Below are 227,178 nucleotides of genomic sequence, written 5' to 3' on the forward strand. Positions count from 1 at the left end.
GATCTGAACTTCCATAACCCGGAAGTCAGGAAAGCTCAACTGGACAATATGCGCTTCTGGCTGGAGCTCGGCGTCGACGGCTTCCGCCTGGACACGGTCAACTTCTACTTCCACGACCCCGCGCTTACCGACAACCCGCCGGTGCCGGCGGGCAGCCCCAAGACCCTGGGCGCGCCGGACGCCAACCCCTATACCTGGCAGCGTCACGTCCACGACATCAGCCGTCCGGAGAACCTCGACTTTCTCAAGGACCTGCGTGCCTTGATGGACGAATTTCCCGGCACCACCACGGTGGGCGAGATCGGCGATGACCATCCTCTCGAGCGCATGGCCGAGTACACCGCCGGCGGCGACAAGCTGCACATGGCCTATACCTTCGACCTGCTCAACGCGCCCCACTCGCCGGCCTATCTCCGCGAAGTCATCGAGCGCTTCCAGCGCCTGGCCGGCGACGCCTGGCCCTGCTGGGCGACCTCCAACCATGACGTGGTGCGCAGCGCCACCCGCTGGGGCCAGGGCGAGGACCCAATGGCCTATCCCAAGGTGGCGCTGGCCATGCTCTTCTCGCTGCGCGGCAGCGTCTGCCTCTACCAGGGCGAGGAGCTCGGCCTGCCCGAGGCCGAAGTACCCTTCGAGCGCATCCAGGACCCCTACGGCAAGGTGCTGTGGCCGGAGTTCAAGGGCCGCGACGGCTGCCGCACGCCGATGCCCTGGCGCCAGGCCCCGCAGGGCGGTTTCTCGCGCGTCGAGCCCTGGCTGCCGGTGGAGGAGCGCCACCTGCCACTGGCCGTCGAGGCGCAGGAGAATGATCCCGACTCGCCCCTCGCCGCGACCCGCACACTGCTGGCCTTCCGCGCCGCGCATCCGGCGCTGGTCGATGGCGAGCTATCGCTGGTGGACGTCGGCGAGGAGCTGCTCGGCTTTATCCGCGAGGCTGAAGGCGAACGGCTGCTGTGCGTCTTCAACCTCGGTAGCAAGACGCTGAGCACGACGCTGCCGCAGTCCGGCACCCTGCTCAAGGGCCACGGCTTTGTGGCGGCCCTCGACGATGACAACCTGACGCTTCCGGCCTACCAGGCCGCCTATCTAAAGCTCGACCGCTAACACGACATCACAACAAGGGCCGGCCCCGAGGCCGGCAAGGAGTCGCAAGATGGCCAGCGTGACCCTGGAAAAACTCAACAAGACCTTCGGGCACGACCACATCATCAAGGACGTCGACCTCCAGGTCGGCAACGGCGAGTTCGTGGTCTTCGTCGGCCCTTCGGGCTGCGGCAAGTCGACCCTGCTGCGCCTGATCGCCGGGCTGGAGTCGATCAGCGACGGCGAGCTGAAGATCGGCGCCGACGTCGTCAACGACCTGCCGCCCCGCGAGCGCGGGGTGGGCATGGTGTTCCAGTCCTACGCCCTCTACCCGCACATGACGGTCTACGAGAACATGGCCTTCGGCCTCAAGCTGGCCAAGATGGCCAAGGAGACCGTCGATGACCGGGTGATGGCCACCGCGCGTATCCTGCAGCTCGAGGAGCTCCTGCACCGCAAGCCCAAGGAGCTCTCCGGCGGCCAGCGCCAGCGCGTCGCCATGGGGCGTGCCATGGCCCGGGAGCCGCGCATCCTGCTGTTCGACGAGCCGCTCTCCAACCTCGACGCCTCGCTGCGCGTGCAGATGCGCAACGAGATCGCCCGCCTGCACCACCGCCTGGGCTCCACCATGATCTACGTCACCCACGACCAGGTGGAGGCGATGACCCTGGCGGACAAGATCGTGGTGCTGCGCGACGGCCGCATCGAGCAGGTCGGCAGCCCCCAGATGCTCTACCAGCAGCCGGCGACGAAGTTCGTGGCAGGCTTCATCGGCTCGCCGACCATGAACTTCATGCCGGCCGAACTGCTGGGCGGCAGCGAAGAGGGCTGCCGGGTCAGGGCTCCAGGACTCGGCGAGCTGGCCCTGCCCCAGGATGCCAGTGGCGAGAAAAAGGCCGCCAGCCTTTCCCTGGGCGTGCGGCCAGAGCACCTGCGCCTGGCCGAGGCCGACGGCGAGAACGCCTTCGAGATCGTCAACGTCGAGTTTCTGGGCAACGAGGTCTACGTCTATCTCGAGCCCAAGGCCGGCGACAGCCTGCTGATCCACCGCAGCGAGGCGCCCAGCCGCTGGAAACTTGGCCAACGCGTGGCCCTGGTGCCCGATCTGGAACACGTCCACCTCTTCAACGGCCAGGACGAGTCGCTCTCCCTCAAGACCACACAGGCCGTGGCCTGACAGGCAAATGGGGGCTGGCGGCCTGGCGGAGCATCGCCTGACAGCGTCGCGACCCGGCGTTAGCGAACGACCGCCCGGGGCTCGCCTCGGGTGGCTACCCTGCCCCTGGCGGACCATGCTAGGCTGCTAACTAAATCGTTCCAGTCCATCCTGACCGCAATGGAGTCAGCCGCCAAGTGCCTCTCCCCCGTCGCATGACCCTCAAGGACCTGGCCCGCGAGCTCGGTGTCTCCACCGCCACCATCTCCAACGCCTTCAACCGGCCCGACCAGCTCTCGCCGAAGCTGCGCGAGCATATCCTCAGCGAGGCCCGGCGCCTGGGCTACAGCGGCCCCGACGCCCGGGCACGCAGCCTGCGCACGGGCCGCTCGCGGATCATCGCCGTGGTCCTCGCCGAGACCCTCACCTACAGCCTCAACGATGCCGTGGCCAGCGAACTGCTCTCGGGCATCGCCGAGGTGCTCGACACCCGGGGCCACACCCTGCTGCTACTCTCGGGGCGCCAGAATGCCGCCAGCGTGCCCGGTGCCTCGAGCATTGCCGACGGCTTCATCATCTATGGCCTGATGCCGAGCCTGACGCTGTTCTCCGACCTCCCTCCCGAGCGCCCCCTGGTGGCGGTGGACTTCGATATCGAGGACCACGCCACGGTGCATGTCGACAACGAGCCGGCGTGCTACGCCATCGCTCGCCATGCCCTGAGAACGCCGACGCGACGCCCCGCGGTGATCAACCTGCGGCTGACCGAACAGCCCTGCAACGGCCGCATCGACGGCGACCAGGCGCTGCTCTCGTCCAAGCGCACCATCACCCGGGCGCGCCTCGCCGGCTTCCAGCGGGCCTTCGTCGAGGCCGGCATCGACCCGGCCGAGGTGCCGATGTGGAACATCGAGGAGAATACCTTCGAGGTCTGCACCCCGGTGATCGAGGAGATCCTCGACCTGCCGGAGGCCGAGCGGCCCGACCTGCTGCTGTGCATGTCCGACCGCATCGCCCTGACCGTGGTGACGCTTGCCGAGCAGCGCGGCCTGCGCATCCCCGAAGACCTGCGGCTGACAGGCTTCGACGGCATCGCCGAGGGGCAGTACCGTGCTCCCCGGCTGACCACCGTCCGCCAGGACAGCACCGAGAAGGGCCGCATCGCCGCGCGCATGATCCTCGGAATGGAACCCGCCGAATCCCGGGTCATGGCCACCGAGATGATGATCGGCGACACCTGCCCCTGATGCCCGCCGGGTCACCCGGCCTCGGTTCGACTCGTCCCCCGGGCGCGAGCCTCTCGTCACCGCTATAGTGAAGGTCAAGCTAGTGCCCGTGATCGGCGTCTTCCGGCGCCTGTACCGCGCACGAGGACCCACTCATGGCCACGATGGTTGCGGTGATCCAGAAGCCCCCGGTACTGCTCCAGCGAGACGCGACCATCGAGCTGATGTTGGCGTCGATCGAGGAGGCCGCCGTTGCCGGGGCAACCCTGCTGGTCTTTCCCGAAGCCCATATCCCCGGCTATCCGACCTGGATCTGGCGACTCGCCCCGGGCGGCGACATGGCGCTGACCAGCGAGTTGCATGCCAGGCTGCGCGAGAATGCCGTCGACCTCGGCGGCGACACTCTCGAGCCCATCCAGGAGGCAGCCGCCCGGCACGGGGTAACCCTGGTAACGGGCCTCAACGAGATCGACAGCCGCTACAGCGGCACCACCCTGTTCAACAGCGTGGTGGTGATCGGCCCGGATGGGCGGCTGCTGAATCGCCACCGCAAGCTGATGCCGACCAACCCCGAACGCATGGTCTGGGGCATGGGCGATGCCAGCGGGCTCAGGGTGGTCGATACCCCCGCCGGACGACTCGGCAGCCTGATCTGCTGGGAAAGTTACATGCCCCTGGCGCGCTATGCCCTCTATGCCCAGGACCTGGAGGTCTTCGTCAACCCGACCTGGGACTCCAGCGATATCGGCCTCGCCTCGCTGCGCCATATCGCCAGGGAAGGCGGCTGCTGGGTGATCGGCACGGCCACCGCCCTGCAGGGAAGCGACATCCCTGACACCTTCCCCGAGCGCGACCGGCTCTACACGTCGGAGGAGTGGATCAACGTCGGCAACGCGGTGGTCATTGCCCCTTCGGGCGAGGTGGTGGCGGGCCCCCTCCATCGCGAGAAGGGAATCCTCTATGCCGAGATCGAGGTCGAGACCGCACGCCGGGCACGCCGCTCGCTGGACGTCTGCGGCCACTATGCCCGGCCGGACATCTTCTCGCTGTCGGTGAATCGAGCCCCCCAGCCCCCGGTGGTATTCACGGAGACCTGACGAGCATGCTGGAAGCCTGAGAGCGCGGCGCGAGACGCAGTTCCTGCTGTTGCCACATGACGGCTCCTCGAGACGGATGAGGGGGATACCGCCATGCTAGCCTGTCCCAACGCCAAGACAAGGACGCCGCACTCCGCGGAGGGATGCGGCGTCTGCGGTTAACTCGGCTCAGTTGCGCGGATCGTCCGCCGGATCGAGGTACTCGATGCCCCAGGGGCCGGTGCCGTGCAGCTGGAACAGCGTCTCACCCTCGGAGTAGCCGAACATGGGGTCGCCCGGCGACATGATGGCGAAATCACCTGGCTCAAGGGCCTGCGTCGCGTCGGGGTCGAAGTTCTCGCCATGGGCGAAGTGCAGGGTGCCGTCGAGCACCGTCACCCGCTCATAGGCCGGATGAACATGGGGACGGATCTCATAGCCGTCCTCAAGCCGCAGGCGAATGGTGAAGGGCGCCTCCTTGCTCAGATCACCCTCGATGACGGCGATCTCGGCGCCCTCCCCCATGGAGCCCACCGGCCCCCACTCGAGTTCGTCCGCGCTGCCGATCAGGTGGCCGTCGCCCTGGTAGGGAGCCGCCTGGGCCGCCACGGCCAGGGCCAGGCCGAGGGCCGTGGCGGACAGGGTCTGTGTCAGGGTCTTGGGGTTCATGATGCTACCTCCTGTTGTGGTTGTGTCGTGTTGTGGTTGTGTTGTGTTGTAGTTGTGTCGTGTTTTGCCTGTGTCGTGCTCGGGCCGGCGCCTCAGCGCCGGATGGCCAGCAGGGAAATGCTCCTGACGCCGTAGGTCTCGCTGGCGCCCCGCGCCGAGTCGGTCAGGAAGCGGTACTCGGGATGCTCGCGCAGGGTCTGTACCGCGAACCCCGCCGCCTCGATGGCCGCCCGGTAGTCGTCCACCTGACTGGCCCCTCCGATGCAGGCGGCCCACAGGGTGGCATTGCCGGAGACCTTCTTCGGCAGCGGCGTCTCGGTGACGATATCGGCCAGCGCCAGGCGCCCGCCGGGGCGCAGGACCCGGGCCGCCTCGGCGAAGACCCGCGGCTTGTCCGCCGACAGGTTGATGACGCCGTTGCTGATCACCACGTCGACGCTGCCGTCAGCGAAGGGCGGCGACTCGATATGGCCGGCATGGAACTCGACGTTGCGAATCCCCGCCTCCTCGGCCAGGCGCTGGGCCTTGTATCGCTGGGCATCGGTCATGTCGAGCCCCAGCACCTGCCCCTCCGGGCCCGTCGCCAGGGCGGCCAGGAAGCTGTCCATCCCGGCGCCGCTGCCCAGGTCCAGCACCCGCTCGCCGGGGCGAATAGACGCCAGGTCCAGGAAGTGGCCGACGCCGGCGAAGGAGTCGATGGCCGCGGTGGGTATCCGGTCCAGCCCTGCCGGGTCATAGCCGAGGCGCTCGGCCAGCTCACGCCCCATCTCGAAGTGGAAGTCCGCGTCCGGCGTCTCGGCCACCTCCTGATACATCGCCTTGACCCGCGCCTCGAGCTCGCTGCGATCCACCGCGGGTGTCGTGGACGACTCGATGATGGTCATGATGGCTCTCCTCTTGTCATTGTCGCCTTCGGTTCGCGGCACTCGGGTACCGCGTGTTCCCGAGGACGCAGCCGGTGGCCGCATTGTTCCCGGCCCTGGGTTTCCGACCCCGGCCGGGAACCCTGGCGGCCGTTGCCGCGTCCCTGCAGGACCCTACGGCTTGCCGGATGGCCGCGGGGGTTCCATGCTCGAAGAGGTGAGCCATGATCCTTGCCCCGCCAATCAACCGCGCCCTGCTGCCCTGGCCCGCCATCCTGCAACGGGGCGCACCGGGGGTGGCCATGACCGAACGCCAGCCCAGCGACCGCCGACGGTGGTTCGAGGAGCGCCTGGAGCCGCTGATGGACCGGCTCTACGGCACCGCCCTGCGCCTGACCCGCGACCCGGATGACGCCGAGGACATCGTCGCCGAGGCGGTCGGCAAGGCCTGGGCACGCCTCGATGAACTGCGCGACCCGCAGCGCTTCGAGGGCTGGCTGTTCCACATCCTGACCAACGCCTTCATCAGCGACTGGCGCCGCCGGCAAAGCCGCCCCCAGCGCCCCATGGATCCCGAGGCACCGTCACCGGACGAGCTCGACATCGGCAGCTTCACCCTCTTCCAGCAGCTGCATCAGCCCTTCCTGCTGTGGTGGGGCAGTCTCGAGGAGCAGTTCTTCCAGAACCTGCTCGAGGAGGACCTGCAGCGGGCCATCGATGCCCTCCCCGATGCCTTCCGGATGGCGATTGTGCTCGTCGAGGTGCAGGGCTATACGTATGAGGAGGTATCCCGCCTGCTGGGGATTCCGCTGGGCACCGTACGCTCACGCCTGAGCCGGGCACGGGGCCTGCTGCAGAAGATGCTGTGGCAACAGGCCAGGGAGGCCGGCGTCATCTCCGGCCACCGGGCAGCTGCCCACCAGGGAAAGGGGGATGAACAGCCATGAGCGGACAGCCATTGACCTGCGAGGAGGTCATCGAACGACTCTTCGACTACCTCGACCGGGAGCTCGATGATCAGCAGGCGGCCGATATCGAGCGACACCTGCACCGGTGCCGCGACTGCTTCACGCGAGCCGAATTCGAGAAACGACTTCGGGCCAGGGTGGAGGCCACCGGCACGGCTGCGGCTCCGACGCGACTGCGCCGACGCATCCGGGCGCTGATCGACCGCTTCGACGACGGGCACGACGCCACCTGCTGACCCGAAAGGAGCGCTTCCATGGTGGCAATACTCGGTTATTCCCCCCGGCAGATCACCGATGCCGTCCAGGGCATGTACACGGCTGTCGCCGAGACACCCGACTCGCCCTTCCATTTCCCGGTGGGCGCCGCCGCCTGCCGGCAGCTGGGCTATCCCCCGGCGTTGACCTCTCCCCTGCCGGCATCGCTGCTGGGCTCCTTCGCCGGCGTCGGTTATCCCTTCCGCGCCGGGGCCATCCGCCCCGGCGACCGGGTGCTCGACATCGGCGCCGGCGCCGGGGTCGATGCGCTGATCGCCCGCCGGCTCGCGGGTCCGGGCGGCCGCGTCATCGCCCTCGACCTCACCGCCGCCATGACCCGCAAGCTCCGCGACGCCGCCGATGAACGCGGCATCGACCACCTCGACGTGGTCCAGGCCTCGGCGGAACGGCTGCCGCTTCGCGACGCCAGCGTCGACGCCATCACCAGCAACGGCGCCCTCAACCTGGTACCGGACAAGCGCCGCGCCGTGGCCGAGATGTTCCGCGTGCTCAAGCCGGGGGGCCACCTGCAACTCGCCGACGTGGTGATCCACCGGCCGGTGTCGGTGGACTGTCACGAGGACCCGCGCCTGTGGGTCGAGTGCGTGGTGGGAGCGACGGTGAAGGAGGAACTGCTGGCGCTGTTCGAGGCGGCCGGCTTCGAGGCGATCGAGGTGGTGGGCCGCCACGACTACTTCGCCCTGAGTCACAGCGCCCAGACCCGGGAGGTCGCGGCCGGCTTCGGCGCCCATGCCATCGAGATCGGCATGCGCCGGGGGGAACGGGTCCCCTCTCGCCTCAGACAGGCGTGGCTGAGGCTCGATCCGCGGCGCTGGCTGCGGATGCTCCAGCGTCGCGGCCTGCTGGGCGTTGCCGCCCTGGGGCTGGCACTGCTCTCCTGCTACGGCACCCTGGCGCTGGTCGGCCTGCTGGCGCTGCTCGGCATCGGCCTGGCCCTGGACGACGGGGCCTGGGCACTGGCGATTGCCGCCTTCGTGCTGCTGACCCTGGCGGCACTGGCCGCCGGCCTGCGACGCCACAAGGCGCCAGGCCCCCTCCTCCTGGCGGCGGTCGGCGGCGGGCTCATCCTCCATGCGCTGTTCATCGACTATCGCCCCCTGGTGGAGCTCGCCGGCTTCCTGCTGCTGGCCATCGCCACCCTCTGGGACCGACGGGTGCGACACCGCCAGGAAGCCAGGATGCTGGGGCTGGCGTGAGGCCTCGGGTCAGCGTGTGAAGCTCGCCACCTGAGTCGGCTGGCCGAGGTGGGCGTCCATCTCGCCGATTCCCGAGAAACGCACCCGATAGCCGTTGCGGCGCGCCACGCCCAGCGCCCAGTCGCGGAAACGCGCCCGGTCCCACTCGAACTTGTGGTCGGGGTCGCGGAACTCGCCCGGCGCCATGTCGAAAAGCGGGTTGTACTCATGGTTGGGGGTGGTCATCACCAGCAGTCGGGGGCGTAGCTTGGCGAAGACCGCACGCTCGACCCGGGAGAGCGCCTCGGGCGGGACATGTTCGATGGTCTCCACCATGGCCGCGGCGTCGAAGTCGACCAGCGCCGGGTGGGGCTCGGCATAGGAGCCGCAGACCAGCTCGAGGCGCCCCGCCCGGGCGGCCGGCAGGTCCTCCAGGCGCAGCTTGGCCTGGGCCAGCAGCTCGCCGGAGAGCTCCAGGCCCACCACCCGCTCGAACTGGGCGTCGCGCAGCAGGTACTGCAGCAGCCCGCCGGAGCCACACCCCAGGTCGAGCACGCGTCGTGCACCGCTGGCCCTGACCAGCGACACCACGCGCTGCAGGCGCTCCTGGTGAAGGTCGGGGGCTTCGAGGTCGATCATCTCCATACTGTCTCCACGGGGACCGGGCGGGAGATGATGACGCAAAGCGGCCGGGAGGTGTAGCGAGAAGCCAAAAAATGGCGCGACTCGCGTCGCGCCAGGGGCCTGCTCACTGCTGCCGAGGCGCCGTCCGGCGCCGCCGGTCAGAAGAAGCCCATCGGGTTGATGTCATAGCTGACCAGCAGGTTCTTGGTCTGCTGGTAGTGTTCGAGGGCCACCTTATGGGTCTCGCGGCCGACGCCGGACTTCTTGTAGCCACCGAAGGCGGCATGGGCCGGGTACTGGTGGTAGCAGTTGGTCCACACGCGGCCGGCCTGGATGCCGCGCCCCATGCGGAAGGCGACGTTCATGTCGCGGCTCCAGACGCCCGCGCCCAGGCCGAACTCGGTGTCGTTGGCGATGGCCAGCGCTTCCTCCTCGTCCTTGAAGGTGGTCACCGCCACCACCGGACCGAAGATCTCCTCCTGGAAGACGCGCATCTTGTTGTGGCCCTTGAGCAGCGTCGGCTGGATATAGAAGCCGTTGTTGATGGCCGGATCCAGGGACTCGCGCTCGCCGCCGGTGAGGAACTCGGCGCCCTCCTCGCGGGCGATCTCCATGTAGGACATGATCTTGTCGAACTGCTCCTGGGAGGCCTGGGCACCGACCTTGACGTCGGTATCCAGGGGGTTGCCGCGCGTGATCTGCCCCACCTTCTCCATGACCTTGGCCATGAAGGCGTCGTACATGCTCTCCTGGATCAGCGCCCGCGACGGGCAGGTGCAGACCTCGCCCTGGTTGAAGAAGGCCAGCACCAAGCCCTCGGCGGCCTTGTCGATGAATTCCGGCTCGGCGTTCATGATGTCGGCGAAGTAGATGTTCGGCGACTTGCCGCCCAGCTCCACGGTGGAGGGGATGATGTTCTCGGCGGCGCACTTGAGGATGTGCGCGCCCACCGGGGTGGAGCCGGTAAAGGCGATCTTGGCGATGCGCTTGCTGGTGGCCAGCGCCTGGCCGGCCTCGGCGCCGTAGCCGTTGACGATGTTGACCACCCCCGACGGCAGCAGGTCGCCGACCAGCTTCATCAGCTCGAGGATCGAGGCCGGGGTCTGCTCGGCGGGCTTGAGCACCACGCAGTTGCCCGCGGCCAGCGCCGGGGCGAGTTTCCAGGTGGCCATCAGCAGCGGGAAGTTCCAGGGAATGATCTGCCCCACCACGCCCAGCGGCTCGTGGAAGTGGTAGGCCACGGTGTTGGCGTCGATGTCCGCGGCGGTGCCCTCCTGGGCGCGGATGCAACCGGCGAAGTAGCGGAAGTGGTCGACGGCCAGCGGCAGGTCGGCATTCAGGGTCTCGCGCACCGCCTTGCCGTTGTCCCAGGTCTCGGCCACGGCGAGCATCTCGAGGTTCTGCTCCATGCGGTCGGCGATCTTGAGCAGCACATTGGAGCGCTCGGCGGCGGAGGTCTTCCCCCAGGCCGGCGCGGCCTTGTGGGCCGCATCCAGCGCCTTGTCGATGTCCTCGGCACTCGAACGGGGAATCTCGCAGAATACCTCGCCGTTGACGGGGCTGACGTTGTCGAAGTACTGGCCCTTCACCGGCGGCACGAACTCGCCGCCGATGTAGTTGCCATAGCGTGTCTCGAAGCTGACCAGCGAACCGGACTGGCCGGGGTTGGCGTAGATCATGGCGTGACTCCTCACTGTTGTCGTTGTGGCGATACACCACCCAGTGTTGGTCAGCGGCGCCTTCTGCGACATACTCCGGTGGCAGGAGATAGCCTCCTCCTTCGGTAGGAGGCCAGAGGAGTCACGAGGATTGCCCATGCACACCCTGATGGTCGCCGATGACCATCCGCTGTTCCGCGAGGCGATCGCGGCGGTGATCGAAGCCGGCCTGCCCGACAGCCGGCTGCTGGAGGCGGAGAGCCTGGACGAGGCCCTGCGCCATGCCGGGGCCTGCGCGGAGCTCGACCTGGCGCTGCTCGACCTCGGCCTGCCCGACGCCAGCGGGCTCGAGGGCCTGCGGGCGCTGCGTGCGGCACACCCCTGGCTGCCGGTAGCGATCCTCTCGGCCGACCAGGAACGGCGCACCATCCTCGACGCCCTCGACCTGGGCGCGGTGGGCTACATCCCCAAGTCGACGGCGCGCCGAAGCCTTCTCGCGGCGCTGGCCCAGCTGCTCGAGGGCCAGGTCTACCTGCCACCGGACATCATGCGACGTTCCGCCGTCCCCCACCTCTCCGCCGCCGGGGCCGGGGCCGGCGCGCCCATGCCCGGCCCTCGATTTGCCGCGCTGACCGACAAGCAGCTCGAGGTGCTGATCCGCCTGAGCCACGGCGCCTCCAACAAGGTGATCGCCCGGGAGCTCGACATCGCCGAGACCACGGTGAAGACCCATGTCTCGGCGATCCTGCGCAAGCTCGGCGTGCCGGGCCGGGTCCAGGCGATCCTCGCCGCCAATGATGCCGACCTCGAGGCCCTGCTGGCCGAGCGCCACGGCCCATCACGCTGAGTCACCGCCCAACAGGTCGACCAGGGCCATGCGCAGCCGCAGCGGCTTCAGGGGCTTGAGCAGGCAGCCATAGCCCAGCTGCCGGGTCAGGCCCTTGATCGCCGCATCGTGGTTGGCGGTGATCACCAGCACCGGGAGCTCCGGCTGGCGCTCGCGCAGCCGCGCCGCCACCGCCAGGCCATCGGGGTCCTCCTCGCCCAGGTGGAAGTCGACGAGCAGCACGTCCGCGCGCGCTCCGGCGGCCTTGCCCTCCAGGTCGGCCAGCGAGGTCGCGGTCAACACCCGGCAGCCCCAGCCCTCGAGCAGCGCGGCCATCCCCGAACAGATGCCGGGATCATTGTCGATGACCCAGATCCGCGCCCCCTCCAGGACGACACCCAGCCCCGGCGAGGCTACCGTGGCCTGGGAAGGCGGCGATGTCATCGGCAATCGGCCATGGGGGACCAGCACCGAGAACAGCGAGCCGCGACCCGGCACGCTGGCCAGCCGCAGGGGGTGGTCGAGCATCCCCGCAATGCGATCGACGATGGCCAGCCCCAGCCCCAGGCCGCGATCCTCGGCGTCGCGAGTGCCGCCAAGGCGCTGGAACTCCTGGAAGATCGCCTCGCGCTGCGCCTCGGGAATCCCCGGCCCGCTGTCCCCCACCAGGATCTCGAGCCCCTCGGGGCGGCGGCGGCAGCCCAGCAGGATCTTGCCGCGCCCGGTGTAGCGGATGGCGTTGGTCAGGAAGTTGCGCACCACCCGGGCCAGCAGTGCCAGGTCCGAGGCGACAACCGCGCCGCTGCCCACATAGTGCAGCTCCAGTCCCCGGGCCGCGGCCATCTGGCGGTACTCCTCGGCCAGCACGTCGAGCAGCCGGGCGACGGGGAAGGGGGCAATGTCCGGCTCGAGCACCCCGGCATCGAGCCGCGAGATGTCCACCAGAGTGCCGAGCAGCGCCTCCACATCCTTGAGCGAGCGGCCGATATGGCCCACCAGCCGGGTCGAGGGCTCGGGCAGGCAGTGCTCCTCTAGGGCGCTGGTGAACAGCCGGGCGGCATTCAGCGGCTGCAGCAGGTCGTGGCTCACCGCGGCCAGGAAACGGGTCTTGGAGAGGTTGGCCGCCTCCGCCTCCGCCTTGGCGGCATGCAGCTCGGCGAGGGTGTGCTGCAGGGTCTCGGTACGCTCGCGCACCTGCTCGGCGAGCAGCACCGCATGCTCGAAGGCCGCATAGGGGGCGCCGCCCGCCACGCCCGCCGACTCCACGCGCTCCATCAGCGCCGAGGCGATCCGCCGCAGCCGGGCGTTCTCCTCCAGCAGCTCCCGCTCACGCGGGCCGGCGTCGTCAGGCGTCTGGCGTGGCCGGCCGAGATCCAATGGCGACCCCGGTGAAGGTCTGGTTGATGTGCATGCCATGGTGCTGCTCCCCGTAGGTGTTGAAGCCGATCACCCGCGAACGGCCCAGCAGACGTGAGGCCGGGGCCACCAGTCCCAGGGCCTCCAGCTCGAGCCGGCGCAGGAAGCAGTCGCAGCCGATGATCAGCGCCGGCTCGCCGAGCCGCGCGGTGAGCCCGGCCAGAACCGCCTCGAGGTCCTCCAGCAGCGGGGCCGGCTGCATGGCGGTGAGCACGATGCCGTTCTCCACGGCGCAATAGAAGCTGAGGCTGCCGTCGTCGTTGACCCGCTGGATGGAGCGCACGAAATGCGACTCGCCCAGGCGCACCGCCAGCGGGTGGCGGGCGAACACCTCAGGCGCCAGGGACTCGACCGGCAGGCCCACCAGCCGGGCGTATTCCTCGGCGGCCGGCAGGGCGTTGAGCTCCAGCACCCGGCGACGCTCGCGGTCGGCGCGGGTGACCACCAGCTTCTCCTCCCGCGGGCGCAGGTGGTGGGTGGTGAAGACCTCGAACGGCAGCCGGGTGTTGATCATCACCACCACCGCCGCCTGGCCATGGAAGCGACCCTCGGCATGCACGTGGGTGTGGGCCAGGCGGTTGTCGTCGCCGGCCGAGCCGCCGAAGCTGGGGATGCGCCCCAGGGCGGCGTCCAGGGTCGCCAGCACCTGCTCCTCGCAGCTGGAGAGGCCATCGAGCAGGGTCAGGGCGAAGCTGTGCTCCCCCACCGGGGCCAGGGCGCGCTCGCGGCAGTCGTCGAGCAGGCCGTCGACCAGCCGCTGGGCTCGGATCAGGTCGAAGCCCGCCAGGTCCTCGACCAGCGCGCAGGAGACGGCGAAGTGGCGACGGTCGAGGCCGATGGCGACGATGCAGCCCCGTCCGTAGCCCTCCGGGGTGATCTCCCCGGCGGTGGTGCAACCCGCCACGGCCACGCCCTCGAAGGCCGCATTGAGGGCCGTGGAGAGCGCCGCCAGGGGATACTCGGCGCTGCAGAAGAACAGCACGAAGCCGAGCTCGGCATGGCGGAGGGCCCCGGCGAGTTCCTGTGCCGCACCCTCCGGGTCCCGCCGGCGGCTGACCGCGGTTCGCAGGGGCGCCTCTGGCTCCAGCCTGCCCTCAGGCAGGGGCATGGCGGGGGAAAGATCGAGCATCTCGGCCTGCCTCTGGGGTTTCCGGCAGTGTATGTCGGCGGAGCGAGCGGCGACAACGCCGGCCTGCGGCCGGGGCAGGCGCTCCCGGCACGGTCATGAGACTCTTGGTACTTTTTACTGATCCAGGGACGAAATTGATCGACGTCAGGGGTTGACCCGAACCCTGAGGGCTACCTTATCTGGACGGTGCCCGGAAGAGGCCCGGAAGACAATAAAGGAGCTAGCCATGCCTGCCATCACCCCCGGGACACAAGCCCGCCCATGCCCCGCAGACGAGCAACTGCTGCTGGCCCACGAACACGAGTCACGCGAGATGGAGCGCTATCGCGGCCTGGCACTGAGCTTCCTGCCCACTCATCCCCACGTCAGCCGCCTGATGGCCGCGCTGGGCATCGAGTGCGAACAGCGCATCGCCGCCCTGGAGGCGCTGGCCGAGCAGCTGAAACTGAGTCAGTTCCTGCTAACCCGACCTTCCCGCCACCCAGCGCTACCGGGGGCAAGCCAACTTCACCTGTTCATTACCGACGACACCATGGCCTGCCAGGCGCTGAGCCACGCCCTGGCCGTCGCCCACTACTCGCGGCGATTCAGCGAACTGATGGCCCGCTACTGCCAGCTGCCGGCGCTCGACGCCCTGCTCGCGCAGTTCATCGACCACAAGCGCACCGCTTGCCAGCTGCTCGAGGAGGCTCAGGCAGGGGCCTACGGCGCTTCAGCCCGGGCCTGACCCCCGGCATCCTGCGGATGCCGGCGCTCGGATAACCCCGCCGCTTTGCCGCTCCGTCCATCCGCCGCCTTCAACGACCCGTCGAAGCCTTGCGCGACCTGCGACGGGGCCTTCCGGCCTCGTCCTTGTCACGTGCAGGCGGAGTGGTGCCCGACGGATCGCCGCCCGACGCGAAGTGTCCGCGCACCAGCGCCAACAGGCCCTGGGAGGAGAAGGTCTTGGTGGAGACGATGGACAGGCTGGTGGCCGGGTCGAGGCGGCTGAGCACCTTCTGGATGTGGGCGCCGTCGACGTTGGAGACGAAATGGAAACTGAGCTCGGGATGGCGGTACTTGAGCAGCGCCCGGCAGGCCATGTTGGGGCCCAGGTCCGAGCCGCCGATGCCGATGTTGACCACATCCTTGATGCGCTGGCCATCGAAGCCCGTCCACTCGCCGCTGCGCACCGCCTCGGAGAAGGCGCGGATCTGCTCGCGGGACAGCTTGGCGAGTTACTGGTGAAGGAGTACATCCGCCAGGTGCTTGCCTTGACGGGGCCGCGTGGCTCGCGAATCAGCCAACACCGTCTGTGGCCGACCTCGGCGCCGGTGGCGATCAGGATCAGCTCCGGCGTGCCCTCACTGTTCTTGAGCACGTAACCGCCACGCTGGATGTCGGCCAGCTGCTGCTTGCTGCGCGCCTGGTGGGGCAGGTTCTGGCGCGACAGCACCAGGGCGGTGGGGCCGGCATGGCGCTTGAGGGCGGCGTTCCAGGCGGCGGCAGTCTCCACGGTGTCGCAGGGTCGCCAGGTGGAGAGATTGGGTGTGGAACGTAGGGTGGTAAGTTGCTCGATTGGCTGGTGGGTGGGGCCGTTCTCACCCAGGCCGATGGAGCCGTGTGTGAAGACATAAATGGCCTGCTGGCCCATCAACGCCGCCATGCGCACGACATTACGCATGTATTCCATGAAAATCAGGAAGGTGGCGCCATAGGGGATGAAGCCACCGTGGACGGAGATGCCGTTCATGATGGCGCCCATACCGAACTCGCGCACACCGTAGTGCAGGTAGCTGCCGTCGGGAGAGCCTTCAGCGGGGTTGTAGGAAGAGCCATCAGCTGAATGGCTTGAAGAGCCGGCTGAGATGACTCGGGCGCCGTCCCAGAAGGTCAGGTTGGAGGGCGCCAGGTCGGCACTGCCGCCGAGCAGCTCGGGCAGCTGCGGGCCCAGGGAGTTGAGGCAGTTGAGCGACGCCTTGCGGGTGGCGATGGTCTTGCCCTGCGCCTGGGCTTGCTCGATGAGGGCCTCGCTGGTGATCTCGCTGGGCAGCAGGCCCTTCAGGCGGCGCTGGAATTCCCGGGCCAGTTCCGGGAAGGCCTCGGCGTAGCGGTCAAAGCGGCTCTCCCATTCGTTCTCCAACTGGGCGCCGCTCCGTGGCACTCCTCCTTGCCTTGCTTGTTGGGCGCGCCGAAGCCGATGATGGTCTTGCAGATGATCAGGCTGGGCTGGTCATCCTGGTCGCGGGCCTGCTCGAGGGCGGCTTTGACCGCCGCAGGATCGTGGCCGTCGACGGCGGGCACCACCTGCCAGCCGAAGGCCTCGAAGCGCCCCGCGGTGTCGTCGGTAAACCAGCCCTTGACCTCGCCGTCGATGGAGATGCCATTGTCGTCGTAGAAGACGATCAGCTTGCCGAGCTTTTGAGTACCGGCCAGCGAGCAGACCTCGTGGGAAATGCCTTCCATCAGGTAGCCGTCGCCGACGAAGCACCAGGTGTGGTGGTCAACGATAGTGTAACCAGGGCGATTGAACTGAGCCGACAGGGTGCGCTCGGCCAGCGCCATGCCCACGGCGTTGGCCAGGCCCTGGCCCAGCGGCCGGTGGTGGTTTCCACGCCCGGCGTATAGCCCCGCTCGGGGTGGCCCGGGGTGCGCGAGTACAGCTGCCGGAAGTGCTGAAGGTCCTTAAGGCCCAAGTCATAGCCCGTGAGGTGGAGCAGCGAGTAGAGCAGCATCGAACCGTGGCCATTGGAGAGCACGAAGCGGTCGCGGTCGGCCCAGTGCGGGTCGGCCGGATTGTGCTTGAAGACGTCATTCCAAAGCACCTCGGCGATGTCGGCCATGCCCATGGGGGCGCCGGGGTGGCCGGACCCAGCCTTCTGGACGGCGTCCATGGATAGCGCGCGGATAGCGTTGGCCAGTTCAAAACGTGACGCCATGGGGGTTCCCAGTCGGTGGCTGGTTGGCGGTTCAGGCGGTGACGAGGTCAGAGGGTCGCCAATCGCTCGGCAATCTGCTCCTCGAGGCGTTCCTGATCCTCAGCGAAGCGGCGGATGCCCTCGGCCAGCTTGTCGTTGGCCATGGCGTCCTGGTTGTGGCCCCAACGGAAGGCGGGCTCATCCAGCGGCGCAGGCCGCTCACCGGCGGCGGGTATCTCCACCGACCGGGGAACGTCGCCCTGCTCTGCCGCCAGTTTCTCGAGCAGCTCCGGCGAGATGGTCAGCCGCGGACAGCCGGCCAGCGCCAGCACCTGACCCAGGGTGCGAAAGCTCGCGCCCATCACCACGGTGTCGTAACCTCCGCGTCCGACCCGCTCGCAGACGCCGCGGACGAACTGGACACCCGGATCCTCATCGGGTGCATAGTCACGGCCGGTGGTCTGCTTGTACCAGTCTGTTACTCGACCGACAAAGGGCGAGACCAGGAAGACTCCCGCATCGAAGCAGGCCTGGGCCTGGGCCTCGCTGAACAGCAGGGTCAGGTTGCACTGGATGCCCTCGCGCTCCAGTCGCTCGGCGGCGCGAATGCCCTCCTAGGTGGAGGCGAGCTTGATCAGCACGCGATCGCGACCGACGCCACGCCTATCATAGAGCTCGATCAGCTCATGGGCCTTGCGGATGCTGGCCTCCTTATCGAAGGAGAGTCTTGCCGCCACCTCGGTGGAGATCCGCCCCGGAATGATCTTGGCGATCTCGGCTCCCTTGGCAACGGCCAGGCGATCCACCGACTGCTCCAGACGCGCTTCGGGATCGGCGACCTCGGCCTTGACGGCGGCGAGTTCTTCGTCGATCAGCGTCTGGTAGCCTGGCAAGTCGAAGGCCTTGAGCAGCAGCGAGGGATTGGTAGTGGCGTCATGGGGCTGGTAGCGCTTGATGGCGTCCAGGTCGCCGGTGTCGGCGACCACCAGGGAGTGCTGACGAAGGGCGTCGAGTTGATGTGTCATGGAGTATCTTCCTCGAATGGGTGATCGGTCGGGTCAGGCGTAGTGATCGGCCGGGTTCTGACGATAACGGGCGTAGGGCTGCTAATCGGCTGATGCGCTTCCAGTGACTGGCGGCAGGCCTCGATCAGGCGGGCCTGGTCGGTGAGTTCCGCGGTGGGGTCCGGGGCGGGCCGGTCGCCCAGCACCCAGGCGGAAAAGGCCTCGACCTGGGCGGGATACTGATCGCCGTAAACGAACTCGCTGCGCCGGCGGCGCTGCTCATCGGTGATCACCAGCTCGCCCACGCCGCCCTGCTTGTCCGGACGGAAGGCCATGGGTACAAGCAGGGTACCGTGGGTGCCAACCACCTCGTAGCGGTTGACCATGGCCTGCTCAAAGCTCGAGCTGAACTCAGCCTGGCGACCGTCGGCGTAGCGCAGGATGCCGCTGGCGGTAACGTCCACCCCCAGCTCACTCGGGACCCGGCCAAGCACGCTGACCTGATCGGGCATGCCCAGAAGGCGCCGGATCACGTCGAGGGGATAGCAGCCCACGTCGTGGAGGCTGCCGCCGGCCGAGTCACGCTCGAGGCGGATATTGGTCGCGGTCGTGTCGAGCAGGAAGGAGAACTGGCCGCGGACCAGACGCACCTCGCCGATCTCGCCGCTCTCCAGGATCTCCCTGACCCGGGTGTGCTGAGGGTGATGGCGGTACATATAGCCCTCCATCAGGCAGACGCCGGCCTGGTCGCACGCGGCTTGCATGCTGCGTGCTTCTCGGGCGGTGAGGGCGGCGGGCTTCTCGCATAGCACATGCTTGCCGTGCCGTGCCGCCTTGATCACCCAGCGCGCATGCAGGCTGTTGGGTAGAGGCACATAGACGGCATCGATCTCGGGGTCTTCCAACAACGCGAGGAAGCTGTGGTAGGCGCGGGGAATGGCGAATTGGCCGGAGACGTCGCAGGCCTTGCCACTCTCGCTGGCAATGGCCAGCAAACGGGCGTTGGGGGCCGCCTGGATCGCCGGAATCATCGCCTTCCTGGCGATGCCCGCGGTACTCAGGATGCCCCAGCGTAGCTGTCGCATGGAGGGTCCCCTTATCCCTTCACGGCGCCGGCAGTCATGCCGGAGACGATGTAGCGGTTGGCCAGCAGGGCGAAGATGATCACCGGCAGCACGATCAGGCTGGCGTAGGCGGCGATCACCCCGTACTGGGCGCCGGCCTCGACACCGCCCATGAAGCGGGTGATGCCCACCGTCAACGGCTGGGCGTCGCTGCCCGCCAGGAAGAGCGCGAAGAGATACTCGTTCCAGGACATGATGAACACTAGGATCGCCAGGGCATTGAGACCGGGACGCACCACCGGCAAGGAGATACTCCAGAAGAGCTTCCAGGGACCACAGCCGTCGACGATGGCGGCCTCCTCCATCTCCTTGGGGACGTTCTCGAAGAAGCCCACCATCATCCACACCGCGAAGGGGATATGGATCGCCAGGTGGGCCAGCAGCAGCCCGGTGCGCGAACCGGAAAGGCCCAGGTCAACGAAGATCAGGAACAGGGGCAGCGCGAGCACCACATGGGGCAGGAAGCGCATCGCCAGCACGGCGAAGGACAGCGCCCCGCGCACCCGCGGACGCAGCTTGTTGAGGCCATAGGCCATGGGCACGCAGACCACCACCGAGATGATCACCGCCGCAACCGAGATGATCAGGCTGTTACGGAAGAAGAACCAGAAGTCGCCGGCACTGAAGGCGGTGGTGAAGTTCTCGAGGGTAAACTCGCTCATGGTCAGCAAGGCCAGCGGCGAGCGGAACATGGCGGTCTCATTGAAGGCCGCGGCCAACAGGACCACCGGTGGCATCAGCGAGATGATCAGCCAGAGTGTGAGACCGGCATACTGGCCGCCCAGCAGCAGGTTGGCTTTCTGTCGATCGTTCATGCGCTGGCCTCCTTGTTGACCTTGTAGACCTTGATATAGAGCCAGGCGACCACGGCCATGATCATGAACATGGTGAAGGCGATGGTGTTGGCCATGCCCATGTCCTGGTTGGCGATGCCGCGGTTGTAGGCCAGGATGCTCATCACCGTCGTCGAACGCCCGGGGCCGCCGCCGGTCATGGTGAAGACCATGTCGAACTCGCGGAAGGCGCTGGTCATGATGATGATCGACACGAACAGGATGTGGGCGCGAATCATCGGCAGCACCACATGCCAGAGCGTCTGGAAGGCGCCGGCGCCATCCACCCGGGCAGCCTCGTACATCTCGTCGGGGATCGTGGTCAGGGCCGCGTAGAGCACCAGGATGGCCATCGGGATCAGGTGCCAGGCATTGGTCAGTGCCGTGGCGAACAGCGCCGTGGCACTGTCGGTCAGCCAGTAGGGGCCCTCGATGCCGATCAGGCCCAGCAGCTGATTGATCACGCCGAAATCCGGCTCCCACATGAAGAGTCGCCAGGTGATACCGACGATCACCGGGGTCATCACGAAGGGCATCAGGAAAAGCGCCATCCAGCCGGCCTTGAAGCGGATACGCTTGCCGCTGAGCAGGAAGGCCACCAGCATGCCGACGATCAGGCAGCCGAGAGTATTAGCCAGAGTGAAGAGCAGTGTCACCTTCACCGAGTTAATGAACAGCGGATCGGTCCAGGCACGGGCGTAGTTCTCCAGGCCGACGAACCACTGGTTGTTGAAGTCGTAGAGGAAGACGTCATGGAGGCTGAAGCGCGCCGCGATGCCCAGGGGAAAGGCCACGATCAGTATCATGGCCACCAGGCCGGGCAGCACGAAGTACCAGCCTCGCGTATAGCGATTGAGACTATTATTTTGCATCGATTTTACCTCGAAGGGTCGCGGGATCACCGAGTGAAAATCCAGCCGGCACCCGTAGGCACCGACCGGCCATCATCCCGTTATCTTTCGAGATAACCGGCGCGCTGGAAGGTGCGCCGCATATTGTCGACCCAGCGATCCTGCGCCTGTTCCGGGGTCAGGTCGCCACTGAGCACGTCGGTGGCGAAGTCCACGGTACCCTGCCACATGGCGGTGCCGTACTCGGGAATCCCCTGGCGAACGAAGACGTGCTCCAGGGTCTGCTCATAGGCGGGCAGGAAGTCGGCATAATGCGGCTCGAGGTTGCGCAGCTCCTCGCTTTCGAAGTGCGCCTTGCGTGAGAACTGCTTGGTGCGTTTACCCCACTCGATCTCGTTGTCCTGCAGCATCCACTTGAGGAACTTGAAGGACTCCTCGGCGTTATCGGTATCGAGGACGAAGACACCGCCACCGCCCAGGAAGGGCACGCCCTGCTCATAACCCTTGAGGTTGCCCTCGAATTCGGGCAACGGCTGGTAGTGGACATTGCCCGCGGCCTCACCCTGGGGGTCTTCCACGGTGGAGAGCCCCTGGGGCCACATGGTGGCCATCGCCAGGCGGCCGTCGCGGAAATAGCTCAGACCCTCGAGGAAGTCCCAGTTGCGTGCCGCGGGTGGCGCCACATCGTTGGCCAGGTCGACGAAGAGATTGGCGGCATCGACCAGGATCGGATGGTCGAGATCCGGCTCGTAATCCTCGTTCCAGCCTTCCAGGCCGGTGGAGTAGAGCATCACGATAAAGCTGCGCGCCACCCCGCTACCGGCGCCCAGGGCGTCGGTCCAGCCGTAGAGGTCATGCTCCAGGGTCTCGCCGGCCACCGTTTCCCCCTCCTCGCGGGTGAAGAACTCGGCCACCTCGTAGAGCTCCTGCCATGTCTGAGGGACCTCGAGCTCGCGACCGTACTGCTCCTTGAACGCTGCCTTTTCATCGGGGTGCTCGAAGTAGTCCTCGCGGGCGATCAGCATCGGGGCGGCCGGCGTAGTGGGCAGGGCAATGATCTCGCCGGGACGCGAACTGCTTTCCATGTGGGATTCGCGGATACGTTCCGGGTAGGCGTCGACGTCGAAGTCGTACTTCTCGATGTAGGGCGTCAGGTCGACGACATGGTCCTTGAAACTGCCGAACCAGCCAGGGCTGTGATAGCCCATGTCCCAGCGGCCAGTGCCACCGATGGCCTCGATGGACATGCGGTCGCGTAACTGGTCCGGCGGCAGGATCTCACCCTCCACCTTGATACCGGTCTGGCGTTCGTACTCCGGGGCGAAGTAGTCGACCACGGCATCGGCTTCTTCACCGGGATGCAAGGCCCAGCGGATGGTGACGTCGTCCTGGGCCAGGGCAGCAAGACTGGTGGTGGCCATGGCCAGGCCCAGCCCCGTGGCACAGAGTCGGTGTGGTGTTGTCATCTTGCGATCTCCTGGTTAATTGTTGTAGTGCAGCAAATCCTGTCGCACCCCAAAGCGAAAGATACCCGCGCAAGGTATTCAGCTCACAGCGCTCAGGAAAGCGTCACAGGCGAAAATTGCGAATCGCCTGGGAACAACATAGCGGATTTGCAGAATCGTGTCAGCAAGCGTTATTAGTAGGCTATGGTGAGGTGAAGCCCGGACGGCAGGGGAGTGAAAATCACACTACGAAAGACGAGGGAATAGCCCTAAAAAATCACAAAAAAACAAAAACATATAAGAAATCTGCACAGCGTCTGACAGTCTTATTTCCACCTTGTCATGCGGGATTGAAAAGCAAGGACGCCGCCTTTTCTACGACCAATGTCTAACGAACAAGCGCCCAATTCTGCTCGCCATACGACAATTTCCATCAATATAGACCAAAGTAGGGTATAACAATCATGGCTAACATCACGCTCAACAACATCCAGAAACGCTTCGGTGATGAAGAAGTCATCCATGGCGTCGACTTCGAGATCAAGGACGGCGAATTCGTCATCCTGGTGGGCCCCTCGGGCTGCGGCAAGTCGACCCTGCTGCGCATGATCGCCGGCCTCGAATCGATCAGCGGCGGTGACGTGCTGATCGGTGACAAGGTGGTCAACGACATGCCGCCCAAGGCCCGCGATATCGCCATGGTCTTCCAGAGCTATGCGCTCTATCCGCACATGACGGTCGCCGAAAACATGGGTTTCTCGCTCAAGCTGTCGAAGGTCGACAAGGCCCAGATCCAGGAAAAGGTCAATGCCGCGGCGGATATCCTCAACCTCGGCGCCCTGCTCAAGCGCTACCCGCGTGAACTCTCCGGCGGCCAGCGCCAGCGGGTGGCCATGGGTCGCGCCATCGTACGTGATCCCCAGGTCTTCCTGTTCGACGAACCCCTCTCCAACCTCGATGCCAAGCTGCGGGTCTCCATGCGTACCGAGATCAAGGAACTCCACCAGCGCCTGAAGACCACCACCGTCTACGTCACCCACGACCAGATCGAGGCCATGACCATGGCCGACCGCATCGTCGTTCTGCATGAGGGATACGTCCAGCAGATGGGGACCCCACTGGAGCTCTATGACAGCCCCGCCAACCTCTTCGTGGCCAGCTTCATGGGCAGCCCGGGGATGAACCTGATCCACGGCTGGCCCAAGGAGGATGGCCGCTTCGAGGTTCGGGGCGGCGGGCACCTGCCCATGGGCGAGCTGGAGACCGGCAAGCGCCCCAGCGACACCATCTACGGCATCCGCCCCGAGGACATCACCCTGACCGACGAGGGCGTGCCGGTGGAGGTCATCTCGGTGGAACCCACCGGAGCCGAGATCCATGTCGTGGCGAGGCTCGGTGACCAGCACATCACCGTGGTCTTCCGCGAACGCCACGACGTGCACCCAGGCGAGACCATTCACCTGGCGCTGGACCTCGACAAGGTCCATCTCTTCGATGCCGACAGCGGCGAGCGGATCGCCTGGCATCCCACCACCCGGGCCGCCTGAGCATGACAGACGTCAGAACATTTCTCGGTCTGGATGTCGGCACCAGTGCGCTGAAGGGCGTACTGGTGGACCATGAGCAGCGACTGCTGGCCACGGCCAGCGCGGACTACCCCATCTCGCACCCCGGGCCGGGCCGGGCGGAACAATCGCCGACCCTGTGGTGGCAGGCCCTGGAAACCGTCATGGCCGAGCTGCGCCACCTTAGCCCCGAGGCGCTCGCCCAGGTTGCCGGCATCGGCCTCTCGGGACAGATGCACGGCCTGGTGCTTCAGGAGGCGAGCGGGGAATCCCCGCGACCGGCGATCCTCTGGAACGATGGTCGCGCCGACCGCGAGAGCCGCGAGCTCAACCGACAACTTCCCTGGCTCGGCGAACGTACCGGCATCGGCGCCATGCCTTCCTTCTGGCCCGCCAAGCTGCGCTGGCTGGCGCAACACGACCCCGCCGCGCTGAACGAGGCCAGCCACCTGCTGCTGCCCAAGGACCAGCTGCGCTGGCGCCTGAGTGGCGAGTGGATTACCGACAGATGCGACGCCTCGGGCACCCAACTGCTGGATCAGGCCGAGCGTGACTGGTGCGACGACCTGCTGGCCGAGCTCGGCATCGACCGCGAGCGGTTGCCGCGGCTTGTCGAGGGCAGCGAGGTGGGAGGCATTCTGGCGCCCTCACTGGCGGCGCGCTGGGGCCTGCCCGAGGGAGTAATCATCGCCGGCGGATCCGGCGACGTGGCCGCCGGCGCCGTGGGCATCGGCGCCATCGACGAGGGCGACGCCTTCCTGACCCTGGGCACCTCAAGCCAGGTGTTCGTCAGCACCGAGGGCTACCGGCCGCGCCCGGACCAGTGCCTGCATGCCTTTTCCCACGCCCTGCCCGGACGCTGGTTCCAGATGGCCGCCATGCTCACCGGCGCCTCGGCGCTGGACTGGGCGGCGAAATTGACCGGCCTGTCCATCGAGCAGGCCCTGGCCCTGGCCGAGCGGGAACCCGCCGGACCGGTCGGGGTGATCTTTCTGCCCTACCTGAATGGCGAACGCACCCCCCATGACGACCCCCAGGCCCGCGGGGTGCTCTTCGGCCTCACCCCGGCCAGTGGCCAGGGCGAGGTGATCAGGGCGGTGCTCGAAGGGATCGGCTACAGCCTGCGAGAGGCGCGTGAGGTCATCGAGGGCGCCGGTACGCCCATCGAGCGACTCGCGGTCATCGGTGGCGGCACGCGAAGCCGCTACTGGTTAAGGCTGCTGGCCAGCATCATTGACCGCCCCCTGGTGCGCTATCGCGACAGCGAGACCGGTCCCGCCTTCGGTGCCGCTCGTCTAGCCAGGCTGGCGGTCACCGGCGAGCCGATGGCAACGGTCTGCCAACGGCCACCCATCGATGAGATCTTCGAGCCCGACCCGACGTTGGTCGAGCGCTACGCTGGTGCCTACCCGCGTTACCGTGAGCTCTATCGGTCGCTCGCCCCGCTGTTCGCGCAGTCCGCAAGCGAAGTGCCGGCCAGCGAGTCAGATTCAACGCCTATCACGACGAAGTAAGACGTCGTCTATCGCGACCTGCCGCCTGGTTAGCATCGAAAGACGAGGACCGGAGGCGCCCTTCGTCATGGCTCGGCGTCATAGATCGGAGGATTTTCCCCAGAGGTTGATGCCGGCATCGAAGACGGACTGGGCGTCGATCTCGGCGAGTTCCTCGGCACTGAACGCCAGGTTATCCAGGGCGGCCACGTTGTCCTCCAGTTGCTCGACCCGGCTCGCGCCGAGCAGTACCGAGGTGACCCGTGAATCACGGAGCAACCAGGCCAGTGCCATCTGTGCCAGGCTCTGTCCTCGACGCCGGGCGATGGCATCGAGCGCCCTCGCCCGGGCCAGGTTGTCGTCACTCAGGTGTTCGGGACGCAGGGAACCGCCACCGGGCTGGTTGATGCGCGCCGACTCCGGCACTCCCTCCAGATACTTGTCGGTGAGCAGACCCTGGGCCAGCGGGGTAAAGGCGATGCAGCCCATGCCCTCGGCCTGCAGGGTCTCGAGGAGCTCCTCCTCCACCCAGCGGTTGAAGAGATTGTAGGAGGGCTGGTGGATCAGGCAGGGCAGGCCGCGCTCGCGCAGCAGGCCGACGATCTCCCGGGTCCGAGGCGCCGAGTAGGAAGAGACCCCCACGTAGAGCGCCTTGCCCTGCTCCACCGCGCTGACCAGGGCGCCGGCGGTTTCCTCGGGAGGGGTAGCGGGGTCCACGCAGTGGGAGTAGAAGATATCCACGTAGTCGAGGCCCATCCGCGAGAGGCTCTGGTCCAGGCTGGCCAGCAGCGACTTGCGTGAGCCTCCCTGGCCATGGGGGCCCGGCCACATGGGGTATCCCGCCTTGGTGGAGATGATCAGCTCATCGCGATAAGGCAGGAAGTCTTCCCGCATCAGGCGACCGAAATTGCGCTCGGCACTGCCCGGCGGCGGTCCATAGTTGTTGGCCAGATCGAAGTGGATGATGCCCAGGTCGAAGGCGCGGCGCAGCAGGTGGCGCTGGTTGTCGAGGGCATCGACATCGCCGAAGTTGTGCCATAGCCCCAGCGAGAGCGCGGGGAGCAGGAGGCCACTGCGCCCACAGCGGCGATAGTGCATGTCCTCGTAGCGCGAGGCATCGGCCTGATAAGGCATCACATCACTCCTTTCGGGTCTTCTTCTTGCCGCTGCGTGGCTTGGCGGCGCCCGTATCCTCGCCTTGCGAGCGGGGAGACGTAAAGTGCCCGCGCACCAGCGCCAGCAGGCCCTGGGTGGAGGCGTCGAAGTCCTGGCTGTGGGCGTCGATGCGTTCGCTGATCTCGCCGGCGATGCGCTTGCCCAGCTGCACGCCCCACTGGTCGAAGGAGTTGATGTTCCAGATCACCCCCTGGACGAACACCTTGTGCTCGTAGAGCGCGATCAGCGCGCCGAGGGTCTTCGGCGTCAGCTCGTCGAGCAGCAGCACGCTGGAGGGGCGGTTGCCCGGGCAGCTGTAGGGGTCGGGCCGGCTGCCGCTTCCCTCGCCCCCCTTGAGGCTGCCCTCCATGAAGGCGTTGGCCTGGGCCAGCATGTTGGTGAGCAGCGCGAAGTGGTGCTCCTCCATGCCCGGCTCGGGCTTGAGCGAGGCGATGAAGTCGATGGGTACGTAGCGGGTGCCCTGGTGCAGCAGCTGGAAGAAGGCGTGCTGGCCATTGGAGCCGGTCTGGCCCCAGACGATGGGCCCGGTCTTGTAGTCCACCGGGTGGCCGAAGATGTCCACCGACTTGCCGTTGGACTCCATGTCGAGCTGCTGCAGGAAGGCCGGCAGCTGATGCAGCGCCTGGTCGTAGGGCACGATGGCCTGGGTCTCGGCGCCCTGGAAGTTGATGTGCCAGATGCCGATCAGCGCCATCAGCACCGGCATGTTCTCGGCGAAGGGCGCGGCGAGGAAGTGCTGGTCCATCTCGTAGGCGCCCTCGAGCAGTTCCATGAAGCCCTCGAAGCCGATGGAGAGCGCGATGGGCAACCCGATGGAGGACCACATCGAGTAGCGCCCGCCGACCCAGGCCCAGAACTCGAAGACGTTCTCCTCGCGGATGCCGAATTCCATGGCCGCCGCCTTGTTGGTGGAGGCGGCGATGAAGTGCGCCCCCACGTCGGCGTCGGGGCCGGCGTTGTCGAGGAACCAGCGCCGCGCGGTATGGGCGTTGAGCAGCGTCTCCTGGGTGGAGAAGGTCTTGGTGGAAACGATGAACAGGGTGGTGGCCGGGTCGAGGCGGCTGAGCACCTTCTGGATGTGCGCGCCGTCGACGTTGGAGACGAAATGGAAACTGAGCTCGGGATGGCGGTACTTGAGCAGCGCCCGGCAGGCCATGTTGGGGCCCAGGTCCGAGCCGCCGATGCCGATGTTGACCACATCCTTGATGCGCTGGCCATCGAAGCCCGTCCACTCGCCGCTGCGCACCGCCTCGGAGAAGGCGCGGATCTGCTCGCGGGTGCGCTGGATCTCCGGCATCACGTCCTTTCCGTCGACCTTGAGCGGCCCATCGCCGAGGTTGCGCAGGGCCGTATGGAGGACGGGCCGGTCCTCGGTGACGTTGATGATGTCGCCGGAGAACATCTGGGCGCGGCGCTGGACGAGTGCGGAGTGCTCGGCGAGCTCGATCAGGGTCTCGAGCACCTCATCGGAGACCGGCTGCTTGGAGTAGTCGAGGAAGAGCCCGCCGACGCGCAGGCTCATCTTCTCGAAGCGCTTGGGATCGGCGGCGAAATAGTCGCGGATGCGGTCGTTGGCGGTGGTCTGCTGCAGGCCCTCGAGGGCCTGCCAGGTGATGCTGCGGGTGAGCTGGAACATGGGATGAAACCTCTGCCTGTTGTCGGGGGGGGAATGCGAGGGCGTTGCTCAGGCCCGGGCCTCGACGGCCACGGCCTGGCTGCCGCGCTTGATCGCCGCATACCCGAGGCCAGTCACCAGGGAACCGATGATGATGGCGGCGAGATAGAGCAGCACCGGGTTGATGGCGTTGGGGATCAGCAGCACGAAGATGCCGCCGTGGGGAGCCATCAGCTTGGCACCCACCAGCATGGAGAGCGCGCCGGTGATCGCCCCGCCGACCATGCACACCGGGATCACCCGCAGCGGGTCCTTGGCGGCGAAGGGAATGGCGCCCTCGCTGATGAAGCAGAAGCCCAGCACGAAGGAGGCCTTGCCCGCCTCGCGCTCCGGCTCGGAGAATTTGTGGCGTGCCACGAAGCTGGCAATGCCCATGCCGATGGCCGGCACCATGCCCGCGGCCATGATCGCCGCCATGGGGCCATAGGTCTCGGAGGCCAGCAGCCCTACGCCGAAGGTGTAGGCGGCCTTGTTGACCGGCCCACCGAGATCGAAGCACATCATGGCGCCGAGCAGGATGCCGAGCAGCACGGCGTTGGTGGAGCCCATGTTCTCGAGGAAGGTGGTCAGTGCGGAAAGGATGGCCGCTACCGGCTCGCCGACGACATAGATCATGGTCAGGCCGGTGATCAGGCTCGCCACCAGCGGGATGATCAGGATCGGCTTGAGGGACTCGACGCTCGACGGCAGCTTCACATGGCGAGTCACCGCCAGCGCCACGTAGCCGGCCAAGAAGCCCGCCAGGATGCCGCCGATGAAGCCGGCGCCGATCTCCGAGGCGAGCATGCCGCCGATCATCCCCGGGGCGATGCCCGGCCGGTCGGCGATGGAGTAGGCGATGTAGCCGGCCAGCACCGGTACCATCAGCGCGAAGGCGGTGCCGCCACCGATCTGCATCAGCGCCGCGGCCAGGGTGCCCTCCTGCTGAAAGGCCTCGATGCCGAACACGAAGGAGAGCGCGATCAGCAGGCCCCCGGCCACCACCATGGGCAGCATGAAGGAGACCCCGGTGAGCAGGTGCTGGTAGACGCCCTTCTCCCTGCTGCCCTTACTCTTGCCACCCTTGCCCCTGCCGTCCTTGTTGGCCTCACCGCCGGCTGGTGCGCCACCCGCCTGCTCCACCTCGGCCTCTTCGAGTGCCGCCTCGATGGTCGGCGTCGGCTTCTTCAGGGCGTTGCCGGTGGAGGTGCGATAGACACGCTTGCCGGCGAAGCGGACCGCATCGACCTCGATGTCACAGGCCAGGATCACCAGGTCGGCCGCGGCGATCTCCTCCTCGCTGAGCTGGTCCTGGGCGCCCACCGAGCCCTGGGTCTCCACGCGGATCTCGTGGCCCAACGCCTTGCCCGCCTCGGCCAGCGCCTCGGCGGCCATGAAGGTATGGGCCACGCCGGTCGGGCAGGCGGTCACCGCCACGATCTTGCGCTGGCCTCCGCTGTCCGGCCGGGCGAGCGGTGCCTCGCTTTCGGCGGGCGGCGTGTACTCGCTGGCCTCGCGGCTGGTCCGCTCGAGGAAGGCACGCGGGTCGGGCAGGGCCTGGTCGATGGCGGCGCGGAACAGGCGCTTGCCGGCAAACCGCGCCGGCGCCGGCACGTGATCGGCGGCGACCACCACCAGGTCCGCCTCGGCGATCTCCTCGGCAGTGACGGGTGTCGGCGGCTCGAGTTCGCCGTGCATCTCGACCCGGGTCTGCCAGCCGAGGCGGCTGGCGGCCTGCTCGAGGCGACGGGCGGCGAGGAAGGTGGTGGCCATGCCGCTGGGGCAGGCGGTGATGATGATGGCGTTCATGCTAGGGCTCCCCCTGCGTCGACGTCGTTGAGACGCCGCACGCGGGTCTGTTGTTGGAGTTGCGGGAAATCCGGGGCACGGGCATCGCCCACGCCCACATGACGGACGGATTCGGCGGACAGCGCCGTGGCCAGGCGCAGCACCTGCTCGGGGGGATGCCCCGAGAGCACGCCGTGCAGCATGGCGGCGACCAGGGTGTCGCCTGCGCCCACGGTGCTGGCAACGTCGAGTCGCGGCGGCAGGGCCTGCCAGGCGCCGCGCCGGCTGATCCAGAGCACGCCCTCGGGGCCGGCGGAGATCAATGCCTCCTCGACGCCGTGGGCGTAGAGCCTGAGCGCCGCCCTGAGCCGGGCGTCGGCGCTCGTCAGCGGCGTGCCGGCCCAGGCGGCCAACTCCTGCTCGTTGGGCTTGACCGCCGAGGGGCCTGCCTCGATGGCCGCCGCCAGGGCCTCGCCGCTGGTGTCGACCCACACCGGCAGGTCGGCCGCGCGCAGGCGAGCGACCAGGTCGGCGAGGCCTTCGGGGGCCACCCCCGGCGGCAGGCTGCCGGCGATCACCACCGCCTCGGGACGCCGCAGCGGATCGGCGGCGCGGTCGTCGAGCCAGTCGAGCAGTCGCTGCCAGGCCGCGTCATCGATGGCCGCCCCGGGCCCGTTGATGTCGGTGACCCGGCCGTCGGCCTCGGCGAGCTTGGCGTTGATGCGGGTCTCGCCCGGCACCCGGATGAAGGCGTCCTCCACCGCCAGGGCCTCGAAGGCGCGCAGGAAGGGGCCGTCGTTGTCGGCGCCGAGGAACCCCGAGACGCTGACCTCGTGGCCGAGCTCGACCAGCACCCGGGCCACGTTGACCCCCTTGCCGGCGGCGGCGAGGTGCGTCTCGCGGGTGCGGTTGACCTCACCCGGCACCAGGCGGGCGAGGCTCACCGAGAGGTCCAGGGCGGGGTTGAGGGTGAGCGTCATGATGCGGGCCATCAGCGCACCTCCAGGGCGTCGCGTACCGCCTCGCTGGTGGCCTGGGCCAGGGCCAGTTCGGCCTGGCGGCGCGCCTCCTCGAGGTCGAACTCGGCGAGCCGCGCCTTGACAAGCGGCACCTGGCGGGCGCTCACCGACAGCTCGTCGACGCCAAGCCCCACCAGCACCGGCACGGCAACGGCGTCACTGGCGAGCTCACCGCAGACCCCCACCCACTTGTCCTGGGCATGGGCGGCGGTGACGGTCATCTCGATCAGCTTGAGCACCGCCGGGTGCAGGCCATCGGCCTGGGCGGAGAGCTCCGGGTGGCCGCGGTCGATGGCCAGGGTGTACTGGGTCAGGTCGTTCGTGCCCACCGAGAAGAAGTCCACCTCGGCGGCCAGGGTCGGCGCCAGCAGGGCACAGGAGGGAACCTCGATCATCACCCCGAGCTGGACGTCGGTGGTCCGCTCGGCCTCGGGAATCTCCTCGAGCAGGCGGTCGAGGATTGCCTTGGCGGCGCGGAACTCGCTGACGTCCTTGACCATCGGCAGCATGATACGCAGCGGCCTGCCTTTTCCCGAGGGGGCTGCCACCGGGTCGCCGGCCGCAGGATCGCCTGCCGCCGCCATCAGCATGGCGCGCAGTTGGGTCTCGAGCACCTCGGGCCTGGTGAGCGCCAGGCGAATGCCGCGCAGGCCGAGGAAGGGGTTGTCCTCCTGCGGCACCGGCCAGTAGGGCAGCGGCTTGTCGCCGCCGACGTCCAGGGTTCGCGCCACCAGCGGGCGGCCGTCTAGGGCGTCCAGCGCTTCGCGGTACTCGCCGATTTGGGTCTCGAGGTCCGGCTGCTGGGCATGGGCCATGAACAGGAACTCGGTGCGCAGCAGGCCGACGCCCTCTGCGCCGCGTTCCACGGCGTCCAGGGCATGGGCGGTATTGCCCAGGTTGGCGGCCACCTCGACGCGGTGGCCGTCGCGGGTACGGGCCTCCTGGAAGCGTGCCTTCCAGGCCTCGGCCTCGCGCCGCTGGTGCTCGACCAGGCGTCGCTCTGCGGCCTCGCGGCGCTCCGTGGAGGGCGAGGGAATCACCCGGCCGCGCTCGCCGTCGAGGATCAGCTCGACGCCGTCCGCCAGGGTCAGCACTCGCCTGCCGCCCCCCACCACGGCGGGAATGCCCAATGCCCGGGCCAGGATCGCGCTGTGGGAGGTGGCCCCGCCGCGGGCGGTGAGCAGGCCGCGCACCCGGGAGGTATCGAGGCGCGCCACGTCGGAGGGCCCGACATCATCGGTGACCAGGATATAGGGGTGCGCCGGCGGCTCGGGGAGCTCGACCCGGCAAAGGATGCCCAGCACCCGCCGGCCGACGTCACGCAGGTCGGCGGCACGCTCGGCAAGCAGCCGGTCGGCGAGCATCTCCTGGGCGTGGGCGGCGGTCTCGATGGCTTCCCACCAGGCGGCCTCGGCGGAGCTGCCCTCCTGGAGCTGCTCACGGGCGGCCTCGCGCAGCTCGGGGTCACTCAACATCTCCTCGTGCATGGAGAGGATCTGGGCGACTTCGCCGCCGCGGGCCTGCTGTACCAGGGCCTCGAGTTGCTCGGCGCCTTCGTGGATCGCCTGGTCGAGGCGACGGGCCTCGACGGCGGGGTCCTCGGCGCGCCGGGGATAGTCGAAGTGCGGCGTGCGCAGCACGAAGACCGGCGCGATGGCCAGCCCCGGCGAGGCGGACACGGCCAGATGCGGCTCATCGGCGGGCAATGGTTCCGGCGCCGGTTCGTCGACGACCTTGGCCGTCTGCTCGCGACTCTCGTCGAAGGGCAGTACCTGCTCGCCAAGCCCCTCGGCCACGGCATTGCAGACCGCCTCCAGGGCGGCCTCGGCGCCCTCCCCCTCGGCGGAGAAGATGAGCTGCTGCCCGCGGCGCGCCCCGAGGTTGATCACCTTGGTCAGGCTGCTGGCCGAGACCGCATCGAAGCCGCCATCGGCCAGGCGAACGCGGATCGCCAGGCCCTGGGCGCGGGCCACCTGCACCAGCTGCTTGGCCGGGCGGGCGTGCAGGCCATGGGCATTGAGCACGCGAGCCTGGCGGGTGCGGTCCGCGGCGGTTTCGCCGGCGAACCGCGCCAGCAGCGTCTCGGCATCGAGGCCATGCAGCTCGTGTGCGCTGTCGGCGTCCAGCAGGGCGAGGATGCGCTCCAGCAGGCCGCGATGGGCGTCGCCCTGGGCGGCCAGGCAGAAGACCCCGGTGACCCGCTCGCCCGCCTCCTCGAGGAGCGTATCGGCGGTCGCCAGCGACAGCGCCGGCACCTCGACGCCACGCTCGCTGCTGACCAGCCAGAGCCCCTGGCCGAGCCCCAGGGGAGCACGTTCGGCGACGCTGGCCACGAAGTCGCTGCCCACGCAGCCGGCCTGGCGCAGTCGGGCCGCCCCGGCCAGCGCCAGTTCCTGGCGGTCACGGGCGGGAAAGCCCAGGCAGAGGGTGTCGGCATCCAGGCGCGCCTCGACCACCGCCTTCGACAGCAGACCGGCGATCTCGCCGCGGGAGTCGGCGGCGGCCAGGCGCTCGGCGACGCCCTCGCGGTCCAGTACATGGGTCAGCTGGCGCAGGATGTCCAGGTGCTCATCGCTCTGGGCGGCGATGGCCACCAGCACATGCACGCGGTTGCCGTCGTGCCACTCGATGCCGGCCGGGAACTGCAGCACGCGCACGCCGGTACGACGGACATGCTGGCGGCTATCGGGGGTGCCGTGGGGAATGGCGATGGCATTGCCCAGGAAGGTCGAGGACTGCGCCTCGCGGTCGAGCAGTCCGTCGCGGTAAGGGCGCTCGACCAGGCCCGCCTCGTGCAGGGACTCGGCGGCCTGATCCAGCGCCATGCGCCAATCATCGGCCCGGCAGTCGAGCAGGATATCGTCCTGGCGTAGGGTCAACATGGGTCTCTCCCGTTCGCGCGGTGACGGGCGGTGGTCGCCTCTCGCTCAGCCCTCTCGGAGAATCGCTGCACTCGCTGGCTGAATCGTGTCACCTGTGATGCCATTTATGCTGAATCGATTCATACTGGTTGGCAAGGCCGACACCGTACGACTTTGGCAGGGGGTGCAGGGCCCGACCCGTGGCGTAGAATTCCCGCAACCTTTACCGAGGACGCTCATGACACTCGCCGAAATCGCCCGCCTGGCCGGGGTCTCCCGTACCACGGCCAGCTATGTCATCAACGGCAAGGCCCGGGAGCGGCGCATCAGCCCGGAGACCATCGACCGGGTGATGGCCGTGGTGCAGCAGCACGGCTACCGGGTCGACGCCCAGGCCGCCGCGCTGCGACGAGGGGCAAGCCGCCTGCTGGGGCTGATCATCCCCGACCTGGAGAACGTCAGCTATGCGCGCCTGGCCAAGCGGCTCGAACGCGGTGCCCGGGAGGCGGGCTACCGGCTGCTGATCGTCGGCTCCGACGACGACCCGGAGAGCGAACGCGAGCTGGCCCATGCGCTGCGCGCCCAGCGCTGCGAGGTGCTGATCACCGCCAGCTGCCTGCCCATGGAGGACCCCTTCTATGCCGAGCTGATGGCGGCCGGCCTGCCGGTGGTAGCCGTGGACCGTGGCCTCGACCCGCATCACTTCGCCAGCGTGGTCAGCAACGACCGCGAGGCCGCCGAGCGACTGACCCGCTCGGTGCTCGATGATGGGGTGACGCGCATCGCCTGGCTGGATGCCGTCCCGGCCCTATCGATCAGCCGGGAGCGCCGTGCCGGCTTCCAGCAGGCACTGGCCGACCATCCACCGCTGGAAGTGATCACCTGCGGCGCCCGGCGCTACGACCGCGTCGAGGGGGCCCGGCTGATGCGCGAGCTGCTCGATGGCCATGGCATGCCTGACGCCCTGGTCACCGCCTCCTACACCCTGCTCGATGGCGTCTTCGACGTGCTGCTGGAGGATGGCGGCCTGCCGCCGGCGCTGCGCCTGGCCACCTTCGGCGACAGCCGCCTGCTGGACTTCCTGCCCCTGCCGGTCAACTCCGCGGTCCAGGACCATGACCGCATCGCCACCCTGACCCTGGCGTGTGCCCTCGCCGCCTCACGGGGCGAGTACCGACCGGGCCTGCAGGTGGTAGAGCGCCACCTGCGCTGGCGCCTTCCCGGTCGCGCCACCGTGCGGTCCTGAGGGGTCAATCGCCCGGCGTCCAGGCCTCCAGCGCCACCAGGGTCAGGGCCAGGCAACGATGCAGGGCACTCAGGGCGAGGGCCACCTCGTCCAGCAGCCCTTCCCTGCCCAGGCGCTCCAGCCGCGAGGCCAACCCGGCCACCCTCACCGCGCCGAGGCTCGAGGCCTCCCCCTTGAGCTGGTGGGCAAGGTACTCGACCCGGTGTGGCGCCCCCTCAGCCACGGCCTGCTCCAGGCCGGCCAGGTGCTCTGTCGCCTGCTGCCGGAAGAGGGCGATCAGGGCGGCCAACCCCTGCTCGCCCAGGCTCTCGCCCAGTGCCGAGAGGGTGGCGGCCTCCAGCGGCTGGTCGGCGCCCCCCTCCCCCGCCCTGGCGGCAGGACGCCCGACGGCGGGAGAGGGGCCCGCCTGGCGCAGGTGCCGCTGCAGGGTCGCCATCAGGGCATCCTGGAACAGCGGCTTGGTGAGGTAGCCGTTCATGCCGGCCGCCAGGCAGCGTGCCTGATCCCCCCCCGGCCCGCCGGCGGTCATGGCCACCACCGGCACCTCGGCCGACCAGCCGCCGCGGGCACGCAGCCGACGCGTGGCCTCGAGCCCATCCATGCCGGGCAACTGCACGTCCATGAAGATCAGGTCGAAGCGCTCCCGGCCCGCCAGGCGGAGCGCCGCGTTCGCCGAGTCGGCCACGCTGACCCGACAGCCGAGCCGCTCGAGCATGGCTCGGGCGACCTGCTGGTTGACCGGGTTATCCTCGACCACCAGCAGCCGGGCATCGGCCACACGCTGCTCGGGGGCGGTCACTGCCGCATCCGCCATTTCCTCACCGTCCTCGGCCGCGGTCAGCGGCAGCACGAACCAGAAGCGGCTACCGTGGCCCACCTCGCTCTGAAGCCCGATGCGTCCGCCCTGGGCCTCCACCAGCCGCTTGCTGATGGCCAGCCCCAGGCCAGTGCCGCCGAAGCGTCGGGCGGTGGAGGGATCGCCCTGCTGGAAGGGCTCGAACAGCTGGGCCTGGCGGCGAGGGGCGATCCCGCCCCCCGTGTCGATGACCTCGAAGAGTACCTGCCCCTCCCCTTCATCACGCACCCTCAGGCGGACCTCGCCCTGCTCGGTGAACTTGATGGCGTTGGAGAGCAGGTTGAGCAGCACCTGGCGCAACCGACCAACATCCCCCACCAGGTACGGCGGCAGCTCGGGATCCAGCTCGCACACCAGCTGGATGCCCCGGGCCTCGGCCCGCGGCGCGAACAGCGAGATGGCACCATCGACCAGCTCGCCGAGATCGAAGGGGCACGCCTCGAGCTCCAGGCGCTGGGCCTCGATCTTGGAGAAGTCCAGGATGTCGTTGATCAGCTCGAGCAGCAGCCCGGCACTGTCATGGATGGTGTCGGAGTAATGACGCGCCCGGTCGGGAAGCGGCTGGTCCTGCAGCAGGTCGCTCATGCCGATCACGCCGTTGAGCGGGGTTCGGATCTCGTGGCTGACCGTGGCCAGGAACTCCGACTTGGCCCGATTCGCCGACTCGGCCTCTCGGGCGGTGACCTCCAGCTCGCGGCTCAGCGCCTCCAAGTCCCGCCGGGCGGCGGCATTGTCGCGGGCCTCGCGAAACAGGAAGGCGACCACCAGCGAGACCGCCAGGCTCATGGCCAGGATCAGCAGCAGCAGCACGCCATAGAGGGTCTGCAATCGCTCCCGTTCCCGGGTGGTGGTCTCGGCCAGGTGGCCATTGATGGCGATGATCAGCCGCTCGGTCACCCCACCCAGGGCCTCGAGTCGCTGGGTCAGGCTGGCCCGGGCGTCATCGTCGAGGCGCTCGAGCCCATGGATCTGGTCATCCAGGGCCTGCAGGTGCCGCTCGATCTCCGGGATCAGCTGCTCGGCCACGCGGATGTTGCCGAGCAGCTGGGTGATGTCGCCATCCTGCAGCAGGGTCAGGCGGCTGTAGAGCAGCTCGAAGCGCAGGCGCAGGGCCTCAAGCGACTCGCGGGAAAGGTCCGGTCGGGCGAGGAAGCTGCGCAGCTGCACCGTGTCCCGGTCGAGCTTGTAGGCGTGCCAGGCCGCATCTCCTCCCACGCTCTCGGCCAGGCTGTCCTGGCGCCAGGCCACCAGGCCGACCACCACCAGGGCGGCGGCGAAGAACACCAGGGCGGCGATGGCGCCCAGCTTGAGACGCAGGGGATAGCGCAGCACTTCGGGCCTCCGCGGCCGGGAGGATCAGGGCACGATGATCCGCTCGACGTGCCATACCGAGCGGAAGCGGATGGCCTCGGTGAGCAGTTCGGGATGCTCGTCAAAGGGGTAGAGCACGAACAGCGGTCCGTACTCACGGATGGTCAGCGGTTCGCCGTCGCGGGTCATGGCCAGGATCACGTCGTGGCGCCGGAAGTCCGCCACCGGGACCTCGGCCTCGTAATGGTTGAGCGCCCGGATGCGCACTTGCTCGGCATCACCGGCACCGACCGTCTCGAGCAGGGTGCGGAGCAGCGGGCCCTCGTAACGCCCCCTGTCGCGATGCCAGGGCGTGTGGGTCTCGATGACCCGCCCCGGCAGGGCCTCGAGCATGGCGCGGTCGAAGTGCGCCTCCTCGCCCACGTTGGCGCGGGCGATGTCACCACTCAGCATCAGGAGCACCTTCCCCGAGGGCGCCGGGAGCGGCGAGGCCAGGGCGAGGGAGAACGGCACCAGGGCCGAGAGCAGCAGTACGAGCGGACGAAGGGCGATACCGGTCAGCATCGGCAGGCTTCCTGCGAACTGTAAAGATGCCCCAAGACTACGCGATTCGACCTCGGAGGTCAGGAGGAGATCCAGCAAAAACATCGGGGAGCACCAAGCGCTCCCCGATGTCTCTCGTGCCTGCCGAGCAGATCAGGTCAGCTCTTCAGCTCCTCCACCGGCTCGATGCGCACCAGGTCCTCGTAGGCGTGCCAGCTGGCGTGGCCTAGCACCGGCAGGATCAGCGCCAGGCCGATGTAGAAGGTCATCACCCCGACCAGCACGCTGCCGGTGAGGATCACCGCCCACAGCAGCATCGGGCGGAAGTTCTTCGCCACCGAACGGATGCTGGCCTCGATGCCCTCCATGAAGGTCAGGTCCTGGTCCATCAGGGTGGGAATGGCCACCACGCTGATGGTGAAGGCGCCGAACGCCAGGACGGCGCCGATCGCGGTGCCCACCGCCAGCATCATCAGGCCGTTGGTGGTGGTCAGCAGCGACGCGTAGAGCGTCTCGGGACTCGGTGCCTCCAGGCCGAAGAAGAGCGCGAACAGCAGGGTGGCCAGGCGGATCCAGGCGAGGAAGAAGATCATCATCATCACGCCCATCATCGCCAGCTGCCCCGCATGGCCCTTCCAGCCGCCGAAGGCATCGCCCAGGTTGGGGACGCGGCCTGCCTCCAGGGCTCGGCTGATGCCGTAGGAGCCCACCGCCACCAGGGGACCGAGGAACATGAAGCCGGCAATCAGCGGCAGCAGCCAGTGCCAGAGGCCCAGCGTGAAGGCGCCGGCGGTAACGGCGATACTCAGCCCTACCCAGAACATGCCGTAAGCCAGACTGACCGCTGTCGCCTGTCTGAAATCCTCGAACCCTGCCGCCAGCCAGGCTCGCGGCTTATCCATGCCCACCGACCGAATGCTGATCCTGACATTGGGCGCAGCACCCTTGCCATGCTCTCTTGGTGTTGCTGCATTCATGGTCACACCCCTGTTTGCCGCCTGTTGAGTCCCGGTGCTGCCGGGCCGGTTCAAGGCCGCATCCCGGCACGCGGCCGTAATGCGCCCTTTATCTCTTAACACCTGGTTAATGTAGACGACGGCAGCCATTCCCGCAGGATGTGTTGCCTGACGGCACTCAACGCAGAATGTCCTGGCGGCGCGGGCTTCACCCCAGGGTCTTGCCCAGGGTCATCATCAGCACGAAGCCGACCAGCACCCCCATGGTGGCGTGGGTCTGGTGCCCCTTGCGGTGGGATTCGGGAATGATCTCGTGGCTGATCACGAACAGCATGGCCCCGGCGGCGAAGGCCAGCCCCAGCGGCAGCAGGAAGGCGGCAACGGTGACCAACACGGCACCGAGGGTTCCGCCCACCGGCTCGACGAGCCCGGTGAGCAGGGCCACGCCAAGGCCGGTCCAGCGGCTGTAGCCCACGCTCATCAGGCCGATCGCCACGATCAGCCCTTCCGGCATGTTCTGCAGCCCGATGCCGATGGTGATGGCCAGGCCGCCGGTGATGTCGCCGGTGCTGTAGCCGACCCCTACCGCCAGCCCCTCGGGCAGGTTATGGATGGAGATGGCGAAGATGAACAGCCAGATGCGCTTGATGCGGGCCGCCTCGGCGCCGCTCTGCTTGCCCACGGCGAAGTGCTCGTGGGGCAGCAGCTTGTCCAGCAGCAGCACGGCCATGCCTCCGAGGCCGATGCCCAGGGAGACCAGCAGCGACGCACCCAGCACATCCGGCACATAGCGCTGGGCCTCGGTGATCGCCGGCTCCGCCAGGGAGAAGGCGGTGGCCGCCAGCATCACCCCGGCGCCGAAGCCCAGCAGGGAATCCTGGACGCGGTAGCTGACGCGCTCGAACAGCAGCACCGGTAGGGCCCCCACCAGGGTAAAGAGACCCGCCACCAGGCTCGCCAGGATGCCGAGCTGTACCCGGCCCAGGCCGTCGATCCAGTCCAGCCGACCGGCCTCCTGGAACCACCAGGCGAGCAGCAAGCCGAGCGTAGCCAGCAGCATCACCGGCATCAGCCAGGCGCGCCCAATGTACTTCCATTGCTCCGTGGTCATCTGTCTCGCTCCCTGCCTCGCCCGGTGGTCCAGTGTCGAGCACAGGCCCCCCATGCACGAACGCCTCCCTAGAAGGGAGGCGTTCGCAGGGTACTACATCAGAATACTGGATGAAGTTGGCGGTCCCGCTCAGCGCACGATCATCACCGACATCTTGGTGTGATGCACCACATGCTCGGCATTGGGCCCGAGCACGTAGTCGGCGAACTTGCGCTTGTTGTGGGACGCCATGACGATCAGGTCCACCTCGAGCTTCTTCGCCGCCTTGATGATGGCTTCCCACGGGGAGCCATCGACGATCACGCTCTGGGCCGTGATGTCCTCGGGCACGTGATCGCGAATGAACTCGTGCTGGGCCTGAGAGATCGCCTCATGGGCCTTCTTGGCGAAGTCCTTGGGGAAGTAGGAGCCGACCAGCGGCATGCGGTAGTCCGGCAGCACCGTCACCACATGCAGCGACGCGCCGAAGCTGCGGCACAGCGCCACCGCCGTCGGCAGCGCCTTGGTCCAGGAGGCCTCCTCGTTGAGGTCCACCGGCAACATGATCTTCTGGTACATGACGCTCTCTCCTTCAGGCTGACACCGCGGCGGCACTGCGATCACGCCGCCGGCGCTGCATCACTACGATCAGGCCGAACACCAGGAAGGCCGGAATCCACATCAGCTCCTTGGTCCAGCGGTCCACCGGCGCAAGCACCTCGATGATCTCCTGGTCGAAGTCGAAGCCCATATCCGCGGCCTGGCTGCCATAGGCCACCATGTCGACCACGGCCCGATCGTCCTCGATAACCAGCTCCATGCCCAGGTTCTCGAGCCGCTCCTGCCCGGTCTCGCCCTCCGGCACCGGCAGCGTCATGTAGGTGGTCATGGGATCGCCGAAGGCGTCCAGGCCGCTGATCTGCAGCCGCAGGGTGGAGTCTTCATCGACATCGCCCAGCGCCTCGACGAACTGCGCCGGCGGTACGGACTCGTAGGGATCATGGATCATGTCCATCCAGAAGCCCGGCCGGAACAGCGTGAACGCGATCAGCAGCAGCACGATGGACTCATACCAGCGATTGCGGGCAATCATGAAGCCCTGGGTGGCCGCGGCGAAGATCAGCATGGCGATGGTCGATACCACGAAGATCACGATGCCCTGCAGGAAGGTCACATCGATGAGCAGCAGATCGGTGTTGAAGATGAACAGGAACGGCAGTGCCGCGGTGCGCAGGCTGTAGTAGAAGGCCTGGAAACCCGTGCGGATCGGGTCACCGCCCGAGACCGCTGCCGCGGCGAAGGACGCCAGCCCCACCGGGGGCGTGACGTCGGCCATGATACCGAAGTAGAACACGAACAAGTGCACCGCGATCAGCGGCACCAGCAGGCCGTTCTCCGCACCCAGCTGCACAACGACCGGCGCCAGCAGCGCCGAGACCACGATGTAGTTGGCCGTGGTGGGCAGTCCCATGCCGAGGATCAGGCTAAGCACCGCGGTGAGCAACAGGATCAGCATCAGATTACCCATGGCGAGGGTTTCCACCACCTCGGCCAATACCAGGCCCACACCGGTCTGGGAGACGGCCCCGACGATGATGCCGGCGGTGGCGGTGGCGATGCCGATGCCGATCATGTTGCGGGCACCGGTGACCAGGCCGCTCCACAGGTCCATGACGCCTTCTCGCAGGTCCGCGCTCATCTCGCTGCGCCCCCGGAAAATCGAGGTAATGGGACGCTGAGTAAGCATGATGAAGATCATGAACACCGTGGCCCAGAAGGCCGACAGCCCGGGAGAGAGGCGCTCCACCATCAGACACCAGACCAGCACGATCACCGGCAGGATGTATTGCAGGCCGACCAGCACAGTGGGCTTGGTCTGGGGCAGTGTGTAGATGGGGGTGTCCGGGTCGTCGAGCTCCAGCTCGGGATACCCCGCGGCCAGCTTAAGCAGTGCGACATAAATCACCGTCAGGGCGACCGCGACCACCCAGGGAGTGGCATCGCCCAGCACCGGCTTGAGCCAGCCCAGGCCGTAGTATACGGCGAGGGCGGTGACCATCATCAGCAGCAGGCCGCCGAGGAAGCCGATCACCTTGCGCACCAAGGGCTTGGGCGGATTGCTGCTCTGCAGCCCCTGCATGTTCGCCTTCATGGCCTCCAGGTGAACGATATAGACCAAGGCGATATAGGAGATCAGCGCCGGCAGGAAGGCGTGCTTGATGACCTCCACGTAGGAGATGCCCACGTACTCGACCATCAGGAAGGCCGCGGCGCCCATCACCGGCGGCATGATCTGGCCGTTGACCGAAGACGCCACCTCAACGGCACCGGCCTTCTCGGCGGAGAAACCGACGCGTTTCATCATCGGCACGGTGAAGGTGCCGGTGGTCACGACGTTGGCAATCGACGAGCCGGAAATGAGCCCGGTCATGGCAGACGCCACCACGGCGGCCTTGGCGGGCCCCCCCTTGTAGTGGCCGAGCAGCGAGAAGGCGACCTTGATGAAGTAGTTGCCCGCCCCGGCCTTGTCGAGCAGGGCGCCGAACAGCACGAACAGGAACACGAAGCTGGTCGAGACCCCCAGCGCGATGCCGAAGACCCCCTGGGTCGTCAGCCACTGGTGATTGACCAGGCCAAAGAGGCTGACCCCGCCATGCGAGAGGATTCCGGGCATCCAGGGACCGGCCAAACTGTAAATTAGAAAAACCGATGCCACGATCATCAGCGGCGGGCCCAGTGCCCGTCGCGTCGCCTCGAGCAGCAGCAGGATGCCGGCCACGCCGATGATCACGTCCTGCAGGATCGGCGCGCCCGGGCGCTGGGCCAGCTGCTCATAGAACATGAACATGTAGGCGCCGCAGAAGGCCGCCGCCGCCGCCAGCACCCAGTCCTGGACGGGAATGCGATCACGGGGGGAGCGCTTGAGCGCCGGGTAGGCCATATAGGCCAGAAAGAGTGCGAAGGCCAGGTGGATGGAGCGGGACTCGGTGGCATTGAAGACGCCGAACCCGAGGATGAAGGGGATCGGGGACGAAATCCACAGCTGGAAGAGCGACCATGCTGCCGCAATGCTCACCAATAGTTTCCCGGGCATGCCGGCCGGTTTGCGTGCCCCCGTATCACTGGAGGCGACCATATCCTCGAGATCCACCCCGGTTCCCGAAGGTTTATTTTTGTCGTCAGTCATATGCCTGCCCTGTTCCGAGTCGATTGACGCATGATTGCCATCTCGCAATTCCTGCCAGCATTCGAAACCAGAATGCGCGGCCCCCTCGGATGACCGCGCATTCTTCACCGAGGTGAAATCACCTCAGACGAGCCGCCTCACTCGATCCAGCCCTGCTCGCGATAGTAGCGGGCCGCGCCATCGTGCAGCGGAGCGGACAGGCCCATCGTCACCATCTCTTCCTGATCGAGATTCTCGAAGGCCGGATGCAGCTGCTTGAAGCGATCGAAGTTGTCGAAGATCGCCTTGACGGTCTGGTAGACGATCTCCTCGTCGGCCTCGGCGGTGGTCACGAAGGTCGCCGCCACGCCAAAGGTCTCGACATCCTCGTCGTTGCCCTTGTAGAGGCCCCCGGGGATGACCGACTTGGAGTAGTAAGGGAACTCCTCGACGATACCGTCGATGGCCTCATCGTTCAGCGGGATCAGGCGGGCATCCACGGTGGTGGTGGCCTCCTGGATGGAGCCATTCGGGTGACCGACCACGTAGACCATGGCATCGACGTTGTTGTCGGCCAGGGCCGCGGCCTGCTCGGCGGCGTCCAGCTGGGAGGCCAGTGAGAAGGTATCCTTGGTCCAGCCCTTGGCTTCCATCACCACTTCCATGGTGTTGCGCTGTCCGGAGCCCGGGTTGCCAATGTTGACGCGCTTGCCCTCCAGGTCGTCGAGGGTCTCGATGCCAGAGTCGGCGCGTGCCAGCAGGGTCAGTGGCTCGCCGTGGACGCGGAAGACCGCCCGCAGGTCCTCGTAGGCGTCACCTTCGAAGTTGCCGGTGCCGTTATAGGCCTGGTACTGGACGTCGGACTGCACCACGCCCATGTCCAGCTGGCCGGACTTGATGCCATTGATGTTGGCCACCGAGCCGCCGGTGGAGGGCGCGTTGCACTTGATGTTGGCGTCTTCCAGACGGTTCACCAGGCGACAGACGGACTGGCCGACCACATAGTAGACGCCGGTCTGGCCGCCGGTACCGATGGTGATGAACTTCTCTTCCTCCTGGGCCATGGCCGGTGATGCGAACATCGCGGCCCCCAGGATCGCGCCGGTGAAGGCAGCAGCAGAGAATGCATGGCGTTTCATGAACACACCTCTTTGTTTTCAACAAACGTGTTGGGCAAACGGGTTCCACTATGGCAGCCCCGTGACGCGACCGCCGGCGGCATTGCCGCCCTCTCCTACTTTAGCGAAAAAAGCGGTCACATGATGAGGCCTTTTTCCTTATGTAGGGAGTCTAGACCCGGAAAGACGTTTAGTGAGCGTTAATTTTCGCCGCCTCTTCTCACGCAGGACACAACGCCAAGGCCTACGGATCGCCTCACGACGCCTTCATGATCAACGCCTGCTTCTCGTCCTTCATGGCCGCGAACTCGTCCTCATAGAAGAACTCGCTCTCCCCCAGCGCGGGCTCCAGATGGTTGAGCCAGGTGGCCTCTTCGTCGTACTTGGCGAAGAAGGGCCGCTGTACCCAGTCGCTGTCGCGGCCCTGGATGAAACGCAGCACGAAGACCTTCTCGCCGTGGATCTCGGCGACCCCCTGGATCTCCACCTTGCCCGGATCGGCGGACATCGACGGCCCACGGGCGGTACGCGCCAGGCCCGGCACCTGCTTCATGGCCTCGCGGTAGAGCTCCCAGGCCCGCACCAGCGGCACCTCAAAGTAGTGACGAGCGCCGGTGTCGCGCTCCACGAACATATAGTAGGGGATCATCCCCAGACGCACCTGGGTGGTCCACATGCGCGCCCACTGGTCGGCATCGTCGTTGATGTGCTTGAGCAGCGGCGCCTGGGTGCGGATCTCGGCCCCGGTGGCGCGGATGCGGCGGATCGCCTCGCGGCAGATGGGGGTATCCATCTCCTTCCAGTGGTTGAAGTGCGCCATGAAGGCCACATGCTTGCCCGCCGCCGTCAGCTCGCGGAACAGCGCGAGGATATCCTCGGCGTCCGGGTCGGTGACGAAGCGGTAGGGCCAGAAGGTCAGGCTCTTGGTGCCGATGCGGATGTCCTGGACGTGGTCCAGTTCGGGGGCCATCAGCCCTTCCAGGTACTGGCGCAGGTGCCTGGCCTTCATCACCATGGGGTCGCCGCCGGTCATCAGCAGGTCGGTGACCTCGGTGTGCTCGGCCAGGTAGCGATGCAGCGAATCCGCGTCGCTTGCGGCGAACTTCAGCTCCTTGTCACCGACGAACTGCGCCCAGCGGAAGCAGAAGGTGCAGTAGCTGTGGCACACCTGTCCCTGGCTCGGGAAGAACAGCACCGTCTCGCGGTACTTGTGCTGCATGCCGGGCAGCGGCTCGCCATCGAGCAGCGGCAGGTTGAGGTCCATCTGCCCCGCCGGGTGGGGGTTGAGCTCGGAGCGGATGCGTTCGATCACCGGCTTCATCTCGGCGACATCGGCGCCTCGACGAACGAGTGCAGCCACTTCCTCGAAGTGCTCGGGGCGCAGCATGCCCCGCTGGGGGAAGGTGAGCTGGAAGACCGGATCCTCGGGCACGTTATTCCAGTCGATCAGCTCGTCGATCACGTATTCGTTGACCCGGAACGGCAGCACCTGACTGACCACCCGCATGTCGAAACGCAGGTCGTCAGGCAGGTGCTGGAGGGCCTCGATCCTGTCCAGCTGGCGGTGAGTATAGACCCTGAACGGGCGGGCCTCGAAGGCCTCGGACCCAGCATCTCCGAGAGCGATGTTCACGCGCTGGTTCATGCCACCTCCTGATGTCGTTGTGCGGCGGCGGGGCGGCCATGGGGGCCCTGCACGGCGGACGAGAGCGTCCGCTGCGCCGGCAAGGAACCGGGGCACCGCGTGTGGTTCGGGGGGTGGCCATTGGTACAGGCTCACTGCCGTCGCTGCAAGCTTCTGCGCCGAATTGCAACGAATGTCACCCCTTTGACGGACAACTGCAACGAATGTGCAATGCCACAGGTGACACGAGGAATCCGGCTCAGCCCCGCTGCCGGGGATGGCGGATCAGCAGCGCGGCCAGGCGCTGCAGGCGCGGCGCGCCGAGCAGGATCAGCACGAAGGCGATGGGCCAGGCGATATAGAAGGCGCGCCACCAGCGGCCCGCGAACCCGTCGCCCAGGCCAGTATTGACCCAGGTGATGACAAAGGTCATCAGGGTCACCATGTAGATGGACATCAGCACGGCGAACACCAGGGGAGCAAGACGTGGGGGAAACAGCATCGGCGACTCCGGACAGGGGAAGGGACAGCGAGTAGACTGCGAATTCTACGCCAGCGCCCAGGTGGATGCCGCGCGGTACGCCCATGGGTCGCAACAGGAGTTAGCATGCAGATACTCGCCGGCCAGATCGCCATCCCCCGCACCCGCAGCCGCGAGGAACAGCTCGGCCACCTGCGCCACCTTGCCGAGCGGATGCGGGCGGCCTGCGCCCGGGGCACCCCGGACCTGATCGTGCTGCCGGAACTGGCCGCCCAGGAGTACGGGGACGACGCCTTCGCCTGCCTGGAGGGGCTGGACGACGACCTGGCCGGCCCGGTCGTCGCCACCTTCGCCGAGCTGGCTCGGGAGCTCGGCACCACCATCGCCTTCGGCATGGCGCGGCGCGCCGATGGCCGGCGCCATATCAGCCAGGTCCTGGTCGGCCCCGACGGCCGCCTGGCCGGCGTCTACGACAAGCTGCACTGCGCCCAGTTCGGGGCCTCGGGGGAGGCCGCCCACTTCTCGCCGGGCGAGCGGCTGCTGGTCACCGAGGTCGCCGGCTGGCGAGTCGGGGTGGTGATCTGCTACGACCTGCGCTTCCCCGAACTGGCCAGGCGGCTGGCCGACGCCGGCGCCGAGCTGGTCCTGCACCCGGTCGCCTTCACCCGGGATTTCAGCTTCGCCAGCTGGCACGCCTTCGTCACCACCCGCGCCATGGAGAACCAGCTCTACTGGCTGAGCCTCAACCGTGCCGGGGAGGAATGGGGGCAGTCGCTGTTCTGCCCGCCGCTGGTGGACGACGACCACCCGCCCCTCGCCTTCGGCAGCGACGAGCAGTGGCGCTGGCTGACCCTGGAGAAGCCGGCGCTCACGGCCGCGCGAGCGCGTCTGCCGCTGTCACGCGATCGTCGCGATGACCTTGAAGACCTGCGGTTCTGGCGGCCAGACTGAATCCAACAGCCGAGAGGAGGATGCGAGATGGGCACCATCGAATGCGTTCAGGGCGATATCGCCCGCCAGGCCGACATCGATACCGTGGTCAATGCCGCCAACGCCGAATTACGCATCGGCGGCGGGGTGGCCGGTGCCCTGCATCGTGCTGCGGGCCCCGGACTCGCCGAGGAGTGCCGCCCGCTGGCGCCGATCCGTCCCGGCCAGGCGGTGATCACCGGCGCCCACGGGCTGCCCAACCGCCACGTCATCCACTGCCTGGGCCCGGTCTACGGCATCGACGAACCTGCCGACGAGCTGCTCGCCGCCTGCTATCGGAATGCGCTGGAACTGGCCGAGCGTGAAGGCATCCGCTCCATTGCCTTCCCGGCGATATCCGCCGGTGCCTTCGGCTACCCGCCGGCCGAGGCCGCCCGCGTGGCGCTCGCCACGGTATTGAAGACCCTGCCCGGGTGTCCCGGCATCGAGAAGGTGCGCTTCGTGCTCTTCGATGCCGACAGCACCGCGCTCCACCAGCGCACCCTGGCTTCCCTGGAGAACGGCCAAGGGTAGAAGCCCTACCCCGGGTCAAAGACCCTATCCCAGGTTGTAGCCCAGCACCCTCGGCAGCCACAGGGCGATCTCGGGGAACACCGCCACCAGCACCAGCGCGCCCGCCATGGCCGCCACGAACAGCAGCGCCCAGCCTAGGGTCTGCTCCAGGCGAACCTTCGCGATTTCGGTGGTCACCATCAGGTTCACCGCGACCGGCGGCGTGAACTGGCCGATGGCGATGTTCATCGCCAGCAGGATGCCGAACCACACCGGGTTCCAGCCGAAGTGCTGCATCACCGGGATCAGGATCGGCATCATGATCAAGTAGATGGAGATGGCATCCAGCAGCATGCCGGCCACCAGCACCGCCAGCATGATCAGCACCAGCAGCAGTGGGCCACTGTCGGAGAGCCCGACGATCCACTCCGCCAGATGACGGAAGGTGCCAAGCATGGTGCCGGCCCAGGCGAAGATGCCGGCCAGGGCGATGATCAGCATCACCACCCCCGAGATCACCGCCGCCTCGCCGAGCAGCCCCCACAGATCCCGCCAGCTCATCTCCCGGGTCAGGAAGAGCCCCACCAGGGCGCCGTAGGCGACCGCCACCACGGCCGCCTCGGTGGGGGTGAAGAGTCCGCTGCGCAGCCCGCCGAGGATCAGCACCGGGGCAAACAGCGCGGGCAGCGCCTGCTTGAAGCTCTCCCCCACCCGGGGGCGTTCTGCCCCCTCCACGGGGGTGCCACCTTCCCAACCATAGCGACGCGAGACCAGCAGCGCCGGCCCCAGCAGTGCCAGCCCGGCAAGCATGCCCGGGAAGAGGCCCGCGGCGAACAGCGCCCGCAGGTCGACCCCCGGCACTACGATGGAGTAGAGGATCAGCGCCACCGAGGGCGGAATCAGGATCGCCGTGGAGGCCGAGGCGGCGATCAACGTCGCCGAGAAGGGCCGGGGATAGCCGGCCCGGGTCATGCTCGGCAGCATCACCATGGCCACCGCGGCGGCATCCGCCGGGCCCGAGCCGCTCATCCCGCCCATGATCATGCAGACCAGCACCGCCACCAGGGCGAGGCCGCCATGGCGCGGCCCGATCAGCGCCTGGGCGAAGCGTACCAGCCGCGCCGCCACCCCGGCCCGCTCGAAGATCAGGCCGGTGAGGATGAACAGCGGGATGGCGATCAGCGGGTACTTGGCGATGCTGTTGTAGGTGTTGGTGCCGAGTGTGGCCAGCATGGCCGGCGACAGCCCGGCCAGTATCCCCGCGGCGCCGGCCAGGCCCAGCGAGAAGGCCACCGGCACCCCGGCGACCAGCAGCCCGGCGAAGGCCAGCAGCATCCACAGATCAGGACTCATCCTCGAGCCTCCCGCGCAGGCGGTCGTAGGTCTGCTGCAGCTGGCGCAGCAGCATCAGTCCCGAGAGCAGCGGCAGCCAGCCGAGGTACCACCACTGCGGCAGCCCCAGTCCCGGGGAGAGCGAGCCCCACTGGAGCTCCTGCCAGGTTATCCTGGCCCCGTACCAGGTGATCAGCCCCAGCACGACGAGCCCGCAAGCGCCCTGGAAGAGGATCAGGGCCTGGCGCGCGGCCCCGGGCAGGGCACGCTCCAGCAGGCCGATGCGGATATGGCCGTTGCGGCGCAGCGCCACGGAGGCGCCGGCGAAGGTCAGCACCACCAGCAGGAACACCGAGAACTCCTCGGTGAAGGCGAAGGAGCCGCCGGTGAGGTAGCGCACCAGCACATTGGCCAGGCTGATCAGGCCGATGATCAGGATCGCCAGGGTCGCCAGCAGGCGCTCGAGTCTTGCGTCGGGACGTTTCATGGGTGTCGCGGCGTCATGGGGTGGAAAACGCCATCGGCCCCTTTTCGGGGCCGATGGCACGGGCGCCAGGGGAGCTTACTCGCCCTGCATGTCGGCGCGGGCCGCCTCGACGAGCTCGCTACCGATGCGCGGCTCCCACTCGTCGAGGACGTTCTCGGTGGCCTCGACGAAGGCCTGGTGCTGCGCCTCATCGAGTTCGGTGACCGTGACGCCGCGCTCCTGGATCGCCGCCAGGCGCTCGGGCTCCTCCTCGCGGGTCATCTCTATCTCCCAGGCGCCGGCTTCCTGGGCGGCTTCCCGCAGCAGGGTGCGCTCCTCCTCGGAGAGGGAGTCCCAGACCTGCTGGTTCACCGCGAAGACCAGCGGGTCGTTCATGTAGTTCCAGAGCGTCAGGTGCTCCTGGCCCACCTGGTCGATGCGCGCCACGTCGAAGACCGAGAGCGGGTTCTCCTGGCCGTCCACCGCCCCGGTGGTCAGCGCCGGCTTGGCGTCGGCCCAGCTCATCTGGGTGGGGTTGGCGCCCAGCGCCGTGAAGGTGTCCTGGAACAGCGGCGAGCCCACCACGCGGATCTTCAGGCCGTCGAGGTCGGCCGGCTCGTCGATGGGTCCCCGGGAGTTGGAGAGCTGGCGGAAGCCATTCTCGCCCCAGGCCAGCGGCACCACGCCGCGGGACTCGATGGCGTCGAACACCATCTCGCCGGCCGTGCCGCCGGTCACCGCATCCACGGCGTCCAGGTCGGCCATGAAGAACGGCAGCGAGAAGAGGTTGAGCTCCGGCACCTGGGGTGACCAGTTGATGGTCGAGCCCACGGCGGCATCGATCAGGCCCGAGCGCATGGCCGAGAACTCCCGGGTCTGGTCGCCGTTGACCAGCTGGGAGTTGGGGTAGACCCGCAGGGTCAGCTCGCCGTCGGAACGCTCGGCGACCAGCTCGGCCCACTTCTCGGCGGCCTGGCCCCAGGGGAAGGCGTCGGGGAGCACGGTGGAGACGGAGAGCTCGCGGGCCTGAGCGGAAGAGACGGACAGCGAGAGAGAGATGGCGGCAACTCCGGCCAGGGCGGCCAGCCGGGTCAGGTGACGAGACGAGTTCATGGCGTGTCCTTGCAGTATCGGGCTCGGGGCAGGTCCTTGCGGCAACCTGCCCGGCGTTGTTGTCTGGGGCATCATCGACGCCGCGAACCTCAAGATGCCCTGTCATCCCATGTTCATGCAAGGCAGGCCGCCGCCCTGCCCTGTCCCCGGGTTCAACGCACTTGCTATGCTGCGTCGTTTCCCCATCCCTCGAGGAGGCGCCGTGCCGCTCCGTGACCTGGCCCTGGGCCTCGCCGTCATTGTCATCTGGGCGCTGAACATCATCGTCATCAAGCTCGGCGTGGCGGAACTGCCGCCCCTGCTGCTGACCACGCTGCGCTTCGCCCTGGTGGCGGGACTGCTGGTGCCCTTCCACCCGGTGGCACGACACCAGTTGCCCTTCCTGCTGCTGCTCTCGCTGACCTTCGGCTCGCTGCATTTCGCCCTGCTGTTCATCGGCCTGGGCCAGGCCGAGGCCGGCACCGGCGCGCTGCTGGTGCAGATGGGCACGCCCTTCGCCACCCTGCTCGCCGTGGTGTTCCTCAAGGAGCGCCTCGGCCCCCGACGGCTGACCGGCCTCGTGCTCTCCTTCGCCGGGGTCGCGGTGCTCGCCGGCGGGCCCACCCTGCCCGCGCCCCTGCCGACGTTCCTGCTGCTGACCAGCGCCCTGGGCTGGGCCGTCTCGCAGCTGCTGATCAAGCGCGGGCCCGACGTCTCGCCCATGGCCCTGGCGGGCTGGGTGGCGCTGTTCGCCACGCCCCAGGTGGCGCTGGGCTCCTGGTGGTTCGAGCAGGGCCAGTGGCAGGCGCTGGCCGAGGCCGGCTGGGCCGGCTGGGGGGCGGTCTTCTACACCGCCGTGATGTCCTCCATCGTGGCCTACGGCCTCTGGTATGGCCTGTTGCGTCGCCACCCGGTCAACCGGGTGGTGCCGCTGACCCTGCTGATGCCGGTGCTGGCCGTGCTGCTGGGGGCAGCACTGATGGGCGACAGCCTGGGCCCCCACAAGCTCGCCGGGGGCGGCCTGGTCATCGCCGGCCTGGCGCTGATCGTGCTGCGCCTCGGCCCCCGCCGCCCCGCGGGCTGATTCACTCCGCCGGCACCTCGCCGCAGAGCCCGCCGTCGCCCGGCCAGCTGACGCAGTCGCCCGCCGCCACGCCCATCGCCTCGAAGGCACCGGCATTGACCTCCAGGGCCGCCCGATAGGGCACCGCGGGGCGCGTCACCGGGCACTCCCCCGGCCGGGACGACGCGCACGGCTCCATGCGGTGGATCTCGGCGATGCGACCCGCCTCGTCGATGAAGGCGATATCCAGCGGGATGCGCGTGCGATACATCCAGAAGCCGTTGCGCGAGGACTGGGGCCGGTCGTAGAGAAACAGCATGCCGGACCGCTGGGCCAGCTGGTCGCGCTCCATCAGGCCACGGCTGCGCTGGGGGATGGTGCGAGCCACCTCCACCTCGAGCCGCTGGGGGCCCCGCTCGGCATGGATCACCACGGGGACGGTCTCGACGGTCTGTGGCTCAACGCCGGGCCCCGAATCGGGACTGGCGGCGGGCAGGATCCGCGGCAGCAGGGAGGCGGCGGGGAGCAGCGCAAGGCCCAGCAGCAGCTGGCGTCGGGTGGCGATCATGGCGGTTTCCTCAGCTCTCGGGATGGGTGACGGGGGCATCGGGCATCAGGTGGATGCCGGCGGCCAGCAGCGAGACCCCCACCGCCTCGCCGCGGGCCAGGCCGTTGCGGCGCGCCGCATGGGTGGGGAGCTCGAAGCGCAGGGTATCGTCGCAGTGATCGAAGGCCAGCGCCACGGAGCTGATCCCGCCCAGTACCGCCATCTCCACCACTCGGCCCTGGACCGGATTCTCGCGCTCGCCTCGCGAGGGGCGGCCGCGACGATGCAGGACCACGTCCGAGGGCGGCAGGTACCAGCTGACCCGCTGCCCGGGAGCCAGGGCCGCCAGGCCTTCCGCCACCTCCAGGCGCCAGGGGCCCCAGTGCAGGCGACGCCCCTCGTCGCCCTCTTCCACCCGGCCGGTGAAGACGTTGTGGCGATCGAGCAGCCGCGCCACCTCGGGGCTCGCCGGTCGGCGGAAGAGCTGCTCGGCCGGCGCCTGCTGAAGGCTGCGGCCGGCGTGCAGCACGCATAGCCGGTCGGCCAGGGCGGCGGCCTCGTCCAGGTCGTGGGTGACCAGCACGATGGGGATCCGGATCTCCTCGCGCAGCAGGGCGAGCTCGCGTTGCAGGCGCCGGCGGGTGACCTGGTCCACCGCCGAGAAGGGCTCGTCGAGCAGCAGCACCCGCGGGCTCCTGGCCAGTGCCCGGGCCAGGGCGACCCGCTGGCGCTGGCCGCCGGAGAGCTCGGCGGGCAGCCGGCCGGCCAGGCCGTCGAGGCGCACCCGGGCCAGCCACCGCTCGGCGGCCGGAGCGCGCTCGGCGGCGGGCAGGTGATCGAGGGCCACCATGACGTTGGCGCGGGCATCGAGGTGCGGGAAGAGCGCATAGTCCTGGAATACCAGCCCCACGCGACGCTGCTGGGGACGCAGCGAGTGCCCCGCCTCGGCATCGAACCAGGTCTCGCCGGCACAGCGGATCACACCCCGCGCCGGCCGGTAGAGCCCGGCGATGGCCCGCAGCAGGGTGGTCTTGCCGCCCCCCGAGGGGCCCACCAGGGCCAGCAGCTCGCCGGCTTCGCAGTGGAAGTCGGCGTCCAGCGGGATCGGCCCGGCCTGCTGCAGCTTGACCGCCAGGCGGGTCTGGCTCGCGGGCAGGTCGGGCTCAGCCACGGCGCCACCTCCGGCGGCCTGCCAGGCCGTAGACCACGCCGATGGTCAGGAAGGAGACCAGCAGCAGCATGGCCGACATGACCGCCGCCCCGGTCTCGTCGAAGGCCTGGACACGGTCGTAGATGGCGATGGCCAGGGTACGGGTCTCGCCATCGATCGCCCCGCCGACCATCAGGATCACCCCGAACTCGCCGAGGGTATGGGCGAAGGTCAGCGCCAGGGCCGAGACCAGCCCCGGCCACACCAGCGGCAGCTCGATGCGCCACAGCGTGCGGCCGGGCGAGAGGCCGCTGCACCAGGCCGCCTCGCGCAGGTTGGGGGGAATCGACTCGAAGGCGCGCTGGATCGGCTGCACGGCGAAGGGCAGGTTGGCCACCAGCGAGGCGAGCAGGATGCCCTCGAAGGTGAAGTTGAGCCCGCTGCCGGTCAGCGACTGCCAGAAGCCGCCGAGGGGCGCCTGAACGCCGAAGGCCTGCATCAGGTAGAAGCCCAGCACCGTCGGCGGCATCACCAGCGGCAGCGCTACCAGCGCCTCGCACAGCGGCTTGCCGCGAAAGCGCGAGAGCGCCAGGGTGCGGCCCAGCCAGAGCCCCAGCGGCAGCAGCAGCAGGCAGGTCAGCCCCGCCAGGCGCAGCGAGACCGAGAGCGCCGTCCAGTCCATCAGCGAGGGGCGTCCTCGTCCGGCAGCCGGAAACCGTACGCGGCCAGGACCTCCCGGGCCGCCGGCTGCTGGAGCCAGGCATAGAAGGCGCGAGCGGTCTCGCCGGCGCCCTCGATCAGCGCCATCCGCTGCACCAGGGGCGCATGCCATGTCTCGGGGATCAGCACATGCTCGCTGCGCTCGGCCAGCGCCGGCGCGAGCGCCAGGGACCAGGCCACCAGGCCGCCGCGGGCCTCGTCCGCCAGGGCGAAGCGCGCGGCCTGGGAGACATTCTCGCCGAGGATGCGCAGCGGGGCCGAATCCTCCCAGAGCCCGGCCTGGTCGAGGGCCTGGCGCGCCGCCACGCCGTAGGGGGCATGCTCGGGATTGGCCAGGGCGATGCGCGGCCGACCCTCTCCCGCCCGATGGGCCTCGATGGCCTCGCGCACGCCGGCCAGCGGGTCGTCGTCACGGGGCAGGCCGTCACGGCCGGCCGGCTGCAGCCAGGCCAGCCGGCCCACGGCGTAGACCACCCCCTCGTCCTCGGTCAGGCCCGCCTCGTGCAGGGTGCGCACATAGGCTTCGTCCGCGGAGAGGTAGAGCTCGAAGGGGGCGCCCTGGCGGATCTGGCGCATGAAGTTGCCGGAGGAGCCGAAATTCAGCCGCAGCTCTCGCCCGGTCTCGTTCTGGAAGCGCTCGGCGGCCTCGGTCAGGGCGAACTGCAGGTCCGAGGCCGCGGCCACGGTGGGCGCCTCGGCCAGGGCCGCAGTGGGCGTCAGGGCGAGCCAGGCCACCAGCGCCCAGCGCAGGAGAGAGAACATGCGAATTTCCCGAATTGCGGTAGGGTCGCTGCATTGTCGACCAGGCGTGCCCCGGGGGACAAGGCGAGGCCGGGAAACCCGCCGCGGCTGTGATACGGGTCAGTCCGAGGCCGGGGCGACGCTCAGGCCTGCTCCCGGGAGCGCCCGAGGATCGCCATCAGGTCGATGCTGGCCTCGCGGGGGCTCAGGTCCAGCAGCGCCTCGAGGCTCTCCAGGTGGTGGCGGATGCCCTCCCGGGCCGCCTCGGCATCGCCCCGCTCGAGAGCCGCCAGCAGCGCCGTGTGATCGCCCTCCAGGAAGCAGGAGGCCAGGTTCGGCCGCTTGTAGAGCGCGATGACGATGGAGGTGCGCAGGATCAGGTCGGTGAGCATGGCGCCCAGCACGCGGTTGGGCGAGTGCTCGGCGAGCAGGTGGTGGATGGCCAGGGAGTGCTCGATGCGGGCCGGCTCGTCTCCCCGTCCGTGGGCCTCGATCTCGCCCCGGGCCTGTGCCGCGAGCCGGTCCCGCGAGGCCGCTTCGAGGCGGCCCGCCAGCAGCGCGGCCACCTCCCCCTCCACCAGGCGGCGGGCCGCGAAGGTCTCGCGGGTCTCCTCGATGCTCGGCGCGCGGACCCGCGCCACCTGGTTGGGGCGCTGGTCCACCACATGCTCGGAGGCCAGCCGGGTCAGGGCCTTGCGCACCACCGAGCGGCTCACCCCGAAGACCTCGCCGAGGGTCACCTCGGGCAGCCGGGTGCCGGGCGGCAGGCGCTGCATCAGCACCGCCCGTCGCACCTTATCGACAATATCCCGGTCGCTGATGCGACTCCCGGCCCTGACCTCGGCCAGCACCTCCTCCTGCCACTCGTGCATGCGCTGCCCCCTGCCTGTTCCTGCCGCCAGCGTCTTATCCCGCGAGCGGAATGACTCCATCAGACAGGGTCATTGTATACAGGATCCTTGCCTCAGGCACGGCGATGTGCCGGGGAGACGTCGAGGATCTTCAGGGTATTGGTGCCGCCGTGGGCGTTCATGTGATCGCCCCGGGTGAGGATGACGTGGTCGCCGGGTTCGGCGATGCCGTGCTCCACCAGCCGCTGCAGCGCGCGATCGTTGAGCTCCTGGGCGCTCATCTCGCTGGTGTCGAAGGGCAGCGAGACCACCCCGCGGTAGAGTGCCATGCGCCGCTGGGCGATGGGGTTGTGAGCCAGGCCGACGATCGGCAGCCCCGAGCTGATCCGTGAGGCGATCAGCGGCGTGAAGCCCGAGGCGGTCATGCAGGCGATGGCGGCCACCCCGGAAAGGTGGTTGGCGGCGTACATGGCGGAGAGCGCGATGGTCTCGTCGACCTGCGAGAACCCCTCGTGGATGCGGTGGCCGGACTCCTGGATGCGCCGCTCGCGCTCGGCGCCCAGGCAGACCCGGTCCATGGCCTCGACGGTCTCCACCGGGAAGTCGCCGGCGGCGGTCTCGGCGGAGAGCATCACCGCGTCGGTGCCGTCGAGCACCGCGTTGGCGACGTCGAACACCTCGGCGCGGGTCGGCAGCGGGGACTCGATCATCGACTCCATCATCTGGGTGGCGGTGATCACCGCGCGATTCAGCGTGCGGGCGTGCTTGATGATGCGCTTCTGGGTGCCGATCAGCTGGGCATCGCCGATCTCCACGCCGAGGTCGCCGCGCGCCACCATCACCGCCTCGGAGGCCTCGATGATGGCGTCCAGCGTGGCGTCGTCGGCCACCGCCTCGGCGCGCTCGAGCTTGGCCACCAGGCCGATCTCGGCACCCGCCTCGCCGAGCCGCTCGCGGGCCTCCTGCATGTCGGCGGCGCTGCGCGGGAAGGAGATCGCCAGGTAATCGACGCCGATCGCCACGGCGGTCTCCAGGTCGGCCTTGTCCTTGTCGGTGAGGGCCGGGGCCGAGAGGCCGCCGCCCTGCTTGTTGATGCCCTTGTTGTTGGAGAGGGTGCCGCCCACCACCACGCTGGTGTGGATCAGGTGGTCGGCGACCCGGTTGACGTCGAGCACCACCCGGCCGTCGTCGAGCAGCAGGCGGTCGCCGGGGGCAACGTCGTCGGCCAGGGTCTTGTAGTCGCAGCCGACGCGGCGGGCGTCGCCCTCATCGCTGCCCAGGCCCATGTCGAGGATGAAGGACTGGCCCTCCTCGAGCTCCACCGTGCCTTCCTTGAAGCGGGCGATACGAATCTTGGGGCCCTGGAGGTCGCCCAGGGCGGCGACGCTCCTGCCCAGGCGGTCGGCGATCGCGCGCACCCGCTCGAGGCGACGGCGATGGTCATCGGGGCTGCCATGGGAGAAGTTGAGGCGCACCACGTCGACGCCGGCTTCGAGCATCGCCTCCAGGACCCCCTCGCGGTCGCTGGCCGGCCCCAGGGTGGCGACGATCTTGGTGCGACGGATGGGGGTGTGGGGGGGTGCAGGGTGGGGATGGGTCATGGGGTCCTCGGCAGTAGCAGGATGGCACGGAAATCGTTGACGTTGGTGCGCGTCGGCCCGGTGACGATCAGGTCGTCCAGGGCCGCGAAGAAAGTATAGGCATCATTGCGTGACAGATAGTCGACGGGGTCAAGCCCCCCGGCCCGGGCACGCGCCCAGTCCTCGGGCGCGAACAGGGCCCCGGCATTGTCCTCGGAGCCGTCGATGCCGTCGGTGTCGATGGCCAGCGCATGGATGCCCTCGGCGCCGCGCAGGGTCTCGGCCAGCTGCCGAAGCCAGGCACTCGGCGACTCGAGCACGCCACGAGCGACCTGGGGGCTGAGTGTGTTCATGGGAGTCTCCTTCACGAAAAAAGCCCGGTGACGGGAGGGTACTTCAGGGGGGAACCCACCACCGGGCAAGGATCGCCAGCGGCGATCCGGCAGGCGACGACCCGACGCCTGCCGTCAGGGAGCAGTCACCTCCCTGTCGCCCGCCGGCTCGGACAGCAGCCGGCGGGCAGAGCTCACGACCAGTCCAGAGGGCGGTGCCCTCAGTCCTGGCCCACCTCGTGGTCCGCCAGCGCCTCCAGGGCCCGCAGGATACCGGCATGATCCCAGTCGGCGCCGCCGTGGGCGGCACAGGCCTGGAACAGCTGCTGGGCGTTAGCGGTGCCGGGCAGCGAGAGGTTGAGGCTGCGCGCGCCTTCCAGGGCCAGGTTGAGATCCTTCTGGTGCAGCTTGACCTTGAAGCCCGGATCGAAGGTACGCTTGATCATGCGCTCGCCGTGAACATCGAGGATCTTCGACTGGGCCAGGCCACCGAGCAGCGACTCACGCACCTTGGCCACGTCGGCGCCGGCCTTGGAGGCGAACAGCAGGCCCTCGGCGACCGCCTCGATGGTCAGGGCGACCACGATCTGGTTGGCCACTTTGCAGGTCTGGCCGGCCCCGTGTCCGCCGATGTGGGTGATGGTCTTGCCCATCACCTCGAGGATCGGCCGGGCGCGCTCGAAGCCCTCCTCGGTGGCGCCGACCATGATCGTCAACGCGGCATTGATGGCCCCGCCCTCGCCGCCGGAGACCGGGGCATCGACGAACTCGCCGCCGGCCTCGTGGATGCAGCGGGCGAAGTTCTGGGTCGCCAGGGGAGCAATGGAGCTCATGTCGATCACCAGGGTGCCGGGCTTGAGGCCCTCGATCACGCCGCCCTCGCCGAACAGCACGGTCTCGACGTCCGGGGTGTCCGGGACCATGGTGATGATCACCTCGGCCTCGGCGGCCACCGCGGCGGGGTTCTCCAACTCGCGCATGCCCTTGTCGGCGAGGGTGGCATCGAGGGGGCCGCGCTTGACCGTCACCAGTTCATGGCCGGCGTCCAGCAGGTGGCCCGCCATGGGGCGGCCCATGATGCCGAGGCCGATAAATCCGATCTTGCTCATGGTCTCTCTCCAGTTGTCATTGGGGTGTCGATACGGTGTTTACCGGGCCGCGTCCAGCCAGCACAGGCCTTCCTGAGTGCCCGCCCGGGGCTTGTACTCGCAGCCGATCCAGCCGTCATAGCCGAGACGATCGAGGTGAGCGAACAGGAAGGGATAGTTGATCTCACCGGTGCCCGGCTCATGGCGGCCCGGGTTGTCGGCCACCTGGATATGGGCGATGCGGTCGAGGTGCGTCTCGAGGGTCGGGGCCAGATCCCCTTCCATGATCTGCATGTGATAGATGTCGTACTGCAGCTTCAGGTTGTCGCTTCCCACCTCGTCGAAGATCGCCAGCGCCTGCGCGGTGCGGTTGAGGAAGAAGCCCGGGATGTCGCGGGTGTTGATCGGCTCGGCGATCAGCAGGATGCCCTCGGCCTCGAGCTTCTCGGCGGCGAAGCGCAGGTTCTCGACCAGCGTCTGGCGCGCCTGGTCATCGCTGACGCCCTCGGGCTTGATGCCGGCCAGGCAGTTGACCTGAGTATTGCCCAGCACGCGGGCATACTCGATCGCCTGGTCGACCCCGGTGCGGAACTCCTCGACGCGACTCGGATGGCAGGCGATGCCGCGCTCGCCTGCGCCCCAGTCGCCGGCCGGCAGGTTGAACAGCACCTGGGTCAGGCCATTGTCGTCGAGGCGCTGCTTGATCTCGGCGGCCTCGAAATCGTACGGGAAGAGGTACTCCACACCCTTGAAGCCGGCCTTGGCGGCGGCCTCGAAGCGGTCGAGGAAGTCGACCTCGGTGAACAGCATGCTGAGATTGGCGGCAAACTTGGCCATGTGCATCTCCCTGTCTCTTTTCGTGTGTTTCAGTTGTCGTCTCGGAGCGCTCGCCGCCGGACCCCACCGGCGGCGAGCCTCCTGCCCCTCAGCGAAGGGCGGCTCAGCGCAGGGCGGCGATGGAGCTAGGGGCGTCGGCAACGTTCTCGGCCAGCGCCTCGAACTCGTTGATACCGCCCAGGTCGGTGCCCATGGAGATGTTGGTCACCTTCTCGAGAATGACCTCGACCACTACCGGCACACGATGCTCGGCCATCAGCTCGCGGGCCTCGGCGAAGGCCGGCGCGATCTTGTCGGGCTCAGTAACGCGGATCGCCTTGCAGCCCAGCCCCTCGGCCACGGCGAGGTGGTCGACGCCGTACTCGCCCAGCTCGGCGGCATTGACGTTCTCGAAGGAGAGCTGCACGCAGTAGTCCATGTCGAAGCCACGCTGGGCCTGGCGGATCAGCCCCAGGTAGGCATTGTTCACCAGCACGTGGATGAAGGGCAGCTTGAACTGGGCACCGACCGCCAGCTCCTCGACCATGAACTGGAAATCATAGTCACCGGAGAGGGCGACGATCTCGGCCTCCGGATCGGCGCGCCGCACCCCCAGCGCCGCCGGGATGGTCCAGCCCAGGGGGCCGGCCTGGCCGCAGTTGATCCAGTGGCGCGGCTTATGGACGTGCAGGAACTGGGCGCCGGCGATCTGCGACAGGCCGATAGTGCTGACGTAGCGAGTGTTGGGGCCGAAGGCCTTATTCATCTCCTCGTAGACGCGCTGGGGCTTGACCGGCACGTCGTCGAAGTGGGTCTTACGCAGCAGGGTACGCTTGCGCTCCTGGCACTCCGCCGCCCAGGCCGTGCGGTCCTTGAGGCGGCCGGCGGCCTTCATCTCGCGGGCCACCTCGAGGAAGAGGTCGAGCGCTGCCCCGGCGTCGGAGACGATGCCGTAATCGGGCCCGAACACCCGGCCGATCTGGGTCGGCTCGATGTCCACGTGGACGAAGGTGCGCCCGCGGGTATAGGTCTCCACCGAGCCGGTATGCCGGTTGGCCCAGCGGTTGCCGATGCCCATCACGAAGTCCGCGGCGAGCAGGGTCGCATTGCCATAGCGGTGGGAGGTCTGAAGCCCCACCATGCCGGCCATCAGCTGGTGGTCGTCGGGGATCGCTCCCCAGCCCATCAGGGTGGGGATCACCGGCACCCCGGTGAGCTCGGCGAACTCGACCAGCCGGTCCGTGGCATCGGCGTTGATGATGCCGCCGCCGGCCACGAGCAGCGGCTTGTCGGCCTCGTTGAGCATGCCCAAGGCCTTCTCCACCTGGGCGCGGCTGGCGGCCGGCTTGTAGGTGGGGAGCGGCTCATAGGTGTCCGGATCGAACTCGATCTCGCTCATCTGCACGTCGATAGGCAGGTCGATCAGCACCGGGCCGGGACGCGAGGAGCGCATCAGCTGGAAGGCCTGCTGGAAGGCGCGCGGCACCTGGGCCGGCTCGAGCACCGTGACCGCCCACTTGGTGACCGGGCCGGCGATCGCCTGGATATCCACCGCCTGGAAGTCCTCCTTGTGCAGCCGGGCGCGGGGCGCCTGGCCGGTGATGCAGAGGATCGGGATGGAATCGCCCGAGGCAGAGTAGAGCCCGGTGATCATGTCGGTGCCGGCGGGGCCGGAGGTGCCGATGCACACCCCGATGTTGCCGGCCTTCGTGCGGGTGTAGCCCTCGGCCATGTGCGAGGCCCCCTCGACGTGGCGGGCCAGGACATGATCGATGCCACCGAGCTTGCGCATCGCGGCATAGAAGGGGTTGATGGCGGCACCGGGCACCCCGAAGGCGACCTCGATGCCCTCCTTGCGCAACACGTGAACGGCGGCTTCAGCGGCAGTCATGCGGGTCATGACGCTTCCTCCTGTGAGGAGTTGTTATTTTTGGAAAATATTTCTGTATACAGAGACTAGGCACGCTGACCCGGGTCGTCAATATTATGTGGAAAATATTTTCACATATTTTTATGGCAGAAAAATACCCAAGCCCACTTAAGGACTTGGGTATCATAAAAGCAGCACATCACCCCCCTCAGGGGGCAGTTCAGAGGGTCACGCGAACCGCCAGCGGATGCTCGTCGCAGTTGTTCCCCTCCCCACCGCGATCGACGACCAGGAACTCCCCTTCCCGCTCCAGCACCGACTGGATGGCGTGCCAGGTGCCGGCATGGTAGTTGACTCCCTGGCGGCCATCGGTGACGAAGGCGCGCACCTCGGCGGGATCGATACGATCCCCTGGCGGCGCCACCACGATCACGAAGCGCTCCTCGTGCAGCGGCATGAAGGCCTGGCTGCCCAGCGGGTGGCGCTCCAGGAAATCCAGTTCCAGCGGTATCTCCACGGGCTGGCTGACGAAGATGCTGATCAGTGTCCGCGCGCCCTCCCCCAGGGTCTCGACCCTCGCCAGGTCGTGGTAGCGCCGGGTGCGCCCGGCGTTGATGGGAAACCAGTCGGCGTTGCGCGTGTCGATGACATCGCCGAAGGGGGCGAAGACCGCCGGCGTCAGCGGCTCGGCTTTCAGTTCCAGCATGTTTATCTCCTGAGCAGGACTGCCTCGATAATCGGGGCTTACCCGGTGACAGGCCCCGGGGTGCCGGACCATTTCGGGGGCGCTGTGACCCCCTCCCTGGGCGCTACCGATGCCATCCCTGGCATAGGACCCCCTCCAGGCCTGTCCCTGGCGCCCCTCAGGTTAGTGACATATCAGCGGGTCGCGTATCAGCGGCTACCCAAGCGCAGCGCCGCGTGGCGGTTGACGTCCTTGTAGAGCAGGTAGCGGAAGGGCCCCGGGCCGCCGGCATAGCAGGCCTGGGGGCAGAAGGCGCGCAGCCACATGAAGTCGCCGGCCTCGACCTCCACCCAGTCCTGGTTGAGGTGGTAGACCGCCTTGCCCTCGAGCACATAGAGGCCGTGTTCCATGACGTGGGTCTCATCGAAGGGAATCACCGCGCCGGGCTGAAAGGTGACGATATTGACGTGCATGTCGTGGCGCACGTCGGCCGGGTCGACGAAGCGCGTGGTGGCCCAACGCCCTTCGGTGTCCGGCATCTCGTTGGGCGCGATGTCGTTCTCGTTGACCACGAAGGCCTCGGGCACCTCGATGCCCTCGACCCGTTCGTAGGCCTTGCGCACCCAGTGGAAGCGCACCGGGGCATCGGCCTCGTTCCTCACCTGCCAGTCGCTGCCCGGCGGAATGAACGCATAGCCGCCCGGGGTCATGTGATGCCGCTCATCGGCAAGCGTCAGGGTCAGCTCACCCTCCACCACGAAGAGCACGCCTTCGGCCGCGGGGTCGAGCTCGGGACGCTCGCTGCCGCCACCGGGGGAGACCTCCATGATGTACTGGGAGAAGGTCTCGGCGAAGCCGGAGAGCGGGCGCGCCAGCACCCAGAGCCGGGTGCCCTCCCAGAACGGCAGGTTGCTGGTGACGATATCGCCGAACACGCCCTTGGGGATGACCGCATAGGCCTCGGTGAACACCGCCCGGTCGGAGAGCAGCTGGGTCTGGGGAGGATGACCGCCGGCGGGAGCGTAGTAGGTGCGTTGTTTCATGGGGTGTCCTGAAGAAACGTTGGGTCGATAAAAAGCGCTTGCTGGCAGCCGATATCGCTCGAGGCTGTTCCGGCGACCGACCCCGGGGTGCCGGACCAGATCGGGGGCGCTGTGAACCCCTCCCTGGGCGCTACCGATGCCATCCCTGGCATAGGACCCCCTCCAGGCCTGTCCCCGGCGCCTCTCGCTACGCTCATGGACATTGCCATGGCACTCGCCGGCTATTCGCCATCAAATCAAGAGATTGTTCAGCCTCGAGTGTTACGGCTGTTCAAGGGGTCAGCTACCCGGCGCCGGATGGTGCTCCGCCCAATGGCGGGCGATGTCCACGCGGCGGGTCACCCAGACCCGGTCGTGGGCCTCGATATGGTCGAGGAAGCGCTGCAGGGCGCGGAAACGCCCCGGGCGGCCCAGCAGGCGGCAGTGCATGCCCACCGAGAGCATCTTCGGCGACTCCTCCCCCTCCGCGTAGAGCACGTCGAAGGCATCCCGCAGGTAAGTAAAGAAGTGATCCGCGGTGTTGAAGCCCTGGGGAGCGGCGAAGCGCATGTCGTTGCTGTCCAGGGTATAGGGCACGATCAGATGGTCGTGCTCCACGCCCTGGCTGTCGCGTTCGCGGGTCCAGAACGGCAGGTCGTCGCCGTAGTAGTCGCTGTCATACAGGAAGCCCCCCTCGTCGAGCACCAGCCGGCGGGTATTGGGGCTATCGCGCCCGGTGTACCAGCCCAGCGGCTTCTCCCCAAAGAGGCGCTGGAAGATCGCCATCGCCTTCTTAAGGTGCTCACGCTCGACCTCTTCCGGCACCTCCTGGTAGTGGATCCAGCGGTAGCCATGGCAGGCGACCTCGTGGCCCAGCTCCTTGAAGGCATGGGCCACCTCGGGGTGGCGCTCCAGGGCCATGGCCACGCCGAACACGGTGAGCGGCAGGCCACGGCGCTCGAACTCGCGCAGGATGCGCCACACCCCGGCCCGTGAGCCGTACTCGTAGATCGACTCCATGCTCAGGTGGCGATCGGGAAAGGCGGGGGCACCGATGATCTCGGAGAGGAACTGTTCGGAACCCTCGTCGCCGTGCAGCACGCAGTTCTCGCCGCCCTCCTCGTAGTTGAGCACGAACTGCACGGCAATCCTCGCCCCGCCCGGCCAGTTGGCATGGGGCGGGGTGCGGCCATAGCCGATCAGGTCTCGGGGATAGTCGGAGGATGGAACGTGCGTCATGGCGAAGCTTCCTGGTTGTTCTGGTACCTTCCACCCGCGAAGCAGCCGGGGGTGGCAAAAATTGTGTATACAATACAAAGATAGAGTGTACCCATGTCATCCGCAACCCCCTCGCCGAAGCCCCGAGCAAGATCATCCTGGGCGAGGACTTCATTCCCAAATATTGTATACAGTTTTTATTTAAAAATGTGCGCATTTTTATGATAATCGTGTAGTCGAACTACTCTGACAGTCCGGCGACAGATACAATCACCGCACGTCATCTATATTAACCAACTGATATTAGAAGGATAAATTTACGATCACGGCGCTGCACATTCGGACTTGCAGCCTGTGCTGACGAGGGCTATTTTGTGTACAAAGATAAAATATCTTGTTCACGAAAAATCCAGGAGAGCCCGCGTCATGCACATCCGCGTCATCAACCCCAACACCAGCGCCGAGATGACGGCAACGATCGGCGAGGCGGCGAGCCGCATCGCCTCCCCCGGGACCCGCATCTCTGCGCGCCACCCCGACCATGGGCCCGTCTCCATCGAGAGCCACTTCGACGAGGCCGTCAGCGCGGTCGGCGTACTCGAGGAGGTGCTGGCCGGCGAGCACGAAGGCGCCGATGCCTATGTGATCGCCTGTTTCGGCGACCCCGGCCTGCTGGCCGCGCGTGAGCTGACCCGGGCGCCGGTGATCGGTATCGCCGAGGCCGCCTTCCATATGGCGACGCTGATCAGTACCCGCTTCTCCATCGTCACCACCCTGGGGCGCACCGGCATCATCGCCGAGCACCTGCTCGACCAGTACGGCTTCTCCCACCACTGCCGCCGGGTGCGCGCCGCGGAGATCCCGGTGCTCGACCTGGAGGAAAACGGCGATGCCGCCCTGGTGCGCATCATCGATGAGTGCCGGCGGGCCCGCGACGAGGACAACATCGGCGCCATCGTGCTGGGCTGCGGCGGTATGGCCGACCTGACCGACACCATCAGCCGCGAGGTCGGCCTGCCGGTGGTCGAGGGGGTGACCGCCGCCGTCAAGCTGGCCGAGGCTCTGGTCGGCCTGGGGCTTTGCACCAGCAAGCATGGCGATCTGGCGTTCCCTCGCCCCAAGCCCTTCACGGGACGCTTCGAGGGCCTATCGCACCTGCGGCCCACCCGATGACTGGCACACATCCTGCTTGACCCTCTTGAATCGCCATAACCACAAGACGCCACAGGCGCACGCCACGCCGCAAGCCTTCCACGGCAGCCCCCTGCCGGAAGACAACCACAAGCACAGAAACGACTTGCGAGGACATCACCATGAGTCATCCCACTCCCGACAGCACGACCGCAGCCGCAGGACTCGCCGCCTCCCCCTCATCCGCCGCCGACCGGGACACCAAGGCCCCCGGTGAGGAGTCCCTGGCCCCGCAGCGAACCCGGATCATGGGGCGCAGTTCCTACTTCCTGGCCTGGTTCGGCGGCTGCGTTTCCATCGGCACCTTCACCATGGGCTCCAGCGTAGTGGGCACGCTGAACCTGATTCAGGCCACCTTGGCCATCGCCATCGGCTGCTTCGTGATCGGCATCGCCCTGGCCATCAATGGTGCTGCCGGCTACAAGTACGGCATACCCTTCATGGTGCAGGCGCGCAGCGCCTTCGGCTTCACCGGGACGCGACTGCCGGGCCTGGTACGTGCCGTGCCGGCGGTGGTGTGGTATGGCTTCCAGAGCTGGATCGGCGCCGGGGCCCTCAACATGGTCTCGGCCACGCTGTTTGGCTTCGACAACCTGGTGTTCTTCTTCATCACCTTCCAGTTCCTGCAGATCGGCCTGTCGGTGATGGGCTTCCAGGGCATCAAGTGGCTGGAGAACATCGGCAGCGCCTTCATCCTCGCCTCGCTGGTCTACATGTTCTACAGCACGGTGGTGCGCTACGGCGACGTGCTCTCCGCCAACCTGCTGACCATGGAAGGCTCCTGGGGCCTGCCCTTCTGGGGCGCCACCATGCTGTTCCTGGGCATCTACAGCACCATGATGCTCAACGTCAGCGACTATGCCCGGGAGCACAAGACCGGCACCGGCCAGGGCCTGCTGACCACCATCTACGCCATGTCGATCCTGCCCTGCACCCTGTTCATGGGCCTGATCGGCTACATGGTCTCCGAGGCCACCGGCACCGCCGACCCCATCCAGGTGTTCGCCAACGCCGTGGACAACACTCCGCTGCTGATGACCACCCTGCTGTTCATCGCCTTCGCCCAGGTCACCACCAACGTGCTCAACAACGTGGTGCCGCCGACCTATGTGCTGATGGACGTCTTCAAGATGAAGTTCCGCACCGCCACGGTGCTGGTCGGCCTGCTGGCCTTCGCCACCTTCCCCTGGAAGCTGGTGCAGCCGGATTCCGCCGCCGGCCTGCAGCTGTTCGTGCAGACCTACTCGGCCTTCCTCGGCCCGATCTTCGCCGTGCTGGTGGTCGACTACTACCTGATCCGCCGCCGTACCCTCGATCTGGGCAAGCTGTATGACGAGAACGGCCCCTACCGGGGCGTGAACCTGGCCGCCCTGATCGCCACCGCCGTGGGCATCGTCGCCGCGCTGACCTTCTCCTCCATCTCCTGGTACGCCAGCCTGATTCCCGCCGGCCTCACCTACTTCCTGCTGATGAAACACTGGGCCCCCTGCCAGCGCTTCTGCCAGTAAATCCGGCACGATGGCTCGACGCGACCCAGTCGAGCCGTTTCCCCGACAATGACAAAGGTGACCCCCGATGAAAGAGAGCGAGCTGGGCATCCAAGCGATCGACCCGACACTGTACAACGCGGACCTGGCCCCGATTCCGCACAGCAAGCGTTCCTGGGGCGCCTTCGAGATCTTCAACGTCTGGTCCAACGACATCCAGAGCCTGTTCGGCTACACCCTGGCGGCCTCACTGTTCCTAACCTACGGGTTGAACGGCTGGGCGGTGATGGCGGCCATCATCCTGGCCGGCATCATCGTGATGTATCTGGTCAACCTGACCGGCAAGCCCAGCGTGAAGTACGGCATCCCCTTCCCGGTGATGGTACGCGCCAGCATGGGAGTGCGCGGCGCCAACCTGCCGGCGATGCTGCGGGCCATCATCGGCATCTTCTGGTACGGCGTGCAGACCTACTTCGCCTCCACCGCGGTGGCCCTGCTGATTACCGCCCTCTTCGGTGCCGGCGACGGCTCGACCTTCCTCGGCCTCTCCGGTGTGGCCTGGGTCTCCTTCGTGATCGTCTGGCTGTTCCAGATCGCGATCTTCTGGCAGGGCATCGAGCGCATCAAGCACTTCCTCAACTGGGCAGGCCCGCTGGTCTACGTGGTAATGGTGGTGCTGATGATCGTGGTCTGGCTCCAGGCCGGCAGCGAGCTGTTACCCGCGGTGAGCACCATCTTCAGCGGCGACGACAGCGACTCCGGCAGTGCCGTGGGCGCCTTCCTGGCCATCGTCGGCACCATGGTCGCCTACTTCGCCGCGGTGGTGATCAACTTCGGCGACTTCACCCGCTTCGTGAAGACCGAGCGCCAGATGAAGCTCGGCAATCTGCTCGGCCTGCCGCTCAACGTGGCCTTCTTCTCGTTCATTGCCCTGATCATCACCGCCGGCACCCTGGTGCTGTTCGGCGAGGCCCTGACCAACCCGGCGGACATCGTCGAGCGGGTCGATTCTTTGCCGTTGACCATCGTCGCGGCACTGACCTTCTTCGCCGCGACCGTGGGCATCAACCTGGTGGCCAACTTCATTCCCCCGGCCTATGACCTGGCCAACCTCTTTCCCAGCAGGATCAGCTTCAAGATCGGTGGCCTGATCACGGCGATCATCGCCTTCTTCGTCGGCGCGCTGTGGGTCTCGCTGATCAGCCAGATCGGGGTGCCCGGCTTCGTCAATGCGCTGGGTGCCATCGTTGCGCCCTTCTACGGCATCATCGTGGTCGACTACTACCTGGTGAAGCGCCAGCACCTCGACATGCAGCAACTGTTCTCCTCGGCCCCGGACAGCGCCTACTACTACGTCAAGGGCTGGAACCGGAAGGCACTGATGGCGTTCGGGCTGGCCGCCCTGTTCTCGATCTCCTCGGTGTGGGTGCCGGCCCTGGCGGCGCTGAACGGCTTTGCCTGGCTGATCGGCGCCGGGCTCGGCGGCCTGTTCTATTACGTTCTGATGCGCCACCATGCGGTCGCGGCCGCCCCGACCCGGTCGTAAGCGCGCTCCTGCGCCTTGACCGCCCCCTCGGGCCGACTGGCCCGGGGTGTCGGGCGGGAACGGCTAGGGTTTCAGGGAGTTCAGTACCCGCAGGGCACAGCGCGCATGCACTCCCAGCAGGACGACGGCGGTAGGCAGATACACGAACAGCCAGGCCGCATACTCCTGCAGGTAGAGGATGATCGACGGAAACACCACCACCAGCAGATAGAAGACGCCCCAGAAGCCATTGGCCGCGGGGGCATGGTAGCGCCGGAACCAGTCCGGCCAGCCGCTGGCGATATGGAACAGCTCGCCGCGATCACCGGCGGCACGGTTGAGGACCCGTTCCAGGGCTTGCATGCGCTGTAGATGGAAGAAGAAGATCGACTGCTTGAGGAGATCGAAGAACATCACCATCACGATCACCAGCAGCAGCACCAGGAACCCCACCGGGGTCACCGGCTGCTGAAGCTGAGCATCCAGCTCGAACAGGCGCGCCAGGGGATCCCAGGCCAGCAGCGCGCCGATGGAGCCGAACAGGCGGATGTCCCCCAGCGACCGTTGGATATAGTCATTGCAGACATTACTGAGCCGGACATACTCCTCATAGACTCTGTCCAGGGGAATCTCTTCCGGAGCGTCATCTGGCGGTAGGGACACGGCAGTATCACCCGAGAGCCTCTTCCATGACCTCAGTATGGCGTGCCCCCGGGGGCCTGCCAGTGCCAACGAGGCGGATGGTTGAGCCTGCTTTCGAGTTCCCAGGAGTCGATCTTCGTGCGCCCTTGTAAAATGTCTGACATTAGCTAGTATAAGATCAGATATTATGACGGACCCGATGATGCTCGACGACCTTGCCCTTCCCGCCGACGGCGGCGCCCCGGCCCTGGCGGCGGTCCTTGCCCGCGCCATCCTCTCGGGTCGGCTACCGGCCGGGAGCGACTTCCCGCGGGAGAAGGACCTCTGCGAACGCTTCGCCGTGAGCCGCAACCGGGTGCGCAATGCCCTGGCCAGCCTGGCCGCCACCGGGCTTGTCGAACGCACCGCGGGGCGCGGCAGCCGGGTGCGCGAGGTCACCGACTGGCACCTGCTCGACCCCCTGATGAGCGACTGGCTGGCCGGCCTGGAGCGTCCCGACCCGCGCCTGGTCCGTGAGATCTATGCCTTCCGCCTCTCCGCGGAGCCTCAGGTGGCCGAGCTGGCCGCCCTGGCGGCGGACGGCCGTGACCTGGCGCGCCTGGAGAACGCCTTCGCGGGCATGCGCGATACCGCAGGCCCAGGCCTGCACCAGCAGCACGCCGAGCATGACGTCGCCTTTCATGATGGCGTCTACCAGGCCACCCACAACCTGGTATGGCGCCAGATGGGCCACCTGCTGCGCCCCTCCATCATCGCACTGATCCAGCGCTCCCAGCACCATGCCGACTCCCTGGAGGACAGCCTCGAGCGCCACCGCCGGGTGATGGAGGCGATCCGCCTGCGCCAGCCGGAGGCCGCCCGCCGGGCGGCCCTGGCGGTGCTCGAACGCACGGCGACGGACCTGGGACTGCTACCCGACTCCCCTCTCCCTACCGAAGGACACCCCATATGAAGATCACCCGACTCAAGACCTGGCAGGTACCGCCGCGCTGGCTGTTCCTCAAGATCGAGACCGACGAGGGCTGCTACGGCTGGGGCGAGCCGGTCATCGAGGGCCGCGCCGCCACCGTGGAGGCCGCCGTCCACGAGCTCGCCGACTACCTGGTCGGCCAGGACCCGCACCGCATCGAGCACCTCTGGAACACCCTGTACCGGGCCGGCTTCTACCGCGGCGGGCCAATCCTGATGAGCGCCATCGCCGGGATCGACCAGGCACTGTGGGACCTCAAGGGCCGCAACCTGGGCGTGCCCGTGCACCAGCTGCTGGGTGGCGCGGTGCGCGACCGGATGCGCATGTATGCCTGGACCGGCGGCGACCGCCCCAGCGACGTGGGTGCCGGCGCCAGGGCCCTGGTCGAGCAGGGCTTCACTGCGTTCAAGATGAACGGCACCCCGGAGCTCGCCATCGTCGACAGCCATCGCAAGGTCGATGAGGCGGTGGCCCGGGTGGCCGAGGCCCGCGACGCCGTGGGGCCCGACGTGGGCATCGGCATCGACTTCCATGGCCGGGTGCATCGGCCCATGGCCAAGGCGCTGCTGCGTGAGCTCGAGCCCTTCCACCCGATGTTCGTCGAGGAGCCGGTGGCCCCCGAGCACCTGCCCTGCCTCACGCAGATCGCCGGCGGCCTGGGCTATCCGCTGGCCACCGGCGAGCGGCTGCACACCCGCTTCGAGTTCCGCGACCTGCTCGCCGACGGCATGATCGACATCATCCAGCCCGACCTCTCCCACTGCGGCGGCATCAGCGAGGGCATGAAGATCGCCGCCCTGGCCTCCGCCCATGACGTGGCGCTGGCCCCGCACTGTCCGCTCGGCCCGCTGACCCTGGCCGCCTCCCTGCAGCTGGATGCGGTGTGCCACAACGCCTTCATCCAGGAGCAGAGCATGGGCATCCACTACAACCGCGACAACGACGTGCTCGACTACCTGGTCGACAAGTCGGCGCTGGCCATCGAGGACGGCTTCTGCGCCATCCCCTCTGGCCCCGGGCTCGGCGTGGAGATCGACGAGGCCTTCGTCGAGGAGCGCGCCCGGGTCGGCCACCGCTGGCGCAACCCGGTGTGGACGCATGAGGACGGCTCCATCGCCGAGTGGTAGGGAGCAAGGAGAACGACATGAGTTTCAGTTTCAATGATCTGACCTTCAGTGACCTGAAGGGCCAGAGCGTCTTTATCACCGGTGGCGGTTCGGGCATCGGCGCGGCGCTGACCGAGGGCTTCCTGGCCCAGGGCGCGAAGGTGGCCTTCGTGGGCCTGTCCGACGCCAGCGAGTTCTGTGATGCCATGGAGGCGAAGTACGCCAACCGGCCGCTGTTCATCGAGTGCGATATCCGCGACGTGGCGGCGCTCAAGGCCGCCATCGCCCGGGCCCGCGAGGCCCATGGCCCGATCGGCGTGCTGGTCAACAACGCCGCCCGGGACACCCGCCATACGCTCGACGACTGGAGCGTCGAGGAGTGGGACGACTCCATCGCCACCAACCTGCGCCCGCAGTTCTTCACCGCCCAACGGGTCGCAGCGGACATGCGCGAACTGGGTGGCGGCGCCATCATCAACCTGTCATCCAACAGCGTTCACCTGGGCCTTTCCGGCTACCCGACCTATGTCACCGCCAAGGCCGGCATCCTGGGCCTGACCCGGGCACTGGCCCGGGAGCTCGGCCGCGACGCCATCCGCGTCAACTGCCTGATCCCCGGCTGGGTGATGACCGAGCGCCAGAAGGCACTCTGGGTCAACGACGCCGACCTGGCCGAGTGCCTGGACCAGCAGTGCCTCAAGGAGGCGATCCCGGTGGAGGACATGATCGGCCCCTGCCTGTTCCTGGCATCACAAGCGTCGAGGATGATGACCGGCCAGGAGCTGATCGTCGACGGGGGCCGGGCATGAGCCAGGCCCGCGAGCTCGCCGGGCGCCTCGCCTGGGTCGGCGTCGACTGGGGCTCGAGCAACCTGCGCGCCTGGGCCATGGCAGGGGATGGGCAGGTGCTGGCCCGGGCCGGCTCCGAGCGCGGCATGCTGTCGCTTGCCCCGGAGGACTACGAGGCCACCCTGCTGGCGACGATCGGCGACTGGCTGCCCACCGAGGGCCGCCTGCCGGTGCGGGTCTGCGGCATGGCCGGCGCCCGACAGGGCTGGCGGGAGGCCGCCTACCTGTCGGTGCCGACGCGGCTCGACGAGCTCGCCCGGGGCGCGGTCAGGCCCACCGTCGAGGATCCGCGCCTGGACGTCGTGCTGCTGCCGGGACTCTGCCAGCAGCCTGATGACGCCGGTCGCCGCTTCGATGTGATGCGCGGCGAGGAGACCCAGCTCGCCGGCCTGATCGCCCGGGAAGCCGAGGCCGCGGGGCCCGTCTGCCTGCCCGGCACCCATGCCAAGTGGGCGCGACTGGAGGCCGGGGCGATCACGCACTTCGCCACCTTCCTCACCGGCGAGCTCTATGGCCTGCTGGCCAGGCAGTCGGTGCTCCGGCACTCCATCGGCGACGACGACCCGACCGAACCCGGCTGCCGCGAGGCCTTCGTGGCGGCGGTGCAGGAGGTAGCGGCCGCCCCCGAGGCCTTCTCCCCCCGGCTGTTCGGCCTGCGCGCCCAGGACCTGCTGGACGGCGGCCTGCCGACAGGCAGGGCACGCGGCGCGCGACTGGCGGCCCGCCTCTCGGGCCTGGTGATCGGCCTGGAGCTGGCCGGCGCCCGGGCGACGCTGGCCGAGGACGAGGTCGTCACCCTGGTCGGTGCCGAGGCCCTCTGCACCCGCTATGCCCTGGCCCTGGAGGCCCTGGGCATCGACAGCCGCCGCGTCGACGGCGAGGCTGCGGTGCTGGCCGGCCTCGGCCTGGCCCACGCCGCTCTGGCCCACCACTCCCCCACCCCCTGACGCGACTGGAGCCCTGACCCATGACCCTTCCCCTGATCGGCATCCTGCGCGGCATCTCCCCCCGCGAGGCCGTCGAGGTCGGCGAGGCGCTGCTCGCCGCCGGCATCGAGCGCATCGAGGTGCCACTCAACTCCCCCGCCCCGCTGGAGAGCATTCGCCGCCTCGCCGAGGCCCTGGGCGACCGGGCGCTGATCGGCGCCGGCACGGTGCTGACCCCGGGCCAGGTGCGCGACGTCTTCGCCGCCGGCGGACGCCTGGTCGTCTCGCCCAACTGCCGGCCCGCGGTGATCGAGGAGAGCCGGCGGCTGGGCATGGAGAGCTGGCCCGGCGTGGCCACCCCGTCCGAGGCCTTCGACGCCCTGGACGCCGGCGCCTCCGGGCTGAAGCTGTTCCCGGCAGTACAGGTCGGCATCGAGGGCATGAAGGCCATGCGTGCCGTGCTGCCGCCGGGCACCCTGCTCTACGCGGTGGGGGGCATCGGCGTGGACAACTTCGCCGACTGGCGCGCCGGCGGCATCGACGGTGCCGGCCTGGGCAGCGCGCTCTACACCCCCGGCCTCACCGCCGCCGAGGTGGGCGAACGGGCCAGCTCGCTGGTCGCGGCCTGGCAGGCGGCCGCCGGTGAAGCCCGATGAACGGGGCCGCGGCCAGGGTGGCGGTCGCCTGCGGCTGCGAGCTCGGCGAGGGCCCCCAGTGGCACGCCGCCGCGGGTCGCCTCTACTGGTGCGACATCCTCGGCCGCCGGCTGCACTGGCTGGACCCGGCCAGCGGCGCGACCGGCCACCAGGAACTCGACCAGATGGTCTCGCTGGCGGTGCCCATCGCCGGAGGTGGGCTGCTGATGGTCGGCGAGGAGCGCCTGGCGCGCCTCGACCCGACGACCGGTGCCCTGGAGACCTTCTGCGACTTCGAGGCCGACAAGGTGCTGACACGCAGCAACGACGGCCGGGTCGACCGCCACGGCAGCCTCTGGCTCTCCAGCATGGGCAAGGGCGCCGAGCCTGGCGCCGGCAGCCTCTACCGCCTGCATCGCGGCGAGCTCGCTCGACTGCGCTCGGGCCTGACCATTCCCAACGCGATCTGCTTCTCCCCCGGCGGCGAGGCCGCCTGGTTCACCGATACCGCAAGCGGGGTGGTGATGCGCTGGGCGCTGGACCGCGAGGGTTGGCCCGTGGGCGAACCGGCCCCCTGGGCCGACTTCTCGGCGCATCCGGGCAATCCCGACGGGGCCGTGGTCGACGCCGAGGGGCACCTGTGGTTGGCGCTATGGGGCGCCGGTCGGGTGGTCCGCCTGGACCCGAGGGGCCGCGAGGTGGACGCCATCCTGCTGCCGACCTCGCAGCCCTCCTGCCCGGCCTTCGGCGGGAAGCGCCTCGAGCGGCTCTACATCACCACCGCGCGGGAAGGGATGGACTCGGCCCGGCGCCGAGAGGAGCCCGACGCCGGACACCTCTTCGTCGCCGAGGCCGGGGTACCGGGCCTTGCCGAGCCGGCGCTGCGCCTGGCCTGAGTCAGTCGGCGAAGATCCGGTGGAGGTCCGGCGCCTCCACCTCCTCCTCGACGATGGAGAGCGAGGCCTCGATGGCCTTGAGGTGGCGGCCCATGAAGGCCTGGGCGCGCTCGCCGTTGCCAGCCTCCAGGAAACCGATCAGGTCGTCGTGGTCGTGGGACTCGCAGCCCAGGTGGCCGGGGTTGCCATAGACCGCGAGGATCAGCGAGGAGCGCGAGCAGAGCCGCTCGACGAAGTCGGCCAGGGTGGCGTTGCCGGAGATCCGCGCCAGGCGGGCGTGAAAGTCCGCCGACAGCCGGATCGCCGTGCTCTGCTCGCCGGACTTCAGGGCCTGGCGCTCGCGCCGAGCCATGTCGCGAAGCTCGCGCAGGTCGTCGTCGGTGATGCGCCGGGCGACCTCCGGCATCAGGCCGCACTCGACCATCTGGCGGGCATCGAAGACGTCCTTGGCCTCGTCGGCGGTGGGCCGGGTCACGCTGGCCCCGCGGCGCGGCGTCAGCGTGACCAGCTGCTCCAGGGCGAGGCGCTGGAGAATCTTGCGGATGCCGGTGCGGCTGATGCCGAAGACCTCCGCAAGGGCATCCTCGCGCAGGCGCGCCCCGGGCCGGAGACGGTGCTCGATGATGGCGTCGCTGATCGAGCGGTGGATCTCCTCGTGGCGCTCGGCCCCGTCCCCGTTCTTGCCCGGTCGGCCTGCACCGCCACGTTCGGCAACCGTCTGGCGCTGGTTCATCGAGTCCCCTCCTCCCCTGATCGTCGCCGGCATGCGCATCATTGTATACATATCGGCGGCCTGCCGGCGACTGCACCGGTCACTCCTCCCAGGCGGCGATGGTCGCGCGCTCCTCGTCGGTCATCCCGGTCATGTTGCCCAGCGGCATGTAGCCGCTCGCCACCACCTCCTTGACCTTCGCCTGCTGGGCCCGGAGCTGCTCGAGGGTGTCGTAGGCCATGCCGGCCGGCGGGGCATTGAAGCCCGCCTGGCTCGGCTCGCGGGAGTGGCAGGCCACGCAGCGCGCCTCGACGATCGCGTGCACCTCGTCGAGGCCCGGGCTCGCCGAGGCCGTGGCAGTGGCCTGGCCGCCGCCGGGGGCCGCCATCCAGAACGCTACCAGGATCAGGGCCACCCCGGCCGCCGGATAGGCCGGTCGCCTGTGGCCGGCGTGCAGCAGCACGAAGTACTGGCGAATCAGCGCGCCGGCGAAGATGAACAGCGACATGATCACCCAGGCCAGCTCGTGGGAGTAGGCAAAGGAGTAGTGGTTGCTGATCATCAACAGCACCACCGGCAGCGTGAAGTAGGTGTTGTGCACCGAGCGCTGCTTGCCGCGCTTGCCGTCCAGGGGGTTGGGAGTCTCGCCGGCCTTCATCGCCTTCACCATGCGGCGCTGGCCGGGAATGATCCAGAAGAAGACGTTGGCCGACATGGCGGTGGCCATCACCGCCCCGGTGAGCAGGAAGGCGGCACGCCCCGAGAAGATCTGGCTGCTCAGGTAGGCCACCACCACCATCATCACCGCCACGGCGATGCTCAGCACCCCGTCGCGCTCCATATTGGGGCTGAGGCGCTTGCACAGCTCGTTGTAGACCACCCAGCCGATCAGCAGGAAAGCCAGCGCCATCACATTGGCCTGCCAGCCGCTCATGCCCGCCGCCCAGGCCCAGTCGCTTCCCGGGTTCACCAGGTAGAAGCTCGGGTTGACCATGTAGAGGATGACGAACAGGCCGAAGCCGGTCAGCCAGGTGGTATAGGCCTTCCAGAACGACCAGTGCAGGTCCTCGGGCAGCTTGGCGGGGGCGCTGGCGTACTTCTGGTTATGATAGAAGCCGCCGCCGTGCACCGCCCACATCTCGCCGAAGACGCCCTTCTCGCGATCCTCGGCGGCCTTGGGCGTGCGCAGGCTGTTGTCCAGCATCACGAAGTAGATCGACTCGCCGATCCAGGCGATGGCGGCGATGACGTGCAGCCAGCGCAGCATGAAGTTTCCGAAATCCAGCAGGTAGGCTTGCATGGGGGCCTCGTCGAGCGTCTTGTTATGGGCGTATCGGAAGCGGAAGCCCCTCAGCTGCCGCGGTAGGTGGAGTAGCCATAGGGCGAAAGCAGCAGCGGCACGTGGTAGTGCTGCCCGGCATCGGCCACGCCGAAGCGCAGCGGGATCACGTCGAGGAAGCGCGGCTCCTCGGCCTCGATGCCCCTGGCGCGCAGGTAGTCGCCGGCGTGGAAGAGCAGCTCATACTCGCCGGTCACGAAGTCGTCGCCCTCCAGGAGCGGCGCATCACAGCGCCCGTCATCGTTGGTGACGACCGTCTTGAGCCGGGTACGGGTCCCGCCCTCGAGGCGAAAGACCTCGATGCTTATGCCCTGGCCGGGGCGGCCCTGGGCGGTGTCCAGCACATGAGTGGTCAGGTATCCCATGGGGTTCTCCTTTGCGTGTCGGGTGGGTAGGTGCCTGGCGCTGCCCTTGGTGAGCAGCCATCATGAAGTCCACAATGAAGACATTTTTAGCTTTTATTGGGGTACATTTCAAAATTTTTTGTATACACTTTACGGAAAAAGGAGCGAGGCGCCTTGTTCCCCCGACCCGGCCTGCCCGCCATTGCGTGCCCCACCAGGCCAAATCCGCAAGCAGAGGAGCCCCTGGATGACCGACAAGATCCTCACCCCGCGCCCCAGCCAGCTGGACCAGCAGGCCTTCGTGGCCCATTACGGCGACATCTACGAGCACTCCCCCTGGGTCGCCGAGCTCGCCTGGCAGCGTGGACTCTCCCCCGCCGAGGACACCCCGCAGGGGCTGGCCGAGGCGATGGGGACCGTGCTGCGCGAGGCCAGCCCCGACCGACAGCTCGAGGTGATCCGCGCCCACCCGGACCTCGCCGGCAAGGCGGCCGTCGCCGGCGAGCTGACCGACGACTCCACGCGCGAACAGGCCGGCGCCGGCCTCGACCAGTGCACGCCCGAGGAGCTGGCCCGCTTCGAGCGCCTCAACGCCGCCTACAAGGCGAAGTTCGGCTTCCCCTTCGTGATGGCCGTCAAGGGCAGCGATCGCCATGCGATCCTCGCCGCCTTCGAGGCACGCCTGCCCAACGACCCGGCCGAGGAGCGTCGCACCGCCATCGAGCAGATCAACCGCATTGCCCGCTTCCGCCTGGACGCCCGTATCGACTGAGCGAGGGCTCCTCGGCCCGGCCGGCGGCCTCGGCATCCGCCCTGGCGATCTCCTTGCGCTCGCGCGCCTCGTCGGCGAGCGATCTGCGGGGCAGCACGATATTGAGCACGAAGGCGGTAATGGCGCCCACCACGCCGGCGATGATGATGGGCGGCGTGATGACGCCGGCCACCATGGCGAGGACATGCTGGAGGGAGATCGGCAAGGCCTTGGCTAGCGACGGCTAGCCGTGGAAATCGAAGATCGAGGTGTTGCGGGGGCTTTTCTGCATGGGTAAGACCACTGTTGTTGTCGCCATATATTGTATACAGGAAATATTTTCCATTACATACAACAGATAGCCCAGCGAGGTCGACCCCCCCCCGCCGGCAAGCGTTTCGCGCCGCGGACGTGGCGACCTACACTGGAGGTGAGCCTTCCCATTCAGGAGCACCGTCATGTTCCGTGATCGCCTCGATGCCGCCGAGCGCCTCGCGCGCCGACTCTCCCACCTGAAGGGGCACGATCCGCTGATCCTGGCCATCCCGCGGGGCGCGGTGCCCATGGGACGACTGATCGCCGATGCCCTGGAGGGCGACCTGGACGTGGTGCTGGTGCGCAAGTTGGGGGCACCGGGCAATCCCGAGTTTGCCATCGGCGCGGTCAGCGAGGATGGCAGCGTGGCGCTGGAAGAGACGGCGCGGCGTTACCGCGAGGAAGCGGTGACCCGCGAGACGGAGCGGCAGCGCGAACTGCTCGAGGAGCGCCGCCGCCGCTACACGCCGGTGCGGGCGCCCATCGACCCGAAGGGACGCATCGTGGTGGTGGTGGATGACGGCAGCGCCACCGGGGCCACCATGGCGGCGGCCCTGAGCACCCTGAGATCACGGGGTCCGCAGACGCTGATCGCCGCCATGGGGGCGGCGCCGCCCGATACCGTGGCACGGCTCGAGACCCTGGCCGACGAGGTGGTCTGCCTGGAGACGCCCTGGAATTTTCAGGCCGTGGGTCAGTTCTTCGCCGACTTCAGGCAGGTGGAGGACGATGAGGTGATCGCGCTGCTGGGCAGCGAGCACGGCTGAAGGGGGCAAGCAGGTCCGCAAAAAAAGAACACGGGCGCCACCCGAAGGTGACGACCCGTGAATGCCGGCCGAGGCCGGCGCTTGCCATGCTCGATGGCCAGGGGCCTTACTTGGCTGCCGTGGTGGCGGCCTTGATGCCGTCCTCGGCCAGTTTCTGGCTCTTCTGGACGTACTCCTGGCTCAGGCTCATGATCTTCTCGACATCGCCGCGCAGGCGCTCGCCCATGTCCTGACTGGCCTTCTGCTGGGACTCAACGACCGCTTTCATGCTGTCGGCGTCACGCACGTCCAACCAGCCACGAGCCTGGGCCAGGCCCATGTCGGTCAGGGCGCGGACCGCGTCGAACTGGGCGGCGACCAGCTTCTCGGTGTAGTCGAGGTTGAGGGCGCCGAAGTCGCGTGCGGGTGCCACGAACACGGACTCGAACTGTTCGGTGGCCTGTTGGGTGGTTGCCTTGCTCATGAAACACCTCCATCTGTGGTGGGACCCCAGGGGCTTTCACCCCGTGCTGCATTGCAACATAGCAGGCCCTTTTGTGCGGTGCAACATATGAATTCCGGGCGATGGCGTGGGCCATCAACCACGACGCCCGGCCGGAGCCGGGCGTCGCAAGGGGCAGGGAAAAGCGTGTCGAGCCTATGGCATCCCCGGGATAGCTTCGCCTCAGCGATAGGAACCCTCGATGTCGGTAATGCGCAGGGCCTTGCGCCCCAGGCCGCCGTGCTGGTCGAGCATGCGCTCGAGCCAGCCATGGACCGGGTCGGCGTTGGAGACCAAGTCGGCGCTGGAGACGCAGCGTGCCCACATGAAGCTGCCGAAGACCAGGTAGTCGGCGCCTGCCGGGGCCTCGCCGTCGAGGAAGTCGGCCTCCTTGAGTCGACCGCGCAGCGGCTCCAGGGCCGCATCCAGCTGGGCCAGCCCCTTGGCCGGGGAGTGGAACTCCTCGAGGGTCCGTCCGAAGCGCTTCTCGCGGGTCTCGCGGAAGTAGGCCCGGTCGTCGGGATGGATGGCATTGAGCAGGTCCATGATGATGGTGCGCATCATCGCCGGGGCCAGCGCGCGCTCGGCATAGTGCTTGAAGAAGTGCCCGCGCGCCGCGGCGAGCCCCTCGCCCAGCAGCGGCGCCTCGGGGTAGGTGCGGTCGAGGTAGCGCAGGATCTCGTAGCTGTCGGTGACCACCTCGTCGCCGTCGACCAGCACCGGCACCTTGTCATGGTCGGCGAAGGCCAGGGCCTGCTTCTCGGAGAAGCGCCACGGGCGCGTCTCCACCTCCAGCCCCTTATGGGCCAGGGCGTAGCGCACGCGCCAGCAGTAGGGCGAGAAACGCAGCCCCTCATCGATGCCGCAGAGATCATAGAGCACCCGTGTCATGCCGCCTCCTCAGTGTCCGGTTATGGGTATGGCCCGATAGTGCCAGCCTTTGCCAGGTACCGCCAACGCCATCGCGGATCCGTCGTCCGGCGACGGCGACTTGTCCATTAGTCTAATGTTTCCCTCCACTCCGGGAGCATGCTGTTGGCCGTGTTGCCACGGAAGCACCTGAATCAGCGACCATTTCATGGAAGCCTGATGTGCCTGGACGCTCGACAAGATTGGTCATACCAGTTATCCAGCAATGGTCAAGCCCTACACTTGCGCTTAAGGTGCGCCCTTCTTCATGCCCCGCACGGACGGGGAAGTTCCACGACCAACCGTTCCCCCGCGAAAGGAACCCCTCCATGAACGAAACGTCACTCGCGCTGCTCGCCTTCGTGCCCCTGGTGCTGGCCGGGGTGCTGCTGATCGGCCTGCGCATGGCCGCCAGGACCGCCATGCCGGTGGTCTTCGTGGTCACCGCGCTGATCGGGCTGCTCGCCTGGGAGATGACCTTTACCCGGGTGGTGGCCTCGACCCTGCAGGGCCTGATCCTGACGGTCGCGATCCTGTGGATCATCTTCGGTGCCATCCTGCTGCTCAACACCCTGAAGCACTCGGGTGGGATCAAGGCCATCCGCAACGGCTTCTCCGGCATCAGCCCGGACCGCCGCGTCCAGGCGATCATCGTTGCCTGGCTGTTCGGCTGCTTCATCGAGGGCGCCTCCGGTTTCGGCACGCCTGCCGCCGTGGCCGCTCCATTGATGGTCGCCCTGGGCTTCCCGGCCCTGGCCGCCGTGGTGGTGGGCATGATGATCCAGTCCACCCCGGTCTCCTTCGGCGCCGTGGGCACCCCGATCGTGGTGGGTGTCACCGGCGGCCTGGACCGCATCGGCATCACCGAGACCCTGGAAGCCGGGGGTGCCGGGTGGATGGAGTACTTCCGCCTGATCGCCGGTGAAGTCGCGGTGATCCACGGCATCGTCGGCATCCTGATGCCGCTGATCATGGTCGTGATCATGGTGCGCTTCTTCGGTGCCAACCGCTCCTGGAAGGAAGGCCTCTCCATCGCCCCCTTCGCCATCTTCGCCGGCATCAGTTTCGTGGTGCCCTACATGCTGGCCGGCGTACTGCTGGGACCGGAATTCCCGTCGATGATCGGTGCCATGGTTGGCCTGGCCATCGTCGTGCCCGCCGCGAAAAAGGGTTTCCTGATCCCCAAGGACACCTGGGACTTCCCGGAGAGCACCTCCTGGCCCGACGCCTGGATCGGCAAGCTCGAGATCAAGCTGGATGAGGTCACCGGCAAGGCGCCGATGTCCACCCTGATGGGCTGGGTGCCCTATGTGCTGCTGGCGGTGATCCTGGTCGCCTCGCGCACCATCGAGCCGTTCAAGAATGCCTTGACCTCGTTCGCCTTCGGCTGGAACAACATCCTCGGCGAGAGCGGGATCTCCGGTGCCATCCAGCCGCTCTACCTGCCGGGGGGCATCCTGCTGATGGTGGTGCTGCTCACCGCCCTGCTGCACCGCATGCGCCTGGGCGAACTCGGGGCCGCCTTCAGCGAGTCCACCCGCACCATCTTCGGCGCCGGCTTCGTGCTGATCTTCACCATTCCCATGGTGCGGATCCTGATCAACTCCGGCGTCAACGCCGCCGACCTGGTCTCCATGCCGGTGGCCATGGCCCAACTGGTGGCCGACAGCGTGGGCGGGGTCTACCCGTTCTTCGCCCCGGCCGTGGGTGCCCTGGGTGCCTTCATCGCCGGCTCCAACACCGTCTCCAACCTGATGCTCTCCGACTTCCAGTTCAACGTCGCCCAGCAGCTTGGCCTCTCCACCGCCTTCATGGTGTCGCTGCAGGCCGTGGGTGCCGCGGCGGGCAACATGATCGCCATCCACAACGTGGTGGCGGCCTCGGCCACGGTGGGCCTGCTCGGCCGCGAGGGCGAGACCATCCGCAAGACCATCCTGCCGACGATCTACTACCTTGTCTTCGCCGGGATCATCGGGCTGGTGGCCTTCTATGTGCTGGGGATCAGCGACCCGCTGCTGCGCCTGGGCTGATCACCACCCATTTCAGCGACAACAGCCCCCACGGCCAGGCCTTGGGGGCTGTCTCGTTGTGGCGGCGACCTTCGGCCTGGTGGCAGGACCGGGCCCCGGCGGACGATCAGCCGATCCGCTTGAGCTCTGCCGCATGACGGCGGCCGCGCTCCACGTAGCCCTCGGCGTTCTTCTTCAGGCCCTCGATGGCCTCGCCGGAGAGCTCGCGCACCACCCTGGCCGGCGCCCCCACGATCAGCGAGTTGTCGGGGAAGCGCGCGTTTTCCTTGACCACCGCCCCGGCCGCCACCAGGCAGTTGTTGCCGATCACCGCCCCGTTGAGGATCACCGCCTGGATCCCCACCAGACTGCCGTTGCCGATGGTGCAGCCATGCAGCATCGCCTGGTGGCCCACGGTCACGCCCGTACCGACCGTCAGCGGGTAGCCTGGGTCGGCATGCAGCACGGCCCCGTCCTGGATATTGCTGCCCTCGCCGACCTCCAGATGATCGGTGTCGCCGCGCAGTACCGCCTGGTACCAGACGCTGGCGTTGCGCTTCAGGGTGACCCGACCGATCACGTCGGCCGTCTCGGCCACGTAGACGTCGTCACCGATCGCGGGACGGTCGTCGCCATACTGATAGATCGCCATGGAGTGGGTCTCCTGTTGATGATGAAAGGCCCGCTCAGGCCCGCGGCCGGGAGGCAAAGCTCCGAAAGGCGGACAGGATGCGGGGGATATCGGCGTCGCCGACGTCCAGGTGCAGGACCAGGCGGGTGGTCGCGCCCACGGACGCCAGGACTCCCCGGGACGCCAGATGCGCCTCCAGCGCCCTGCCGTCGGCCTCGGGCACCGCCAGGAATACCATGTTGGTGTCGCAGGCCTGCACCGCGACCCCGTCGATATCGGCCAGCCCCTCGGCCAGCTGCCGGGCATGGGCATGATCCTCGGTCAGCCGCTCGACGTGATGCTCCAGGGCATGGTGACACCCCGCCGCCAGGATGCCGACCTGGCGCATGCCGCCACCCAGGGTCTTGCGCCAGCGACGCGCCCGGGCAATGAAGGCCGCATCGCCCACCAGCACCGAGCCGACCGGGGCGCCCAGCCCCTTGGAGAAGCACAGCGACACGGAGTCGAAGCCCTGGCACAGCGCCGCCAGGGGCCGTCCGCTGGCCACCGCCGCGTTGAACAACCGCGCACCATCGAGATGGGTGGAAAGTCCATGGCGACGCGCCAGTGTCGTGGCATCCTGCTGCCAGGCTTTGGGCATCACCTTTCCGCGATAGGTGTTCTCGAGCGCCAGCAGGCGGGTTCGGGTGTGGTGGATGTCCTCTCCCCCGATGGCGTCCTCGATGGCAAAAAGCGCCAAGGTGCCATCCGCCTCATGGGCAATCGGTTGCGGCTGGATACTGCCCAGCGCCGCCGCGCCACCGCCCTCGTCGCGATAGATATGCGAAAACTGGCCGGCGATGAACGCCTCGCCACGCTGGCAATGGCAGAGCAGCGCGATGAGATTGCCCTGGGTGCCGGAAGGCACGAACAGTCCGGCCGCCATGCCGGCCCGTTCGGCCACCGCGGCCTCGAAGGCGGCGACCGTCGGGTCGTCGCCCCAGACATCGTCGCCGACCTCGGCCCGCGCCATGGCCTCGCGCATGGCCGGGGTGGGCCGCGTCACGGTGTCGCTGCGCAAATCGATCATAGTCAGCCACCTCGTCGGTTGTCGGTACAGGGCGCCGTCGGCAGCCGGCTCAGGCCAGCGCCCGTTCGAGGAGCCGGGCCACATGGATGGCCTCCCGGCCACTGCCATCCCGGATCTGGTGGCGGCAGCTCGTGCCGTCGGCCACCAGCACGGCATCGTCAGCGGCCTCGCGGATCGCCGGCAGCAGCGACAGCTCGGCCATCTTCATCGAGGCCTCGAAGTGCTCCGCCTCGTAGCCGAAGCTGCCCGCCATGCCGCAGCACGAGGATTCGATGGTCTCGACCTCGAGGCCGGGGATCCAGGAGAGCACCTGCTCGACCGGACGCAGCGCATCGAAGGCCTTCTGGTGGCAGTGGCCGTGCAGCATCGCCCGCGGGTGATCCACCGGCTTGAGGTCGAGCGGCAGCTCGCCGGCCTCGAAGGCCCTGACCAGAAACTCCTCGAACAGGAAGGCCGACTCGGACAGGGCCTCGGCCTCCTTGCCGAAGCCATACTGCAGGAACTCGTCGCGCAGGGTCAGCAGGCAGGAGGGCTCGAGCCCGACGATCGCCACGCCCCGCCTGACATGGGGCATCAGGTGATCCAGGGTGCGGCGCGCCTCCAGCCGCGCCTTGTCGAACTGCCCCGAGGAGAGGTAGGTACGCCCGCAGCACAGCGGCCGTTCGCCCTGCCTGACGTTGAGGTGCACCCGGTAGCCGGCGGCTTCCAGCACCCGCTTGGCCGCCCGGGCATTCTCGCCCTCCAGGTAGTTGTTGAAGGTATCGACGAAGAGCAGCACCTCACGCGGGGCCTGGACCACCTCCCCCGGCGACTCGGCGAGGAAGTTGCCGCGAAAGCGCGGGAAGTCGCGCTGCGTAGCGAGCCCCAGGGCCGTCTTGACCCGGCGCGAGAGGAACGGCACGCGCTCCACGGCACCGACCAGGCCGGCGAATCGGCTGGCCAGCGGTGCATAGCGCGGCATCTCGCCGACCATACGATCTCGCCACGACAGCCCCCTGGCCTTCGCCCGGGCGGTGCGTGCCTCGATCTTGAACTTGGCCATGTCGACACCGGTGGGACAGTCGCGCTTGCAGCCCTTGCAGGAGACGCAGAGGTCGAGTGCCTCCTTGACGTCGTCGCTGGCCAGTCCCTCGTCGCCGAGCTGTCCGGAGAGCACCAGGCGCAGGGTGTTGGCGCGCCCGCGGGTGAGGTGCTGCTCGTCGCGGGTGATGCGATAGCTCGGGCACATGGTGCCCGCATCGAACTTGCGGCAGTGGCCGTTGTTGTTGCACATCTCCACCGCCATGGCCAGGCCATGGGTGGGGTCGCCGGCGCTGCCGGGCTCGCCCTGCTCGCCACTCAGCGGGTCTCGGGTGACGTTCCAGCCCGACCAGTCGAACACCGGGGTCAGCGGGATCGTCCGGTAGGTGGAGGAAAAGCGGAAGTAGCGCTCGTCGTCCATCCTCGGGGTATCGACGATCTTGCCCGGGTTGAACAGGTTCTCGGGATCGAAGAGCCGCTTCACTTCCTTGAAGGCATCGTTGACGGTCGGCCCGAACTGCCAGGCGACCCACTCGCCACGGCACAGCCCATCGCCATGTTCGCCGGAGTAGGCCCCCTTGTACTCGCGCACCAGTGTTGAGGCCTGCTCGGCGATCTCGCGCATCTTCTCGGCGCCATCGCGGCGCATGTCGAGAATCGGCCGCACGTGCAATGTGCCGACACTGGCATGGGCGTACCAGGTGCCCTCGGTGCCATGGCGATGGAAGACCTCGGTCAACCTGTCGGTGTACTCGGCCAGGTGCTCCAGCGGCACCGCGCAGTCCTCGATGAAGGAGACCGGCTTGCCGTCCCCCTTCATGCTCATCATGATGTTGAGCCCCGCCTTGCGCACGTTCCACAGCGCCTTCTGCTCGGCGGGCTCGGGCATCTCCACCACGCTGTCAGGAAGGCCCAGGTCGGCCATCAGCTCGCTCAGGCGCTGGAGAGACGCGAGCTGGGCATCGCGACCCTGGCCGGCGAACTCCACCAGCAGCACGGCCTGGGGCCGGCCGATCAGCGCCTTCTCGATCACCGGGCGAAACGCCGGATTCTCCAGCGAGAGGTCGATCATGGTGCGGTCGACCAGTTCCACGGCGGAGGGGTCGAGGGTGACGATGTGCTGGGTGAGGTCCATCGCCTGGTAGAAGGTGGGGAAGTTCACGACCCCGAGCACCTTGTGCTCCGGCAACGGAGAGAGCCTGAGCGTGATCCGCCGGCTCACCCCCAGGGTACCCTCGGAACCCACCAGCAGGTGGGCGAGATTGACGCGCCCATCCGGGTCATAGGGCTTGGGGTTCTGGCAGTCGAAGAGGTCGAGGTTGTAGCCGCCGACGCGGCGCAGCACCTTGGGAAAGTGCTCGCGGATCTCGGGGGCCACGCCCGCGGCGATGGCCTTCACCCGCTCGGCCAGCTCGCGCACCCTTCCCGAGGCCGGCAGCTGGTCGACGAAGCCGAAGTGGGCCTCGCTGCCGTCGGCCAGCAGCGCGTCCACGCCCTGCACGTTGTGGACCATGTTGCCGTAGCGGATCGAGCGCGAGCCACAGGAGTTGTTGCCGGTCATGCCGCCCAGGGTGCACTGGGCGCTGGTGGAGACGTCCACCGGGTACCAGAGGCCATGGGGCTTGAGCCAGGAATTGAGGTGGTCGAGCACGATCCCGGGTTCCACCACCACCGTGCGTGCCTCGGGGTCGAACGCGACGATCTCGTCGAGCCAGCGGGTGCTGTCGATCACCAGCGCCTCGCCCACCGTCTGCCCGCACTGGCTGGTGCCGGCGCCGCGCGCCAGCACCGGTACGTGGGCATCACGGGCGATGTCGAGGGCAAGCTTCAGATCCTCCTGGTGGCGAGGGATCACGACCCCGACAGGCGTCACCTGGTAGATCGAGGCATCCGTCGCGTAGCGGCCCCGCGAGGCCTGGTCGAACAGCACCTCGCCCTGCAGTTCACGGGACAGCCGGGCCGCCAGTTCGGTCACCGGCTTGATGCGTGCATTCCGTGCCCGGGTATTGTCCTTCAGGGATGTCATGCTTCCCTCCTGGCCATTCGGATCCAGGCCAATGGTCAATGGCCGCCGTCGAGCGGGTGGGTGGCGAAATACTCGAGTGCCGCGCAGACGCCGCTACCCGCAAGCTCCATCCCGGCCAGTTTCATGCCCGCCTCGCAGCCGCCCAGGGTGGCGATCAGGGTCAGGTCGTTGCAGTCGCCCAGGTGGCCGATGCGGAACATCTTGCCCTTGGCCTTGCCAAGGCCCGTGCCCAGCGACAGGTCAAAGCGCTCGTAGATGATCTTGCGCACCGCGTCGGCGTCGGTGCCCTCGGGCATCACCACCCCGGTGAGCACCGGCGAGTAGACGGCCGGGTCCTGGCACTGGATCTCCAGCCCCCAGGCCTGAACCGCCGTGCGCACGCCGGCGGCCCAGCGCCGATGACGCGCCAGCACGTGCTCCAGCCCCTCCTCGAGCAGCATGTCCAGCGACTCGTTGAGGCCGTAGAGCAGGTTGGTGCTGGGGGTATAGGGCCAGTAGCCGTTCTGGTTGGCCTCGAGGATCTCGTCCCAGGCCCAGAAGCTCTTGGGCATGGCGTTGTGGCGGCTCGCCTCGATGGCCTTGTCGGAGACCGCGTTGAAGCTGATGCCGGGCGGCAGCATCAGCCCCTTCTGGGAGCCGGAGATGGTGACGTCGACGCCCCAGTCGTCGTGGCGATAGTCGGCACTGGCGAGCCCCGAGATGGTATCGACCAGCAGCAGTGCCGGATGACCGGCGGCATCGATGGCGCGGCGCACGGCGGCGATGTCGCTGGTCACCCCGGTGGAGGTCTCGTTGTGCACCACGCACACCGCCTTGATCCGATGATCGCGATCCTCCTTCAAGCGCGCCTCGATCATCTCGGCCTGCACGCCGTGGCGCCAGCCCTCGTAGCCGGGCAGCCCGATGAACTCGGGTTCCAGCTGCAGGCGGAGGGCCATCTTGTGCCACAGGGTGGCGAAGTGACCGGTCTCGAACATCAGTACCTGGTCGCCCGGGGAAAGGGTATTGGAGAGCGCCGCCTCCCAGGCCCCGGTTCCGGAGGCCGGGTAGATGATCACCGGGTTTTCGGTCTTAAAGACACGCTTCACCTTGTCCAGTAGCTCACGCCCCAGGGCGCCGAATTCCGGGCCGCGGTGATCGATGGTGGGCAGGCTCATGGCGCGCAGGATGCGATCGGGCACCGGTGAGGGGCCAGGGATCTGCAGGAAGTGGCGACCGGAGGGGTGGAAGTCGAGGTTCAGCATGGGAAGATCTCCGTGCGTCTTGTTCTTGGATTATGAATTCAATGCATGGCTCAAGACAGGCGCCTACTTGATGCAGCCCTCGGCCCTCAGGGTCTCGAGTTCCTCGACAGACAGCCCCATGCCACCGAGCACTTCATCGGTGTGCTGAGCAAAGAGCGGTGCCGGCTGGCGGATCCGCGACGGGGTGCGCGAGAACTTGCTGGGGAAGCCGATGGTCTTCATCCGGCCGATGGTCGGGTGGTCCATTTCCTGCACCATGCCACGCGCCAGGTAGTGCTCGTCGCTCATGGCCTGGGCAAAGTCGTTGATCGGCCCGGCGGGTACCCCGGCCGCGTCGCAACGCTCGAGCCAGTCGTCGACATCGTGCTCGGCCATGAACGACTCCAGCAGCGCCTCGAGTTCCTCGACGTGCTGGCCGCGGTCGTGATTGGTCAGGAAGCGAGGGTCTTCCATCAGCTCAGGGCGTTCCAGGACATCGCCGGCGAAGCGCTCCCAGGTGCGCTGGTTGGCGCAGCCCAGCATCAGGTAGCCGTCGCTGGCCTTGATCGCCTGATAGGGCGCCGAGACCCGATGACGCCAGCCGGTAGGCTCGGGCACCCGGCCCTCGGCGAAGTAGGCCGCCGCCTCCCAGGTGTACCAGGGCAGGCCACACTCGGTGATGGCGATATCGATGTGCTGGCCCTCACCGGTGTTCATCTGATGAATGACGGCGGCCAGGATGGAGTAGGTGGCGGTCAGGCCGGCGCCGATGTCGTAGACGGCGATGCCTGTCTTGAGCGGCCGACGCCCCGGCTCGCCGGTCATCGACATCAACCCGGTCATGCCCTGGGCGACCAGGTCGAAGCCGCCCTTGTGCCTGTAGGGGCCGGTCTGGCCATAGCCGGAGATCGAGCAGTAGACGATGCTGGGGTTGATCGCCTTGATGGTGTCGTAGTCGATCTTCAGTGACTGGGTGACCCCGGTGCGGTAGTTCTCGACGATGACATCGGCGTCCCTCGCCAGCCGGTAGAAGATCTCCCGGGCCCGGTCCTCCTTGAGGTTGAGCGAGATGCTCTTCTTGTTGCGATTGATCTGCGAGAAGCAGGTCGACTCATCGTTGACGTAGGGGCCCATCTGGCGGCTGTCATCGCCGCCGTTGAGCTTCTCGACCTTGATCACCTCCGCACCCATGTCGGCCAGCACCATGGTGCAGTAGGGGCCGGCCATGATCTGAGAGATGTCGAGGACCTTGAGGTTCTGCAGTGGCAGCATCGCTATGCTCCCTCCATTGCTGTCATTCATGCTAGCGGCCGCTCCACGCGAAGGGTGTCTTGTGGACGAACCGATTCACCGCCGCCTTGAAGTCATCGCTCATGTAGCAGGCGGTGACCCAGTCGTCGCCGGCCTCGGGGACGGCGCGCCGCTCTTCCAGTACCCGCCCCACCAGCGCCTTGCTGGCCTGAACCGTCAACGGCGCGCGACCCGCGAAGCCGGCGGCGATGGCCGCCACCTCGTCATGGATCACCTCGGCGTCGAACACCCCGTTGACCAGGCCCAACTGGGCGGCCTCCTCGGCGCCGAACAGCCTGGCCATCATCAGCGCCTCCTTGGTGCGGGCCACGCCGATCATGTCGACCATTCTCGAGACGTTGCTCATCGACAGGGTGTTGCCCAGCGTCCTGGCGATGGGCACGCCGAACTGCATGGTGGGGGTGCAGTAGCGAAAGTCGCAGACCAGCGCCAGGGCGGCGCCGCCGCCCACGCAGGCCCCCTCGATCAGGGCGATGGTGGGCCTGGGCAGGGCCTCGAGCTTGCCCACTACCCGGTCGATGCGCCGCTCGTAGCCGATGGCATCCTCGGGGGCGTCGAAGTGCGCGAACTGGCCGATGTCGGTACCGGCGACGAAGGCCTCGCCGCCGACCCCGTGCAGCACCACCGCCTGGATCGCGTCGTCCTCGGCCAGCCGGTCGCAGCAGGCCTCCAGGGCGTCATACATCTCCCAGGTCATGGCATTGCGGCTCGCCGGGCGATTGAAGCCGATCCAGGCGATACCGCCCTCGCGCCGCAGGATCACGGACTCGTCGCTCATCATGATTCTCCGTCAGGTGGCAACGGCATCAGCGGTAGAAGAATTCCACCAGGCCCATGGGAACGACTGGCACATAGGTGACCAGCATCAGCAGCACGAACAGCAGGATCATGAACGGCACGTTGGCCTTGGCCACGTCCCAGATATCCGCCTTGGCCACCGAACAGGCCGTCATCAGCACGCTCGCCACTGGGGGCGTCTGCTGGCCGATGGCCAGGTTCAGGGTGACGATCATCCCGAAGTGCACCGGATCGATGCCGACCATCATCACCAGAGGCATGACGATGGGGACGGTCAGGATGATGGCCGCCGCCGAGTGCAGGATCATGCCGATCGCCAGCAGGAAGACGTTGAGCAGCGCCAGCACCATGTACTTGTTGCTGGTGAAGTCGCCGATCACGGCCGCCAGGGTCTGGGGCAGCTGGGCTCGGGTGAGGAAGTCCCCCAGCAGGGCGGAGCTTGCCACCAGCAGCATGACCACAGCGGTCTGTACGCCGCCCTCGACCATGGCCCCGCGCAGCGTGCTCCAGCGCAGCTCGCCGTAGCGGAAGCTGATCAGCAGCGCCGCGACCACCGCCAAGGCGGCGCCTTCGGTGGCGGTCATGAAGCCGCCGAAGATGCCGCCGAGGATGATCAGCGGCAGCAGGAAGGCGAGCCCCGCCGCCTTGAAGGTGGCCCAGACCCTCTTAAGCTGGAAGGCTTCCTCGACCGGGTACTTGTAGCGGACGGCGAAGAACCAGGCGAGGGCCATCATCGACAACCCGCCGAGCAGCCCCGGGACGATGCCGGCCACGAACAGCTGCACCACGGAGGTGTCGGCCATGGCGGCATACAGGATCATCGGGATGGACGGCGGGATGATGATCGCCAGCGACGCCGAGGATGAGGTGATCGCGGCGGTGAAATCCGCCGGATAGCCCTTCTTCTTCATTGCCGGCATCAGGATCGAGCCGAGGGCGGCGACGTCGGCCACCGCCGAGCCCGATATCTCGGCGAAGAACAGCGAGGTGCCGATGTTGACCATCGCCAGCCCGCCGCGGATGAACCCCAGCAGCGCGGAGGCGAAATCGATCAGTCGCTTCGAGATGCCGCCGGTGTTCATGATGGCCCCGGCGAGGATGAACAAGGGAATGGCGATCAGGGGAAACTTGGTGGCGCCTTCGAACATCACGATGGGGAAGCTGAGCAGGCTGTTCGAGCCCTGCAGCACCAGCATGGCCAGTAGAGACACCGCGCCCAGCGCCACGGCGATGGGGATATTGATGAAGATCATCGCCAGGCCGGCCAGGAGGATCAGGGCAGTCGTCATTGCAGTTCCTCCACGATGTCGTGCTCCGCGGGTGGCGCCTTGCCTTGCCAGGCTTCGCGCAGGATGGTCGGCAGGTTGACCAGCTCGGCGATCACGTAGAGCCCTGCGCCGATGGGAATGGTCGACTGGGTGACGGCGATCGGGATCGGCACGCTGACCAGCGTCGATCCTCCGAGGATCTGGATGACATGCACGCCATAGGCGGCGAGCATCACGAAGAATGTCAGGATGATGACCTCACCGATCACCACCAGCGTCACGCGCACGGCACGAGGCTGTGAAAAGACGAGGCCAGGCACGCTGATATGTCCGCGCTTGAGCGCAGCCAGGGCGGCACCGTAGTAGGTGACCCAGGCCAGCATCACGGCGGCCACCTCGTCGTACCAGCCGAGGGAATTGCCGGCGAAGCGAAAGATGACGCCGAGCAGCACGACGACTGCTAACGACACCACCAGAAACATGGTGATGACCTCGAGCAACCACTCGAAGCCGGATCGTAATCTCGCAAGAGACATGAAGTCGCTACTCCGTCGAGTCAGGGAAGGACCGCCCCCTCGGGGGCGGTCAGGGAAGCCGGCCTGACGGGAGGATCACTCCTCCTTGCCGAGCTCCAGCACGCGATCGATCAGATCGCTGCCGCCTTCCACTTGCTCGCCGAAAAGCTCATAGACAGGGCCGCTGGCGTCGATGAACGCCTGCTTGTCGGCCTCGTTGACTTCCAGCCCGGCGGCTTCCATCTCGCCGAGGAGCTCCTCATCCTGGCGTGCCGCCGTCTCGTAGACGAAATCCTGAACGTCCTGGGCGGTCTCTTCCAGGATCTCACGCACCTCCTCCGGCAGATCTTCCCAGTGGTTCTTTGAGACCACCACGTAGGCCGGCGTATAGACGTGGCCGGTCAGCGACAGGTAGTCCTGAACCTCCTGGAACTTCTGCGAGTAGATCTGCACCAGCGGATTTTCCTGGCCGTCCATGGTGCCGGTCTGCAGCGCCGTGAAGACTTCCGAGAGAGCCATCGGCGAGGGATTGGCGCCGTACTCCTCGAACATGCGCACCCGCCACTTCCCCTTCGGGGTGCGCAGCTTCAGACCATCCAGGTCCTCCGGGGTGTTGATAGGACGAACGTTATTGGTGATCTGGCGGAAGCCGTTCTCCCAGACGGCGAGGACCTTGTAGCCCTCCTCCTCGACCAGTGGATAGAGCTTCGGCTCCAGCACCTCCTCGATGACCCGCTTCATATGCTCCCGATCCTTGATCAGGTAGGGCATCTCGAACAGGCCGAACTCGTCGACCACCGAGGACATCACGGTGGAGGGCAGCGTGAAGGTCAGCTGGCCGAGCTTGAGCTTCTGCATCATGGAACTGTCGCCGCCCAGCTGGCTCGAGCCGTAGACCTCCACCTCATAGTCGTCCCCCAGCCGCTCGTTGGCCCGCTTGGCAAACTCCGTCGCGGAGGCGTCGAACAACGACCCGGGGTTGCCGACGTGGCCGAACTGCAACTCGGTCTGTGCCATGCCCAGGCCAGGCGCCATGGCGGCGGCCAGGGCAGTGACGGCGAATGCTGTCTTGATCACTTTCATGGAATACTCCGGTACTGGCTTGTTGTTGTACGTGTCATGCCGGTGAGCCGAACTCGATCCGGCATTCTCGGGCCGAGGCGGACACCCGGATTATGGAGTTGTTGATGCTATGCGGTGACCGCCATGCCTCACTCACTCAATTTGAATTCAAAATTCATAATCAGATATTAAACTTTAGTCGCTCCATGCCAGCGGAGAGCCCCCGCGGGGATGGAGAGGTTCCTCTCACTCCGGCTCCCTGCCCCAGCCGAGACCGGCGGCCGCTATGCCGGCAATCGAGGCGGCCTCGTCCTCACCCGAGGAGGCGCCGCTGGCGCCCACGGCGCCGATCACCCGGGCGTCGTCGTCCAGGATAAGCACGCCTCCGGGTACCGGGACGAAGTGCCCGCCGGAGGCCGCGGCAACACTGGCCAGAAAGGCGGGACGCTCGATGTTGCGCTCACCCACGACCCCGCTGGCAATCCCGTTGCCCAGGGCGGCGAAGGCCTTGCCCTGGGCCACCGGAAAACGCAGCGGGGCACAGCCATCCTCGCGTTCGGCGGCGACGACGTGACCGCCACCGTCGAGCACCACCACGGTGAGTGGCTCCATGCCCTGCTTGCGCGCCAGCGCGAAAGCCCCATCCAGGATGCAACGCGCCTGGCGTCGGCCAAGCTGGAAATGACTGCGGAAGACCTTGCCGGCCATGGGAGACTCCTGATGATCATCGAGGTGGATATTGGCTGTATTTTGAATTCATAATACCTCTCGTGAAAGAATGCCAGCCTGGAGGGATCCATATAATGAGCAAGATCCAGCAGCGCAGCCTCTACCTGGACGTGGCCGACCGCGTCCGGGCGCTCATCGAGCAGGGGGATCTCGCACCCGGCGAGCGGATATCGGAGAAGCAGCTCTGCGAGCGGTTCGGGGTCTCCCGCACGCCGCTGCGGGAGGCGCTGAAGGTCCTCGCCTCCGAGGGCCTGATCGAACTGCTGCCCAACCGCGGGGCCAGGGTGGTGCGCCTGACCCTGAAGATGGTCAAGGATACCTACGACCTGATGGGGGCCCTCGAGGGGCTCTCCGGCGAGCTCGCCTGCCAGAACATCAGCGACGAGGGGATCCGGGCCATCCGCGTGCTGCATGACGAGATGCTGCGGCACTATCACGAACGCAACCTGCCGGACTACTTCCGGGTCAACCAGCGCATCCACGAGGGGATCCTGGCCGCCTCGGCCAACGAGGTGCTGCAGGAGACCTACAGCAACCTCAACCAGCGGGTGAAGCGGGTCCGCTACTCAAAGAAGATGACCGACGACTTCTGGCGCAAGGCCGTCCAGGACCACGAGCACATGATCCTGGCCCTGGAGGCCCGCGACGGCAGGCGCCTGGGCCAGATCCTGCGCGACCATCTCTGCAACAAGCTCGAGGTGGCCTCCCTCGCTGGCGTGGTCGAGGACGAGAGCCTTCTCGACGTCGCCCACTCCTGACCCCTACTCCCAGCCCTCGAGGCGCATCGCCGAGCGCTCCAGCCGCTGTTCCTCCGCCTCGAGCTCACGCAGCTGCTCGCCGACGCCCGAGAGGTGCTCCAGGGCGACACGCCGGGCGAGGACCGGCTTGCCCTCGATCACCGCGCGATGGAGTCGCGCATGCTGGCGATTGATCATCTCGCGGGAGCTAGGGCGGTGATAGAGGTTCTTCACCGAGGCGAACACCGAGCTCAGCAGCAGGTCGGTCAGGCTCTGCAGGGTGTGCACCAGCACCGGGTTGTGGGAGGCCTGGCAAATGGCCAGGTGGAAGCCGTGATCGAGCCGTGCCAGGCGCTCGACATCGACCGACCCGGCGCTCTCCACATAGTCGACCATCGCCTGGTAGCGGCGGGTGATCAGCACCCGGTCCGACGGCGTGCCCCGGCTGGCCGCCAGGCTGGCCGACTCGCCCTCGAGCAGGGCCCGCACCTCCAGCAGGTCGAACAGCGTCCGCGGGTGATCGCGGAAGAGATGCATCAGCGGCGTGTCCTGTGCCGCCGTGACCAGTTCGGCCACCTCCGAGCCCCGCCCCTGCCGGGTGACGATCACCCCCTTGCTGCGCAGCGTCCTCAGCGCCTCCCTCAGGGAGGCACGGGAGACCTGCAGCCTCTCGCTCAGGCGCCGCTCGGAGGGCAGCAGCTGGCCCGGGCGAAACACCCCGTCGAGGATCAACTCCTCGAGCCTGGCCGCGATAGCGTCGGGGGTGCGTGAGGTGGTGACCAGCTCATCGTGATAGCGGGGCATGGGGTCTCCTCCGGGGGATGCCCCCCGCGCTGCGAGGGTGTATCGTGGAAATTCTTTCCAGAATTATATCCACAACTGGTCTGACCAGCGAACCAGAGACTGGACACGCCCGTCAAGAAAGCACAGATTGGAAGCCATAACCGGTCACCTGCCCGGCCCACGCGGGCCATGGACCATCCAGCGAGGAAGCCACATGAACATCCTCCATGACGAGCGGCTCGACGGCGAGCTGCCGGACATCGACAAGGCCGACGTCCTGGCCGACCTGCAGCAGGCCGCGCCCGGGCTCACCCTGCTGCACCGCGAGGAGGACCTGCGCCCCTTCGAGTGTGACGGCCTCTCCGCCTACCGCGTGCTGCCCATGCTGGTCGCCCTGCCCGAGACCCTCGAGCAGGTCGAGACGCTGATGAAGCGCTGCCGCGCCCTGGGCGTGCCGGTGGTGACCCGCGGCGCCGGCACCGGCCTCTCCGGCGGCGCCCTGCCCCTCGAGAAGGGCGTGCTGCTGGTGATGTCGCGCTTCAACCGCATCCTCGACGTGGACCCGGACGCCCGCATCGCCCGGCTCCAGCCCGGCGTGCGCAACCTGGCGATCTCCGAGGCGGCGGCACCCTATGGCCTCTACTATGCCCCGGACCCCTCCTCGCAGATCGCCTGCTCCATCGGCGGCAACGTGGCCGAGAATGCCGGCGGCGTGCACTGCCTCAAGTACGGGCTGACCGTGCACAACGTCATGAAGGTGGAGGTGATCACCATCGAGGGCGAGCGCATGACGCTCGGCAGCGAGGCGCTGGACGCCCCGGGCCTCGACCTGCTGGCCCTGTTCACCGGCTCCGAGGGCATGCTCGGCGTGGTCACCGAGATCACCGTCAAGCTGCTGCCCAAGCCCGAGACCGCCAAGGTGCTGATGGCCAGCTTCGACGACGTCGAGAAGGCCGGCCGCGCGGTGGGCGACATCATCGCCGCCGGCATCATCCCCGGCGGGCTCGAGATGATGGACAAGCTCGCCATCCGCGCCGCCGAAGACTTCGTCAAGGCCGGCTATCCGGTCGAGGCCGAGGCGATCCTGCTCTGCGAGCTGGACGGGGTAGAGGCCGACGTCGACGATGACTGCGCCACCGTGCGCTCGGTGCTCGAAAAGGCTGGCGCTACCGGCATCCAGCAGGCCCGCGACGACGCCGAGCGCGCCACCTTCTGGGCCGGGCGCAAGAACGCCTTCCCGGCGGTGGGGCGCATGTCGCCGGACTACTACTGCATGGACGGTACCATCCCGCGCCGCGAGCTGCCGCGGGTGCTGAAGGGCATCGCCGACTTCTCAGAGGAATATGGCCTGCGGGTCGCCAACGTCTTCCACGCCGGCGACGGCAACATGCACCCGCTGATCCTCTTCGATGCCAACCGCCCCGGCGAGCTGGAGCAGGCCGAGGAGCTCGGCGGCAAGATTCTCGAGCTGTGCGTCGAGGTCGGCGGCTCGATCACCGGCGAGCACGGCGTGGGCCGCGAGAAGATCAACCAGATGTGCGCCCAGTTCAACCCGGGCGAGCTGGCCACCTTCCATGCAGTCAAGGCGGCTTTCGACCCCGACCGCCTGCTCAACCCGGGCAAGAACATCCCCACGCTCGCCCGCTGCGCCGAGTTCGGTGCCATGCACGTGCACAACAACGAGCTCCCGCACCCCGAGCTGCCCCGATTCTGAGGATTCCCCATGGTGGAGACACGACCCCAATCGACCGACCAGGACATCAGCGAGGCGCTCGCCGAACGCGTTTGCCGGGCCACGGCCGAGGGCAGCCCGCTGCGCATCGCCGGCGGTGATACCAAGGCCTTCTACGGCCGCCCCGTCGACGGCGAGACACTCTCCACCCGCGAGCACCGCGGGATCACCTACTACGACCCGGTGGAGCTGATCGTCTCGGTACGCAGCGGCACGCCGCTGGCCGAGCTCGAGGCCACACTGGCCGACAACGGCCAGATGCTCGGCTGCGAGCCGCCCCACTTCGGCGCGGATGCCACCGTGGGCGGCATGGTCGCCACCGGCCTCTCCGGCCCCCGCCGGCCCTGGGCCGGAAGCGTGCGCGACTTCGTGCTGGGCACCCGGGTGATCACCCACGAGGGACACCAGCAGCGCTTCGGCGGCGAGGTGATGAAGAACGTCGCCGGCTACGACCTGTCGCGGCTGATGGTCGGCGCCCAGGGGACCCTGGGGCTGGTCACCGAGGTCTCGCTCAAGGTGCTGCCCAGGCCCGGCGCCAGCCACAGCCTGCGCCTCGAGATGCCGCTGGCCGACGCCCAGGCGAGGCTCGCCGAGTGGGGGCGCCAACCGCTGCCCATCACCGCCGCCGCCTGGCACGCCGGCGCCCTGCACCTGCGCCTGGAGGGCGGGCCCAGCTCGGTCGCCGCCACCCGCGAGCGCCTGGGCGGCGACGACCTGGACGCGGCGTTCTGGACGGCGCTTCGCGAGCAGACGCTGGACTTCTTCTCCCGCGATGACACCCGCGCCCTGTGGCGCCTCTCGCTGCCCCACAACACGCCCTCGCTGGCGCTTGCCGGCGTCGAGGAAGCGGACCTGCTCCACGACTGGGCCGGCACCCAGCGCTGGCTGCGCAGCGACCTGGACGCCGACACCCTCCGCGAGGCCTGCGCCCGTGCCGGCGGCCACGCCACCTGCCTGGGCACCCGCGAGGGGCCGGGCCAGGCCGACCCCTTCATGCCGCTGGAACCGGTGGTGGCGAAGTACCATCGAAACCTGAAGGCCCAGCTGGACCCGAAGGGCATCTTCAACCCGGGCCGACTCTACGCGGAGCTCTGAGATGCAGACGCACTTTACCGAGGAAGACCTCAAGAAGCCCCATATCCGCGAGGCCGACCGCGTCCTGCGCAGCTGCGTGCACTGCGGCTTCTGCAATGCCACCTGCCCCACCTACCAGCTGCTCGGCGATGAGCGCGACGGTCCCCGCGGGCGCATCTACCTGATGAAGGAGATGCTCGAGAGCCCGGAGGACGACACCCAGGTCACCGAGGAGACTCGGCTGCACCTCGACCGCTGCCTCACCTGTCGCAACTGCGAGACCACCTGCCCCTCCGGGGTGGAGTACCACAAGCTCCTCGACATCGGCCGTGCCGAGATCGAGCGTCGGGTGCCGCGCAGGCCCGCCGACCGCGCTCTGCGCTACGGGCTGCGCAAGGCGCTGGTGGAGCCCGGGCGCTTCAAGGCGCTGCTCAAGCTGGGCCAGACCTTTCGGCCGCTGGTCCCCGGCGCCCTCCGGGATAAGATGCCCCCGACCCCGGTGGATGCGGGGACCCGCCCCGAGGGCAGGCGCCACGCGCGCCAGATGCTGATCCTCGAGGGCTGCGTGCAGCCCGGGCTCTCGCCCAACACCAATGCCGCCACCGCCCGGGTACTGGATCGCCTGGGGATCGGCCTGACCCCGGCCCCCGAGGCCGGCTGCTGCGGCGCCATCGACTTCCACCTCAATGCCCAGGATGACGGCCGCGCCCGCATTCGCGCCAACATCGACGCCTGGTGGCCCCACGTGGAGGCCGGCTGCGAAGCCATCGTGCAGACCGCCAGCGGCTGCGGCGCCTTCGTCAAGGAGTATGGCGAGATGCTCGCCGACGACCCCGACTATGCGCACAAGGCCGAACGCATCAGCGCGCTCGCCAGGGACCTGGTGGAGGTGCTGCGCGACGAGGACCTCGCCACGCTGGAGGTGAAGGAGCGCCGCCGGCTCGCCTTCCACTGCCCCTGCACCCTGCAGCACGCCCAGAAGCTCGGCGGCGCCGTGGACCAGGTGCTCGGCCGGCTCGGCTTCGCCCTCACCCCGGTGCAGGATGCCCACCTCTGCTGCGGCTCGGCGGGCACCTATTCCATCACCCAGCCGGAACTCGCCACCCAGCTGCGCGACAACAAGCTCGACAACCTCGAGGCCGGCAACCCGGAGGTGATCGTCACCGCCAATATCGGCTGCCAGACCCACCTTGCCGGGGCCAATCGCACCCCGGTCCGGCACTGGATCGAGATCGTCGACGAGGCACTGACATGAATGATCGTCACCGCGCTCAACCATTCAGCTGCCAGACCCACCTTGCCGGGGCCAACCGCACCCCGGTCCGGCACTGGATCGAGATCGTCGACGAGGCACTGACATGAATGATCGTCACCGCGCTCAACCATTCAGCTGCCAGACCCACCTGGCCGGGGCCAATCGCACCCCGGTCCGGCACTGGATCGAGATCGTCGACTAGGCACTAACCCCCTAAGGAGAACCCCATGCAGACCAAGCCCGTACTGACCCTGGATGACGTCAACGCCATCCTTGACGCCGCCCAGCAGGAAGCCCAGGCCAACGACTGGGCCGTGACCGTGGCCGTGGCCGACGATGGCGGCCACCTGCTCGGCCTGCGCCGCCTCGACGGCGCCCCGCCCTTCAGCGCCGACGTCGCCACCGAGAAGGCGCGCAACGCCGCCATCGGGCGCAAGGAGACCCAGGTCTTCGAGGACATGATCAACAATGGTCGGACCGCCTTCGTGACGGCCCCCATGCAGGCCCTGCTGGCCGGCGGCGTACCGGTGCTCGTCGATGGCCAGGTGGCCGGCAGCGTCGGCATCTCCGGGGTCAAGCCCGACCAGGACGTCCAGGTCGCCAAGGCCGGCGTCGCCGCCATCGGCTGATCGCCTCACGCCCTGCGTCGTTCCAGGCCCCGCCATTACGGGGCCTGCTTGCTCATGGGTTGCCCCTCGAGGGCGATGCAGAGCGAAGGCCGGATGAATGGTCCAGACTGAGGCGGAACCCGGACATGACGGCGCGACAGGCGCCGCAGGAGACAATCATGGCAGGAGGGTGGTCGAGGGATGGTGCCGTCCAGGAGCAGATCGACAGCACCGTCGAGGATGCACTGGCGCGTTCGCGCCGCCAGCTACCGGGCGGCGAGAGCGCCCAGCACTGCACGGAGTGCGGGGAGCCGATTCCTCAGGCGCGCCGCGAGGCGATCAGGGGGGTGCGCTTCTGCATCACCTGCCAGGCCGAGCGCGACAAGCGCCCCTCGGGGCACAGCGGCTACAATCGCCGCGGCAGCAAGGACAGCCAGCTGCGCTGACGTACTCCCGCTTGCGCTCGGAAGAGCACTGTCACTCAGGACGCACCTTCCTCGTCGTCCGTTTCATTACGCTGCTTTTCACACTCCTCCTGCTGATCGCCTTCCTCCTTGTCCCCTTCAGCAGGGGGGCAACCGAACCAGTTCTCCGTGGGCTCGGCCCCGCCTCCCGGCGCCTCCGTAGTGCCCTGCTCGTTTGAGTCGGCCTTCTCGAGATGCTCCTCCATTCGCTCGTCGGCTGCAGCCGAGCCGTTCTCGCTACCCGACGATCCCGAGGACTCCTGGGCGACTGCCGTCGTCGCCAGCAGGATAAGGGCCAGTATGGCCAGCAACTTGTTCATTTGCAGACTCCTTGCAAGTGGCCAGAGTGTCGTGTCATGCCGCCCCTTGAGCTAAGCGGTAATTTGCCGGGATCACAAGTGGGATCTCGTCACGGCAATCGCCCTCGCCTGCACCTCACTGCACACCCTGGCCTTGCCGGACCAGTCGCAGCTCACCACCAGGCAGCGCGACCACAAGCTCGGCAAGGCCGAGGGAGCTTCATGGCGAGCCCTCGCGGCGTAGCTCGCCATTCAGCGCCTTGATGATGGTGTAGCACATCACCAGCATCACGATGGAGAACGGGATCGCCGTGGCCGTCACCCCGGCCTGTAGCGCCGAGAGGCCACCGCCGAGCAGCAGCACGATGGCAACCAGCCCCTCCACCGTCGCCCAGAACATCCGCTGGGTCCTGGGCGCATCGACCTTGCCGCCGGCGGTAATGGTATCGATCACCAGGGAGCCGGAATCCGACGAGGTAACGAAGAAGATCAGCGCCAGCACGATGGCGATGGTCGACATCAGGCCGGTCAGCGGCAGCTCGTTGAGCATGCCGAAAAGCGACAGCTCTGGGCTGTAGTTGTCGATCACGTACTCCTTGACCAGGCTGGCGCCCGGATTGGCATACAGCTGGTCCAGCGCGGTGGAGCCGACGACGCCCATCCAGATGAAGATGAACAGGCTGGGAATGATCAGCACACAGGTCACGAACTCGCGGATGGTGCGGCCGCGCGAGACCCGGGCGATGAACATGCCGACGAAGGGTGCCCAGCTGATCCACCACGCCCAGTAGAAGATCGTCCAGGCCTGGCGATAGGCATCATCATCGCGCCCGAACGGCGCCGACAGTGCGACGAAGTCCGTCACATAGGTCGTGAGCCCCGTCCAGAACCCGCTCAGGGCCACCAGGGTCGGGCCGGCGAACAGCACGAAGAAGAAGAACAGCACGGCCAGGATCATGTTGAGCTCGGAGAGCTTCTTCACGCCGCCGTCGAGCCCACGCCAGACGGACACCAGCGCCACCGCCGTCACCAGGATGATGATGATGACCTGTGTGGCGGCACTGACCTCCAGGCCAAAGACGAAATTCATCCCCGCATTGGCCTGCTGAGCACCGAGGCCCAGGGAGGTTGCCAGGCCGAACAGGGTGGAAAACACCGCCAGGATATCGATGGCATGGCCCCACCAGCCCCAGACGCGATCGCCGAGGATCGGAAAGAACGCCGAGCGGATGGAGAAGGGTAGTCCCTTGTTGTAAGTGAAGATGGACAGCGCCAGCGCCATCACCACATAGACGGCCCAGCCGTGGATGCCCCAATGCAGATAGGTGCCGGCCAGGCCCAGGGCCGTCGCTTCAGGAATGGCTTCCGGATTCAGCACCCCGTCGGATCCGAAGGGCGAGGAAATACCGAGTGGCAGTGAGACATTGGCATGATAGACCGGCTCGAGCACACCGAAGAACAGCAGCCCGATCCCGATGCCGGCGGCAAATAGCATCGAGAACCAGGAGAGATAGCCGTAATCCGGCCGGGCATCGGGGCCGCCCAGCCGGATCTTCCCATAGGGCAGGAAGATCAGCGCCACGCAGAACAGGATGAAGAAGTCCACCACGATCATGAAATACCAGTCCAGCCTGCCGGTCGAGAAGCCGACGATGGACTGGAAGGTGCTCCCGGCTCGCTCTGGAAACAGCAGGGTGAGGATGATGAAGACGACAGCCGCAAGCGCCGATACCACGAAGACCCGGTTGTGGATATCGAAGCCGAAGGGCCCCAGCTGCCCCTCGATATTGTCCTGGCCGACGACGTAATCCGTCTCCATCTCGCTGGTCGCGGCGTGCGATGACGTCTCGCTCGGGTCACTCGGGTCGCTCGGATCACTCATGAAAGACGTCCTCTGTTGATGGGATGTCAGGGATCATCAAATTACTATGCGCCTCTTTCAAGCCTCTGGCAGCATGAGGCCCTGATTCGACATGCCGAGGATGCCATGCCGCTGCTCTACTTCCTGCCCCCGCTGGGCGCCGTACTGATCTGGTCAGGCAACATGACCATCAACCAACTCACCGTGGGCAGCATCGCGCCGAGCAGCATCGCCTTCCTGCGCTGGGTGCTGGCGCTGGCGGTGCTGACCCCCTTCGTGCTGCCCGTGGCCTGGCGCCATCGCGACGCCATCCGCCGCCAGTGGCCGAAGCTCGCCCTGCTGGGACTGCTGGGCATGGCCATGTGGCAGGGGCTGGCCTATGTGGCCGCCGAGACCACCAGCGCTACCAACATGGGCATCCTGGCCGCCATGGTGCCGCTGCTGACCGTGCTGCTCAGTGCGCTGATCCTGCGCGAGCCGCCCAGCCTCGGCGGCACCCTGGGCGGGGCGCTGGCGCTGGCCGGGGTGTCGGTCCTGCTGGGGCACGGCGACCCGCGGTCGCTGCTCGAGCTGGAGGTGGCCCTCGGTGACCTGCTGATGGTGGTAGCCGCCACCTGCTATGCCCTCTACGGGGTGATGCTCAAGCGCTGGCCCCTGGACATGCCGCCCTGGGTGGTGCTCTACCTCCAGGCGGCCTTCGCCACCCTCTTCCTGCTGCCCGGCTACCTGGTCGGCCCCATGACGCCCGTGGATGGCCACAACGTCTGGCTGATCCTCTATGCGGGCATCCCCGCCTCGATCATCACCACCTTCCTGTGGATGCGGGCCATCCGCCAGATCGGCGCCAGCCAGGCCAGCATCTTCATCAACCTGATGCCGGTGTTCAGCGCCCTGATCGCCATGGTCTTCCTCGGCGAGCGGATCGCGCTGTTCCACCTGACCGGCGGGGCCCTGGTACTGGCGGGGGTCATCATGGCCCAGACCCTCACCCGGCCGCTGGGAAGGCTCCCTGCGCGGGCGACGCGCCTCGACCGGGGGCCGCGCTGAGCATGGTAGACTGCGGCGAGACTCCCCCCCCCTGACCCGAAGGAAGGACGCGCCATGTCCCTCGATGACCTGCATCTCAACCTGCGCAACCTGACCCCGGACGACTACCCGCAGCTCCAGGCGCTGATGGACCGGGTCTACGACGACATCGGCGGCGCCTGGCCCAGGCCCACCATCGACAAGCTGATCAAGGAGTTCCCCGACGGGCAGATCGTCATCGAGGATGACGAGACCATCGTCGGCGTGGCCCTGACGGCGCTGGTGGACTACGACACCTTCTCAAACCCCCACCGCTACGACGACCTGATCGGCAAGCGCGAGACCATCCTCAACGACCCCGATGGCGACGCCATGTACGGGCTCGACGTGCTGATCCACCCGGACTATCGCGGCTACCGGCTGGGCCGGCGCCTCTACGAGGCGCGCAAGGAGCTGTGCCGCTCGATGAACCTGCGGGCGATACTGGCCGGCGGGCGTATCCCCCAGTACCACGAGCACGCCCAGGAGCTCTCACCGGCCGAGTACCTCGACAAGGTCGCCCGCAAGGAGATCCACGACCCCATCCTCTCCTTCCAGCTGGCCAACGACTTCCAGGTCAAGCGCCTGCTGCGCAAGTACCTGCCGGAGGACGAGAAGTCCCAGGGCTATGCCACCCTGCTGGAGTGGAACAACATCCTCTTCGAGCCGGCGGAACGGGTGCTGGAGAACCGCCCCACCCAGGTACGGGTCGGCGCCGTGCAGTGGCAGATGCGCGAGATCGACTCGGTGGAAGCGGTGCTGCAGCAGGTGGAGTACTTCGTCGACGCCCTGGCCGACTACCAGAGCGACTTCGCGGTCTTCCCCGAACTCTTCAATGCGCCGCTGATGGGGCTGCAGGACCGCGCCGCCCAGCAGGACCAGATGGCCGCCATCCGCTTCCTGGCCGGCTTCACCGAGCAGTTCAAGACCGAGCTGTCGCGCATGGCGGTCTCCTACAACATCAACATCGTCGCCGGTTCGATGATCGAGGTGGGCGAGGACGACCGGCTCTATAACGTCAGCTATCTCTGCCATCGTGACGGCGAGATCGATCGCCAGGCCAAGCTGCATATCACGCCCCAGGAGCGCCGCGACTGGGTGATCGAGGGCGGTGACGAACTGCTGGTCTTCGAGACCGACGCCGGCCGGGTAGGCATCCAGATCTGCTATGACGTGGAGTTTCCCGAGCTCTCGCGCCTGCTCGCCGACCAGGAGATGGACATCCTCTTCGTGCCCTTCTGGACCGACACCAAGAACGGCTACCTGCGGGTGCGCCACTGCGCCCAGGCACGGGCCATCGAGAACGAGTGCTACGTGGTGCTGTGCGGCAGCGTCGGCAACGTGCCCTCCGTCGAGAACATGGAGATCCAGTATGCCCAGTCGTCGGTCTTCTCGCCCTCGGACTTCGCCTTCCCCCACGACGCCGTGCTCTCCGAGACCACGCCCAATACCGAGATGATCATGTTCTCGGACCTCGACCTGACCCGGCTGACCGTGGTGCGGGCCGAGGGCTCGGTGACCAACCTCAAGGACCGCCGCAAGGACCTCTTCGACCTGCGCTGGCGAGACTGGTCCTGGAAGTCCGGGGGCCGGCCTCCCGGGGGCAACCTGGAGGAGAGCTGAGGCCATGCTCGGCCGGCTGCTGCGCCTGGGAAGCCGGCGCTTCGAGGAGCGCCACCCCTTTCCCGAGGCGCTGTGGCGCGAGGCCCGGGAGCGCGTGGCGCTGCTCGCCGCCCTGCCCGACGACCAGGCCGAGCGGCTCGGCCATCGCGCCTGGCAGTTCGTGCATGCCAAGCGCCTGAGCCTGCATCCGGACCTCGCCGGCGCCGTGACCTTCGACGACCCTGCCCGGCTGGCGCTGGCGGCCCAGGCCTGCCTGATGACGCTGGGCTGGGAGGAGGACGAGCACCGCGAGGCCTTCGCCAACGTCCATGAGATCCTGATCCTGCCGGAGGCCTTCCAGCGCCGGGTGGAGGAGATGGACGAGGCCGGCGTGGTCCACGAGTACGTCGACGAGCGCGCCGGCGAGACCTCCTCCCAGGGGCCGGTGGTGGTCTCCTTTCCCGACCTGATGGAGAGCGGCGACTTCTCGGGTTTCAACGTGCTGATCCACGAGCTGGCCCACAAGCTCGACCTGGGCAACTCCCTGGATGTCGACGGCTTCCCGCCCCTGCCCCGGGAGATCGACCCGAAGGAGTGGCACCGGGTCTTCATGGGCGTCTGGGAGGACCTGCAGTCGCGGCTGGCGCACGGCGAGCCGACGCCCATCGACGACTATGCGGCGACCCACCCCGGCGAGTGCTTCGCGGTCTGCTGCGAGCACTTCTTCACCGCCCCGGACGTGCTGCACGCCGCCTATCCCGCGCTCTATGCGCTGCTGGTGCGCTACTTCCGCCAGGATACTCTGGCGCGCTGCCCCCCGGCCTCGGCGGCTCACCCCGGGTCGGCATCCACTTCGCGGCAGAGCCACGACCACAGCAGCGACGCCTCCTCCTGACGCTGGCCGCGGGCCGGGCGCACCAGCCAGAAGCTCTCGTCGCTGGGCACGGCAAGCTCGAACGGCGCAACCAGGTCATCACGGCTCTCGAGCAGGCGGCGGTGGATCAGCGCCACCCCACCGCCCAGGCGGGCCAGGGCCAAGGTCATGACCTGGTTGTCGCAGGTCAGCGCCGGGGAGCGCTGGTCGAGCCCCGCCACCCCGGCGCGCTCCAGCCAGCTCGGCCAGCCCACGGCGAAGCCTGCCGCATGCAGCAGGGTCACGCCCGCCAGGTCGGCCGGCTCGCCCAACCCTTTCGCGACCGCCGGGGCACAGACTGGCAGCAGGCTCTCCTCGCCCAGCGACAGCGCCTCCATGCCCGACCAGCCACCGCGCCCGTAGCGAATCTCGATATCCGCCCCCTCGGGGCCGAACTCGTCAGACCAGATGGCGCTGACCAGACGCACGGCGATCGCCGGATGGGCACGATGGAAGGCCAGCAGCCGGGACGCCAGCCAGTTCTGCTGGATGACCGGCGTGGTGCGCAGCGTGACCGAGCGTGCCGGTGCACTGCCGAAGACCTCGCGGGTGCCTTCGCCGATGCGCGCGAACCCCTCGTGGATGCTGGGCAGCCAGGCCTGGCCCGCCGGCGTGAGCGAGAGGCTGCGCGGGTGACGCACGAAGAGCTTCTGCCCCAGGCGGTCCTCGAGCAGGCGGATGCGCTGGCTGATGGCCGCCTGGGTCACCCCCAACTCGCGACCGGCGGCCGTGAAGCTCAGGGTGCGCGCGGCCGCCTCGAAGGCCTGCAGCCAGGTCAGCGGAGGCAGGGCACTCATGAAATAGCCATCCATAAGCTGTGCTTGGTCATAGGGGCCAGATTAATCGTTTGTCAGCCGACCGGCCAGTCGTCACCCTCGGGGCTCCCCGACACCGCAATGGACATTCCCGAGGAGAACTGGATGGACGCCGCTGCCCCCCACGCCGCCACCGCAAAGCCGCTGGAAATGCACGAACTGGCCCCCTACGCCGAGGCGCCGCGGCTGCGCGACGGCCGGCCCGACGAGGCGGGGATCACGTTGGCCTGGGAAGACGGCGAGCAGGCCCGCCTGCCCTGGCTGTGGCTGCGCGACCACTGCGCCTGCGACGCCTGCCGCCATGCCCAGACCCGCGAGCGGCTCGTCCTGCCGCTGGCCGCCATCGCCCGCCTCCGTGAAGCCCGCGTCGAGGCCGGCCACCTGCACCTGGCGTGGCAGGATGGCCACCAGAGCCGCTTCGACGGCGGCTGGCTGCATCAGCGGCGCCCCGGCGTCGAGGCGCCCGCGGCGCTACCCGCCCCGCGTCCCTGGCCCGAGGGCTTTCGACCCGAGCGGGTCGACCACGCCGACTTTACCGGCCATGTCGAGGGCGAGCGGGCCTGGCTCGAGGCCCTGTTGCGCGATGGCCTGGTGCTTCTCGAACAAGGCCCGCTGGCCGACGAGGAGGTCAGCCGGCTCGCCACGCGCATCGGCCCGCTGCGCCCGACCAACTTCGGCGCCCGCTTCGATGTGCGCTCCAAGCCCAACCCCAACAATGCCGCCTACACCGCCATCGGCCTGGCGCTGCACACCGACCTGCCCAACTGGCGCCAGCCGCCGGACATCCAGCTGCTCTACTGCCTGGAGAACGACGCCGAGGGCGGCGAGTCGCTGTTCGCCGACGGCTACCGGGTCGCCGAGGCCCTGCGCCGCGAGGACCCGGAGGCCTTTCGCCTGCTCAGCGAGACGCCTATCGACTTCCGCTTCCAGGACGAGGAACAGGACATCGCCGTGCGCGCGCCGATCCTCGCCTGCGACGCCGAGGGGCGCGTGGTGGAGGTGCGCTTCAACAACTGGATCCGCGACACCCTGCGCCTGCCGGCGGAGACCCTCGAGGCCTGGTACGCCGCCTACCATCGCTTCTGGGCGCTGCTGCACGAGCCTCGCCACCGGCTCGAGTTCAGCCTGGCCCCGGGCGAGATGGTCGCCTTCGATAACCGCCGCGTCCTTCATGGTCGCGGTGCCTTCGACCCCGACAGCGGGCGGCGCCACCTGCAGGGCACCTATCTCGACCGCGACATGCTCGAGTCGCGACTGCGGGTGCTGGCGCGCGAGGCCTGACACGACCGGCCATAGGCCGGCCCGGCCCGTCTGCTGTCGCTTTCCCAGCAGCAAAGGCGCCCGCTGACAGGGCTATTTCGGCGGCAGCTCGCTCTCGTCCTGCGCCCGGTGGCCGGGCCACCAGGTGGGGCGATCCTGCTCCCACTCCTCCTGCACCAGGTGGCGCAACAGGCGGCCACGATGGCGTAGCATCTGCCACTCGGCCCCCAGCCGGTGGCGCACCCGCTCCCAGCCGCCCTCGTCGGCATGCGTGAAGGGGCCACCGCGGGCGATGGCGAGGCGATAGACCGCCAGGCAGCGCTCGGCGCAGTGCCCCTCGTCATAGTCGGCGGCGGTCTCGAGGGCGGCCTCGGCCAGCGGCAGGCGGACACCGGGATCCGCCAGGGCGACCAGCGCCTCGGCCATGGCATCCACGTCGTCCCCGGCGAGCAGCCGCCCGTTGCGGCCATCGGCCACCACCTCGCGCACCCCGGGGGCATCGATGGCCACCACCGGCAGGCCGGCGGCCATGGCCTCGGCCACCACCATGCCCTGGGTCTCGCTGTGGGAGGCGAAGGCGAAGACGTCCATGGCGTGGTAGGCATCGATCAGCGACTGGCCCTGCAGGCGGCCGGTGAAGTGCAGGCGTCCCGCCACGCCCCGGGCCTCGGCCAGTGCCTGGATATCGCGGCGGGCCTCGCCCTCGCCCACCACCAGGAAGTGGGCCCCGGGTTCGCCCACCAGCGCCTCGGCTACCGCCTCGGACAGGAACGCCAGGTTCTTCTCCAGCGCCAGGCGCCCCAGGTGGCCGATCACGTAGGCCCCATCAGGAATGCCCAGTCGCCCGCGCCAGTCCCGGCCATCGCCAAGGGCAAATCGCGCGGTATCCACGCCGCTCGGCACCACGCTGATGCGGGGATTGGCCTCGCGCCGGCGCAGCAGGTCACGGATGCTCTCGCTGGGCGCGATCACCTCGTCGCACAGCCAGGTGTACTGGGTGGCGAGCGCCACCGCGAAGCGCTGCATGCGCGGCGAGTCGCCGGGCACGTAGTGGGTGTAGTGCTCGTAGAGGGTGTGATGGGTGAAGACCAGGGGCAGGCCATAGGTCTCCGCCGCCCGGGCGGCCGTATCACCGAGCAGGAAGGGGTGGTGGGCATGCACGATGTCGGGATCGAAGGCCTCGATCGCCTCGTGGAGCTGGCCGGGGATCGGTACCGGCAGCGAGAAGTCGCTGCCGTTGAAGTGCTGCACCGCCGCCACCCGTACCACATCGTCTTCCTCGCGGGGCTGCCCCTGCAGGCGCGGCGCCACCACCAGCACCCGGTGGCCGGCGGCCTGCAGCTGGCGCTTGAGCCGCTGCACCGATTCGCTGACCCCGCCGACGATGGGCAGGTAGGTATTGGTGAACATCAGCACATTCACGGAAACAGGGCTCCTCGACTGGCGGTGGCGACATTCTGCCGGGTAGGCACGCGGCTGGCCATCTCCTGTTCAAGATAGGTGACGAAGGCGCGGATGCGCGCCGGTACATGCCGGTGCTGGCGGTAGACCGCATGGAAATCGGCACGCACGCCCTGCCAGTCGGGCAGCAGTTCGACCAGGCGACCGCGGGCCAGGTGGTCGTGCACGTCCCACCAGGAACGCAGCGCGATACCGTGCCCGTCCAGCGCCAGCCGCATGATCACCTCGCCGTCGTTGCTGGCCAGCGGGCCGGCCACCTTCACCGCCTGCTCCACCGTGGGGTCGTCGCGGCGCTGGAAGCGCCACACGGCGAAGTCGCTGTCGTTCTCGCGCAGCAGCAGGCACGCCTGCCCCGAGAGGTCGGCCGGCGAGCACAGGGGCGGCAGGGACGCCACCCGGGCAGGGGCGGCACAGAGCACACGGCGGTTGGCCAGTATCCGGCGGGCCACCAGCCGGGAGTCCGGCGGCTCGCCCACGCGGATGCCGATATCGAAGGCCTGGTCGCCCAGGCTCAGCGGGAAGCCGGAGAGCTCCAGGCTCGCCTCGATGCCGGGATGGTCCCGGCAGAAGGCCGAGAGCAGCGGGGCCACGTGGCGACGGCCGAAGCCGAAGGTGGCATTGACCCGCAGCGGACCGGAGAGCTCGGCACGATGCTCGCCGAGGGACTCCTCGAGCTCGCTGAGCTCCTCGAGGATCATCCCGCCCCGCGCCAGGTAGCGCTCTCCCTCGGCGGTCAGGGCCAGGCGCCGGGTGGTGCGGCTGGCCAGCTCCACGCCCAGCCGGGCCTCGAGCTGCTTGAGGCGCTTGCTCACCGCCGACAGCGACAGGCCCAGTTCGCGGGCGGTGGCGGTGAGGCTGCCGGCATGAGCCAGGCGGCGGAAGAACGCCAGGTCATCGAGGGACGTCATGCCATTCTCCACTCCCGTTCAACAATGAGTTGAATAATACCTCGATTATCTTTCCTCCGTGCAGGACTAGACTGGCAGGCACGACCCATGCACCCCCAGGAGGCATTCCATGACCCATCGCATCGCCGTCATTCCCGGAGACGGCATCGGCAAGGAGGTGATGCCCGAGGGGCTTCGCGCCCTCGAGGCCGCCGCCGCGCGCTTCGGCATCGACCTGGAGCTCGAGCATTTCGACTTCGCCAGCTGCGACTACTACGCCGAGCACGGCCAGATGCTGCCCGACGACTGGTTCGAGCAGCTCAAGGACGCCGATGCCATCTTCTACGGTGCTGTGGGCTGGCCAGAGACGGTCCCCGACCATATCTCCCTATGGGGGTCGCTGCTGCAGTTCCGTCGCCGCTTCGACCAGTACGTCAACCTGCGCCCCTGCAAGCTTCTGCCGGGCGTGAAGAGCCCCCTGGCGGATCGTGAACCCGGCGATATCGACTTCTACGTGGTGCGCGAGAACACCGAGGGCGAGTACTCCAGCGTCGGCGGCAAGATGTTCGAGGGCACCGAGCGCGAGGTGGTGATCCAGGAGACGGTAATGACCCGCACCGGGGTCGACCGGGTGCTGAAGTACGCCTATGAGCTGGCCCAAAGCCGCCCTCGCAAGAAGCTCACCTCGGCCACCAAGTCCAACGGCATCGCCATCACCATGCCCTGGTGGGACGAGCGCGTGAAGGCGATGGGGGCGCACTACCCCGAAGTGTCGGTGGACCAGTTCCATATCGACATCCTCGCCGCCAACTTCGTGATGCACCCCGACTGGTTCGACGTGGTGGTGGCCAGCAACCTATTCGGCGACATCCTCTCCGATCTGGGCCCGGCCTGTACCGGCACCATCGGCGTCGCCCCCTCGGCCAACATCAACCCGGACGGCCACTTCCCGAGCCTCTTCGAGCCGGTCCACGGCAGCGCCCCGGACATCGCCGGCAAGGGTATCGCCAACCCCATCGGTCAGGTCTGGTCCGCCGCCATGATGCTCGAGCACCTGGGCCACCCGGCGGCCGGCCAGGCCATCGTCGATGCCTTCGAGGCGGTGCTCGCCGAGGGTGACAAGGCGGTGCTGACGCCGGATGTCGGCGGCCAGGGCACCACCGAGGCCCTGGGCCGTGCCATCGCCGAGCGCATCGCCGGCTGACCGAGCCCACTGTCATGATGCACGACGGCCACCGCCCCAGCGGTGGCCGTCGTCGTTCCTGCGCCCGGCATCCCCCGGGAGCGGCGCTCGATCATCTCCTCGTCGAGCCCCTCCTCCCGGCCGGTGATCATCGCATGCAGGAAAGGGGTCGGAATCCTGACTTGCGTCAAGCTACCGCATGCCAAGGGAGGATGTACACGAGAAATAAATATAGGTTATAAACTTATAGCCATAAGGATTTGGCAAGGCTGTCACCCCCTTGCGCAGGAGTCCTGACATGACACCCCCCCTCGAATCCCCCCGCCTGGATCGCCGCCAGCTGCTCAAGCTGAGCATCGGAGCCGGCGCCGCCGCCCTGATGCCACTTTCCGGCCTGCAGGCCAACACCGTCTCCACCCGTGCCCGAATCGTCATCCTCGGCGGTGGTGCCGCCGGGATGTCCATGGCCAATCGCCTGGCCATGCGCCTCTCCGGCGCCCGCATTACCGTGGTGGAGCCCCGCGAGACCCACCACTACCAGCCGGGCTGGACCCTGGTCGCCTCCGGCGTCTGGCAGCCCGACAGAACCCTGCGACTCAATGCCGACTTCATGCCCCGCGGCATCGACTGGATCCGCCAGCCCGCCGTCGGCGTCGATGCGGATGAGCGCCGCATCACCCTGGCAGATGCCAGCACCCTGACGTATGACATCCTGGTGGTCGCCACGGGCCTGCAGCTCAACTATCACCGGATCGAGGGCATGTCGACGGACCTGATCGGCAACCACGGCATCGGCAGCGTCTATGCCGGCCCACAAGAAGCGGCCCGCACCAGCGATGCCATCGACAAATGGCTGGCCATCGGCGGCGGCCAGGGGCTCTTCACCAATCCCCAGACGGCCATCAAGTGCGCCGGGGCGCCCATCAAGATGGCCTTCACCACCCAGTCGCGCATCAAGATAACCGGTAATCGGGACGACTTCGCCCTGGATTACTTCACTCCCAGCGACGGCATGTTCAGCCAGCCCTGGATCAACGACTTTCTCAAGCAGCGCTTCGATCGCGACAACATCGCTCGCCACCACGGCCAGTACCTTTCCGCCATCGATCCGCAGGCCCGCCAGGCCGAATTCACCGGGCGCGACGGCAACACGGAAACCCGCGACTATGACTTTATCCACGTGGTGCCACCGATGAGCGCGCCAGACTTCGTCAAGGCCAGCGATCTGATCGCGAAGGAGGGCGCCTTCGCCGGCGAGTGGCTGGATACCGACATCTACACCATGCAGCACAACCGCTATCCGGAGGTGTTCGGCATTGGTGACGTGATCGGCGCGCCGATCAACAAGACGGCCGCCAGCGTCAAGGCCCAGGCCCCGGTGGTCGAGGAGAACATCGCTGCCTTCCTGGAGGATAAGCCGCTGCCCGCCCGCCATAACGGCTATACCTCCTGCCCGCTGATCACCGATATTGGCACGGCGATGCTGGTGGAGTTCGGCTACGACAACGACATGGCCTTCATGCCCTCCTTCTCGTTCATCGACCCGAAGGAGGAGTCCTGGGCAGCCTGGGTGCTCAAGGACTACATGTTGCAGCCCGCCTACTACGCCATGCTCGAAGGCCGCGTCTGAGGAGAGATGCCATGAACTTTACCCTTGCCGGCATCTTCGCGGTGCTGTCCCATGCCATCCCGCCCTTCCTGCCATTGATCCTGGCGATCCTGGCCCTGCTGGTGCTGGCACAACTGATCGGCCGCCTGCGCGGCTATCGCCTTACCGACTACCGCTGCCTGCCGGCCGGTATCGCTGCCCTGCTGGCGGGGCTTTCGACCCTGTGGTGGCTGCCCATGCTGACCTACTCCCGGCTCGGCCTGGTGGCTACTCTCACCGACTGGGCCGCGCTGATCGCGGCGGCACTCGGCGTTGCCTTGATCACCTGGCTGGTGCTGCATCCGCTCAGCTACCTGGTCCGCGGCCCGCGCGGGCAATAAGCCCTCTCCCCCGCACGCACCATAAGGCTCCGCCCGGCTATGCCGTGAGGATAGCCGGGCGGGACCTTCACGTAGCGGGTTTCTCGGAGCCGGTGTCAATCGGCCAGCTCGTCGGGTCTCGCCTCCTCTCGTCGTTCCGTCCTGTGGCGATTTCCAGTGCAGGATCGGAGAAACGAAAGGAAGCGAAGATACTCGACGCTATCGATCGACCTGATCGAACCTTCACGCCCTGCGCCATACGCCCTCGAGGATACGCACCCGGTCCGCGGCCAGGTTGTCGCGCAGGTTGCGCCCCATCTCCGCGAAGACCTCACCGAAGATCAGCGCCGGCCCGGGCAGCGCGGGCCCCGACGGTGCGCCTTCGCCCTCCCGGCGGCTGTGCTTGCGTCGCCAGGCGAGCGCCGACTCGGTGACGTCCTGCACCACCACCGGGGCGAAGCCACCCTCTGCCAGCAGAGCCTCCAGGGCGTGCCGGGAGCGCAGGTGGCTGGTCTCGACGCGGCGTGCCCAGGGGACCGGCAGGCGCAGCGGCGAGGGGTCGCCGCCGGCCACCACCTCGTGCAGCAGCAACGTGCCGCCCGGTACCAGCAGTCGCTGCCACTCGGCGAGCACCGCGGCGATGTCGGGCATGTTCATCAGCGCATGCTGGCACCACACCGCATCGAAGGCGCCATCCGCCAGCGGCGTGTGCGCCGCATCGGCGCACAGGAAGCGCGTCCGGTCATCGAGGCCGGTGGCGCGGCTCAGCCAGCCGGCCACCTCGACGAAGGCCGCGGTGATGTCCAGGCCCGTCACCTCGGCACCGAACTCCTCCGCCAGCAGTCGGCTCGCCCCGCCGGTGCCGCAGCCCACATCCAGCACCCGGCTGCCCGGGGCAAGCCCCCCCAGGGCCGCCAGGGAACGGCTGGCCCGCCGCCCGCCCAGGTGCAGCTGGTCGATGCCGGCGACCTCGTCCAGGGTGAGGCGGTCGGGGTCGCGCCCCGCCTCACGGAAGGCCGCCCGCAGTCGCGTCGTCAGGCTTTGCCCGCCTCGTTCGGCAGGCGCATCATAGTGGGCATCGAGGTGGCGGGCATGGTCGGTCATGGCAGTCTCCTGGGGCAGGCGGCACCGCCAGTCTAGCCGCGCAAGGCTCCGTTACCCATCGTGCAAAGGTCACGGCCTCGCCGCGGTTCGATGGGACAGCGCGCGTCTCGGCCCCTGGCCGGGCGCGGATTTTCACCCTGGGCCCCACCACTTTCATCCGACCGACCCTCGCCCTTGAGTCCACCGGCGACGGACGGGATGGTGTCGGCAGTCACCACAACATCGACAACAGGTGTCCAAATGCCTTCCGAGATGAGCCTCGAGCAGTTCTTCGCCCGCCTCTGGGACGACTACACCGCCATGACGCCCCAGGCGAGCCGCATCCACGACGCCCTGGTCGCCGATGGCGAGACCATCGTCAACGACCACGTGGCCTTCCGCACCTTCGACCGCGGACCCGTTCGGCTGGCCGACCTGGAACCCCACCTGCTGGCGCTGGGCTACACCCGGCTCGAACCCTACGACTTCGAGGCCAAGAAGCTGCGTGCCTGGGGCTACCTGCCACCGCGAGAGAACCAGCCCAGGGTCTTCCTCTCGGAGTTGAAGTGCCGCGAGCTCTCGGCCCGTGCCCAGGAGATCATCGACGAGCTGGTGGCCCAGATCGATCCCGCCCGGATCGACTCGCCCGAGGTGATGTGGGCAGGCCGGCTCTGGGAGACGCCGACCTGGGGGGAATACCGGACCCTGGCGGAGGAGAGCGAGTACGCCGCCTGGCTGTCGATCATCGGGCTGCGGGCCAACCACTTCACGATCAGCGTCAACCACCTGCGCCACCACGACACCCTGGAGAAGCTGCTGGCGAAGGTCGAGTCGCTGGGACTGGGCATCAATGCTTCGGGCGGTCGCATCAAGGGCTCCCCCGAGGTGCTGCTGGAGCAGGCCTCGACGCTCGCCGATCGCATGCCCTTCACCTTCTCCGGCGGTCGGGTCGAGGAGATCCCCACCTGCTACTACGAGTTCGCCCGGCGCTACCCGGATGCCGACGGCCGGCTCTACCAGGGCTTCGTCGCCGCCAGCGCCGACCGGATCTTCGAGTCCACCGACGCCCGTCCCGACCATGCTGGCTGAGTGGCTCGACCAGGGCCTGGAGGGACGCGCCCCCTCGCACGCCGAGGGCAGGGTCGCCGGGGGGCGTTTCCGGCTGCTCGCCCCGGGGGTACTCGAGCTCGTGCCGGATGCGCCCTCGGCCGGCGCGAGGGCCTGCGTGCTCTCGGTCGGTATCCACGGCAACGAGACGGCCCCCATGGAGCTGCTGGGCGAGGTCCTCGCCCGGCTGGAGGCCGGGCTGCTGCGCCTGGGGGCCCCGCTGCTGGTGATCCTGGGCAACCCCGAGGCGATCCGGCGCGGCGAGCGCTATGTCGCCACCAACCTCAACCGGCTGTTCCGCCGCGACCTCGAGGAGGCGGGTGACGAGCCCGACCGGGCCCGGGCGCTGATGGCCGAGGTGGACGCCTTCTACGCCCGCCATCCCGGCCGGGAGCGCCTGCACTACGACCTGCACACGGCGATCCGTGACAGCCGCTTCCCGCGCTTCGTGGTCGAGCCCTTCGCCGAGACAGCCACGCCCCCCGAGCAGTGGCGCTGGCTGGCCGCCGCCGGCATCCAGGCGGTGCTGCACCAGCACCGCCACAGCTGGACCTTCTCGCACTACGCGAAGCACTACCATGGCGCAGCGGCCTTCACCCTGGAACTGGGCCGCGCCCTGCCATTCGGCCACAACGACCTCCCCCCCCTGGCCCCCATGGGCCGGCTGCTCGAAGCACTTATAGAAGGCCGTGAGCCCGCCACTGGCGACCCCCGCGCCATGACGTTCTTCCGCGCCGAGCATGAGCTGCTGCGCCACAGCGAGGCGTTCCGGCTCTGCTTTCCCGACGATACGCCCAACTTCAGCGAGTTCCTGCCGGGCACCCGGCTGGCGGAAGACGCCGTCGCCGGCGAGACCCGGGTCGGCGAAACCCCGCTGTCGGTCGTCTTTCCCAACGCCGAGGTCGAGATCGGCGCCCGGGCGGCGCTGCTGGTGGTACCCAGCCCACCCCCGGAGTGACGCCGCCCCACCGGCACCCCACAACAGCAATCGACAACAACAATCGCCAGGAGAATCCCCATGCCCCATGCCATCCCCGCCCTGGACCGCGATAGAGTACCCGGCTGGTCGCAGCCTCCTTCCGGAAATCCTCCGGCCTGTTAGAATCGCCCTCTTTTTGATTCCCGGTTTTGATCCCCGGTTTTGATCTCCGGCCCGCGCCGGTTGATCATCGATGCGGCGGACCGCCCACGATCTGGAGCCCGTTCCATGGCCGATACCCCGATTCCGCTGGAAGTGCGCAACATCACCAAGCGCTTCGGCGACACCGAGGTCCTCAAGGGCCTCTCACTGAAGGCGCACAAGGGCGATGTGATCACCCTGATCGGCGCCTCAGGTTCCGGCAAGAGCACCTTCCTGCGCTGCATGAACCTGCTCGAGCAACCCGACGAGGGCGACGTGATCGTCCACGGCGAGGAGATCCGCTTCAAGCAGACGAAGCACGGCCGCGAACCGGCCGACTGGAAGCAGGTCGTGCGCATGCGCGCCAGGCTCTCCATGGTCTTCCAGAGCTTCAATCTCTGGGCCCACATGACACTGCTCGAAAACGTCATCGAGGCCCCGATCCATGTGCTCGGCAAGCCGAAGAAGGAGGCTATCGCCCATGCCCGGCAGTTGCTCGAACGGGTGGGCCTGGGGGAGCACGCCGATTACTACCCGGCCCAGATGTCCGGTGGCCAACAGCAGCGTGGCGCCATCGCCCGGGCACTGGCCATGGACCCGGAGGTGATGCTCTTCGATGAGCCTACCTCGGCGCTGGACCCGGAGCTGGTCGGCGACGTGCTGAAGGTGATGCGCGACCTCGCCGAAGAGGGCCGCACCATGATCGTGGTCACCCACGAGATGTCCTTCGCCCGTGACGTCTCCTCCCAGGTGATCTATCTGCATCAGGGGCGAGTCGAGGAAGCCGGCCCGCCGGATGAAGTCCTGGGCAACCCGAGCTCCGAACGACTCAAGCAGTTCCTGGCGCCCAAGCACTGAGGCGACCCGGACGAGGAGACATCCATGATCGATCTGCACGGCTACGGCCCGCGTCTCGCGGAAGGGGCCCTGATCACCATCGAACTGGCAGTGCTTTCGCTGATCCTTGCCATCGTGCTGGGCCTGCTGACGGCCAGCGCCAAGATGTCACGCAACTGGCTGGCCCATCGCATCGGCACCGTCTACACCACCGTCATCCGCGGCGTGCCCGACCTGGTACTGATGATGCTGATGTTCTTCGGCGGCCAGATCGGCATCAACATGGTCACCGACCAGCTCTACGAGCGCTTCGGGTGGGATATCTTCATCAACGTCAACGAGTTCGTCGCCGGGGTTATCACCATCGGGCTGATCTTCGGCGCCTACATGGGCGAGACCTTCCGCGGCGCCTTCCTGGCGGTGGACAGCGGCCAGATCGAGGCCGGGCGTGCCTACGGCATGAACCACTGGCTGGTATTTCGGCGTATCCGTTTCCCACAGATGATGCGCCACGCCATTCCGGGGCTCTCCAACAACTGGATGGTGCTGCTCAAGACCACCGCCCTGGTCTCGGTGATCGGCCTCACCGACATGGTTCGCGTGGCCGCCGAGGCCTCCAAGGCGACCCGCGAGCCCTTTACCTTCATGATCATCGTCGCCGCCGTCTACCTGCTGATCGCCACGGTCTCCGAGTGGGGCTTCGCACGGCTGCAGAAACGCTATGACGTCGGCTACCGGGAGGCGGACTGATGGAAGCCCTGATGACCTGGCTGGAAACCCAGCTCGCCGACAACAGCATCTTCACCCTGCAGACCCTCGGCTACTACGGCGAGGGCCTGGTCACCACCGTGCAGCTGGTATTCCTCTCGCTGATCATCGGCCTGGTGCTGGCGGTACCGCTGGCCATCGGCCGCGGCTCGAAGCACCGCTGGATCAGCCTGCCGATCTTCCTCTACTGCTACGTGTTCCGTGGCACGCCGCTGCTGGTGCAGCTCTACCTGATCTACTATGGCGTGGTGTTCGTCGAGGGGATCCAGGAGACCTGGCTGTGGGTGATCCTCGAGAAGCCCTTCGTGCCGGCGCTGATCGCCTTCACCCTCAACACCGCGGCCTACACCACCGAGATCTTCCGCGGGGCCATCAAGTCCACGGCCCGCGGGGAGATCGAGGCGGCGCGGGCCTACGGCATGTCGCGGGGGCTGATGCTGAGGCGTATCGTGCTGCCCAGTGCCTTCCGGCGCGCCCTGCCCGCCTACGGCAACGAGGTGATCTTCATGCTCCACGCCAGCGCCATCGCCAGCGTGGTCACCATCATGGACCTGACCGGGGCAGCCCGCTTCGTCTATGCGCGCTACTACGCGCCCTTCGATGCCTTCCTTTTCGTCGCGGCCATCTATCTCTGCCTGACGTTCGCCATCCTCTACCTGTTCCGCTACCTGGAACGACGCCTGCTGGCACACCTCAAGCCGGCCAGCGGCTGACAGGCGACGACGGTGAGCGTAAAACAGGCGTTGGGAACCGGCGTTTGAAAGCGGCCGGTTCCCCCTTCCGATGGGCCCGGGCATCCGCTATCGTGGTTCCGTCGTCACCCACGAGGTGAATCCACCAACAACACGGGAAGACACCCATGAAACTACACAAGATCCTGAGTCTCGGCGTGTTCGGCGCCGCCCTGGTCGCCGGCAGCGCCAGCGCCGAGGTCCGCGACATCCGCATCGGCGTCGACGTGCCCTACGAGCCCATGGAGTACCGCACCCCCGAGGGCGAGCTGACCGGCTTCGACATCGACCTGGGCAACGCCCTGTGCGCCGAGATCGGCATCCAGTGCGAGTGGGTCGTGCAGGGCTGGGACGGCATCATCCCCGGCCTCCAGGCGCGCAAGTACGACGCCATCATGTCCTCGATGACCATCAACGAGCAGCGTCGCGATCAGGTGCTGTTCTCCGACCCCTACATCACCCCGCCGTCGGCCTGGTTCGCCCCCGGCGACGTCGAGATCGGCAGCCCGTCCGAGGAGACCCTCGACGGCCTGACCCTCGGCGTGCAGCGCGGTACCCTGCAGGACAATTACGTGACTGACCTGTACGGCGACGTGGCCGACGTCAACCGCTACGCCACCGCCGACGACATGGTGCTGGACATGGACTCCGGCCGCCTCGACGCGGTGTTCCTTGACTTCCCGATCGGCAAGTCCACCCTGCTCGACAGCGAGGCCGGAAACTACAAGCTGGTCGGCGAGAAGATCACCGAGCCCAAGGAGTACTTCGGTGAAGGTTTCGGCATCGCCTTCCGCCAGCGCGACCAGGAACTGGCCGAGGCCTTCAATGCGGCCCTGAAGACTCTGCAGGACAACGGCACCTACGAGGAGATTCACGAGAAGTACTTCGGTACGGAGTGATTCGAACGATAAAGCGCCAGCCGATACGACCGGGGCCTCAGGGCCCCGGTCGTACGTTCGGGCCCCGACCATCAGGGCCGGGACTGGGCAGCGCTCCCGCGCAGCTGGATGGCCCGACGCATGAAGGCCAGGATCCAGCGCACCATCAGGGTGTTGTCCACTGGCGCCGAGAGCGACGCCTGCCCCTCACGCACCCGGTGGTGGCCGACCAGGTCGGCGCGCAGCGCCATCAGCTCCCGGGAGTAGGCCCGGGTGAACTCGGGATGGCCCTGCACGCCGAGGAAGTGCTCGCCGACCTGCATCAGGTAGGCCGGGCAGAAGTCGCTGCCGCCCAGCACCCGGGCGCCCTCCGGCAGCCGCTCCACCTGGTCCTGGTGGCTCACCAGCAGGTCGAGTCCCGGCTGCCAGGGCACCATCCAGTCGGCCCGCTCGCTGACCCGGTTGAACGACAGGCCCACGCCCCAGCCCCTGCCGCTCTTCTCCACCTCGCCGCCCAGCGCCCGGGCCATCAGCTGGTGGCCGAAGCAGATGCCCACCAGCGGCTTGCCCGCCGCCCAGAGGGCGCGCACGAAGGCCTCGAGCTCGGCGATCCAGGGCAGGTCGTCGTTGACCCCGAACTTCGACCCCGTGGTCAGCCAGGCGTCCACCGCCTCGACGTCGTCGGGAATCTCGCCGTCCAGGCAGCGCCAGACCCGGAACGTCAGGCTCGGGTCGACGCGATGGAACAGCGCCTCGAACATCTCGGGGTAGTTACCATGGCGCCCGCGCAGCGCCGGCGCCACGTCGTCACACTGCAGCAGTCCGATCACCATGCCCTGCCCTCCCCGCGTCATCTCGCCCCCCTCTTCCGCGCGACCAGGCGCGCAACCGGCCCGCCGACCGCCTCGCTCAGAGCCGGCCCTCCACGGCCGCCACGAAGAGGTCGCGGTACTCGTCGGCCGTGAAGGCGACGGGGTTGGTCCCCGAGGAGGGGTCCTCCACCGCCATGCGTCCCACCCGGTCGGCGCGCCCGCTATCGATGCCCAGCTCGGCCAGGGTGTGCGGGATGCCGAGCCGCTCGCGCAGGTCCAGCACCCAGTCGATCACGCTGGCCGTCCCGGGCTGGTTCAGGGCGAGGTAGCGCCCCAGGCGCACCATGGGTTCGCCGATGGCCCGTTCGTTGGCGCGCAGCACATAGGGCATCAGCACCGCATTGAGGGTGCCGTGGTGGGCGTCGTGCAGGGCCCCGAGGGGGTGGGCCAGGGCGTGCATGGCGCCCAGCCCGCGCTGGAAGGCGGTGGCGCCCATGCTCGAGGCCACCAGCATGTTCATGCGCGCCTCGAGGTCTCCGCCGTCGGCGAAGGCCCGGGGCAGGAAGTCGCGTACTCGCCGCACCCCCTCCACGGCGATGCCCTCCGCCATGGGATGGAACGTCGGCGAGCACCAGGCCTCCAGGCAGTGGGAGAGCGCGTCCATGCCGGTGGCCGCGGTGATGGCCGACGGCAGGCCGACGGTGAGCTCCGGGTCGAGGATGACCCGGTCCGGCACCATGCCGGGGTGGAAGATGATCCGCTTGACGTGGGCCGCCTCGTCGGTGATCACCGAGGCGCGCCCCACCTCGGAACCGGTGCCGGCGGTGGTGGGCACGGCCACGCAGGGCACGATGGCCGCCCCGTCGGCATGGGTCCAGTTGTCACCCACGTCCTCCAGCGCCCACAGCGAGAGCCCCTCGCGCTGGCGGGCCATCAGCGCCACGGCCTTGGCGGCATCGAGTCCCGAGCCACCGCCGAAGGCGATCACCCCGTCGTGGCCGCCGTCGTTGAAGGCGGCCACCCCGGCCAGCACGTTGGCCCCGGTGGGATTGCCCTTGATCTCGCTGAATACCTCGATGGCCAGGCCCTCGGCACGGGCCAGGTCGAGGATGTCGCGCACCATGGGCAGTCCGGCCAGCCCGGGGTCGGTGACCAACAGTGGCGCGGTCATGCCGAGTTCCCGGCACAGCCCCGGGAGCTCGCGGACGCGGCCGGGGCCGGTGAGGATGGGGGCCGGGTAGTTCCAGCCCATGCGGTAGTGGTCGGGTTCGAAGCTCATGGGGACCTCCGCCGTCAGGCATGCTTGAGATGGAAGGACTTGGGCCGGGTCAGGGTCTCGTAGCCCAGCCGCGACAGCGAACAGCCACGCCCGGACTGCTTGACGCCCGTCCAGGCCAGTTCCGGGTCCAGGTAGTCGCAGCGGTTGGTGAAGACCGTGCCGGCCTCCAGCCGCCGGGCGATGGCCTCGCCGGCGACGAGGTCGCGGGTGAACACCGCCGCGGTGAGGCCGAAGGCGCTGTCGTTCATCAGCGCGATGGCCGCCTCGTCGTCGGCCACCGGCATGACGCCCACCACCGGACCGAAGCTCTCCTCGGTCATCACGCGCATGCCGTGGTCGACCCCGGTCAGCAGCTGGGGCGCCAGGTAGGCGCTGCCGGGCACCGAGAGCGGGTAGTCGCCGGGATCGATCCAGGCGGTGGCGCCGGCCGCCACCGCCTCCTCCACCTGGCCGCGCACGAAGTCCGCCGCCGCCGGCCTGACCAGCGGGCCGAGGGTCGTCGCCGGATCGGTGGGGTTGCCGAGCCTGAGCTGGCGCACCCAGGCCACCGCGCGCTCGACGAAGGCGTCGTGGATCGAGGCATCGACGTAGAGACGCTCGATGGCGCAGCAGCTCTGCCCCGAGTTGAAGAAGGCCCCGTCCATCACCCCGTCCACCGCGGCATCGAGGTCGACATCGGCGCGCACGTAGGCCGGGTCCTTGCCTCCCAGCTCCAGGCCGGTGGCGATGAAGCGCCCGGCGGCGTTGCGCTCGACCATGGCCCCACCCGCCACCGAGCCGGTGAAGGCAACGTGGTCGAGCCGCGGGTCGCGGATCAGTGCCTCGGTGTCGGCGTGGGAGAGGTGCAGGTGCTGGAAGACACCGGCCGGCAGCCCGGCCTCGTCGCAGGCCTGCTGGAGGCGCTCGGCGCACAGCGGCGTCTGGGCAGAGTGCTTGAGGAGCACGCTGTTGCCGGCCATGATCGTCGGCACCAGGGCGTTCACCGCGGTCATGTAGGGGTAGTTCCAGGGCGCCACCACCAGCGATACCCCGAGCGGCTCGCGGGTGATGTAGCGCGTGAAGCCGGGCTTCTCAGCCAGGTGGATCGGCGCCAGCGCCTCCTCGGCCAGGGCGATCATGGTCCGCGCCCGCTCCTCGAAGCCGCCCACCTCGCCGGCGGCGGCGGCGATGGGCCGTCCCATCTGCCAGGTCAGCTCCTCCACCAGGGCGTCGCGGCGGGCCACGAAGGCATCCACCATGCGCGAGCAGAGACGCGCGCGCTCCTCCACCGGCACCTCGCGCCAGGCGCGCTGTGCCGCCACAGCCCGGTCGAGGGCCGCCTCGATGGCCGCCGCAGAGGCCTGTTCCCGCTCCACGTAGACCGAACCGTCCACCGGCGAAATCGTGCGCTGTATGGCCATGCTCCCCTCCTCGGACAAATGACAGGACAACCGGTGTCAGCACTCGCGGCTGATCCGGCGACAGGTCTTCGCGGGGGCGCTGTGAATCCCTCCCTGGACGCTACCGATGCCATCCCTGGCATAGGACCCCCGCTACGGCCTGTCCCCGGCGCCGCTCGGCGCTCAAATAATCTCGAAATAGCGATCCAACTCCCAATCCGTGATATGGCGCCGGAACTGGCGCTCCTCCCATTCGCGGGTCGCCGCGAAGTGCTCGACGAAGTCGTCGCCGAAGAGGTCACGGGCCGCCGTCGAGCCCCGCAGGCGCTGGGCGGCCTCCCACAGGGTGCGGGGCAGCGCCTGGTGCGGGGGGTGCTCGCGATCGTAGGCGTTGCCCTCGACCGGCGGGTCGGGCTCGAGGCGCTGCTCGATGCCCCAGAGCCCCGAGGCGATGGCCGCGGCCATCGCCAGGTAGGGGTTGGCGTCGGCGCTGCCCAGGCGGTACTCGACCCGCTGGGAGGCCTCGCTGCCGGGAATCACGCGCAGCGCGGTGGTCCGGTTCTCGACGCCCCAGGTGGCATCGGTGGGCGCCCAGAAGCCGGGAATCAGCCGGGTGTAGCTGTTGATGGTGGGGGCGAACATCGCCAGCAGCTCGGGCATCAGGGCCTGCTGACCGGCCACGAAGTGGCGCTGCAGGTCGCTCATCCGGTCCGGCGCCGCGGCATCGAAGAAGGCCGAGGTGCCGCTGTCGGCATGGTTCAGCGAGAGGTGGATATGGCCGCTCTGGCCGGGATAGTCCGGCGACCACTTGGCCATGAAGGTGGCCATCAGGCCACGCCGCTGGGCCCACACCTTGGTGAAGGTCTTGAACAGGGCCCCCTTGTCGGCGGCGGCGAGCGCCTCGTCCACCCCGATGGCCGCCTCGAGCACCCCGGGGCCGGTCTCGGTGTGCAGCCCCTCGATGGGGAAGTCCATGGCCTCGGCCATGGCCAGCAGCTCGTGGTAGAGCTCGCCATGCACCGAGCTTCTGAGCATGGAGTAGCCCATCATGTCGGGGGTGAACGGCCGCAAGTGGCGAAAGCCCTTCTCGCGGACCGATTCCGGCGTCTCATGGAAGAGGAAGAACTCGTACTCCAGGGCGGCACGGGCCCTGAGGCCCATCGCCTCGGCCCGGGCCAGCACCCGCCTGAGCAGGCCGCGCGGGCAGATCGCCTCGGCGGGGCCCTCGAACTCGGCGAGGAAGAGCAGCATGTCGCCTTCGGCGGGTACCTCGCGGCAGCTCTGCGGCACGATGCGCAGCGGCGCATCCGGATAGCCGGTGTGCCAGCCGGTGAAGCGCACGTTGTCGTAGAGTTCATCCTTGCTGTCCCAGCCCAGCACCACGTCGCAGAACTGGAACCCCTTCTCCAGGGAGGCGAAAAACTTCGCGCGCCCCATGTACTTGCCGAGCATCACGCCGTCGATGTCAAACATCCCCACCTTGACGTGGCTGAGGCCACGGGCCTCGACGATGCGACGCGCGTCCTCGGCACTGGCGACCGCTCTTGGCTGCAATCGGCTCATGGCACCTCCTCATCCTGCCGGGAGCTCTCCCGCCGTCGATGGACGGCGAGCCTGCGGGGCGGGCGACGGGCGCCGCACCACCCCGTGCGTTGCTCAGGAGTAGCGGTAGGGAGGGCCGGCCTCCTGCATGGTCTGGCGGTAGTCCTTGAGGATCTGCACCAGCTTGGCGCTGCGCTCGCTCTCCTGGGCGATCTCGTCCCAGAACGACAGCGCCTCGTCCTCGATGGTCTGCCACTCCTCCTCGGGGATCGAGGTCAGCTCCAGCTTGCCGCCGGTGGTGCGGTAGTGCGCCTCGCCCCACCAGTACCAGTGCTGGCGGTAGTAGTGGGAGCTGTCCATACACAGCCGGAACAGCGTCTTCAAGTGCTCGGGCAGCTCCTCCCAGCGCTCGGTGTTGGCGAAGTAGGAGCCCGACCAGGCGCCGGAGATGTTGTTGGTCAGGTAGTAGTTGCTGACATTGGCCCAGCCCACGGTGTAGGCCTCGGTGATGCCGGCCCAGGCGATGCCGTCGAGCTCGCGAGTCTGCATGGCGACCTCGATGTCCTCCCAGGGCAGGGTCACCGGCACCACGCCGAAGCGGCTGAGGAAGCGCCCCGCCGTGGGGAAGGTGAAGACCCGCTTGCCTTCCAGGTCCTTGATGCTGCGGATCGGTTCCCGGGTGACGAAGTTGCAGGGATCCCAGGAGCCGGAACCCAGCCAGGTCACGCCCTCCACCTCGCCGTAGGCCTCCTCCCAGATCTCCTTGAGGCCGTAGTGGTGGAACAGCGCCGGCACGTCGAGGCTGTAGCGCGAGGCGAAGGGGAAGTAGCCGCCGAACACCGAGACGTCCACCGGGGCGTTGATGGAGTCGTCGTCGCTCTGCACCGCATCGATGGTGCCGCGCTGCATGGCGCGGAACAGCTCGCCGGTGGGTACCAGCTGGTCGGCGTAGTAGAGCTCGATCTCCATCTCGCCGTTGGCGGCCCGGTTGAAGGCATCGATGGAGGGCTTGATGACATGCTCGGCCAGCGCCGGGCCGGCATAGGTCTGCAGGCGCCAGCGGATCGGGCTGGACTGCGCCTGCACGTAGGGGGCGCCGACGCTGGCCGCCCCGACCGTGGCGGCGGTGGCCACCCCGGCCTTCTTGAGGAAATCGCGACGGTTGGTCATGGGTCTTCTCCTGCGATGGTGGTTGTTGTTCGGCAAGGTCGTTGCAGTCGCGTGTCGTCACCTCCTTGGGAGCGCTCGCCCCGGTCGCTCAATAGCCGCGATAGAGCTGCGGCAGCCACAGCGCCAGCTGCGGGAAGACGGTGATCAGCGCCAGTCCCACCAGCATGATGCCCACGAAGGGCCAGACGCTGCGGTAGATGTCGCCCAGCGAGATCTCCGGCGGCGCCATGGCGCGCATCAGGAAGAGGTTGTAGCCGAAGGGTGGGGTCATGTAGGCGATCTGCACGGTGATGGTATAGAGCACCCCGTACCAGATCGGGTCGAAGCCCAGGCTGATCACCAGCGGCACGTAGAGCGGCGCGACGATCACCAGCATGGCGGTATCGTCGAGGAACATGCCGAGCAGGATGTAGGAGAGCTGCATCATCACGAGTATCTGCCAGGGGCTCATGCCGATGTGGTCGAGGAAGAGTCCCTCGATGGCGCGCACGGCCCCGAGCCCGTCGAACACCGCCCCGAAGCAGAGAGCGGCGAGGATGATCCACATGAACATGCAGCTGATGCCCAGCGTCTTGTGCAGCGTCGCTTCCATCACCTTGCCGGTGAGCCGCCGCTTGGCCAGCGCCGCCAGGGCGCCGACGGCCGAGCTCTCCACCAGGCTGGTCACGCCCATCAGGAACAGGCCGGTCATGAAGAAGAAGATCAGCAGCGGCAGGATACCGGCGCGCAGCAGGCGCAGCTTCTCGGCCAGGCTAAGGTTGCGCTCCTCGGCGGGCAGTGCCGGCCCCAGGTGGGGCTGGAAGTGGCAGCGCACGACGATGTAGAGCACGAAGAGCCCGGCCAGGATCAGCCCGGGGATGGCCCCCGCCAGCCACAGCTGGCTGACCGGCTGGCGGGCGATCATGCCGTAGAGCACCAGCACCACGCTGGGCGGCACCAGGATGCCCAGCGAGCTGCCCGCCTGAATCACCCCGGTGACCATGGTCTTGTCGTAGCCGCGGCGCAAAAGCTCCGGCAGGGCGATGGTCGCGCCGATGGCCATCCCCGCCACGCTCAGGCCGTTCATCGCCGAGATCACCACCATCAGGCCGATGGTGCCCACCGCCAGGCCCCCCTTCAGCGAGCCCATCCAGACGTGGAACATCTCGTAGAGCTCGCCGGCGATGCCCGATTCCGAGAGCATGTAGCCCATGAAGATGAACAGCGGCAGGGTCAGCAGCGGATACCAGTTCATCAGCTGGATCGCCGCCGTGAACGGCATCTCGATCCCGCCGTCGCCCCACAGCAGCAGCGCCGAGGCGGCCCCGACGAAGCCGATGACGCCGAACACCCGCTGCCCGGTGAGCAGCAGCAGCATCATGGTCGAGAACATCAGCGCGGCGATGGTCTGGTAGGTCATTCGATGACCTCCCCGCGGATCCGCGCGATGTCCTTGAAGAAGGTCGAGAGGCACTGCAGCAGCATCAGCAGGATGCCGAGGGTCATGATGATCTTGATCGGCGCCAGGGGCGGGGCCCAGGTGGTGTAGCTGGTCTCGCCGTAGCGCAGCGCATAGCCGGTGCTGGAGATGCCGCCGGCCAGCAGGGCCCCGAGGAAGACGAACAGCAGCAGCATGGTCAGAACATCGACCAGGGCCCGGGTGCGGTCGGACCAGCGCGAATAGAAGAGGTCCATGCGCACGTGGGAATCGAGCTGCATGGAGTAGGCCCCGCCCAGCAGGTAGTAGCTGGCCATCAGGAACTGGGAGACCTCGATGCCCCACACCAGCGGGCTGTTGAACAGGCTGCGCGAGATGGAGGCATAGAGCAGCAGGCCAATCATCACGAAGATCAGCAGCATCACCAGGCGCCCCACCCGACGGTTGAAGGCATCCACCCAGCGCACGTAACAGACGATGGCTCTCGGCATGGCGTTGTCATTGTTCCCGGGCCGACGATGCCTGGAGTCTTGGCAGGCCCGGGAGGAACCGCAAGCAGCATCGGCCTCGACAACGGCTGAACTATCGACAGAACCGATAGTGCATGCCACAGGGGCAACCGCGGGCACCCTGCCCCGTCGGGGGGCAGAGCCGCGGGGACTCAGGCGTCGAAGCGGATCCCCTCGGCCAGCCAGGGCAGCTCGCGGGTGATCTCGGCCAGGAAGTGGCGCTCGAGGAGCCGGCGGCTGTCGCTGGCCAGCAGGGCCGGCAGCGCGCCGAGTTCGTCGCGCCGCGCGACCAGGGTCAGCTGGCGGGCGAAGGGGCCGGTGGGCAGGGGCGCGACCCGCACCCGCAGCCCGGTCAGGCCCGCCTGATAGAGGCACAGCGGGGTGGTGATGGCCCAGCCGGCCCCGGCACTCACCAGGCTGAGCAGCGCGAAGGTGTTGTCCAGGTGCAGCCGTGCCGGCAGCTCCAGCTGGTTGAGGCGCAGGTGGCGCTCGATCGCCTGGCCGATCAGCGACTGGGGGGTGTAGCGCATGAAGTCGAGCTGGCGGGCCAGCCAGCGCAGGTTGTCCAGGGGGCCAGGCACCTCCGCGGGCACCACCAGCACGAAGGGCTCGCCGAGCACGGCGTGGCGCTCCAGGCCGTCGTAGTTCTCCAGCCGGTCGTCGGAGATGATGATGTCCACGTGCCGGGTGAGCAGCGCATGGCCGTGCATGTGCGAGAGCCCGGTGGTGAGGGTGTAGTCCCCGGTGTGGCGGCGGATCACCTCGATCAGCGGCTGGCCGACCGCGGTGGCCAGCGAGTCCACCAGCGCCATGCGCACCTGGTGCAGCTGTCCCGCCGTCCCCGAGAGCAGCTCGCGCCGGGTGGCCCGGGCCTCCTCGAGCATGCGCCGGGCCCGGTCGTGGAACAGCCGCCCGGCACTGGTGGGCTCCAGCGGCCGGCTGTGGCGCTTGAACAGGGCCACCCCCAGGGCATGCTCCAGGTTGGCCAGGCATTGCGACACCGAGGACTGCGTCAGCCCGAGGCGCCGGGCGGCGGCACTCTGGCTGCCCTGCTCCAGGGCCTCGACGAAGATCTCCATGCTGCGCAGGTCGAATCCGAATCCGTTTCGCATCCCGTGCTCTCCCGGCACCAAGCTGTCGCCGAATGGCGACCCGGAACTCCTGCCGGCGGCCCCGGTCAATCGGTCCGCATCGTCACGCCAGGGAGGTTCCGATGACCCCACAGGGAAATGCCACCGCCGATGCCATGGCCCCCGCCACGCCGGGCAGCGCCCGTCCCTCGTCCACCTGGACCGGCTGGGGACAATGGCTGGCGCTGGTGACCATGACCGTCGACCACCTGTCCCGCTACGTAGCGCCGGATGCCTGGGACCTGGGCTGGGCGGGCTCTTCCATCGGCCGCATCGCCTTCCCGCTGTTCGCCGCCATGGTCGCCTGGCACGGGCTCTTCAACACCCGCAACCCGCTGCGCTACGCCCGGCGCATCCTGGTGATCGGCCTGGTCGCCCAGTTGCCCTACATGCTGATGCCGCGCGCCTCCGATGCCCTGATCCTCAACATCTGCTTCACCCTCTCGCTGGGCCTGACGGGGGGCGTCTGGCTGCGCGCCCTGCCGGCACGCCTCGCCACCGGTACCCTCGGCCAGCCGAGGCTGGTCGCCGAGGCCGCCGTCGCGCTGGGCGTGTGGGGGCTCGCCGGCCTCTGGGTCGAGTACGGCCACCATGGCCTGCTGATGATCCCCCTCTACATGCTCGCCATGCAACACCTGCACGTGGCCGGCAGCGCGCTCGCCGAGCGCCTCAAGGCCACCGCCATGGCGCTGCCGGTGCTGGTCGTCGCCGGCCTGATGAACAGCTCCGACATGGCCAAGTCGTTCACCGTAGCAACCTGCCTGGCGGCGCTGCTGCTGGCTGCCGGCGCCCACCGCCTGGCCCCGGCGGTCCCCACGGCCATGCCGCGCCGGCTGTGGCTCGCCTGGTACCCGGGCCACTTCGCGGCGATGGCGCTGTGGCTATGGCTCGCCGGCCAGCTCGGCTGACGACCCCTGCCGGGCCACCCGAGGCGTCCGTCAGCGGAGCACCCGCCTGACCAGCAAAGGCCCGAGGATCTCGAAGACCACGGTCGAGGCCACCACCGCCGAGAGCAGCACCGGGCCGTGTTCGGGAAAGCGCTCGGCCGCGAGCAGCGCCATGCCCATCGCCACCCCGGCCTGGGGGGTCAGTGCCAGGCCGAGGTTCGCCGGCAGCTCGGCCTGGCGTTGCCGGGCGAGACGGACGCCAAGCAGGCCGCCCAGATAGCGCCCCGCCAGGCGCAGCAGGATGTAGGCCAGGGTCAGGCCCAGCGCCTCGTCCAGGTGGTAGAGGTCGACGCTGGCGCCCGAGAGCACGAAGAAGAACACCAGGAAGGGCCACTCGATATGCTCGATCTCGTTGAACGAGCGGGTGTGGTGGCGAGAGAGGTTGGCCACCAGGGTCCCGGCGAGCATGGCGGCCAGCAGCGACGAGACCCCCAGCCAGGCGGAGGTCCCGGCCAGCAGCAGGATCAGCGCCATGGCCTCGACCTGGGTCGGCTCCCCGGGGCGCAGCCGGCCGGTCAGCCAGGCGGCCGGCAGCCCGATCGCGGTGCCCAGCAGTATTGCCCCGCCCAGTTCCCAGGTCGCATGCAGCAGCGCCATGCCGCCATCGCCCGAGAGCCACCAGCCGAGCAGCGCCATGGCCAGGCCGAAGGCCAGGATGCCCCAGCCGTCGTCGATGGCGACGATCCCCAGCAGCAACCGGGCGCGCAGCCGGCTGTCGCCGCTCTCATGGACCGTCTCGCTGACCGCCGCCGGGTCGGTGGCCACGGAGATGGCGGCCAGCGACACCGCCACCGCCAGCGGGAATCCCAGCGCCAGCAGGCCGAGGCCCACGGACAGCACCCCGGCCAGGATCACCGACAGCGAGACGATCAGGATCAGCGGCCCGGTGCTGCGCAGCCGGTCCAGGGTCAGCTCGCCGCCGAGCAGGAAGGCCACCATCACCAGGGCCACCTGGATCAGCGGCTCGGCCAGGCCATCCAGCGGCCGGGCACCGGGCTGGTCCAGGCCCCACTGCTGGATGACCGCCACCCCGACGCCCACCAGCACCAGCAGCGAGATGCGCGGCAGGCGGGTGCGGCTGGCCACCACGTCGGCCAGGATGCTGGTGGAGAGGATCACCCCCAGCAGCATCAGGCTGGCCGCGGCCAGGCTCGGCTCGACGGGCAGCCAGGCGAGTGTGTCGGGAAGTGCCACCTTGTCGTTTCCTCATCGCTCGGGGGGAGGTCGGCGAGCGCCCAGCCTAGCATGGCGGCGCAACCGACTAGTCGACCAGCCGTCCGATCCGGAAGCGTTCCAGCATGCCCTCGGCGAAGCTGCTGTGGGGCCGGCCGGGGCGCTTGTTGTCCCAGGCCTCGCTGGCATCGCGGCCACACCACTCGAGCATCACCGCCGCGGGGGTCGGGTGGTCGGCGATGAAGCCGGTGACGTCATAGACCGTGCCATGGATGGCCTTCCAGCAGCTCTCGGCACTGTCGTGGCGGGCCAGTTCCTCGTGGGTGATGGCCTCGGGGTCGCCCGGGACTGCCGCGTCCGGCGAGGAGAGTGCATTGACGGCGACCAGCGTCAGCACGCTGGAGAGGAAGGCGACGAAGACGGTGTAGGCGACGGTGTTCACAGGAAATCGAGGACCTCGCTATGGATGCGTGAGCGTGGCACCCCCTGGCCGGCGAGCAGTCGCCTCAGGTGGGCGTTCATGGCCGGCGGGCCGCAGAGATGGATCTCCCGCTCGGAAAAGTCGGGACAGTGCTCGGCGAGGAAGGCCAGGTCCAGGGCGCCCCGCTCCAGGTAGTAGTGCGCCACCACCGCGAAGTCCGCCAGCCGCTCGGCGATCGACTCGAGCTCGTCCAGGTAGTAGGCCCGCTCCGGGCGGTTGGCCAGGTAGACCAGCAGCACCTGCCCGTCCACCACCCCCCGGGCCAGCAGGTCGCGGGCCCCGCCGACGAAAGGCGTGATACCGATGCCCCCGCCGAGCCAGAGCCGGTCGCGACCCGACGGATGGCGGCCGAAGAAGTCGCCATAGGGGCCCTCGACCTGCGCCATCGAGCCCGGCGTCACCGACTGCAGGGCGTGGCTGGCATCGCCCAGGTCCTTGATGCCGATGCGCAGGCACTCATCGGCCGGGGCCGAGGCGAGGGTATAGGGATGCTCCTCGCCGCGGCCGGCCGCCAGTGTCGCGTCCAGCGGGGCCAGGTAGACGAACTGCCCGGGCTCGTGGGCCAGCCGCCGCCCCTGCGGGGCGAGCACCAGCTCCACCACCCCGCGGGCCAGCGGCTCCACCGCCTCGATGCGATAGGCCAGCCGCGTCCGGCACGAGCCCAGCTTGCGCCAGGCGATGGCCGCCAGGCCGGCCAGCCCCAGCAGCCACCAGGGCCAGGCCTCCCCCGCCAGCGGCAGGGCATGGCCCAGGGCCAGCAGCAGGGCGGCGGCCGACACCAGGTGCAGACGCTTCCAGGCCTGGTAGTGGGGCCGGCCGAAGAAGCCGAAGGTGGGGGCGAGGAACAGCACCATCGCCAGCCAGGCCAGCCAGCCGAGCCAGATGGCGCCCCGGGAGACGGGCGGGAAGAGCACCTCCAGCGCCACCGGCAGCCCCAGCGGCACCGCCGCCAGCGCCAGCGCCAGGGCGTGGACCATCAGCAGCACGAAGGCGCCGAAGCCCAGCCAGTGGTGCAGCCGCCAGAGCCGGGCCAGCCCGCCGAAGGGACGATCCCAGCCCGGCACCCGGATGCTGGTCGTCGCCGCCAGCAGCAGCATGGCAAGCCCCAGGATCCCCGTGGTACGGCCAATCCAGGCCAGCCAGGCGCCGGCGTCATCGGCGGGCCAGCCTAGCCGCGGCAGGGCCGCCGCCAGCGGCAGCAGCACGGCCGCCGCCAGGGCGAGATCGCCCGCTCTCGGATGGCGTCGCATCCTCCCTCCCCTGCTCGAGTGATGTCCTCCCATTGTTGCCCTGGTCGTGCCGGGAGCAATGCAAAGCGTCACGAGTCGATGTTTCCTTGATCCCGATCACCCACGGGCCCGGTAACGCGACGGCCCGCCATCAGCGGATGTGGCGCCTTGTCGCACCGACTTGACCTGTGTCATGCCAAGAGGGCGATCAGGGTCCACACTGAAGGTCCGTTACAACACTTTACCCTCTGATCCAGGAGTTCACATGGCACGTCAAGACAAGGGCGCCAGCCCGTGGCTGGTCCTGGGGTTGCCCGTCGCGCTGGGCCTCGCCTGGGTCACCCAGGGCAGCGGGGTGATCGAGGATGACCCGGAGCGCAACATCTCGATCCCCGATGAGCTGACCATGCCGCTGCAGGTCCAGGCCGCCTACAACGATGAGCAGATCTTCTTCCGCTACCGCTGGCCCGCCGAGCAGGCCCATGTCTACCATGACATGCTGCGCTACACGGAGGGCGAGTGGGTCCGCCACGGCAGTTCCCGGCCGGGGCCCGACCCCGACGGCACCTACGAGGATCGGGTCGCCATGCTGGTGGACGACGGTGGGGTCCCCGACTTCGGCCGCTATGGCGGCTACATCACCGTGGGTGACCAGATGCGCTTCTTCAGCGATTCGGCGAGCCCGGCCGAGGTCTCGGAACACCCCCACCTCGGGAAGCAGCTGGGGCAAAGCGACGTCCGCAAGTACCTGCCCGCCACCCGCACCGACCAGAACGACTGGCGCAGCGTGGCGGATGCCGACGTCCTCGCCGCCCAGCGTGAGGCCGGCTATTTCCTCGACCTCTGGCACTGGCGGGCCGGGCGCTCCAACCCCATCGGCGCCTCGGATGACCAGTGGGTCGGTGAATTCCGCAACAGCGATGCCGGCACGGGGCCCTATACCACCAACTGGGATGGCGACACCAACCAGCCACGTTGGATGCTCGACCCCGAGAAGACGGGCCAGCGCGCCCTGCGCTGGGAGGACGTGACCTCCGGCGAGGTCGACTTCGACAGCATTTACTACCTGTCGGAAGACAATCGGACCGACTTCGATCCCGACCACGACTGGCAGGAGGGCGACGTGATCCCTCGCCGCCTGCTGCGCCAGCCCGAGGGGTCGCGGGGCAGCATCGCCGTCCACGGCCAGGGACGCTGGGAGGACGGCCACTGGGACGTGACCCTGGTGCGCGACCTGGACACCGGCAACCCGCTGGACGACAAGATTCTCGCCGAGCAGGGGATCTACGACATCGGCATCGCCGTCTACCGCAATGCCACCGGCAGCCGCTGGCACTATGTCTCGCACCCCTACTCGCTGGGGCTGGGACGTGAGGCCGATCTCCAGGCCGTCAGCTTCTCGGGCAGTTCGCCCGAGTGGAGCGAGGAGTGGTTCGACATGACCCTCTTCTACCCCGGCCAGGTGGACTGGCCGCTGCTGATCAGCCGCGCCCATGCCGGTGCGGAGGACATCGCCGAGGGCACCCCGGTGCACGCGCGCCACAGCGAGAAGCAGCTGGCGCTTTACGGGGTGGAGATGGAGTTCAACGACGCCATCACCTGGCGGTGGTGGATGACCCTGTTGGCCGGGCTGATCGCCATGCTCGGGGTGACCCTTGCCCTGCTCCCCGGCTTCCGTTCGACCCGTGAAGGAGACCGCTCATGACCGGCATGCACCATATGCTCGTCCACTTCCCGCTGGGCTTCTGGGCACTCGCCACCCTGATGATCCTGGTCGGCGCCCTGCTGCCCGGCCGGATGGCCGACCTCAGTCGCGCCGCCCTGCTGCCGGTGCTGGTACTTAGCCTGCTGGGCGCCCTGGCCGCCATCGTCACGGGATTCCTGATCTGGCCGCTGGAGGCCAGCACCCACAGCCCCCTGGCGCGCAATCACATCCTGATGGCGTTCTGGTCGCTGGGCATCTTCTCCATGCTGACCATGCTGGTCTGGCGCGCGGGCAGCGCGGCCTTCGACGGGGCACGGCGCTGGGTGCTGGTGCTTCTGGCGCTGATCGGCGGGCTGTTCTTCGCCGCCGCCGGCACCCTCGGTGGCCACCTGGTCGGCGCCCCGACGCTGTTCTCCGAGATGCTCGGGCTGATGGGATGGGAGGTCTATACCACCTTCTATAGCCCCTACTGGGTCAGCGCCGTGATGGTGCTCATCGGGATCGCCAGTGCACTCCTGGGCCTCAGGCGCCGTCGCTCGGCTGCTTGAGACCTCACCCGCCACCCACAACTCGAAGGCCCCGCATAAGCGGGGCCTTCGTCATGGGCGGCGGGCGAACCCGGCCTACTCGAAGCTGAAGCGCGGCGCCGGGGCATCCGGCAGCAGGGCCGCACAGGCGCGCGCCCGCTCCAGCAGTTCGGCGTGGGTGGGCGCCAGCAGGTTGATATGCGCCAGCTTGCGGCCGGCTCGCTCGCTCTTGTCGTAGCGGTGCAGGTGGGCATCCGGCAGGGCCAGGATCGCGGACGGCTCACCCTCACGGCCGATCACGTTGACCATGCAGGTCGGCATGCGTGCCGAGGTATCGCCCAGCGGCAGCCCCTGGATGGCACGCAGGTGGTTCTCGAACTGGCTGGTCACCGCGCCGTCGATGGACCAGTGGCCGGAGTTGTGCACCCGGGGCGCCATCTCGTTGGCCAGCAGGCTGCCGTCGGCGCACTGGAACAGCTCCAGGGTCAGCACCCCCACGTAGTCGAGCTCGTCGAGCAGGGCACGAATGTAGCCGTCGGCGACCTGCTCGACCCCCTCGTCCAGGTCCGGCAGGGGCGCGATGGAGTAGCGCAGGATGCCGTCCTCGTGCTGGTTCTCCGCCATGGGGTAAAAGGCCACCTCGCCGTCACGACCACGCACGGCGATGATCGACACCTCGCGCACGAAGTCGACGAAGGCCTCCACCACCAGCCGCGGGTGGTTGATCGCGCGCCACGCCTCATGGGCCTCGGCCGGGTCCTTGAGCACCGCCTGGCCCTTGCCGTCGTAACCCTCGGTGACCGACTTGGCCACCACCGGGCAGCCCAGCTCGCGGGCCGCGGCCTCCAGCTCGTCGGCGTGCTCCACCAGGCGGTAGGCCGGCGTCGGGATGCCCAGGCGGTCGAACAGCGCCTTCTCCTCGGCGCGGTTCTGGCAGACGCGAATCGCCTCGCTGGAGGGGTAGACCGGCCTGACCTCCTCGATCGCCTGGACCAGCGAGACCGGCAGATGCTCGAACTCGTAGGTGACCAGGTCGACCTTCTCCAGGAAGGCCTCGAGGTGCTTCCGGTCGGTGTCGATCATCACGTCCCCGATGCCGGCACTGGGGTGCCCGGTGGTGTCGAGGAAGGTGAAGCGGTTGGCCAGCGGGTAGCCGGCGAGCGCCAGCATGCGGCCGAGCTGGCCAGCTCCGAGGACGCCGATATTCATGGTGGGCTCCTTCATTCGTCTCTCTATCAGGGCTGGCTATCAGGGCTGGGGACGCGGGTCGGGATTGTCGAGCACGGTGCGGGTCTGCTCGGCACGGAAGGCCTCCACGGCCGCGCTCACTGCCTCGTCCTGCAGGCCGACGATCTGCGCGGCCAGTAGGCCCGCATTGGTGGCGCCGGCCTTGCCGATGGCCAGCGTCCCCACGGCGACGCCACCGGGCATCTGCACGATGGAGAGCAGCGAATCCAGGCCCTTCAGCGCCTTGGATTCCACCGGCACACCAAGCACCGGAAGTGACGTCTGGGAGGCCACCATGCCCGGCAGATGGGCCGCTCCGCCGGCCCCGGCGATGATCACCGAGAGGCCCCGCTCGGCGGCGCCCTTGGCGTAGTCGAACAGCAGGTCCGGCGTGCGATGGGCAGAGACTACCCGGGTCTCGCAGGACACACCCAGGCGCTCGAGCATCGCCACGGCATGCTCCATCACCGGCCAGTCGGACTTCGACCCCATGATCACGCCGACCTTCGGCGCCTGTGTATCGGACTGCATGGCCTACTCCTCGGCGACTGCCTCAGTACGGTAGAGAGTGCGAAAAGGGAAGCCGAACATTCTAGCGTTGCGGGCCTGCACCGTCACCTTGACCACTCGGACAGCAGCTTTTACCCTTCCCTGCCGTCGCCACAAGCAGACACCAGTTTGCATGCTGGATGCGACTTTGGTTGCTAAGGTCATGGTGAGGAGGCACCAAGGACAAGCCCTCCTGGACACCCTCAAGGAGAATGACCATGAAGCGTGCACTGATTTTCACCACGGCACTGGCCGGCTCGCTGCTGCTTGCCGGTTGCGACAGCGACAACGACGGCGAGGCGACTGGAGAGGCCGCCCCGCAGGAAGAACAGGTCGAGCAGGAGGCCCAGCAGGCCAGCGAGCCGGCAGAAGAGACTGCCGATCCGGCGGCTGACGACGCCACCGAGACGATGGAGGCCGCCGAGGCCGAGGCGGAAGAGGCGGCCGACGCCGCCGCCGAGACCATGGAGGCCGCCGAGGCCGAGGTGGAAGAAGCGGCCGACGACGCCGCCGAGACCATGGAGGATGCCGAAGCCGAGGTAGAGGCCGATGTCGAGGCGGAGGCCGAGGCCGACACCGACACCGACGCAGAGGCAGAGACTTCCCAGTAAGCCGTCAGGCCGAGACGCACAGGGCCCGCCCGGCATTCCCGGGCGGGCCCTGTGCGTCTGGCCGGGTCCCTCAGCCGGCCGGCACCCCTGCCTCGCGTCGGCTGGCCAGCCAGTTGCCGGCAAGCCCCAGCACCATCACCGCCACCCCGGCCACTTCCACCATCAGGTTCGGGTAGAAGGCCGCGGCAATCGCCGGCAGCAGCACCACGCGCAGCGGCCAGGACATCCAGGTGAACAGGAACCCCTCCAGGGCCGCGGCGAAGGCCCCCAGGGCCAAGAAGCCGATGAACGCGGTCCACACCAGCACCGGCAGCGACCCGCCCATGATGATCTCCGGGTTGTAGACCATGAACAGCGGGATCAGGTAGAGCCCCTTGGCGAACTTCCAGGCCTGGAAGCCGGTGTCCATGGGTTTGGCCCCGGCGATCGCCGCGCCGGCGAAACCGGCCAGCGCGATGGGCGGCGTGACGTTGGAGTCCTGGGAGTACCAGAACACCACCAGGTGGGCGATCAGCAGCGGCACGCCGAACTCGGCGGTCAGCGCCGGCCCCACCAGCACGATCAGCACGATGTAGCTGGCGGTGACCGGCAGGCCCATGCCCAGCACCAGGCTGGCCAGCAGCACCATCACCAGCGCCAGCAGCAGGTTGCCGCCGGAGAAGGCCATCATCATGGAAGAGAACTTCAGCCCCAGCCCGGTCAGGCCCACCACGCCGACGATGATGCCGGCCACGGCACAGGCCATGGAGACGGCCACGGCATTGCGCGCACCCAGCTCGAGGCCGCCGACCAGCTTGATCAGCCCGGCCTTGACCGCCTCGCGCAGGGTCTCCCCGGTCACTTTCTGCCCTTCGCGCGGCGCGATGAACAGGAACCACACCGCGAAGCGCAGCACCGCCACGGCCAGGATGGTAAGGATGGCGTAGTAGCCTACCCGCATCGGCGACATGTTCATCACCAGCAGCCAGATCAGCACCGCCAATGGCAGCAGGAAGTGCCAACCGGCCCCCATCACGTCGCGCATCTGGGGCAGCTCGCTTTTTGCGAGGCCCTGCATGCCCTGCTTGAGGGCGATGATGTGCACGAGGAGGTAGACGGTGGCGAAGTACATGATCGCCGGCAGGATGCTCACCTTGACCACCTCGAGGTAGGGCATCCGGGTGTACTCGGCGATCAGGAAGGCCCCCGCCCCCATCAGCGGCGGCATGATCTGACCACCGGTGGACGCCGCCGCCTCGATGCCGCCGGCCTGGTGGGGCTTGTAGCCCAGGCGCTTCATCAGCGGGATGGTGAAGGCGCCGGTGGTCACCACATTGGCAATGGCGCTGCCGGAGATCGAGCCCATGCCGGCAGAGGCGATCACCGCCGCCTTGGCCGGCCCCCCGCGCTGGCGGCCGGTGGCGGCATAGGCCAGGTCAATGAAGAACTTGCCGGCGCCGGTGATCTCCAGGAAGGCCCCGAACAGCACGAAGATGAAGATATAGGTGGCCGCCACCCCCATGGGCAGGCCGAAGATGCCCTCCTGGCCCAGGTAGAGCTGGCCCACCAGGCGGTCGAGGTTGTAGCCACGGTGTTCGAGGATGCCCGGCAGGAACTGGCCGAGCCACGGCAGCTCGCCGCGCGGGCCGGCGAAGGCGTAGAGGATGGCGACCACACCGATCAGGGTCATGCCCAGGCCCACCGCCCGGCGTGCCGCCTCCAGCACGGTGACGGTGGCGATACAGCCGACCACGATGTCGGTCTGGCTCCAGAAGCCGGCGCGGTTGATGATCTCGTCGAGGAACAGCACCAGGTAGCCGCCGGTGACCAGTGCCCCGAGGAGAAAGAGCGTATCGAACAGCCCGGTGACGGGGCCGCGATCATGCTTGGCCCCCGGCAAGGGGAACATCAGGAAGGCCAGCATCATGATCAGCATCAGGTGGATGCTGCGCTGGTAGAAGAGGCCCAGCGGCTGGATGCCGGCCGAATAGAGCTGGAACAGTGAGAGTCCCACCGCCACCAGGGTGATCAGCCACAGCACCGGACGGGAATGGTTCGCCTGGCTACCGGGAATGATGGGGGAGTTACCCGAATCGCTCATCGTGGTGTTCTCGCAGGGTTGTCGTTCAGTCGGAGGCCGCGGGCAGGGCCAGACGGATCGTCACCCGCCGGTTCTCGGCCAGGCGACTCAGGCTGATGCGCTCGCCGTCCACCACCAGGCGGTGGTCGACGCGCATGGCACCCACCCGCAGCCGGTAGGCGTTGCCGGGTACCGGCTCGTCGATCGCCTCGATCCAGTAGCCGCCCTCGCCGTCGGAGACCTGGCGACCGCGCCCGGGGATATGGTCGAGCCCCGCGGCGAAATCGGGCAGGTGGCTGCGCACCAGGACCATGCGGCCTTGCCGATGGCGATAGCAGTCCAGCACCGGGAACCCCTCGACCGAGTGGTTCCACTCCAGGCACCAGCCCTCCCCCTCGGGCATCGGCAGGTTCACCAGGGTCTCGCCGTCGCTGTCCAGCACCTCGAGCCGGGCAACGTCGGCCGGGCTCCCGGTCACCGGTGCGCCGGCCGCCGAAGCGCCGGTCGCAAGGCCCACACACAGCAGCAGGGCGGGCAGCCAGGCCCGCCCTGCTTTCAGGCGCCAGTCACGCATCGCCTCAGGGGCGCTGGTGGTCCTGGATCTCGGCGCCCACCTCCTCGTAGTAACGCAGCGCACCCGGATGGAAGGCAATCGGGGTCGACTCCACGCTGAACTCCACGGTGGTGTCATTGGCCGCCGGGTGGATGGCGATCAGCTCGTCGGTCTGCTCGAAGAGCACCTTGGTGATCTGGTAGGCCACTTCCTCATCCATCTCGCTGCTCACCGCCAGCACGTTGGGGATGCCGATGCTCTGCACCGCCTCGTCCATGCCCTCGTAGAGGCCGGCCTTCAGCTTGTAGGCGGCGAAGACGGGCTCGGCTTCCCGGGCCTTGTCGATCTCCTCCTGGGTCAGGCCGACCAGGCGGATGTCACGGGTGGTGGCCAGGTTCATGATCGAGCTGGTGGGCGGGCCCACGCTCCAGAAGCCGGCGTCGATGTCGCCATCGCGGATGGCGTCGGCGGTCTCGTTGAAGTTCAGGCGCCGCGGGTCGAAGTCGTCATAGCTGATGCCGTTGGCCTCGAGCAGTGCCTGGGCATTGACCTCGGTACCGCTGCCCGGCGCGCCCACGGAGACCGTCTTGCCCTCGAGGTCGGAGAGCGACTCGATGCCGGAATCGGCCAGGGTGACGATCTGCACGGCATTGGGGTAGATCGAGGCCAGCGCGCGGATGTTCTCCAGCTGGCGCCCCTCGAAGTCGCCGGTGCCGTTGTAGGCCTGGTAGACGGTGTCGGCCAGGGCCAGGGCGAGGTCGGAGTCCCCGCGCCACACCAGTCCCATGTTCTCCACCGAGGCACCGGTGACCTCGGCCACGGCCTCGTAGCCCTCGATGTGGTTGCCGATCAGCTCGGCCAGGCCACCCCCGTAGGGATAGTAGGTACCGCCGGTACCCCCGGTGGCGATGGAGAGCTGCTGGGCGGCAGCCAGGGGGGCCGTGGCCATCAGCGTGGCGGCGGCGGCGTACTTGAGAAATCGCATGGCAATCCTCCGGTCCTGGAACCAGGTTTGTTGTGAAGTGTCCCGGCGCCGGCATCTCATGGCGCCTCGCCTCACGCTAGCACGGCCGCTGCGTGAGAACCCAATGTCACTATTTCTACGTTTCTCAGGATTTTCGGCAATTCATCCAAAGTCGAACCCTGTCCTCACGCCTCGACCAGCGCCTTCACCTTGTCGACGATATGGGCGCCGATGGGGATCGCCGAGGTGGCCGCCGGCGAGGGCGCATTACCCACGTTGACGGTGCGCGGCGTGTTGACGAACAGGAAGTCGTCCACCAGCTTGCCGTCGCGGGAGACCGCCTGGGCCCGCACCCCGGCCGGATAGGGCCCGAGGTCCTCCAGGCCAAGGCTCGGGCAGTACTTGCGCACCAGCTCGAGATACCCCCGCTTGTGCAGCGAGTTCTTCATCTCCGTGAGGCCCGGGCGCAGGTTGCGGCCCAGCACCTTGAGGATGCCGGGGTTGGTGAACATCTGCGCCAGGTCCCGCGGCGAGACGTCGCGCCGACGATAGCCCTCGCGCTTGAAGGCCAGCACCGCATTGGGGCCCACGGTGACCGAGCCGTCGATCATCCGCGTCAGGTGCACGCCCAGGAAGGGCATGGAGGGATCCGGGATCGGGTAGATCAGGTGGTTGACGATGTCGTTGTGCTTCTCCGGCAACCGGTAGTACTCGCCGCGGAAGGGGCAGATGGTGAACCCCGGGTCCTGGCCGAGCATGCGCACTACCCGGTCGGCCATCAGTCCCGAGCAGGTCACGAGATAGCGCCCGGTGACCTCGCCGGTCGTGGTGGAGACCACCACTTCCTGGCGTCGCTCCTCCAGGGCGGTCACCTCCGCGCCGTAGCGGATCTCGCCGCCCATCCGCTCGAACTCGGCGGCCATGGCCCGGGTCACCGCGGCGTAGTCGACGATGCCGCTGGAGGGCACGAAGATGCCACCGACCCCGGTGATGTTGGGCTCGCGCTCGGCGAGCGCCTCGGGGCCGAGCCACTCACGCTCCAGGCCGTTGGCCTCGGTGCGTTCCCAGAGCGCCTTCATGCGCTGCATCTCCAGGTCGTTGGTGGCGACCAGCAGCTTGCCGCAGCTTTCGTAGGGGATGTCGTGGGCGTCGCAGAAGGCCTTGGTGGCCCGGTTGCCCTCCAGGCAGAAGCGCGCCTTGAGGCTGCCCGGCGTGTAGTAGACGCCGGCGTGGATCACGCCGCTGTTGTGGCCGGTCTGGTGGCGCGCCGCCTCGCGCTCCTTCTCCACCACCAGCATGCGGCGATCCGGATAGGCCTGCTTGAGCTGCATGGCGGTGGACATGCCCAGGATGCCGCCACCGATGATGATGAAATCGTACATGCCGTCCTCGCTCCTCCAATGAGACGGCCACGCCGTGGTCACGGCGTGGCCTCGTCAGTCTAACCCGTCGCTCGGGTCAAGGCGTCTCACACCTGGCGCGGGTTGCGCAGGGTCTTGGCATGGGTGAAGTAGCCGCGCTGGCGCATCAGCTCGCGACGCAGGTCGGGATGGGGCTTGAAGCGGTCGCGGCCGTGCAGCCAGAAGTGGTTGTTGATCAGCAGGAAGCTGCCCACCGGGTTGGGCACCGAGAGGATCGCCGGGCTGTTCTCGAGCGACTCGGAGAGGTCGGTCAGCCAGTTGCCCTCCTCGAAGTCCTTCGGCTGCACGAACTGGTCGATGTAGGACATGATCGGAAGACCGCTGGCGTCCACGTCGAACACCGCATGATAGATGTCCTTCGCGACGTTCTTGCTGGGCGGCGCGGTCCAGCGCATCTTCCGGCGCGCCAGCGGATGGTGGTAGAAGCGCTCCAGCCCCTCCCAGTCGTCCAGGTGCAGCAGCAGCGAGTTGCCGCCCTCCATGTGCTGCTCGTCGATCTTCATCATCAGCACGTAGTCGGTGTCCTGCTCGACGAAGGTGCCGTCGTTGTGCAGCTCCATCACCCGGTGCGGCTGGCGCAGGTAGCTGTCGGACTCGTCGACGTTCCTGACCACGAAGCGGGCATAGTACTGGCCGCTCATGGCGTCGTAGTTGGAGCGCCCCATCAGGTGCGCCACGGCGGTGGCGAACTTGACCATCTCGTCGGCCTGCTCTACGGCGTCGAGCCCTTCCGGGGTGACCTGGAAGCCGCCGGTGGCACGATCCACCAGGGCGTTGACCAGCACCGGCTGCAGGGTGTTGTCGCACAGGTCGTCGAGGATCCTCGCCACCCGGAAGCGCAGCATGGACTTGTACTCCAGGGCCTGCACCGGCCACTCGGCGACGGCCTCGAGGAAGGCCTCGACCACCTCGCGGCTGACGGTGAGCTGCAGCAGGCGCGGCGACTGGGCGGAGGGCGCCAGCGTGAAGCCGCGGATATCGGCGGGCAGGGGCATGGCGGTCTCGGGAAGCTGGGTCAGTACGGTCATGTCAGGGGCTCCATGGCGTTACGTGGACACAATCTAAAAATATCTATATTTTTACGTTTTGTCAAAAATAAAGGATGGCCATCGGCCATCCTTTACGCTCTGCCTCGACGGCCGCCCGGGAGATCCCGGCGCGGCCACCTGAGGGTCGGGGTCAGCGACCGGGGTAGGGATCCCCTCCGGCAAGCTCGCGCTTCATCATGCTATCGCTGTAGGCCACGCCATAACGGTTACGCGACCAGGCGTAGAGGGCCAGGCCGATCACCATCCAGCCGGCGAACATGAACCACTCGATGGTGGAGAGCGCCGAGGGGCTGCCCGGCAGGTACATGCCGATCAGCATCACCGACAGGATCACCGACAGGACCCCTACGGTCTTGCCACGGCGGACCCGGAAGGGCCGCGCCATCTCCGGCTCGCGCCGGCGCAGCACCACGAAGGAGAGCGCCACGAAGAGGTAGGCAATGACGATGCCCAGGCCACCGGCCACCACCAGCCAGACCAGCGCCTGGCGGCCGAAGAAGGGTGCGATGGAGGAGAGCGCCCCCATCACCAGGATGGCGTTGGTCGGGGTGCGGTGCGTGGGGTGCAGCTTGGCCAGGAAGGCCGGCAGCATGCCCGAGTGTGCCAGGGCGTAGATGGCCCGTGAGCCGCCGATATAGAAGGCGTTCCAGCTGGTGATGATGCCCGCGATACCGGCCAGGATCATCAGGTTGCCGGCCCAGGGCGCCTGGAAAGCCGCCTGCATGGCATCCGGCACCGCCAGCGAGCTGGCCCCCAGCGCCTCGGGATCGAGCATCAGCGCGGTCCCCAGGATGATGAAGGCGTACCAGAACACCGCCAGGATCACCGAGATCATCAGCACCCGGCCGATCTCGCGGAACGGCAGGTTGATCTCCTCGGCGGCCTGGGGGATGACGTCGAAGCCGACGAACATGAAGGGCACCATGATGATCACCATCATGATGCCGCCCATCACGCCCTCCTCGACGCTGAACAGCGGCTGCATGGTCTCGGTGCTGCCCTGGAAGAGGGCGCCGGTGATGAACAGGATGCCGACCGCCAGGATCAGCAGGGTCACCACCTTCTGGACCAGGGCAGCGGTGCGCACGCCGATGTAGTTGATCCACATCATCAGCACCGACCCGGCCACGCCGACGGCGACCCAGGTGGCCTTCACGTCCCAGCCGGCGATGTTCCACATCTGGCCCACGGCATAGTTCGGGAAGAGGTGCTCCACCACGGTGGGCAGCGCCACGGCCTCGAAGGCCACCACGCTCACGTAGCCCAGGGTGATGGCCCAGGTGCAGAGGAAGGAGGCGAAGTGCCCCATGGCCCGGTAGCTATACACGTGCTCGCCCCCGACCTGGGGCATCGCCGAGGCCAGCTCGGCATAGGTCAGGCCCACCAGCACGATGATCAGCCCGCCGATCAGGAAGGCGGTGATCGCCCCCAGGCTGCCGGCCGACTGGATCCAGCTGCCGGTCAGCACGATCCAGCCCCAGCCGACCATGGCACCAAAGGCCAGGGCCAGCACGTCCTTGCGGGCAAGGACTCGCGTCAGGTGCGTCTCCGTGGACGTCTCGTTGTTCATGTCAGCCTCTTCGTCGGTTGTCGATTTTCGATTGTGATGATGTAAGATTTTTTCACGAAACATCGACAAAAATAGTAAACGAAAGGCCAACGTTCAAGGAATATTGAACACCCGGCACCTAGACATTTGTCGCAGCCGGCCCATGGCGGTCGCAGAATCCCCCGCGAGGCGGGACGAGGCCCTCCCTCGCGACGCCCAAAATATAAGGATATGCGCATCCAGAGGCTACCGCCGGCGCCATATGCCGACCTCGGCAGGGCCACCCGGAACAGTTCGATATTCTGCACACCCTGCCCGGGACGGCGACCCCGCGACGGGGCCTCATCTCACACCAAAGAATCACCGAATCGATACTGGCAAAATCGTCGAATAGCCCCCATAGTGTGGCTGTCGAAACCGCCCACTGGAGCATCATGAGCACGGCACGTCACACCGCCCACGCGGAACTCACCGACCCCCCGCGAAGCTGCCCTGACCTCGATGTCAGGGACCTGGAAAAACGTACACGCCTCATGCGCATCATCACGCGGCTGATCGCCGTATCGGACCTCGGCAGCCGAGAGATCGCCCGCCGCGCCGGTCTGCCGATGCAGAAGATCAGCGACCTCCTCTCGGGGAAGCTGGAGCATCTCTCCGTCGACGAGCTCCGCCTCGTCTATCGCACCATCGACCCGAGCGGCTCACCGCCCTGATCGCCCCCTCCCGCGGGAGGCCGACACGATGACGAACAGCGAACGCTCCGCCTCATGGCGGGGCGTTTTTTTGTTGCCTGCCAGGAGCCCCGAAACCCCTTTCTCCTCAATGGCTTGACTGAACATTATGCGAGGATTAAGAGCTTGCTAACAATCTCTTGATCGACATCAAGCGACTAGACCTTGGTCGCAGGTAGCCTCCCGGTATCACTCCTTACCCCCTCAGGCGGAGACCCCGCCCCACCCAGGCCACCGGAGGCGCCATGGACCCCATTCGCCGCACCCTGCTCGGCCAGCTGGCCCGCCTCAGCGCGGGCGCCGCGATGGTGCCGCTCTCGAGCATCGCCAGCGCCGGCATCAACCAGCAGCCACCCCGTCGCGAAGGCGACCCCAGCAAGCGCTACGGCATGCTCATCGACCTGCGCCAGTGCATCGGCTGCCAGGCCTGTACCGTGTCGTGCCATATCGAGAACGCCGCCCCGCTGGGCAGCTTCCGCACCACCGTCTCCCAGTACGAGGTCGAGCACCAGGAGAGCGGCGAGGTCGCCACCTTCATGCTGCCGCGCCTGTGCAACCACTGCGAGAACCCGCCCTGCGTGCCGGTCTGCCCGGTGGAGGCCACCTTCCAGCGCCAGGACGGCATCGTGGTGGTGGACAGCGACCGCTGCGTGGGCTGCGCCTACTGCGTCAATGCCTGCCCCTACGACGCCCGCTTCATCAACGAGCGCACCCAGACCGCCGACAAGTGCACCTTCTGCGCCCACCGCCTGGAGGCGGGCCTGCTGCCGGCCTGCGTGGAGAGCTGTGTGGGCGGCGCGCGGATCATCGGCGACATGCGCGACCCCGAGAGCCAGATCAGCCGCATGATCAGTGAGCACCGCGATGCACTGATGGTGCTGCAGCCCGAGAAGAACACCCTGCCCCAGGTCTTCTACCTCGGCATGGACGAGCGCTTCGTCACTCGCCCCGACGCCGAGCCGGTCGCCCTGGAAGTCCTCGATCCCCACGGCCAGGAGATGGGCTATGAATTCCGCCATTGAGCTGCTCGCCCCGCGCTACGACATCGCCTGGTACCCCTGGGCGGTGCAGTACTTCTTCTTGATTGCGCTCTCCTACGCCAGCCTGTGGCTGGCGGCGCCGGCACTGGTGTTCGGCAGGCAGCGCTGGCTGCCCACCGCCCGCCTGGCGCTGCTCGCCTGCCTGACCACCACCCTGGTGGCGCCGGTGGCGCTGCTCGCCGACCTGCACCAGCCGCTGCGCTTCTGGCACTTCTACGCCTATGCGAATTCTCACTCCTGGATGTCCGTAGGCAGCCTGGTGCTGCCGCTCTACCTGGTCGGCGTGATCGTGCTGGCCTGGCTGGCCTGGCGCCCGGCGCTGCAGGCCCATCGCCAGGCGCCCGGGCTCGGTGGCTTCGTCGCCCGCTGGCTGTCGCTGGGCAACGCCCCCACCCCGCGCGCCCTGCTGGTGCTGGTGGGCCTGGGCACCCTCGCCCTCTCCACCGGCATCATGCTCTACACCGGCGCCGAGGTGGCCATCGTCAAGGCGCGGCCGCTGTGGAATACCGTATGGCTGCCACCGATGTTCGTGGCCACCGGCTTCATCGCCGCCACCGGCCTGATCCTGGTGCTTAACCGGGTCAGCGGGCTGCACGACATGGCCACCAATCGCCAGATGCTCAAGGTAATGCTGGGCGCCTGCCTGGTGGCGGGCCTCGTCGCCGGCAGCTGGTTCCTCGACGGCATCAACGCCAACGTCGGCTCGGTGGCCGCGGCCATGGAGTCCGTGCGCGGCAGCGCCGAGTGGCGCAGCACCGCCCTGTGGGGCGGCCTCACCGGCGTCGTGCTGTTCGGCGCCGTGCTCTTCCTGCTCACCCGCCCCGCCGCACGCCGCCCGGCGCTCTACGCCTGGGCCTGGCTGCTCGGCCTGGTGGCCCTGCACGTGGGCTGGATGTTCCGCTGGGTGGTGCTGATGGACGTGCAGACCGTGGCCCGCCACAGCGCCGGCTTCCACCACTACGGCATCCCCGCCGGCTCCTCCGGCGTCCTCGGCATCGTCGGCACCTTCGGCCTGTGGCTCGCCGCGGTACTGGTGGTCGACCTGCTGATTCCCTGGCGCCAGGCCCGCCAGGGCGGCAGCGCCGCCGATCTATCTTGCGCACATTCCGCCCACGCCCAGCGCGCCGCGGAAACCACCGAAGGAGCCCTCCGCCATGGCTAAGACTTCCATGAACCCGTCACGTCGCCGCTTCATGAAGGGCGCCGTCGCCGCCGGCGGCGCGGCGACCTTCGCTGCCGGCTACTCCGACCCGCTGCTCAAGATGGCCAAGGGCGTCACCGGCAGCGCCGGCGAGAAACCCGAGCACCGTATCCACGGCAACTCCCTGGCACCGGAATACCGCGTCGACCCCGAGAGCGGTGAGCTGACCCTCAATCCGGACCAGCGCGTCGCCTTCACCGTCTGCTACGGCTGCACCACCAAGTGCGGCGTGCGGGTCCGCGTGGACAACGAGAGCGACCAGGTGCTGCGTGTGGCCGGCAACCCCTACCACCCGCTCTCCGCCGACGAGCAGCTACCGATGCGCACCCCGGTCGCCGAGGCGCTGCGTGGCCTCAGCGCCTATGGCGACCAGGGCCAGCAGAACCGCTCCACCGCCTGCGCCCGCGGCAACGCCATGATGGCGCAGATCGACAGCCCTTTCCGCGTCACCCACTGCCTCAAGCGGGTCGGCGGGCGCGGCGGTCGCGAGTGGCAGAAGGTGCCCTTCGAGCAGGTCATCGAGGAGATCTGCGAGGGCGGTGACCTGTTCGGCGAGGGCCACGTGGACGGCCTGCGGGCCATCCATGACCTGGACACCCCCGTCGACCCGGAGAGCCCCGAGTACGGCCCGAAGGCCAATCAGCTGATGGTGATGGAGGCCACCGACTACGGCCGCTCGGCGCTGCTCAAGCGCTTCGCCTTCAACGCCTTCGGTACCCGCAACTACGGCCATCACGGCTCCTACTGCGGCCTGGCCTTCCGCATGGGCTCCGGGGCGGTGATGAACGATATGGGCGGCTTCGCCCACGTCAAGCCGGACATCCAGAACGCCCGCTTCATCATGTACATCGGTAGTGCGCCCAGCCAGGCCGGCAACCCGTTCAAGCGCCAGGGCCGGCTGATCGCCCAGGCGCGCGCCGCCGGCACCCTGGAGTACGTGATCGTGGACCCGGGCCTCAACGCCGCCGCCTCGCATGCCGACGACCATAACCGCTGGGTGCCGATCCGCCCCGGCACCGACAGCGCCCTCGCCATGGCGCTGATCCAGTGGCTGCTCGACAACGAGGGGTACGCCAGGGCCTTCCTGGCGCTGCCCGGCCAGGCCGCCGCGGACGCCGCCGGCGAGGCCACCCACTCCAACGCCACACACCTGGTGATCGACACCCCCGAGCACCCGCGTCGCGGCCGCTTCCTGCACGCCAGCGACCTGGGCCAGGCCGAGGCCGGCAGCGATGCCGACCTGCCCATGGTGGTCGCCGAGGGCGAGCTGGTGGCAAGCGACGCGGTGATGGCCGCCGAGCTGTTCGTCGACCGCGAGGTGGAACTCGCCGACGGGAAAAACGTGCGAGTGAAGAGCAGCATGACCCTGCTGCGCGAGGCCGCCCATGAGCACTCCCTGGCCGATTATGCCGAGCAGTGCGGCATTCCCCGGGCCACCATCGTCGAGCTCGCTCGGCGTTACGCCAGCCACGGCCGCCGCGCCGTGGTCAACTGCCATGGCGGCATGATGTCCGGCAACGGCTTCTACGCCGCTTTCGGGGTGCAGATGCTCAACCTGCTGGCCGGCAACCACAACCGCAAGGGGGGCAGCGCCGAGGGCGGAGGGCAGTTCAATGGCGTGGGCCAAGGCCCGCGCTATGACCTGGCCAACTTCCCCGGCAAGCGCGGCCCCCAGGGCGTGTTCCTCTCCCGCTCGCGCTTCCCCTACGAGAAATCCTCCGAGTACCAGCGCAAGGTGGCCGCCGGGGAGAACCCCTATCCGGCACGGGCCCCCTGGCGCTCGCTGGCCCCGCCGACGCTGACCGAGCACCTGCCCTCGGCGCTGGACGGCTACCCCTACCCCATCAAGGCGGTGATCGGCTGCATGGCCAATCCCATCTACGGCCAGGCCGGTCTCGAGAAGATGGTCGCCGACAAGCTCAAGGACCCCAAGCGCCTGGGGCTGTTCGTGGCGGTGGATGGCTTCCTCAACGAGACCAACCGCTACGCCGACTACATCGTGCCGGACTCGGTGATGTACGAGGTGTGGGGCTTCACCGGCGCCTGGAAGGGCAACCTGGGCAGGATGACAACCGCCTGCTGGCCGGTGGTGGAGCCGCGCCAGCAGAAGACCGCGGAAGGCGAGCCGGTCTCCATGGAGAGCTTCTTCATCGCCACCGCCAAGCGCCTCGGGCTGCCCGGCTTCGGCGACGGGGCGATCCCCGACGCCGACGGCAACCTGCACCCGCTCAACCGTGCCGAGGACTTCTTCCTTCGCGCCGCCGCCAACGTGGCCATGCAGGGCGAGCCGCTGCCCGCCGCCGATGAGGGCGACATCACCCACGCCGGCCTGGCCCCGCTGATGCCGAGGCTCGAACGCACCCTCAAGCCCGAGGAGCGCGGCCCGGTGGCCTACCTCTACGCCCGTGGCGGGCGCTTCGAGGACTTCCAGGACCACTTCGAGGGTGAGAACCTCACCAGCGCCTGGAAGCGCACCCTGTGCGTCTACAACGAGCAGGTGGGCACCAGCATCAATACCCAGACCGGCGAGCCCAACCGCGGCGTACCCTGCCACGGCCTGCCGCCGCTGGCCGACGGCCGCGCCATGCGCGAGGTCTTCACTGAGGAGGAGTGGCCGCTGCTGGCGTTCTCGTTCAAGTCGAACCTGATGAACTCCTACGCCATCGGCCTCGAACGGCTGCGCATGATCAAGCCCTACAACCCGGTGATGATGCACCACCGGGATGCCGAGCGCTTCGGCATCAGTCACGGCGACACCATCCGCATCGAGAGCCCCGGCGGCAGCGTGGTGGCCCTGGCACTGGTCGGCGAGGGGGTGATGCCCGGCGCGCTGGGCATCGAGCACGGCTACGGCCACCGCGACCTGGGAGCCACTCCCCACCTGATCGACGGCGAGTCCCAGCCCGACCTCGAGTGGCTGCGCGCCGGCATCAACATCAACGACCTGGGCTTCAAGGACCCGACCCGCCGCGTGGATGGCACCTGGCTCGAGCCCATCAGCGGCGCCGCGGTGCGCCAGGGCCTGCCGATCCGGGTGACCCGGCTGGAGGCCTGACGGGCCGCGCTGCCCGGCCCCGCCGGGCGGCTGGTCGCTCGAGAGCTAGTCGCTTGAGAGCTAGTTAGTCGCTCGAGAGATAGTGCACGCTGAACAGCGCCTGGTCATCGCACCAGACGGCGCGTGAGCGGTACCCGGCACGCGCCGCCAGGGCCTGGAAGCCCGCCACGCTGTACTTGCAGGAGTTCTCGGTATGCAGCGTCTCGCCGGTCTCGAAGGCGAAGCGCTGCCCGTCGAGGACGATGGCCTGGCTCTGCCGGCTTTCCAGGTGCATCTCGATGCGCGATGCCGGCGCATTGAAGAAGGCCCGGTGCCGGAAGGCACCCACCTCGACCGCGGCCCCCAGCTCGCGGCGCATGCGCTCCAGCAGGTTGAGGTTGAAGGCCGCCGTGATACCCGCGGCGTCGTTGTAGGCCGCCTCGAGGATATCGCGATCCTTGACCAGGTCGACGCCGACCAGCGCCCCGCTGCCTGGCGGCAGGGCCCGGCGCAGGCGGGCCAGGAAGGCCTTGGCCTCGCGCGGCGTGAAGTTGCCGATACTCGAGCCGGGAAAGAACGCCACCACCCGGCGGCCCTCGACGCCCGGGGGCAGTTCAAGGCGGCGCGAGAAGTCCCCCCAGGCGGCGTGCACCTCGAGCCACGGATAGTCCGCCGCCAGGCGACGCGTGCTGTGCAGCAGGAAGTCGCGCGAGATGTCCATGCCCAGGTAGCGGCGGGGGCGCATCGCCTCCAGCAGCAGCCTGACCTTACGGCTGGCGCCACTGCCCAGCTCGACCATCAGCGAGTCCGGCCCGACCTTCGCCGCGATCTCGTCGGCCGCCCGGGAGAGGATGCCCTCCTCGGTGCGGGTCAGGTAGTACTCGGGCTGCTCGCAGATCGACTCGAAGAGCCGCGAGCCCCGCGCGTCATAGAAGTACTTGGGCGACAGGGCCCTGGGCGAGCAGCCGAGCCCGGCGACCACCTCGTCGCGAAACGAGGGCCTCGCCTCGTCGCGGTGCTGGTCATGGAACTGCACGGCAGTGGACATCAGGGCCCCTCGCTGGCGAACGGTTCTGGCGGCAGGCATCGACACTTCGGCGAGCGCCGGGATGGCGTCGGGTCACCAATTTGCCTTTAGACTGTGGCGGCAACGCCCCACCAATCTAGAGCGAGCCTGACCATGCAGCAACCGCAGCAGCCCCTGGGGTTACAAGCGTTACGGGATATCGTCCTCGTCGGCGGCGGACACACCCACGTGGGGGTGCTGAAGCGCTTCGCCATGAAGCCCGAACCGGGCGTCAGGCTCACCCTGATCTGCCGCGACACCCATACCCCCTACTCGGGCATGCTGCCGGGCTATGTCGCCGGGCATTACACCTACGACGAGGTGCATATCGACCTGCGTCGGCTGGCGGAGTATGCCGGGGCACGCTTCTTCCGCGACGAGGCCATCGGCATCGACCACGCGGCGCGCACCGTGCTCTGCCGCTCGCGCCCCCCGGTCTCCTACGACTGGATGTCGATCAATATCGGCTCGACGCCCCGCGTGGATGCGGTGGGCGGGGCCGGCGAGTATGCCGTTCCGGTCAAGCCGATCCACCGCTTCAACGACCGCTGGCAGACGCTGCTCTCGCGCATCGAGGCACACCCGGGCCGGACCCGCGTCGCGGTGGTCGGCGGCGGCGCCGGCGGCGTCGAGCTGCTGCTGGCCATGCAGTACCGGCTGGGCAGGGAGCTGGCCGCCCGGGGGCGCGACCCGGCCGAACTCTCCTTCGCCCTCTTCACCCGCGGCGAGACGATCCTGCCGACCCACAATGCGCGGGTGCGGGCACGGTTCCGCGACACCCTGGCCCGCCGCGGCGTCGAGGTGCACACCGCCACCGAGGTCGTCGAGGTCGAGGCGGGCCGCCTGCAGGCCGCGAATGGCACCTGGCACGGCGCCGACGAGATCGTCTGGGTGACCAACGCCGGCGGCGCCGCCTGGCTGCAGGGCACCCGGCTGGCCCTCGACGACGACGGCTTCATCGAGGTCGACGACACCCTGCGCTCGCCGTCGGACCCGCGCATCTTCGCCGCCGGCGACATCGCCCGCCAGGTCAACCACCCCCGCGAGAAGGCCGGGGTCTTCGCCGTGCGCCAGGGCCGTCCGCTGGCCGACAACCTGCGCGCCGCGGTGACCGGCCGCCCCCTCAGGCCCTACCGCCCCCAGGCAAGGTGGCTGGCGCTGATCAGCACCGGCGACCGCCACGCCGTGGCCTCCCGGGGCGGGCTGTGCCTGGCCGGCGACTGGGTGTGGCGCTGGAAGGACGGCATCGACCGGCGCTTCATGGCGAAGTTCAACGACCTGCCGCCCATGGCCGAAGAGGGCATGAAGACGTCGAGCCCCAGCCGGGTGGCGCTCGACGAGGAAGAAAGCGCCCAGGCGATCTCGGCCATCGCCATGCGCTGCGGTGGCTGCGGGGCCAAGGTGGGCGCCTCGGTGCTCTCCCGGGCCCTCTCGACCCTTGCGCCGGTGGCGCGCGAGGAGGTGCGTGTCGGCCTGCACGCCCCGGACGACGCTGCCGTGGTGCGGGTACCGCCGGGCAAGGACATGGTGCATACCATCGACTTCTTCCGCGCCTTCATCGACGACCCCTACGTGTTCGGCAGGGTCGCCGCCAACCACGCCCTGGGCGACATCTTCGCCATGGGCGCCGAGGCGCAGACCGCCACCGCCGTGGCCACTGTGCCTCAGGGGCTCGAGGCCAAGGTGGAGGACACCGTCTACCAGATGATGGCAGGCGCCGTGGAGGTACTCAACGAGGCAAACTGCGCCCTGGTCGGCGGGCACACCGGCGAGGGCAGCGAGCTGGCCCTGGGCTTTGCCGTCAATGGCCTGATCGATGCCGGCGGCGACAGCGCCCTGACCAAGGGCGGCCTGCGCCCCGGCCAGGTGCTGATCCTCACCAAGCCCATCGGCACCGGCACCCTGTTCGCCGCCCACGCGAGGCTCGGCGCCCGCGGGCGCTGGATCGATGCGGCACTCACGAGCATGTGCCAGTCCAGCCGCCAGGCGGCGAGCTGCCTGCGCGAGCACGGCGCCACTGCCTGCACCGACCTCACCGGCTTCGGCCTGCTGGGGCACCTGGTCGAGATGACCCGCCCCTCGGGCGTGGATGCCGAGCTCGACCTGGCGGCCCTGCCGCTGCTCGAGGGCGCGGAGGAGACCGTCGCCGCCGGCATCCTGAGCTCCCTGCAGCCCGCCAACGTGCGCCTGCGCCGGGCCATCCGCGACCAGGTCGCGTGGGTCGAACACCCCCGCTACCCGCTGCTCTTCGACCCCCAGACCGCCGGTGGCCTGCTGGCCAGCGTGCCCGCCGAGCGCGCCGAGGCGTGTCTCTCGGCCCTGCATGCCCTGGGCTATGCCCGGGCCGCCGTCATCGGCCGCGTCCTCGAGGCCGGCGAGGCGCTGGAACCCATCCATCTGACGGATGGCAATCTCAGAGGGCCAGCCCGCAGGCGGCAATAACCCGCGCCAGCCCCTCGCGCTCGGCCTCGGGCCGGAACCGCGGCGCACGCGCCAGCACCTGGCGGCGCAGCCGGTCGAGGAAGGCCGGCTCCGCCTCGGCGCGGCGCAGCAGGTCGCGCAGCGCCGCGGTATCGGCCACCGGGAAGTAGCCGGCGTAGTCATCGCCCAGCAGGCCGCGGTTGCCCGGGATGTTGGAGGCCAGCACCGGCAGGCCGGCCACGCAGGCCTCGCTGACCACGTTGGCGCCCCCCTCCATGCGCGAGCTGATCACCATCAGCCGGGCCCGCGCCATCCACCGGCGCACCCGCCAGCGGGGCAGGTCACCCAGCCAGCGATAGCGCGGATTCACCGCCATCTCGTCTCGCGCCGCCTCGGCCCAGGCATCACCAAGGGCGCCACCCAGCTGCATGACCCTCAGGCGCGAGTCCGCCGGCAGCTCGCGCACCGCCAGGGCGGCACGCAGCGGGTCCTTCTCCTCGCGCAGGTGGCCGGCCACCAGCACATCCAGATACCGGTACCCCGGGCCCGGGGTACCGGGCGGCAGGGGCCGCGCCGACTGGTGGACGACCCGCAGCCGCGGCAGGAAGCGCGCGGGAAGGTCCTCGGCCAGGCCGTCATGCAGGCCGAGCAGCACCTCCGCCGCGGCGAGACTCTCGAGGAACATCTCGGGGTGGCTGTGCTGGAAGCGGTAGACGTCGGTGCCCGTCAGCACCACCACCAGCGGGCAGTTCGGGAAGGCATCGCGACAGGCGCGGATGGCCGCATGGCTGCGCCAGGCATGCAGCGCCATCACCAGGTCGGGCGGCTTGCCGGCGAAGCGGCATCGATGCGCGCCCTCCTCCGAGCCCAGGACCCTCGCCTGGCAGCCCAGTGCCCGCAGCAGCCCCGCCCAGCGGGTCGCCGTGGCACGGTTACCGGCGCGTGATCCTCGACCCGCCGGGCTGATCAGGGCTACCTTCAATGCCATGCTGTCTCCTTGAAGAGGTCGACATGCCAACGACAACCCTCGGCACGCCGCCGACGCCGCCCCGGGCCGCCGATGAGCTGGCGGCGATGCTCGTCGATACCCGCACCCGCAGCCTGGCGCTGATGCAGGATATCCTCGAGGCGCGCGAGCTGGGCCCGCGGCTGGCGATCGTCAACCCGCCGCTATGGGAGCTCGGCCACCTGGGCTTCTTCCACGACCATTTCGCCCTGCGCGGCCTCCATGGCCTGCCCGACTACCAGCTCGCCGACGCCGAGCGGCTGTTCGACTCCAGCAGCATCGCCCACGACGAGCGTTGGGCGCTACCGCTGCCCTCCCGCGACGAGACCCTGGACTACCTGTCACGGGTGCAGCAGGCGATGCTCGAGCGCCTGCCCGACGGCATGGCCAGCGCCGCCCAGAGCTATGTCTACCAGCTCACCACCCTGCACGAGGACATGCACGGCGAGGCCTTCCTCTATACCCGCCAGACGCTGGCCGACCCGGCCCCGGAGCTGGGCACGCCCGCGCCGGAGCACGCCCTCGGGGACCGCCCCGCCGGCGCGCTGCCCGGCGATGTCGCCATCCCCGGCGGGCGCCATCTCCTCGGCTCCGACGCGGGCGTTCCCTTCCGCTTCGACAACGAGAAGCCCCCCCTGGAGGTCGAGGTGGCGCCCTTCTCGATCGCCCGGGCGCCGGTTACCAACCGCGAGTTCGCTGCCTTCGTCGAGGACGGCGGCTACGCGCGGCGCGAGCTGTGGAGCGAGGCAGGATGGCAGTGGCGCGAGCAGCAGGCGCTGCGGGGGCCGATCTACTGGCGCCGTGACGCCGATGGCCACTGGCAGGAGCGCTGCTTCGACCGCTGGCGGCCGCTGGCCCCGCACCAGCCGGTGGTGCACGTCGGCTGGCACGAGGCCGAGGCCTGGTGCCGCTGGGCCGGCCGGCGGCTGCCCGGCGAGGCCGAGTGGGAGGTCGCCGCCAGCCGCGCGCCGTCCCCCGACGGGGGCTCGCTCGCGCCCGGCAAGCGACGCTTCCCCTGGGGCGAGGCGCCGCCAGATGCCGGCCGCGCCAACCTCGACGCCTGGCGCCTGGGCCGGCTCGACGTGGCGGCACTGCCCGAGGGCGACAGCGCCTTCGGCTGCCGGCAGATGCTGGGCAACGTCTGGGAGTGGACGGCCTCGCCCTTCGCCCCCTTCCCGGGGTTCGCGCCCGAGCTCTACCGCGACTACTCGGCCCCCTGGTTCCGGGTGGGGCGCTACGTGCTGCGCGGCGGCGCCTGGGCCACCCGCTCGCGGTTGGCCCACAACAGCTACCGCAACTTCTTCACCCCGGACCGCCAGGACATCCTGGCCGGCTTTCGCACCTGCGCTCGATGAAAGACCGGCCTGATGGAGTCTCAGGGAGGCCGCTCGAAGGCCTCCTCGAACAGGAAGGGCTCGTCGAAGTGGCGGCGGCCGACGAAGACCGTGGCGTGGGTGCCCCACTGGCGCATCGCCCCGGGGCTCGCGATGCCTGCCGGCCACAGCAGGAAGCGCTCCAGTCGCTCCGTGTCCGGCACGAGCCCCTCGGGCCCGAAGAGGCTGCGCCGCCCTCCCCCGGGCAGCGCCAGGGAGCGCCGCCCATAGTGTGGCGCCTTGCGGGTCAGGCGCAGGGCATAGGTGGCCTCGGCGGTCATCGCGTCCGGGACCATTCCCAGGCCGACCAGGTAATGACTGATCGCGGCCAGGCGCAGTTCCCGCCGTTGCCCAGCTGCCAGCCTCGGGGCCACGGCCGGGGTCAGCGGTGCCTCGCGCAGGTCGCGATCCGCCGCCACCGCCACCCGGCGCAGCGGCGGCACTGGAAAGAACAGGTGGTAGCAGCCGCAGGCATGGATGCTGTCATGAATCAGCGGCCGCCCATCCTCGCCCAGTGTCACCCGCCATACCACCCCGTCCAGGCGTCCGCCGAGGATATCGAAGGCGCCGGTCCGGGTACGCGCCGGGAACCACACCGTATAGGCGAGCTGCGGCAGCACCCGGCCCGCGAACCGGGTGTGGGCGAGGCGCACGTCGGCCACCGGCCGGTGGGTGGCCACCGCGGGCAGGGGCCCGGAGGGGCCACGCCGCCAATAGGGGGCGCCGAGCCGGTCATCATGCCCCCAGGTCTCGATGGCGAAGACCGGCGCGTGGTGGGCTGCCAGGCGCAGGAGCGCCTCATCCTCGAGTTCCAGCAGGCCCAGGGGGCTGCGCGGTGCCTCGCGCACCAGCCGAGCGGCGGCCTCGGCATCCAGGCGCTCGCCCGGCGGCACCTCGGGGGCATAGCGGCGCTCCTCGGCCGGCGCCGGAAAGGGGTCGCCGAAGGCCGCCAGGTAGCCCTTCCGCCAGCGCGCATAGCCCAGGGCCATGCCCAGCCGCGTCAGAGGATAGAGCCCCAGCACCCGCCAGGTATCGACATAATGGTCGGGCGGAACCACCACTTCCCGCAGCGCCGTCCGCGCCGGGCCATCCTCCGGTCCCAGCAGCTCCTCGGCCAGCAGGCGGTCGCCACAGGCATTGGCGGCCACGGCCGGATCGTCACCGGGCAGGCGTCGGGCCAGGTGCTCGCGGCGCGGGACGGGCAGGTTGGCGGCCTCGAGGCGACGCGCCTCGGCGTCCCGCTCGCGCAGCCCCGCCAGCCAGTCGGCATAACGCGGCGAGCCGGGATCGGCGTGCAGCTCCTGGGCGAAGCTCGCCATCAGCCGGTCGCTACGCAGGTAGGGAAAGCCCTCGATCCGGGCATTGCCGGCGTCCCCGACCGCCGCCTCTGCCACGGAGGCATCGAAGGCGGCGAGGCGCTGGTGGCACTGGCGCTGGTCGCTCCCCGGCTCGGCCCGCCAGGCCGGGGTGGTGGCGCATCCCGCCAGCAGCGCGGCGCCCAGTAGCACCACCCCCAGCCCCCGGCCAGCCATTGCGCTACACCGGCAGGTCGGTCACCGCCCCGGTGGAGGCGATACCCACCTGAGGCTTGGCGAAATCCTCATCACGAAAGCCCACCGCGCGCAACATGGCGCGGCTGGCAGACTTGCCGACCCCGTCCACTACCTCGGCGGGATGGTGGCGACGAGGGTCCTTCGGCGTATCGGACATGGGGGCCTCCTCTCATCGGTCAACGATGGTCTACAGAGAGTGGACCTCGGACCTCACGGCTGTCCATGCCACACCTCACGCCTTGCCCTACTGCCAAGCCAAAGCTATGCTTTATCGCAAGTTGCGATACAAGGGTGGCCATGCACATCATCACCCAGAAACGAATCTGGGAAGCCAAGGAGCTATGGCCTCAGGCCGCTTCTGCATTGGATGCCTGGTATCGCCTGATGAAGGCGAGCGAGCCCGGCAGCTTCGCCGAGATGCGGTCTATTTTCCCGGCCACCGACAAGGTCGGTAGACAGCATGTGTTCGATATCGGCGGCAACAAGATTCGTCTGATCGCCGTGGTGCACTACCGGTTCAAGAAGGTCTATATCCAGCACGTGCTCGATCATGCGGAATATGACAAGGGCACCTGGAAGGAGTGAACATGACCAGCATCGTCCAACAGGCTGCCGCCCACTGGCGCTTCGTGGCCCCCCTGCTCAACGCCCCGGAGTCGGAGGACGACTACGACGAACTGGTCGCGGCGCTCGATGAGCTGCTGGAGATGATCGGGGATGACGAAGAACACCCACTGGCGAGCCTCGCCTCCCATATGGGTGACCTCATCGAGGAGTATGACGACGCTCACCGCCCGATGCCGGAGGTGAGAGGCAGCGACATGCTCCGCCACCTGATGAAGTGGCATGGCTTCGACCAGTCGAGCCTGCCGGAAGTCGGCACTCAATCCATGATCTCCGAGATTCTGGCCGGCAAGCGGCGCCTGAATGTGCGCCAGATCAAGGCTCTGTCACAGCGCTTCGGCTTGCCTGCCGACCTTTTCCTCGACTGATCCGATACCTCAACGACGCGAAGGCGCCGGGCTGAACCCGGCGACCAGCAGGCTGACCAGGGTGGAGGCGAGAAGCGCGCCAAGAAACGGCGGCAGGGTCAGGATGCTGCCGGGGAAGCTCGCCGCCAGCACGCCCCCCGGGCTCGGAGCTTCAGGTCCGGCAGGAGGTGTTGCGAGGCGAGTTACGTGAAGAGTCGCGCAGCGCCGCGAAGCCGGTGAGAGCGCATCCTATGCGTCGGCCGACACCCGCGTGCCCGCCGTTCCCTCCAGTATGGCGACGGCATCGACCAGCCGGCCGATGCCGCTGATACCGCCGCTTTCGGCAAAGTCACAGGCGGCCGCCAGCTTCGGCCCCATGGAACCGGCCGGCAGGTCCATCTCGCGGGCCTGGGCCACCGTCAGTTCGTGAACCGGGGTCGCGGCGTCCGTGCCGTAGTCCCGGTACACCCCGTCCACGTCGGTCAGCAGCAGCAGGGCATCGGCGCCCAGCTGGCGGGCCAGCAGCGCGCTGGCGGCGTCCTTGTCGATCACCGCCTCCACGCCGATCATGCTGCCATCTTCCCGGCGCAGGACCGGGATACCGCCGCCCCCGGTGCAGACCACCACCACGCCCTGGGCGAGCAGCAGCTGCAATACCCGCAGGCCCGGGATCTCCAGCGGCCTCGGCGAGGGCACGACCCGGCGCCACTTGTCTCCGTCCCGGGCGATCTGCCAGCCGGCCGCCGCCGCGCGACGTTCCGCTTCGGCCTGCTCGTAGACCGGCCCGACGAACTTGGTGGGACGGGCGAAGGCGGGGTCCCGGGGATCCACCACCACCTGGGTCAGCAGGGTGGCCACCGGGCGATCGTGGTCGAGCGCGTTCTCCAGTTCCTGTTCGATCATGTAGCCGATCATGCCCTCGGTCTCGGCGCCCAGCACGTCCAGCGGATAGGCCTCGTCCGGCCGGTAGGCCGCGCCCTGCAGCGCCAGCAGGCCCACCTGGGGGCCATTGCCATGGGTGATCACCAGGCGGTGCCCGGCGCGCACGATGTCGGCCAGCGCGCGGACCGCCACCTGCACGTTAGCGCGCTGCGCCGCGGCCGTCAGCGGCTCGCCGCGCTTGAGAAGGGCGTTGCCGCCCAGTGCCGCTACTACCAGCATGTCAGCCTCCCAGGGTCGGCACCTCGGTGCCGGCGTACTTGGCGGCCTTGAGGTCCGCGGCCAGCTTCAGCAGGAAGCCGATCTCCTGCGGGGTGAAGTCGCGCAGCGTCAGGAAATGCCGGTGCTTGAGATTGAATGCCATGGAGCGGCTTCCTCCCTGTCAGATCGGATCACGGCGAGTGGGGCAGCTCATGCAGCGCCCGCCGCCGCGCCCCCGGCCCAGCTCGGCACCGGGAATGGCCAACACCTCGATGCCCGCCGCTTCCAGTGCCGCATTGGTGTCGTCGTTGCGGTCATAGCCCACGACGACACCGGGGCTCAGCGCCAGCACGTTATTGCCGTCGTTCCACTGCTCACGCTCCCGTTCTTCCGGGCTATCGCCGCCGGTGGGCACCACCTCGAGCGTCGGGTAGCCCAGGATCTCCGCCACCAGGTCGAAGAGGTGACGCGGGTCCTGCCGGAACGCCAGGGTCCTGTCGCCCTCGCCGGGGCGCAGGTCGTAGCAGACCACCGCATCCGCGACCTCCTTGAAGGCGGTCACCACGTTGCCGCCACAGAAGGTGAAGACCGTATCCAGGTGCATGGCCGAGCGGGTCCTGGGAATCTGGCAGGCGACCACCCGCTCGGCCGTGCCGCTGTCGAACAGCGCCTTCGCCAGCTGGCCAATGGCCTGGGGGGACGAGCGCTCGCCCATGCCCACCAGCACGGCGCCGTTCCCCACCGGCATGACATCCCCGCCTTCCAGGGTGGCCAGGCCATGATCGGCCAGGGGGTCTCCCCAATGGATGTTGACCCTGCCGACGAAGGCCGGATGGAAGCGATAGATCGCCGTCATCAGCAGGGTTTCCGGTTGGCGGGCGGCCCAGTACATGGGGTTGAGGGTCACGCCAGCGTAGATCCAGGCACTGTTGTCGCGGGTGAACAGGAAGTTGGGCAGGGGCGGCAGCACGAAGCCGTAGTGCCCCAGATGGTTGCCGAAGAGCCCCACCGGGTCGAACGGCAGGTCTCTCACCTCCAGACCGCCGATCAGGTACTCGGCCAGGGCCTCGCCCGGCAGCTCGTCCATCCAGGCGCGCAGGTCCGACACCATGCCCACCCCGATGTGGTTCCAGGTGATCCGGTGGTCCAGCACCCAGGCGCGGGCTTCCCTGATATCAAGGGTCTCGGCCAGAAGATCGTTGACGTCGAGCACCTCCACGCCCCTGGCCCGCATCACCCCGACAAAGACGTCATGGTCCCTCTGGGCCTGCTTGACCCAGAACACGTCGTCGAACAGCAGGGCATCGCAGTTGGAGGGGGTCAGCCGCCGATGGGCAAGACCCGGGCGGCAGACGATCACCTGCCGCAGGGTGCCGGTCTCGGAATGCACGCCGAGGGCGGGGGCAGACATGGCGTAACTCCTTGCCACCGGGCATCACGGGAGGCCGTTGCCGGCTACTCCGGCAGGTCGGTCACCGCCCCGGTGGAGGCGGAGCTCACCGTGCGCGCGTACTTCGACAGCACCCCGCGCGCGTAGCGCGGCGCGGGCTGGCGCCAGGCGGCGCGGCGGCGCATCAGCTCCTCGTCGGGCAGGTCGACGTCGATGGTATCGGCCTCGGCATCGATGGTGATCAGGTCGCCGTCCTCCACCAGCGCCAGCGGGCCGCCGTCGAAGGCCTCGGGCGTGACGTGACCCACCACGAAGCCGTGACTGCCGCCGGAGAAGCGCCCGTCGGTGATCAGCGCCACCTCGCTGCCGAGCCCGCGGCCCATGATCGCCGAGGTGGGCGTGAGCATCTCGCGCATGCCGGGGCCGCCCTTCGGCCCCTCGTAGCGGATCACCACCACGTCGCCGGCCACCACGGTGCCGTCGTTGATGCGTGCCTGGGCCTCCTCCTCGGAGCCGAACACCCGCGCCGTGCCGGAGAAGCGCGTGCCCTCCTTGCCGGTGATCTTGGCCACCGCCCCTTCCGGCGCCAGGTTGCCGTGCAGGATGCGCAGGTGGCTCTCGGCCTTGACGGGGTTATCCAGCGCCGCGATGATCTTCTGGTCATCGGGATAGGGGGCGACATCGGCCAGGTTCTCGGCAAGCGTGCGCCCGGTCACCGTCAGGCAGTCGCCGTGCAAGAGGCCTGCCTCGAGCAGGGTCTTCATCAGCGGCTGGATGCCGCCGATGGCCACCAGCTCGCTCATCATGTAGTGGCCGCTGGGGCGCAGGTCGGCGACCACCGGCACCCGCCTGCCGATCTCGGTGAAGTCGGCCAGCGAGAGCTCCACCCCGATGGTGCTGGCCATGGCGATCAGGTGCAGCACCGCGTTGGTGGAGCCGCCGAGGGCGATCACCACGGTGATGGCGTTCTCGAAGGCCTGGCGGGTCATGATGTCGGAGGGCTTGATGTCGCGCTCGAGCAGCTCGAGTACCGCCGCGCCGGCCGCCTCGCAGTCGTCGCGCTTGGCCTGCGATACCGCGTTCTGTGCCGAGCTGCCCGGCAGGCTCATGCCCAGCGCCTCGATGGCCGAGGCCATGGTGTTGGCGGTGTACATGCCGCCGCAGGAGCCGGGGCCGGGAATCGCCGTCTCCTCGATCTGCTTCACCTCGATCAGGTCCAGGTCGCCGCGGCTGTAGGCGCCCATGGCCTCGAACACCGAGACGATGTCGGTATGGCCGGTGCCGGGCAGGATGGTGCCGCCGTAGACGAAGACGCTCGGCCGGTCGAGCCGCGCCAGGCCCATCAGGCAGCCCGGCATGTTCTTGTCGCAGCCGCCGATGGCCACCAGGCCGTCGAAGCCCTCGCAGCCGGCCACCGTCTCGATGGAGTCGGCGATCACCTCCCGCGACACCAGCGAGTACTTCATGCCCTCGGTGCCGTTGGCGATGCCGTCGGAGATGGTGATGGTATTGAAGATCACCCCCTTGCCGCCGGCCCCGTCGGCCCCGTCGCTGGCGCGTCGGGCCAGCTCGTCGATATGGCTGTTGCAGGGGGTGAGGTTGCTCCAGGTGGAGGCAATACCCACCTGGGGCTTGGCGAAATCCTCGTCGGTGAAGCCCACCGCGCGCAGCATGGCGCGGCTGGCGGACTTGCCGACCCCGTCCACTACCTCGGCGGAATGGCGGCGGCGGGGATCCTTCGGCGTATCGGACATGGGGGGCCTCCTCTGGTCGATCATGAGTATCCCCCAGAGAGTGACCCGCCTGGCCCGGCCTGACAACTCCTCAAGCCTGACGCGCCCTCCCCGCCGGCCTGAGCCCGGCGACCAGCAGGCTGACCAGGGTAGAGGCGAGAAGCGCGCCCAGGAACGGCGGCAGGGTCGGGATGCTGCCGGGGAAGCTCGCCGCCAGCACGCCCGCCATGAGGCTACCCTGGGCCACCCAGCCCGGCAGGATGGCGCCGAGCATGCCCGCCACCCCACCGGCCACCGCGGCCGTGGCGCTCATCCGCGACCAGAGCCCCAGCAGCACCGGCACCACGATTGCCGCGCAGAGCAGGTCGGCGATCAGGAACAGCCGCAGTACCGAGAGCCCCTGCAGCGCCACGACCACCACCGGCACCATCAGCGCTACCGTGACCCAGCGCGCCGCGCCGATGGTGAGCCCGCGCCGGCCGGAGCCCGCCACCACCAGCGAGGCCAGGCCGTTCTGCAGGGTGTCCACGCTGGAGGCCACCAGGGTGACCGCCAGCACCAGCGCCGGCAGGGCCAGCCAGCCCGGCGCCTGTGCGAGCAGCGCGAAGAAGGGAATCGGCGGCTCGCCCAGCGCCACGCCGGCCATGGCGGCCAGCATGCCGAGGCCGCCCACCACCATCACCACCAGCACGGTGACGCCGCCACCCAGCCAGGCGCCGCGGCCCAGGGCGCGGTCGTCGCGCGCCGCCCACACCCGCTGCCAGTAGCCCTGGTGAAAGAGGTTGGCCGCGGTCACCGCGATCACCAGGGTCAGCGCCACCGCCAGGGCGCTGCCCGCGGGTATCGACGGCAGCGCGGCGTCCACCGGCATCGCGGGCAGGCGCATCAGCGCCACGCCACCCACCACCGCCAGCAGCGCGATCAGCAGCCAGGCCTGCCAGCGGTCGGTGGCGAGGCTCGCCCGCAGGCCGCCCACCGCGGTGTAGAGCAGCGTGGCGACCGCCACGCCAACGACCACCAGCGCCGGCGGCACGTCGGAGAGCAGCGCGGTGATGGCACCGATGGCGGTGAGCTCCGCGGCCAGGAAGCAGGCCATGTAGAGGACCGAGACCAGCGACACCCAGCGCCGCACCCCGGCGCCATAGCAGGCCTCGGCGAACTCGCCGATGCTGCGCCCCTCGGGCAGGTAGCGGCGGATCGCCGGCCCAAAGAGCCCCAGCACGATGAACGGCAGCGCCGAGCCGATGGCATAGCCGGCCAGCGCCAGCGGGCCGACGAAGGCGCCGATCTCCGGCGGCGCGAAGAGGATCCAGGCGCCCATCCCGGAGGCCAGGAAGGAGAGGCCCAGCGACTGGGCCCCCTGGGAGTTGCGCGCGGTAACGTAGTCATCGAGGGGGCCATCGGCCCGGCGGGCCCGCAGGCCCAGAAAGGCAAAGCACAGCAGCGCCGCGCCGAGCACGGCAGACGTCAGGTAGGGCATGTCGCACTTCCTCCGCCGGTATGAACCGGATCAGGTTCCAGGGTCAGCGCCATGCGCTCTCTCAGCCCCGGCCGACGCTCTCGGCAGCGGGACTCCCCTGGCGACAAGTGAATGGATTGTGGGATCGCGCCGCGCATCGTGGCCTGACGGGACGATAGCCGCGGGATCGAGGGACATCATAGCGCCGCGCTCTCCTGGCGACCACCCGGGCCCGATTCCCGTGGGCTTGCCTGGCGCCGCCGGCAACAGGCCCCGAACGCCTCTCTCGCAGGACGCCTCTCGGCGATGACGGAACTCCTTCTCCTCGAGGAAGGTCGCAGGGCGAGTCCATGGGTCATGGACGCATTGTCATTCGCATTACCGACATCACCCACGTGTAGTCAGGGAGGAAACGCATGCACAGACCGATCCCGAGGACATTGCTGGCCCTGCTCGGCGCCGGGCTGCTGGGAGGTGCCGCCCAGGCGGACGAGCCCACCAGCTATGGCTGGATCGAGAAGGCGACCATCGAGCCGTGGGGCACGGAGGTCAAGGTGAAGCTGGACACCGGCGCCCTCACGTCGTCGATGCAGGCCGAGGAGATCGAGGCGTTCGAACGCGACGGCGAGGACTGGGTGCGATTCACTACCGAGGTGGAGGACGAGGCGACGGACGAAGTCGTCTCGAAGACCTTCGAGCGGCCGGTGTTTCGCGATCTGCGGGTGATCGGTGCCGGGGGCGAGGAGAGCCGATCCGTCGTGCTGATGACGCTCTGCATGGGAGAGACGCTTCGCGAGGAGCAGTTCAGCCTGGAGGATCGCGACGACATGAACTACCCGGTATTGCTCGGGCGACGCACGATCCAGGGCCTGGGCAGTGTCGAGACGACCCGCACCTTCCTGCATGAGCCCGACTGCAACGATGATTCACCCGTCAAGTCACACGCCGAGAAGGAGTATGACGAGGATATCGGCGTATGAAGGGCCCCGCCGGGGTACCGCTGCCGATCATGACGCCATGCACCCAATGCCACACAGGAGCCCATCGTGACAGTCAAGACACGCACGCTTTCCTGGCTAGTGCTACTGGGACTTCTCCTTGTCGCTTCCCAGCCTGCGCTGGCGCAACAGCGCCTGCCGGACTTCACCGAACTGGTGGAGGAAGCCGCCCCGTCGGTCGTCAATATCTCGACATCCCGAACGGTCGAGCGACAGGCACCCCCCACCGGCCAGTTCGGCGGCCAGGAGATACCCGAGATCTTCCGGCACTTCTTCGGTGACCGCATCCCCATGCCCCCCGGCGGCGGCCGGGGCCAGGGCAACCAGGAGCGCCGCTCGCTGGGCTCGGGCTTCATCTTCGATGAAGACGGCTACATCATGACCAATGCCCATGTGGTCAAGGAGGCCGACGAGATCCTGGTGCGCCTCAACGACCGCCGTGAACTCGAGGCCGAGCTGGTGGGTGCCGATGACAAGACCGATGTCGCCGTGCTCAAGGTCGATGCCGACGACCTTCCCACCCTCGACATGGGCGAAGCGGGAGACCTTGAAGTGGGCCAGTGGGTTGCCGCCATCGGCTCCCCCTTCGGCTTCGACCATTCTGTGACGGCCGGCATCATCAGTGCCATCAACCGCACCCTGCCCCAGGATGTCTATGTGCCCTTCATCCAGACCGACGTGGCCATCAATCCGGGCAACTCCGGTGGGCCACTGTTCAACCTGGAAGGAGAGGTGATCGGCATCAACTCCCAGATCCTGACGCGTAGCGGCGGGTACATGGGGCTCTCCTTCGCCATCCCGATCGATGTGGCCATGGATGTCGCCGATCAACTGCGCAATGCGGGTTACGTCAGCCGCGGCTGGCTCGGCGTCAGGATCCAGCCGGTTTCCCGGGACCTGGCAAGCTCCTTCGGTATGGAACAGGCCGAAGGCGCGCTGATCGCGGACCTGGCCCCCGATGGCCCGGCGGCCGAAGGCGGGCTCCGGGCGGGCGACATCATCCTGGAAGCCAATGGTCAGGAGGTCGACCATTCCAGCACACTGCCCAGGATGATCGGCGGCGTGGCCCCCGGCGAGGAGGTCGAGCTGCTGGTGCTGCGTGAAGGCGAGCGGCAGTCGATCACCCTGGAGGTTGGCGAGTGGCCGGACGCGGGTGCCGACCAGGCCGGCAACGACAGCGAACCCGCCCGCCTCGGCATCGCGGCACAGCCCTTGAGCGACGCCGAGCGCCAACGGCTGGGTATCAACCATGGCGTGCGCATCGCCGATGTCGATCCTGCCGGACGCGCGGCAGCCGCCGGGATCCGCCCCGGTGATGTGCTGGTGAGCATCGGGCAGCAACAGGTGGAAAGCCCGGAACAGCTGGCCGATATCGTCACCGACCTGCCGGAAGGCCAGGCCATCCCGGTGCGGCTCTACCGGGATGGAAACTCCTACTTCGTGGCCTTGAGCCTCGGCAGTGACTGACCCCAGAGCTCACTCATTGCAATGATTCAGCGCCCCGGTGGTAGCCCCGCCGGGGCGCTTTACTGCGCAAGTCGTGAATGACATGCACATATTTCAACGGATCCACCCGGGCAAGGAGCCCGTGGATCTGGCAGGTCGCCTGCATCGACAGATGGGCCAGCTCTTCCCTTTGGCAGGCATCGGCGAACTCGCTGATGCTATCCCCCCCGGCAGGTGGCGGCGGATCGTAAAGCCCCAGCACAATGAAAGGCAGCGCCGAGCCGATAGCATAAGCCGGCCAGCGCTAGCAGGCCGACAATGGCGCCGATCTCCGGCGGCGCAAAGAGGATCCAGCCGCCCATCCCGGAGGCCAGGAGGAGAAGCACAGCAACTGGGCCCCTGGGAGTTGCGCGCTGAAACGTAGTCATCAAGGGGGCTGTCGGCCCGGCGGGCTCTGAGGCCTTGGAAAGCAAAGCACAGCAGCGCTGCGCCGAGCACGGCAGACGTCAGGTAGGGCATGTCGCATTTCCTACGCCGGTATGAACCGGATCAGGTTGCAGGGTCAGCGCCATACGCTTTCTCAGCCCTCGCCAGCAAAAACGCGGCGCGACTCCCCTGGCGATAAGCGAATGCATTGTGGGATAGCGCATCGCATCGCGGCCTGGCAGTCCGATAGCGGCTGGGTCCAGATCCATCTTGGCGGCGCGCTGCCCTAGGGTCCAGTGGTACCCAGCTCGCCGAGGGCATGAGCGACCACAGTTTGCTGCTGCATGAGAGCTCGGTCATGTCGGAGTTCCAGCTCTTGGAGGAGTGCAAAAGCACAGCACATTGATTAGACTGAGTTAATATTTCAGCCGGGTCCGGAGTGAAAGATTGCTAAACAATGATGAAAAAATACGGAAAGCAGCTTTCTCAAGACTAAACAACATAGTCAAAGAACATGGCCATGACCTACCGTGGAGAGCCATATCCAAGCCTGTCCCACTAGGCGATGACTCATTTTTACTAGCCAACCAGGTTAAGGGGATTTTCAAACCCCGGCAATTAAGACGAGGGGTTCTTAGCATAAAAACAGTAATCCAGAAGAGCGGCTCATCGATTTATTCTGACTCAGTGAGTGACGAAGGCGGCTTTTGGTACGCATTCCGAAGAGGTGGGCTTGATGAGAAAGACAATCTCGACCTGATTAGCAGTTATAAAAATAAAGATCCGATAATATATTTCCTTGGCTTGGCACCTGGCCGATATTTCCCTCTCTGGCCATGCTATATTGATAGCGTCGACACAGTTCGAGAAATGTGTCACATCAGCATGCATGACCAAATTGGAGTCATGGATAATGTGGCTGAGCCAACAGCGGGCTACCAGGTCGAAGACCTTGAGAGACGCCACATCATTCGAGAGGTTAAGACTCGAGTACACCAGGCAGAATTTCGCGCCAGAGTAATGAATGCTTATTCAAATCGCTGCGCAATGACGGGACTCCCCGTCCCTCAACTTCTTGAAGCAGCCCACATTATCCCAGATAGTCATGAAGAAAGCCCCACCGAAGTCAGCAATGGAATTTCACTGAGTCGCCTTCACCATCGCGCATATGATGCTGGCCTCATCGGCATTGACCCGGATTACCGCCTTCACTTAAGAGATGAACTAATAACCCCGCAGGGCGGACCCTTGCTCGAAAGCATCAAGAAACTAGATGGCCAAAGACTTAAGGTACCAAGAAATCCCAAAAACAAGCCGGACAGGGATGCTTTGGCCATTAGGTTTGAAGAGTTTCTCAATGCCTAACCTTCCTCACTGCTCCCGCGGCACCCTTCCCATCAGGTAGAACTCCTCGTTGGGCGGCGTGCCGGTCAGGGTGACCAGGCGGTTGGAGAGGCCGAAGAAGGCGGCGATGGCACCGATGTCCCAGATGTCGTCATGGGTGAACCCGGCCGTTTTCAGGCGGGCCTCCCACTCGTCGGTGAGCTCTCCCACCTCCAGGCCGCAGTAGAGGGCGAAGTCCAGCATGGTGCGATGGCGCTCGCTGATCGGCGCGGTGCGGTGATTGATGGCCACCTGGTCGGCGAGCAGCGGGTCCTTGCTGTAGATCCGCACCAGGGCGCCGTGGGCCACCACGCAGTAGAGGCAGCGGTTGCGGGCGCTGGTGGCCACCACGATCATCTCCTTCTCCGCCTTGGTCAGCGTGTCGGATTCCCGCTCCATCAGGGCATCGTGGTAGGCGAAGAAGGCGCGGAACTCAGCCGGCCGGTGGGCCAGCATCAGGAAGACGTTGGGCACGAAGCCGGCCTTCTCCTGCACCGCCAGCATGGCGTCGCGGACGTCATCGGGCAGGTCGTGGATCGATTCGGGAACGGGGAAGCGGCTGATCGGGGCGGACATGAAGGCTCCAGGCTTTTGGTTGTTGTCTCGTTGCTCCAGTTAACGTCAACGTCACATTGCTGTCCATACGCCGTCGGTCTCATCCGATAAGAGAGCCGAGCTGATACTGACCTTTCAGGAACACCGCTATCGCGCAATGAATTGCGCTCCCACGAAGGGCGGGGTACTCCTGCAGAAACACGCGGCCCCGCCTCTCTCGAGGCGGGGCCGCACTGTTACCAAGCAGAGATTATCAGCTCAGCGAGATGGTGCTGTTGATGCCGCTGGAGACGTTCTCGGGCTCGAACCAGCGCGCGGTAACGGTCTTGGTCTGGGTCCAGAAGGCGATGGCCTGCTTGCCGTTGGGCCCCAGGTCACCGAGCTTGGAGCCGCGCGAGCCGGTGAAGCTGAAGTAGGCGACCGGCACCGGGATCGGCACGTTGATGCCCACCTGGCCAACGTCGATGTCGGACTCGAAACGACGCGCTACCCAGCCGGAGTTGGTGAAGATCGAGGTGCCGTTGCCGTTGGGGTTGGCGTTGATGAAGTCAATCGCCTCGTCCAGGGTGTCGACGCTCACCACGCAGAGCACCGGGCCGAAGACCTCCTCGCGGTAGATGGTCATCTCGGGCTTCACGTCGGCGAACAGGGTCGGGCCGACGAAGTTGCCGTTCGGGTAGCCCTCTACCTGGCAGCCGCGGCCGTCGACCAGCAGCTTCGCCCCTTCCTGCTCGCCGGCGGCGATCAGTCCCTCGACGCGCTCCTTGGCCTGCGGGGAGACCAGCGGGCCGAGGTCGGCGTCGCGCTGGGTGCCGGGGCCGACCTTCATGTTGCGGGCGCCCTCGACGATGTCGTCCAGCCACTCGCGGGCCTCGCCCACCAGCACCACCACGGAGTTGGCCATGCAGCGCTGGCCGGCGGCACCGAAGGCGGAGCCGAGCAGGTTGTTGATGGCCTGGCTGCGGTTGGCGTCCGGCATCACCACGCAGTGGTTCTTGGCGCCCATCATCGACTGCATGCGCTTGCCGGCGGCCGCGGCGCGGTTGTAGAGCAGCGAGCCGACGTGGGTGGAGCCGATGAAGGAGAGCGCCTTGATGTCGCTATGGTCGGCGATCTGGTTGGCCACGTCCGGGCCGCCGTGCACCACGTTGAGCACGCCGGCCGGCACGCCGGCCTCGTGGGCCAGCTCGACCAGGCGCATGGTGGAGCTCGGGTCCTGCTCGGAGGGCTTGAGCACGAAGGTGTTGCCAGTGGCAATGGCCAGCGGGAACATGAAGCAGGGCAGCATGATCGGGAAGTTGAAGGCGGTGATGCCGGCGCCCACGCCCAGCGGCTGGTTGAGGGTATAGACGTCCACCTCGCTGCCGGCATTCTCGGCCAGCTCGCCCAGCTGCAGGGAGGTGATCGAGCAGGCGTGTTCCACCACCTCGAGGCCGCGGCCGACCTCGCCCTCGGCGTCGGGCAGGGTCTTGCCGTGCTCCTCGGTGATCAGCGCGGCAAGCTCGGCGGTGTTGTCACGGATCAGCGCCTGCAGCTTGAGCATGATGCGCATGCGCTTGCCCAGCGGCACCTTGCGCCAGGTCTTGAAGGCCTCCTTGGCGCTGGCCACGGCCTGCTCGACCTCCTCGGCGGTGCAGAACGGCACCCGGGCCACCACTTCCTGGGTGGCCGGATTGACCACGTCGCGCCACTCCTGACTCCGGGAAATGACGGGCTGGCCATCGATGTACATGGGGATTTCGCGGACTGACATGGGGCGTGCTCCTCTCTGTGCGGTCGCTGCCCGGGGATCGGCTTGTTGTTGGATCCTTGCCGTGGATCGCCCTGGCATTAGACTTTGTGTGTATAAAAACACGGAACGTGATGACAATGAGTCTATACAGACGTCGGATGGCGTGACAACGGGCAGTCGGGCACATTGTTTGTGCATTCATGCACAACAGAGCGGCCTGAACAGGCACAGGCGGGAGGGCCCATGCTCGACTGGCAGGACATCCAGATCTTCCTGGAGGTGGCGCGCAGCCAGCGGCTTACCGATGCCGCCCGCCGGCTGGGGCTCGACCACTCCACCCTGTCGCGGCGCACCCGGCGCTTCGAGCAGGCGCTCAACACCCAGCTGTTCGAGCGCAGCACCCACGGCTACCACCTCACCGAGGCCGGCCAGCAGCTGCTCGCCCATGCAGAGGAGATGGCCCGCCACGCCTTCGAGGCCGGCGAGAGCCTCACCGACAAGAACCACCAGATCAGCGGCCAGATCCGCCTGGGCGTCACCGAAGGCTTCGGCACCTGGGTGATCGCCCCGCTGCTCTCGGCCTTCTGCGAACGCCACCCCGGCGTCACCCTCGACCTGCTCGCCCTGCCCCGAGTGGTCAACCTGAGCCGCCACGAGGCGGACCTGGCCATCACCGTGGAGCGCCCGGTGAGCCCGGGGCTGGTGATCTCGCGGCTGTGCGACTACCGGCTGCGCCTCTACGGCAGCGAGGGGTACCTGGCTCGCCACGGTCGGCCGGCGCGGCTCGCCGAACTGGGCGAGCACCGCCTGGTGGGTTACGTCGACGACCTGATCTTCAGCGAGCAGCTCAGCTACCTGGAGCCGTTGCTCGACCCCGCGGTGATCGGCCACCCCGGGCCGCACTTCGCCATGCGCAGCACCAGCGTCACCACCCAGCACGCCGCCTGCCTGCACGGCGCAGGCCTGGCCGTGCTGCCCTGCTTCATGGCCAGCGCCTCCGCATCGCTGGTCAACGTGCTGGAGGACGAGGTGGCGATCGATCGCCAGTTCTGGATCACCGCCCGCCAGGAGCAGCGCCGCCTGGCACGGGTACGCCTGCTGTGGGACTTCCTGCGCGAGGCGCTGGAAGCCAACCGCGGCTTCCTGATGGGCGAGGCGAAGGCGATGGAGATCCCCGCGTCCAGCCCCTCCTGAGGGCTCCTTCCGGAGCGCGGAGGCACGAGGACTCCCGGCACCAGCCCCGGTGGCCTGCCGCAGGGCGAGTCCGCCTGGAGGGGACTATAGTGAGGGATGCCGGTGGAGAGCTCCTGGTCGGCAGTCGAGAGGCGCGGCCGACCGAGGCTCCCTGCGACGGCACCCCCGAATCCGACTGCCACCCCTGGTGGAAGGAGGACATCATGAATCCACACCGGACAGCCATGGGCGCCGCCTCTGCCCTGGTCACCGCCCTCGCCCTCATGCCCCTGATTGCCGCCGGCGAGACGACCTCGATCCTGAAATCGACACTCGAGGGCCAGGAGGAGATGGAAGCCAACATCGTGCGCTTCGATGTGGGCGAGGACTGGGTGACGGACCGCCATATCCATCCGGGACACGTCTTCGTCTACGTGACCGAGGGCAGCATCGAGGTTGATGTCGAGGGAGAAGACCCCAGGCGCATCGCCGCCGGCGAGGCCTTCTACGAACCCCCCGACCGGGCGATGGTTGCCAGGACCATGAGCAGCGATGGCGCCAGCTTCATCGTCTTCCAGGTGGGCCCGCAGGATAAGCCCATCATGGTATCCCAGCCCGAATGAGCTGACGCCCTGGCATCGTGACGACAGAGGGATCGATCGGGGCCTCCCCGGCCGATCCCTTTCTTCTGGCCACTCGGTGCGCGCCATGGCCCACCGCGCCTTCTCCATGGGCGGAACTCGCGGTCTGCTGGTGCCCGCATACTCGGCCCGAGTGCCCTTGTCAGGCGAGACCGCGCCGGCATGGACGGCACGATAAAGATTCGCTATCGACACGGTCGGTAATGTCACATTGAGCTAATGGACCGCCAGCGCGTACGTTGAAGTCACAGGACAAGCAGCCCGGCCATCACGCCGCTCATGACGCATGGTTGACTCGGCTCATTGTCCCGCCGGACTGCCATCGTCTATACCCAGGTAGCAGTTCATACAACGCAGCCAGATTGGAGAGCGATATGGGTGATCAGCAGAACATCGGCAAATGCCCGGTGATGCATGGCGCAAATTCCGCCAGCGGACAAAGCGTAACCGGCTGGTGGCCCGAATCCATCAACCTCGATATCCTCCACCAGCACGATAACAAGACTAACCCGATGGATGAGGGTTTCGAGTATCGGGAGGAAGTTCGCAAGCTCGACTTCGTTGCCATCAATCGGGATCTGCATGCTCTGATGACCGACAGCCAGGAGTGGTGGCCAGCCGACTGGGGGCATTACGGCGGTTTCATGATCCGGATGGCATGGCACTCCGCCGGCACCTACAGGCTGGCCGATGGCCGCGGCGGTGGCGGTACCGGTAACCAGCGGTTTGCTCCAATTGCCTCCTGGCCGGACAACGCCAGCCTCGACAAGGCCCGCCGTCTGTTGTGGCCGATCAAGAAGAAGTACGGCAACAAGATCAGCTGGGCTGATCTGATGATCCTGGCCGGCAACATTGCCTATGAATCCATGGGATTCAAGACCTTCGGCTTCTCATTCGGCCGGGAAGATATCTGGCACCCGGAAAAAGATATCTACTGGGGCGCAGAGAAGGAGTGGCTGGCACCCTCCGACGAGCGTTATGGCGATGTCGAGAAGCCCGAAACCATGCAAAACCCGCTCGCCGCCGTCCAGATGGGCCTGATCTACGTCAACCCCGAGGGCGTGAACGGCCAGCCTGACCCGCTCAAGACCGCCGCCCAGGTGCGTGAGACCTTCGCGCGCATGGCGATGGACGACGAAGAGACCGCGGCCCTGACAGTCGGTGGTCACACCGTCGGCAAGTGCCACGGTAACGGCGATGCCAGCGCCTTGAGCGCGGAGCCGGAAGGCGCCGATATCGTCGGCCAGGGCTTCGGCTGGGATAACCCCAACATGCAGGGCAGGGCGTCCAACGCCATCACCTCCGGTATCGAGGGTGCCTGGACGACACACCCGACCAAGTTCGATATGGGCTACTTCGACATGCTGCTGGACCACGAGTGGGAGCTGAAGAAGAGCCCGGCCGGCGCCAACCAGTGGGAGCCGGTGGATATCAAGGAAGAAGACAAGCCGGTCGATGCCAGCGACCCGTCCATCCGTCATAACCCGATTATGACCGATGCCGACATGGGCATGAAGGTGGACCCGACCTACCGGAAGATCCTCGAGGATTTCCGCAAGGATCCGGAGCGCTTCCAGGATGCCTTCGCTCGCGCCTGGTTCAAACTGACCCACCGCGATCTGGGCCCGAAATCCCGTTACATCGGGCCGGACGTGCCGGACGAGGATCTGATCTGGCAGGACCCGATTCCTGCAGGCAACACCGACTACATTGAAGAGGTGGTGAAAGAGAAGATCGCCGAGGCCGGCCTCTCCATCGGCGAGATGGTCAGCACCGCCTGGGACAGCGCCCGTACCTTCCGCGGCTCCGACATGCGCGGCGGCGCCAACGGTGCGCGCATCCGCCTGGCCCCGCAGAAGGACTGGGAAGGCAACGAGCCAGATCGCCTGGCCAAGGTGCTGAAGATCTACGAGAAGATCGCCGCCGACAGCGGTGCCAGCGTGGCCGACGTGATCGTGCTGGGTGGCAGCGTGGGCATCGAGCAGGCCGCGAAAGCCGCCGGCCACGATATCCTGGTGCCCTTCGCGCCGGGTCGCGGCGACGCCAGCGACGAGATGACCGACGCTCCCTCGTTCGAATATCTGGAGCCGCTGGCCGATGGCTTCCGCAACTGGCAGAAGAAGGACTATGTGGTCAAGCCGGAGGAGATGCTGCTCGACCGCGCCCAGCTGATGGGGCTGACCGCCCCGGAGATGACCGTGCTGATTGGCGGCATGCGAGTACTGGGCACCAACCACGGTGGCACCAAGCACGGTGTGTTCACCGACCGGGAAGGCCATCTGACGAACGATTTCTTCGTCAACCTGACCGACATGGCCTACAGCTGGAAGTCAGTGGGCGAGAACCTCTACGAGGTTCGTGACCGCAAGACGGACCAGAAGAAGTGGACTGCCACCCGGGTGGACCTGGTGTTCGGTTCCCACTCCATCCTGCGCTCCTACGCCGAGGTCTACGCCCAGGACGACAACCAGGAGAAGTTCGTCAGGGACTTCGTCAAGGCCTGGACCAAGGTGATGAACGCCGACCGCTTCGACCTGGAGAAGCTTCAGGCAGCATAAGGCCGCCCGAGCCGGGCGCAATGCCCGGCCGCTGAGGCCGATACAGAGACGCCCGGGTGCTTAGAACTGCACCCGGGCGTCTTATTATTGCCGCCCTGCCGAATAGCGGCGGTCAGGTCCCGCAGAAGGTGCGGAAGACGGCCTCGGTAGGCGGCGCCGGCCGGGCGTACGCCTCGCGGCCGGGCTGCTCGGTGAAGGGGTCGGCCAGCACCTCGCGCAGGGCCTCGAAGGGCGCGAGGTCGCCCTCGGCGGCGGCGGCCAGGGCCTCCTCCACCTTGTGGTTGCGGGGGATGTAGAGCGGGTTGACCGCGCGCATCCGCGCGGCGATCTCCGCTGGGCCGTTGTCCTCGCGGGCCAGCCGCTCGCGCCAGCGCGGCAGCCAGGCCTCGATGCCCTCGCGGGCCTCGAAGAGCTCGAGCAGCGCGGGGGCGTCCCCCTCGACCGCCTCGGCCAGGTAGCGGAAGGCCAGGGTGAAGTCGGCGCGGCCGGCCTGCAGGGCCTCGAGGAAGGCATCAACCAGGGCGCGGTCGCCCTCCTCCTCCTTCGTCAGCCCCAGCTTCCCGCGCATCACCGCCAGCCACTCGGCCTCGTACAACGGTTCATAGCGCTTGATGACCTCGGTGGCCTTCTCTATCGCACGCTCCTGGTCGCCATCGATCAGCGGAATCAGCGTCTCGGCGAAGCGCGCCAGGTTCCACTGGGCGATCCACGGCTGGTTGCGGTAGGCGTAGCGGCCGCCCTCGTCGATGGAGCTGAACACCGTGGCGGGGTCATAGGCCTCCATGAAGGCGCAGGGGCCGTAGTCGATGGTCTCGCCGGCGATGCTGCAGTTGTCGGTGTTCATCACCCCGTGGATGAAGCCCAGCCCCATCCACTTGGCCACCAGCGTTGCCTGGCGCGCGGCCACCGCTTCCACCAGCGCCAGGTAGCGCTCGCCCTCGGCCACGTCGGCGAGCTCGGGCCCCAGAAGATGGGGGTAGTGCCGCTCGATGGCCATGTCGGCCAGGGTACGCACCGCCTCGATGTCGTCCCGGGCGGCGAAGTACTGGAAGGTACCGACGCGGAGGTGGCTGGCGGCGACGCGGGTCAGCACGGCGCCAGGTTCCGGTACGCGCCGGAACACGCGCTCGCCGGTGGTCACCGCGGCCAGCGCCCGGGTGGTGGGCACGCCCAGCACATGCATCGCCTCGCTGACCAGGTACTCGCGAAGCACCGGGCCGAGCGGGGCACGGCCATCGGCGCCGCGCGAGAAGGGCGTCATCCCGGCGCCCTTGAGCTGGATATCGCGCAGCCGCCCCTCGCAGTCGGTCACCTCTCCGAGCAGCACCGCCCGGCCGTCACCGAGGCGCGGGTTGAAGTGGCCGAACTGGTGGCCGGCATAGGCCTGGGCCACCGGCTCGGCGCCTGCCGGCACGGCATTGCCGGCGAACCATTCGGCGGCCTGGTGCGCGTCGAAGGCGGCCAGGTCGAAGCCCAGCTGCTCGGCCAGCGGCCGGTTGAAGGCCACCAGCTTCGGGGCCTTCACGGGCACGGGGTCGAAGCGCAGGAAGAAGTGCTCGGGCAGGCGGGCGTAGCGAAGGGTGAACTCGGGAAACATGGCGACTCCGGTCGACGGCCGAGGCTGGGCCTGGGGATTAATACCCGAGTATAACGCTCGGAATTACCGCTTTCGAGCCATGGTGACCATCGCCGGCCGGCGCGCTCAATCCGCGGATGCCACCGGCGAGAGCTGCTCGCGGATCAACTCGGCCAGGCGCCGGGCCGGCTCGGTGGGCCGCCGCGCGGCCCGGTGCAGGGCCAGCTCCACGGCGGGCAGCGGCGGCAGGCCGCTCGACTCGTCCAGGGCGCGCAGCTGCGGCGTCAGCATGCTGCGGGTCACCACCACGATGGCCAGCCCCGCTTGCACCACCGGCCCCAGGCCGACCATCGACTGGCTCATGTAGGCCACCCGCCAGTCGCGGCCGGCGGCGGCCAGCGCCTGCTCGGCCACCTCGCGGAAGAGGTCGGCCCCGGGGGAGTAGAGCCCCAGGGGCAGCGGGTCGGTCAGCGCGGGCTGGTGCTGCAGCCCCACCGCCCAGGCCAGCGGCTCGCGGCGAATCATCTCGCCGCCGGGCGAATTGCGCTGGCGGGTGACCAGCGCCAGGTCCAGCTCGTCGGCGCGCACTCGCTCCATCAGGTGGGCGCTGGTGCCGCAGGTCACCTGCAGGCCCACCTCGGGGTAGAGCTGGTGGAACCAGGAGAACACCGAGGTGAGCAGGCTGGCGTAGTCCTCGGGAATCCCCAGGTTCAGCTCACCGGTGACGCGTCGAGCCCGCATGTCGGCCAGGGCCTCGTCATTGAGCGCCAGCAGCCGGCGGGCATGGCCCAGCAGGCGATCCCCCTCGGCGGTAAAGCGCAGGCGGCGACCTTCCCGCTCGTGCAGGGAGACGCCCAGCGCGCCCTCCAGGCGCTGCAGCTGCATGCTGACGGTGGACTGGGTATAGGCCAGGCGCCGCGCGGCAGCGGTGACGCTGCCGGTATCGGCGACGGCCACCAGGGTGCGCAGCAGGGCGAGATCGAGGGTCGGGGCACGCATCAAACCATCACCAGTCTTGATGAATGGGATCAATAAAGATCGTTATCGTGATGAATATGGCATGGATAGCATGGCGGCACCATCCACCCGCACTCGTCCATACGATATCGGAGGCCATGACCATGCAGCTCCATACCTCTCGGCTCATTCGCGCCCCCTGGCTCGGCGGCAGCGCCGCCGCCCTGGCGGTGGTGCTCTGGGCATTGGTACCGCTGCTGGTTGCCCAGGCGGGCGAGCTGCCGCCGCTGCGCCTCTCGGCCCAGGCGCTGCTGGCCGGGGCGCTCGGCACCCTGCCCATGGCACGGCGTGGCCAGCGCCGCGGCGCGAGGCTCTCCCGGGGCCATGGCGTTGTGGTCCATGCCGGGGTACCGCTGCTGATGGCCGGGGCGGTGGGGGCCTGCTTCGCCAGCTTCTCCCTGGCGCCCCCCGCAGAGGCCGCGCTGCTTACCTACACCTGGCCGGTGCTGTTCCTGCTGGCGAGCCGCTGGCTGGCGCTGGGGCGCCTGCCGCTCGCCACCCTCGGCGGGGCCCTGCTGGCGTTCTCGGGCGCCGCGCTGCTGGTCGCGCCCCAGGTCCTGGCAGGCGGATTCTCCGGTGCCTGGGGCGGCTACGGGCTGGCGCTGGTGGCGGCGCTGTGCTGGGCGCTCTACTCGCTGGCCTGCCAGGTCCCGGGCTGGCGTCTCGGCGAACGCATGCCGCACCTGCTGCTCACGGCCAGCGTCATGACCGGTGTCGCCAGCCTGGTGCTGGAGGGGGTCAGCGAACTGCCCTCGCCCCCGGCACTGCTGGCCACCGCGGCCCTGGGCCTGGGCCCCTACGGCATCGCCATGCTCGCCTGGGACCGCGCCATGCGCGACCCGCAAGCACGGCGGGTCGGCAACCTGGCCCACGCCGTACCGGTACTCGCCACGCTGTTCCTGGTGCTGGCCGGGATCACCACGCCGGACTGGCGGCTGCCGGTGGCGGCGGTACTGGTGCTCGCCGGCAGCATGACCGCTTCCCGCTGACAGCGGGGCACGTTGCGATACACTCAAGGGAGAGTCGCTACCCTGGAGACCAGACGATGAGCCGCGATCCCTCTTCCGATCACTACCTGGACCACTACCGCCCGCCCGGCAGCGACGCCCTGGGCCTGGTGCGCATCCATGCCAGCGCCACCGGCATCACCGGGATCGAGTTCGTCGAGAGGGCCGACGTCCCCGCACGGCCGAACGCGCTGACCGAGCGCGCCCGGGAGCAGCTGGCGGACTACTTCGCCGGGGCCCGCCATGACTTCGACCTGCCGCTATCGCCGACCGGCACCGACTTCCAGCAGCGGGTCTGGGCGGCCCTCGCCACCATCCCCTTCGGCGAGACGCGCAACTACGCCGAGATCGCCGAGCAGCTGCGCTGCAAGGGCGGCCAGCGCGCGGTGGGCGCCGCCAACGCGAAGAATCCCCTCGCCATCGTGGTGCCCTGCCACCGGGTGATCGGCAGCGACGGTCGCCTGACCGGCTATGCCGGCGGCCTGGGGCGCAAGCAGTGGCTGCTCGCCCACGAGGCGGGAGAGGTCCCGCTGGGGCTGCTTTGAAGCAGAGGAAAGCGTCCGGCCGGGGTGATTTCCGCGGGTCGACCGTCGCCGTCAGACGGCGTCGAGCTGGGCCCCGAAGTGGCGCACGCTGGAGACGAAGTCGCTGAAGCGCTCGCCCTGGATCACCACGTGTTCGCGCAGCAGGCGTTCCGCCTCCTCGGCGTCGCCATGCTCGATGGCTGCGAGGATCTCGCGATGCTCATCCAGGGAACGGCCCATGCGCTTGCGGACCTGCAGCTGCAGGCGGCGATAGGGCTTGAGGCGCTGCTTGAGCTGGCGCGCCTCCTCGGCCAGGAAGCCGTTGTGGCTGGCCGCGTAGATGGCATGGTGGAAGCCCTCGTTCTCGTAGTAGTACTCGTCGGTGTCGCCGGCCTCGGCCGCGGCCTCGCAGCGCACCAGGGCCTCGCGCAGGGCACCGAGTTCCTCCTCGGTGATGCGCCGCGCGGCGAGGCGTCCGCACATGCCCTCCAGCTCCGCCATCACCTCGAACATCTCGACCAGCTGGTCGAGGCCCACCCGGGCGACGAAGGTGCCCTTCTTCGGCGTCACCGTCACCAGGCCGCTGGCCACCAGCTGCTGGATGGCCTCGCGTACCGGGGTGCGCGACACCTCGAAGTCGCGGCACAGGGCCTCGGGGTCGAGGCGCTCGCCGGGCGCCCGGCGGCCATTGATGATGTCGTCCTCCAGGGCATCCCGGAGCCGCTGGGCGTTGGAGCGTTTCATGCGGTTTTCCCCCTCCTTCCCTGCGCCGGCTCGACGCTGAACGCGGCAGGGCTTCCACCTTTGTCTAGCCCGACCAAATTGACACTAGTATAGCCATGGGTCTATTGATGTATACATCAGCGAAGCTGATGGACATTTCATTTCACAACAACTCGATCCACAACAACTCAATCCACAACAACAATGTCTCTGGAGATGCCATGAAACCCTCACTCACCCCCGTCGTGGCGGGCCTGGCCCTGGCCGCCCTCGCCGCAAGCTCCGTCGCCTCCGCCCAGACCGTGCTGCGCGCCTCCCACCAGTTCCCCGGGGGGCAGGGGGACGTGCGCGACGAGATGGTGCAGATGATGGCCGACAAGGTCGCCGAGGCCGACGTCGGCCTGGAGATCCAGGTCTATCCCGGCCAGTCGTTGTTCAAGGCCGACGAGCAGTGGGGCGCCCTGGTTCGCGGCCGCCTGGACATCACCGCGTTGCCGCTCGATTACGCCAGTGGCCGCCACCCGGAGTTCTCGGCGACCCTGATGCCCGGCCTGGTGCGAAACCACGAGCACGCCCAGCGCCTCAACGACTCCGAGTTCATGGACATGATCAAGGAGGTCATCCAGGAAGGCGGCGCCCGGGTACTGGCCGATGCCTGGCTCTCGGGGGCCTTCGCCTCCAGCCAGAACTGCATCACCTCGCCGGACACCGTGGAAGGCCAGAACTTCCGCGCCGCCGGGCCCGCCTTCGAGCAGATGCTGGAGGCCGCCGGTGCCTCGATCGCCTCCATGCCTTCCTCGGAGATCTACACCGCCATGCAGACCGGCGTGCTGGACGCCGCCAACACCTCCTCCATGTCCTTCGTCTCCTACCGCCTCTACGAGCAGGTGGACTGCCTGACCGAACCCGGCGAGCACGCCCTGTGGTTCATGTACGAGCCGATCCTGATCTCCGAGCAGGTCTGGCAGGAGCTCGACGAGGCGCAGCAGGAGGCGCTGATGTCGGCTAGCCAGGAGGCCGAGGACTTCTTCGCCGCCGAGGCCGCCGCCATCGACCAGCAGATGGTCGACGTCTTCGAGGAGAACGGCGTCGAGGTGGTCAGCATGAGCGAGGCGGACTACAACGCCTGGCTGGAGATCGCCAAGCAGAGCTCCTACAAGAACTTCGCCAATGATGTCGAGAACGGCCAGGCCCTGATCGACGCCGCCCTCGCGGTGGAATGACGCCAACGCTCCGATCCACTCGTACCCGACCGGCCGCCCCTGCGAGGGCGGCCATCCCGTCATATCGGAGGGCCTCATGGAACACTCCCGCACCGACGCCACGACGCCCGGCGGGCTCGTCGGCGGCTATATACGCCTGATGGACAGGCTCTCTGGTGCCACCGCCTATCTCGCCGCGGCGCTATTCATCGCCGGGGTGGTCGTCGTGTGCCAGATGGTGTTCGTCCGCTACATCCTCGAGCAGAGCACCAGCTGGCAGACCGAGTTCACCGTCTTCTCCGTCACCGCGGCCATGCTGCTGGGCAGCCCCTATGTGCTGATGACCGGCGGCCATGTCGCCGTCACCGTGCTGCCCGACATGCTGTCAGGCTGGCCGCGCCGCCTCATGCGACTAGCCGCGTCCCTTGTCGGCCTCGGCTTCTGTGCCGCCCTGGCCTACGCCTCCTGGATCTATGTCGCCGAGGCCTGGCATGGCGGCTGGACCACCGGTTCCGTATGGAACCCGCCCCTGTGGCCGGCCCTGCTGCCCATGGCCGTCGGCATCACCCTGCTGACGCTGCAGTACGTCGCCGAAATCCTGCGTGGGGAGGAGTGAGCATGGATCCCGTAACTGCCGGCATTCTCGTCGCCATCGGCCTGATCGTGCTGATGGCCATCGGCACGCCGATCGCCTTCGCCCTGGGCGCCGTTTCCCTGATCGCCCTGGTCGCCGACCGCGGCATGGCGGAGCTGACCTATTTCGGCGAGACCTTCTTCGATCGCATTGCCGAGTTCGGCTTCGTCGCCATCCCGATGTTCATCATGATGGGCGCCGCGGTGGCCTCGTCGCCCACCGGACGCGACCTCTATCGCTCGCTGGACCTGTGGCTCGGCAAGCTGCCGGGCGGCCTGGCGATCTCCAACATCGGCGCCTGCACCGTGTTCTCGGCACTATCCGGCTCGTCACCCGCCACCTGCGCGGCCATCGGCAAGATGGGCATCCCCGAGATGCGCAAGCGCGGCTATCCCGACGGCGTCGCCGCCGGCTGTATCGCCGCGGGCGGCACCCTGGGCATCCTGATCCCGCCCTCGGTGACCATGATCATCTACGGCATCTCCACCGAGACCTCCATCGGCCGCCTGTTCATCGCCGGCGTGGTCCCCGGCTTCATGCTCGCCGGGCTGTTCATGGTCTGGACGCTGATCGCCTGCAAGCTGGCCGGCGGCTACGGTACTCCCATGGTCACGGCCACCGAGAGCATCAAGCGCAGCGTGCGCGAGAACGTCGACGCCAACCTCAAGGCGCTGGTGCGGGTGCTGCCCTTCCTGGCCGTGGTGCTCGGCATCCTCTTCGCCCTCTACGGCGGCGTGGCCACACCCTCGGAAGCCGCCGGCGTGGGCGCCTTCCTGTGCCTGGCGCTGGCCATCATCATCTACCGCATGTGGCAGGTGAAGCCCATCAAGCTGATCATGCGCGATTCGCTGCGCGAGAGCGTGATGATCATGCTGATCATCGCCGCCGCCGAGGTCTTCGCCTATGCGCTGTCGTCGCTGTTCATCACCCAGACCGTGGCCGGCGCCATCGCCGACCTGGAGGTCAACCGCTGGGTGCTGATGGGGGTCATCAACGTCTTCCTGCTGGTCGCCGGCTTCTTCCTGCCTCCGGTGGCGGTGATCGTGATGACGGCGCCGATCCTGCTGCCGATCATCCTCTCGGCCAACTTCGATCCCTACTGGTTCGCGGTGATCCTGACCATCAACCTGGAGATCGGCCTGATCACGCCACCGGTGGGCCTCAACCTCTTCATCATCAACAGCATCGCGCCAGACATCTCGCTGCGTAACGTGCTGATGGGTAGCCTGCCCTATGCGCTGTGCATGGTGCTGGGGATCCTGCTGCTCTGCCTGTTCCCGGGACTGGCCCTGTGGCTACCCGACCTGCTCATGGGCTGAAGGAGACACCGCCATCATGAACATGACCTTCCTGCAGGAGATGTTCCAGTCGATCACCCAGCGCGACGCCCTGCTGCGTCGCCGCCAGGGCGACGGGACGCCGCCGGACCACCGCCGCCTGGTGGAGGCTTGCCAGCGCCTGCTGGAGAGCGACGGCGAGGCCTCGAGCATCGCCCTGGCCAGCCGTGCCCTGGGCATGTACCAGCGCCTCGCGCCGGAGGAGCGGCAGCGCTTCTTCGAGCGGCTGGCCAGCGACTTCGCCGCCGAGCCGGCACAGATCGACGCGGCCTACGCGCGCTATGCCGAGCAGCGCGACAACGCCAGCCTGGAGGCGCTGTTCGAGGCCTGCGAGCCACGCCGCCAGGAGCTGATCCGCCGCCTCAACCTGACCAGCGGTGGCACCGTCGAGCTGGTGCACATGCGCGAGGACCTGCTCGGCCTACTGCGCGAGCAGCCCGAGCTCTCGGCCATCGACGCCGACTTCGCCCACCTGTTCGGCTCCTGGTTCAACCGCGGCTTCCTGATGCTCAAGCGCATCGACTGGGACACCCCGGCCTCCATACTGGAGAAGATCATCCGCTACGAGGCGGTGCACGAGATCCGCGACTGGGACGACCTGCGCCGCCGGCTGGACGCCCGCGACCGGCGCTGCTTCGCCTTCTTCCACCCGGCGATCGGCGACGACCCGCTGATCTTCGTGGAGGTGGCCCTGCACAAGGGGCTGCCGGCGCGCATCCAGCCGATACTGGCCGGCGAGGACAGCGGCGTGGAGGAGCCCGAGGAGGCGGACACCGCCGCCTTCTTCGGCATCAGCAACTGCCAGACCGGCCTGCGCGGCATCTCCTTCGGCAACTTCCTGATCAAGCAGGTGGTCCAGGAGCTCAAGCAGGAGCTGCCCCAGCTCAGGCACTTCGTCACCCTCTCGCCGGTGCCCGGCTTCGCCCAGTGGCTGGCCGAGCGGCGCGATGACGAGACCCTGCCCGAGGCGGTGCGCGAGACCCTGGCCGAGCTGGAGACGCCGGCGTGGCACGAGGACGCCGAGCGGGCCGAGCGCCTCAGGGCGGTGCTCAAGCCGCTGGCCGCCCGCTACCTGGTCGACGAGAAGAACGCCCGCGGGCTGCCGCTCAACCCGGTGGCCCGCTTCCACCTGGGCAACGGCGCCGAGCTGCACCGCATCAACTGGCTGGGCGACGTCTCGAAGAAGGGCCTGAAGCAGGCCGCCGGCCTGATGGTCAACTACCTCTACGTGCTCGACGACATCGAGCGCAACCACGAGAACTACACCGCCAACGCCACCGTGGCCCGCTCGAGCGAGGTCAAGGACCTCGCGCGCAAGGCCAGGAAGCTGGCCAAGGGAGAGACAAGCAAATGAACCAGAACCTTTTCGCCACCTTCGCCCGACGCATGCGCGAGCGCGGCGACGCCGACTTCATCACCACCCGCCAGGGCCGCGGCTACAGCCACGCCGAGGCCCTGGCCACCACCGAACGCCTGGCCGGTGCCCTGATCGAGCTGGGCGTGACGCCGGGCGACCGGGTGGCGGTGCAGGTCGACAAGAGCCCCGAGGCGATCCTGCTCTACCTGGCCAGCCTGCGCGTGGGCGGCGTCTACCTGCCGCTCAACACCGGCTACACCGGGGAGGAGATCCACTACTTCCTCGCCGATGCCGAGCCGGCACTGTTCGTCTGCCGCCCGGCGGATGCGGAGAACGCCCGCAGCATCGCCGCCGACACCGGCTGCCCGCAGGTCGCCACCCTGGGCACGGCGGCCGACGGCAGCCTGATGGAGGCGGCCGGGAACGCCACGCCCCACGACGCCATCGTCGAGCGCGACGACAACGACCTGGCGGCGATCCTCTACACCTCGGGCACCACCGGGCGCTCCAAGGGCGCCATGCTCACCCACCGCAACCTGGGCTCCAACGCCGCCACCCTGGCCGAGGCCTGGCATTTCAGCGAGGCGGACCGGCTGATCCATGCCCTGCCGATCTTCCACACCCACGGCCTCTTCGTGGCCTGCAACGTCACCCTGATGGCCGGTTCCAGCATGCTCTTCCTGCCGAAGTTCGACGCCGACGTGATCTTCGAGGAGCTGCCCCGCGGCACGGTGCTGATGGGCGTGCCGACCTTCTACACCCGGCTTACGGCCGACGCGCGCCTGACGCCGGAGGTCACCGCCAACATGCGCCTGTTCGTCTCCGGCTCGGCGCCGCTGACCGCCGAGACCCACCGCGAGTTCGAGCAGAAGACCGGCCATGCCATCCTCGAGCGCTACGGCATGACCGAGACCAACATGAACCTCTCCAACCCCTACGACGGCGAGCGCCGCGCCGGCACCGTGGGCATGCCGCTGCCCGGCGTGGAGTACCGCATCACCGACCGCGAGACCCACGAGCCGGTGCCGAAGGGCGAGATCGGCATGCTCGAGATCCGCGGGCCCAACGTCTTCGTCGGCTACTGGCGGATGCCCGAGAAGACCCGCGAGGAGCTCCTCGAGGACGGCTTCTTCGTCACCGGCGACCTGGCGATGGTCGACGAACGCGGCTACGTGCATATCGTCGGCCGCGACAAGGACCTGGTGATCTCCGGCGGCTACAACGTCTACCCCAAGGAGGTCGAGCAGGTGATCGACGAGCTGGAGGGGGTCCACGAATCGGCGGTGATCGGCCTGCCCCACTACGACCTGGGCGAGGGGGTGACCGCCGTGGTGGTGCCCGAGCCGGGGGCGAGCCTCGACGAGGCGCAAGTGCTCGACCACCTCCAGGGCCAGCTGGCCAAGTACAAGCAGCCCAAGCGGGTCTTCTTCGCCGACAGCCTGCCGCGCAACACCATGGGCAAGGTGCAGAAGAACCAGCTGCGCGACCAGTACCAGGACACCTACCGCTGAGGGGCAACCGTGCCGACCACGATCCGCTACTACTACACCCATATCTCGCCGTGGAGCTACCTGGGCCACACGCGCCTCGGCGAGATCGCCGCCCGCCACGGGGCCGGCATCGACTACGTGCCGATCACCCTCGGGGCGATCTTCCCCCGCACCGGCGGGCTGCCGCTGGCCAAGCGCGCCCCCGAGCGCCAGGCCTACCGTATGGCCGAACTCAGGCGCTGGCCCCAGCGGCTGGGCATCCCCCTCAACCTGGAGCCGGCGCACTTCCCCACCGACGACCGCCCAGCGGCCCGGCTGGCGCTCGCAGCCAAGGCCCGGGGGCACGACATCGCCGGGCTGTCGCTTGCGCTGATGCGGGCCTGCTGGGCGGAGGAGCGGGACATCGCCGACCCCGGGACCTTGCAGGAGATCGCCGAGGCCTGCGGGCTGGACGGCGCGGCCCTGCTGGAGGAGGCCGAGAGCGAGGCGGGACAGCGGCGGCTGGACGAAGCCTGCCAGGCCGCGCTGGCCGATGGCTGCTTCGGGGCCCCCTGGTATCTGCTCGACGGCGAACCCTTCTGGGGCCAGGACCGCCTTGAGCTGCTCGAGGAGGCCCTGGAGAACGCATGATGCCGCAACTACCTGCCGCCCTGGCCGATGTCAGGGCCCTAACCTTCGATGTCTTCGGTACCGTGGTGGACTGGCGCAGCAGCGTCATCCGCGAGAGCGAGGCGCTGGGCGCCCGGCTGGGCCTGAGGGTGGACTGGGCGGCCTTCGCCGACGCCTGGCGCGGCGGCTATGCGCCCGCCATAGACCGGGTGCGCCGCGGCGAGCTGCCCTGGACGCGCCTCGATGACCTGCACCGCATGACCCTCGACCGCCTGCTGGACGACTTCGGCATCGCCGACGCCCTCGACGAGGCCGAGCGGGAGCACTTCAACCGCGTCTGGCACCGCCTGGATCCCTGGCCGGACAGCGTGGCCGGCCTGGCCCGCCTGCGCGAGCGCTACGTGCTGGCCACGCTCTCCAACGGCAACGTCTCGCTGCTGGTCAACATGGCCAAGCGCGCCGGCCTGCCCTGGGACTGCGTGCTCTCGGCGGAGCTCGCCGGCCACTACAAGCGCGACCCCGAGGTCTACCGCATGGCCGCCCGCCTGCTCGACCAGCCGCCCGAGCGGATCCTGATGGTCGCCGCCCACATGGACGACCTCCAGGCCGCCCACCGCGAGGGCTTTCGCACCGCCTTCGTCAAACGCCCCCTGGAGCATGGCCCCGACGCCACGCCCGACCTGACCGTCGATCCCTGCGTCGACCTGGTGGCCGACGACTTCCATGAGCTCGCCGACCGGCTGGGTCTACCCGGCTAGGCGTCAGGCAAGAGAAAAGGATCATCGCATTTAGGCGTGAAGGAGGCGAAGAACCCTTGTGGGAGCGCAATTTATTGCCGGTTCGACGCTTCGACGAATGGCGCCGACAGGCGCCCTGGGCTGAGTGGCTATTGCTGGGAAGGCCTCCGGCCTTCTTTCGCGATCTGAAGATCGCTCCCACGGGAGGGCGACCTACGTTCTTTCTTGCCGAACAACATCACGCCAATTTGCGAAGAACCAGAGAAAAGACCATGAGGGTCACCCGTCAGCCGCCGCGCTGCTGGCGGCTCATGGCACTGCCCGAGGCAGGGCGCTCCACCTCGAAGAGGTCGGTGCAGCGGGCATAGTCGTTGCCGGCCATGCGCCCGATGGGCCTGAGCCCCTCGGCGCTGACGTGGCGGCCGTCCCACAGGGCGTCGTCGACGTGGATCGACACCACCTCGGCCAGCACCAGGTTGCCGGCCAGCGGCTGGTCGCCGAAGCGGATGATCTCGCGCAGCCGGCAGCCGAAGGCCACCGGGGCGCCGGCCACCCGCGGCACCGAGACGCCGGGCATGGCGACCTTCTCCAGCCCGGCGTGGACGAACTCGTCATCGCCGTGCTCAAGCCCCGCGCTGGTGGCGTTCATCTCCTCGACCAGCCCCTCGCCGCTGATGTGCACCACGCACTCGGCCACCTCGTCGAGGTTGCGGATCGTGTCCTTGGGGTTGGCATCGCCGTCGAGCAGCGGCGAGAAGCCCAGCACCGGCGGGTTCACGCTCACCACGTTGAAGAACGAGAAGGGCGCCAGGTTGGTGTTGCCCGCCGCGTCCCGGGTCGAGACCCAGGCGATGGGGCGCGGGCAGATGCTGCCCGAGAGCAGGCGGTAGATCTTGCCCGGGCTCAGCCCGTGCTCCTCCAGCAGGTAGTCGCTCATGGTGTGGTCTCGCGTCATGGATCGGGCCCGTGAGTGTCGCCCCCGCGGGCCTCGATTGTCCAAGGAACGCCGACGCGACTATTCGAAGCTGGTGCAGACGGGCGCCTGCTCGGCGGGGTCGTGGGCCACCTCGAGGCTGACCGACTCGGTGACATCGGTAAGGGCAACGCGCCACTGGTGGTCGACGTTCACCGGGTCGCAGCTGCCCTCGCTGCCGCCGCCGAAGTTGGAATCGATCCAGTAGTGAACGTCGTAGAGAAGGCCCTCCTCCAGCGCGCCGGGGAAGCTGAAGGAGAAGGCCGGCCCCTCCTCCGCCGCAACGCTGCCGGATTCGGTGGCCACGACCTCCCCGGCGGCCACGTCGTAGAGCGCCACCTGGACGGCCTGGCCGCCGTGCGGTCCGATGAAGGAGCCATCGCCGGTGAAGGTGAGGTCATGGCCCTCACTGGCCACGGCGGGCGCCGCCAGCAGCAGCGCGACGGCGATCGAGCACGCGGCGCCCCTGGCGATGGGGGTGAAGTTAGTAACGAAGCCTGTCATGACATGCCTCCTTTCGAGTCTTCAGGGATAAACCGGGACCATGCACCGGCCTTCTTACCAGCATAGTTCACGGCGCCATGGCCACGGGAGGCGCCGCCCACTTCTCACGAGGGAGCCTGGTCGTGCCATGCCAGGAAGGTGCGATAGTCCTGGCGCACGCAGTCGGCATAGCTCAGCGCCAGGGTGGTCACCATGTCCACACAGCGCTCGAGCCGTCCCTCGACGCAGGCACCGACGGCGCGGGCGAAGCATCCGGGGTCGTCGGGGCTCAGGGCATGGGCGCCACGCAGGTGCTCCCGGGCCAGGATGCGCCCCCACTGCCTGACCAGCTGGCGGTAGGGCTTGGCGCCATCGAGCTTGTGAGTCGGGAAGTCCTCCTTGTAGGGCGAGCGCTCGCGCACCGAGAACACCGTGGCGCCCAGCTGCAGCCAGCCCAGGTAGGGGTCGGGGTGCTCGGCGATGGCGGTGAAGGCGGCAGCGTGGCGCATCCCCTCGTGGGGAAAGGCGCGGCGCCAGGCACGCTTTTCGGTGCCGTCCATCAGCCGCCACCCCTCCGGCGGGGTCTGCTGCTTGATATCGAGGATGACGTCGTCGTGCTCGTGGTCCCGTCCGCCCTCGATCAGCACATAGAAGCGCTCGAGACCCAGCGAGCCGGTGCCAGCATCGAGGCGCCGGGCCATGTCCTTGACGCGGAAGTGCCCCTCCTCGGCCTCACTCCGGGCGCCGCCCAGGGTCTGGCGGTACTCCTCCTCGACCGCCTTGCGCAGCTGGCTGGCCAGGTGCGCCGGCAGGGCCGCCAGCTTCTCGGGGCGCTCGGCGAAGTGCCGGCCGTCGTCGCTGACCTCGGTCCACTTCTCTAGCATCTTCGCCCGGCTCTTCTTCCTGCCCACCTTCTTCATGAAGGGCCCGAGCGGCCCCCTCGCGGTGGCCAGCGTCACCGCGCCGGGCACCTCGCCCTCCACGTGGCCGGCCAGCTCGTCGTGGTAGCTGGTGACCAGCGCCTTCAGCGCCTTGCGAACTGCCTTGCCGGACAGGCTCGTATTCTCCTGGGCATCCAGCACCAGGCTGATGGCCAGGCGCCACAGGTCATACTGGTAGTCGCCGATCATGGCGTCGTCGAAGTCGTCCATGCCGTAGCGCACGGCGTCGTCGTGGTGGCCGTAGGCGCCGAAGTTGTAGGCATGGGCGTCGCCCTGTAGCCAGGTCTGGGTCTCCGGCAGGCCGCCGAACAGCGCGAAGCGCCAGTCGTGCCAGACATCCCGCCAGTAGAGGTGGTTGGTGCCGCGAAAGAAGCGGTAGGGCGATGCGGCGAGCTTGGCGTACTTGGCCGCCCGGTCCTGGTCGGTGAGCGAGGCATTGGCCGCACGGATCTCATCGAGGACCTGGCGGGCGCGATTGTGGCGGGTCAGCGGTTGGGTCATGTCGGGATTCCCTTCGTCGGCGGGCGCGAGGGCCAGTCAAGCAGGCCCCCGGGAAAGTGACAAGGACGCAAGGCAACCCGCGCCCCGCGAATATGGCACCATTGAACAGACCACCCCGGCACCCAGCGAAGGAACCGCGCCATGCCCGCCCTCGACGACGCCTCCCTGCAGCCCGGCTTCATGGTGATCCACGGCAACCGCCTGGAGGCGCTGCGCGGCCTGGCGGTGGAGTGGATGCGCCGCCACCCGCTCTCGCCGCTGGAGAACGAGACGATCCTGGTGCAGAGCAACGGCATCAGCCAGTGGCTCAAGCTGGCACTCGCCGAGGACCGCGCCAACGGCGGCGCCGGCATCGCCGCCGCCCTCGACGTGACCCTGCCGGCGCGCTTCCTGTGGCAGGCCTACCGCAGCGTGCTGGGCGAAAACGAGGTGCCGCCGGTCTCGCCCTTCGACAAGCCGCGGCTGGTGTGGCGGCTGATGCGCCTGCTGCCCGCCCTGCTCGACGCCCCTACCTTCGCGCCCCTGGCACGCTTCCTGGAGGACGATGACGACCTGCGCAAGCGCCACCAGCTGGCCGAGCGTCTGGCCGACCTGTTCGACCAGTACCAGGTCTACCGCGCCGACTGGCTGGCGGCCTGGGCGTCGGGCGAGGACGTGATCCTCACCGCCCGCGGCGAGGCCCGCCCGCTGGCCGAGGAGCAGCGCTGGCAGGCCGAACTGTGGCGCGCGCTCAGGGATGACATCGGTGCGCAAGGCCTGGCCTCCAGCCGCGCGGCGGTGCATGAGCGCTTCCTCGAGGCATGCCAGGCGCTGACGACCGAGAGCCCTCAGCTGTCCTTTGAACAGCGCAGGCCAGCGGGGCTGCCGCGCCGGGTGATCGTGTTCGGCATCTCCTCGCTGCCCGCCCAGACCCTGGAGGCGCTGGCCGCCATGGCGCGGGTCAGCCAGGTGCTGCTCTGTGTCCACAACCCCTGCCGCCACTACTGGGCGGACATCATCGAGCACAAGGACCTGCTGCGGGCGGAACGCAGGCGCCAGCAGCGCCGCCCCGGCATGCCGGCGGACCTGGCCGAGACCGAGCTGCACCTCCACGCCCAGCCGCTGCTGGCCGCCTGGGGCAAGCAGGGCCGCGACTACCTGCGCCTGCTCGACGAGTTCGACGAACAGCAGGCCTATCGCGGCCTGTTCGAGGGCGAGGCGCTGCGCATCGACCTCTTCGACTCGCCACTGGATGACAGTGAGGGCGAGGGAGCGCGTGAGCCCAGCCTGCTGCGCCAGCTGCAGGACGACATCCTCGAGCTGCGCCCGCTGGCCGAGACCCGCGCGACCTGGCCCGCCGTGGATCCGGCCCGCGACCGCTCGCTGCGCTTCCAGGTCGCCCACAGCGCCCTGCGCGAGGTGGAGATCCTCCACGACCAGTTGCTCGCCGCCTTCAGCGAGGATGCGACCCTCAAGTCCCGCGACATCCTGGTGATGGTGCCCGACGTCGACCAGTACGCCGCCGCGGTGCAGGCGGTGTTCGGCCGCCTCGATGCCGACGACCCGCGCCATATCCCCTTCACCCTCTCCGACCAGGCCAGCCGCCACCGCCTGCCGCTGCTGATCGCGCTGGAATCGCTGCTGCGCCTGCCGGAGCTGCGCCTCTCGGTGAGCGACCTGCTCGACCTGCTGGAGGTGCCGGCGGTTCGCGCGCGCTTCGGCATTGCCGAGGCCGGCCTGCCCACCTTGCGCCGCTGGATCGAGGGCGCCGGCATCCGCTGGGGGCTCGACGCCCGCCAGCGCCAGAGCCTCGACCTGCCGGAAGGACTCACCGCCAACACCTGGGCCTTCGGCCTGCGCCGGCTGCTGCTGGGCTATGCGGTGGGCGACGCCGCCGACGGCCCCTGGCAGGGGGTGGAACCCTATGACGACATCGGCGGGCTGGAGGCGGCACTCGCCGGCCCGCTGGTCAGCCTGATCGATACCCTGGAGGTCCAGTGGCAAACGCTTGCCGAACCCTGCGATGTAGCCACCTGGGGCGAGCGGCTGCGCGGCCTGCTGGAGGCCTGCTTCCTGGCCGACTCCGACCAGGACCTGATGGCGCTGACCCGGCTCGAGCAGGCCCTCGACGCCTGGCAGGAGAGCGCCGAGGAGGCCGGGCTCACCGAGCCCCTGCCGCTCTCGGTGGTGCGCGAGCACTGGCTCGCCCAGGTGGACGAGGCGAGCCTCTCCCAGCGCTTCCTGGCCGGGGCGGTGAACATCGCCACCCTGATGCCGATGCGCGCCATCCCCTTCCGCCACGTCTGCCTGCTGGGCATGAACGACGCCGACTACCCGCGGGTCCAGCGCCCGCTGGACATCGACCTGATGGCCCAGGACTACCGCCCAGGCGACCGCTCGCGCCGCGAGGACGACCGCTACCTGTTCCTCGAGGCGCTGCTCTCGGCCCGCGACCGGCTGAGCATCAGCTGGGTGGGGCGCAGCATCATCGACAACAGCGAGCAGCCGCCCTCGGTGCTGCTTGGCCAGCTGCGTGACCATCTCGCTCACGGCTGGCAGCTGGCCGGAAAAGCAGACGATACCGACGGCCAGGCGCTGCTGGCCGCACTGACCACCGAGCACCCGCTGCAGCCGTTCAGCATCGAGTACTTCAGGGAAGGCTCGGAACTGGCCACCTACGCCCACGAGTGGCGTGAGCTGCACCGCCCCGACGCCGAGCCCGCAGCACCGCCGGCCAAGGACGCCCCGCTGGCCCCCTTCCGGCAGGAGAGCCCGCTGACCCTGGCCCAGCTGGGCAACTTCCTCAAGGCACCGGTGCAGGCCTTCTACACCACCCGGCTAAAGGTCTTCCTCGAGATTGATGCCATGGAGCGGCTCGACCACGAGCCCTTCAAGCTCGGCGGCCTCGACCACTGGCAGCTGCAGCACGCGCTGATCGAGGCGAGCCGCGCGGCGGTAGAGGCCGGCGAGCCCATCGAGCCAGTGCTGGAGGCGACCCTCGCCCGCCTGGAACGCGAGGGGCGCCTGGCCATGGGCGGCTTCGCCGAGCACATGCGCGAGGCGCTGGTGGAGCCGATGGACGGCCTGTTCGCCGAGTATCGCCAGGTTCTCGAGGCGTGGCCCCATGCTATGCAGGAGCCGCTCACCGTCTCGCTGGACCTGCAAAGGGAGCTGGGCGAGGGCCTGGCGCTGGAGGACTGGCTGGGCGGGCTGCGCGGAAGCGACGCCGGCGAGCGCTGCCGGGTGCTGCTGACCACCAGCAGCCTGGTCAACAAGGGCAAGTACCACTGGAAGCACTGGCTGGTGCCCTGGGTGGCCCACCTGGCCGGCCAGCTCGAGGGCCCCATGACCACCCGCCTGCTCTCCCGCGCCGGCGGCGGCACCCTGGACCCGCTGCCCGCGGACGAGGCCCGCGCGCACCTGGCGAACATCGCCGCCGCCTGGCAGCACGGCATGGCCACCCCCCTGCCGCTGGCCCGCGACACCGCCTTCGCCTGGCTGGAGAAGGGCGGCACGCCCCAGGCCATGGCCCGCTGCCTGGCCGGCGAGGCCAACGAGGAGGACGCCAAGGCCTGGAAGGCCGCCGATAGCGCCTTCCACGGCAGCGGCTTCAACAACGACCACGGCGAGCGCGGCCGCGACCCCTACCTGATGCGCCAGTGGCCCGAGCTGGAGGCGCTGGTCCAGTCGGCGGATGGGGGCGGCTTCGCCGAGCTGGCCGAGCGGCTCTATGCCCCGCTGCTGCGCGCAGTGAAGAAGCCAAGGGACAAGAGCGCCAAAGGGAGCAATGGAAAAGGCAAGGGAGGCCAGGCATGAGCGCACCGGACCAGACGCCCCCCACCCTGGACCCGATCCACCTGCCACTCACCGGCAGCCGGTTGATCGAGGCCAGCGCCGGCACCGGCAAGACCTTCACCATCGCCCTGCTCTACGTGCGCCTGGTGCTGGGCCCGCGCGACGACGAGGACGCCGAGAGCTTCCCGCGTGCCCTCACCCCGCCCGAGATCCTGGTGGTGACCTTCACCAACGCCGCCACCCGAGAGCTGCGCGACCGTATCCGCGCCCGGCTGGTGGAAGCCGCCGATGCCTTCCAAAGCCCCCTTTGGGGTCAGACCCCAAAGTCCGCTGAGGGGTCTGACCCCCTGCTGGCCCTGCGCGACAGCTACCCCCGCGAGCGCTGGCCGGCCTGCGCCCGCCGCCTGCAGCTGGCCGCCGAGTGGATGGATGAGGCCGCGGTCTCCACCATCCACTCCTGGTGCCACCGCATGCTGCGCGAGCACGCCTTCGAGAGCGGCAGCCTCTTCTCGCTGGAGATGAACCTCGACCAGTCGGAGCTCGAGCTCGAGGTCGCCCGGGACTACTGGCGCAGCTTCTACTATGCCCTGGACGCCGAGGCCCTGGCGGTGGTCACCCGCTATTGGGAGACCCCCGACGCCCTGGCCGAGGACGTGCGCCGCCTGCAGGGCGACGCCGACCTGCTGCCCGACGCCCCGCCCCCCGCAGGCGCACTCGCCGCCATGCAGGCCGAGCGCGCCCGGGTGCTGGGCGAGCTCAAGGCGCCCTGGCCCGCCTGGCTGGATGAGCTCGCCGAGCGGCTGGAAACGGCCGCCGCCGCCAAGGCCTTCGACCAGCGCAAGCTCAACAGCAGAAGCCGCGCCGACTGGCTGGAGAAGTTGCGCGACTGGGCCCGGGACCCGGAGCTCACGACCCCGGCGCTCACCGACACCGCCTGGAAGCGCCTGACGCCGGCGGGCATCGTCGAGATCTGGAAGACCGGCGAGCCACTGGACCACCCGGCGCTGCACGCCCTGGCCGAGCTGCCGGACCAGCTCCAGGCCCTGCCCGACGCCCACGCCGACCTGCTGGCCCACGCCGTGCGCTGGATGAGCGAGCGCCGCCGCCGCGTGCAGCAGCGCCGCGCCGAGCTCGGCCCCGACGATCTGCTCGAGCGCCTCGACCACGCCCTCAAGGGCCCCGCCGGCGAGGCCCTGGCGGTGCATGTGCGCCGCCAGTTCCCGGTGGCCCTGGTGGACGAGTTCCAGGACACCGACCCGGTGCAGTACCGACTCTTCGATCACGTCTACCGCCTGGCCCAGGCGCCCGATCCCCAGGACCCCAGCGGCATCCTGCTGATCGGCGACCCCAAGCAGGCGATCTACGCCTTCCGCGGCGCCGACATCCACACCTATCTGCAGGCGCGGCGCGACACTGCCGGGCGCCACGTTACCCTGGGCACCAACTTCCGCTCGGCCACCGCCATGGTAGAGGCCGTCAACCGGGTGTTCCGCCATGCCGAATCGCCCCCCGCCGGCCGCGGCGCCTTCCTGTTCAAGACGCCCGAGGGCGACAATCCGGTACCCTTCCTGCCGGTCCAGGCCAAGGGCAGGAAGGATGCCCTGACCCGCGACGGCGAGCCGCTGCCCGCCATGACACTTTGGCATTTGACGGGCGGGCATTTGCAGAGCGGGAGCGACCAGGCCAACAGCGACGGACTGACCAAGGGCGCCTACTTCAAGGAGATGGCCGCGCGCTGCGCCACGCACATGGCCGAGCTGCTGCGCGAGGGCCAGGCCGGGCGCACCGGCTTCGGCGAGGTGGGTGAGCCCCTGCGCGCCCTCAAGCCCTCCGACCTCGCCGTGCTGGTCAACAACGCCAACGAGGCGAAGGCGATCCGCGGTGCGCTGCTCGAGCGCGGCATCAAGAGCGTCTACCTCTCCGACAAGGAGGGCGTGTTCGAGACGCCGGCGGCCCTGGAGCTCGAGGTGTGGCTGGCCGCCTGTGCCGAGCCCGACAGCGAGCGACACCTGCATGCGGCGCTGGCCATGCCGAGCCTGGGGATGGGCCTTGCCGCACTCGACGCCCTGCAGCACGACGAGCTCGCCTGGGAGGAACGGGTGCTGCAGTTCCGCACCTACCACCGCCAGTGGCAGCGCCAGGGCGTGCTGCCCATGCTGCACCGGCTGCTGGCCGACTTCGCCGTGCCCACTCGCCTGCTCAGGAGCGCCAGCGGTGAGCGCCACCTCACGGATCTGCTCCACCTCGGCGAGTTATTGCAGGAAGCCAGCGCCGAGCTCGACGGCGAGCACGCCCTGCTGCGCCACCTGAGCGAGGCCCGCGCCCAGCCGCCACAGCAGGCCGACACCCACCGCCTGCGCCTGGAAAGCGACGCCGACCTGGTGCAGGTGATCACCATCCACAAGTCCAAGGGGCTGGAGTACCCGCTGGTCTTCCTGCCCTTCATCTGCGCCTTCCGCGAGAAGAAGGCCACCGACCTGCCGCTCACCTGGCACGACGAGGCGGGCCGGCGCCGCCTCTCCCTGGCGCCCGACGACACCGCCCTGGCCAGGGCCGACGACGAGCGCCTGGGCGAGGACCTGCGCAAGCTCTATGTGGCCCTGACCCGCGCCCGCCACGCCACCTGGCTGGGCATCGCGCCGCTCAAGGGGCTCGAGCGCAGCGCCATCGGCCAGGTGCTCAGCGCCGGTGCACCGCTCTCGCCGGATGGCCTGCTGGATACCCTCTTCCCCCTCGCCCAGGGGGCAGAGGGAACGGAGCTGACGGTGGTGCCGGCGCCGGAACCCGACGCTCTCGTGGTGCCCGCCGAGGCCAACGGCGAGGCATTGCGCGAGGCACTGACGCCGGCGCGCCGCGCCCGGGAACACTGGTGGATCGCCAGCTACTCGGCGCTGAGGCTGGGCGGCGAGCGCATAGGCGGGGAGGAAGAGCCCGAGACCGCGCTCTTTATGGAAGAGCCCGAAACCGCTCTTGAAGCCACTGCCCGGGAGATGCGCGACGAACCCAGCGACCAGGCGCAAAGCGCTCAGCCTGTGAGTGACGGCTCACTCCACCCCTTCCCCCGCGGCCCGGCGGCGGGCACCTTCCTGCACGGCCTGCTGGAGTGGGCCGGCGAGGAGGGCTTCGCCCGCCTGGCCGCCGATCCCGAGCGCCTTAACGACACCCTGGCACGGCGCGCCAACCTGCGCGGCTGGCGCGAGCGCATCCCGGCGCTGCAGGCCTGGCTGCGTGGCCTGCTGGCAAGCGACCTGCCGGTGCCGGACGCCCCCCAGGGGCCGGTGGGGCCGCTGCGCCTCGACCGGTTGGAGAGCGCTCACTACCAGGTGGAGCTGGAGTTCTGGTTTTCTGCCCACAAGGTCGACACCGCCCGCCTGGATGCCCTCGTCAGCGCTCACTCCCTGGGCGGCGCCGCTCGCCCGGCGCTGGAGGGCGACCGGCTCAACGGCATGCTCAAGGGCTTCATCGATCTGGTAGTGGAGCACGAGGGGCGCTTCTACGTGCTCGACTGGAAGTCCAACCACCTGGGCCGCGACGACGAGGCCTACTCCGAGGCGGCCATGGCGGAGGCGGTGCGCGAGAAGCGCTACGACCTGCAGTACTGCCTCTACCTGCTGGCCCTGCATCGCCTGCTCCGCTCGCGGCTGCCGGACTACGACATCGACCGCCACCTGGGTGGGGCGCTCTATGTCTTCCTGCGCGGCCAGCACGCGCCCTCCCGCGGCGTGCACCGCGAGCGCCCGCCCCGCAAGCTGATCGAGGCGCTCGATGCCCTGTTCCGCGCCCCCGAGGACGCCACCGCCGAGGAGGCACAGCCATGAGTGACCACCCGCACACCGCCCATGCCGCCACCGCCGAGGCCCTGCACGACCTCGATGCGCTGTTCGCCCTGCTCGACCGCTGGGTGGCCCGCGGCTGGCTGCGTGCCCTGGACCGGGCCTTCGCCGCCTTCCTGGCCCGGGAGGTGCCCGACGCCCCGGCCCCGCTGCTGCTGGCCGCGGCGCTGGCCAGTCACCAGCTCGGCCGCGGCCATGTCTGCCTGGACCTGGAACAGACCCTTGCCGAGCCGGACCTGGCCCTCTCGCTGCCCCCGGAGGGCGACAGCCTGGAGGACCCGCCACCGCGGCCCAGCGCGCTGCTCGGCGAGCTGGCGCTGGCCGACTGGCAGGAAGCGCTCACTCACCCGCTTGTCGTCGGCCACGGCCCGGGCAATACGCCGCTAGTGCTCGACGGCACCCGGCTCTATCTGCGCCGCTACTGGCACCACGAGCGCTCGATCCAGCAGCACATCGCCGGCCGGCTGGGCGAGGCCTCCCCGTGTAGGAGCTCAGCTCCGCTGCGCGATGGCGCCGATAGGCGCCCGGAACCGGCCACCAGCACTGCGAACACCACGATCCTCTCTCGGGCCCTGGCCGCCCTCTTCCCCCCCAGCGACCCTCTCGACTGGCAGAAGGCCGCCTGCGCCCTGGCCGCCCGCTCGCCCTTCGCGGTGATCACCGGCGGCCCCGGCACCGGCAAGACCACCACCGTGGTCAAGCTGCTCGCCCTGCTGCAGACCCTGGCGCTGGGCGAGGGCCGCCGTGCGCTGCGCATCCGCCTCGCCGCCCCCACCGGCAAGGCCGCCGCACGCCTCAACGAATCCATCGCCGGGCAGGTCGGCTCATTGCAACTGGATAGCCTGGCCCCTCTACTGGCAGTCTCCGAGGAGGATGAGGGCAGCAACCCATTGTGGGAGCCCAATTTATTGGTGGCCCGACATTTCGGCGATAGCGGTGCCAACAGGATCAGATCGGCCATCCCCACCGACGTTACCACCCTCCACCGCCTGCTGGGTTCAAGACCCGACACCCGCCACTTCCGCCACAACGCCCGCAATCCCCTGCCGCTGGACGTTCTGGTGGTGGACGAGGCCTCCATGGTCGACGTGGAGATGATGGCCGCCCTGCTCGACGCCCTGCCGCCCCGTGGGCGTCTGGTGCTGCTGGGCGACAAGGACCAGCTCGCCTCGGTGGAGGCCGGCTCCGTGCTTGGCGACCTCTGCGCGCGCGCCGAGGGTGGCCACTACACGCCCGAGACCGCCGGCTGGCTCGCCGAGGCCACCGGCCAGGCGCTGCCCGCGGCAATGCTCGACGCCGAGGGCACCCCGCTGGACCAGGCGATCGCCATGCTGCGGGTGAGCCACCGCTTCGACGCGGCCAGCGGCATCGGCCAGCTTGCCAGCGCCGTCAACCGCAACGCCCCGGGCAGGGACAAGCGCACCGCCATTCGCGAGGTGCTGGGCCACGGCTACGCCGACCTCTCCCACCTCAAGCTGGAAACGGACAAGGATCGCAGCCTGGAGCGGCTAGTGGTCTCGGGCCACGCCACAGGCTTCCCCGATGCCGGCGAGGGCCGTGTGGTGAACGGCAAGGCCCTGCCGCCGCCGGTGGGCTATCGCCACTACCTGGAGGTCCTGGAGGCCACCACGCCGGCGGAGGACGCGAACGGCGAAGTCGCGCGCGACGCCCTGGACGACTGGGCCCGCGCGGTGCTGGCCGCCCACGGCCAGTTCCAGCTGCTCTGCGCCCTGCGCCGCGGCCCCTGGGGCGTGGAGGGGCTGAACGAGCGCATCCGCGCCGCCCTGGAGAAGGCAGGACTGATCGACAGCGGCGACGGCCGCCGGCTCTGGTACCCCGGTCGCCCGGTGCTGGTGACCAGCAACGACTACGGCCTGGGGCTGATGAACGGCGATATCGGCATCACCCTGGCGCTGCCGCAGTCGGTAACGTCAGCCGGGGGAGCCAACCGCGGCCCAGCGCTGCGCGTCGCCTTTCCCGCCGGCGATGGCAGCGGCCAGATCAAGTGGGTGCTGCCCAGCCGCCTGCAGGCGGTGGAGACGGTCTTCGCGATGACGGTGCACAAGTCCCAGGGCTCGGAGTTCACCCACACTGCCCTGCTGCTCCCCGATGCCCCCAACCCGATCCTCACCCGGGAGCTGGTCTACACCGGCATCACCCGCGCCCGCCACTGGCTCACCCTGGTCGAGACTGGACGCGGCCAGCTGCTGGATGCGGTGGAGCGGCGAGTCATGCGGGTGAGCGGGCTCGGGAGTTCGTCAGCGCGCTGAGCTCAGCCAGCAGCCGGCGGAGATCCTTGATGAATCACTGATGTATCATCGCCAGGCGCTGCGGTACACCTGACCCGCGTTTGGAAAACAGGGGTGTCTCTGCCAGCATGATCCGCCCATACATCCTGTGCTCGGATGACGGCGCTGCCTTCTTGGCGCACCCTGCTGCGCTGGCGCGCTCGGCGGCGCGTTCATCCTTCTTGCATCGAGTTGAACCACAGGAGGCCCGCATGAAACCCCGTCAATCGACGCTACCACCCCTGGATCCGTCACGCGTTGCCACGGTCGAGGCATTCGGTGGAACCATCACCCCGCTGGATCCCCTGGGTGCGCAGGTACAGGGCATCGACTTGTCATCCAGAGACACGCCGCCACCCGAGGTTCTCGAAGCACTGGAACGCGAGATGGCGAACCGCGGGTTTCTTGTGTTCAAGAACGAGAAGCCATTGGATGCCGACGATTTTCTCCGGGCCAGCTGTTGGTGGGGCGGCAGGGAATTGCACAGCACTCATGGCGTCCATCCGGCGACGCCCGGCGGCAATCAACATATCTTCCGCCTGTCGAACGATCAGCGTCACGGGATCCCGGGTGTGGGACCGCAATGGCACAATGATGGCAGCTTCAACGCGGACACCTTTTCGCACTCGGGCTACCACATCATTCGGCCGGCCGAAAAAGGCGGAGGGACATACTTCGCCCATCAGGGTGCCGCCCATGACGCTCTCCCGGAGGATCTGAAGGAGTACTGGAGCCGTCTTTCCTCGGTGAACTCCGCATCGGGCGTCGTTCACCCCGTGGTACATGAGCATCCCATATCCAAACGCAAGTGCATCTGGTTGCATCTGGGCATGACAGGAGCGGTGATTGAAAAGCTACCCGATGAAGATGCCTTTCGCTTGCTGAAGGCCGACGAAATGAAACGGCTCTGTCATGAATACAACGACATCCTGAATGCCGGGCTGGAGAACGGATACGCCACCGCCTACGAGTATCAGGAAAACGACTGCGTATTCATCGACAATCTCGCCGTTGCGCATCGGGCGGCGCCGGAGGCCCATTTGCCGGTCGAGGAGCAGGGCTTGCGGATCATGCACCGCAGCACCGTTCGCGGCGTGCAAGACCTGGCGCCGGGATTCGGGCTGCCGCAACACGTCGATATTCAGGGGCCCAATCCATTAGGCGAAGGGGTCTGGAAAGGCGGCGGTATCGGCTTTCGATGGGAAGATGGCATCCCCATGCAGAACTGAACGACGCGGTGGAGCGAGGGGGGATGCGGGTGAGCGTTGGCACCCGCCCGTTTTCCCGTCATCTTGAAACGCTTATATTACTACCTGCCGGCAGGAGGGATGCTCACCCCGAACGCCAAAACGGTGAAGTCTTCACCCACTACAGGACGCGCAAATGGTGGCGGAGCGCCTGCAGAGGAAGGTCGCCGAGCTGCCGGTGATGGAGGCGATGCCCGACCACCGCCTGACCGTCACCATCGGCATCGCCGGGGTTCTCGACGAGGACGTCGATCTGGACGACCTGATCAACCAGGCCGACCAGGCGCTATACGCCGGCAAGCACGGCGGCAGGAACCGGGTGATGTTGAGTCACGAAGAGAGAGAAGAGGCGCCCCCAACTCGATCCTGACCCGGGATCTGGTCCACACCGGCATCACCCCGCCCGCCACTGGCTGACCCTGGTCGAGACCGGACGAGGCCAACTCTTGGATGCGGTAGAGAGAAGAGTAATGAGGGTGGGTGGGCCCCAGTGTCAGGATGAGTATCGTATCCTCTGATACCCTATTCTTCCACACTAACAACATCTTAAAGTATCGGGTTCCAGGTGATTGACGGCCTGGCCTGCCGCTACCCGGGACAATCAGCCGGTGAAACGTCGCGATAGGTTGATACGACCTCCTCCATGGCCTGCTGTAATGCCTCGATGCGTGATCCGTGGGCGGGATGAGTCGAGAGGAACTCAGGAGGTTGACCACCACCGGCGGCAGCCATGTTGCGCCACAGCGCTACGCTCTGTTGTGGGTCAAACCCCGCCCGCGCCATGATCGCCACCCCCATTAGATCGGCCTCCTCTTCATGGGCGCGGCTGAACGGCAGGCTGATGCCGAGTCGGGCGCCAAGGCCCAGGGCCTGCATCAACTGTTGCTGCCCTAGATCCCCCTCCCCGAGTAAACCTACCAGCAGCAACCCGGCTTTAATGCCAAGCTGCTGGGTAAGCCGCTCATTACCATGATCCGCCAGCACATGCGCCACCTCGTGCCCGATCACGGCCGCTAGCTGGGCCGGGTTCTCGGCCACCCGCAGCAGGCCGGTATGCACGCCGATACGCCCGCCCGGCAGGGCAAAGGCATTGGGGGAAGGATCCTCGAAAACGACAACCTCCCAGCTCTCGGGCAAATCGGCGCCCGGGTAGATTGCCTCAGCAGCGGCCGCCACCTCCCGGGCTACGCACTGTACTTGGCGGTTAACGGCCGCGTCGCGTGATACCGGCTGACGACGAAGCAACTGACCAAAGGTATCCTTGCCCATCTGCGCCATCAAACTTTCAGGCACCAAGGCCAGCTGAGAGCGCCCGGTCGGGGTCTTTTCACAGCCGGCCAGAAGGGCTAAGGAAAGGAGACCCAACAGCCGTAACAGCCATCGCAGACGCATCGCACCTCTCTTGTCGTCAGAACACATGAAGCAGGGTATAAGGCGCCTCGCAGGCGTGTCGTTCGTCGCGTTGGTCGATGCTGCCCAGTCCGAGATGCCGGTCATTGTCATAGGCAACAAACAAGCGCTCATGATCGAGCACGGCCATGCCCTCGGCCTTGTGCTCGAATTCCAGGGGGCTTCCTTCCGGTGTGGTAACCAGCGTGGGTAGTCGCCCCCCTTGCAAGTCCCCGAGGCCCATCACCCACAAGTAACCGCCGATACACGGCGCACCGTCTTTCTTGGTCTCGAAACTGGTCAGCAGGTAGAGCCGGGCATGATAGGGATCGTACTCCAGGCTCGAGAGACCACATTCGAAGCGCACGTTCGTATCACAGCCCGGGTCGAAGGTGTAGATCTCACGCATCTGGTCGATCAGTACCAGGTTGCCCTTATCGCTGATCTCGTAATGCGCCCCCACCAGTCGGCTGACATAGGCGAAGTCATCATGGGTCCTCCCCTGTTCGCGCACGCCGAACAGTAGAAGGCCATCGCCACGCTCGCCGGGAATCGCCGCCAGCCCCTCGATCTTGTAGTACGGGAAGCCGATCGCATGATCGAGCTTGCGGCGCAGTTCCAGGGAGCCTTCCACGCCGTCCCTGGGATCAGGGTCGACGACCTGCACCTTGTCCGGCTCACCCAGCGGCCAGATCAGCAGGTGATTGTAGGCGTTGAGATCATGGCTGACATCATCGATGCGATCGAAGCCGGTGGTGGCCAGGACATGACGGCCATCGGCGCTGAGGGCAAAGTCCTCATACTTGACCGCCTGCTTGATGAGCGGCGTGGTGAAGTACTCAAGCTCGCTGTCATCAGGGCCCTGTGATGTCATCGGAAGGGAAAAGACCGCAGAGCGTTGTTCGCCCGGTATCGGCTTGTCGCTGGCCAGGATCAATCGCTTGCCGTCGTACACCACCGCCGATACCTCGGCGTTGACCAGCTTGCCTTTCTCATCCCGCAGGCCAGCGGGGAAGCAGTGGATCGTGCCTTGCTGCAGAATTCTGGCGCTCGTCATGGTGAAGTCCTGACTGTCGGAAGCAGATGAAAGCTTACTAGGCCTCTGTGCGAGGGTCGAACGCTCAGAGCATCTGGATATGGTGACGGTGCTGTCGTATTTTCTGGCGTCGCCAGGTAGAGGGTGTATGGGACCTGCTAGACTGGACGCGGGCCTGCTTGCGCCACAGGCGCTGGCGACAACCAAGCCACCGAGGAGCGAAAAATGGGATCCAAAGACGAGAGAGACGTAGAAAAAGGCTACCCGAAGGCCGACTTCGTGGCCAAGCTACGGCGACTGGCGGATGCCATCGAGAACGGGGAGCGTTTCGACATTCAGATTGCCGGCGAGCGCATCTATGTCCCCGTCAGAGCCGAATTCAGCATCGAACACGAACGGTCGGACGATGAAGAGGAGATAGAGTTTCAGATCAAATGGCAAAATGAGTAGATCAAATCATCAGATGGAGCCGTCGTCCCTCCCTCAACGATAGAAGCGTGACAGGGCCTGGAGCACCTGGGTAGAAGCCACCGGGTCGGGGCGCACCTCGTCGAGCTCGTTCATCCGGTAGTCATAGACCTCGAAGGTTCCCGCCGGATGAACGGCGACCTGGTAGTCGGGCATCAGGATGCCGTAGCCCATGTAGCTGCCCGAAAGCATCCACTCCCGCTTCGCCTTTGGCTCCAGCAGGTTGTGACCGAGGGAATAGCGCTCCGGGGCGGACTCGCAGCCCAGCACCTCCTCGAGCAGGGTTGGCGCGATGTCGGCATGGTGCGAGCGTCGGGTAATCTCGCCGCCCGGGTGTCCCGGCAGGTGCATCACCAGCGGAACCTGGACCTGTTCCGGCGTGTAGTTACTGCCGTGGCCCCAGTAGTTCTTGCCATGCTCGTTGAAGGACTCTCCATGATCCGAGGTGATCACCACCGCGGTGTCCTCCAGTAAGCCCCGGGCATCCAGGTCGTCGAGGACCCGCCCCAGCTGCTGATCCACATAGCGTGCCGCGGTCCGGTAGCGATTCCAGTAGGGCTCGGGATCGAAGTCCGGTCCCAGGGCGATATGGTTGACGCTCTCCCAGTAGGGGGTGAAGCGCGGGAAGTCGGGCGGATGGCTGTACCCATGCACGGCGTCGTAGAAGAGGAAGCTGAAGAAGGGACGATCGCCCGGGTTCTGGCTCTCCTCGCGGGTCCACGCCAGCCAATCATCGGTGATCTGGCGGTCCCGCTGCCAGGGATCGCCCTGAGCCGGCTCCAGTGAAACCTCTTCGAGGCCGGCAAAGACATTGCGATCGAAGGCGGGACTCACCAGGGTCGCCGAGGAGAGCACCTCGAAGCGATAGTCCTGGGTTTCCAGGGTCTCCATCAACACCGGTGGCGTCTGACCGGCGGTAAAGGCATCCCAGTAGGTGACCGGCAGGCCATAGAAGAGGCTGAACACGCCGGCCTTGGTGGAGTTACCGCCGCTGATATGCTCGCTGGCCTTGATCCAGCCCGGCTGGTTGGCATAGCGATGGAGGTTCGGCATCACCTGCGGATTGAGCATGTCGTGACGTAGCGTATCCAGCACGACCAGCATCAGGTTGTCCGGGGAGGCCGATGTCGTGCAGGACAGCGGGGCCAAGGGGTAGCTCAGGTCCTGCTCGCCGCCCGGCGCCGCCTCCAGATCCACTGCATCGCGCACCGCCTGGGCATCCACCCAGCCCTGCTTGACGAAGAAGCGCTTGGCGGTGGCCGGATAGAAGACCGGCACATGGCGGGTCATGCCGGTGATCTCGCGGTCATAGTGGGCATCCGCCCAGGCATGCCAGCCATGCACGCCTAGCAGAGCCGTGACACAGACAGCCAGCGTCGACCACACGGGCCTGGACAGGAAGCGTCGCTTCAGCCACAGGCCCATCACGCCCTGGATCACCAGCATGCCCAGCACCCCGCCGATGGCCAGGCTCCAGGCCACCCAGGAGAAGCTGAACACATCACCGCCGGCATTGAGCAGCAGGTCGAGGATGAAACCGCTCAGGTGGAAACGATACTGGGCGTAGACGAAGGTATCGAGCAGCAGCAACAGCTGCAGGGTGCTGGCCCAGAGGGTGGTGACCAGCCACAGCCACCTACCCCGGATGACGGTAGCCAGCAGGAACAGCGGCAGGGCACCCAGCCAGACCAGCAGGGCCAGATGACCGAGGAACACCAGCGAGAGATAGCCCCATTGCGCTGCCCCATCCGGGTCGATATAGGGCACATAACGACTGGCGATCAGCCAGGCCAGCAACAGGTTGGCAAGGGTCCAGGCGCCGAGCCAGCGCCAGCGATGGAAAAGGTTCGCGATCATCGAGAAGTATCCGGAACGAGCGACCGGACGGCAAGCAGAGGGAGTCCTCGATGCCGGCAGGAATGGCGAAAACGGCGAAATAGTAACCCAGCCGTGAGAGATGCCCAAGCGTCTACGCGATCGCCAGTTACCGGCTTGGGCCGATGGCCTACCTGACGTATCCTAAGCGCCTCATTTGTTCGTCAAGATCCCAGTCCATGTCTCGCTCTCTTGGCATTACCCTCGGTCTGCTGGCCGCGCTGGTCGCCTTCGGCCTGCTCTGGCAATGGCTCGCCATGCAGGATGTACTGACCGTAGACGCCCTGAAACAGTGGATCGCTCAGTCCCCGCAGTGGCGCGACAGCCCCTGGCTTTTCCTCGTGGTGATCGGTATCTACGTCGGTGGCCTGCTGGTGATGTTTCCGCTGAGCATCCTGGTGGCGGTGACAGGGCTGGTGTTCGGCCCGACCTGGGGCTTCGTCTACGCCACCCTGGGGACGCTTGCTTCCTCGGTGGTGTCCTACTGGGTGGGACGGCGCCTGGGGCGCGAGACCCTGATGACCTACGGCGGTCGCCACCTCAAGGGCATGTCACGCTACCTGGCACGCCGCGGCATCCGCACCATGACGGTGATCAACCTGCTCCCCTTGGCACCCTTTACCCTGACCAACATGATGGCCGGCGCCTTCCACCTGCGCTTTCGCGACTACATGATCGGCTCGACCTTAGGCATCGTACCGGGGCTGGCCGTCGTAACTCTGCTCGGCAGCCAGCTTGGTGCCCTGGTCACCGCAACCGATCGCGGGGAGCTATTGTGGTCGCTGGCCGGACTGGCCGCGGGCATTGTTATGCTGGTGGCGCTGCGTCAGTATTCCCGGCGCAAGGGCAAGCGCGGCTAGCGACGCCAGCGCCGGCCACCGTGGTACTGCGCCAACAAGAAGGCGTAGAAGTCGTGGACACGACGAGCGAAAGCGCTGACATCGTGATCACTGGCAAAAACCCGTGCCTGTTCGCCGAGGGTGTCGCGCAGGGCGGGATCCTCCATCAGCACTTGCAGCCGCGCTGCCCAGGCCTGGCGATTCTCCGGGGTCTTGAAACCGTTCTCCCCCTCCCGGATGACATCGTCGATACCGCTGGAGCGTACCGCCACCACCGGCAAGCCAGCCGACATGGCTTCCAGGATGACCATCCCCTGGGTTTCCGACTTGGAGGCGAAGACGAAGATATCGCCCAGATGGTAATAGAGCGCCATCTCCTCAGGCGACACAGCGCCCACCAGCTCAACCTGCGCATCAAGCCCCAGCGCCTCGATACACGACTGGATATGCTCGCGGGCCGGCCCATCGCCGACCAGCAGGAGCCGGAAGTTGGCATGGCCGCGGTCGCGCAGGCCGGCCAGGGCTTCGAGCATGAATTCGATATTTTTCTCCTGACTGATCCGCGACACACTGACCAGTACCACCTCATCACCGGCGATACCATGCGCCTGGCGCCGCTGGTCGAGGCGCTCTTGGTCCACCTGCCTGAATCGTTCGACATCGATTCCCGTGGGCTGCACCAGGGTATTGGTGGTCACGCCGATCACCCTCAAGTATTCCTCGGCGGAATGAGTCGGCACCACCACCCCCTGACAGCGGTTGGAGAATCGCCGGATCAGGTAGTGGGAAATGAGATTGCGGAACAGCAAGCCGGGAAGCGGCACGAAGTGCGAATAGTGCTCCAGGCGCGTGTGGTAGGTATAAACCACCGGGACCTTGAGACGACGCCCCATGAAGAGACCCAGCGAGCCCAGCCAGAAGGGATGGTGGACATGGATGATGTCGGGCTTGAACGCCCTCAGGCGCCGATACAGTCGCCACAGGAAGGGATTCGACAACCTAAACTCGCCCTTCTCGCCGAAGGACACCAGGGTCGGCGCCCGTTCGATGTCGTCATCGTCATCCCACGGCTCACGATAGCGCGGCACGAACAGCAGCACCCGATCGCCCATTTCGCTCAAGCCACGGCGTAGCCGGTCCACCGAGACGGTGACACCGGACACGAAGGGAAAGTAATTATTGGAATACATGCCGACTCGCAACGCTCGTCCCTGGTAGGGGGTGGGGTCGACGTCGAAGTCAGGGTAATAGTCACGCTCCTCCGTGATCAGCTGATGCAGGTGAAAAGCCAGCAGCAGCAGCGCACTGACGATGAGCAGGAAGCGCAGGTAGCTGACATAGAAGAATGAATAGATGGTCCCCCAGAGACTGTCCAGGGTCTTCTGCCAAGCCGGCAGGGTGACATCCAGGGGCACTGGCTCGATTGTAATGCCATCACTGGACACCCGAACATCTATGTAGTGATGAAAGCTCGATCCACTGTCGACGACTAAACCACCCGCACCACCTGTGGTCACATAGTCGACGCCGTTGACAATTTCATGATGGAAAAGCGTCAGGTTCGCCGAGAAGACCACATCCACGTCGTACTGCTCGAACAGCGTGATCAAGCCGTGGCGAAAGGACGGGGCCTCCAGGTAGTGATCGGATTCAAAAACCGGTGTATCGGCCAACTCCCGATGCACCGGAAGGCCGATAAAGACGAAACGGTGTGATGCTCGCGTGGCACTGAGCTCCCGTTCCAACCAGTCCAGTTGCCAGGAATAGGAGGACTTCCCGGTGCCGTCGAGAAACAGGAAGTGAGCATCATCGGCCACGAAGGAAAAGAAGTGCGGCCCGAATTGTTCATAGAAACGGAAGCTTCCGAAATCGCTCTCTTCGTTATCGCCGAAGGTCAACAGGTAGGGCATCTCGAGGCGCCCGAAGATGCGGTGGACCAAGCGATAACTTTCTTCTTGACCGCCGGACACGGCATTGCCTGCCGAAATTACGAAATCATAACCTTGATCATTGATTCTTGGAACGATTTCATCCTGAAAGACCCGCACTGAATTATTGACATTACCGACGACGGCAAACCGGAAATCACTTCGCTCTCCCACTACCTGTCGAATCGTATTCACCTGATCAGCATGAACCGACGTAAAAGCTGGTTCAGTGAGATGTAGGTAACCTTGATGCAGCACCAGCCCGAAAAGTAAAATAAGATTGGAAAAATAGGCAAGCCGTAGCCAGACACTCCGTTTTCTCATTCACCTTTTCTCCTTGCGTATTCCGCGCCATCGTGACCGACCGTTTCGTTTTATCGTGACCACCTGTTCCGGGCTATCGTGACCGGCCATTTCGTATCAGCGACGAGCAGATAACAGCATGCATACGCATCATTCCCTGAATCTTGGGTTAGTATGTCGTCGCACTACCACTGGTTGCTTAATCGGTGCGGATTGAAGTGGACCCCACCCCCTAGTACACAAGTCGAGTTTTGGCTTTCGACCAATGACTGTCCTGTCCTTTCCTTGTCCATCTACTAGCTTCCCAAGCAACTAGGCTTTCGATACGAGAGTACGTTGTGAACTCGGCCTGACAGCCGAAAAAGGAAGCTGCCAATGATGATTACCGGTTCAGGCTGATGTGAGCAGTGATTCCTTAACGAAAATTTCGATTAGCCACCAGCTACCACCGATGATGGCTGCGGAGACAACACCGGACACTAGCGCAAGGCCGAGGCCGGCGGCGACTGCGATGCCATCTCGCTGGGCAAGCCCCAGCGACAGAATCAGCACGGCCAACCCAGGCAGTGTATTTCCAAATGGAATCGGGAGTGCTATCAACAAGGCCAGGATAAAAATAACGACGCCGATGCTTCGAATCGCCAATGGCGTGCTAAGACACCCTAGGCGCACGCTCAGGCGCCGCTCAAGCTTTTCGAGATGAGGGGTCGCCCTGCCCAGGATCCGCTCCAGCTGTTGCCGCCCGATGCGCAGTTGGGCAATACCCGTCGGCAGCCGGACGCGCTTGGTGCCGATTGCCATCTGTATGCCAATGAAGGCTAGTGCCGACCCAAATACCATGCCTGCGGGAATGCCTGGCGTGGGCACGATCGCAGGGATCGCGAAAAGCAATAGCGCTAAGGGGATAGCACGTTCATCGAGGACGACCAGAATGTCGCCTAGCGTCGGGCGCTGGTCCTTCAGATGACCAGGCAGAGCACGCAATACGTCGGCCAAGCTCATTTCTCACGCACTCCATCCACGCCGCAGGAAGATTGACGTGTGGAATAGTATACGGGTAGCGGGTAGATAGGTATCCAGCGCCGCCAATTTTTTGCTATGGCACTGATTTAGCGTGTATTGTCTGGTCATCGGCGTTCCATGCGCCAGCCGGGCTTCACGGCGACATACCGGGGAAAGGCAAGTCGAGTCTCTCATTAAAACCTGGCGGCTCCCCACGAATGTTTCGCTATCCGTCCCGTCCCATAAGTCTTGCCCCTGATCCCCTGGCATCCACGCATAAAGCACTTTTCATGAAGGCCAGAGGATGGCAGTCGAGGTTGACGTGCCTTAGGCAACGGTCATCGCCTGGCATTGTTGGAGCGACTGCCCAGGGCAACGCCGCGGTCGAGACCTTGGCCAACACCACCAATCTGACCATCGGGAATGCCTTCCAATACCTCCGAAAACTGCGGCGACCAGATCTCGTACCGCCTAGCCGATGAGTGACTCGGCACACTCCTGGTCTGCTCAGACCGGTAGCCGTGACCAACTTGGTCGAGATGGAGCGGCTGGTGAATCGGCTGAAAGCGTAGAGGCTTTTGTCCGTGCTGCCGGTGTCACGGTTGCGGTGACGTTTGGCATCACGGCGATCCACATCGATGGCGGTTACCAGGTGGTCGTGAAGAATATGAAGGCTGCACGAAATCGAAGTAGAAAGCCTCGGGACGTGCTTCTTCGCTCCGGGGCAGCTTTTGCTGCGGATCGAAGACCCATAATCCTTATCCTGAAAAAGGTGGGGCTGAGTGAAGTAGTCCCCGAAAATCGGACGAGGGTGGGGACCACTTTAGAGGAAGTAAGCGGGCGCGGGTGGCTTTGCGCAAACGCACCCCCCCCCCCCGAGGTAGGTGTTAGGTTGTCAGTCGTTCTTCCATTCCGGCAATTGCTCGAGTTACTCGCGTGTCATCGAAACCGTGAGCTTCTCGCGGTCGGCTTGAACGCCGATTTGCTCAAGGTTCAGCACCACCTAATGATCAACGACACCGAGGAAGCCGCCGATATCAACGGTGATCGCTACGACCTGGCCCTCGCCGTTGACCAGAATCTCCTCAACCTTGCCGACCTCCTCGCCGTTTGGCCCGATCACGATCATGTCCTCGATACGGTCGATGCTCAGCCCGAGGGGCTGGACTACGAAGTCCTCGTATTCCTGAAGCTGGGAGACATCAGATACCGGGGCGGCACCACTCTGTTCCTGAGCCTGAGCGGCAGCGAATGGCAGGAAGGCAGCGGCCGAAAAAGTGCCACGACGGGAAGCTTGAGCATGAGGTGTACTCCTTTTGATACGTTGAGCACAGGAACCATAAACGCTCTATATGCTGATTTCCACCATTTTGCCAAGGCAATCGTATACCCGGAATGAATCGCTTTGTTAGGCCTTACTATGCTCATATTAGAAATTAAATATCTCACCCAACAAACCACCTTTCTTTTTCTTATGGTAATCATGATTGCTAGAATGTCTGGATGGCTCACGATAGTCTCCCCTAGGCTGGGATTGTGGCGTAGATACGCTGCGCTCAATAATTTTGTCTAGCTCCCCGCGATCCAACCAAACGCCTCGACACTTTGGACAATAGTCTATTTCTATACCTTGACGATCGGTCATCACTAGATTTTCATCGACACATATCGGACATTTCATTCTTTTACTCCTAAGGCCTAAGGAATAGCGGGCTGCGGTCACGCACGTCCCGACGTTGGATTTTGACCAGCCGACGCGCTACGTTGGGACAAATTGGGCCCGTTGGAGACGAGAATCATGACCAACATCACTGCCCGAACGCCTCACAACAGACCAGTACGCGCGCAACCTAACGCCTCAAGCCGTACACCGGCCAATATGCCCTATAGAAGCTGTGTAGCAGCCTGATGAGCGGCTTAGTCAACAGGCATTTATCGCCATGCTCCGTACGGTGAAGAAATGCTGAACAGTTATGCTACGCGATCGAACACCTCTCATCCTATTGAAATCCCCAAGGGCTAAGTTTAGTTCAAAAGTATAACACCAATCATCGTGCATGCTGCATATTCCCAATGAACGTGCCCGCTGCCTTTTTCGGCATGGCCGCTTAGGGTCGAAAGAGGTCACTCGCTGACTCCTTGGTAAAACACCAAACGCCCCCCAATCTCTCCGATTTCTCCCTTTGGCCGTTCATAACTCCACGCCACATCCTGGTGCTCGCCAAAGGAGTAGTAGCTGGCATCACCCTTGAAGGGGCAGTAGGTCACGGTCTCGGAGGGGGTCAGCAGGTCCATCCGCACATCATCGCGGGGAAGGTACTGGCGGGGCGGGTAGCCGCGTTCGCGGAGTTCGATGGCGTGGGTGGTATCGGCGAGCAGGGTGCCGTCGATGACGACCCGCACCCGACTGGAATGCGGGTGCAGCGTGATGCGCGGCTCGGGGGCATCAGTCATGGTCGTTCCCTGTAGCATTTTTCTAATATGCCAAGCAGGGTAGCAGCCAGCCGAGGCAGCGCCGATGGCCAATCGCTTACATCGATGGTCTAGTGTTGGGTAGAGACTTCAGGCAAAGCGTAATGAGCTGGGCGACTCCCGCCATGACGCCCGGGCCGGCATTCGAGCCGGCGCCGGGTACGACGGGGAGTCGCTGATCGAATCGATCAAATCCGCCCGTTCCCGCTTCAAGCGGGGCTGACGGGCACCAGCAAACTGGAATTAGGCCGACGCTGCTCGCTCAAGATAGGTCGCGATTTCATCCTTGAGCGCGACACGCTTCTTGCGCGTGTCTTCCTCTATGTGGGTAGCGACCGGCTCGACTTCCGTTTCCATGCGATGTACCTGCCGGTTGATCTCGTGGTACTCCTCGGCAAGCTTCGCGAAATGAGCGTCTGATTGCTTGAGGTCATGGATGCGCTCAGCGTGCTCGGGAAACTCTTCAGCAAGTTCGTGCGGCGTGTGGCTCATGGCACCTCCCAGGTGCAAGTCAGTGTGTTGCCAAGACAGTTCACGACACTATCAGTGCCCTACCGGCCAGTCCATGCGCTCGGTCAATTCTTGGTGACCTCTCCCGGACAAGCTCGCCCACGGCTTGCGTCGCCCCCCTCTCGCCGTGCCACCCTGAAAGCACTGCCCTCTCGGCCCGAGGACAGGCTATCTTCAAGGTTCCATGAACCGGAAAACGGAAAGGAGTTGCCCCATGAGCAACAGGGAAGCCTACGAACAGAAGCTGCGCGCCAAGCTCGATGAGCTGCAGGCCGAGGTGGACAAGCTGAAGGCCCGCGCCCGCAGCGCCGAGGCCGATGCACGCATCGACAGGGAAGAGGAGATCGACCGGCTCGAGGCGAAGCGCGAGGAGATGCGCCAGAAGCTCGAAGAGCTGCGCCACTCCAGCGACGACGCCTGGGACGACATCAGGGCCGGCGCGGAGCGCGCCTGGGACTCGCTGAGCGAATCGATCAAGTCCGCCCGCAATCGCTTCAAGTGACCGAGTAGGCGCCTCGATGCGCTCGGCCAGGCTGACGGAACTGGGTGGCCGCGACGTCCTCTTCGTGATGGCGGCCGAGGCCGAATACGGCCCGCATCTCGAGGCGCGTTTCGCCCCCTTCATGACCGGCGTCGGCCCCGTCGAGGCAGCCGTCGAACTCACCGCCGCCCTGGCCGCCCTCGCCCGGCACCAGCGCCTGCCGCACCTCGTGGTATCGCTGGGATCGGCCGGCAGCCGGGTTCTCGAACAGTCCGAGGTCTACCAGGCGACCTCCGTCACCTACCGCGACATGGACGCCTCACCGCTGGGCTTCGCCAGGGGCGCCACGCCCTTTCTCGACCTGCCGGCGAGCGTCCCGCTGCCCCTGCGCATTCCCGGCATTCGGGAGGCCTCGCTGTCGACCGGCGCCAATGTCGTCTCGGGCGCGGCCTATGACGCCATCGCCGCCGACATGGTGGACATGGAGAGCTATGCCTGCCAGCGCGCCTGCATGCGCTTCGAGATGCCGCTCGTCGTCCTGCGCGGCATCTCGGACGGCAGGTCGGAACTGCGCCACATCGACGACTGGAGGCAGACGCTCCATGTCATCGACGAGAAACTGGCCGCCGCCGTCGACCGCCTCGGCGAGGCCATCGCCGAAGGCCATGTGACGCCATGAGGCGCCGGGTCGTGGCAGGCCGGAGGCCAGCGCGCGGCGCGACGGCTTGCGGTGGCCTTGCCGAGCCTCGGTGAAGGTGCCATCGTCACCCCTCCCTTCCCTGCCTGACGACAAGGAGCGAGCACCGTGTACATCGCCATGAACCGTTTCCGGGTCAATCCCGAGAGGACACAGGAGTTCGAGCAGATCTGGCTGGAGCGGGAAACGCACCTGCAGGGGCTGCCCGGCTTCGTCGAGTTCCACATGCTGCGCGGCCCCGAGAAGGAGGATCACGTGCTCTACGCCTCCCACACCGTCTGGCGCTCGCGCGAGGACTTCGAGGCCTGGACGCACTCCGAGGCCTTCCGCAAGGCGCACGCCAATGCCGGCCAGAGCAAGCGCGAGGGGCTCTACCTGGGTCCGCCGAGTTTCGAGGGCTTCGAGGTCATCCAGACAGTCAGCGAGGCGGACAAGGCCTGACCCCAGCGAGGCTTCCATGCGAAAGATCCTGCTCGTCGACAACGGCTCCCTGCGCCCCCAGGCCACACTCAACCTGCGCCGCCTGGCCCGGGCCTTGAGCCGGACCACCGGCCACGAGGTCGAAGCCGCCTCCCTGCTGCACTCCTACAAGATCCCCGCGGAGGAGCTGGAGGGTCGCAAGGCGGTCTCGCTGGGGCCACTGGCCGAGCAGCTGGCGGCAGAGGGCGCGACCGAGCTGGTCATCCTGCCCTTCTTCTTCGGCCCCAGCCAGGTGTTGACCCGCTACCTGCCGGAGCGGCTGGCCGAGGTGCAGGCCCGATATCCGCAGCTGGGCATCAAGGTGACGCTGCCGCTGGTCGACAGTCTGGCGCCGCTGGACCTGCGCCTGGCGCAGCTGCTGGCCGACAACGTGCGCGAACGGATGGATGGCCGCTCGCAGCCGAAGGTGGTGCTGGTCGATCACGGCAGCCCGATTCCCGAGGTCACGGCGGTGCGCAACTACCTGGCCGGCCAGCTCAGCGTGCTGCTGAGCGAGGAGGCCAGCTGCGTCACCTTCGCCTCCATGGAGCGCCGCGAGTGCGAGGCCTACCGCTTCAACGAGCCGCTGCTGGTCGACCTGCTGGCCTCGCCGGCCATGGCCGACAGCGAGGTAATACTCGCCATGCTGTTCCTCTCGCCGGGGCGTCACGCCGGGGAGGGCGGCGACATCGCGGAGATCTGCGAGCAGGCCATGGCGAATTCGCCCGGCCTGCGCGTCACCACCACGCGCCTGGCGGGTGAGCACGATGCCATCCTGGAGGTGCTCACGACCCGTCTGTCCGAGGGCCTGGTCGGCTCGCCGCTGCTGCTCTCGCTGCCGGCGAGCGCGTGAACGCCATTCTTGTGAGAATTCGTCATGTTACGGCTCCCACCCCTGATCGCACTCTCCTATTTCGAGGTCGCCGCGCGAACCAAGAGTTTCGCCGCGGCCGCCAAGGAGCTCAATGTCACGCCGGCGGCGATCAGCCACCAGATCAAGTCCCTTGAGGAGTATCTCGGCGTCGATCTGTTCGTCCGCCACCACCGGCGGGTCAGCCTGACCCCGGCCGCGCGCGTGGCCCTGCCGGAGCTGCATGAGGGGTTTCATGCACTGGGTCGCGCGGTGGACAAGATCCGCGCCTATGGCGAAGAGCGCCTGATCGTCACCGTGTGCGCCGAACCGCTGTTCGCCACCAAATGGATCGTGCCGCGCCTGCACCGCTTCTACGCCCGTTGCCCGGACGCCGAAGTGCGGCTGCAGGCGAGCCTGCATACGGTGGATCGCCTCCGTGATAGCGACTTCGGTCTGGCCGATCTCAAGCGCGCGGGCATCGACGTTTCCGTGCGACTCGGCTACGGCAACTACGCGGACCTGGAGCCCCAGCGGCTGATGAGCCTGGATCTGGTGCCAATCTGCGCACCGGAACTGGCCGCCACCGTGGAGGGTGTCGACGCACTCCGCGGACTGCCATTGCTGTGTGACAGCACCCTCACCCGCATCAACGAGCCCTACGGCTGGAAAGAATGGTTCAAGCAGCAGGGGTGTGACATCGGAACCCTGCGGGAGCTGCGATTTGGCAACGGGCTGCTGGCACTGGAGGCGGCCATAGCCGGCCAGGGCGTGCTGCTCGGCAGTCGGGATCTACACCAGGCGGAGCTGAGTGCCGGGAAGTTGTCGGTGTTGGCCGATTGTCCCCTGAACTGTGACCAGGCGTACTACGTGGTCAGTGCGGGCGAGGGCCTGGAGCGACCGATCGCCGGACAGTTTCGTGAATGGTTGCTGGATGAAGCCAATATGCCCTCCCCCGATCTAGCCGGTAACGCCGCGCAGGTCTAGGGCAGGGTAGTCGGGCGCGATGAACAGCCGCCCCACGATGCCTTCTGCGTTGGCCGCACGACGTATGCCCGGCCGCTCGGCCAGCGCCTGCAGCACGCCGACGAGTCTCGGCAAGCGCTCCCAGGGAAGCGCACGACAGGGGTCATCGATGGGGTAGAGCTGCATCCAGCGCACCAGACAGGCCAGGTAAGGATCGAGCACACTGGGCCCTTCCTCGAGCAGCCAGGGCTCCCGGCCATGCTCGGAGAGCGATTCCAGCTGCATGAGATGCGCCACAAGACGGGGCCGCAGGGCATCGCGCAGCCGCTGGGCATCCCCCGCTCGAGGCGCATAGCGTGGCGTGTAGAAGCAGAGTCGAAGCTCGGCGTGGACGGTGTTGGAGAGAAAGAATAGCCAGGCCAGCAGGCGGCCACGGGCTGCCGGTTGTGTAAAGCGTGCGGCGTGGCAGCGTTCGGCAAGGTGCAGGAGGATGGCACCGGTCTCGAAGAGCGCCGTTCCATGGCGCTCATCCACCAGTACCGGCAACAGGCCCTGGGGGTTGAGCCGACGGAAGTCCGGGTCATCCAGTCCACCGGCGGCCCGGTCGATCCGCACCTCTCGATAGGGGATACCTTCGCTCTCGAGCACCATGCGCACCACCAGGTTGGCGCTGTCCGGCGAACAGTAGAGACGGTAGTCAGGCACCGTCCCGGTGCCGGTATCGAGGTCCATCACGCTAGAGCTGCAAGGCTTCTGGGGATTCGGGGTTGAGCGCTTTCGGGTCGTCGCGCCCCGGGTACCAGGGCACGCGGCCTTCGAGCACCCCCGTCGTCTCGATGATCTCCGCCACACTTTGCTCCTGGCGGTAGGCCATGATGTGCGCGCCGCTGACGCCCGGAATCTCGCGGATTTCGTTAAGCAGGTCCATGCAGAGTCGCTTGCCCTCCTCCTTCTGGTTCTTGGCCCCCTCGAGCCGAGTGATCACCGCGTCAGGGATATGCACCCCGGGGACATTTTCGCGGATCCAGCGAGCGCTGCGTGCAGAAGCCAGGGGCCCGATCCCGGGCAGGATGAAGACGCGGTCGGGGCCCTCCAGCAGACCGAGGTCGTTCACCTTGAGCATGAAGTCGCGCAACCGCTCGATATCGAAACAGTATTGGGTCTGGATGAACTGGGCACCGGCCGCCACCTTCTTGGCCAGGCGAAGGGGGCGCCAGTCCAGCGGCGGCACGAAGGGGTTCTCGGCCGCACCGAGAAAGATCCGTGGGGGCGTCTCGATGCGCCGCCCGCTCTCGAAGCGGTGCTCGTCGCGCATGCCACGGGCGACCTGCAGCAGCGATATGGAGTCGAGATCGAATACCGGCTTGGCCTGGGGATGGTCGCCGGCCTGCACACCGTCACCGGTCAGACACAGCAGGTTGCAGGCGCCCATGGCCGCTCCACCGAGGATCTCGCCCTGCATGGCGATGCGGTTACGGTCACGGCACGATATCTGCAGGATGGTGGCATAGCCGACCCGGGTCAGCAGCGAGCAGACCCCGGCGCTGGACATGTGACAGTTGGCGCCGGAGCCATCCGTCGCGTTGATGGCATCGACATAGCCATCGAAGATTGCCGCCCGCTTGAGCACCTCGGCCGGGTCGGCAGAGTCCGGCGGGTCGATCTCGCTGGTGACTGCGAACTTGCCTGCCCGCAGCACTCGCTCCAGCCGCCCGGGGGAGACGTGACCGGGCAGGATCGGCAGGGAGTAGCCCGGAACGGGCTCGTCATCGAACTTCATCTTGTTGTCTCTCTGTTGGCGGTTGAAGAGGCGGTACCGTCCCGTTGGCGAACCACGCGAAGCCAGGACGAGCTTCCCGTGAGGCGGTGGTCGACCGGCAACTGGACAACGTGGATGAGATCGCCCTGCTCCATGCGACGACTTCCTTCCCAGGCATCGACCCAGACACACACCATGTCTGGCTTCACCTCGCAATGTCCATCGGCACGCACCCCGCCACAGGGTCCGTTACGCATTGTCTTGGGGCAGTTCATGGGACAGGACATGCCGGTGGCAGAGAGAATGCACTGACCGCACATCTGGCAATCGAAAAGCGCCCCCTTGGCGGCCTTTTCCACCATCCTCACCGGCGCCTCGACGCGCTCATGACCCAGTCGCCGCCACAGTGGAGCGAGCTTGACCAGCACCGGCTCGAAACGTCGGTAGATCATCTCAAAGACTCTGGAATGGCGAACCACCCAGCGACGCACCCTGTGCATGATATTTTCCTTCTTTCGTCGAGGGGCACTGTCCTCACTCCACCAGTGCCGCTGCTTCAACTCCTCATCCTCGATCAACTCAGGCTGACAGACCAGTCTCGAGCTGCTTGCGCAACAGGAACTTCTGGATCTTCCCCGTGGGGGTGGTCGGCAACGGCCCGAAGATCACCTTCTTGGGCGCCTTGAAGCGGCTGATATTCTCCTTGCAGAAGCTGATCAAGGCGTCTTCACTTAGTTCGCTACCGGGGCGCAACTGGACGAAGGCCGCGGGAACTTCGCCCCACTTGGCATCCACCATCGCCACGACCGCCGCGAGTTCGACCTCTTCATGCCGCTGGATGATCTCCTCCACCTCCATCGAGGAGATGTTTTCCCCGCCCGAGATGATCACGTCCTTCAGTCGGTCGCGAATCTTGATGTAGCCATCTGATTCCACCACGCCCAGGTCACCGGAGTGAAACCAGCCGCCGGCAAAGGCTTCGCTGGTAGCGGTCTCGTTGCGCAGATAACCCTTCATGACAATATTGCCTCGAAACATGATCTCGCCGACCGTCTCACCGTCGGCAGGGACGGGCTCCAGCGTGGTCGGGTCGAGTACCGCGATGCACTCCTGCAGGGGATAGGTTACCCCCTGGCGTCCATTGAGCCGGACCCGCTCCTCCAGGGGGTATTGGTCCCAGCCATCCTGCTTGGCACACACCGACGCGGGGCCGTAGGTCTCGGTCAGCCCGTAGACGTGAGTAAGTTCGACACCGAGCTTCTCCATCCGCTCCAGCACGGACGCCGGCGGCGCCGCACCGGCGATCAGTCCCGACACCTTATGGTCGATCGGTTCCTGCGCAGCACCGGCAGCATCAGCGATCATCGAGTGGACGATGGGCGCACCGCAGTAGTGGCTGACCCGATGCTGCCTGATCAGGCGCAGGATCTCCTCAGGGTCGACCCGGCGCAGGCAGACGTTGGTCCCGCCGATCGCCGCCAGCGTCCACGGAAAGCACCAACCGTTGCAGTGAAACATCGGCAGTGTCCACAGGTAGACCACGCCGGAGGGCAAGGTCCAGGACAGCACGTTACTGACGGCATTCAGATAAGCACCCCGATGGTGGGTGACAACCCCCTTGGGATTGCCGGTGGTGCCGGACGTGTACCCCAGCGCAATCGCATCCCACTCGTCGACCGGCAGCTGCCAGTCATCCAGCGCTTGCTGCTCGGCCAGCAACGCCTCGTACTCCAGGTCGCCGATCAAACGCTCTTCGCCCTGACTCGGGTCGGATACGTTGATCACCCTGGGTGCCGGCCCTTCCAGCCGAGCCAGGGCCTTTTCGACCACATCCACGTACTCGGGGTCGACCAGCAGCAGGCGCGAGCGGCTATGCTCGAGGATAAAGGCCACCGCCTCGGGGTCCAGGCGAATGTTGATCGCATTCAACACCGCTCCCACCATGGGAACCCCGAAGTGAGCTTCGTACATGGCCGGGACATTCGGCAACATGACGGCCACCGTATCGCCCCTTGTGATGCCGAAATGTTTCAACATGGAGGCCAGCCGACAACAGCGGGCATAGGTCTGCTGCCAGCTGTAACGCGTCTCGTTGTAGATCAGCGATGTCCTGTCAGGATAAACGGCAGCAGCCCGTTTGATGAAGCTCAAGGGTGACAGCGGTACATGATTCGCCGCCGTTTTCTCGAGAGCATCATTGAAATGGCAAATATCACTCATGGTTTAACCCCTGTTGTTGTAATGGAGGGGTCAGCACCCCAGGCTTTCAACTGGCATGTCGTTTCTCTGACCCACGCAGATTTTTCGGACAAAACCTAGTAGCCAGGCTGCTCCCAGATGGGTTTACGCTTGGCGAGAAAGGCATCGATCCCCTCACCTGCGTCGGGGCTCAGCATGTTCTCGGCCATCACATCGCCGGCAAAGTCGTAGGCGTCGGCCAGGGCCATCTGACGCTGGGGATGGAGCATGGACTTTCCAAAGCGCACCGCCGCAGGGCTCTTGCTCAGGACCTGTGCCACCTTGTCGGCCACGGCAGCTTCCAGATCGGCATCATCGGTGACGCCACTCAACAGCCCCCATTCCAATGCCGTATCCGCATCGATAAAGTGGCCTGAGACCAGCATGTCGAACGCCCGCTTGGAGGATATGTTGCGTGACAGCGCCACGGCGGGGGTCGAGCAGAACAGGCCCACGTTGATGCCCGATACCGCGAAGCTGGCCGAGCGGGCAGCGATGGCCAGGTCGCAGCTGGCCACCAACTGGCATCCCGCCGCCGTGGCCATGCCCTGGACCTTGGCGATGACCGGCACCGGCAGCGCGACGATACTCTGCATCACGCGGCTGCAGCGACGAAACAGCGCCTGGTAATAGGCCTTGTCGGGATTGGCCCGCATTTCCCGCAGATCATGACCGGCGCAAAACCCCCGCCCCGTGGCACCGATCACCACACAGCGAACGGCGGGGTCGGCGGCGATGGCATCCAGTTCCTGCTGAAGCGCTTCCAGCACCGCCTCGGAAAGGGTGTTGAACTTATCCGGCCGATTCAATGTTAGGGTGACAGCCCCGTCTTTATCCTCTCTGAGCAGGATGCTTTCCGAAGATTGGCTGTAATTCATATATGACTCCTGACAGGAATGGCTGATTAACTATTATTTATCGTCACCTCGGCGGTGATCGAGTTACGGATAAAACAGTTACGATGGGCGCTGGCGTGGATTCTGGATATCGCCTTCTGATCCGGCATCTTGTCGCCGCCGAAGTTGATGCGCGGCGACAGCACGATCCTCGTCATCTCCATCCCTTTCCTGTCGTTGCTTTCTAGATGGCCGACCGGGTCGTCCTCATAGGATTCGACCTGATACCCCTGGAATTCGGCGATGGCCAAAAAGAACAGCATATGACAGCTGGACACCGCGCTGACCAGCATCTGCTCCGGGTCGGCACAGTTCGGATCGCCCTTGAATTCGACCGACGCGGAAACGTTGACCTGCTGGCTACCATTCAATGTAACCTGATGGTTGCGCGAGTAGGTGTTGGCATCGGTTTCGTGAGGGTTGTGCTGCCAACGGATGGCGGACTGGTGGACTGACATGGATAGGCTTCCTTTCTGCGAATCACTGAATCGTATGTGATCCGGGAAGCGCCCGGAAAGCGACGATTTCTAAGCAGTTGGATTAGCCTGGCTAACGTGAGGCCTTGCAACCCCTGGAGGAAGGGCCCAGGTACACCACCCTCCCCCACCGGGAGCGGACCCGGACCGCCAGGCCATCACCCATGGATTAGAAAAAATAACCCAAATACTTAGAATCTATCGCTTTACCGTATCAAAGGCCCCGGATAGCCTGCCTGGGGCTGACGACATTCAATCTCTCTCACTTGAAACAGCACAACCTTTTAAACATCACTTCGCCAGCCCTTTATCATTAGCACACCTTCTACGATGAGGCGCCGCATGAGCGAACCTGCCATGAAGACCATGAATGTTGAATATGCAATCATCGGCGCCGGCACCGCCGGGCTGGGCGCCTACTCGAAGATCAGCCGCAAGACCGACAGCCTGGTGATGATCCAGGATGGTCCCTACGGCACCACCTGTGCACGAGTCGGCTGTATGCCCAGCAAGCTGATGATTACTGCTGCCGATTATGCGCACCACTTGAATACCAGCGAGTTTTTCGGGGTAACAGCGACGGGGCGCGTGGATGGCCGCAAGGTCTTCGAACGGTTGCGCCGAGAGCGAGATAACCGATTTGTCGCCAACAATCTCCGCTACGTCGACAAGATTCCGGCCCACCACAAGCTTGAGGGGCGCGCCAGGTTTATCGGACCGGGCCGCCTCAAGGTGGATGAGTCGGTCGAGGTCAATGCGAAGAAGTTCATCCTCGCCTGCGGCTCCAGCCCTGCGGTCAGCGAGGTGTTCGAGCCGGTAATGGCCCGCGTCCTCACCAGCGATACGGTCTTTGAGCTGGAGGACCTGCCACGCTCGATAGCCGTGATCGGCACGGGAGTGATTGCGCTGGAACTGGGGCAGGCACTCCATCGACTGGGAGTCGAGACGACAATTTACGGTCGCTCCGGAAGGATCAATGCCCTCACCCATCCGGCCATGCAGCAGGAAGCGCTCGATCTCCTCGGCACCGAACTGGATATCTACCCCGTCGGCCAGGTGGTGAGCACCTGGGAGGACGCTGAAGGCGCCTGGATCGAGTACGAGCAATCGAATGGACAGCGGGTCACCAAGGTGTTCGACAGGGTACTGGTGGCCATGGGAAGGATCCCCAACGTAGACCGATTGGGTATGGAGCATGCGGGCGTGGAAGTCACCGAAGCGGGCGCGGTGCCATTCGATCCGCAGACGATGCGCTGCTCGGACCTTCCAATCTTTATCGCCGGCGACGTGACCGACCACCTCCCGTTGTGGCACGAAGCCTTCGATGAGGGGCGTATCGCCGCCGATAATGCATTGAACTATCCGAACCCGGTGCCTGCACAGCGTAGACCGCCGTTGATGGTGGCCTTCACCGACCCTCAGATCGCCACCATCGGCCAGAGCTTCCGGCAACTTGAAGGCCAGGAGATTGTCATTGGCGACCTGCCGTTTACCAGTCCTCGCCATGTGGTCTGGAATAAGGTCCAGGGGCGCATTCAAGTCTACCTGGACGCGAAGACCGGCGTCATACTGGGCGCCGAGCTGCTTGGTTACAAGGCTGAACACCTGGCACACCTGCTTGCCCTGGCCATCACGCACGGCATGACGGCTGAGCAGGTCCTGTCGATGCCGGTCTACCATCCCAGCGCCGAGGAGCTGTTACGGGACGTCTTGATCAACGCTCGGGATAAGTGCAGGCGCTACGCAGCCGAAGACATGAGCCATTGACCCACCTCATTCATCATGGCGCGAAATACGCAGCGTCTCTATCAGTCCATGTGTCTACCCTGACGAGGCCAATTCCATCACAACGATCTAAACTGTGCGCTCAGGCCAAACCCGCATGCAACGAAGACGGCCCTCCTTCGGGAATCACAATAGAGGCTGAGAACACATGAGGAAAATTACGATCGATGCTGCGGACATGCGTATTCTGTCCGCAGTGCAGCAGCACGGGCAGCTCAGCAAGACCAGACTGTCAGAGCTGGTCAACCTATCTCCGACGCCATGCTGGATTCGTTTCAACCGATTAAAGGAAGCCGGCCTGATACGTGGATATCATGCGGACATCTCGCTGGACAAGATCGTGGATGTCTCGAAAGTCATTGTGACCGTTTCGCTGAAGGGACATCAAAAATCGGCTTTCGAACGCTTTGAGGCCTATATCCGTCAGGTAGATGAGATCATCGAATGCATGGCGACGGGTGGCGGCATGGATTACGTCCTGAAAGTCGTCACGCCCAGCCTTTTCGCCTTTCAGCAGGTAATGGACAGGCTTCTTTCAGAGGAGCTGGGAATCGAGCGTTACATGACCTACATCGCAACCAAAGACATAAAATCGACTCAACCCAAGCTTTCCTGCTTGATGGCTGAATCAGAAAATTGAACCGGAGGCGCAAGAGTTCGGCGACAGGCTCCGTTATCTTATCGGCAGTCCCCCGGGAGGAGCGACATCATGCAGATCACCAACACCGAGGTCCAAGCGGTCGCCAAGACGCTGTGTGATCAATCGGGGACATGAGCCGGGTATCGGTCACCGGCTCATTTTTGCCTGGGGAACTGCTCAAGTGCCCGGATACCCCAGGGCCGCCGTTATGGGTTGACGGCGGGCTTTTCAGCCTCATCCACATTTTCAGCTTCATCCACATGGGGCTCTAGTGGCTCGCCCTCCTCGTTCTGGAGCTGGTGATCGTACGCTGCCTGGAGGCCGGCGTCCTCCTCGTCCTCCTCGGCCTGGGCGATGTGGCCCGGGTAGAAGGGCGACAGGATCGCCACCAGGATGCCGAGCGCGGCGAACATGGCGAAGGCATCGGCGTAGCCGAAGGTATCCACCAGACCACCGACGAAAGGCGAGCCGGATGCCTGCCCCAAGGATACCGCCATGAAGGGCAGTACCGGCCCCATCGACAGCCGGCCCGGCAACAGGCGGATGCCGGTCATGAGATAGAGCCCCGTCAGACTCATGTAGGCCAGGCCGAAGACCAGCGCAGAGAAGGCCGCCAGCCATGACTGTCCGGGGCTGGCGGCAAGCAGTGCCAGGCTCGCGGCCAGCATCATCAGCATCAGGGCCTGCGTGATGGGTGGGTTGTTGCGATCGGCCAGGTCGGCCACCACGGCCCCGCCGAGGCCGGCGATGCCCACCGAGAGCCATAGCCATCCGGTGGCGCTGGACGGCAGCCCGCCGAGGGTGACCACCAGGTCAGGGGCAAAGATCCAGTACGCGGAGGAGATGAAGCCCATCAGGAAGGCAAACAGCGAGAGCCTGACAAGGCGTGACCATGGCAGTTCACTGATCGGGGGCGGCGGCGCGGCGTTCCCCGGCGTGATCCGCGACACCGAGGGCAGGAAGAGCCACGCGGCAATGACGCCAATGCCTGCCAGGACGGCGAAGGAGAGGTACGCGAGACGCCAGGCGCCGGCCAGGAACAGCACCGTCGGCACGGCCACGATCACGCCAATGCTGGTGCCTGCGTTCATGACCGAGCTGACGCGCCCATGCATCGAGCGTTTGACCATCGCCTGCATGGCGGCCGTAAGCGCCGGCATCATCAGACCGGTGCAGATGCCGCACGCGAACACCCCCGCGCCCAGCATCAGCGCGTCGGCGGCCAGGCTGATAAACGCCACGCCGCC

The 227,178-nt window shown here is 67.5% G+C and carries 202 protein-coding genes, 4 pseudogenes and 2 riboswitches (1 of these 208 only partly in view); of the genes and pseudogenes, 87 read left to right on the top strand and 119 right to left on the bottom strand.

Features of this window, described 5'->3' with window-relative positions; all coding sequences use genetic code 11:
* From M8009_RS08270 to M8009_RS08285, 4 genes are all read left to right on the top strand, one after another.
* A protein-coding gene (locus M8009_RS08270) for an alpha-glucosidase (protein WP_250060563.1) crosses the window boundary here: on the top strand, positions 1-1,104 show its 3' portion. The gene continues 513 nt to the left of window position 1, outside the view; the window shows 1,104 of its 1,617 coding nt (coding positions 514-1,617); the start codon falls outside the window, past its left edge; the stop codon is at positions 1,102-1,104.
* A gap of 49 nt (positions 1,105-1,153) precedes the next feature.
* On the top strand, positions 1,154-2,260 hold the full coding sequence (locus M8009_RS08275) for an ABC transporter ATP-binding protein (protein WP_250060350.1): 1,107 nt from the start codon (positions 1,154-1,156) through the stop codon (positions 2,258-2,260).
* A gap of 176 nt (positions 2,261-2,436) precedes the next feature.
* Positions 2,437-3,486 carry a LacI family DNA-binding transcriptional regulator gene (locus M8009_RS08280; protein WP_250060351.1) on the top strand — a complete coding sequence of 350 codons (1,050 nt, stop codon included), beginning with the start codon at positions 2,437-2,439 and terminating at the stop codon, positions 3,484-3,486.
* A gap of 134 nt (positions 3,487-3,620) precedes the next feature.
* A complete protein-coding gene (locus tag M8009_RS08285) occupies positions 3,621-4,562 on the top strand; it encodes a carbon-nitrogen hydrolase family protein (RefSeq protein WP_250060352.1) in 942 nt (313 codons plus the stop codon).
* 168 nt (positions 4,563-4,730) lie between these two features.
* Here the strand turns inward: M8009_RS08285 and M8009_RS08290 are convergent, their stop codons facing one another.
* Together M8009_RS08290 and M8009_RS08295 are read right to left on the bottom strand one after the other, a co-directional pair.
* A complete protein-coding gene (locus M8009_RS08290; protein ID WP_250060353.1) occupies positions 4,731-5,210 on the bottom strand; it encodes a cupin domain-containing protein in 480 nt (159 codons plus the stop codon).
* A gap of 92 nt (positions 5,211-5,302) precedes the next feature.
* The gene (locus M8009_RS08295) at positions 5,303-6,094 is read right to left on the bottom strand and encodes a methyltransferase domain-containing protein (protein ID WP_250060354.1); all 792 of its coding nucleotides are present in this window, start codon (positions 6,092-6,094) and stop codon (positions 5,303-5,305) included.
* Between the two features lie 203 nt (positions 6,095-6,297).
* Here M8009_RS08295 and M8009_RS08300 point away from each other — a divergent pair, with 203 nt between their 5' ends.
* The 3 genes from M8009_RS08300 to M8009_RS08310 are packed head-to-tail and all read left to right on the top strand — an operon-like array spanning position 6,298 to position 8,513.
* A complete protein-coding gene (locus tag M8009_RS08300; protein WP_250060355.1) occupies positions 6,298-7,020 on the top strand; it encodes a sigma-70 family RNA polymerase sigma factor in 723 nt (240 codons plus the stop codon).
* Positions 7,017-7,277, top strand: a complete 261-nt coding sequence (locus M8009_RS08305; RefSeq protein WP_250060356.1) for an anti-sigma factor family protein — start codon at positions 7,017-7,019, stop codon at positions 7,275-7,277. Before M8009_RS08300 ends, M8009_RS08305 begins: the two co-directional genes overlap by 4 nt.
* Before the next feature lie 18 nt (positions 7,278-7,295).
* Positions 7,296-8,513 carry a MerC family mercury resistance protein gene (locus M8009_RS08310; protein WP_250060357.1) on the top strand — a complete coding sequence of 406 codons (1,218 nt, stop codon included), beginning with the start codon at positions 7,296-7,298 and terminating at the stop codon, positions 8,511-8,513.
* Between the two features lie 9 nt (positions 8,514-8,522).
* Here M8009_RS08310 and M8009_RS08315 read toward each other — a convergent pair whose 3' ends face one another.
* Together M8009_RS08315 and exaC are read right to left on the bottom strand one after the other, a co-directional pair.
* Entirely contained in the window at positions 8,523-9,131 is a 609-nt protein-coding gene (locus M8009_RS08315) for a methyltransferase domain-containing protein (protein WP_250060358.1), read from the bottom strand.
* Positions 9,132-9,274: 143 nt separating this feature from the next.
* Entirely contained in the window at positions 9,275-10,795 is a 1,521-nt protein-coding gene (exaC, locus tag M8009_RS08320) for an acetaldehyde dehydrogenase ExaC (protein WP_250060359.1), read from the bottom strand.
* Positions 10,796-10,931: 136 nt separating this feature from the next.
* Here exaC and M8009_RS08325 point away from each other — a divergent pair, with 136 nt between their 5' ends.
* Positions 10,932-11,621 carry a response regulator gene (locus M8009_RS08325; protein ID WP_250060360.1) on the top strand — a complete coding sequence of 230 codons (690 nt, stop codon included), beginning with the start codon at positions 10,932-10,934 and terminating at the stop codon, positions 11,619-11,621.
* Here the strand turns inward: M8009_RS08325 and M8009_RS08330 are convergent.
* On the bottom strand, positions 11,613-12,977 hold the full coding sequence (locus tag M8009_RS08330) for an ATP-binding response regulator (RefSeq protein ID WP_250060361.1): 1,365 nt from the start codon (positions 12,975-12,977) through the stop codon (positions 11,613-11,615). The genes M8009_RS08325 and M8009_RS08330 overlap by 9 nt on opposite strands.
* A complete protein-coding gene (gene nosP, locus M8009_RS08335) occupies positions 12,946-14,145 on the bottom strand; it encodes a nitric oxide-sensing protein NosP (protein ID WP_250060362.1) in 1,200 nt (399 codons plus the stop codon). The genes M8009_RS08330 and nosP overlap by 32 nt, the downstream gene beginning before the upstream one ends.
* A 226-nt stretch (positions 14,146-14,371) precedes the next feature.
* Between nosP and M8009_RS08340 the strand changes: the two genes are divergently transcribed.
* Positions 14,372-14,872: a hypothetical protein gene (locus tag M8009_RS08340; protein WP_250060363.1), complete on the top strand. Its 501-nt coding sequence runs from the start codon at positions 14,372-14,374 to the stop codon at positions 14,870-14,872.
* A gap of 193 nt (positions 14,873-15,065) precedes the next feature.
* Here the strand turns inward: M8009_RS08340 and pgi (M8009_RS08345) are convergent.
* The 7 genes and pseudogenes from pgi (M8009_RS08345) to M8009_RS08375 all read right to left on the bottom strand — a co-directional run.
* Positions 15,066-15,350 (bottom strand): annotated as a pseudogene (gene pgi / locus M8009_RS08345) (glucose-6-phosphate isomerase); the annotation flags it as partial.
* A gap of 95 nt (positions 15,351-15,445) precedes the next feature.
* Positions 15,446-17,063, bottom strand: a pseudogene (locus tag M8009_RS08350) (transketolase family protein); the annotation flags it as partial.
* A 47-nt stretch (positions 17,064-17,110) separates the two neighbouring features.
* Positions 17,111-18,067: pseudogene (gene tal, locus M8009_RS08355) on the bottom strand (transaldolase).
* Entirely contained in the window at positions 18,064-19,131 is a 1,068-nt protein-coding gene (locus M8009_RS08360; RefSeq protein ID WP_250060364.1) for a Gfo/Idh/MocA family protein, read from the bottom strand. The pseudogene tal and the gene M8009_RS08360 overlap by 4 nt, the downstream one beginning before the upstream one ends.
* A gap of 11 nt (positions 19,132-19,142) precedes the next feature.
* Positions 19,143-19,985 (bottom strand): carbohydrate ABC transporter permease, encoded by an 843-nt coding sequence (locus tag M8009_RS08365; RefSeq protein WP_250060365.1) that lies wholly within the window; start codon positions 19,983-19,985, stop codon positions 19,143-19,145.
* Positions 19,982-20,875: a carbohydrate ABC transporter permease gene (locus tag M8009_RS08370; RefSeq protein WP_250060366.1), complete on the bottom strand. Its 894-nt coding sequence runs from the start codon at positions 20,873-20,875 to the stop codon at positions 19,982-19,984. The genes M8009_RS08365 and M8009_RS08370 overlap by 4 nt, the downstream gene beginning before the upstream one ends.
* An 80-nt stretch (positions 20,876-20,955) precedes the next feature.
* Complete coding sequence (locus tag M8009_RS08375) at positions 20,956-22,320, bottom strand: ABC transporter substrate-binding protein (protein ID WP_250060367.1); 1,365 nt, start codon at positions 22,318-22,320, stop codon at positions 20,956-20,958.
* 443 nt (positions 22,321-22,763) lie between these two features.
* Between M8009_RS08375 and M8009_RS08380 the strand changes: the two genes are divergently transcribed.
* Together M8009_RS08380 and xylB are read left to right on the top strand one after the other, a co-directional pair.
* Positions 22,764-23,846 (top strand): ABC transporter ATP-binding protein, encoded by a 1,083-nt coding sequence (locus M8009_RS08380; RefSeq protein ID WP_250060368.1) that lies wholly within the window; start codon positions 22,764-22,766, stop codon positions 23,844-23,846.
* A gap of 2 nt (positions 23,847-23,848) precedes the next feature.
* Positions 23,849-25,378 carry a xylulokinase gene (gene xylB / locus M8009_RS08385; RefSeq protein WP_250060369.1) on the top strand — a complete coding sequence of 510 codons (1,530 nt, stop codon included), beginning with the start codon at positions 23,849-23,851 and terminating at the stop codon, positions 25,376-25,378.
* A gap of 78 nt (positions 25,379-25,456) precedes the next feature.
* Here the strand turns inward: xylB and mgrA are convergent, their stop codons facing one another.
* Genes mgrA through ptsP form a run of 5 tightly spaced genes read right to left on the bottom strand, consistent with a single transcriptional unit; the run spans position 25,457 to position 33,876 of the window.
* Entirely contained in the window at positions 25,457-26,491 is a 1,035-nt protein-coding gene (gene mgrA / locus M8009_RS08390; protein ID WP_250060370.1) for an L-glyceraldehyde 3-phosphate reductase, read from the bottom strand.
* A 4-nt stretch (positions 26,492-26,495) separates the two neighbouring features.
* The gene (gene pgi, locus M8009_RS08395; RefSeq protein WP_250060371.1) at positions 26,496-28,169 is read right to left on the bottom strand and encodes a glucose-6-phosphate isomerase; all 1,674 of its coding nucleotides are present in this window, start codon (positions 28,167-28,169) and stop codon (positions 26,496-26,498) included.
* 48 nt (positions 28,170-28,217) lie between these two features.
* The gene (locus M8009_RS08400) at positions 28,218-29,996 is read right to left on the bottom strand and encodes a PTS fructose-like transporter subunit IIB (RefSeq protein WP_250060372.1); all 1,779 of its coding nucleotides are present in this window, start codon (positions 29,994-29,996) and stop codon (positions 28,218-28,220) included.
* A complete protein-coding gene (pfkB, locus tag M8009_RS08405; RefSeq protein ID WP_250060373.1) occupies positions 29,993-30,967 on the bottom strand; it encodes a 1-phosphofructokinase in 975 nt (324 codons plus the stop codon). The genes M8009_RS08400 and pfkB overlap by 4 nt, the downstream gene beginning before the upstream one ends.
* Positions 30,967-33,876 (bottom strand): phosphoenolpyruvate--protein phosphotransferase, encoded by a 2,910-nt coding sequence (gene ptsP / locus M8009_RS08410; protein ID WP_250060374.1) that lies wholly within the window; start codon positions 33,874-33,876, stop codon positions 30,967-30,969. Before ptsP ends, pfkB begins: the two co-directional genes overlap by 1 nt.
* Before the next feature lie 217 nt (positions 33,877-34,093).
* Here ptsP and cra point away from each other — a divergent pair, with 217 nt between their 5' ends.
* A complete protein-coding gene (gene cra / locus M8009_RS08415) occupies positions 34,094-35,101 on the top strand; it encodes a catabolite repressor/activator (protein WP_250060375.1) in 1,008 nt (335 codons plus the stop codon).
* Between the two features lie 4 nt (positions 35,102-35,105).
* Here cra and M8009_RS08420 read toward each other — a convergent pair whose 3' ends face one another.
* From M8009_RS08420 to M8009_RS08460, 9 genes are all read right to left on the bottom strand, one after another.
* Entirely contained in the window at positions 35,106-37,289 is a 2,184-nt protein-coding gene (locus tag M8009_RS08420; RefSeq protein WP_250060376.1) for an ATP-binding protein, read from the bottom strand.
* A 24-nt stretch (positions 37,290-37,313) separates the two neighbouring features.
* Complete coding sequence (locus tag M8009_RS08425; protein ID WP_250060377.1) at positions 37,314-37,832, bottom strand: putative pterin-binding protein; 519 nt, start codon at positions 37,830-37,832, stop codon at positions 37,314-37,316.
* A 137-nt stretch (positions 37,833-37,969) separates the two neighbouring features.
* A complete protein-coding gene (locus M8009_RS08430) occupies positions 37,970-38,788 on the bottom strand; it encodes a DUF2189 domain-containing protein (RefSeq protein WP_250060378.1) in 819 nt (272 codons plus the stop codon).
* Between the two features lie 187 nt (positions 38,789-38,975).
* Positions 38,976-39,878: a ZIP family metal transporter gene (locus M8009_RS08435; protein WP_250060379.1), complete on the bottom strand. Its 903-nt coding sequence runs from the start codon at positions 39,876-39,878 to the stop codon at positions 38,976-38,978.
* Positions 39,879-40,007: 129 nt separating this feature from the next.
* Positions 40,008-40,436, bottom strand: a complete 429-nt coding sequence (locus M8009_RS08440) for a universal stress protein (RefSeq protein ID WP_250060380.1) — start codon at positions 40,434-40,436, stop codon at positions 40,008-40,010.
* Positions 40,437-40,449: 13 nt separating this feature from the next.
* Positions 40,450-43,044 (bottom strand): TRAP transporter permease, encoded by a 2,595-nt coding sequence (locus tag M8009_RS08445; protein WP_250060381.1) that lies wholly within the window; start codon positions 43,042-43,044, stop codon positions 40,450-40,452.
* A 137-nt stretch (positions 43,045-43,181) separates the two neighbouring features.
* Entirely contained in the window at positions 43,182-44,162 is a 981-nt protein-coding gene (locus M8009_RS08450) for a TAXI family TRAP transporter solute-binding subunit (protein ID WP_250060382.1), read from the bottom strand.
* A 235-nt stretch (positions 44,163-44,397) separates the two neighbouring features.
* A complete protein-coding gene (locus tag M8009_RS08455; protein ID WP_250060383.1) occupies positions 44,398-45,786 on the bottom strand; it encodes a KamA family radical SAM protein in 1,389 nt (462 codons plus the stop codon).
* A gap of 238 nt (positions 45,787-46,024) precedes the next feature.
* On the bottom strand, positions 46,025-46,267 hold the full coding sequence (locus tag M8009_RS08460) for a DUF2798 domain-containing protein (protein WP_250060384.1): 243 nt from the start codon (positions 46,265-46,267) through the stop codon (positions 46,025-46,027).
* 105 nt (positions 46,268-46,372) lie between these two features.
* On the opposite strand from M8009_RS08460, the gene M8009_RS08465 reads away from it, so the two are divergent.
* Positions 46,373-47,197, top strand: a complete 825-nt coding sequence (locus M8009_RS08465; RefSeq protein WP_250060385.1) for a carbon-nitrogen hydrolase family protein — start codon at positions 46,373-46,375, stop codon at positions 47,195-47,197.
* Between the two features lie 27 nt (positions 47,198-47,224).
* Positions 47,225-47,749: a macro domain-containing protein gene (locus M8009_RS08470; RefSeq protein ID WP_250060386.1), complete on the top strand. Its 525-nt coding sequence runs from the start codon at positions 47,225-47,227 to the stop codon at positions 47,747-47,749.
* 24 nt (positions 47,750-47,773) lie between these two features.
* Here M8009_RS08470 and M8009_RS08475 read toward each other — a convergent pair whose 3' ends face one another.
* The 3 genes from M8009_RS08475 to M8009_RS08485 all read right to left on the bottom strand — a co-directional run bounded on the left by M8009_RS08475 (position 47,774) and on the right by M8009_RS08485 (position 50,639).
* Positions 47,774-49,081 carry a TRAP transporter large permease gene (locus tag M8009_RS08475; protein WP_250060387.1) on the bottom strand — a complete coding sequence of 436 codons (1,308 nt, stop codon included), beginning with the start codon at positions 49,079-49,081 and terminating at the stop codon, positions 47,774-47,776.
* Positions 49,071-49,547, bottom strand: coding sequence for a TRAP transporter small permease (locus M8009_RS08480; protein WP_250060388.1), 477 nt, complete (start codon positions 49,545-49,547; stop codon positions 49,071-49,073). Before M8009_RS08480 ends, M8009_RS08475 begins: the two co-directional genes overlap by 11 nt.
* A gap of 75 nt (positions 49,548-49,622) precedes the next feature.
* Positions 49,623-50,639, bottom strand: a complete 1,017-nt coding sequence (locus M8009_RS08485) for a DctP family TRAP transporter solute-binding subunit (protein ID WP_250060389.1) — start codon at positions 50,637-50,639, stop codon at positions 49,623-49,625.
* A 202-nt stretch (positions 50,640-50,841) separates the two neighbouring features.
* Between M8009_RS08485 and M8009_RS08490 the strand changes: the two genes are divergently transcribed.
* Positions 50,842-51,702 carry a DMT family transporter gene (locus tag M8009_RS08490; protein WP_250060390.1) on the top strand — a complete coding sequence of 287 codons (861 nt, stop codon included), beginning with the start codon at positions 50,842-50,844 and terminating at the stop codon, positions 51,700-51,702.
* Position 51,703: 1 nt separating this feature from the next.
* On the opposite strand, the gene M8009_RS08495 is transcribed toward M8009_RS08490, so the two are convergent.
* The 13 genes from M8009_RS08495 to puuE form a co-directional block, all read right to left on the bottom strand.
* Positions 51,704-52,249, bottom strand: a complete 546-nt coding sequence (locus tag M8009_RS08495; protein WP_250060391.1) for a DUF192 domain-containing protein — start codon at positions 52,247-52,249, stop codon at positions 51,704-51,706.
* A gap of 10 nt (positions 52,250-52,259) precedes the next feature.
* Positions 52,260-53,399, bottom strand: coding sequence for an ABC transporter ATP-binding protein (locus tag M8009_RS19075; RefSeq protein WP_347709837.1), 1,140 nt, complete (start codon positions 53,397-53,399; stop codon positions 52,260-52,262).
* Positions 53,392-54,060, bottom strand: coding sequence for a molybdate ABC transporter permease subunit (gene modB, locus M8009_RS08505; protein ID WP_250060392.1), 669 nt, complete (start codon positions 54,058-54,060; stop codon positions 53,392-53,394). The genes M8009_RS19075 and modB overlap by 8 nt, the downstream gene beginning before the upstream one ends.
* Positions 54,060-54,860, bottom strand: coding sequence for a molybdate ABC transporter substrate-binding protein (modA, locus tag M8009_RS08510; RefSeq protein WP_250060393.1), 801 nt, complete (start codon positions 54,858-54,860; stop codon positions 54,060-54,062). Before modA ends, modB begins: the two co-directional genes overlap by 1 nt.
* 122 nt (positions 54,861-54,982) lie before the next feature.
* Positions 54,983-55,711 carry a GntR family transcriptional regulator gene (locus tag M8009_RS08515; protein ID WP_250060394.1) on the bottom strand — a complete coding sequence of 243 codons (729 nt, stop codon included), beginning with the start codon at positions 55,709-55,711 and terminating at the stop codon, positions 54,983-54,985.
* 92 nt (positions 55,712-55,803) lie between these two features.
* Positions 55,804-57,291: a pyruvate kinase gene (pyk, locus tag M8009_RS08520; RefSeq protein ID WP_250060395.1), complete on the bottom strand. Its 1,488-nt coding sequence runs from the start codon at positions 57,289-57,291 to the stop codon at positions 55,804-55,806.
* Positions 57,288-57,623, bottom strand: coding sequence for an MOFRL family protein (locus M8009_RS08525; protein ID WP_347709838.1), 336 nt, complete (start codon positions 57,621-57,623; stop codon positions 57,288-57,290). The genes pyk and M8009_RS08525 overlap by 4 nt, the downstream gene beginning before the upstream one ends.
* A 200-nt stretch (positions 57,624-57,823) precedes the next feature.
* Positions 57,824-58,711: a 2-hydroxy-3-oxopropionate reductase gene (locus M8009_RS08530; protein ID WP_250060396.1), complete on the bottom strand. Its 888-nt coding sequence runs from the start codon at positions 58,709-58,711 to the stop codon at positions 57,824-57,826.
* A 39-nt stretch (positions 58,712-58,750) separates the two neighbouring features.
* Positions 58,751-59,527 carry a hydroxypyruvate isomerase gene (gene hyi / locus M8009_RS08535; protein WP_250060397.1) on the bottom strand — a complete coding sequence of 259 codons (777 nt, stop codon included), beginning with the start codon at positions 59,525-59,527 and terminating at the stop codon, positions 58,751-58,753.
* Positions 59,528-59,630: 103 nt separating this feature from the next.
* Positions 59,631-61,406: a glyoxylate carboligase gene (gene gcl / locus M8009_RS08540; protein ID WP_250060398.1), complete on the bottom strand. Its 1,776-nt coding sequence runs from the start codon at positions 61,404-61,406 to the stop codon at positions 59,631-59,633.
* Between the two features lie 190 nt (positions 61,407-61,596).
* On the bottom strand, positions 61,597-62,082 hold the full coding sequence (locus tag M8009_RS08545) for an ureidoglycolate lyase (RefSeq protein ID WP_250060399.1): 486 nt from the start codon (positions 62,080-62,082) through the stop codon (positions 61,597-61,599).
* A gap of 188 nt (positions 62,083-62,270) precedes the next feature.
* A complete protein-coding gene (locus M8009_RS08550; protein WP_250060400.1) occupies positions 62,271-63,104 on the bottom strand; it encodes a bifunctional allantoicase/(S)-ureidoglycine aminohydrolase in 834 nt (277 codons plus the stop codon).
* A 279-nt stretch (positions 63,105-63,383) separates the two neighbouring features.
* Positions 63,384-64,322, bottom strand: a complete 939-nt coding sequence (gene puuE / locus M8009_RS08555; RefSeq protein ID WP_250060401.1) for an allantoinase PuuE — start codon at positions 64,320-64,322, stop codon at positions 63,384-63,386.
* A gap of 405 nt (positions 64,323-64,727) precedes the next feature.
* On the opposite strand from puuE, the gene M8009_RS08560 reads away from it, so the two are divergent.
* The 3 genes from M8009_RS08560 (at position 64,728) to M8009_RS08570 (ending at position 68,525) form a co-directional block, all read left to right on the top strand.
* A complete protein-coding gene (locus tag M8009_RS08560) occupies positions 64,728-65,474 on the top strand; it encodes an aspartate/glutamate racemase family protein (RefSeq protein ID WP_250060402.1) in 747 nt (248 codons plus the stop codon).
* 140 nt (positions 65,475-65,614) lie between these two features.
* Entirely contained in the window at positions 65,615-67,000 is a 1,386-nt protein-coding gene (locus tag M8009_RS08565; RefSeq protein ID WP_250060403.1) for an NCS1 family transporter, read from the top strand.
* A gap of 67 nt (positions 67,001-67,067) precedes the next feature.
* Positions 67,068-68,525 carry an NCS1 family nucleobase:cation symporter-1 gene (locus M8009_RS08570; protein ID WP_250060404.1) on the top strand — a complete coding sequence of 486 codons (1,458 nt, stop codon included), beginning with the start codon at positions 67,068-67,070 and terminating at the stop codon, positions 68,523-68,525.
* Positions 68,526-68,588: 63 nt separating this feature from the next.
* Here the strand turns inward: M8009_RS08570 and M8009_RS08575 are convergent, their stop codons facing one another.
* Positions 68,589-69,167 (bottom strand): hypothetical protein, encoded by a 579-nt coding sequence (locus tag M8009_RS08575; protein WP_250060405.1) that lies wholly within the window; start codon positions 69,165-69,167, stop codon positions 68,589-68,591.
* A 166-nt stretch (positions 69,168-69,333) separates the two neighbouring features.
* On the opposite strand from M8009_RS08575, the gene M8009_RS08580 reads away from it, so the two are divergent.
* Genes M8009_RS08580 through M8009_RS08605 form a run of 6 tightly spaced genes read left to right on the top strand, consistent with a single transcriptional unit; the run spans position 69,334 to position 74,527 of the window.
* Positions 69,334-70,098 carry a FadR/GntR family transcriptional regulator gene (locus M8009_RS08580; RefSeq protein ID WP_250060406.1) on the top strand — a complete coding sequence of 255 codons (765 nt, stop codon included), beginning with the start codon at positions 69,334-69,336 and terminating at the stop codon, positions 70,096-70,098.
* A complete protein-coding gene (dgoD, locus tag M8009_RS08585; protein ID WP_250060407.1) occupies positions 70,095-71,243 on the top strand; it encodes a galactonate dehydratase in 1,149 nt (382 codons plus the stop codon). Before M8009_RS08580 ends, dgoD begins: the two co-directional genes overlap by 4 nt.
* A gap of 17 nt (positions 71,244-71,260) precedes the next feature.
* Positions 71,261-72,031 (top strand): SDR family NAD(P)-dependent oxidoreductase, encoded by a 771-nt coding sequence (locus tag M8009_RS08590; RefSeq protein ID WP_250060408.1) that lies wholly within the window; start codon positions 71,261-71,263, stop codon positions 72,029-72,031.
* Positions 72,028-73,017 carry a 2-dehydro-3-deoxygalactonokinase gene (locus M8009_RS08595; RefSeq protein ID WP_250060409.1) on the top strand — a complete coding sequence of 330 codons (990 nt, stop codon included), beginning with the start codon at positions 72,028-72,030 and terminating at the stop codon, positions 73,015-73,017. The genes M8009_RS08590 and M8009_RS08595 overlap by 4 nt, the downstream gene beginning before the upstream one ends.
* Before the next feature lie 20 nt (positions 73,018-73,037).
* Positions 73,038-73,652 (top strand): 2-dehydro-3-deoxy-6-phosphogalactonate aldolase, encoded by a 615-nt coding sequence (locus M8009_RS08600; protein ID WP_250060410.1) that lies wholly within the window; start codon positions 73,038-73,040, stop codon positions 73,650-73,652.
* Positions 73,649-74,527: an SMP-30/gluconolactonase/LRE family protein gene (locus M8009_RS08605; protein ID WP_250060411.1), complete on the top strand. Its 879-nt coding sequence runs from the start codon at positions 73,649-73,651 to the stop codon at positions 74,525-74,527. Before M8009_RS08600 ends, M8009_RS08605 begins: the two co-directional genes overlap by 4 nt.
* A 1-nt stretch (position 74,528) precedes the next feature.
* Here the strand turns inward: M8009_RS08605 and M8009_RS08610 are convergent, their stop codons facing one another.
* The 3 genes from M8009_RS08610 to uraH form a co-directional block, all read right to left on the bottom strand.
* A complete protein-coding gene (locus M8009_RS08610; protein ID WP_250060412.1) occupies positions 74,529-75,260 on the bottom strand; it encodes a GntR family transcriptional regulator in 732 nt (243 codons plus the stop codon).
* Positions 75,261-75,339: 79 nt separating this feature from the next.
* Positions 75,340-76,539 carry a urate hydroxylase PuuD gene (locus M8009_RS08615; protein ID WP_250060413.1) on the bottom strand — a complete coding sequence of 400 codons (1,200 nt, stop codon included), beginning with the start codon at positions 76,537-76,539 and terminating at the stop codon, positions 75,340-75,342.
* 50 nt (positions 76,540-76,589) lie between these two features.
* Positions 76,590-76,943 carry a hydroxyisourate hydrolase gene (gene uraH / locus M8009_RS08620; RefSeq protein ID WP_250060414.1) on the bottom strand — a complete coding sequence of 118 codons (354 nt, stop codon included), beginning with the start codon at positions 76,941-76,943 and terminating at the stop codon, positions 76,590-76,592.
* Between the two features lie 226 nt (positions 76,944-77,169).
* Here uraH and uraD point away from each other — a divergent pair, with 226 nt between their 5' ends.
* Entirely contained in the window at positions 77,170-77,694 is a 525-nt protein-coding gene (gene uraD / locus M8009_RS08625) for a 2-oxo-4-hydroxy-4-carboxy-5-ureidoimidazoline decarboxylase (protein WP_250060415.1), read from the top strand.
* Here uraD and M8009_RS19220 read toward each other — a convergent pair.
* Entirely contained in the window at positions 77,651-77,899 is a 249-nt protein-coding gene (locus M8009_RS19220; protein WP_347709839.1) for a hypothetical protein, read from the bottom strand. The two genes, uraD and M8009_RS19220, sit on opposite strands and share 44 nt — an antisense overlap.
* Before the next feature lie 232 nt (positions 77,900-78,131).
* Between M8009_RS19220 and M8009_RS08635 the strand changes: the two genes are divergently transcribed.
* Positions 78,132-78,755 (top strand): phosphoribosyltransferase, encoded by a 624-nt coding sequence (locus M8009_RS08635; protein WP_250060416.1) that lies wholly within the window; start codon positions 78,132-78,134, stop codon positions 78,753-78,755.
* Between the two features lie 106 nt (positions 78,756-78,861).
* On the opposite strand, the gene M8009_RS08640 is transcribed toward M8009_RS08635, so the two are convergent.
* Together M8009_RS08640 and M8009_RS08645 are read right to left on the bottom strand one after the other, a co-directional pair.
* The gene (locus M8009_RS08640) at positions 78,862-79,218 is read right to left on the bottom strand and encodes a phasin family protein (RefSeq protein WP_250060417.1); all 357 of its coding nucleotides are present in this window, start codon (positions 79,216-79,218) and stop codon (positions 78,862-78,864) included.
* A 201-nt stretch (positions 79,219-79,419) separates the two neighbouring features.
* Positions 79,420-80,127 carry a glutathione S-transferase N-terminal domain-containing protein gene (locus M8009_RS08645; protein ID WP_250060418.1) on the bottom strand — a complete coding sequence of 236 codons (708 nt, stop codon included), beginning with the start codon at positions 80,125-80,127 and terminating at the stop codon, positions 79,420-79,422.
* Positions 80,128-80,474: 347 nt separating this feature from the next.
* Between M8009_RS08645 and M8009_RS08650 the strand changes: the two genes are divergently transcribed.
* Positions 80,475-82,175 carry an L-lactate permease gene (locus tag M8009_RS08650; RefSeq protein ID WP_250060419.1) on the top strand — a complete coding sequence of 567 codons (1,701 nt, stop codon included), beginning with the start codon at positions 80,475-80,477 and terminating at the stop codon, positions 82,173-82,175.
* A 106-nt stretch (positions 82,176-82,281) separates the two neighbouring features.
* On the opposite strand, the gene M8009_RS08655 is transcribed toward M8009_RS08650, so the two are convergent.
* From M8009_RS08655 to M8009_RS08700, 10 genes are all read right to left on the bottom strand, one after another.
* Positions 82,282-82,806, bottom strand: a complete 525-nt coding sequence (locus M8009_RS08655; protein ID WP_250060420.1) for a gamma carbonic anhydrase family protein — start codon at positions 82,804-82,806, stop codon at positions 82,282-82,284.
* Positions 82,807-82,840: 34 nt separating this feature from the next.
* On the bottom strand, positions 82,841-83,854 hold the full coding sequence (gene ltaE / locus M8009_RS08660; protein ID WP_250060421.1) for a low-specificity L-threonine aldolase: 1,014 nt from the start codon (positions 83,852-83,854) through the stop codon (positions 82,841-82,843).
* 49 nt (positions 83,855-83,903) lie between these two features.
* The gene (locus M8009_RS08665) at positions 83,904-86,900 is read right to left on the bottom strand and encodes an FAD-binding and (Fe-S)-binding domain-containing protein (RefSeq protein ID WP_250060422.1); all 2,997 of its coding nucleotides are present in this window, start codon (positions 86,898-86,900) and stop codon (positions 83,904-83,906) included.
* A gap of 35 nt (positions 86,901-86,935) precedes the next feature.
* Entirely contained in the window at positions 86,936-88,144 is a 1,209-nt protein-coding gene (locus M8009_RS08670; RefSeq protein ID WP_250060423.1) for a pyridoxal-phosphate-dependent aminotransferase family protein, read from the bottom strand.
* Between the two features lie 63 nt (positions 88,145-88,207).
* On the bottom strand, positions 88,208-89,395 hold the full coding sequence (locus M8009_RS08675; protein ID WP_250060424.1) for a CaiB/BaiF CoA transferase family protein: 1,188 nt from the start codon (positions 89,393-89,395) through the stop codon (positions 88,208-88,210).
* A gap of 31 nt (positions 89,396-89,426) precedes the next feature.
* Positions 89,427-90,212, bottom strand: a complete 786-nt coding sequence (locus M8009_RS08680) for an enoyl-CoA hydratase/isomerase family protein (RefSeq protein ID WP_250060425.1) — start codon at positions 90,210-90,212, stop codon at positions 89,427-89,429.
* A 28-nt stretch (positions 90,213-90,240) separates the two neighbouring features.
* Positions 90,241-91,521 carry a TRAP transporter large permease gene (locus M8009_RS08685; protein ID WP_250060426.1) on the bottom strand — a complete coding sequence of 427 codons (1,281 nt, stop codon included), beginning with the start codon at positions 91,519-91,521 and terminating at the stop codon, positions 90,241-90,243.
* The gene (locus tag M8009_RS08690) at positions 91,518-92,036 is read right to left on the bottom strand and encodes a TRAP transporter small permease (RefSeq protein ID WP_250060427.1); all 519 of its coding nucleotides are present in this window, start codon (positions 92,034-92,036) and stop codon (positions 91,518-91,520) included. Before M8009_RS08690 ends, M8009_RS08685 begins: the two co-directional genes overlap by 4 nt.
* 75 nt (positions 92,037-92,111) lie before the next feature.
* The gene (locus M8009_RS08695) at positions 92,112-93,098 is read right to left on the bottom strand and encodes a TRAP transporter substrate-binding protein (RefSeq protein ID WP_250060428.1); all 987 of its coding nucleotides are present in this window, start codon (positions 93,096-93,098) and stop codon (positions 92,112-92,114) included.
* 225 nt (positions 93,099-93,323) lie between these two features.
* Positions 93,324-93,785 carry a GlcG/HbpS family heme-binding protein gene (locus M8009_RS08700; RefSeq protein WP_250060429.1) on the bottom strand — a complete coding sequence of 154 codons (462 nt, stop codon included), beginning with the start codon at positions 93,783-93,785 and terminating at the stop codon, positions 93,324-93,326.
* A 95-nt stretch (positions 93,786-93,880) separates the two neighbouring features.
* Here M8009_RS08700 and M8009_RS08705 point away from each other — a divergent pair, with 95 nt between their 5' ends.
* Positions 93,881-94,564 (top strand): GntR family transcriptional regulator, encoded by a 684-nt coding sequence (locus M8009_RS08705; RefSeq protein WP_250060430.1) that lies wholly within the window; start codon positions 93,881-93,883, stop codon positions 94,562-94,564.
* Between the two features lie 3 nt (positions 94,565-94,567).
* On the opposite strand, the gene glcC is transcribed toward M8009_RS08705, so the two are convergent.
* Entirely contained in the window at positions 94,568-95,347 is a 780-nt protein-coding gene (gene glcC, locus M8009_RS08710; protein ID WP_250060431.1) for a transcriptional regulator GlcC, read from the bottom strand.
* Between the two features lie 193 nt (positions 95,348-95,540).
* On the opposite strand from glcC, the gene glcD reads away from it, so the two are divergent.
* The 5 genes from glcD to M8009_RS08735 all read left to right on the top strand — a co-directional run bounded on the left by glcD (position 95,541) and on the right by M8009_RS08735 (position 100,441).
* Positions 95,541-97,040: a glycolate oxidase subunit GlcD gene (gene glcD / locus M8009_RS08715; RefSeq protein ID WP_250060432.1), complete on the top strand. Its 1,500-nt coding sequence runs from the start codon at positions 95,541-95,543 to the stop codon at positions 97,038-97,040.
* 9 nt (positions 97,041-97,049) lie between these two features.
* Entirely contained in the window at positions 97,050-98,153 is a 1,104-nt protein-coding gene (gene glcE, locus M8009_RS08720; RefSeq protein WP_250060433.1) for a glycolate oxidase subunit GlcE, read from the top strand.
* Position 98,154: 1 nt separating this feature from the next.
* Positions 98,155-99,387 (top strand): glycolate oxidase subunit GlcF, encoded by a 1,233-nt coding sequence (gene glcF / locus M8009_RS08725; RefSeq protein ID WP_250060434.1) that lies wholly within the window; start codon positions 98,155-98,157, stop codon positions 99,385-99,387.
* A 227-nt stretch (positions 99,388-99,614) separates the two neighbouring features.
* Entirely contained in the window at positions 99,615-100,016 is a 402-nt protein-coding gene (locus M8009_RS08730; RefSeq protein WP_250060435.1) for a GlcG/HbpS family heme-binding protein, read from the top strand.
* A 158-nt stretch (positions 100,017-100,174) separates the two neighbouring features.
* Positions 100,175-100,441 carry a DksA/TraR family C4-type zinc finger protein gene (locus M8009_RS08735; protein ID WP_250060436.1) on the top strand — a complete coding sequence of 89 codons (267 nt, stop codon included), beginning with the start codon at positions 100,175-100,177 and terminating at the stop codon, positions 100,439-100,441.
* A gap of 35 nt (positions 100,442-100,476) precedes the next feature.
* Here the strand turns inward: M8009_RS08735 and M8009_RS08740 are convergent, their stop codons facing one another.
* Positions 100,477-100,779 (bottom strand): hypothetical protein, encoded by a 303-nt coding sequence (locus M8009_RS08740; RefSeq protein ID WP_250060437.1) that lies wholly within the window; start codon positions 100,777-100,779, stop codon positions 100,477-100,479.
* Between the two features lie 199 nt (positions 100,780-100,978).
* Positions 100,979-102,640 carry a BCCT family transporter gene (locus tag M8009_RS08745; RefSeq protein WP_250060438.1) on the bottom strand — a complete coding sequence of 554 codons (1,662 nt, stop codon included), beginning with the start codon at positions 102,638-102,640 and terminating at the stop codon, positions 100,979-100,981.
* Between the two features lie 105 nt (positions 102,641-102,745).
* On the opposite strand from M8009_RS08745, the gene M8009_RS08750 reads away from it, so the two are divergent.
* Genes M8009_RS08750 through M8009_RS08760 form a run of 3 tightly spaced genes read left to right on the top strand, consistent with a single transcriptional unit; the run spans position 102,746 to position 106,181 of the window.
* Complete coding sequence (locus M8009_RS08750; protein ID WP_250060439.1) at positions 102,746-103,666, top strand: DMT family transporter; 921 nt, start codon at positions 102,746-102,748, stop codon at positions 103,664-103,666.
* Between the two features lie 54 nt (positions 103,667-103,720).
* Positions 103,721-105,307 carry a bifunctional GNAT family N-acetyltransferase/carbon-nitrogen hydrolase family protein gene (locus tag M8009_RS08755; protein WP_250060440.1) on the top strand — a complete coding sequence of 529 codons (1,587 nt, stop codon included), beginning with the start codon at positions 103,721-103,723 and terminating at the stop codon, positions 105,305-105,307.
* 4 nt (positions 105,308-105,311) lie between these two features.
* Positions 105,312-106,181 carry a M90 family metallopeptidase gene (locus M8009_RS08760; protein ID WP_250060441.1) on the top strand — a complete coding sequence of 290 codons (870 nt, stop codon included), beginning with the start codon at positions 105,312-105,314 and terminating at the stop codon, positions 106,179-106,181.
* On the opposite strand, the gene M8009_RS08765 is transcribed toward M8009_RS08760, so the two are convergent.
* A complete protein-coding gene (locus tag M8009_RS08765; protein WP_250060442.1) occupies positions 106,118-106,996 on the bottom strand; it encodes a LysR family transcriptional regulator in 879 nt (292 codons plus the stop codon). The two genes, M8009_RS08760 and M8009_RS08765, sit on opposite strands and share 64 nt — an antisense overlap.
* Before the next feature lie 123 nt (positions 106,997-107,119).
* Here M8009_RS08765 and M8009_RS08770 point away from each other — a divergent pair, with 123 nt between their 5' ends.
* On the top strand, positions 107,120-108,295 hold the full coding sequence (locus M8009_RS08770; RefSeq protein ID WP_250060443.1) for a TauD/TfdA family dioxygenase: 1,176 nt from the start codon (positions 107,120-107,122) through the stop codon (positions 108,293-108,295).
* 72 nt (positions 108,296-108,367) lie between these two features.
* Here M8009_RS08770 and M8009_RS08775 read toward each other — a convergent pair whose 3' ends face one another.
* Together M8009_RS08775 and M8009_RS08780 are read right to left on the bottom strand one after the other, a co-directional pair.
* A complete protein-coding gene (locus tag M8009_RS08775; protein ID WP_250060444.1) occupies positions 108,368-109,696 on the bottom strand; it encodes a glycosyltransferase in 1,329 nt (442 codons plus the stop codon).
* Complete coding sequence (locus M8009_RS08780) at positions 109,693-110,643, bottom strand: LysR family transcriptional regulator (protein WP_250060445.1); 951 nt, start codon at positions 110,641-110,643, stop codon at positions 109,693-109,695. Before M8009_RS08780 ends, M8009_RS08775 begins: the two co-directional genes overlap by 4 nt.
* 109 nt (positions 110,644-110,752) lie before the next feature.
* Between M8009_RS08780 and M8009_RS08785 the strand changes: the two genes are divergently transcribed.
* The 3 genes from M8009_RS08785 (at position 110,753) to M8009_RS08795 (ending at position 113,794) form a co-directional block, all read left to right on the top strand.
* Positions 110,753-111,826 (top strand): tartrate dehydrogenase, encoded by a 1,074-nt coding sequence (locus M8009_RS08785; RefSeq protein ID WP_250060446.1) that lies wholly within the window; start codon positions 110,753-110,755, stop codon positions 111,824-111,826.
* Positions 111,827-112,103: 277 nt separating this feature from the next.
* Positions 112,104-113,435 carry an NAD(P)/FAD-dependent oxidoreductase gene (locus M8009_RS08790; RefSeq protein WP_250060447.1) on the top strand — a complete coding sequence of 444 codons (1,332 nt, stop codon included), beginning with the start codon at positions 112,104-112,106 and terminating at the stop codon, positions 113,433-113,435.
* Between the two features lie 11 nt (positions 113,436-113,446).
* Positions 113,447-113,794, top strand: a complete 348-nt coding sequence (locus M8009_RS08795; RefSeq protein ID WP_250060448.1) for a hypothetical protein — start codon at positions 113,447-113,449, stop codon at positions 113,792-113,794.
* 222 nt (positions 113,795-114,016) lie between these two features.
* Here M8009_RS08795 and M8009_RS08800 read toward each other — a convergent pair whose 3' ends face one another.
* The gene (locus M8009_RS08800; protein WP_250060449.1) at positions 114,017-114,877 is read right to left on the bottom strand and encodes a class I SAM-dependent methyltransferase; all 861 of its coding nucleotides are present in this window, start codon (positions 114,875-114,877) and stop codon (positions 114,017-114,019) included.
* A gap of 240 nt (positions 114,878-115,117) precedes the next feature.
* Between M8009_RS08800 and M8009_RS08805 the strand changes: the two genes are divergently transcribed.
* From M8009_RS08805 to M8009_RS08830, 6 genes are all read left to right on the top strand, one after another.
* Positions 115,118-115,945: a DUF1338 domain-containing protein gene (locus M8009_RS08805; RefSeq protein ID WP_250060450.1), complete on the top strand. Its 828-nt coding sequence runs from the start codon at positions 115,118-115,120 to the stop codon at positions 115,943-115,945.
* Complete coding sequence (locus tag M8009_RS08810) at positions 115,935-116,921, top strand: succinylglutamate desuccinylase (RefSeq protein WP_250060451.1); 987 nt, start codon at positions 115,935-115,937, stop codon at positions 116,919-116,921. Before M8009_RS08805 ends, M8009_RS08810 begins: the two co-directional genes overlap by 11 nt.
* Before the next feature lie 249 nt (positions 116,922-117,170).
* A complete protein-coding gene (locus tag M8009_RS08815; protein WP_250060452.1) occupies positions 117,171-117,941 on the top strand; it encodes an ABC transporter ATP-binding protein in 771 nt (256 codons plus the stop codon).
* 24 nt (positions 117,942-117,965) lie between these two features.
* Entirely contained in the window at positions 117,966-118,670 is a 705-nt protein-coding gene (locus M8009_RS08820) for an ABC transporter permease (RefSeq protein WP_250060453.1), read from the top strand.
* The gene (locus tag M8009_RS08825; RefSeq protein WP_250060454.1) at positions 118,670-119,401 is read left to right on the top strand and encodes an ABC transporter permease; all 732 of its coding nucleotides are present in this window, start codon (positions 118,670-118,672) and stop codon (positions 119,399-119,401) included. The genes M8009_RS08820 and M8009_RS08825 overlap by 1 nt, the downstream gene beginning before the upstream one ends.
* 146 nt (positions 119,402-119,547) lie before the next feature.
* Entirely contained in the window at positions 119,548-120,318 is a 771-nt protein-coding gene (locus M8009_RS08830; protein ID WP_250060455.1) for a transporter substrate-binding domain-containing protein, read from the top strand.
* Positions 120,319-120,389: 71 nt separating this feature from the next.
* Here the strand turns inward: M8009_RS08830 and M8009_RS08835 are convergent, their stop codons facing one another.
* The 8 genes from M8009_RS08835 to M8009_RS08870 form a co-directional block, all read right to left on the bottom strand.
* Positions 120,390-121,130 carry a glutamine amidotransferase-related protein gene (locus tag M8009_RS08835; RefSeq protein ID WP_250060456.1) on the bottom strand — a complete coding sequence of 247 codons (741 nt, stop codon included), beginning with the start codon at positions 121,128-121,130 and terminating at the stop codon, positions 120,390-120,392.
* Between the two features lie 76 nt (positions 121,131-121,206).
* On the bottom strand, positions 121,207-122,388 hold the full coding sequence (locus tag M8009_RS08840; protein ID WP_250060457.1) for an iron-containing alcohol dehydrogenase: 1,182 nt from the start codon (positions 122,386-122,388) through the stop codon (positions 121,207-121,209).
* A 14-nt stretch (positions 122,389-122,402) separates the two neighbouring features.
* Positions 122,403-123,788, bottom strand: a complete 1,386-nt coding sequence (locus M8009_RS08845; protein ID WP_250060458.1) for an aldehyde dehydrogenase family protein — start codon at positions 123,786-123,788, stop codon at positions 122,403-122,405.
* Between the two features lie 162 nt (positions 123,789-123,950).
* Complete coding sequence (locus M8009_RS08850) at positions 123,951-125,330, bottom strand: glutamine synthetase family protein (protein ID WP_250060459.1); 1,380 nt, start codon at positions 125,328-125,330, stop codon at positions 123,951-123,953.
* A gap of 93 nt (positions 125,331-125,423) precedes the next feature.
* Positions 125,424-126,479, bottom strand: coding sequence for a TRAP transporter substrate-binding protein (locus M8009_RS08855; protein WP_250060460.1), 1,056 nt, complete (start codon positions 126,477-126,479; stop codon positions 125,424-125,426).
* An 88-nt stretch (positions 126,480-126,567) separates the two neighbouring features.
* A complete protein-coding gene (locus M8009_RS08860) occupies positions 126,568-127,878 on the bottom strand; it encodes a TRAP transporter large permease (RefSeq protein WP_250060461.1) in 1,311 nt (436 codons plus the stop codon).
* Positions 127,875-128,387, bottom strand: a complete 513-nt coding sequence (locus M8009_RS08865; RefSeq protein ID WP_250060462.1) for a TRAP transporter small permease subunit — start codon at positions 128,385-128,387, stop codon at positions 127,875-127,877. The genes M8009_RS08860 and M8009_RS08865 overlap by 4 nt, the downstream gene beginning before the upstream one ends.
* A 170-nt stretch (positions 128,388-128,557) precedes the next feature.
* A complete protein-coding gene (locus tag M8009_RS08870) occupies positions 128,558-129,517 on the bottom strand; it encodes a LysR family transcriptional regulator (protein ID WP_250060463.1) in 960 nt (319 codons plus the stop codon).
* Positions 129,518-129,618: 101 nt separating this feature from the next.
* Here M8009_RS08870 and M8009_RS08875 point away from each other — a divergent pair, with 101 nt between their 5' ends.
* Positions 129,619-130,443, top strand: a complete 825-nt coding sequence (locus M8009_RS08875) for a TraX family protein (RefSeq protein ID WP_250060464.1) — start codon at positions 129,619-129,621, stop codon at positions 130,441-130,443.
* 30 nt (positions 130,444-130,473) lie between these two features.
* On the opposite strand, the gene M8009_RS08880 is transcribed toward M8009_RS08875, so the two are convergent.
* The 3 genes from M8009_RS08880 to M8009_RS08890 all read right to left on the bottom strand — a co-directional run bounded on the left by M8009_RS08880 (position 130,474) and on the right by M8009_RS08890 (position 133,386).
* Positions 130,474-131,676 carry a cation:proton antiporter gene (locus M8009_RS08880; RefSeq protein ID WP_250060465.1) on the bottom strand — a complete coding sequence of 401 codons (1,203 nt, stop codon included), beginning with the start codon at positions 131,674-131,676 and terminating at the stop codon, positions 130,474-130,476.
* A gap of 67 nt (positions 131,677-131,743) precedes the next feature.
* Positions 131,744-132,097 (bottom strand): cytochrome b5 domain-containing protein, encoded by a 354-nt coding sequence (locus M8009_RS19225; protein ID WP_250060466.1) that lies wholly within the window; start codon positions 132,095-132,097, stop codon positions 131,744-131,746.
* Positions 132,094-133,386 carry a ferredoxin reductase family protein gene (locus tag M8009_RS08890; RefSeq protein WP_250060467.1) on the bottom strand — a complete coding sequence of 431 codons (1,293 nt, stop codon included), beginning with the start codon at positions 133,384-133,386 and terminating at the stop codon, positions 132,094-132,096. Before M8009_RS08890 ends, M8009_RS19225 begins: the two co-directional genes overlap by 4 nt.
* A gap of 244 nt (positions 133,387-133,630) precedes the next feature.
* Here M8009_RS08890 and M8009_RS08895 point away from each other — a divergent pair, with 244 nt between their 5' ends.
* Together M8009_RS08895 and M8009_RS08900 are read left to right on the top strand one after the other, a co-directional pair.
* Positions 133,631-135,070, top strand: a complete 1,440-nt coding sequence (locus tag M8009_RS08895; protein ID WP_250060468.1) for an ethylbenzene dehydrogenase-related protein — start codon at positions 133,631-133,633, stop codon at positions 135,068-135,070.
* Entirely contained in the window at positions 135,067-135,618 is a 552-nt protein-coding gene (locus M8009_RS08900) for a DUF2231 domain-containing protein (protein ID WP_250060469.1), read from the top strand. The genes M8009_RS08895 and M8009_RS08900 overlap by 4 nt, the downstream gene beginning before the upstream one ends.
* A 75-nt stretch (positions 135,619-135,693) precedes the next feature.
* Here M8009_RS08900 and M8009_RS08905 read toward each other — a convergent pair whose 3' ends face one another.
* Both M8009_RS08905 and purE read right to left on the bottom strand, forming a co-directional pair.
* Entirely contained in the window at positions 135,694-136,806 is a 1,113-nt protein-coding gene (locus tag M8009_RS08905) for a 5-(carboxyamino)imidazole ribonucleotide synthase (protein WP_250060470.1), read from the bottom strand.
* 39 nt (positions 136,807-136,845) lie between these two features.
* Complete coding sequence (gene purE / locus M8009_RS08910) at positions 136,846-137,355, bottom strand: 5-(carboxyamino)imidazole ribonucleotide mutase (RefSeq protein WP_250060471.1); 510 nt, start codon at positions 137,353-137,355, stop codon at positions 136,846-136,848.
* A 236-nt stretch (positions 137,356-137,591) separates the two neighbouring features.
* Between purE and M8009_RS08915 the strand changes: the two genes are divergently transcribed.
* Positions 137,592-137,984 carry a hypothetical protein gene (locus M8009_RS08915; protein ID WP_250060472.1) on the top strand — a complete coding sequence of 131 codons (393 nt, stop codon included), beginning with the start codon at positions 137,592-137,594 and terminating at the stop codon, positions 137,982-137,984.
* A 70-nt stretch (positions 137,985-138,054) separates the two neighbouring features.
* On the opposite strand, the gene M8009_RS08920 is transcribed toward M8009_RS08915, so the two are convergent.
* From M8009_RS08920 to M8009_RS08945, 6 genes are all read right to left on the bottom strand, one after another.
* Positions 138,055-140,064, bottom strand: a complete 2,010-nt coding sequence (locus tag M8009_RS08920) for a TRAP transporter permease (protein ID WP_250060473.1) — start codon at positions 140,062-140,064, stop codon at positions 138,055-138,057.
* A 25-nt stretch (positions 140,065-140,089) separates the two neighbouring features.
* Entirely contained in the window at positions 140,090-140,617 is a 528-nt protein-coding gene (locus tag M8009_RS08925; protein ID WP_250060474.1) for a DUF1850 domain-containing protein, read from the bottom strand.
* Between the two features lie 4 nt (positions 140,618-140,621).
* Positions 140,622-141,581, bottom strand: a complete 960-nt coding sequence (locus M8009_RS08930; RefSeq protein WP_250060475.1) for a TAXI family TRAP transporter solute-binding subunit — start codon at positions 141,579-141,581, stop codon at positions 140,622-140,624.
* A 164-nt stretch (positions 141,582-141,745) separates the two neighbouring features.
* Positions 141,746-142,942, bottom strand: a complete 1,197-nt coding sequence (gene lhgO, locus M8009_RS08935; protein ID WP_250060476.1) for an L-2-hydroxyglutarate oxidase — start codon at positions 142,940-142,942, stop codon at positions 141,746-141,748.
* A gap of 86 nt (positions 142,943-143,028) precedes the next feature.
* Entirely contained in the window at positions 143,029-144,009 is a 981-nt protein-coding gene (glaH, locus tag M8009_RS08940) for a glutarate dioxygenase GlaH (protein ID WP_250060477.1), read from the bottom strand.
* A gap of 151 nt (positions 144,010-144,160) precedes the next feature.
* Positions 144,161-145,600: an APC family permease gene (locus tag M8009_RS08945; RefSeq protein ID WP_250060478.1), complete on the bottom strand. Its 1,440-nt coding sequence runs from the start codon at positions 145,598-145,600 to the stop codon at positions 144,161-144,163.
* A 413-nt stretch (positions 145,601-146,013) separates the two neighbouring features.
* Here M8009_RS08945 and M8009_RS08950 point away from each other — a divergent pair, with 413 nt between their 5' ends.
* From M8009_RS08950 to M8009_RS08965, 4 genes are all read left to right on the top strand, one after another.
* Positions 146,014-146,292 carry an XRE family transcriptional regulator gene (locus M8009_RS08950; protein ID WP_250060479.1) on the top strand — a complete coding sequence of 93 codons (279 nt, stop codon included), beginning with the start codon at positions 146,014-146,016 and terminating at the stop codon, positions 146,290-146,292.
* A 263-nt stretch (positions 146,293-146,555) separates the two neighbouring features.
* Complete coding sequence (gene dsrO, locus M8009_RS08955) at positions 146,556-147,332, top strand: sulfate reduction electron transfer complex DsrMKJOP subunit DsrO (RefSeq protein WP_250060480.1); 777 nt, start codon at positions 146,556-146,558, stop codon at positions 147,330-147,332.
* Positions 147,316-148,512, top strand: a complete 1,197-nt coding sequence (nrfD, locus tag M8009_RS08960; RefSeq protein WP_250060481.1) for an NrfD/PsrC family molybdoenzyme membrane anchor subunit — start codon at positions 147,316-147,318, stop codon at positions 148,510-148,512. Before dsrO ends, nrfD begins: the two co-directional genes overlap by 17 nt.
* The gene (locus M8009_RS08965; protein WP_250060482.1) at positions 148,505-151,606 is read left to right on the top strand and encodes a molybdopterin dinucleotide binding domain-containing protein; all 3,102 of its coding nucleotides are present in this window, start codon (positions 148,505-148,507) and stop codon (positions 151,604-151,606) included. Before nrfD ends, M8009_RS08965 begins: the two co-directional genes overlap by 8 nt.
* Before the next feature lie 64 nt (positions 151,607-151,670).
* Here M8009_RS08965 and egtD read toward each other — a convergent pair whose 3' ends face one another.
* Complete coding sequence (gene egtD, locus M8009_RS08970; RefSeq protein WP_250060483.1) at positions 151,671-152,633, bottom strand: L-histidine N(alpha)-methyltransferase; 963 nt, start codon at positions 152,631-152,633, stop codon at positions 151,671-151,673.
* Positions 152,634-152,765: 132 nt separating this feature from the next.
* Between egtD and selD the strand changes: the two genes are divergently transcribed.
* Positions 152,766-155,093: a selenide, water dikinase SelD gene (gene selD / locus M8009_RS08975; RefSeq protein ID WP_250060484.1), complete on the top strand. Its 2,328-nt coding sequence runs from the start codon at positions 152,766-152,768 to the stop codon at positions 155,091-155,093.
* Here selD and senB read toward each other — a convergent pair.
* Complete coding sequence (gene senB, locus M8009_RS08980; RefSeq protein WP_250060485.1) at positions 155,065-156,060, bottom strand: selenoneine biosynthesis selenosugar synthase SenB; 996 nt, start codon at positions 156,058-156,060, stop codon at positions 155,065-155,067. The two genes, selD and senB, sit on opposite strands and share 29 nt — an antisense overlap.
* A 23-nt stretch (positions 156,061-156,083) precedes the next feature.
* Here senB and senA point away from each other — a divergent pair, with 23 nt between their 5' ends.
* The gene (gene senA / locus M8009_RS08985; RefSeq protein ID WP_250060486.1) at positions 156,084-157,433 is read left to right on the top strand and encodes a selenoneine synthase SenA; all 1,350 of its coding nucleotides are present in this window, start codon (positions 156,084-156,086) and stop codon (positions 157,431-157,433) included.
* A 20-nt stretch (positions 157,434-157,453) separates the two neighbouring features.
* Here senA and M8009_RS08990 read toward each other — a convergent pair whose 3' ends face one another.
* Together M8009_RS08990 and M8009_RS08995 are read right to left on the bottom strand one after the other, a co-directional pair.
* A complete protein-coding gene (locus M8009_RS08990) occupies positions 157,454-158,983 on the bottom strand; it encodes a hypothetical protein (protein ID WP_250060487.1) in 1,530 nt (509 codons plus the stop codon).
* A 4-nt stretch (positions 158,984-158,987) separates the two neighbouring features.
* Positions 158,988-159,161, bottom strand: coding sequence for a hypothetical protein (locus M8009_RS08995; RefSeq protein ID WP_250060488.1), 174 nt, complete (start codon positions 159,159-159,161; stop codon positions 158,988-158,990).
* A gap of 140 nt (positions 159,162-159,301) precedes the next feature.
* Between M8009_RS08995 and M8009_RS09000 the strand changes: the two genes are divergently transcribed.
* Together M8009_RS09000 and M8009_RS09005 are read left to right on the top strand one after the other, a co-directional pair.
* Positions 159,302-159,589, top strand: a complete 288-nt coding sequence (locus tag M8009_RS09000) for a type II toxin-antitoxin system HigB family toxin (protein ID WP_250060489.1) — start codon at positions 159,302-159,304, stop codon at positions 159,587-159,589.
* A gap of 2 nt (positions 159,590-159,591) precedes the next feature.
* The gene (locus M8009_RS09005) at positions 159,592-159,996 is read left to right on the top strand and encodes a helix-turn-helix domain-containing protein (protein WP_250060490.1); all 405 of its coding nucleotides are present in this window, start codon (positions 159,592-159,594) and stop codon (positions 159,994-159,996) included.
* A gap of 228 nt (positions 159,997-160,224) precedes the next feature.
* On the opposite strand, the gene arcC is transcribed toward M8009_RS09005, so the two are convergent.
* From arcC to M8009_RS09030, 5 genes are all read right to left on the bottom strand, one after another.
* Entirely contained in the window at positions 160,225-161,136 is a 912-nt protein-coding gene (gene arcC / locus M8009_RS09010) for a carbamate kinase (protein WP_250060491.1), read from the bottom strand.
* Between the two features lies 1 nt (position 161,137).
* On the bottom strand, positions 161,138-161,278 hold the full coding sequence (locus M8009_RS09015; protein ID WP_430886900.1) for a hypothetical protein: 141 nt from the start codon (positions 161,276-161,278) through the stop codon (positions 161,138-161,140).
* Positions 161,279-161,296: 18 nt separating this feature from the next.
* The gene (locus M8009_RS09020) at positions 161,297-162,526 is read right to left on the bottom strand and encodes an arginine deiminase (protein ID WP_250060492.1); all 1,230 of its coding nucleotides are present in this window, start codon (positions 162,524-162,526) and stop codon (positions 161,297-161,299) included.
* Between the two features lie 44 nt (positions 162,527-162,570).
* Positions 162,571-164,259: a dihydroxy-acid dehydratase gene (gene ilvD, locus M8009_RS09025; RefSeq protein ID WP_250060493.1), complete on the bottom strand. Its 1,689-nt coding sequence runs from the start codon at positions 164,257-164,259 to the stop codon at positions 162,571-162,573.
* A gap of 70 nt (positions 164,260-164,329) precedes the next feature.
* Positions 164,330-165,718, bottom strand: a complete 1,389-nt coding sequence (locus tag M8009_RS09030; RefSeq protein ID WP_250060494.1) for an SLC5/6 family protein — start codon at positions 165,716-165,718, stop codon at positions 164,330-164,332.
* A riboswitch (TPP riboswitch) is annotated at positions 165,708-165,827 on the bottom strand. It overlaps the preceding gene by 11 nt.
* A gap of 286 nt (positions 165,828-166,113) precedes the next feature.
* Here M8009_RS09030 and rloA3 point away from each other — a divergent pair.
* From rloA3 to M8009_RS09050, 3 genes are all read left to right on the top strand, one after another.
* Complete coding sequence (rloA3, locus tag M8009_RS09035; RefSeq protein WP_250060495.1) at positions 166,114-166,677, top strand: retropepsin-like aspartic peptidase RloA3; 564 nt, start codon at positions 166,114-166,116, stop codon at positions 166,675-166,677.
* Positions 166,678-166,743: 66 nt separating this feature from the next.
* Positions 166,744-168,162, top strand: coding sequence for a DegQ family serine endoprotease (locus tag M8009_RS09040; RefSeq protein WP_250060496.1), 1,419 nt, complete (start codon positions 166,744-166,746; stop codon positions 168,160-168,162).
* A gap of 487 nt (positions 168,163-168,649) precedes the next feature.
* A riboswitch (TPP riboswitch) is annotated at positions 168,650-168,768 on the bottom strand.
* A gap of 246 nt (positions 168,769-169,014) precedes the next feature.
* A complete protein-coding gene (locus M8009_RS09050; RefSeq protein ID WP_250060497.1) occupies positions 169,015-169,932 on the top strand; it encodes an HNH endonuclease in 918 nt (305 codons plus the stop codon).
* A gap of 6 nt (positions 169,933-169,938) precedes the next feature.
* Here the strand turns inward: M8009_RS09050 and M8009_RS09055 are convergent, their stop codons facing one another.
* Both M8009_RS09055 and M8009_RS09060 read right to left on the bottom strand, forming a co-directional pair.
* Positions 169,939-170,526, bottom strand: coding sequence for a peroxidase-related enzyme (locus M8009_RS09055; protein WP_250060498.1), 588 nt, complete (start codon positions 170,524-170,526; stop codon positions 169,939-169,941).
* 232 nt (positions 170,527-170,758) lie between these two features.
* Positions 170,759-172,258, bottom strand: coding sequence for a CoA-acylating methylmalonate-semialdehyde dehydrogenase (locus M8009_RS09060; RefSeq protein ID WP_250060499.1), 1,500 nt, complete (start codon positions 172,256-172,258; stop codon positions 170,759-170,761).
* A 222-nt stretch (positions 172,259-172,480) separates the two neighbouring features.
* Here M8009_RS09060 and M8009_RS09065 point away from each other — a divergent pair, with 222 nt between their 5' ends.
* The 3 genes from M8009_RS09065 to katG all read left to right on the top strand — a co-directional run bounded on the left by M8009_RS09065 (position 172,481) and on the right by katG (position 176,609).
* Positions 172,481-173,431: a LysR family transcriptional regulator gene (locus tag M8009_RS09065; RefSeq protein ID WP_250060500.1), complete on the top strand. Its 951-nt coding sequence runs from the start codon at positions 172,481-172,483 to the stop codon at positions 173,429-173,431.
* Between the two features lie 203 nt (positions 173,432-173,634).
* Positions 173,635-174,033 (top strand): cupin domain-containing protein, encoded by a 399-nt coding sequence (locus tag M8009_RS09070; protein WP_250060501.1) that lies wholly within the window; start codon positions 173,635-173,637, stop codon positions 174,031-174,033.
* Positions 174,034-174,425: 392 nt separating this feature from the next.
* Positions 174,426-176,609, top strand: coding sequence for a catalase/peroxidase HPI (gene katG / locus M8009_RS09075; RefSeq protein WP_250060564.1), 2,184 nt, complete (start codon positions 174,426-174,428; stop codon positions 176,607-176,609).
* Between the two features lie 112 nt (positions 176,610-176,721).
* On the opposite strand, the gene M8009_RS09080 is transcribed toward katG, so the two are convergent.
* Both M8009_RS09080 and M8009_RS09085 read right to left on the bottom strand, forming a co-directional pair.
* Positions 176,722-178,206, bottom strand: coding sequence for a protein adenylyltransferase SelO (locus M8009_RS09080; protein WP_250060502.1), 1,485 nt, complete (start codon positions 178,204-178,206; stop codon positions 176,722-176,724).
* Positions 178,207-178,311: 105 nt separating this feature from the next.
* Positions 178,312-179,184, bottom strand: a complete 873-nt coding sequence (locus M8009_RS09085) for a LysR substrate-binding domain-containing protein (protein WP_250060503.1) — start codon at positions 179,182-179,184, stop codon at positions 178,312-178,314.
* Positions 179,185-179,306: 122 nt separating this feature from the next.
* Between M8009_RS09085 and M8009_RS09090 the strand changes: the two genes are divergently transcribed.
* Complete coding sequence (locus M8009_RS09090) at positions 179,307-180,191, top strand: DMT family transporter (protein ID WP_250060504.1); 885 nt, start codon at positions 179,307-179,309, stop codon at positions 180,189-180,191.
* Positions 180,192-180,247: 56 nt separating this feature from the next.
* Entirely contained in the window at positions 180,248-180,754 is a 507-nt protein-coding gene (locus tag M8009_RS09095) for a methylated-DNA--[protein]-cysteine S-methyltransferase (protein ID WP_250060505.1), read from the top strand.
* 51 nt (positions 180,755-180,805) lie between these two features.
* On the opposite strand, the gene M8009_RS09100 is transcribed toward M8009_RS09095, so the two are convergent.
* Positions 180,806-181,477, bottom strand: coding sequence for a GntR family transcriptional regulator (locus tag M8009_RS09100; protein WP_250060506.1), 672 nt, complete (start codon positions 181,475-181,477; stop codon positions 180,806-180,808).
* Between the two features lie 200 nt (positions 181,478-181,677).
* Here M8009_RS09100 and dctP point away from each other — a divergent pair, with 200 nt between their 5' ends.
* From dctP to M8009_RS09135, 7 genes are all read left to right on the top strand, one after another.
* Positions 181,678-182,679 (top strand): TRAP transporter substrate-binding protein DctP, encoded by a 1,002-nt coding sequence (gene dctP / locus M8009_RS09105; RefSeq protein WP_250060507.1) that lies wholly within the window; start codon positions 181,678-181,680, stop codon positions 182,677-182,679.
* A gap of 76 nt (positions 182,680-182,755) precedes the next feature.
* Positions 182,756-183,274, top strand: coding sequence for a TRAP transporter small permease subunit (locus M8009_RS09110; protein WP_250060508.1), 519 nt, complete (start codon positions 182,756-182,758; stop codon positions 183,272-183,274).
* A gap of 2 nt (positions 183,275-183,276) precedes the next feature.
* Positions 183,277-184,611 carry a TRAP transporter large permease gene (locus M8009_RS09115; protein ID WP_250060509.1) on the top strand — a complete coding sequence of 445 codons (1,335 nt, stop codon included), beginning with the start codon at positions 183,277-183,279 and terminating at the stop codon, positions 184,609-184,611.
* Positions 184,612-184,627: 16 nt separating this feature from the next.
* Positions 184,628-185,983: a malonyl-CoA decarboxylase gene (locus M8009_RS09120; RefSeq protein WP_250060510.1), complete on the top strand. Its 1,356-nt coding sequence runs from the start codon at positions 184,628-184,630 to the stop codon at positions 185,981-185,983.
* A complete protein-coding gene (locus M8009_RS09125) occupies positions 185,980-187,497 on the top strand; it encodes a malonate--CoA ligase (RefSeq protein ID WP_250060511.1) in 1,518 nt (505 codons plus the stop codon). The genes M8009_RS09120 and M8009_RS09125 overlap by 4 nt, the downstream gene beginning before the upstream one ends.
* A gap of 9 nt (positions 187,498-187,506) precedes the next feature.
* Positions 187,507-188,106, top strand: a complete 600-nt coding sequence (locus M8009_RS09130; protein WP_250060512.1) for a 2-hydroxychromene-2-carboxylate isomerase — start codon at positions 187,507-187,509, stop codon at positions 188,104-188,106.
* Positions 188,103-188,843 (top strand): haloacid dehalogenase type II, encoded by a 741-nt coding sequence (locus M8009_RS09135; protein WP_250060513.1) that lies wholly within the window; start codon positions 188,103-188,105, stop codon positions 188,841-188,843. The genes M8009_RS09130 and M8009_RS09135 overlap by 4 nt, the downstream gene beginning before the upstream one ends.
* A 265-nt stretch (positions 188,844-189,108) precedes the next feature.
* On the opposite strand, the gene M8009_RS09140 is transcribed toward M8009_RS09135, so the two are convergent.
* From M8009_RS09140 to M8009_RS09150, 3 genes are all read right to left on the bottom strand, one after another.
* Entirely contained in the window at positions 189,109-189,759 is a 651-nt protein-coding gene (locus tag M8009_RS09140) for a flavin reductase family protein (protein ID WP_250060514.1), read from the bottom strand.
* Between the two features lie 78 nt (positions 189,760-189,837).
* On the bottom strand, positions 189,838-190,299 hold the full coding sequence (locus M8009_RS09145) for a hypothetical protein (protein WP_250060515.1): 462 nt from the start codon (positions 190,297-190,299) through the stop codon (positions 189,838-189,840).
* 104 nt (positions 190,300-190,403) lie between these two features.
* Positions 190,404-191,720, bottom strand: a complete 1,317-nt coding sequence (locus tag M8009_RS09150; RefSeq protein ID WP_250060516.1) for a DUF2252 domain-containing protein — start codon at positions 191,718-191,720, stop codon at positions 190,404-190,406.
* A 141-nt stretch (positions 191,721-191,861) separates the two neighbouring features.
* On the opposite strand from M8009_RS09150, the gene recC reads away from it, so the two are divergent.
* The 5 genes and pseudogenes from recC to M8009_RS09175 form a co-directional block, all read left to right on the top strand.
* Positions 191,862-195,515 (top strand): exodeoxyribonuclease V subunit gamma, encoded by a 3,654-nt coding sequence (gene recC / locus M8009_RS09155; RefSeq protein ID WP_250060517.1) that lies wholly within the window; start codon positions 191,862-191,864, stop codon positions 195,513-195,515.
* Positions 195,512-199,312 carry an exodeoxyribonuclease V subunit beta gene (gene recB, locus M8009_RS09160; RefSeq protein WP_250060518.1) on the top strand — a complete coding sequence of 1,267 codons (3,801 nt, stop codon included), beginning with the start codon at positions 195,512-195,514 and terminating at the stop codon, positions 199,310-199,312. Before recC ends, recB begins: the two co-directional genes overlap by 4 nt.
* Positions 199,309-201,597, top strand: coding sequence for an exodeoxyribonuclease V subunit alpha (gene recD / locus M8009_RS09165; protein WP_250060519.1), 2,289 nt, complete (start codon positions 199,309-199,311; stop codon positions 201,595-201,597). The genes recB and recD overlap by 4 nt, the downstream gene beginning before the upstream one ends.
* A gap of 230 nt (positions 201,598-201,827) precedes the next feature.
* Positions 201,828-202,844, top strand: coding sequence for a TauD/TfdA dioxygenase family protein (locus M8009_RS09170; RefSeq protein WP_250060520.1), 1,017 nt, complete (start codon positions 201,828-201,830; stop codon positions 202,842-202,844).
* A 148-nt stretch (positions 202,845-202,992) separates the two neighbouring features.
* Positions 202,993-203,232: pseudogene (locus tag M8009_RS09175) on the top strand (GGDEF domain-containing protein); the annotation flags it as partial.
* Positions 203,233-203,450: 218 nt separating this feature from the next.
* Here the strand turns inward: M8009_RS09175 and M8009_RS09180 are convergent.
* Positions 203,451-204,254 carry a M48 family metallopeptidase gene (locus tag M8009_RS09180; protein ID WP_250060522.1) on the bottom strand — a complete coding sequence of 268 codons (804 nt, stop codon included), beginning with the start codon at positions 204,252-204,254 and terminating at the stop codon, positions 203,451-203,453.
* 16 nt (positions 204,255-204,270) lie between these two features.
* Positions 204,271-205,308: a hypothetical protein gene (locus tag M8009_RS09185; protein ID WP_250060523.1), complete on the bottom strand. Its 1,038-nt coding sequence runs from the start codon at positions 205,306-205,308 to the stop codon at positions 204,271-204,273.
* Between the two features lie 204 nt (positions 205,309-205,512).
* Here M8009_RS09185 and M8009_RS09190 point away from each other — a divergent pair, with 204 nt between their 5' ends.
* Positions 205,513-205,737, top strand: coding sequence for an amphi-Trp domain-containing protein (locus tag M8009_RS09190; RefSeq protein WP_250060524.1), 225 nt, complete (start codon positions 205,513-205,515; stop codon positions 205,735-205,737).
* A gap of 33 nt (positions 205,738-205,770) precedes the next feature.
* Here the strand turns inward: M8009_RS09190 and M8009_RS09195 are convergent, their stop codons facing one another.
* Positions 205,771-207,612 carry a DUF3413 domain-containing protein gene (locus tag M8009_RS09195; protein WP_250060525.1) on the bottom strand — a complete coding sequence of 614 codons (1,842 nt, stop codon included), beginning with the start codon at positions 207,610-207,612 and terminating at the stop codon, positions 205,771-205,773.
* Between the two features lie 197 nt (positions 207,613-207,809).
* Here M8009_RS09195 and M8009_RS09200 point away from each other — a divergent pair, with 197 nt between their 5' ends.
* Positions 207,810-208,490, top strand: coding sequence for a TVP38/TMEM64 family protein (locus tag M8009_RS09200; protein ID WP_250060526.1), 681 nt, complete (start codon positions 207,810-207,812; stop codon positions 208,488-208,490).
* Here M8009_RS09200 and M8009_RS09205 read toward each other — a convergent pair.
* From M8009_RS09205 to M8009_RS09230, 6 genes are all read right to left on the bottom strand, one after another.
* Positions 208,487-210,721, bottom strand: a complete 2,235-nt coding sequence (locus tag M8009_RS09205) for a glycosyltransferase (protein ID WP_250060527.1) — start codon at positions 210,719-210,721, stop codon at positions 208,487-208,489. The genes M8009_RS09200 and M8009_RS09205 overlap by 4 nt on opposite strands.
* A 369-nt stretch (positions 210,722-211,090) precedes the next feature.
* On the bottom strand, positions 211,091-211,702 hold the full coding sequence (locus M8009_RS09210) for an exopolysaccharide biosynthesis protein (RefSeq protein WP_250060528.1): 612 nt from the start codon (positions 211,700-211,702) through the stop codon (positions 211,091-211,093).
* A 1,003-nt stretch (positions 211,703-212,705) separates the two neighbouring features.
* A complete protein-coding gene (locus M8009_RS19315; protein WP_430886901.1) occupies positions 212,706-212,831 on the bottom strand; it encodes a PRC-barrel domain-containing protein in 126 nt (41 codons plus the stop codon).
* Between the two features lie 300 nt (positions 212,832-213,131).
* Positions 213,132-213,383, bottom strand: a complete 252-nt coding sequence (locus M8009_RS09220) for a TFIIB-type zinc ribbon-containing protein (RefSeq protein ID WP_284047760.1) — start codon at positions 213,381-213,383, stop codon at positions 213,132-213,134.
* Between the two features lie 443 nt (positions 213,384-213,826).
* On the bottom strand, positions 213,827-214,156 hold the full coding sequence (locus M8009_RS09225; RefSeq protein WP_250060530.1) for a DUF427 domain-containing protein: 330 nt from the start codon (positions 214,154-214,156) through the stop codon (positions 213,827-213,829).
* Positions 214,157-214,417: 261 nt separating this feature from the next.
* Entirely contained in the window at positions 214,418-214,666 is a 249-nt protein-coding gene (locus M8009_RS09230; protein WP_250060531.1) for an HP1242/YdcH family protein, read from the bottom strand.
* 232 nt (positions 214,667-214,898) lie between these two features.
* Here M8009_RS09230 and M8009_RS09235 point away from each other — a divergent pair, with 232 nt between their 5' ends.
* From M8009_RS09235 to M8009_RS09255, 5 genes are all read left to right on the top strand, one after another.
* Positions 214,899-215,186 carry a sll1863 family stress response protein gene (locus tag M8009_RS09235; RefSeq protein WP_250060532.1) on the top strand — a complete coding sequence of 96 codons (288 nt, stop codon included), beginning with the start codon at positions 214,899-214,901 and terminating at the stop codon, positions 215,184-215,186.
* Positions 215,187-215,202: 16 nt separating this feature from the next.
* The gene (locus M8009_RS09240) at positions 215,203-215,844 is read left to right on the top strand and encodes a 5'-methylthioadenosine/S-adenosylhomocysteine nucleosidase (RefSeq protein ID WP_250060533.1); all 642 of its coding nucleotides are present in this window, start codon (positions 215,203-215,205) and stop codon (positions 215,842-215,844) included.
* Positions 215,845-215,970: 126 nt separating this feature from the next.
* Entirely contained in the window at positions 215,971-216,303 is a 333-nt protein-coding gene (hmuQ, locus tag M8009_RS09245; RefSeq protein ID WP_250060534.1) for a heme-degrading protein HmuQ, read from the top strand.
* A 16-nt stretch (positions 216,304-216,319) separates the two neighbouring features.
* On the top strand, positions 216,320-217,174 hold the full coding sequence (locus tag M8009_RS09250; RefSeq protein ID WP_250060535.1) for a sirohydrochlorin chelatase: 855 nt from the start codon (positions 216,320-216,322) through the stop codon (positions 217,172-217,174).
* Positions 217,175-217,198: 24 nt separating this feature from the next.
* Positions 217,199-218,158 carry a LysR family transcriptional regulator gene (locus M8009_RS09255; RefSeq protein ID WP_250060536.1) on the top strand — a complete coding sequence of 320 codons (960 nt, stop codon included), beginning with the start codon at positions 217,199-217,201 and terminating at the stop codon, positions 218,156-218,158.
* Here the strand turns inward: M8009_RS09255 and M8009_RS09260 are convergent.
* From M8009_RS09260 to M8009_RS09285, 6 genes are all read right to left on the bottom strand, one after another.
* Positions 218,132-218,869: a glutathione S-transferase family protein gene (locus M8009_RS09260; protein ID WP_250060566.1), complete on the bottom strand. Its 738-nt coding sequence runs from the start codon at positions 218,867-218,869 to the stop codon at positions 218,132-218,134. The two genes, M8009_RS09255 and M8009_RS09260, sit on opposite strands and share 27 nt — an antisense overlap.
* Before the next feature lie 4 nt (positions 218,870-218,873).
* Positions 218,874-219,917, bottom strand: a complete 1,044-nt coding sequence (locus tag M8009_RS09265; protein ID WP_250060537.1) for a methylenetetrahydrofolate reductase — start codon at positions 219,915-219,917, stop codon at positions 218,874-218,876.
* Positions 219,914-220,396, bottom strand: coding sequence for a methylenetetrahydrofolate reductase C-terminal domain-containing protein (locus tag M8009_RS09270; RefSeq protein ID WP_250060538.1), 483 nt, complete (start codon positions 220,394-220,396; stop codon positions 219,914-219,916). The genes M8009_RS09265 and M8009_RS09270 overlap by 4 nt, the downstream gene beginning before the upstream one ends.
* A 79-nt stretch (positions 220,397-220,475) precedes the next feature.
* Positions 220,476-222,116, bottom strand: coding sequence for an acyl-CoA synthetase (locus M8009_RS09275; protein WP_250060539.1), 1,641 nt, complete (start codon positions 222,114-222,116; stop codon positions 220,476-220,478).
* Between the two features lie 95 nt (positions 222,117-222,211).
* Positions 222,212-223,012 (bottom strand): enoyl-CoA hydratase, encoded by an 801-nt coding sequence (locus tag M8009_RS09280; protein WP_250060540.1) that lies wholly within the window; start codon positions 223,010-223,012, stop codon positions 222,212-222,214.
* Positions 223,013-223,038: 26 nt separating this feature from the next.
* Positions 223,039-223,488 (bottom strand): OsmC family protein, encoded by a 450-nt coding sequence (locus tag M8009_RS09285; protein WP_250060541.1) that lies wholly within the window; start codon positions 223,486-223,488, stop codon positions 223,039-223,041.
* 360 nt (positions 223,489-223,848) lie between these two features.
* On the opposite strand from M8009_RS09285, the gene M8009_RS09290 reads away from it, so the two are divergent.
* Complete coding sequence (locus M8009_RS09290; protein ID WP_250060542.1) at positions 223,849-225,273, top strand: dihydrolipoyl dehydrogenase; 1,425 nt, start codon at positions 223,849-223,851, stop codon at positions 225,271-225,273.
* A 166-nt stretch (positions 225,274-225,439) separates the two neighbouring features.
* Positions 225,440-225,931 (top strand): Lrp/AsnC family transcriptional regulator, encoded by a 492-nt coding sequence (locus M8009_RS09295; protein WP_250060543.1) that lies wholly within the window; start codon positions 225,440-225,442, stop codon positions 225,929-225,931.
* A gap of 206 nt (positions 225,932-226,137) precedes the next feature.
* Here the strand turns inward: M8009_RS09295 and M8009_RS09300 are convergent.
* Positions 226,138-227,178: MFS transporter (locus M8009_RS09300; protein ID WP_250060544.1), on the bottom strand; the 1,041-nt coding region annotated here is incomplete at its 5' end.

It is taken from the genome of Halomonas gemina (genome assembly GCF_023554995.1).
Taxonomy (GTDB): domain Bacteria; phylum Pseudomonadota; class Gammaproteobacteria; order Pseudomonadales; family Halomonadaceae; genus Halomonas; species Halomonas gemina.

What these genes read in the sequence shown, in the direction of transcription:
- M8009_RS08445 (WP_250060381.1), bottom strand. Translation starts at nt 43,044, where the DNA reads ATGACTGACGACAAAAATAAACCTTCGGGAACCGGGGTGGATCTCGAG.
- M8009_RS08855 (WP_250060460.1), bottom strand. Translation starts at nt 126,479, where the DNA reads ATGACCAACCGTCGCGATTTCCTCAAGAAGGCCGGGGTGGCCACCGCC.
- senA (WP_250060486.1), top strand. Translation starts at nt 156,084, where the DNA reads ATGCCAACGACAACCCTCGGCACGCCGCCGACGCCGCCCCGGGCCGCC.
- M8009_RS09285 (WP_250060541.1), bottom strand. Translation starts at nt 223,488, where the DNA reads ATGTCAGTCCACCAGTCCGCCATCCGTTGGCAGCACAACCCTCACGAA.
- M8009_RS09055 (WP_250060498.1), bottom strand. Translation starts at nt 170,526, where the DNA reads ATGTCCGCCCCGATCAGCCGCTTCCCCGTTCCCGAATCGATCCACGAC.
- M8009_RS08655 (WP_250060420.1), bottom strand. Translation starts at nt 82,806, where the DNA reads ATGGCGATCTATCAGTATGGCGACGACCGTCCCGCGATCGGTGACGAC.
- katG (WP_250060564.1), top strand. Translation starts at nt 174,426, where the DNA reads ATGGGTGATCAGCAGAACATCGGCAAATGCCCGGTGATGCATGGCGCA.
- M8009_RS08375 (WP_250060367.1), bottom strand. Translation starts at nt 22,320, where the DNA reads ATGACAACACCACACCGACTCTGTGCCACGGGGCTGGGCCTGGCCATG.
- M8009_RS08965 (WP_250060482.1), top strand. Translation starts at nt 148,505, where the DNA reads ATGGCTAAGACTTCCATGAACCCGTCACGTCGCCGCTTCATGAAGGGC.
- M8009_RS08315 (WP_250060358.1), bottom strand. Translation starts at nt 9,131, where the DNA reads ATGATCGACCTCGAAGCCCCCGACCTTCACCAGGAGCGCCTGCAGCGC.
- puuE (WP_250060401.1), bottom strand. Translation starts at nt 64,322, where the DNA reads ATGACGCACGTTCCATCCTCCGACTATCCCCGAGACCTGATCGGCTAT.
- M8009_RS08460 (WP_250060384.1), bottom strand. Translation starts at nt 46,267, where the DNA reads ATGCTGTTTCCCCCACGTCTTGCTCCCCTGGTGTTCGCCGTGCTGATG.
- M8009_RS09030 (WP_250060494.1), bottom strand. Translation starts at nt 165,718, where the DNA reads ATGCCCTACCTGACGTCTGCCGTGCTCGGCGCGGCGCTGCTGTGCTTT.
- selD (WP_250060484.1), top strand. Translation starts at nt 152,766, where the DNA reads ATGCAGCAACCGCAGCAGCCCCTGGGGTTACAAGCGTTACGGGATATC.
- M8009_RS08675 (WP_250060424.1), bottom strand. Translation starts at nt 89,395, where the DNA reads ATGCTGCCACTGCAGAACCTCAAGGTCCTCGACATCTCTCAGATCATG.
- M8009_RS09085 (WP_250060503.1), bottom strand. Translation starts at nt 179,184, where the DNA reads ATGCGTGCCCCGACCCTCGATCTCGCCCTGCTGCGCACCCTGGTGGCC.
- recC (WP_250060517.1), top strand. Translation starts at nt 191,862, where the DNA reads ATGCCCGCCCTCGACGACGCCTCCCTGCAGCCCGGCTTCATGGTGATC.
- dctP (WP_250060507.1), top strand. Translation starts at nt 181,678, where the DNA reads ATGAAACCCTCACTCACCCCCGTCGTGGCGGGCCTGGCCCTGGCCGCC.
- recB (WP_250060518.1), top strand. Translation starts at nt 195,512, where the DNA reads ATGAGCGCACCGGACCAGACGCCCCCCACCCTGGACCCGATCCACCTG.
- M8009_RS08895 (WP_250060468.1), top strand. Translation starts at nt 133,631, where the DNA reads ATGGCACGTCAAGACAAGGGCGCCAGCCCGTGGCTGGTCCTGGGGTTG.
- M8009_RS09070 (WP_250060501.1), top strand. Translation starts at nt 173,635, where the DNA reads ATGAATCCACACCGGACAGCCATGGGCGCCGCCTCTGCCCTGGTCACC.
- M8009_RS08795 (WP_250060448.1), top strand. Translation starts at nt 113,447, where the DNA reads ATGAACTTTACCCTTGCCGGCATCTTCGCGGTGCTGTCCCATGCCATC.
- M8009_RS09020 (WP_250060492.1), bottom strand. Translation starts at nt 162,526, where the DNA reads ATGTCTGCCCCCGCCCTCGGCGTGCATTCCGAGACCGGCACCCTGCGG.
- M8009_RS08740 (WP_250060437.1), bottom strand. Translation starts at nt 100,779, where the DNA reads ATGAACAAGTTGCTGGCCATACTGGCCCTTATCCTGCTGGCGACGACG.
- M8009_RS08530 (WP_250060396.1), bottom strand. Translation starts at nt 58,711, where the DNA reads ATGAGCAAGATCGGATTTATCGGCCTCGGCATCATGGGCCGCCCCATG.
- M8009_RS08470 (WP_250060386.1), top strand. Translation starts at nt 47,225, where the DNA reads ATGGGCACCATCGAATGCGTTCAGGGCGATATCGCCCGCCAGGCCGAC.
- M8009_RS08780 (WP_250060445.1), bottom strand. Translation starts at nt 110,643, where the DNA reads ATGACGTCCCTCGATGACCTGGCGTTCTTCCGCCGCCTGGCTCATGCC.
- M8009_RS09095 (WP_250060505.1), top strand. Translation starts at nt 180,248, where the DNA reads ATGAGCCGCGATCCCTCTTCCGATCACTACCTGGACCACTACCGCCCG.
- purE (WP_250060471.1), bottom strand. Translation starts at nt 137,355, where the DNA reads ATGCAGTCCGATACACAGGCGCCGAAGGTCGGCGTGATCATGGGGTCG.
- M8009_RS08875 (WP_250060464.1), top strand. Translation starts at nt 129,619, where the DNA reads ATGACCCCACAGGGAAATGCCACCGCCGATGCCATGGCCCCCGCCACG.
- M8009_RS09110 (WP_250060508.1), top strand. Translation starts at nt 182,756, where the DNA reads ATGGAACACTCCCGCACCGACGCCACGACGCCCGGCGGGCTCGTCGGC.
- nosP (WP_250060362.1), bottom strand. Translation starts at nt 14,145, where the DNA reads ATGCTCGATCTTTCCCCCGCCATGCCCCTGCCTGAGGGCAGGCTGGAG.
- M8009_RS08915 (WP_250060472.1), top strand. Translation starts at nt 137,592, where the DNA reads ATGAAGCGTGCACTGATTTTCACCACGGCACTGGCCGGCTCGCTGCTG.
- M8009_RS08800 (WP_250060449.1), bottom strand. Translation starts at nt 114,877, where the DNA reads ATGACCGACCATGCCCGCCACCTCGATGCCCACTATGATGCGCCTGCC.
- M8009_RS09180 (WP_250060522.1), bottom strand. Translation starts at nt 204,254, where the DNA reads ATGCGTCTGCGATGGCTGTTACGGCTGTTGGGTCTCCTTTCCTTAGCC.
- M8009_RS08925 (WP_250060474.1), bottom strand. Translation starts at nt 140,617, where the DNA reads ATGCGTGACTGGCGCCTGAAAGCAGGGCGGGCCTGGCTGCCCGCCCTG.
- M8009_RS08835 (WP_250060456.1), bottom strand. Translation starts at nt 121,130, where the DNA reads ATGGTGATCGGACTGCTGCAGTGTGACGACGTGGCGCCGGCGCTGCGC.
- M8009_RS08860 (WP_250060461.1), bottom strand. Translation starts at nt 127,878, where the DNA reads ATGACCTACCAGACCATCGCCGCGCTGATGTTCTCGACCATGATGCTG.
- glaH (WP_250060477.1), bottom strand. Translation starts at nt 144,009, where the DNA reads ATGACCGTACTGACCCAGCTTCCCGAGACCGCCATGCCCCTGCCCGCC.
- M8009_RS09185 (WP_250060523.1), bottom strand. Translation starts at nt 205,308, where the DNA reads ATGACGAGCGCCAGAATTCTGCAGCAAGGCACGATCCACTGCTTCCCC.
- M8009_RS08690 (WP_250060427.1), bottom strand. Translation starts at nt 92,036, where the DNA reads ATGTCTCTTGCGAGATTACGATCCGGCTTCGAGTGGTTGCTCGAGGTC.
- modA (WP_250060393.1), bottom strand. Translation starts at nt 54,860, where the DNA reads ATGTTCTCTCTCCTGCGCTGGGCGCTGGTGGCCTGGCTCGCCCTGACG.
- M8009_RS09190 (WP_250060524.1), top strand. Translation starts at nt 205,513, where the DNA reads ATGGGATCCAAAGACGAGAGAGACGTAGAAAAAGGCTACCCGAAGGCC.
- M8009_RS08465 (WP_250060385.1), top strand. Translation starts at nt 46,373, where the DNA reads ATGCAGATACTCGCCGGCCAGATCGCCATCCCCCGCACCCGCAGCCGC.
- M8009_RS09115 (WP_250060509.1), top strand. Translation starts at nt 183,277, where the DNA reads ATGGATCCCGTAACTGCCGGCATTCTCGTCGCCATCGGCCTGATCGTG.
- M8009_RS08450 (WP_250060382.1), bottom strand. Translation starts at nt 44,162, where the DNA reads ATGAAACGCCATGCATTCTCTGCTGCTGCCTTCACCGGCGCGATCCTG.
- M8009_RS08765 (WP_250060442.1), bottom strand. Translation starts at nt 106,996, where the DNA reads ATGAGTGCCCTGCCTCCGCTGACCTGGCTGCAGGCCTTCGAGGCGGCC.
- M8009_RS09005 (WP_250060490.1), top strand. Translation starts at nt 159,592, where the DNA reads ATGACCAGCATCGTCCAACAGGCTGCCGCCCACTGGCGCTTCGTGGCC.
- M8009_RS08825 (WP_250060454.1), top strand. Translation starts at nt 118,670, where the DNA reads ATGGAAGCCCTGATGACCTGGCTGGAAACCCAGCTCGCCGACAACAGC.
- M8009_RS08790 (WP_250060447.1), top strand. Translation starts at nt 112,104, where the DNA reads ATGACACCCCCCCTCGAATCCCCCCGCCTGGATCGCCGCCAGCTGCTC.
- M8009_RS08425 (WP_250060377.1), bottom strand. Translation starts at nt 37,832, where the DNA reads ATGCTGACCGGTATCGCCCTTCGTCCGCTCGTACTGCTGCTCTCGGCC.
- M8009_RS08310 (WP_250060357.1), top strand. Translation starts at nt 7,296, where the DNA reads ATGGTGGCAATACTCGGTTATTCCCCCCGGCAGATCACCGATGCCGTC.
- M8009_RS19315 (WP_430886901.1), bottom strand. Translation starts at nt 212,831, where the DNA reads ATGATCGTGATCGGGCCAAACGGCGAGGAGGTCGGCAAGGTTGAGGAG.
- nrfD (WP_250060481.1), top strand. Translation starts at nt 147,316, where the DNA reads ATGAATTCCGCCATTGAGCTGCTCGCCCCGCGCTACGACATCGCCTGG.
- M8009_RS09255 (WP_250060536.1), top strand. Translation starts at nt 217,199, where the DNA reads ATGTTACGGCTCCCACCCCTGATCGCACTCTCCTATTTCGAGGTCGCC.
- M8009_RS08760 (WP_250060441.1), top strand. Translation starts at nt 105,312, where the DNA reads ATGCTCGGCCGGCTGCTGCGCCTGGGAAGCCGGCGCTTCGAGGAGCGC.
- M8009_RS08560 (WP_250060402.1), top strand. Translation starts at nt 64,728, where the DNA reads ATGCACATCCGCGTCATCAACCCCAACACCAGCGCCGAGATGACGGCA.
- M8009_RS08700 (WP_250060429.1), bottom strand. Translation starts at nt 93,785, where the DNA reads ATGGCCGGCAAGGTCTTCCGCAGTCATTTCCAGCTTGGCCGACGCCAG.
- M8009_RS08830 (WP_250060455.1), top strand. Translation starts at nt 119,548, where the DNA reads ATGAAACTACACAAGATCCTGAGTCTCGGCGTGTTCGGCGCCGCCCTG.
- M8009_RS09260 (WP_250060566.1), bottom strand. Translation starts at nt 218,869, where the DNA reads ATGGACCTCGATACCGGCACCGGGACGGTGCCTGACTACCGTCTCTAC.
- M8009_RS08670 (WP_250060423.1), bottom strand. Translation starts at nt 88,144, where the DNA reads ATGCTGAACCTCGACTTCCACCCCTCCGGTCGCCACTTCCTGCAGATC.
- M8009_RS08820 (WP_250060453.1), top strand. Translation starts at nt 117,966, where the DNA reads ATGATCGATCTGCACGGCTACGGCCCGCGTCTCGCGGAAGGGGCCCTG.
- pgi (WP_250060371.1), bottom strand. Translation starts at nt 28,169, where the DNA reads ATGTTCCAGCTCACCCGCAGCATCACCTGGCAGGCCCTCGAGGGCCTG.
- M8009_RS08455 (WP_250060383.1), bottom strand. Translation starts at nt 45,786, where the DNA reads ATGAACCAGCGCGTGAACATCGCTCTCGGAGATGCTGGGTCCGAGGCC.
- M8009_RS09065 (WP_250060500.1), top strand. Translation starts at nt 172,481, where the DNA reads ATGCTCGACTGGCAGGACATCCAGATCTTCCTGGAGGTGGCGCGCAGC.
- M8009_RS08665 (WP_250060422.1), bottom strand. Translation starts at nt 86,900, where the DNA reads ATGACATCCCTGAAGGACAATACCCGGGCACGGAATGCACGCATCAAG.
- M8009_RS08750 (WP_250060439.1), top strand. Translation starts at nt 102,746, where the DNA reads ATGCCGCTGCTCTACTTCCTGCCCCCGCTGGGCGCCGTACTGATCTGG.
- mgrA (WP_250060370.1), bottom strand. Translation starts at nt 26,491, where the DNA reads ATGCCTTATCAGGCCGATGCCTCGCGCTACGAGGACATGCACTATCGC.
- M8009_RS08475 (WP_250060387.1), bottom strand. Translation starts at nt 49,081, where the DNA reads ATGAGTCCTGATCTGTGGATGCTGCTGGCCTTCGCCGGGCTGCTGGTC.
- M8009_RS09135 (WP_250060513.1), top strand. Translation starts at nt 188,103, where the DNA reads ATGATGCCGCAACTACCTGCCGCCCTGGCCGATGTCAGGGCCCTAACC.
- M8009_RS08900 (WP_250060469.1), top strand. Translation starts at nt 135,067, where the DNA reads ATGACCGGCATGCACCATATGCTCGTCCACTTCCCGCTGGGCTTCTGG.
- M8009_RS09195 (WP_250060525.1), bottom strand. Translation starts at nt 207,612, where the DNA reads ATGATCGCGAACCTTTTCCATCGCTGGCGCTGGCTCGGCGCCTGGACC.
- dsrO (WP_250060480.1), top strand. Translation starts at nt 146,556, where the DNA reads ATGGACCCCATTCGCCGCACCCTGCTCGGCCAGCTGGCCCGCCTCAGC.
- M8009_RS08805 (WP_250060450.1), top strand. Translation starts at nt 115,118, where the DNA reads ATGCCTTCCGAGATGAGCCTCGAGCAGTTCTTCGCCCGCCTCTGGGAC.
- M8009_RS09220 (WP_284047760.1), bottom strand. Translation starts at nt 213,383, where the DNA reads ATGAAATGTCCGATATGTGTCGATGAAAATCTAGTGATGACCGATCGT.
- M8009_RS08435 (WP_250060379.1), bottom strand. Translation starts at nt 39,878, where the DNA reads ATGACCACGGAGCAATGGAAGTACATTGGGCGCGCCTGGCTGATGCCG.
- M8009_RS08300 (WP_250060355.1), top strand. Translation starts at nt 6,298, where the DNA reads ATGATCCTTGCCCCGCCAATCAACCGCGCCCTGCTGCCCTGGCCCGCC.
- M8009_RS08600 (WP_250060410.1), top strand. Translation starts at nt 73,038, where the DNA reads ATGACCCTTCCCCTGATCGGCATCCTGCGCGGCATCTCCCCCCGCGAG.
- M8009_RS08705 (WP_250060430.1), top strand. Translation starts at nt 93,881, where the DNA reads ATGAGCAAGATCCAGCAGCGCAGCCTCTACCTGGACGTGGCCGACCGC.
- M8009_RS08550 (WP_250060400.1), bottom strand. Translation starts at nt 63,104, where the DNA reads ATGAAACAACGCACCTACTACGCTCCCGCCGGCGGTCATCCTCCCCAG.
- M8009_RS09280 (WP_250060540.1), bottom strand. Translation starts at nt 223,012, where the DNA reads ATGAATTACAGCCAATCTTCGGAAAGCATCCTGCTCAGAGAGGATAAA.
- M8009_RS09240 (WP_250060533.1), top strand. Translation starts at nt 215,203, where the DNA reads ATGCGCTCGGCCAGGCTGACGGAACTGGGTGGCCGCGACGTCCTCTTC.
- xylB (WP_250060369.1), top strand. Translation starts at nt 23,849, where the DNA reads ATGACAGACGTCAGAACATTTCTCGGTCTGGATGTCGGCACCAGTGCG.
- M8009_RS08950 (WP_250060479.1), top strand. Translation starts at nt 146,014, where the DNA reads ATGAGCACGGCACGTCACACCGCCCACGCGGAACTCACCGACCCCCCG.
- M8009_RS09125 (WP_250060511.1), top strand. Translation starts at nt 185,980, where the DNA reads ATGAACCAGAACCTTTTCGCCACCTTCGCCCGACGCATGCGCGAGCGC.
- M8009_RS08295 (WP_250060354.1), bottom strand. Translation starts at nt 6,094, where the DNA reads ATGACCATCATCGAGTCGTCCACGACACCCGCGGTGGATCGCAGCGAG.
- M8009_RS08480 (WP_250060388.1), bottom strand. Translation starts at nt 49,547, where the DNA reads ATGAAACGTCCCGACGCAAGACTCGAGCGCCTGCTGGCGACCCTGGCG.
- M8009_RS08785 (WP_250060446.1), top strand. Translation starts at nt 110,753, where the DNA reads ATGACCCATCGCATCGCCGTCATTCCCGGAGACGGCATCGGCAAGGAG.
- glcE (WP_250060433.1), top strand. Translation starts at nt 97,050, where the DNA reads ATGGTGGAGACACGACCCCAATCGACCGACCAGGACATCAGCGAGGCG.
- M8009_RS08930 (WP_250060475.1), bottom strand. Translation starts at nt 141,581, where the DNA reads ATGCGATTTCTCAAGTACGCCGCCGCCGCCACGCTGATGGCCACGGCC.
- M8009_RS09200 (WP_250060526.1), top strand. Translation starts at nt 207,810, where the DNA reads ATGTCTCGCTCTCTTGGCATTACCCTCGGTCTGCTGGCCGCGCTGGTC.
- hyi (WP_250060397.1), bottom strand. Translation starts at nt 59,527, where the DNA reads ATGGCCAAGTTTGCCGCCAATCTCAGCATGCTGTTCACCGAGGTCGAC.
- senB (WP_250060485.1), bottom strand. Translation starts at nt 156,060, where the DNA reads ATGGCATTGAAGGTAGCCCTGATCAGCCCGGCGGGTCGAGGATCACGC.
- M8009_RS08905 (WP_250060470.1), bottom strand. Translation starts at nt 136,806, where the DNA reads ATGAATATCGGCGTCCTCGGAGCTGGCCAGCTCGGCCGCATGCTGGCG.
- M8009_RS08285 (WP_250060352.1), top strand. Translation starts at nt 3,621, where the DNA reads ATGGCCACGATGGTTGCGGTGATCCAGAAGCCCCCGGTACTGCTCCAG.
- M8009_RS09210 (WP_250060528.1), bottom strand. Translation starts at nt 211,702, where the DNA reads ATGAGCTTGGCCGACGTATTGCGTGCTCTGCCTGGTCATCTGAAGGAC.
- M8009_RS08640 (WP_250060417.1), bottom strand. Translation starts at nt 79,218, where the DNA reads ATGAGCAAGGCAACCACCCAACAGGCCACCGAACAGTTCGAGTCCGTG.
- M8009_RS09060 (WP_250060499.1), bottom strand. Translation starts at nt 172,258, where the DNA reads ATGTCAGTCCGCGAAATCCCCATGTACATCGATGGCCAGCCCGTCATT.
- M8009_RS08365 (WP_250060365.1), bottom strand. Translation starts at nt 19,985, where the DNA reads ATGAACGATCGACAGAAAGCCAACCTGCTGCTGGGCGGCCAGTATGCC.
- ptsP (WP_250060374.1), bottom strand. Translation starts at nt 33,876, where the DNA reads ATGTTGACCCTACGCCAGGACGATATCCTGCTCGACTGCCGGGCCGAT.
- M8009_RS08580 (WP_250060406.1), top strand. Translation starts at nt 69,334, where the DNA reads ATGACGGACCCGATGATGCTCGACGACCTTGCCCTTCCCGCCGACGGC.
- M8009_RS09250 (WP_250060535.1), top strand. Translation starts at nt 216,320, where the DNA reads ATGCGAAAGATCCTGCTCGTCGACAACGGCTCCCTGCGCCCCCAGGCC.
- M8009_RS09235 (WP_250060532.1), top strand. Translation starts at nt 214,899, where the DNA reads ATGAGCAACAGGGAAGCCTACGAACAGAAGCTGCGCGCCAAGCTCGAT.
- M8009_RS09170 (WP_250060520.1), top strand. Translation starts at nt 201,828, where the DNA reads ATGAAACCCCGTCAATCGACGCTACCACCCCTGGATCCGTCACGCGTT.
- M8009_RS08735 (WP_250060436.1), top strand. Translation starts at nt 100,175, where the DNA reads ATGGCAGGAGGGTGGTCGAGGGATGGTGCCGTCCAGGAGCAGATCGAC.
- M8009_RS08770 (WP_250060443.1), top strand. Translation starts at nt 107,120, where the DNA reads ATGGACGCCGCTGCCCCCCACGCCGCCACCGCAAAGCCGCTGGAAATG.
- M8009_RS08495 (WP_250060391.1), bottom strand. Translation starts at nt 52,249, where the DNA reads ATGATCGCCACCCGACGCCAGCTGCTGCTGGGCCTTGCGCTGCTCCCC.
- M8009_RS08440 (WP_250060380.1), bottom strand. Translation starts at nt 40,436, where the DNA reads ATGTACCAGAAGATCATGTTGCCGGTGGACCTCAACGAGGAGGCCTCC.
- M8009_RS08380 (WP_250060368.1), top strand. Translation starts at nt 22,764, where the DNA reads ATGGCTAACATCACGCTCAACAACATCCAGAAACGCTTCGGTGATGAA.
- M8009_RS08615 (WP_250060413.1), bottom strand. Translation starts at nt 76,539, where the DNA reads ATGCAAGCCTACCTGCTGGATTTCGGAAACTTCATGCTGCGCTGGCTG.
- ilvD (WP_250060493.1), bottom strand. Translation starts at nt 164,259, where the DNA reads ATGTCCGATACGCCGAAGGATCCCCGCCGCCGCCATTCCGCCGAGGTA.
- M8009_RS08850 (WP_250060459.1), bottom strand. Translation starts at nt 125,330, where the DNA reads ATGAGCCGATTGCAGCCAAGAGCGGTCGCCAGTGCCGAGGACGCGCGT.
- M8009_RS09270 (WP_250060538.1), bottom strand. Translation starts at nt 220,396, where the DNA reads ATGCACAGGGTGCGTCGCTGGGTGGTTCGCCATTCCAGAGTCTTTGAG.
- M8009_RS09120 (WP_250060510.1), top strand. Translation starts at nt 184,628, where the DNA reads ATGAACATGACCTTCCTGCAGGAGATGTTCCAGTCGATCACCCAGCGC.
- ltaE (WP_250060421.1), bottom strand. Translation starts at nt 83,854, where the DNA reads ATGATCGATTTGCGCAGCGACACCGTGACGCGGCCCACCCCGGCCATG.
- M8009_RS08870 (WP_250060463.1), bottom strand. Translation starts at nt 129,517, where the DNA reads ATGCGAAACGGATTCGGATTCGACCTGCGCAGCATGGAGATCTTCGTC.
- pfkB (WP_250060373.1), bottom strand. Translation starts at nt 30,967, where the DNA reads ATGGCCCGCATCATGACGCTCACCCTCAACCCCGCCCTGGACCTCTCG.
- M8009_RS08325 (WP_250060360.1), top strand. Translation starts at nt 10,932, where the DNA reads ATGCACACCCTGATGGTCGCCGATGACCATCCGCTGTTCCGCGAGGCG.
- M8009_RS09090 (WP_250060504.1), top strand. Translation starts at nt 179,307, where the DNA reads ATGCAGCTCCATACCTCTCGGCTCATTCGCGCCCCCTGGCTCGGCGGC.
- M8009_RS08605 (WP_250060411.1), top strand. Translation starts at nt 73,649, where the DNA reads ATGAACGGGGCCGCGGCCAGGGTGGCGGTCGCCTGCGGCTGCGAGCTC.
- M8009_RS08570 (WP_250060404.1), top strand. Translation starts at nt 67,068, where the DNA reads ATGAAAGAGAGCGAGCTGGGCATCCAAGCGATCGACCCGACACTGTAC.
- M8009_RS08990 (WP_250060487.1), bottom strand. Translation starts at nt 158,983, where the DNA reads ATGGCTGGCCGGGGGCTGGGGGTGGTGCTACTGGGCGCCGCGCTGCTG.
- M8009_RS08815 (WP_250060452.1), top strand. Translation starts at nt 117,171, where the DNA reads ATGGCCGATACCCCGATTCCGCTGGAAGTGCGCAACATCACCAAGCGC.
- M8009_RS09000 (WP_250060489.1), top strand. Translation starts at nt 159,302, where the DNA reads ATGCACATCATCACCCAGAAACGAATCTGGGAAGCCAAGGAGCTATGG.
- M8009_RS09290 (WP_250060542.1), top strand. Translation starts at nt 223,849, where the DNA reads ATGAGCGAACCTGCCATGAAGACCATGAATGTTGAATATGCAATCATC.
- rloA3 (WP_250060495.1), top strand. Translation starts at nt 166,114, where the DNA reads ATGCACAGACCGATCCCGAGGACATTGCTGGCCCTGCTCGGCGCCGGG.
- gcl (WP_250060398.1), bottom strand. Translation starts at nt 61,406, where the DNA reads ATGACCCGCATGACTGCCGCTGAAGCCGCCGTTCACGTGTTGCGCAAG.
- M8009_RS08400 (WP_250060372.1), bottom strand. Translation starts at nt 29,996, where the DNA reads ATGAACGCCATCATCATCACCGCCTGCCCCAGCGGCATGGCCACCACC.
- M8009_RS09275 (WP_250060539.1), bottom strand. Translation starts at nt 222,116, where the DNA reads ATGAGTGATATTTGCCATTTCAATGATGCTCTCGAGAAAACGGCGGCG.
- M8009_RS08810 (WP_250060451.1), top strand. Translation starts at nt 115,935, where the DNA reads ATGCTGGCTGAGTGGCTCGACCAGGGCCTGGAGGGACGCGCCCCCTCG.
- M8009_RS09015 (WP_430886900.1), bottom strand. Translation starts at nt 161,278, where the DNA reads ATGGCATTCAATCTCAAGCACCGGCATTTCCTGACGCTGCGCGACTTC.
- modB (WP_250060392.1), bottom strand. Translation starts at nt 54,060, where the DNA reads ATGGACTGGACGGCGCTCTCGGTCTCGCTGCGCCTGGCGGGGCTGACC.
- pyk (WP_250060395.1), bottom strand. Translation starts at nt 57,291, where the DNA reads ATGACCCATCCCCACCCTGCACCCCCCCACACCCCCATCCGTCGCACC.
- uraH (WP_250060414.1), bottom strand. Translation starts at nt 76,943, where the DNA reads ATGGGATACCTGACCACTCATGTGCTGGACACCGCCCAGGGCCGCCCC.
- glcD (WP_250060432.1), top strand. Translation starts at nt 95,541, where the DNA reads ATGAACATCCTCCATGACGAGCGGCTCGACGGCGAGCTGCCGGACATC.
- exaC (WP_250060359.1), bottom strand. Translation starts at nt 10,795, where the DNA reads ATGATCTACGCCAACCCCGGCCAGTCCGGTTCGCTGGTCAGCTTCGAG.
- M8009_RS09150 (WP_250060516.1), bottom strand. Translation starts at nt 191,720, where the DNA reads ATGACCCAACCGCTGACCCGCCACAATCGCGCCCGCCAGGTCCTCGAT.
- M8009_RS08685 (WP_250060426.1), bottom strand. Translation starts at nt 91,521, where the DNA reads ATGACGACTGCCCTGATCCTCCTGGCCGGCCTGGCGATGATCTTCATC.
- M8009_RS08565 (WP_250060403.1), top strand. Translation starts at nt 65,615, where the DNA reads ATGAGTCATCCCACTCCCGACAGCACGACCGCAGCCGCAGGACTCGCC.
- M8009_RS08610 (WP_250060412.1), bottom strand. Translation starts at nt 75,260, where the DNA reads ATGAACCAGCGCCAGACGGTTGCCGAACGTGGCGGTGCAGGCCGACCG.
- arcC (WP_250060491.1), bottom strand. Translation starts at nt 161,136, where the DNA reads ATGCTGGTAGTAGCGGCACTGGGCGGCAACGCCCTTCTCAAGCGCGGC.
- M8009_RS08340 (WP_250060363.1), top strand. Translation starts at nt 14,372, where the DNA reads ATGCCTGCCATCACCCCCGGGACACAAGCCCGCCCATGCCCCGCAGAC.
- M8009_RS08650 (WP_250060419.1), top strand. Translation starts at nt 80,475, where the DNA reads ATGAACGAAACGTCACTCGCGCTGCTCGCCTTCGTGCCCCTGGTGCTG.
- recD (WP_250060519.1), top strand. Translation starts at nt 199,309, where the DNA reads ATGAGTGACCACCCGCACACCGCCCATGCCGCCACCGCCGAGGCCCTG.
- M8009_RS09230 (WP_250060531.1), bottom strand. Translation starts at nt 214,666, where the DNA reads ATGAGCCACACGCCGCACGAACTTGCTGAAGAGTTTCCCGAGCACGCT.
- M8009_RS09295 (WP_250060543.1), top strand. Translation starts at nt 225,440, where the DNA reads ATGAGGAAAATTACGATCGATGCTGCGGACATGCGTATTCTGTCCGCA.
- M8009_RS08545 (WP_250060399.1), bottom strand. Translation starts at nt 62,082, where the DNA reads ATGCTGGAACTGAAAGCCGAGCCGCTGACGCCGGCGGTCTTCGCCCCC.
- M8009_RS08485 (WP_250060389.1), bottom strand. Translation starts at nt 50,639, where the DNA reads ATGAACTCGTCTCGTCACCTGACCCGGCTGGCCGCCCTGGCCGGAGTT.
- M8009_RS08755 (WP_250060440.1), top strand. Translation starts at nt 103,721, where the DNA reads ATGTCCCTCGATGACCTGCATCTCAACCTGCGCAACCTGACCCCGGAC.
- M8009_RS08635 (WP_250060416.1), top strand. Translation starts at nt 78,132, where the DNA reads ATGTTCCGTGATCGCCTCGATGCCGCCGAGCGCCTCGCGCGCCGACTC.
- dgoD (WP_250060407.1), top strand. Translation starts at nt 70,095, where the DNA reads ATGAAGATCACCCGACTCAAGACCTGGCAGGTACCGCCGCGCTGGCTG.
- M8009_RS08360 (WP_250060364.1), bottom strand. Translation starts at nt 19,131, where the DNA reads ATGCGACAGCTACGCTGGGGCATCCTGAGTACCGCGGGCATCGCCAGG.
- cra (WP_250060375.1), top strand. Translation starts at nt 34,094, where the DNA reads ATGACACTCGCCGAAATCGCCCGCCTGGCCGGGGTCTCCCGTACCACG.
- M8009_RS08595 (WP_250060409.1), top strand. Translation starts at nt 72,028, where the DNA reads ATGAGCCAGGCCCGCGAGCTCGCCGGGCGCCTCGCCTGGGTCGGCGTC.
- M8009_RS09265 (WP_250060537.1), bottom strand. Translation starts at nt 219,917, where the DNA reads ATGAAGTTCGATGACGAGCCCGTTCCGGGCTACTCCCTGCCGATCCTG.
- M8009_RS09225 (WP_250060530.1), bottom strand. Translation starts at nt 214,156, where the DNA reads ATGACTGATGCCCCCGAGCCGCGCATCACGCTGCACCCGCATTCCAGT.
- uraD (WP_250060415.1), top strand. Translation starts at nt 77,170, where the DNA reads ATGACCGACAAGATCCTCACCCCGCGCCCCAGCCAGCTGGACCAGCAG.
- M8009_RS08645 (WP_250060418.1), bottom strand. Translation starts at nt 80,127, where the DNA reads ATGACACGGGTGCTCTATGATCTCTGCGGCATCGATGAGGGGCTGCGT.
- M8009_RS08305 (WP_250060356.1), top strand. Translation starts at nt 7,017, where the DNA reads ATGAGCGGACAGCCATTGACCTGCGAGGAGGTCATCGAACGACTCTTC.
- M8009_RS09080 (WP_250060502.1), bottom strand. Translation starts at nt 178,206, where the DNA reads ATGTTTCCCGAGTTCACCCTTCGCTACGCCCGCCTGCCCGAGCACTTC.
- M8009_RS08525 (WP_347709838.1), bottom strand. Translation starts at nt 57,623, where the DNA reads ATGAACACACTCAGCCCCCAGGTCGCTCGTGGCGTGCTCGAGTCGCCG.
- M8009_RS08695 (WP_250060428.1), bottom strand. Translation starts at nt 93,098, where the DNA reads ATGAAAGTGATCAAGACAGCATTCGCCGTCACTGCCCTGGCCGCCGCC.
- M8009_RS08865 (WP_250060462.1), bottom strand. Translation starts at nt 128,387, where the DNA reads ATGCCGAGAGCCATCGTCTGTTACGTGCGCTGGGTGGATGCCTTCAAC.
- egtD (WP_250060483.1), bottom strand. Translation starts at nt 152,633, where the DNA reads ATGTCCACTGCCGTGCAGTTCCATGACCAGCACCGCGACGAGGCGAGG.
- M8009_RS08370 (WP_250060366.1), bottom strand. Translation starts at nt 20,875, where the DNA reads ATGCAAAATAATAGTCTCAATCGCTATACGCGAGGCTGGTACTTCGTG.
- M8009_RS09100 (WP_250060506.1), bottom strand. Translation starts at nt 181,477, where the DNA reads ATGAAACGCTCCAACGCCCAGCGGCTCCGGGATGCCCTGGAGGACGAC.
- M8009_RS08515 (WP_250060394.1), bottom strand. Translation starts at nt 55,711, where the DNA reads ATGCACGAGTGGCAGGAGGAGGTGCTGGCCGAGGTCAGGGCCGGGAGT.
- M8009_RS08680 (WP_250060425.1), bottom strand. Translation starts at nt 90,212, where the DNA reads ATGAGCGACGAGTCCGTGATCCTGCGGCGCGAGGGCGGTATCGCCTGG.
- M8009_RS08845 (WP_250060458.1), bottom strand. Translation starts at nt 123,788, where the DNA reads ATGGCCATACAGCGCACGATTTCGCCGGTGGACGGTTCGGTCTACGTG.
- lhgO (WP_250060476.1), bottom strand. Translation starts at nt 142,942, where the DNA reads ATGTACGATTTCATCATCATCGGTGGCGGCATCCTGGGCATGTCCACC.
- M8009_RS08745 (WP_250060438.1), bottom strand. Translation starts at nt 102,640, where the DNA reads ATGAGTGATCCGAGCGACCCGAGTGACCCGAGCGAGACGTCATCGCAC.
- glcF (WP_250060434.1), top strand. Translation starts at nt 98,155, where the DNA reads ATGCAGACGCACTTTACCGAGGAAGACCTCAAGAAGCCCCATATCCGC.
- M8009_RS08275 (WP_250060350.1), top strand. Translation starts at nt 1,154, where the DNA reads ATGGCCAGCGTGACCCTGGAAAAACTCAACAAGACCTTCGGGCACGAC.
- M8009_RS09205 (WP_250060527.1), bottom strand. Translation starts at nt 210,721, where the DNA reads ATGAGAAAACGGAGTGTCTGGCTACGGCTTGCCTATTTTTCCAATCTT.
- M8009_RS08730 (WP_250060435.1), top strand. Translation starts at nt 99,615, where the DNA reads ATGCAGACCAAGCCCGTACTGACCCTGGATGACGTCAACGCCATCCTT.
- M8009_RS09140 (WP_250060514.1), bottom strand. Translation starts at nt 189,759, where the DNA reads ATGAGCGACTACCTGCTGGAGGAGCACGGGCTGAGCCCGGGCAAGATC.
- M8009_RS08920 (WP_250060473.1), bottom strand. Translation starts at nt 140,064, where the DNA reads ATGAGCGATTCGGGTAACTCCCCCATCATTCCCGGTAGCCAGGCGAAC.
- M8009_RS08590 (WP_250060408.1), top strand. Translation starts at nt 71,261, where the DNA reads ATGAGTTTCAGTTTCAATGATCTGACCTTCAGTGACCTGAAGGGCCAG.
- M8009_RS09145 (WP_250060515.1), bottom strand. Translation starts at nt 190,299, where the DNA reads ATGACAGGCTTCGTTACTAACTTCACCCCCATCGCCAGGGGCGCCGCG.
- M8009_RS08290 (WP_250060353.1), bottom strand. Translation starts at nt 5,210, where the DNA reads ATGAACCCCAAGACCCTGACACAGACCCTGTCCGCCACGGCCCTCGGC.
- M8009_RS08995 (WP_250060488.1), bottom strand. Translation starts at nt 159,161, where the DNA reads ATGTCCGATACGCCGAAGGACCCTCGTCGCCACCATCCCGCCGAGGTA.
- glcC (WP_250060431.1), bottom strand. Translation starts at nt 95,347, where the DNA reads ATGCCCCGCTATCACGATGAGCTGGTCACCACCTCACGCACCCCCGAC.
- M8009_RS08840 (WP_250060457.1), bottom strand. Translation starts at nt 122,388, where the DNA reads ATGAGCTTCGAACCCGACCACTACCGCATGGGCTGGAACTACCCGGCC.
- M8009_RS08945 (WP_250060478.1), bottom strand. Translation starts at nt 145,600, where the DNA reads ATGAACAACGAGACGTCCACGGAGACGCACCTGACGCGAGTCCTTGCC.
- M8009_RS08890 (WP_250060467.1), bottom strand. Translation starts at nt 133,386, where the DNA reads ATGCGACGCCATCCGAGAGCGGGCGATCTCGCCCTGGCGGCGGCCGTG.
- M8009_RS08430 (WP_250060378.1), bottom strand. Translation starts at nt 38,788, where the DNA reads ATGAATGCAGCAACACCAAGAGAGCATGGCAAGGGTGCTGCGCCCAAT.